The organism is Breznakia pachnodae, from assembly GCF_030814225.1.
Classification (GTDB): Bacteria; Bacillota_I; Bacilli_A; order Erysipelotrichales; family Erysipelotrichaceae; genus Breznakia; species Breznakia pachnodae.
Window position 1 is genome coordinate 230,686 of record NZ_JAUSUR010000002.1, and the last position, 230,686, is coordinate 461,371.

Consider the following 230,686-nt stretch of genomic DNA (forward strand, 5'->3'; position numbering starts at 1 on the left):
AGAAATTGGTGAAAATGATCAAATCGTAGTATTAAGTACTTGTGCATCTTTACAAACAAATGGAAGATATGTGGTAGTTGGAAAAATAAGTAATGAATTGTATGAAAATACATATATAGAAGAACGTAATAGTGGTGGAATATTTAGTAATGTTCCCTACTCAATAATTGATTTCTTATTAGCGAATCCGCTAATTGGTATCTTTGTATTAATAATACTAATTATCTTAATATTATTGATACTCCAACAAATAGCCAGAATAATTGAACGACATAAACGCAAAAAAAGATTGGAGGAATTGAATGAAAATAATCAAGAATCTAATACAACTTAATTTAATCATCTTTATCCTCTTTTCTGTGTTTACTAATTCCATTGGTGCTATTGAAGTAACAACAATATCAATTGATATTAATCAAGAAGTAACAAAGAATGTGGATAAAGATGTAACATACAACTATATCGTAAAGGCACTTGATGGTTCACCTTTACCAAATAATGAAAGTGAATATAGTTTTTCAATTACGAATACAAGTAGCAAAACAATTGACTTCACTTTCACTGAAGCAGGATATTATCATTATCAAGTCTATCAGGTAACTGGTAGTGATAACGATAATACATACGATGAAAAAGTATATGAAGTAAGAATCTATTTAAGAGAAAGTGGTTTACAAACAATTATCTTAATGGATTATGAAAGTGATTCTAAAGTTGATGAAATTCTATTTCATAATACTTACAATAATTCAGATAACTCAAATAACAAACCTAATCCTGGTGACAATTCAAATAATGGAACGAATACACCTGGAAACAATACAGGACACAGCAGTAATCCAAGTATAGCTCCTGACAACAACGGTGTTGATACATCAGATTCTACGAGTATGTTTAGTTTATTACTTCTATGTCTTGCCAGTGGGTTGGTTATAATCAGATATAAGAAGGAGGTAGCATATGAAAAGAATTAAAAAAGCTCCTCTACTTCTATCGTTATTACTAATATTCTCACTTATTGCTTCACCAAATATCTCTCAAGTATTTGCTGATGACAATGGAAGTAGTGAAAACGAAGTAATTACAGAAGAAACAAACACTAACGAAGTTGAAAATGAAATAGAAGAACCAACACAAGGATCAATCAGTGGTTTGGTTTGGTTCGATAAAAACGAGAATGGAATAAAAGAATCTAACGAAAGTATAATTTCGGGAGTAGCATTATATTTATATAGAACAGAAGATAAATCTAATGTCATCACTCAAACAGCTAGCGATACAAACGGAAACTATGTATTCGATAACTTAGATAAAGGAAGTTACTATGTAGCAGTTAGAGCACAGGCTATTAATGGGACAAATTATTTAGTTCCAATAGCTAGTATTCAAACTGGAAGTGATAATAAATTTGATGTGGATTATTCGATTGAACCTGTTGCATCGTATAGCAGTTCAATAAATGTAAGTGAAAATGATGTAATTAATATTAATGCAGGTATGCGAAAACAGCAAACGATTGTTCCATTAAGTGGTTCTTATATTGTTACAAATGATACTACAAGTGAAACCTCCCCTTTTTCTTCATTAAACGAAGCAGTTGCATCTTGTACAATTTCAACATATAAATATACCATTACTGCAAACGCGAACGACACAAGTATAGGTGATGTAATCACAATTAAAGCAGATCAAGATATCACAATCACTTCCGCCACTTTATCAACAGTTAGTCTAAAGCAAGATAAAGATGGAGATCGCCATTTCATTGTAGAGGGAACCTTAACATTAGATAATGTAATATTGGAAGGTAATGGAAACTCTGCTGACGGGAATGAAAATGGTGGAGTAAAAGTTAATAGTGGTGGCTCATTGACGGTTGAAAGTGATGCAACCATTCAATCTTGTAACTGGGATAAGGGTGGTGCGATTAACTCTGATAATGGAACTATTATAATCAAAGGGTCTATCATTAACAACAATGCAAAAAGTGATGGTGGTGGAATCTATCTTACTGGAAGTGGTGGTAAACCATCTCATCTTACGATTACTGATGGTGCTGTAATCAGTAATAATAAAGCTCAAAACGGAGCCGGTATTTATTCTAACTGGCAAGCAACCATAGACATCAAAGGTGGTAGTATTACTTCTAATGCTGCTAGTAATGAAGGTGGTGGAATCCACTTCAACAGTGGAACAATCAATATGTCTGGTGGTAGTGTCGATAATAACTCTAGTAAGAATGTTGCTGGAGGTATTAAAGCAACCGATGGTGCAACTGTAACTCTTAGTGGTGGTAAAATCGATAAAAATACTTCTAATTATGGTGGTGGTCTTCTTGTTGAAGATAGTACACTTATTCTAAGTGGTGCTGATATCATCAACAATACTGCTAACAGTGAAGGTGGTGGAGTTAAAGTTGATAGATCAACAGTTAAAATGAGTGCTGGTAAAGTCGATGCTAATACTGCCAATAGTAGTGGTGGTGGATTTTACTTAACTGGTGGAGCTGGAAACCCACCTAAATTTGAATTAACTAATGGTAGTGTTAGCAACAATAAAGCTCATGATGGTGCTGGTATTTATTCTAATTGGAAAGCTGAAATTGAAATTATTGATGGTAGTATTACTACTAATACTGCTTCCAATGATGGAGCTGGTATTCATTTTAACAGTGGAACCCTAAACATGTCTGGTGGTAGTGTTGACAATAATACAAGTACACATGCTGCTGGTGGAATCAAAGTGTCCGATGGAGCTACTGTAACCATCAGTGGTGGTGTAATTGATGCAAATACATCTGGAACTAACGGTGGTGGAATACATATTGAAGACAGTACACTCAACTTTACTAATGGGAAAATCACAGGAAACAGTGCTACTGGCGAAGGTGGTGGAGTTAGAGCTAATCGTTCAACAATCCAAATAGACAGTGGAAATATCGAATATAATACTGCTTCAAATGGTGCAGGAATTTATATCAGTGGTGACTCTAATAATTTTAGTTCAATTAATCTTAAAGGTGGTAGTATAAACAATAATACCGCCTCTAGTGATGGCGGTGGAATTAGAAGTACATCTTATGTAACAATCACTATTGATAGTGGAAATATCAATGATAACAAAGGTACTTATGGAGCTGGAATATCCGCAAATAATAATAGTACAATAATTTTAAATAGTGGAAAAATTACAAATAATACTAACGCCAGTAGAGGTGGTGGAGTAAACATTGATAATCGTTCTACTTCTATCACAATTAACGGTGGTGAAATTAGTTATAATGAAGCTTCTGATGGTGGTGGTATCATCGCTACTGATGGTGCATCAATCACAATTACAAATGGAACTATAAATAACAATAAAGCCTCTGCAAAAGGTGGTGCTATTGATGCAAGTAATGATTGTACAATTAGTATGACTGGTGGAAGTATTATTGATAATCAGTCTTCAGGTTCTGGCGGTGGAATCTATGCTGCTGGCAACACAATCACAATTACTAGTGGAACTTTCACAAATAACTTATCTGGTGATGATGGAGGTGGAATCTATCATACTGATGGTACGCTAACAATTGAATCAAACTCTATATTTTCTAAAAATAGTGCAACTGTAGATGGTGGTGCAATTCGGGTAACTACAGGTACTTCACTTACTATCAATAATAGTAAAATAGAAGATAACACTGCTGCTCATGGGGCTGGATTTTCTGCTAATAACAATAGTAAAGTTATCATTGATAGTAGTAGTTTCAACGATAATATTGCAACTCAACGTGGTGGTGGTATCAATATAGATAACTCAACTACAATGAAGATTACTGATAGTACAATCACTGATAATGAAGCAAACACTGGTGGTGGAATAATTGCCAGCCTTAACTCAACCATTGATTTGGATGATTGTACAATTACTGGAAACTCTGTTACAGGTGATGGAGGAGCAATAAAGTTAGAGAATTCAATACTAACTATTGAAAATGCAACAATTGATAATAATCAATCAGTTAGTCATGGTGGAGGTATTTATCTAACATGGGGAAGTAATCTAACAATAAACAAAGGTTCAATTACAAATAATAATGCGGGTAGAGACGGCGGTGGAATATATACAGAAAAATCTTCATATAAAGATCCTGTAGAATCAACAGGTTATTCAAATATTTCTGTTGATAAAGATAATGTGACTGTAAATTCAAACACAGCTTCTACAACTTCTAACACTCCCTCAAATGCTTCATCAATTACAAATTTTAATGGTAATTTACTTAATAATAATGATATAAACTATTATCCAGAGAAAATTGCAGTAACTTATTATGGAAACGGTGGACAACCTGATTATATAGAAGAGGATTATAATATGTCAGATCCTGTTACCGTAAAAAGTCAAAGTCAACTTGGCTTTACAGCACCTACTTCTACACCAAATTATGTAATAAGATATTGGACTACTGATCCTACAGGTGAAGGTGGTATTCAGTATAAAGCGGATGGTAATGATAGTTTCGTTATTACTGAACATGTAGCACTTTATGCAGTATGGGGACCAGCATCTACGATAAGTGGATACGTATTTGAAGATACAAATAAAAATGGTTCGATTGATAGTGATGAAGAATTATCAGATAAAGTGGTTTCATTATTTAAATATGATGAATCACAATCAAAGTATGTTGATACTGGAGAAACTTATACTACAGACTCGGACGGTAAATACACTTTTGAAGTTGATATGAATTCAAAATACAAAGTCTACTTCAAAGTAACTGATGGTGAATTAGGTAAACTTGGATTCACCACAAAAGGTAATGCATCTAGCACTACAAGTAGTCATGCAAATCAAGATGGATTCTCAGATCCGATTGAAACTGAACTAAACGAAGACTATACTGTCAATGCCGGATATTTACCATCTGTATCAGTGACAGGACTTGATGGTGTTTCTCTAGCATGGATAGTTATTGCACTTGGATCTTGTATTGCAATTGCATTGTTATATATAACTAAAAAGCGTAATAAAGCAAGATTACTAAATAAATCGTAATACTCTAAAACTTCAGATTAATCTGGAGTTTTTTTCTGTTCAAAATGGATAAAATAAACTGAACTAAACTGTCTCAAACAACGACTAATGAATGGCGAATAAATTAAGATATTCGTTAACATAAACATAAAAACAAATGTTTGGATAAGAATAAATATTATAGACAACATATTTAAGAAATTTCCGAACACTTTCAATTCTCCACGTATATAAGTATTAGGGTAAGTGGATTTTTTGAAACTGAGGAGGGCGAAAACATGGATAAGATAGAACTTACCCAAATTGTCAAAGAAGTCCAAAAGGATATTGGACAATTTGAGTTACTATACTCACAAATCGTAAATAAAGTATATTATTGGTGCTATACCGTTATTGGAAATGAAACCGAAGCAAAAGATGCAGCTCAAGAAGCAATGATTCGTATCTATAAAAAGATTCATACACTAAAGACACCAGAAACATTTAGTTCTTGGATGTACATCTTAGTTAGAAATGTTTGCTATCGTTATTTAGAAGCTAATAGAAGACAAGATAAATTGTATCTAGATTCTAATGATTTTATAGAAAATTTCGAATTGAATGTGGTGGATGACAGACGTGATAGTATACCGAATCGAGCGTATGACTTAAAAGAAACAAAACAATTAATTGTTAAGTTGATTAAAAAATTACCAAAAAGACAAAGAGAAGTCATTACATTATTTTACTTAGAAGAAATGAAAATTAATGAGATTGCTGAAGTTCTTGATTATAACGCCGGTTCTATTCGTTCTAGACTTCATGATGGAAGAAAGAATTTGGAACAATTGATAATTGAGTATCAGGAAAAGAATAATGTTAAGTTGTATGGTTTGATTCTATGGCCATTACTTGGACTGATACTAACCGAAGATATGCAAGAAGTATGCAGTAAACAAGATTTAGCATATGATGAGAAGCTATTCAAGCAAGATAAAACATCTTCTCTAAATCGTTTATTGAACTGGAAACTTTTCATAACAGGAGCAATTCTTATAGTTGCTATTTTAGTTCTTTTCTTTGTTTACTGGCCACAAGACACTTCTATATCGAATAATCCTTCTTTTTTGAATGATGAAGAGTTGTACAACAAAATAAAAGGAAACCCTTATGTTGAGAGCATTGTATATCTTTCTTTCTCAAAAAGAGAAAGTGTAGACATAACAATCACACTAAAAGAGAATTTGGATAAAAAGAATATAGAAATTTTATTTAATAATGTAGAAATAGAATTTGAAAAAAACAATAAAGAAGTGTTTGTACAAGTAACTGAAAATGGTAATTATACTATAAAGATTAATGACACCGAAACAGTTTTTGAAATTAATAAACTTAATCCATATGCACCTGAATTAATTGGTGTTCAAGACTATGGTAATTATCTTCAATTAACATTCAATGACGAACAGTCAAAAATTAATTATGAAAAGTCATATATTGAATATGAAAACAAAAAGTATGAAATTACCGAGAAAGGGAAAGTTTATGGTAACTTCAACGGAATTGTTATTATCTGTCTTTTCGATGACGAAGATCAATATATTTATTACGATGCAGATTTAAATAATTAGAGTGAGTATCAATATTTATCAAAACATGGAGGACATATGAAAAAGAGAATAAAAAGTAAAAAACTAATAAGTAGTTTAGCAATATCTACATTAGTTCTTGGATTATTTGTAACTACAGTAATCAATGCAGATGAAACTGATGTAATTACTGAACCTGAAATTCAAGAAGTAGAAGAGACAACTGAAGATATAGTTGCTGAAGAAGAACAAGAAGTGGTTGAAGAAGATACTACTGATGAAATCGAAGAAACTATAGAATCGGATATTTCTTCGACTTCTGATGGAAACCAAATTGATCGTTCAAGTTTAGCAAGAGTGGATCTAACTGCTAATGCTTTTCCAGAGTCATCAAGACCATTAGAACAAGCTATTATTACACAATATAATGGTACTAATGGAACTGTGAAGGTGGATACAGATGATAATGGATATATAAGTGTAGGTGAAGCAAACACGTGGACATCAAGTACTATACGTTTGGATGGATTAGGTCTTACAGGTACAATAACAGGAATAGAAAATTTTACAAACTTACAGTATCTTCATTTGTATGACAATAATTTTACAGGTACATTACCTGAACAATTAGGAAATTTAACTTCATTAAAATGGTTAAGTCTTTACGGTAATTCACTAGAAGGTAAAATACCAGCAAGTATGGGAAATATTAGTGGTTTAGAGATAGTTTACTTAAGTAATAATAATTTTAGTGGCGATATTCCAGAAGAATTGAAATTAATAAGTTCTTTGAAACAACTAAATTTAGGAGGAAATAATGATTTGAGTGGAAACTTGATTTTATCATCCGGTTCCAAATTAAGTTTAGAACTTTTATATATTCAATCCACAGATATTAAAGTAGATTTGTCTGGATTCAGTTCGATTAAATATTTATCTACAACTGAAAAAAATATAAGTAATCCAGAAAATCTGAGTAAGGTATTATCTTTTAATATAGCTCAAAAAAATATAGAAAACGATCATTATAGTCTAGTTAGATTAACAGGTACAGCAGGATTTGTTACTTGGGATGATAATACTAAGTACTATGTAATCGCTCCAAACATGGGTGTATTATATGATTGCTATATAAGCGAGGGTAGCATTGGAGGGCCATCTGCTAAAGTTGATTTATCACAAGGTGGATTAATGGATACATCTGGAAATCTTATCATAGGAGCAACAGTAGATAATGTTATTGATGGTTCAGTAGTATTACCTAATGGTGGAACTGTTGTTACACCTGAAGTAATCTACTCCACTGATGGTAACATGGTTGTCAGTGAAAGCGAAATTGAAGTTGAAGGTAATGTTACAGTAAGTAAAAACACCCTAGATGGATCAACGGTAACAATAGGTTCAGTTGTTACAGAAGTTAGTAATCCAACAGGTGGAAAAATTACAATTCCATTGGGTTCAAATGATGGAACTACGCTTAAACCAGGTACTATTGTAACTAACAATGATGGAGATAAAGTATTCATTTCAGATGAAGCAATAATGGATAATGAAGGTAATATTACTTCATCAGGAACTTATGTAACAGTGCCAAGTGATAAAACAGCAACAACAAACAGTGATGGTACTATCACATTACCAGAAAACAGCATAGTAACTGTAAATGGTGAAGATACAGTATATCCAGGAACAATAATCTTTAGTCCAGAAGATGGAAGTCTAAAGTACATTCCAGTCAGTGAATTATTAAATGAAGATGGAACAGACTTAGCAACAGGAATTACACAAAAGGAAATTGACGATGCAAGAACTCTTGTAGATGGGTTAACAGAAGGTAATTTGAAAGACCAATTAACTGAAATCGTTGATACTGCTCAAAATATATTGAAGGCAAAAGAAGCAGTAGAAGACTTATTCACAGATGGTAGTCATATAGATATCCCAGATGATTTAACTCAAACGGATATTGATAAAGCACAAGAGTTAGTTAATAAAGTCCCTGATGGAAAACTAAAAGATGAACTGCAAAAAGATATTGATAAAGCCCAAGACATGTTAAATGCTAGAGATAAAGTTAATAACTTATTTACAGACGATACACATACAGATATCCCAGATGATCTGACACAAACGGGTATTGATGATGCTCAAAAAGCAGTTGATAAACTTCCAAGTGGAGATTTGAAAGACGAGTTACAAAAAGAAATTGATAAAGCACAAGATATGCTAGATGCTAAAAACAAAGTAGATGACCTATTTACAGATGGAACACATACAGACATTACAGATGGGTTAACACAGAAAGATATTGATAAAGCACAAGACGCAGTTGATAAACTTCCTGATGGAGCTTTAAAAGATGAACTACAAAAGGAAATCGATAAAGCGCAAGATATGTTGAATGCAAAAGATGCAGTAGGTGACTTGTTAGATAAGGATGGTAACCTGAATTCTGATGTAACTCAAAAAGATATTGATAAGGCACAAGAGTTAGTTAATAAATTACCAGACGGTGACTTAAAAGATGAACTACAGGCAGTTATAGACGAAGCACAAAGGCAATTAGATGCACAGAACAAGAAGAACCCTTCAACAGCTCCAAGCGTTGTTAAACCAAGCGTTAGTGGCGGTGCAACAACTGGAGGAAGTGCAGTGAATACAGCTGATACAACTAATACAGCTATATATTTCAGTTTATTAGTCTCATCAATTGTTCTTCTAGGTTTGTTTATTAAAAGAAGAAAACACTCAATGAAATAAGATATAAAAAAATAGAGCCATTAATTAAAATGGTTCTATTTTTTTACGTATATTGAACAATTACCAGTAAACTCTTTAGCAAAAGAAATAGAAATAGTTCCATTAGTTATTCTTTCTTTTACTATCTGATGCCACTCCACCAATTAAAAGCACAAGTGCTGCAATCATCATGATTAATCCAGTTATAACTTTGATGTTTCCATCAAGGTAAGTTAAGTCATTCCATCTTGTGAAATCCACTGCTAACAGTTTAAATGCTGCTCCATCTGTAAATATATGCAGCACTTCGTTTATAAACACAACGTATACTGCACCTACTGCTAAACAGATGGATGCTTTGATTTGGTTGTTAAGGTTTGTATAACGAATTACTAGCATATAAATCCATGCAAGTAATAATGAAATTATAGTAACTGGATATGCTACAGCAAATAACTCAGTTACACTTGCAGTAAATAGTGTTGTTACTGTTACTAATACAAATATTAAGATTGTATCAACACTAAAACATAAAAGTGTTTTATGATGTTCTAAGTTTCTAGGTAATCTAATTTGTCTTAGAACAATTGGTAAAAATACAATCATGAATCCTAGTAATACAGCAAGCATTGTTACAATTAACCAATTACCTCCATATAGAATTCTACAAATAACAAACAATAAATTTAATGATAGATAAAATGCCCCTAATGTTTTAATACCTTTATATTCTTCAACAAGCATAGGTACTACAGTTAATGAGAATGCAATTGCTTCTCCTCCTAGAACTACAAAGAACCAAGATAATGTATGATCAATTACCAGATTACAAATAAAGCATATTAGTAATGAACTTAAGTATACAAACATAAACCCTTTTCTGTAGATATCCACGATTCTACGAAAACGCTGTGCCTGTTTCTCTACTTTTCTTTGCATCGTATCTTCGCTAGCTGTAATTAATTCATGTTCTGTAATTCCTAATGTTTTACAAATTGCTGATACAAGTGTTATGTCTGGATAAGAAATTCCCCTCTCCCATTTCGACACAGCTGACTCAGTCACAAACAACTGATCCGCTAAATCCCTTTGTGTTAATTCTGCTTCTTTTCTCTTTTTACTTATGAACTTTCCAAATGTAAGTTTTTCTTCCATGTGAAATTCCTCCTTGCTACAACACCCATTATACGTTGCGTAAACCTACCGTCAATCAAATCCGCCCAATTTGAACTCGACCAGTAAGCCAGTCCTTTATTTATCGCATATTTTGAGGTTTTCTACAATATAAAATTTGATATATTTTTCTTGCTTTACATAAAAAATACAGACTGCACATAGAATAATATTTGTGCAATCTGTATTGTATTTATTCATTTTTTTTATTATTTCTCTTCTTTTCTTCTCTTTGTTAGTATTATTAGTCCTGCTGCTGATACCAGCATACCTAAGTATAATGAAACATTCGTTTCATCTCCAGTAGTCACACTGTTACCTCCAGTAGTTGAAGAAGTACTTGGATTTACACTTGGTTTTTGTACTGGTGGTTCTACTGATGGATTACTTTGTTCATCTAATTGCTTCTGAGCCTCATCAATAATTGCCTGAAGTTCATCCTTCAATTCTCCATCTGGTAGTTTATTAACTAAATCTTGAACTTTATCAATGACCTTTTGAGTAACTCCTGAATTTAAGTTGCCATCTTTATCTAACAAATCATTTGCTGCATTTTTCGCATCTAGCATATCCTGCGCCTTATCGATTTCTTTTTGTAATTCATCTTTTAGTGATCCATCTGGTAACTTATTTACTAAGTCCTGTGCTTTATCGATATCATCTTGGGTTACACCATCTGCAAGATTATCTTTCTTATCATTAAATAAGTCATCTACTGCATTTTTCGCATCTAACATGTCCTGTGCTTTATCAATCTCTTTTTGCAATTCATCCTTTAAGTCACCACTTGGCAATTTATCTACTGCTTTTTGTGCATCATCAATATCTGTTTGAATTAAATCATCAGGAATATCTGTATGTGTTCCATCTGTGAATAAATCTTCTACTTTATTCTTAGCATCTAACATTTCTTGAGCCTTGTCAATTTCCTTTTGAAGTTCATCTCTCAAATCACCACTAGGTAGTTTATCAACAGCCTTTTGTGCTTCATCAATATTGCCTTGTGTTAAACCATCAATAATATTAGTATGTGTTCCATCTGTAAATAGGTTTTCTACTTTTTCTTTTGCATCTTTTTCATTAAACTGTCTTTGTGCTTCATCAATTTTATCTTGTAATTCTGTTTTTAGCGAACCGTCTGGAAGTACATCAACTTTACTTTGTGCATTATCAATTACTGATTGATTTACAACATCTGTAATTGTACCATCATCATTAAACATTTTATTTACCGTTGTAGTCGCATCTAACATGGATTGTGCTAAATCAATGTCTTTTTGTAAATCTGTTTTCAGTTGACCATCTGGTAATGCACTAACTGCCTCTTGAGCATCGTCAATACTTTTTTGAGTTGTGATATTTGCTAAATTTGTTTTTGTTTCATCTCCAAACAATTCACTTACTTGTGCTTTAGTATCCAACATACTTTGTGCTAAATCAATATCTGCCTGCCATCTATTTTTTTCTGAACCAGGAGCAAATTCATCTGCATTTTGTTGGGCTTTATCAATATCTGCTTGAGTTAGTCCATCAACTATATTTGTTTTATCATCTGTCAATAACAAACTAGCTAAATCATCATTCAAAAATGTTCCCGTTCCTTCAGCCAATGTTGAAATATTTGGACGCGCTTGAATTAAATTTGTTCCTCTAATATCTAAGTAATTTAAAGTTGTACTTGATGCAAAACCTACTGCTGGATTTCCACTTAAATTTGGATTTTCTCGAAATCTAGCATCAATTAAACTTGGTAATGTATAGATTTCATTAGGTATTGTCCCAGATAAATTGTTACCATGCAAATATAAATTTTTGAGACTTCCTAGATTTCCTAAAGAACTTGGAATTTCACCTGAAAGTTGATTATACTGCATATATAATCTTTCTAGATTAGCTAAACTACCAAGACTTGAAGGAATGCTTCCACTAAAATTATTATTGTTTAAATAAAGTGATGTTAACCTTGTAAGTGATCCTAGTTCCTCAGGAATGGTTCCTGAAAGTTGATTTGAATGTACTTGAAAATCCACTAATCTAATAAGATTTCCAATGCTGCTTGGTATTTCTCCAGTGAATTGATTATATGATAAGTTTAAAAAATTCAGATTTGCCATATTACCAATATCCGTTGGAATACTTCCTGTAAATTGATTTCCATTCAAATACAAGTGTAACAGTACTGGATTAGTAAAGTTTTCTATTCCATCTATTGTTCCTTTAAGTTCTTGTGCTTGAACATCAATCTGAGTACCAGTCCATGATGCAGCTTCTGCTTTACTAATCACACCATCGTCATTTCCATTTGGTGCAGCATCAATAGCTGGGTATTTTTTTAAAATTGCATCATGTAATTCTTTTGATGATTCTGGAAATGCTGCATCTGTTGCAGCTCTTGTACTTGATAAAGAAACGGTTTGTGGATTTACCACTTGTTGATCCACAACGGTTTCTGAAGTTGCCTCATTTTCTATAGAATTACTTTCTTCTATTTCTTCATCTAAAATTTCTTTCGTATCTATTATTTCTACTTCTTCTTGAATCTCTTCTAATTCTTCGTTTTCATTTGCATTTATATAATTTGCAGTTGTTAAACTAGCTAACATTCCACATGCTAATAGACTTATTAAAATCTTTTTATTTTTTAATTTCATTTTTTCCTCCATATTTATTTGATATTACTCACCATTGCTTATTTTAGAAATAAATCATATCCAATATATAGCCCATCTTTATTGAATATAATGATACTTACCATTTCTTCAAAGTTTCCATATACACGTAAGTCTTTTGAAATATTGAATTTTTCACCTTTATACTCCAAGTAAGAATTATCATAATCGATTTGTGATAATTCATCATTTACTGTAAGTTGAAGATAATTATTATAATTTTGAATACCTGTAACTTCTGGTGCATACTGATCTATGTTGTCAACTGAAAATAAGATTACTTCATTATCTATCATTAAAGAATATGTTCCATTTTCATGAACAGTGAAGAGTACTCTATTATCTTCTCGATTGTTATCTATTTCTTTATTATCAAACAGTACCTTTACACCTTTATTATTCATACTTGGTTTCAGTTCAATTTCTATGTCTAAACTATCTCTTTGTGGAAATGTAATATAACTGATGTGTTCAATATATAAATCTTGTTTCGTTTTATTATATTCATCATTATTATCTATCAATTGTGAACTTATCAAATCTTGTTGATGATTGTTATCATCAGATGAAGATAACAGCATAAATGACAGTATAATCATTAATACTAAAAACCCAACAATTGTTGCAATTAATCCTGCATGACTTGATAAAAATTTTAAATACTTCGATGATTTAGATGCATACATATTTGTGTCATAACTTAAATCCTGTCTGCTGCACACTTCTTCTCTTGCCTCTTGAAGAATCAAACCTAATAGTGGTAATAAAACAATTGTATATAATCTTACATTGTTCTCTTCCTGATATTCATTTATTTGTGTCTCTAAATTCTTTCTACCAGCATGTAAACGAGACTTTACTGATCCAACATTATAGTTCAGGATTTCTGCTATCTCATTAATTTTCAATTCTTCTAAATAAAACAATGTTATTACTTCTCTTTGCCTTGTAGGTAGTTTATTTATAAAAGTAACTATTAATTTCTTTGTTTCATTTAAATCATATGCTTCACTTGGTATATGTTCACGTCGCTCTTCTCTAATTCGAGTTTCAAAACTTTCATTGTATTCATCGTTTTGAGGAAACTCAAAGTCATTCTTTTTATATTTTCGAATATACATTAGACAACGATTTCTTACCAAGCGATACATCCATGAATTGAAAGCTTCTGGTTCTTTTAGATCATCAATATTATCAAGAATCCGAATCATTGATTCTTGCATTGCATCTAGCGCATCTGCTTCTTTTCCAATAATAGTAAAACACCAGTAATATACTTTCTTTGCAATCTGTGAGTATAATAACTCAAATTGTCCTTTATCTTTTTGGACCGCTTTGACAATTTGGGTAAGCTCTTTCTTATTCATTATTTTCGCCCTCCTTATACCTTTCATTACTTACCCTTGTTACCTTAGGTGCATTGAAATAATGAAAGGTTCGTTTCATAATTAAAAATATTTAAATTTTTCTACCATTAATTAGTAGTAATTTTTGGAGATATCGTTCATTATTTATATTTTTCGTTACGATGAAGAGAGAACAAATTCTAATAGTGCTATAATTAGTATAGGAAAATAGATATTTGAAAGGAGGAATTAGTTATGGCAATTTCAAATATAAAAGCTACATTCCCATATAATATTAAGACTGTTTGGAATATTGTTACTTCATTGGAAAACTACTCATGGAGAAGTGATATTTCTAAAATTGATGTTATTAGTGACAGTAAATTTATTGAGTATACAAATGATGGATATGCAACTACATTTACAGTAACAGTGAATGAACCATATAAGCGATGGGAGTTTGATATGGAAAACGATAATATGAAAGGTCATTGGGTTGGGATATTCTCCTATGAGAATGAACATACTACAATTTATTTTATAGAGGATGTAATAGCAAAGAAGTTTTATATGAAACCATTTGTGAAATCATATTTAAAGAAACAGCAAGCTCAGTATGTTGCGGATTTAAAAAACATATTACCTTAAACATAAAAATAGGAAGGCAAATCTCAAATTGTGAGTTTGTCTTCCTATTTATTTATAATTAACCACTTCAGCATTGATCGTATCGTTGCTAGAATATGGGTTCGAATATCTTTATCCATATCCTTAAGATGTTTTAGTAACTCTCTTGAATACGTTCTCCATGAACGTGTAAACTCGTCGACTGTAGTAAGATCACAGCTTTGAATCAGTTTATAGACACCATCAATAAACTGTTCCTTTTCTTCATGTGTAAGTGTTTCTACCCAATCTAGGATTCTTCGATTTACTTCCACGAAGGTTCCTTTCTGATTATCAAGATAGATAAATTCTCCATGTTCAATAATCCAAGAATAAGGATCATGTTGGTTTAACCATACTGCTTTACTCTTAATGATATTGCGATTGGAAACTTCCTGATCAAATAATACTCCTACAATCGAAGCTGGTGGAGTGAACTTTACAATCTTATCTTGTAAGTTTGCTTGAACATCTCTTGTTGGATGACCTGGTCCATCAAAGTTGTATACTTTGTTTATCTTATTTTGCAACTTTGGATCCATATGATGTAATCCATATACTGCAATGTTTCCACCTTTGGAATGACCTGCAATATAGATATCACCAGACAATCTCTTTACAATATCATCCAGATACAACGCTCCAGCTTTCTGTGAAGGAATTTCATCCTGCAGTACCATATTGAAATCTTCCTTCCATCCAACAAATGTTTCATCAGTCCCGCGAAATACTACACAGTTTGTTCTCCACAGTTTAAAGGTCATAGCACAGAACTGTACCTCATTCTTTTCATCTACATAATCCACAAAATATTGGATACGTAAACGAGAATAGCGCTTGCTACTGGCTAAGGCAAGTAATAAGCGCTTATTTTTCGGTCCATTTAGTATACTGTCTTCTACTTTTTTCATATCCAATTGCTTTATAATCTTTTGCATCGAAATACTTTTCTTCATTGGATATCCTTTAAAAACTTCGCTAAAGTCTACATAAGATAACTGAGAAAATACCAATGCATCAATTTCATTGAATGGTTTTTCTTTCATTTTTGTATTTTGATATTCATAAACATAAGAAATCAAATCTTGCATAGACTACTACTCCTTTATAATAATGGATCTACAGTTTCTTTAATGATCTTTTCAATGTTTTCGCATGATTGATCAAACTTGCATTGGTCCACTTCATTTAATGGTAATTTCAGTATATCACGAATTCCATCTCTTGAAACTATCGCTGGCACTCCAATGTATAATCCTTTTTGTCCATACTCACCATTTTGGTAAGCAGATACTGAAAGAATTAAATCTTCATTGTTTAAAATTGCTGCAACCAGACGATTTAATGATAAACCAATTCCATAATAAGTAGCATGTTTCTTTTCAATAATTTCATATGCTGCATCACGTACTTCATTATAAATTTCTAATAAATCCTCTAATCCTTTTCCTTGTTCATCTAATAGTTCTAATAAACTCTTAGATCCAATATAAGAATTTGTCCAAGAAATAAAACTTGAGTCCCCATGTTCTCCCATGATGTATCCATGTACATTGTTTGGATTAACATCCAGATATTTACCAATCATGTAACGTAATCTTGCAGTATCTAACATTGTTCCTGAACCAAATACTTGGTTTGTTGGAAGTCCTGTTACTTTTTGTACTACATAAGTCATAATATCAACTGGGTTACTTGCAACAACAATGACACCATTGAAACCACTCTTTTTGATTTCTTCACTGATGCCTTTCATAATTTGAGTGTTGATTGCAGTTAATTCCAATCTAGTTTGTCCTGGTTTTTGTGCCGCTCCTGCAGTTATTACAATTACACTTGCATCTGCACATTCTTCATAACCACCAGATTTAATAACCATCTTACTATTTGCTGCATAAGGAAGCCCATGTGATAAATCCATTGCCTCTCCTTCTGCCTTATCTTTATTCACATCCACTAACACAAGTTCATCAATTCCCCTTTGTGTTAATAAACTATATGCCATACTCATTCCTACAAAACCGGTACCTACCAGTACGATTTTTCTGTTTCCTATTTTATTCATAAAGTATATCCTCCCTTTTGATAACCATATTTTAACCTTTTTATAATAAAGATACTATTTATATGAATAGAAATCTTCGGATTGCCCCTTTATTATTGGCTTTATGCTATAATATTGGGGTACGACATAGAGGAGAGAAACATGTATAAATTACTAGCACTTGACTTAGATGAGACATTATTCAATGATGATCATCAGATTGATGAAGGAAATAGAGAAGCGATTGCAAGAGCAAGAGCTGCAGGCGTTAAAGTTGTTCCATGTAGTGGAAGAGGTCCTGGGTTTTTAGGAAGTCTGTATGATGATTTGGATTTGATGCATGATAATGAATATAGTATTTTAACAAATGGAGCCATTGTAATAGAAAATAGTACAAATAAAGTAATTAGCTGTACTCCATTACCGTTTGAAAAAGCTAAAGAACTATTTGAATTTGGACTAAACAAAGATTTGGCAGTAGAAATATTTACTCCTGAAAAAGTATATTTTTATCACACTACGGAAGAAACAAAGGAACGTGTTAATAACTTTGGAACCAATCTTGTTTTTATGGACAATGATGATTTTGATTTTCTTAAAGATAAAATAATAATAAAAGTCCTTTATGAAAAAGTTGGAGGTTATGATTACTTCAGAAGTTTTGCAGATGAGATGAAACCAATTGTTGATGGTCATGTAACTACATCGTTTTCTAGTAACCGCTTCTACGAACTAAATGCAATAGGAATTCACAAGGGTGTTGGATTAAAAGCTTTAGCTGATCACCTTGGAATTGGTATTGAAGAAACAATTGGTGTTGGTGATAACTTTAATGATGTTGGATTAGTGAAAGATGCGGGTCTTGGAGTAGCAGTTTCAAATGCCATTGACGAAATCAAAGATCTTGCTGATGTAGTAACCAAAGCAACAAACAATGAAAATGCAATTGCAGAAGTAATTGATACTTATATCTTGGATACAGGTAAATAATATGTTAGATAAATCGCTACCTTATTACGATATTATCATGAAGGCAGATTTTGCAACAGCAACTGCTCATAAGATAATTGACCTACCTGATGGATATACTTATAAAATGTATGAAGATGGTGATGAACAGAAGTGGGCCCAGGTAGAAACGAGTGTTGGAGAATTCAATTCAGTTGATGATGCACTAGCTTATTTCAATAAAGTATTTGCTCCTTATAAAGAGGAACTATATAAACGTATGTGTTTCATTCTAAATGGAGAAAGACAGTATGTAGCAACTGCTACAGCATGGTATCGCGAAAATGAAACTGCTCATTTCCCATTGTTGCATTGGGTGAGTGTATCTCCAGATGCACAAGGACTTGGTTTAGGGAAGGCTGTTGTCGTATACGCGTTGCATCAGTTTCTAAGTACGGAAATCCCAAAGACAATTTATTTACATACACAGACATGGAGTGCTCCTGCAGTTGGTTTGTATGGTAAGCTGGGATTTCATATAAGTTATGAAAATTTCTTTGGCCAATCCAGTGACAAAGAAGCAAAAGCAGTATTAGAAACTGTTTTAAAAAAAGAAATAATCGATATGATATATAGAGTGTAACCTTTCAATTTGAAAGGTTCTTTTTGTGTTATAATATTTGTAGTTTGAGGTGATGAAATGATAAATGAAAATTCGCCAATTGGAATTTTTGATTCTGGTTTAGGAGGTATTAGTGTATTAAAAACATGCCTGGAGGTTTTACCAGAAGAGCACTTTATCTATTTTGGAGATTCTGCCAATTCTCCTTATGGAACAAAACCTAAGGAAGAAGTAGTGAATCGCTGTATTGAAATCTGTGATGATTTCATTGATAAAGGAGTAAAAGCAATTGTAATTGCTTGTAATACAGCAACTAGTGTAGCTGTACAAACATTAAGAGACAGATATTCTATTCCTATTATTGGAATGGAACCTGCACTAAAGGTTGCGGCTAATGGAAAAGAAAATCAGAATATCGTAGTTATGGCGACACCACTTACGCTAAAGGAGAAAAAGTTCGCAAAACTCATGCATCAATATGATAGTTATAATCAGATTATTAAGATGCCTTGTCCTGATTTTGTAAGTATCGTGGAAAATGATGGTTCTAATATTCAACAGGCTGTAAACAATCAGATTGATCAATATAAGAATGAACTTGATGATAAACATATTGATAGTGTCGTTCTTGGATGTACTCACTTTGTATTTCTAAAAAACGAGATTCAAACTTACTTTGGTCCTTCAACTGTTTTAATCGATGGTAATCTGGGAACAGCAAATCATTTGAAACACCTTTTAAATCAAGATAACCTATTAGCAAAACAAAATAAAAAAGTGGATATTTTTAATTCTGATGAATCAAAACTTCCACTAAGTAATCGTTTATTAACTTCTGAGTAATCAGAAGTTTTTTATATCCTGCTAGGTAGTTCATCTTCTTTGTCTACCTCTTCCTTTATATAATCACCAAAAGATATAAAGTCACCATAATTTGTATACTCCAGCATCGCTCGGTTTCCTATTTGTAGACGATTGTAAAAGATTGGATCTATTATAAATGTCTTTTCTTTATCTGGTAACTGAAAAGTTACTTCATGAGAAGTGTAGTGACTCATGGAACGACTTGCACGATTTTGAACATCATATGTTTCTTTACGTATAACGGTTGCCAATTCTCGTATGTGTTGTTTTCTTTTTCTATTATAATCTGGAAGTATATATACTAGTATTGTTCCTATTACCAATGCTAGTAAAACTATTCCTGCAATTACGCTAAATATGTTATCACTCATAGGATTATTATATCCAGTTATTATTTATCTACTTCTTTCTCATCATCCACAATAAGATTTTATTTACAAATGCAACTGGTGCTATCTTTGAAGAAAAGTACATTCCTTTTGTGTACCAGCCAGGAACAATCATATTCTTATTTTTCATTAATCCACGATACCCAATTGCAGCAACTTTATCTGCTTTCATTACTACTCCAGTAAATAGTGGAGTGGATTCAATATCTGACTTTTTCGCAAACTCAGTCTCAGTCGCTCCTGGACATAATGCACTTACTGAAACTCCATGTTGTTTTAACTCTACATGCAGTGCTTTTGAAAAAGATAACACATAAGACTTTGTAGCTCCATATACTGCACCATAAGGTAATGCCGCAAAGGCTGCTGCACTTGCAATATTTAATATCTTTCCTTGTTTTCTCTGAACCATTCCTTGTACATAATAACCTGTTAAAGCTGTAAGAAACGTATTATGTAGTTCAACCATTTCTAATTCTTTGTCTAAATTAGATTCATGAAAGTTACCATGCTCATAAAACCCTGCATTATTAACTAGAATATCAATTTGCTCACTTACAGTTTCAAATACTTCTTTAGCTGCATTGGGTTTGGCTAAGTCAAATGCATATACAGATACTTGAATCGAAAATTCTTTCTCTAACTCTTCTTTCTGCTTCTTTAATTTCTCCATATTTCTCGATACTAAAACTAAGTCATATTTATCTTTCGCAAATAATCTTGCAAATTCATACCCTAATCCACTGGTTGTTCCTGTTATTAATGCTGAACTCATCGTATTGTGCCTCCTGGTATCAGCTTTTTGAAGCTCTCCCACTCATCTTTATAGTCATAACAGTTATTCTCTTCTTCACCTGCTATTACACGCTCATAATAGCTTAATTTCTCTTTCAGTGCCATTGAGATAAACTGGTATGCTTTCATTTGTTCTTCAATATAGTGTTGATGCTTTTCTAATATTTCTTTTCTCGCTTCCACACTTTCTCTTCCCTGTGGAACCAGTTTGATATACTGCCTAATATCTCCAATACTCATTCCTGTATCTCTCATTGCTTTAATCATATAAATCCATTCAATGTCATCTTTAGAAAAGACACGACTATTGTTTGTATCACGAATGATTGTAGGTAATAAACCTTCTCGATCATAGTAATGTAAGGTAGAAACCTTTAGTTCTAATTCATCTGCTACCTGCTTGATTGTATAGTTCATAATTGTACCTCTGGATATAGCATACACTATGAAGTGCACTTTATGTCAACAGAAAAAAAGAAGAAAATCATAAAAGATTCTCTCCTTGTAATTCTAATTATTTATTTTTGCTTCTTAAATCTTCTAATTCCAATATAGAATCCAGATACTACAAGTAATGAAATAAGCATCATTAGGTTTGTTGAATCTGATGTTGAAACACTTGGATTATTTGTAATCACTTTGTCATTTGGTGGAGTTGAAGGTTTTGCAATAACGCCTGTTCCATTCTTATTAGCATTTAAAATATCCAATTGATTTTGTACTTCTTTTAATTTATCCAATAGTGAATCCTTCAAAGAACTATCTGGTAATTTATTAACCAAATCTTTCGCATGATCAACATCATCTTGTGTTACATCATCCTTGATTGTTCCATTACCATCAATCAAATCATTCACTGCATTTCTTGCATCCAGCATTGCTTGTGCTTTATCTACTTCCTTTTGCAGTTCAGATTTTAATTCGCTTTCAGGAAGTCTATTTACTGCCTTTTGAGCATCATCAATTACTGCTTGATCGGTACTATCTTTAATTGCAGTATGTGTACTATCTGTAAATAAATTATCTACCTTGTCTTTAGCATCCTTCTCCAACTTTTCTCTATCTTTTTGTTTTTCTCTTTCCTCAAGTTGATCTTTTGCTTTGTCTACTTCATTTTGTAATTTATCTTTTAAATCACCATCAGGTAATTCATCAATCAAATCTTCTACATCCTTGATATCATCATCGTCTATATCATCTTTGATATTTCCATCTTTATCAAATAAATCATCAACTGCATTGATTGCATCTAACATATCTTGCGCAGTATCTAATTTATCCTTTAATTCTTCTTTCAGTTTTCCATCATCAATATTATTTAGAACTTCTTTTGCTTTATCTAAATCATCTTGTGTAACATCATCACTTAAGTCTGTTCCATTTTCACTAAGTAAATTATCAAATGGCAAGAACTTAATCGTTCCTTCCTCAATAACAATTTCTCTAGGATAAATGATTGTTTCATCTCCTGTTGTGACAGTTGATCCATCTGGTAGTTTTACACTAGTTCCATTGTCTTCAATCTCACCAACTTTATCAGCTGGTACTGTTATTACATAATCATCAGAAGAAACATTTCCATCTTTATCTACATTCGCTGGTCCCGATACATATGTTTTATCTCCATCATTATTTACCACTGTACTTCCTGCAGGTAAGCTTGACGATGGTGTAACTGTATCAATTATAACTGAACCATCCTCTGGTACTGTTATCGTAATTGTTTCTCCACCAACTATTGCTGTTCCATTTTCATCAATAATATTCTTTGAGAATGTATAGTCTTCATCTGTAGTGATTACTCCATCACTCACAGAGAACCTACCATCAAAATCATACACACCATCACCAGTAATTACGGTTCCACTGCCAAGACTAATCTTTCCATTTTCATCAATATCATTTAGTGAAGCCCCAATAACAAGATTCCCTTCATTATCCATAAGTGCACCTTGTGATAAATCAGTAAATGCAGTTACTCCTATTCCTATGAAACTATTCTCTTCATCATATTTAGGAACTCCTACAGCATACTGTGCATTCATAGATGGTGCAATTACATAGTATCCAGATGTTGCATCCCACGAGAATGCACCAGCAGTTGCACTTAATCGAACCATAGGAGTATTTTTTTCTTTACTCCCTGTAACATAAAATCCAGTTAGTTTGCTTAAATTAGCATTCGATGCTTTTGAAATAGATAAATTTGTTAGTGTATTGATTCCAGATAAATTAACAGATAGTTTAGGATTATAAAACGAATAAAACGTTGTTAGCTTTGTAAGTCCAGTCACATTAACATTATCTAGCATATTAGTATTTACATGTAATGTTGCCAAATTACTCATATGGGTAACATCTAGTGTTCCTACCAATTTATTATCATCTACTCTTAATATTGTTAGTTTACTGTTGTTTGATATATCTATTGTTGTTAGTTTGTTTGTATTCACACTAAAACTTGTTAAGTTAATCGCGTCTGATACATCTATATCTGCTAATTTATTATTACTTGCATTCAATAGTTCTAATGCTGTATTTCCTGACAATCCTAATTCTGATAATACATTTCCATGTACATACATTGTTTTAAGTTTTGCTAAATTAGATACATTTATTTTTTCTAATTGATTAGCATTTGCATAAAATGATGATAAATTTTCCATATGTGTAACATCTAATGTCCCTGTTAGTTTATTTGCATCTACTCTTAATGCTGTTAATTTACTATTTTTAGAAACATCTACAGATGTTAATTCATTTGTATTTATATGAAGGCTTGTAAGATTTAATGCATCTGTAACATCTATATTTGTAAGTCTGTTATTAGATACATTTAATAATTCTAATGTTGTATTTCCTGATAGCTTCAACTCTACAAGTGAGTTATTATTTGCATAAAATGTCTTTAGTTTAGTAAGTTCTGACACATCAATCATCTCTAATTGATTAGCATTTGTATAAAGTAATGATAACTCTGACATATGAGTAAGATCTAAAGTTCCTGACAATTTGTTTGCATCTACTCTTAATGTTGATAATTTATCATTTTGAGATAAATCTATTTCTGTTAATTCATTCGTTTGTATTTGGAAATTCGTTAGTTTTTTTGCTTCCGTTATATCAATATCTGTTAATTTATTATTACTTGCATTAAGAAGTTCCAATGCTACATTTCCTGATAAACTTATTTCTGTTGCTAGATTGTTGTGTGCATAAAATGTTTTTAATTTACTAAGTCCAGATACATTTACTTTTTCCAACTGATTAGCATTTACATATAACGATGTTAAACTTTCCATATGTGTAACATCTATTGTTCCTGTTAACTTATTTGCATCCAATCTTAGTGTTACTAATTTATCATTATTAGATAAATCTATTTCTGTTAATTCATTAGTATTTATCTGAAAATTTGTTAGTTTTATTGCATCAGTTACATCAATATCTGTTAGTTTGTTACCGCTAGCATTTAATATTTCTAATAAAGTATTATTTGATAAGTTTAGTTCTGTTAATAAATTACTTTGAACATATAATGTTTTTAATTTCTCAAGACCAGAAACATCAACCTTTTCTAATTGATTAACATTAACTGTTAAATTTGTTAATTCTGACATATGTGTAACATCTAACACACCTGTTAGCTTATTTCCATTTGCAATTAACGATGTTATTCCAGTGAAGTATTCTATTCCAACCAATGATTCAATACCCATACTTGCTACACTAATAGATGTTCTTGCTTCAATCTTATCAATATCACTTTGAGTTATAAGTGTACCTTTTTCTGTAGCATCGTCATAACCTGTTTTCCCTAATACAGTTACTGCCACCCATGATCTGAAAATTGAATCAGGAAAGGCTTGTTCAAGAGTTGTTACACCATCAACCAATCCACTACTATAAGCGACAATGCCTGAAGTTGGAACTACATCAACTGTATCTATAGTTGGTGTAATTTCTTTTATTTCCTCTTCAATAAGATCTTCATTTTCAATTTCTTCTAATTGCTCTTCATCTTCAGTCGTTTCATCCTCAACGACACCCACTGTTTCTTCTACCTCTTCTTCTGTTACTGATTCTTCTATTTCAGTAGCTTTTACTGCTGAAGTAATTATTAAACCAAATATTAAGGTTAAAATAGTTAGGCTACTAATTAATTTTCTTGTTGTTTTTCTCATATTTTCCTCCAATAGTTAAGTTTTTCCAAAGTTTCTTTCTATATCTATTATTTGAAGGTTATCCTTATCAAATGTATGTAAAGGGCGTGTTACATATAAGATGTAAGGATAACCTTCAATTAGAGACCTATTTTAAGTACTCTGCATAATAGACGATTAAGATTTGAAAAAAAACGGATTTTTTATTTATTAATTTCATATGTTACTTTTTTTCCTGTTTTATCTTGTAAAACAACTACGTATTCTTCTGTAAACTTTTCCTCTAATTTATGACTTTTTGAGAAATAGTATTTCTGATTACTATAATTAACATAAGAATTATCATAATCTAAATGATTATATTCATCATCAATATGTAAAATAGTATAATGGTCAAACGTTTCTACAAACATAAGTATAGGTAGTTCTCTATCGATATTTGTAATTTCAAATCTACTTATATCTCTTTTTACCTTTATTTCATATTCACCATTTTCTTTGGCATAAAATACAATATGATTGTCAATGAATTCAAAGTCTTGTATTTCATTATTGAAAGTTATTTTGATATCTTCTTCTTTCACATCTTTCGCAAGAAGTACTTCGACTTCGACTTCGTAACGTACAAAGGTTTCATCATAATGAATTTCATTGATATAATGATCTTCTCTAGACATATATTTAGAAAACATTATAGATAATGAAGACATACTAAATGGATTGGTGTTATGTTCTGATGTATTTTGCATCATATAAGCACTTATCAATACCACAGATATTAAAGTTCCTACAGACACGAGTGTCACAATACTTTTCACGCTTATTCCTTTAACGATATTATGTACTTTACTTGGATTAGTGAATTGAAGTTCTCTTTGTACACCTTCCCATACTTCTGCAGATGCTTCCTTACTCAACATATTGTCTTTCGCTATTTTCTCTAACACAAAGAGAATAATTGGCACTCCAGCAATTGAATAATAATGATTGCTAGTATATCCTTTTTCTTTCAATGTAGTGGATACTTTTTTACTGATTACTTTGATTCGATCACGTATTGTGCTTATTGGAATCGAACTTATTTCTGAGATTTCTCTTACCGAGAACTCTTCAAGATAGTATAAAATTGCAATTGGCATATATTTGTTTGATAAGCCTTCTATCTCGTTCTTTACAATTTCAACTATCTCCTTGTTGTATAACTCCATATTTGATTTCTTATCCTCCTTAAAGTTTGAAATCAACGTTTCTTCTGGCAAATAAGTCATCTTTTTATGACGCTTCATATAGTCTAAACTTTCCCTATATGCAATCCTATTTATCCAAAACCGAAATGCTTTAACATCTTTCAGTTGTTTAATTTCTTTTAAAACTTTAATAAATACATTCTGAGTAATGTCTTCTGCATCAGCTTCACTTTTTGTGATTGATAATGCATAAAGGTACACTTGATTCTTATAGTGTGAAAACACCTTCTCAAATGCCTCTTTATCATTTTCTTTTAACCTCACAATATATTTTTCATCCAATATATTCTTCATTGATTCGCCCTCTTTTACATTTGTATTTAATAGACGATTGAAATCACTAAAAAAACGGATTTTTATGAATTAATTTCAATATCTATTTTTCTCGTACTTTCTTTAGTCGTAATTTATTGAATATCCGTTCATTTTTTTCACAAAAAAAAGTACAAGCTTTATGTTGCTCGTACTTCTTTTAAATATTAATGTTTTATCTTTCTATATACATAAATACTTCCAATACCAAGTGATACTACAAATAACAGTAAGAGCAAACCTATATTCGTTGTATCTCCTGTTTTTAATCCATCTGTATTCGTTTTATCGTTTGATGAACTGGTTGTCTCTTTATTGCCACCATCACTTACATTGTTTTCATTGTCAGTGTTATTATCAGTATTGTTATTGTCATCTGGTGTACTACCATTATCAGTTCCTGGTTCTTCTCCTGAGTTGTTACCGTTGTCTGTTTCACTTCCACCATCTTCTCCATCATCATTACCTTCTTGAATGATACGGAAATAAACTTTAGCATTTTCATTTTTTCCTGCGTCAGTAGAAGCATCATACAAACTTAACTCTAAATAGTTTTCACCTGTTTTTAATCCTGTGATAACTTCGTCACTTTCTAAAGTGATTTCATCTGAATAATTAGCTGACTGTATTCTTGCCGTTTCATTCGTATCTGATAGTATTGCATATTTCCATACATGATAAAAAAACAAACGAGTACTGTCTTCTTCATCATATTCATTATCATACATCTTCACTAATTCTATTAAATCAGAAGTTGTAATGGCAGAACCTTCAGGTACTGTTATTGTATATAAATCAGTTGCTACTGTGTTATCTATTGGACGTTTTCCTTCATAGCGAACACCATCAACTTCCACATAAAGATAACTTTGGTCTTCTACTTTATCCTCTGTAATATCAAAGAAGTTATACAATTGTTTACTTACTTCTCTCACTGTATCCTTCACTGGTAATGGACCAGCAATCTGATTACCATCAAACGAATATTCGCTCAAACTATCTGGAAACATACCATCTTTCACAATCAGCCTCGCTAAGAGATTACCAGATAAATCCAATGTTTCAATTTCTGGAAGATCAAGTTGTCCCAATGATTTAATCTTTAAATCATGAAAATCAATACTTGTTACTTTGTTTGCTGAAATTGAACCTATTTTATCAATTGTGATCTCTACACCATTGAGTGGTTCTATTACTAATTGACTATTTACTGATTCATCATATGTTTCTACCTTAATATCACCAATTGAAGAAATTGATGTTGCCGTCTCTATCGTCAAACTTGCTGATGTGTCAACTGCGTTAAAATCATTAGGCAGTTCTTTCTTATTTATAATTAAATTACCAATCTTTTCTGTTCTTCCAAACTCATAATTTTGAATAGTAATTGATGATTGTGATCCAGTTAACTCAATATCTCCCAGTTCTTGTATTTGACTCTCTGTTAAATACGCAACTGATGCATCAGTAACCATTTCTATAGAATCGACTTTATCAAACTTTGAATAGTATGAAGTAAAACTACCACTCGTATTTCCTTGACTTGCTAATTGTGGTGAATTGATAACTATCTTACCTAGGCTTTTAGAGTTGATATTTGTCATTCCTACGGAACCTTGAAAACCATCAAAGGTACCAGTTTGGTTATTTGTAACTTGAATTCCTTCTATCGTATCAATAATAGATGTGGAAAAATGATGGTAAGAGGAACCATATGGAGAATTTAGATTAGATTCTATTAATCCTAACGATTCTATATAATTATCATTCATACTAGTAAAGTAAGAGTCATTTGAATTGGATGATTCACCTATATTTTGAAATGTAACTCCTCCCACTTCTTTTATATAACTTTGAAATAAATTATCATATAACATTTGAGAACTGATATTCTTAGTTCCAATTGAATTAGCAGTAACATTTATAAAATTTATCAAGACATTTGAAGATTCTCCGCCTTGAATGTTGATATTTCCTATTTTATCAAATAATGAATTTGTAATATAAACCATTATTGATTGAACTTCATCATCATAGGAATTACCATTTATATCTTTCACATCTCTAATAATGGAATTTTCAATATGAATTGATTCATAATTTGAATCAGTAATCATTGGCAACTCACTAATGTACGCATTATTTATAGAAATTCTTTTCAACCCCTGTAAATTTATACCTGATAGTTCTAAAGGCTGATTTGTCAAATCACTTGCAGCATCTGCATACGTATAATTATTAACTAGATTATTAATCAGTGTTGGATCACCATCCTGAGTTGTTTCAATATGATTATCTTTATTTGCTTCAATCTTATTTGCAACATCATCATTAATATTCTTTATATCTAAATCTAATGACTTCACATTTGCAGTTTGGATATTTGAAAAGGATACTAGTTTAGGAGTATCTACAATACTAATATTCGTTTCTTCTGCATTATAAAAATCAATATCAAGATTCGTTATAGATTTTAAATTTTCCATTTGACGAATATCAATATATTTTAGTTTTGTATTTGCATTCTTATAACTAAAACTTACCTTTTCCATACTAGCTAAGTTTTCCAAAAAAAGTGATTGCAGATTAGTAAAAACACTTAGATCACTTGGAAAGTCTGCACTGTTTGAATTGCTAAAGATTAAAGACTGAATGCTTTGCAATTGTGTAAGTGTCCATTCACTTTCACCTGGTGTTGATAATGCTGTATTAATTGCATCAACAATATATCCAAAATCTCCATCACCAAAAAGCTCTGTTATTGAATAACTTGTGTCTAATTCTGCATCCGTTGTTACAATATTACTATTTTGTTTTTCAATTTCTTTATTTTCTGTCGTAGTGATTGAATCACTCTCTATCGTTTCTTCTTCAATCGTTTCTAATTCTGGTTCTTCTATAGTAGTTGTTTCCTCTGTTTCATTTGTTGTTTCCGTTGTCTCTTCTTCAAGTTCATCTTGAGCAAAAACAGCAGTTGGTATTAGCATACCTAATATCATTACAAGAAGTACAAACTTCTTGAATATCTTCATATTTTTGTTCATTAATATCTCAACTTTCTGTCTATAAGTTTAGTAAAATCAAGCTCACTTATTTTATAGATATTGAGATATTTTCTCATGGAAATTATATTTTGTAAATTACTTTGCCTACCTCTAAAATCGATTGTTTTTGCCACAAAAATGTGTCAAAAAAAGAAGGTATAAACCTTCTAATTCGTATGATCTAATTCCTGAACTATCATTTCAACCGAAACAACATCAGCATACCTACCATCCCATATCTTTTCTTCATAATATCGTACTAAATCTTTTGCTTTGAAGAACTCATTATCATAGGTTGTCGTTGTGTCTTTGGGAACAATTACTTTGTATCCATTTTCAAATGCTACTTTGCAGGAAACATCAAAGCAGTACTCACTCTGCATACCACAAAGAATTAGATTTTTCGCATGAATTGATTTCAGGTATTCTTGTAGTTTTGTCTGATAAAACATACTGTTATATTGTTTATCAATGATTTTATCATCTGCCTCTGGCTCTATTTCTTTATAAATCTTCCAGCCTTCACTTCCATACTCCAGTTCATCGCCAGTTCCTCCATCATGTTGAATATAAACAATAGGAACATCATTATTCCTAGATACTTCTATAAGTTTCTTTATATTCTCAATAATCAGTCTTTCATTATAAGGATGATCTTCAACTAAAGCTATCTGCATATCAATAATAATTAGTGCATCATAATTCATAAGTGGCTCTCCTTTGTACTTATTTATTCTAACATTTCTATACAAAACCAAAAAGAGTTATTATACTCTATCAGCGATAAACTATAACAACTCTTTCGTTTTATGAATTTTTTTCTTTTCTTTGAACTAATACAGCTACAATTACAATGAACCCCTTAAATGCATCACGCAAGAATGGAGGAACACCCATCAAGTTCAGTAAGTTATTCATAACTGCAATAATTAATGTACCAATAATCGTTCCGGAAATGGTTCCTTTACCACCAGACATACTGGTACCACCAACTATAACTGCAGCAATTGCATCCATTTCAAATCCACTACCTGCATTCGCAAAATCCATTGATCCTATTCTAGATACTTGTAAGATAGATGCTACACCTACCATTAATCCGATTAATGCATATACACCTATACGTACTTTATCTACATTGATACCAGATAAACGAGCTGCTCTTTCATTTGAACCAATCGCATATACTCTACGACCAAACAATGTCTTTTTCGCAACGTATGCAAGTATAAGAGCAATTACAACCCAATAAATAATTGGTAATAAGTATTTTCCACCAATTTGGAAATTGGCAATCTTTAGAAATCCTGAAGGTACAATTAAACTTTTACTTTGCATAAAATGTTGTGTAACACTACGTAAGATTTGCATAGTACCTAAGGTTGCAATAAATGGAGGAATCTTACCTTTGGTAATAATTACCCCTGTAATACTACCAAGCAAAGTTCCAAGTAGTAGCGCTACCAGAACACCTATAATGAAAGCAGGTACTCCTGTGATTCCCATCGCTGTTAATATTCCTGTAGGTGTACCATTGATTAATAACATCATCACTGCACTTACTGCAACCAAAGTAGAACCAACCGCAAGTTCAATCCCACCAGAGATAATAACAAAGGTCATCCCTAAGGCAATAATACCAATGCTGGCATTGTTTCTTAGAATATTCAACCAGTTATTAATCCATGAATCAAACCAAGAACCTATACTAGGAAAGTTAAATCCTAATGCTAATGTCTGTAAGATAATCATAATCAACAGAGCAATACCAGTAGTAAAGATTGGATTGGTTTTCATCTGTAGTTTCATCGTTTCTAAAAACGAACTTGTTTTTATTTTATTCATTGTGACACCTCATTATTTGCATTCTCAAGTTTACTACCTGTTGCCAATGTCATAATTTTATGATCATTCATATCTGCTCCTCGTAATTCTCCTTGTATCTTTCCATGAAACATAACCAATGTACGATTGCATGTACGAATGATTTCCTGTGCTTCATTTGATAATAGAATAATTGCGACACCTTGTTCTGCCAGTTCATGGATAATATCATAGATTTCTTCCTTTGAACCGACATCAACTCCCTGTGTAGGATTATCTAGTATTAATACTTTTGGTCTACTAAGTAACCATTTTGATAACACTACCTTTTGTTGATTCCCTCCTGATAAACTTGTAATCAAATCACTATTTTTTCCCATTTTAATATTTAATGCCTGTTTCTCTTTTTCGAACTCTTCGCATTGTTTTTCTTTTTTTATCATGCCTAACTTATTAGCATATCTTCCTAGTGATACCAGAGTTCCATTTTCCAGTATATTCATATCACTAATAATGGCGTTTTCTTTTCGATTCTTAGGCACATAAGCAATATCATTATGTAAAGCACTGTGAATATTCTTTATTTTTATTTCTTTATCATTTAAATACACCTTACCTGTATAGTTTGGAGTATCACCAAATAAAGTAAGAAATAATTCACTTCTTCCATCACCTAGTAATCCAGTAATACCTAAGACTTCTTTTTCTTTTACTTCAAAAGAAATATCTTCAAAATCTTTATCATTTGATAATTTTTCTACTTTTAAAACTACTTTATTATTATCATCTACTTCTCGATGCAATACATCACTACGCACTTCATGACCTACCATATGTTTGGCAAGTTCATGTGGATTAGTACTTTTGGTTTCACCACAAGCTACCATCTTTCCATTTCTTAATACTGTATAGTTGTCACAGATTTCCATTACTTCTTCCAGCTTATGCGAAATAAAAATAATCCCCACATCCTGTTTCTTTAACTTTCGCATAATTCCAAACACTCGTTCTATTTCAGGTCCAGTCAGCGAAGTTGTTGGTTCATCCATAATAATGTAATTTGCATTCATCATTAATGCTCTGGCAATTTCCACAAACTGCTTATAAGAAGCATCAAGTGAAGATACCATTGCTTTTGGATCTAAATCAATCTGTAACTTATCAAAAATTTCCTGTGTTTCCTGAATCATTTTATTCATATCCAAAGAGAATCTATTCTTCTTAATTTCATTGGATAAGAACATGTTTTCATATACAGGTAAATCATTGATTAAATTTAGTTCCTGATGAATGAAGGCAATTCCTTTATGTAAAGATTGAGAAGGTGTATGAAACTGCACTTCTTGTCCATCAAGTACTATCTTTCCCTGGTCGCTGCTTAAGACACCACCAAGAATATTCATAAGGGTTGATTTACCAGCACCATTTTCTCCAAGTAATGCCAGTATCTTTCCACTTTCAACATTTAAATCAACATCATCTAATACCAGATTACTGCCGAAGGATTTACAAATGTTTTTCATTTCGATCATATGATAATCTCCCAATTATTTCAAAAAGGGTTAACGAAGCGTTAACCCTTCACTCTCCATTAATATGGTGAATTTTCATCTAAGAAATCTTCATAGTTTTCACGGTCAACAATTTGTGTTGGGATAACTACAACTTTTTCTACTTCTTCACCTTTTAAGATTTTTAATGCTGTTTCAACTGCATCTTCTACCATGTCTGGACTATACAATGCTGATGAAATCCAAATTTCTTCATTTTCTGGCATCATTTTGAAGTACTCTTGACTTCCTCCTCCACCAGTAATTACTTTAATATCTTTTCTTCCTGCTTCTGAGATTGCTTGTAATGCTCCAATTGATGTTTCATCATCCATTGAGAATACTGCATCGATTTGTGAATTTGCAGTCAGAATATCAGACATATCATTTAATCCTGCTTCTCTAGTAAATTCAGTAGCATATGTAACGATTTTTACATCTGGTGCGATTTCTTTCATTCTGTCTTCAAATCCTTTTTTACGAAGTTGAGCAACTGATCCTGATGATGGTACATCTAATACAACTACAGTTCCTGTCGTACCAATCTTTTCAACAATATAATCAGCTCCTAGTTTACCCATTTCTTCATTATCACCAGTAACACGGTAAACTCCATCGACATCAATTTCAATATCAAAGTTTACGATTTCAATACCTTCATCAATTGCTTCCTGGATTGGTACTTCCATACCTTCCCATTGTGGGAATGCTACAATTGCATCTGCTCCCCATGTTTTTAGGTCATCTAATTGTGTTGTCATTTCTGAAGCATTGTTACTAGTGTAAATCTTGTATTCAACTTCAGCATCTAATTCTTTTGCTTTTTCCTCAGCATAGTAAGCAACTGCTGCTACCCATCCATGGGTAACTGCTGGTGCCAAAATTCCAATCTTATACTTTTCTGTTGATCCTCCCTCATTTGCAGTGTCGTCTTTTTTATCTCCGCCACCACACGCAACTAATGAGAGTGCCATCACTGTAACTACACATAACTTTAATAGTTTTTTCATGCTCTCCTCCTTTGTAGTTATTACACTTACTTTTCGTAAGTTAGCACTTTATGAATGCTTCGATATTGTTTCTAAAATATCGATTACTTCTATTACTTGTTCAGGTCTTACAATTTCTGAAGCAGTTTTGTTTTTAATACATGAAACAAAATGTTTTAATTCTTCTAAATACATTCCTGTAGGTGGGACATTTATACCCGTACTTACTTTTTGTTTTTCTTCTACATCATAGTAAATAGAATCTCCATCCTCAGGATACATAATTAGATGTTCACCATCATTTAGCAGATATCCTTTTTCGAAATAAACACGCCATCGTGCACAGAATGGAATATTGGCATTGAACCAGGCAGCTTCTCCTACAATATTCTTATCCTTATATTTATATAAGAAACGATATTGCTCTGGATATTCCTTATTTCCACTGCATGATGTAAAGGTAATGTCTTTAGAAACCCCAAACAAACTGACAATTACATCCAAATCATGTACATGTAAATCAAATGGTATTAAGCCACTCTTTTCCTTATCAAACAACCAGCTGTTAACTGCCCACTTTGGCACTGCTGATAGTCTTTCAAAATAACCATCCAATACTTCTCCATACTGTTTACTGTTTATTACTTCTTTTAATATCTGTGTCTGTCTTGTGAACTGTACAACATGTGCCACATATAAATGACAAGACTGTTCTTTCGCATAATCAAACATCTTTTGCGCTAATTTCTTTTTTAAGGTTAAAGGTTTCTCACAAATTACATCTTTCTTATGCTTTAGCCCTTGCATTACATGATCATAGTGAAGGAACGTTGGAGTACATATATCTATCGCATCTACTTCTTCATGTTTCACTAACTCATCAATGCTTTCATAAAGTGGTAATTTCCACTCATTCGCATTATTGATATCATTTGATCCGTTACCTACAATAGCGACTACTTCACAATCATCTATATACTGATAATTTTTGTAATGGACATTACCCATACCTCCAGCACCTACAATCGCTATTTTAACCATACTTTTTCACCACCTTTAATATCCATATCTTTCCAGATATTCTTTTGATTTCATAACTGCATCATCAATTTCAGCTAAATCTTTTGGTCCATCTTGTGTAAACTCAATTTCAATACTGAATGGAGCATTGTTGTTGTGTTTCTTTAATAATTCAAAAATATCATTAAATGGTATATAACCTTTTCCTAAATAAGGAAAGTTCCATACATTCTGTTCACCATCTTTATCCTTAATATGAATATAAGCAATATCATCCATACATGCTTCCATGTCTTTTACGACATCTACATCACCATAGAATACAGCATTGGCTGTATCGTAAGCGACCTTCACATATGGCGAATCTACTTTCTTTACAATCTCATCAATGATGACCCCACTACCATGATCACCATGTACCTCCAGTACCAGCATCATGTCGTATTGTGTTAACAATGGAAGTAAACTTTTAATATTATTTACTAATTGTTCATCACTGGCTAATTCCTTATCTTCGATATGTGCTTCACCAATCGAAGATACAATGTACTTACATTCATAGAAATGAGCCAAGTGAATGTTCTTTTCAAAATCTACTAATCTACTTGTATCCATTAAGTTGCAATGTCCACTCATTCCAATTGGTATGATGTTGTTGTCATTTAATTTTTGTTTGATACGAAGTAATTCTTCGAAACTCATATCTGGAAACACATGCTCGGTCCAGCCCTTAGTAGCAGTCAATTCAATGTAATTGAATCCTGCCTTTGCAATTCCATCAATTGCTTCATCAATTGAGTATCCATGATAGCAATTAGAATTCACTGCAACAATTCTTTTTTTCATATAATTATAGGTTCCTTTCTATTTCACATGTATCCACGTCTGTGTCTTGTTACTTTCGATACATGCTTCAATCAATTTCATTAAGTAATGTCCTTTATAGAAATCAACATAATCCAACTCTTTATTATCTTTATCCTCAATTGCCAGATAAAACTCCTGGATTGAATTCTTAAATGCATCTGCCCAACCTACTGCATGTCCATTTGGTAATGCAATAAATCGTTTTGCCTTATCAGATACATACTTCGCATCTGCATATAACAGCTCATTTCCACGATTACGCTTACCTATATATAAACGATCTGCATGTTCCTGTTTCCAAGTAATGGATTGTTTACTTCCGCTCATGCAAACCTCAATATCATTTTTATGACCACCAGTCACCTGTGATATTGTAATCGAAACCTTTGTACCATCTTCTAACTTTGCAATGATAAACGCAGCATCTTCGTTCTGTACTGCTACCTCTTCATAGTTATCACTTACAACTTCCGAGAATGTTTCTCGTTCTTCTTTGCTTTCTTTACGTTTTGGATAAACTTTAATTAAATCTGCAAATACATCAGTTATTTTTTGACCAGATATAAACTGTATCAAATCAAACGCATGTGATCCAATATCTGCAACAGCTCTTGATGCCCCTACCATATCAGGAACAAAGTGCCAGTCATAATCGGTATCGTACATTAACCAGTCTTGAATATAAGATGCTTGAACTAATAATAAATTACCAATCTTCTTATTGATCACTTGTTCTCTCATTTCTCTTACCATTACATTACTGCGATAATTTAAATTCACTGCGTGTAACCCTGTGCTCATAGATGCGATATCAACCAAGGCCTGTGATTGCTCAGCTGATAAGGAGAGCGGTTTCTCACAAAATACATTCATATCATGTTCCAGTGCTTTCTTAGCCATTTCATAATGAAGAAAGTTTGGTGTACATACATGTATTACATCAATACCTTCTAATGCAAACAATTCATCTTCGTTATCATAATAATTAGGAATATGGTATTGCTCTGCGATTGTCTTTGCTCTCTCTATTGTTGTTTCCACAATTGCAACTACTTCTGCATTTGGAATTCTTCTAATTGCTTCAATATGTTGTTTCCCAATGAATCCACCACCTACTACAGCAGCTTTTATTTTGTTTTTACACATATTTACCTCTTTTTTACTGTAAATTTTTATTTTTTACATTTATTACGACTACATTGTAAGCCCTAACAATCGCTCCGTCAACCTATTTTTGTAAAAAATATGACTTTTTCAGTAAATTTTTATATATTTTGTCCTTTTTTACATTTTTTCTTTACATTTTGGAATGTAAGCATTGATTAATCTTATATTAAGCCGTATAATATGCATATATATTTGGATGGAGGACAGTTTATGAGTAAACAACACAAGGCTACAATTGAAGATGTTGCACAACTCGCTGATGTTTCAATAGCAACAGTATCTAGAGTAATAAATGCGAAAGACAAGGTAAAGGATTCAACAAAGCAAAAGGTTATGGAAGCAATCCATGAACTAGGTTTTGAAATCAAACGAAATGATTTACTGTCAGATCATGACAGTAAAACGATTTTAGTTTGTGCTACGGAATTAAAAAACCCATTTATCGTTCCGGTTATTGATGGAATTCAAAACTCCGCACATAATCATGGATATGATATTTTATTACTCCAGACAAAACAGTTATATACAACATTTGAAGACTATGAATCTGTGTTAAAATCACAGAAATTTGCTGGAGTTGTTTTCTTATCTTCAGTTACCAGTGCTCAACTGCAGAAAATTGGAGAAAAACTGAATTACCGTTGTCCAATGGTTTTCTGTTCCGAATATATTGAAGACGCAAATATTCCTTATGTATGTATTGATGATGAAGATGCAATGTATCGTTCTACTTCGTTTATTTTAGCAAGTGGAAGAAAAAAGATTGCCTTCATGAATTCAAGTTTTAAGTATAACTATGCAAAACGTAGAGAAGTTGGATTTCGCAGAGCAATGGAAGACAATGATGTTCCCGTAAACGAAAATGCAATTGTACGTTTGTCATCGGTTACTTACAACCTGGCATACTCAAATGCTTTACACCTGTTAGAACAAGAAGAAAGACCGGACGCCATCCTATGTATTTCTGATGTGTTCGCAATGGGAGTATTAAAAGCATGTAAGAAAAAAGGATTACGTGTTCCAGAGGACTGTGCAGTTATTGGTTTTGATAACATTGATTTAGCCGCGATTGCAGATCCTCCACTAACGACAATTGATCAACCTGCTTATCAGTTAGGTTATCAATCATGTGAGTTATTAGTAGAAAAAATTATACGACCTGAAACCCCAAACAAAAGAATTGTGTTGGATACCGAACTAATTGTTCGTGAATCAACACCAATTACGATTAAGAAAGGAATTTAAAAATGAAATTAGGCATTAATAGTGCTATTTTAGAACACTATGATTTTGAAGAAATGATTAAATTCGCTTCTTTGCAAGGTTTCGAGTGTGTAGAAGTTGCATGTTGGCCAGTGGGAAAGGCTGAACGTAGATATGCAGGAGTATCCCATATTGATGTAAGTAATTTAGATGATAGAAAAGTAAATGAGATTCATGATATTTGTAAGAAATACAATATTGAAATATCAGCATTGGCTTTTTATCCTAATACATTAGATAGTGATTTAGAAGCAAGAGAAAACAACATCAGTCACTTAAAGAAAGTAATTGATGCTGCAGCGTTATTAGATGTAAATTTAGTTACTACCTTTATTGGCAGAATGCAGGAAAAGACAATTGAAGAAAACATTATCGAATTTTCTAATGTATGGCCTTCAATTATTCAATATGCAAAACAGAGAGATGTTCGTATTGCAATTGAGAACTGCCCAATGCTGTTCTCACAAGACGAGTGGCCAGGAGGTAAGAATATCTTTACCAGTCCAGCAATTTGGAGAGAATTGTTTAAGATTATTCCTGATGAAAATTTTGGAATCAATTATGACCCATCTCACTTTGTTTGGCAACAAATGGATTATATAAAACCAATTTATGAATTCAAAGACCGCATCTTTCATATTCATTTCAAGGATATTAAGTTAAGTAAAGATGCATTGGATGACTATGGTGTATTAGCATATCCACTTTCTTATATGACACCCAAACTACCAGGTCTAGGTGATGTAGATTGGGGTAAATATGTATCAGCATTAACTGACATTGGATACAAGGGTTATGCTTGTATTGAAGTAGAAGATAAAGCATTTGAATCTTCTAACCATGATATTGATAACTCTGTTATTCTAAGTTATCGTTATCTGAGACAATTTGTAATTTAAACTTATAGCATAAAGCCACCATACGGTGGCTTTTTAATATTAATCCCATATATCTATGTGACGAATAAACGACTCAATTGTATCTTTATTGCAAAGATAAATCACTTTCCCTTCTGCACCTTTTCGATTGTTCTTCTTATCACCACACCCCATGGTGAAGATACCAAGAGTTGGAAATGCAACTGCTTTTTTCTTTTTTGATTCAATATATTCATATTTATCTTTCATTTGTGTTAGTTTATCGTCTTGAAAGATACGAAGCCCGTCTACTTCAACTTGCCACCCATTTGATTCAATAAGCTCAATATCATATAAAGGCATATCTTCACTATATTTATACGATACTTCATAATCACGATATCTCAATTCAACACCATGATTAAAATAATACTCTATAATATGTTTATGCGAGCCATAATTTTTCCATGTATGTTCTGGTGAATTCCAGACTTTATGAATATCTTCAGGTTTCATCATAAACTGGATACTAGTATTTCCTGCTATGCTTACGCCTTTCATTGGTTCAAGTATAAGCACTTGTGATTTATAGCGATAGTAGTCAAGCATATCTTTAGAAAAGGCAACAATATCACGATTAAACACACCAGGTCGTGGGTTACTCCATCCATCACAGAATGGTGTAACTGATACAAGTAATCCTAACTCTGGAAACAATGTACTTTCACCATTTGCATATACATAGTGTTCGTGTTTAGACTTTAATTCTTCTATTCCTTCCTTATCTGTTATATCAATATTATCTACTTCAAAAGAATTAAAAGTAGGATCGATTCGAAATCCTACAGATACTAACTTGTCATCAATAAATTCTGTATTGTATCCACCACGTCGTTCCAGTCTCCAGTTGCGAATAGTATCTTCCTTTATCTCATATATTTTGGAATCTAGATTTGCCACTTGTTGTGGTGTCATTCCAAACTCAAACACTCGTTCATCTTCACTCATACTGTAGTATGGAATAATTGTATGTGTATGTCCCATGATACCTCCTGCTAGTCTTACTTTAATTAAATTATAGCATTCACCCTAGCATATAAAAAGATAGAGTTTCGCAACTCTACCTTTTGTTTAAATAACATTCTTTCTTTTAATTCTATTAAATATAAATGCTACTGCAAAGAATACCACTCCAAATGCTACTAGTACTAACATGTTTTGGAAAATAGGAGTTAACGTCTTTTCCGTTAATGATGTTAGTTCAAAGATTTTATCATTAGAATTTACAAACCAATACGATGGTGTAAATTTAGAAATCGTAAGAACCGAATCACTTAGCATTGACTGAGGTACAAAACATCCTCCTAAGAATGCCAATGCAAGACATAATATATTCGATACTCCATTGATTGCTTCTGGTTTCTTAATTGCACTTGCAATTAAATATGCAAGTCCCAAACAAGGGAATACAAGAACTGCAAGATTAATCAGATATAAGTATGATCCAGTGGCAGTCATTCCATCACCAAATACTGTATATGCAAACAGACAAGACAATCCAAATAGTACTGCTCCAAATACGCCAGCACCAAGTGCCAACTGTACATTCATCTTTAAGTTTGATACTGGAGATACTACATTTCTTCTTTTGATATCAACTCTGTTCATTGATACCATAACTACTCCAAGTCCCCAGATAAGAGAACAGAAGAATGAGTAACATAAGAAGTTAAAGTAATATTGAATTTGTTCTTTGTCTTCTCCACTTACACTTTCAGATGTAACTTCAAGTTTTAAATCCGTATTTGCATCTTTAATTGCATCCTCTATTGAAGGCGTAGCTGCGTATGCATAATGACTACGTACTGTGTTTGAGAATGCATCTGCGTAGTTATCTACTACATATGCACTTGCAGAATCAGGAACTTGTTTCTTTTCTAAAACAATCTCTTCATTTGCTTTGATTGCATCTTCATATCCTTCAGGAATGTATAGAACATATACAATATCCTGATAGAAAATTGCTTCTTCGATATCAGCTTCATCAATATCTTTAATATCGGTTCTTTCACCCATATACTCCGTTAATGCTTTTGATGCCTCACTATTGTCATTATCCACAATTGCAATATTTGCTCTTTGAATTGTGAAGGAATCTCCACTTGTCTTCACAAACATGATTGAGAATGCAAAGGCAATAATTAAGGTCATGAATACACTGATTTTATTTTTATTAATAATCTGGAAGAATAACTTAAATACTTGCATATGCTTTCCTCCTTAATACAGTGTATGAAATTAATACTGCTACAACTCCCATAGCTGCAAGAATTGCCATATTAATATATACTGCCGAAATATCTTCATAATAATATAAGATATTAAACCCATTTGTAATTAGTGTTGCTGGATTAATATATTTCAAGAATGGAATTGTCTGATTCAAGATATATGGCATGTTACTTGCCATCATTCCAGCTAAGAAACAACTGAACAAACTCCCCATACTTACAATACTGATGTTTGTATTCTGTTTGAATTTAGAAATACTTCCAATCATGATTCCCATTCCTAAACTCATTAATATTCCACATAAACTAAGTGCGATTACCTGAGGGAAATGACTTCCAAAATCAGTACCTAATACAAAGATCAGATAAGCAAAGGTAATAGCCAATTCAATAACCATTAACGTAAAGGTTACTAAGTAATCAATAAATACAAGTTTCATTTTATGGGTTGGTGCTACATTCAGACGAATGGCACGATCACTTTGATTTGCTTGTGTATCACTGATACTTTTTAATCCCCAGAACATTCCATACATACATGTCATTGCAATGATTGTATAGAAGTACTGTGTGGTCATATCTACAGTTCCTGCCTTAGAACCATAGTCTTCCACAACTACTTTACTCTGTATAATATCTTGTACCACAAGCTCACTCATTGCCTGTGGGTTATCCTTAACAACCGTTTCTACGGTAGAGTTAATTCTTAAGTATGATTGTGCTACTTCTTGAATAATCTGTGTTTCCAATGTTAAGTTCTTGTATAGAACTACTGGGGTTTCTTCACTGATTAATGCAGCCTCCACTTCACCTTCTTCTACTAACTCTTCAGCTTTTTCTCTTGTTGTGTAAGTGACTTCGAATAACTGATTTTCTCCATCTGCTCCTAATTCCTCTACTACTTGATTGAAGGCTTCATTTCCTTCATCAACAACTGCTACTTTTACTAGTTCCAGTTCTTGGTTACCAAGGTTAGAGAATGCAAAGAAGAATAATGTTGCTAGTCCAATTGGAAATAACAGGGACCAGAACATAATTGTCTTATCTCTTACAAAACATATAAAGCGATATTTAAATATATGAAACATAGAATTCACCTAATCCCTTAATTCTTTTCCTGTGATTTCTAAGAAAACATCATTTAATGTTGGTGTTTCACTATATACTTTATCAAATGAAATATTGTTGTCTTTGAAGTAAGCTAACAGTTCCATTAGTAATCCATTGTCTTTTGTGACAATAATTTCTAAGATACCCTTTTCAAATGCTACTGCCATTACATCTTCATGAGCATCAATATGTTTGATTGCTTCTTCACTAATTTCATCTAATTCAAATTTAATTTTTTCTTTAATTTGAATTGAACTCTTCAATTCTTCTTTACTACCACTTGCAATTACTTTACCACTATCCATGATAATAATGCGATTACAGATTTGTTCAACTTCTTCCATATAGTGAGTAGTATAAACAATTGTAGCTCCTAAACGATTTAACTCCTGAATATTTTCAAGAATACGATTACGTGATTGTGGATCTACTGCAACTGTTGGTTCATCCAAGATAATTAACTTTGGCTTATGAGCAATCCCACAAGCAATATTAAGTCTTCTTAATAAACCACCACTTAATTCTTTTGGATACTTCTTTTTAAAGTCAGTTAATCCAACGAATTCTAAAGATTCATCTACTAATTGTTTACGTTTCTTACTGTCATTGATATACAATCCACAGAAGTAATCCACATTTTGAAATACTGTTAATTCTTCAAACACCGCAACATTCTGCATAACAACACCAATATCTCTTTTGATATCGTATGAACTTGGTGTCATATCTTTCCCAAAGATTTGTACACTTCCTGAGTCATATGTAAGAAGTGCTAATAAACAGTTAATACTTGTTGTTTTTCCACTACCGTTCGGTCCAAGAAGTCCTAACACTTCTCCTTCTTCAACCTCTAAACTAAATTTATCTAGAGCCTTGAATTTACCATAATGCTTAACTAAGTCCTTAATTTCAATAACCATATGTTATTCCCTCCCTGTAGCTACTGCTACAATTCCGCACAGAATTCCTCCGATTGGAAAGACAACCCATCCAGGGTGCCATAAATGTCCTAAGAATCCCAATAATAAGAAGATTCCTGTAGCACTTAACATGATAATTCCATATAAAGGACTATCTTGTTGAGCTTTTTTACTTGCTGTTTTTCCTTTAACAAATAATTCATACCCTTCAGCTTCAGTACCAGTTTTAATAAACATAAATACTCCAGCGCTGACGATTGCAAAGAACACCAAGATGGCAAATGCATCGCCCAAAATCCATTCAACCAATGTAAACAATCCTACTGCAACAATACAAAGCACAACTCCTACTCCAATTAAAATCCCTGATCGTGCTTTATAATCTGCATATCCTCTCCTCAATTCATCCATTTTCTGTGGACTAATTGATGGGTCTTCCTCAATATATTTATACGCATCACTTTTTGTACCAAAGTAAATAAAGATTAGTACTGCTGCTGCAACCATTCCAAAGAACACTACACCAGTTAGAATGTTTCCTAATTTACCCCAGATAATTGTTCCAACAAACTGTGATACCCCAACAGCATTAATACAAATTAAAACTGCTACTGCTATCATAGTTCCACTGTAATTCTTCCAGCGGATATATTCATCTACTTCCTCATCTCTAAGGTAGTTTACTTCTTCCCCATTTTTAGAAGCTTCTGGATCAATGTTCAATTCTTTTAGAATCTCACTCATATCTCCAAATTCATTTATTACTTCTCTGCTGGCACTTGCTTCATTCATTCCACTATTTACCAACTCTTGAAACTTGTCTTCCATATGATCTTGAATATTCAATTTCATTTCAACAACTTCTTTTGTTTTTGGCAAATCCCTAAACATTTGCTCTATATAAGCTCTAATTGTTTCCATCTTCTAGTCTCCTTATAAATTGATTGATTACATCCTTTGTAACTTCCCATTCTTCACACTTTTCTTTATAGTATCGAATACCTGCATTTGTTACTTTATAATAGGTTCTTCTTTTCCCATGAGTCTCATTTCCATAGTAAGAAGCAATATATCCTTTTTTCTCCAACCTAGTAAAAGCCGAGTACAATGTAGTTTCTTTAATACTATATTTTTGCTTCGAGCGATCCTCAATCTCTTTTGATACTTCATACCCATAACTATCTCTCTCAAGTAATATGAATAAAATCATCAGATCATTGTATCCTCTAATTACGTCACTACTTATCATAATGCCCTCTCTTCTACCTGATTTGTTTTTTTACTACGGCTGTCGTAGTACGTCAGGTGCAGTAATAATATATCACAATTACTACGACAGGTAAAGTAGTTTTTACTTATTTTTTTCTTTTTTTATTATTTCTATCATTTCTGCAGCCCAATCAACACACATTTTAAAGTAGTATTCTCCATATCTTGCCGTCATTTTCCAATACACCGCAAGCTTTCTTTCCTCTTCATTTTCAATATGTGCTTCCACATTCTCATTGGTTTGAGCCATACTATCCAATCGACTTTGACATGCTTCACGATAACGTTCAAACATTGCGATATTATCATCCACATCATTTCCACCAGAGAAGAATACTTTAATAAGAAATGCATTTCGTATTCTCATTTCCCTATCAACAAAATCTTTACTTAACCATTTATGTAGTTCTTCTAATCCAAGAGGTGTAATTGAATATACCTTACGATTCGGTTTATCATCCTGGTAAACAATCTTTGATGTCAACCACTCATCTTTTTCCATCGTATTTAATTCTTTATAAATCTGACTTGTTTGTGTATTCCAGAAATAATTCAATGAATATTCAAATGTTTTATTCAAATCATACCCTGTTTGATCCCCATAACTAAGCAATCCTAACAATCCATATTTAGCTGACATAATAGCCTCCTTTATTCTACTTGTTTCATATTCCACTTTTAGAATATTATAAAATTATATTATTGTCAACTTATTTTTCTATAATTAGAGAATATAATAATTCTTTTTTGATTACTATAGTATTTAAGTAAGTGGTAATTTTACGCACTTAAGCGGTCAAAAAAAGCAGAGAAATTATTTTATTTCCCTGCTAGTCTTTTAATATCTTCGATTGTTAAACGAAATCCAACCCACTCTTCTTGAGCTTTTGCACCAAGTGATTCGTAGAATTCAATACTTGGTTTATTCCATTTTAGACATGACCAGTCAATTCTCTGACAGTCTTCATCAACCGCAATCATGGCAACCTCTTTAAAGAATTGTTTTCCATAACCACTTCCTCGATATTCTTTTTTTACATATAGATCTTCAATATAAATCCCCGCTTTTCCTAAGAAGGTTGAGAAATTATAGAAGTATAGACAATATCCAACTACTTTACCATTTACTTCTCCTAATAAAACTTTTGCTTTTTCTTTATCAAATAACCATTCTTCAAGAATCTCTACTGTCGCTGTTACTTCGTGTTCTAATTTTTCATACACTGCTAATTCAATTATTAAATCTAAAATTGTTTGTGTATCTTTTCTTGTCGCTAATCTTACTTTCATTTTTATCACCTTTCCTATTGTATCATGAATATATTTATTAAGTTTATCATTTTTTGATAAACTCTGGGAATTACATTTTATATAATTATTATTCCATATCAGCAATCCATATATCAAAAAAAACTATATCCTGGATAAATCCAGTTTTTTGCACACTAAGCCAATATGTAGTTGCTGTATGCGATCCATATGATGCCATTATAATCTCATAGCAATGAGCAGTATAACTATTATCTGCATTCTCACTAATATCAATTCGATAGGCAACTTCTTGTTCGGGACCTAAAGCCGTTCTTTCTGACATATAGAAATATTCACCGTCTTCATTTTGATGTAACTTCAAATCAAAGTTTACTGTAAACCGTCCAGGATCCCAAATATTTTCTTTTACATAAGTCAGTGCAGATAATGAATCTTCAAATACAGTTGGTGTTTCTAAAGATGAAATAGATTTTAAACCTCTCGTTTCATCCCAACTAAATGCTTTTCCTGTTATTTGATCTACTCCTAAGTATTTTTCCTTACCTTCAATTTCAACCTTATAAGCTAATAACAATGTTCCTTGTGAGTATCCCCAATTATCCCGTATCTTCATTTCCCATAAACTAACATCTTCTTTTTTGACAGCATCATGATAAATAACTACATTTTCTAAATGTTCTTTAAACTGATTGTACTGAGGATATCTGTCTCTGTCATTAAGATATTCAGTTTTATTATATTTATCCTCACTATAACTCTCATATTCATTAATATCTATCTTTACCAAATATTGATCTTTTTCAAATTCAGCTTGTTTTTGATTAGCTTTATTATCTGCATTATTTGTACTGCACGCTATTAGAAGCAGTATCAAAGTACCATATATCAACTTTTTAATTGTTCCCCTCATTAATTCCCCTTTTAAACCTCTATTTACCAGTTCATAATATCAAACTAATTATATCATGATTAACTACTACATATACTTATCAAGTATTTCATCGATACTAGTTATTACACCAATAGCTTTATCTTTAATTTCTTGTGTTGCCCACTCCATTGTGTATCCAATATTGTTTTCAATCATTATTAGATCGTTCAATCCATCACCTACAGCAATAATTGATTCTAAGTCTTTATATTTTTTTACTATTTTTTGTACTGCTGAATCTTTTGTTACACCAAGAGGAGTAAAGTCTATTGTTTCTATATTTGGATTGATTGATGCAATTCCATCATATTTATCTCTCAATATAGTTTCTTTTTTCTTCATTATTTCTGCTGTATCATATCTTGTGTCAATAGCATATACATGTAAATCATTTAAATCTTTTCTCTTTAAGATTTTTGTATAATAGTTAATTGTCTCTTTCCCTTCCTGATATCCTTCTAATAAATATCGTTCCTTTTCCTCCGATATCACGAAATAATGACTATTTTGAATTGTAGAATCATTAATAATCATATTTACTATATCCATTGATAAAGTTGATTCATTTATAACTTTGTAGTTAGCATCGTACGTAACACTTCCGTTATTGCAAATTATATAGTCAACAGGTAATTGATCTTTCTCAATAATTCCAGTTGTAATATTTAAACTTCTTCCTGTTGCAAGTACAAATAAGTTCCCTGCTTCTACCCATTGTCTCAATTTATCTATTGTTTTTTTACTTACTTCACCATCGATACTGATAGTACCATCATAATCACTTACTAATAATTTCATATATATCTTCCTTCTCTTTTCATAACAATTGTTTAATCTAACACTTCTAAATATGAACGAACTTTGCTTTCTACTTTAAACATCTTTGCATACATTTGTAATTTAATGTAATTAATTTTGTGTTCTTGGGCATACATTTTAAAGGCTGTTGTAATGATTTGAATATCAATTCTATAAATCGGTCTAAGACATTCAACCAATGTACGCTCTATCTCATAAATGTTAATAATTTGATTGCCATGTCTTTTGATATTGATAATTCCTTCTTCATAATTCTTTCTAAGGACCACTGGTTTAATTCCATTTTCTTTTATTAATTTGGTGTTTGTTCCATATAGAAAACTCATAATTGGCTTAGATGGAACAGTTAGTGATAAACCATGTAACCAAAGTGCTGTATCTAATGAGTATATTCCTTTCGGATAGCGATACTGTAACATAAAATACTCATCAACATAAATCTTAGGCTTATGATATATCCCTGAACACTCTTTTACTAGCATTCCATCTTTAAGCATTGTCTGAATTTCATAATATAATATATTGTGTCTTTTTACTTGCTCAAAGGTAATAATTCCTTTGTTTTTATTTATTAATTCTTCTAATGAATAATTAGTCTTTTTCATATGATCACCTTCTAACATTTGTATATCAGTAAGATATTATCACATCTATCAAACCAAAAACAATATGCTAACAAATAAATATTTTGTTAGCATATTGTTTTTTTATTTTGCGATTGAATAAAATGCTTCCATTAACAGTTTTGCAACATATGCTCCTGGATCTTCCAAAGCAATTGATGCTTCCCCTCTTGTAGCAGCTCTACCATGCACTGCTTTCATTGTTGTTGTATTATGAAAACCTGTATCTGCTGCTTCTGCAGCTCTTTTTGAAATATCAGGTAATGAAGATTCTATGTTTTCTTTGATTACTTCAATAGCTGGATGTAATCCATCTAAAAATGTTTTCTCTCCAACTTTCGCCTTACCTCTATTCATTACACCTTCTTCATAAGCATTAAAGAATTGAAGCCAGGTTTCATTAGTCATTTCATTTACACCACGTAAAGCTTTTGCTGCCTGCATAAGCCCTGATGCCATTAGGGTTCCCATTGTAGAAGGAACCGCATTCGCCATACTTTTTCCCGCAGTATATAGAACCTTTCCAATATCCGTTTCTTCTGTATCTTTCACAGCATTATATGCTGCAGCATAACCATCACTCATGGTAAGACCCAAATCACCATCACCAACAACACTATCTAATTCAATGAGATAATCTTTATTTTTGTTCATGATTTCATCAAGAGTTTTTAAATACTTTAGTATGTCTTTCATGATTTTCTCCTACTGTTTAAAGAATGGGGTATTCACAGGGTGTTTGATTAATTCTTTTAATTCATCATCCAACTTTAATAATGAAATTGAGAATCCTGCCATTTCAAGTGCTGTAGCATATTCACCTACATAATACTTAACCGCTGTAATACCTGCTGTTTCCAGTTTCTGATTGATTCTACGAACTACAATATATTGTTCATCTAGTGGTGTCGCTCCTAGACCATTTACTAAGACTGCAACTTCATCATTCTTATTGTATGGTAAATCTTCAATGATTTGTGTAAGCATTTCATCAACTATCTGATCTGCTGGTTCAATCTTACCTCTACGAATTCCACTTTCCCCATGGATTCCCATTCCAATTTCCATTTCATCTTCACCAATACTAAATCCCGCTTTACCGACACGAGGAACAATACATGGTGTAAGTGCTACTCCCATTGTACGAACATTATCTGCTGCTTTTTGTGCGATACGCTTTACATTGTCTAAGTCTAACATCTGATCCGCTGCTGCTCCTGCACATTTGTACACAAAGAAGATTCCTGCCACTCCACGTCTGGTACTCTTCTCACCTGGCTCACTAGGACCTGCTGAAGCAACATCATCAGCTCCCAATACTGTTTCTACTCGAATACCTTCTTCAAAATCTGCCATTTCACTAGCCATATCAAAGTTAAAGATATCTCCATTGTAGTTACCATAAATGTACAGTACTCCTGCACCACTATCAATTTCTTTTGTGATTGCCAGCATCTGATCTGCACTAGGTGATTGAAATACATCTCCTACACTACAACCATCTAACATTCCATCACCAACATAACCAAGAAACAATGGCAAGTGACCACTACCTCCACCAGTAGCAATACCAACCTTTCCCTCTTTTTTTGTCTTAGTGACATAACACTGTAAATCATTATTTACACAAGTAACCTGATCGCTGTGTGCAATATAAATTCCTTCCAACATCTCTTTCAGATAGTCTTCAGGTTTATTAATTATCTTTTTCATATGCTCCACCTACTTATTTGAAAACTTAATTTCTGCTGGGTATTCCCATTGTTGAAGTTCTTCTGCTGGGAAACTCTCTGGTTCTTTTCCACCATTAGCAGTTAATGTATTGTAGTAAAGTTGAGCAATCTCTTCAATGTATGCTGCCTTTAAAAATGCTTCATAGATATCTGTTCCATCCACAGCACAGGCTCCATGACCTTTCATTAAGAAACAATCTGCTTCTTGTACTACATCTATTACTGAATCTGCAAGTGCTGGTGTTCCTGGTCTTCCATAAGGAGCTACTGGTATTCTTCCCTTTTTTAATCCCATTGAAGCTACTTCATATACAACTGCAGGAATTGGTTTATCCAATACCGCAAATGATGTTGCATACATTGAATGTGTATGCGCTATTGCATATACGTCTTCTCTTGTTTCATAAATCTTCAAGTGCATTAATGTCTCACTTGTTGGTCGAAGTCCAGAAAGGTTTTCAATTACATTTGCATCTATATCTACAACTACCATATCTCTTGGTGTTAATAATTCTCTATCTACACTTGTAGGTGTAATTACAATATATCCAGTTTCCTTATCTCTAGCTGAGAAGTTTCCTGATTTATGTTTACATAAGCAATCTCTCTGTGCTCTTTTTGCAATCTCACATACATCTTTTTTTAATGTCTCTAACATGATTTCTCCTTTTATTTTCTTATCACCTGAACAATCTCATCCACTTTTTTCGCCTGACGGATTGCTCGCATTTTTTCATTTGATTCTGTTACTTCAATAAACTTGTAAAGAGCAGTTAGGTGTTCAGTACGGTCTGGTGTTCCTAGCACAACAATGATATCCGCATTCATATACCCATGAATTGATATCTTTGAAGGCATTCTTAAAATACCCATCGATACATTGTTTACACCATCATCAATTCCCGCATGCGCAATGATGACACCTTCTGCAATCATAATAAAGGGTTGTTCTTCACAAATTGAAGTAATCATTTTATCTACATATCGTTCTTCTATATCTTTATTTTCCAATAAAGGTTTTGATGCAATTCTAATTGCATCTTTCCAGTCAGTCTCTTTATCTGAAATCTGAATTGTTTTCTCATTTAGTAAATCACTTAACAGTATTCCTTCGCGTTTGCGTTGCAGAATACTTTCTTCTTTTTTCGTATTTGGTTCTTTACTTAAGTATTGTTTTAAATCTTTAATCAACTGATCTTTATCATGAATCGTTGCTGATTCTTCCACAATATTCACAATACTTGATATTTGAATTCGATGTAAGTTTACACCTTCTATTTCCTGTAATACCTTTTCTCTAAAACTTTGTTTTGAATATTCATTCAAGAATGGTGTAACCAGAAATTGCGTCTTTTCACTCTCCAAACGTACCGTTGAAAAAACCAGTTCATAATCTTCTTTGAAGTCTTGAAATCCACGAATGGATAAACAAGTCAAAAAGTCGATTTCTGGAAATAATTCCGTTAGTGTTACATACAAGAAATTGGATACTGATATTCCATTGGTACAAACAACAACTGCTCGTTTCTTTTCCTCAACAATATCTAATACCCCTTCTTTACGTAACCATGCACCAAATAAAACAGTCAGGTAAACAAGCTCATCATCCACAATTTCATGTCCTACCAGTTGAGCAAACGGTTTTGATGATTTACGCACCATCTCATGCAGATAACTATGTTGTGGTAGCACCATATCTAAGATACTGTTCTCAATATGATAGTTATACTTCATTCGATAGAATGCTGGTTTGCAGTGTTGTAATACTGCTTCCAATAACTGTTCGCGTTCTTTGATTTGAATACATGAAATATCTTCAAAGTTTGTGATCATTTCATTTGCTGCCTTCATCAGTTTCTTTTCCATCTTATATTCATCTGCTTTTAAATAATGAATATTGGAAATCTGAATCTGTGCTGATATGAACATTCTTTCTAATTGATTTTCAATTTGATATTTATTGGACAGGCTTGCTGTTACACTATATTCCTTTGTTCCAATAATATGTTGGAATGCTTCAGGTATGGTATCTAGCAACTGTCCTGAATGAACCCTGCGAATTACCAGACATAAAATGTATGGTAATTCTTTTAGTCGCTCATCAGTAAACTGTATTTGTAATTTCTTTTCAATCTCACTGATATCATTATGAATTTCATCTAGTTCAGCGACATCAATCTTACATATTTTCTTTATTACATCACTACCATTGGGCATATTTAATACTTTTCTGATGGATGCAATTAGTAATTCTCTTTTCGCATATTCACTTCCGATTAAGTTATATCCATCTTTTCTGCTGTATAGAACACTTACGCCATAGTTGGTATGAATATACGTATGTAATTTCTTTAAATCTGATAAAAAGGTATTTTTGCTAATACCTAATTCGATAGTGAAATCATAAGTTGATAATTCGTCCTGATGACATAGTAAAATGAGAACAATTAAATCCAGACGTTCTTTATCGCTATAGATATAAGAAGCTTCTTCAAATGTAAATTGATCTGTTTTAAATTCTTCAATAACAGTAGCAGGTATTGTAAATTTACCTGTTTTCTGTCGCTCAATCTTCGTATACCCATTTCCTATCAGATAATCATTTACTTTATCTAGAGTATAACTTAATTGTTTTCTGGACAGAGATAGAAGTTGTTCCAATTCTTTTCCTGTTGCTGCAGGATTATCAACGATATGAATTAAAACTTTTCTACTCCTCTCATCTAGGAATGTCATCGCATACCTCCTTACTTACTTACTTATACCTGGACTCTCTGCTGGATAATCCAGTAATTCTTTTAGTTCATCATCTACTTTCATTATTGTTAATGCTGCTCCATTCATATCAAGTGAGGTAACATAATCACCAATATATGGACGATAAACATGAACACCTTTTTCACTTAATACTTTTTCAATCCCATCATAAAGAACATATAATTCCATTACTGGAGTTGCACCCAATCCAGAAACAATCAGAGCTACTTCATCATTGTTTGCAAGTTCAAGATCTTCAATGATTGCAGTTGTCATTTTTTCAGCAATTACTTCTGCAGTTGGTAAATCTTCAATATGCATTCCTGGTTCTCCATGGTGTCCAATTCCAAACTCCATCTTTCCTTCTTCAATAGTAAAGTTTGGACTTCCTACAGCAGGTATTGTGCATGGAGCTAATCCCACACAAATACTACGTGTATTATTCACTGCTTTTTGGGCACTATGAATTACTTCATCTAAACTTGCCCCCTGTGCTGCTCTTGCACCAGCTACCTTCCACATGAATACCCCACCAGCAATCCCATGACGTTTCTCTTTCTGGTCTTTTGGTGCAGATGAAATATCATCATTGGCAATTACACATTTTACTTCGACACCTTCATCTTCTGCCATCTGTATTGCCATTTTTACATTCATATTGTCACCTGCATAATTTCCAAACAAACAGGCAACACCTTTTCCACTGTCCACTGCCATAAAGGCATCATAGAATGCCTGTGCAGGAGGAGAAGAGAAGACCTCTCCAACCGCAACTGCATCTAACATATTCTTACCAACATAACCAAGAAATGCTGGCTCATGTCCACTTCCTCCACCACTGACTAAACCTACTTTATCAGCAATTGGAGCATTTACATTTTTTACAACATGATCATTTTCTTTGATGATTTCAATGTAAGGATACGCTTTGGCAAATCCTTGTAGCATATCTTCAACAATATAATCTGGTTTATTCACAAATCGTTGCATAAGCTCTCCTTTATTTTAATAGTTTGATTGCAGATGTAGCAAAGGTTTCCAGGATAATCTGCGCTGATGTTGCACCTGCATCCTGATGTCCAATTGAACGTTCACCTAAGCGACTCGCTCTTCCTAGTTTCGCTATCATTTGTTTTGTTGATTCAAGTCCTGTTTTGGAAGCATTTACCATTGCTTCCAGGCTTTCTTTCGTTTTCTGTGTACTCTGATACACTTCGTGATATGCATGAATCGCTGGATCCAGTACATCAACTAATGTTTTATCATTTACTTTCGCAGGTGAAATCGAGGTAATATTGCTATATGCCTTATCCAGCATTTCACCTATAATTACTCCATCAATCACTTCTTCATTTCTTGATACAGTATAAAACCCTCGAAAGAAATTTCCATAGAGTGGCCCCATACTTCCACCTATTTTACTCATCAGTGTTTTACTGATTACTTGAAATCCACTACTCATATTATCATTTTCATTTAATTCTTCTAAGGCCATCGTAAACCCTTTGTTCATATTAATTCCATGGTCACCATCCCCAATGGCACCATCGATTTCACTTAAATAATCTTTATTTTTTTGAATTGCTTCAATTATATCTTTAACAATTAAAACCCCATCTTTATTTGTAAAGTTCATATACTTCTATTCGCTTTCCACTTGTTGTACTTTTGCAGCTTTTGCTTCTTTCATCAAATCACGGTAGTATAATACAAATCCAATTAACCACAATCCAAAGATAATTGCCGGAAGTACATTTCCATTGATGATATCAAATATATGAGAAATTGCATATGTAAATACTGGTCCATCAATCGAACTGTTTGAAATTAACTGTCCTGCACCTAATGTAACTGCTCCTGTTGAGTTAGCAAGTTCGGTAATAAACGGTGCAAACGCTGTACCTACCCATAGGAATGCTGGAACTCCAATTGTACAAAGTACTAACATTCTTGGTAAGTTACCTTTTGTTACTAAATATGCTGGAACTGCTAAGGCTAAGTTAATTATTCCTGCAAATGGCAGAATATCATTTCCTGGTAAGAACATGGCACAAACAAGAGTTACTGGAACTGACCAAATAACTGCTAACCAGATTTCATTTGAACCACCAAGGAAAGGCCAGTCCAATCCTACAACTAAAGTTCTTCCTTCAAACTTCTTATTCATAAAGTCACTAATTGCTTCTGAAATTGGTGACAATGCTTGCATAAAGTATTTCGTAATTACTGGAAATAATGTAAGTGCTGTTGCACATTTAATTCCTAAAGTTAAAATTTCTGCTACATCATATTGAGCTAATAATCCAAATAAACATCCTAGAATAAACCCTAATACATGGTTTTCCGCGAAAATTCCAATTTTGTTTTTTAATGCTTCAGCATCGAAATCTTTGTTAAAGAATGGAATTTTTCTTAGTAACATATCAAATGGGTATAATACTGCTCCAAAGAACACCATTTTATGCGTACATGTAACCCCAGGAATTCCTGATAATTTTTCAATTCTATGTTGATGTGCATCAGCAGTTTTAAGTTCAAAGATAATTTGAACTGCTGCTACCAAAAACGCTAATGGTACACTTCCAGTAATTGCAACTACCGCAACTGCTGTAAATATTTTTCCCCACACATTCCATAAGTCCGCATTAAATGTATTCGTTTTCTTTAATACCAACATAATAATATTAATTATAATTAATAGTGGGAACATTAAGAATGCATATGGCCATGACCATGAAATGGTTGACATTGTCGTCCACCCGCCATCAACAACTGGTAATGAAATACCTGTTGATTCCAGCATTGCTTCTGCCGCTGGTGCAATTGTATCTGTCATAAAACTGATCAACATTGACATCCCAGTGAACGCTACCCCTAATGTAATACCTGAAGAAACTGCGTCTTTTAATTTCATTCGCACGATTAAACCTGCGATTATTATAATAATTGGTACAAATACTGCTGCCCCTAAACCAAGCAGCCAATTAACAACATCTTGTAAGATATCCATAAAGTCCTCCTTATATATTTCTATCCTTATCCGTTATTCACAGCATCAATTAATCTTTGTAACTCTTGTTCCATTCCAACACCTGTTAAAAATGTAATTCCATTGATTACAGGAATTGGATATTCTTTATTTGTCTTAGTAATTGCAATATACGCAACACTAGAATTCATATAGCGATCTACTGATTTTAAGTCTACTGCTTCAACTTCAGCATCTACTTTTCGCTCTTTTAATAAACGATTTACTTTACTTGCTACGGTTTGTGAAGTAGCTACTCCACTACCACATGCTACAATTATTTTTTTCATAAATAATTACTCCTTCTCATTAAATCCTTTCATACTTAGGATTATTTTCATATATTCTTCTTCTGTTGTTGCATCCAGCAACTTGTTCATCAACTTTTCATCTTGAAAATTTTCAACTAGTATCTGAAGTAATTCAACATGCCCATTTTCTCTTTTGAATCCAAGCATGAATATAAATTTCACATCATGCCAAACATCGCTGGTCGCCATTTCACACCATTTAATAGCATTTTTTAATCGTGTTGCTGCTATGAATGGTTTTATGATGTACTGAGGATCTGCATGAGGAATTGCGACAGCATAAGGCTGTGTTGGCAAACCCGTAGGAAACTCCTTTTCTCGTTTTGTTATTGCATCATAGAATGACTCATTGACATAACCAAGTTCAACTAGCTTATTGCATAACTTTGAGAAAAAGTCATCTGCATCAACCACATCCATATCTAATTGGATTAATTCCTTGTGAATCATATCACTTTCCATTACTTTCACTCCTATTCCAAAAACAGATATACATTTGATCATTCATTGCGCGCGAATACACTATCTGCTTTTCTATTCTCATTATATGGGCGATAAAACTTCTTTTCAATTTCATTTGGGTTCGACTTGTGCACAACATGATGTGCAATACTGTGATGTTCCATCCTGTTGCGCAATGGTGGGCTACAATTTAGTACTTAATTCTGTTCTTTTAACCCATTAATGTAATACCAAAAGAAAAAAAGAATGTAATATATGCAGATTATCACTATGATTAATCTATACATATTACATTCTTTTTATTGATGATCTATTATAATTCCAGTGCAGTTTCCATTTCCTCTACTGACAACCATTCCGATTCTCTTATTGATTTTTTCATACTTCCTCCCTTAATTAGTGAATATATATTTGAATTTCTGTTTCGCCAATACAAATTAATATGTTAATTTGTGGCATGGTTTTATTCATTTTAATCAATAGTTATATTCAACCATTGTCTTGTGCACAAGACAATTACACTATATTTTTGTCTTATACATAAGACAATTTCTCAATTTCAAAAGAAAACAGTAAGATTTTTCATCCTACTGTCTCTTTGTACAATTTATACTTTTTCTGTTTTTCTTTTAGAAATTAATAAAGCCAATATGCTCATTAATCCAATAAGACTCATGAAGATATAACCAGTGCTATTTGTATCATCACCTGTAGCGATTGAAGGGCTACCAGCAATTGATGCAGATTGTTTAGGCTCTACTGTGTGAGTCACTTCATTTGTATTCTTTGGATCATCTTCTCCTAATTGAACTTGAGCAACATTACGAATCGTGCTTTGATCACCTGTTACTTTTACTCTAAAAGTAACAATCACAGATTCATTTGGTTTAATCTCAGGAATTTCCCAAGTCAATATACCATCTTTTTCAAAGTATGTCGTATTCTTATCTTCTGTATTAATACTATTTGCATCATACTCTGTACCTGTTGGTATTTTATCAGTAACTGTAATATCCCTTAAAGTTTCAGTACCTGTATTATCCACTTGAATAAAGTAAGTTACATAATCTCCACTTTTCACAATACTTTCGTGTTCTGGATTACTTGATTTTAGAATTTTAAATGATAAAGATTGTTTATGTTCTACTTCATTTGTTGGTGTCCATTCTTCTTCCTCTGGTGCTTTCGCATATGCCTGATTCTTGATGTCACGTTCACCTTCTGTATTAAGTTCATCCACTTTAACTTTGAAACTTAAAGTTACGCTCTCTCCTACTGGTACATTTTCAATATCCCATGTAAGTTCTCCAAATCCATCTTTAATACTTGTATCATCTGGTATTACTAATTCTGCATTTCCTTCATATGCAATACTTTCTTCTACATAAGTTGTATTTTCTGGTATTGCATCTTTTACTTGCAGATTATCTAATGAAGATTCTCCTGTATTTGTGACTTTAATGAAATAATTGATTTCATCTCCGCCATTTACATAACTTCCACTTTCTGGATTACTTGATTTCTCTATTTCATAAGCTACTTTTTGTTTGTGTTCTACTTCTTCTGATGGCTTCCATGGATCTTCTGGTGCCTTCACATAAGCAACATTCTTAATTGAACGTTCTCCACTTGCATCCATTTCATCCACTTTAACTTTAAAACTTAATGTAACAGTTTCTCCTGTTGGTACTCCTTCAATATCCCAAGTAAGTTCACCTAACCCATCAACTATTGTTGTATCATCTGGCATGGCTACCGAAACATTTCCTTCATATGCAATACTTTCGTCTACATATGTTGTGTACTCTGGGATTGCATCTTTTACTTGTGCCTTATCTAATGTAGACTCCCCTGTATTTGTAACCTTAATGAAATATGTAATTTCTTGATTTCCATCTACATAACTACCTGTTTCTGGATCACTGTACTTCTCTATTTCATACGCTACTTTTTGTTTGTGCTCTACTTCTTCTGAAGGAGTCCATGGGTCTTCTGGCAGTCTTGTATATGCCTGGTTAAGAATTTCACGCTCTCCAGTTTCATACATTTCATCTACTGTAACGGTAAATGTAACTGTTACACTTCCATCAACTTCCAATCCTTCTACCTTCCATGTAAGTTCACCAGTGCCGTCAACAAGTGTTGTATCATCAGGAGTTACAGTTGTAGCATCTCCTGAATAAGTGATACTGCCTAGTACATAGGTAGTATATTCTGGAATTGCATCTTTAATATCGAATTCTTTCGCGATTGCTTTTCCAACATTCTTTACAGTTATACTGTAGGTAATTTCATCTTCGCTACTTAAGTATGTTCCTTCTTCCACATCACTTACTTTATTGATAGTAAGTAATGGTTCTTTCACTACATGATAGGTTGTATTTGAATCTTTTGAGATTTCTTTTTCTGAATAAACACTTTCATTTTCCTTATAAGTGTTTCCATCAACATCTGTATATGTAGTTTCGTATACTGTTTCTTCTCGCTGTACATCTTTTAAGTGAGCTGTATTATCAAACTCTTTTTCTAATTCCTTCACTAATAGAGTCGCCGGATTATCTGTAGTAACTGGTGCTTTCACTCTAAATGTAAGATATGCTTCTTCACCACTACTCATTCCACTTAATGTCCAAGTCATCTTTCCATCACTATCCGGATCACTCATTGTTGCTGTTGCTGTACTACTAGGGAAAGTAGAGTTTGTATTACTGCTGTCTCTGAATGTATAGGTCATACTTCCACTTTCATATGTTGTATCATATGGCAAGACATCTGTGATTATTATATCTCCACTCTTCGCATCATCATGTCCTGTGTTTTTTACTACTAATCGATATTCGATGGTTTGTTGAAGCTCAGAATACACTGGATCCGTTTCGGTTCCATTATCTTGCGCTAAAACGGTTCCATCTTCTTCTACTAAAGCTGCTGCTTTCACAATATCTGCTTCTCTTCTTATTGTTTTATGTTTAACTTCATTAGATGGTTGATCTGGAATGTTTGGCTGTTTTGCAATTGCTACATTCTCATATGTTATTTCATTTACATTTTCTTCCCAATCAACTTTATCTACTACAACTTTAAAGCTGTATTCAGATTTTCCTTTTGGCACTTCAAGTGTTGGCCAGGTAATTGTATGGGTAGTGTTACTATAAGCACTATCATTTACTTTTACTTGTGCCCCACCTTGCAGTTTGTAAGTTATACTTCCACTTACTAAAGACATTTCCGATGGCAGGGTATCAGTCATTGTTAGATTTGATTGATTTGCTGTTGGTGAATCAACCGTAATTGTATAGGTAACAACTTGTCCTTCTTTAATTACAGGTACATCACTACCATCATACGAACCGGTTGGATTACTTGTCTTATTAACCGTATATGGTGCATAAACTCCCATATCTAGATTACTTACTCGATAATCCATTACTTTCATGTCAGCAATTGTTGGTGTACTAACATCAGTAATTTTAGCACTTTGTAGTTTTCCACTTCCATCCAGCACTGCATCTGCATCACTGTTTACAGTTGAACTTACTCCACTTGCTTGCTTTGTAGTTAATGTGTAATCACCTAAGTTTACAGTTCCACTACTATCAAACTGTACATAATAATCTCCTGATGGCAGATTTGTAAATGCATATGCACCACTTGCATCAGTAACTACACTTGTAAGATCATTACCAAGTATATCCTTCGTTACTTGTGTTCCATCTTTTTTGTATAAACTTACCTTTACATTTGGTAATTTGTTTTCTGTTGTTTCTCGTTTACCATTTCTATTTGAATCAATCCAAGCTACACCTTCTACTGTTCTTCTAACTACTTTCGCCTGAACAACAGGTGCGTATAATGGATCACTACTTTTACCAGATACTATTGTTGCATCATTTGCATATATATTTGATGGCTTATTATCTTTGACTTTCAATTTATAACTGATTTTAATACTAGTTTTCCCATCCATACTACCTGTGAAATAAAGCGCTGTTGGACTTGTTCCTGATGGCAATGTATAAGTTACAGTTGTACCACTTACTGATTTTGTTGCAGTAGTAAAACTACTTGTATTTACATTATAAGCGTTATTACTTTGATTTTGTAATGATGTATTCGTTGAGTACATTAAGTCTAATGTACTTGTAGGTGTTGTAGAGTACTCTAATGTAATAGAATCTACGGTATAAGTTCCATCAAACTTCGTTCCTCTCCAGTCTCCTGAGTATGGTAATACATCTAACAATCTTACATTTGATTGAGTGCTTTGACTTGTATTTGCATAAGTTAAAAAGAATCCAATGTCTTCTCCCAACTCATACATGTTCTGATCAATACCCTTAGCAAAAGTAGTTGCATTTGTTTTTGTAACTGTAAATCCTGCGCTATAGGTATTTCCATTCGCTGTAGTAATCGCACGACCATCACCATCTGCATAGATATTTACTGTATTTGTGAAACTATCATTATGCTTAGCGTCATTATCTGGATCAGCAGCATTACCAATGATTACAGAAAAGTAGACTTTATCCATCGCTTCTCCAACCTTTACTCCATTAAATTCCCAAGATAACGTTTGAACTGTTCTTCCTTTACTGTCAGTAGTTGTACCGACAACTGGCTGTACTCCTGTGCTATAATCTCCACCATCAACCGATTGTGTATTTTGATTATAAGTACCTCCAATAACTGTCGAACCTTCTACATAAGTAACCCCATATGGTAATGTATCAACGACTCTTACATTGTCTAAAACTTCATTTTCTGGTGCGTCTCCATTTGCTAGTTGTAGGGATGGAGATAATACATAATCAACTTCACGTTCGCTGGCATCAAGATCAAATACACTCTTTGCTTTTCCTCCAGATTGTTGAGCTACAGATTTTGTAATTGAAGCTTTATTTCCAACTACTAATACTGATGCTCCTGTATAAAATCCTTGTGGGCCATTTGTTCCTGCTATAACATTTCCATTTTCATCATAAGCTGTTTTTATATATGGTCCGTATGGTTTTCCTCCATTGATTGTGTCGTCATTCAAATATATATCAGGATTATCCATTTTAGTTTTTACACTTGCTGTCGAATAGTTTAACATCGAATCATTGAAGCTCATCAATTCTCCATTCGTCTGTGTCCATACTTTTATTGTATTTGTTGTCTGATAAACCTTTCCTGATTCTGCAGAATCTAACATTTTCACTTTAAAAGCTACTTCTGTTCTTGCTGCTGCAAAACGTCCTTCTCTTCCTTCAGCTAAGACAGCAATACAAACTGCATCAGGGCCTAAAGAAGATTTCAAATCTGTCATACTAGTAAAGTAAATTAAATCTTCTTCTAATGCAGCGCTCATCTCACTATCACTTATCCATCCAGATCCATCAGCTTTTGCACCATAGCGAAGTTTTACTTTCATAGTAGAACCAGCTTTTTCATTGTAAATTGTAAAATCGTCTTCTCCAGCATCATCTAAAGGCTGAAATGCCTCACTATCAAATTTCTGGAATATATTTACTCCATAAATATACTGATCGATATCTGCTGTACTTCCTACACTTACTCCTCCCCATATTTTTATAGTTTGTCCTTTGTATGCCCAACCATCAGATCCATATCCAACAGTTGAAGAAGATAGATTATTACTCCATGCATATGTATTTGTTTCTTTTGTATAGTAATTACGTTTTATATATGACCCAACTGGAACAATTACAACATCGGTTGTTGTTTTATTATCACTTGTATAAACCTCTTTAGTTGTACTAGTACCACCAATACTTGTTGCATTAAAATTAGTAGCCGTTACTTCTAGATCATAAGTGTTACTTTCTGATACACTACTATCTAATGGGAAAAGAACTTGGAAATATCCTGCACTAAACACTCCTCTTCCTAGATCCTCTCCATAACTAACCACATCTCCAGTATTTTGGAAATATTTATGGGTAGGCCAATAATAATCGCCATTTGAGTTTAAAAACTCATATGCATCAACTTCTACACTAATCACATTATTTGTTTGTGTTGCTTTCCATGTTCCTCCATCTACAACTGCATTAAATGCTGTTCCAGTATTAAGTGGTGAAATTGCATATGCACAGTTGGTAGATGTATTGCTATTAAACTGCATTAATCTTCCTTCGTTACCTGTTGTTGTCCCACTATTTCCTTTGTAATCCCATAGCATAGGCATTATTTGTCCAGCACCTGTACCAGTTGAATCAACTCCACTAATATAGGCTGTTAAATCTAAATCAAATGTTATTTTTCCTTCTGGTAGTTCAATTCCTTTAAATTTCTTATCTTTATTAGCATTTCTTAATTCAATGTTAATACCATATCCATACATTCTTCCTGAAATGGTACCTGCAGTATTGTTTACTGCACCACTCTTTCCAGTGCTGAAGTCATAGTCATCTTTCCATTGTATTTGAGTATTTCTTACTAATTGAACATTGTAATTTGGTGCCGCCGATACTTTAACTGGGTCCGGATCAATTGATTTATAAGCACTCTCTGCATTTCCATCCATCCACACTTCAAAAGTTGGTTGAATTAGTTCACCATTTTTCGCTCCATTTACTTGAACTTCAAATGGTAATTGTCTTGTTCCTGGGAATACAGTTTCTCCTACTGATGCAGAAAAGTATCTTTTTCCAGTTAGTACTTGCTTTCCATCAATTACTTCTACTTTTGCATCCACAATCCATTTCATATCATCAAGACTGAATTCAGCTACACCACTTGTATATGGTAACGTTACTCTGAAGTAAGCATAACCACTTGTAAATGATGTATATCCGCTTGCTGTATTTACTTGTATGTTTGCATCGATTGTATATCCAATTTTATCGAATGAACGCACAATTCCATTACTGTCACCTGAATCATTACCAGGCAAATCATCTTTATCCCATACTGATGTTCCATCTCTTATTGTATTTACTTCAATACTTGATACATAAGTTTCATTACTTCCTGCTTCACCTCCTGGTTTGCTTTCAGTTGGTTTTAGATTCTTTTCTTCATCAGTTAAATTGATTTTACTTGCAGGTGCTTTAATATTTCCATATTGATCAGCGTCATAGAATCCTTCATCCGTTCCATTTACAGTTCCATATACTCGATAATAAGTTATTCCATCTTTACCAGTAAATGCATACACTCTTTCCCGTGTAACTAAGGTATCTGTATCTGTTTCTTTTTTCACTGGTAATCCATAATAATCTGGAATTGTTGCTGGTACAGTTGTACTTTCGTTAAATCCAGTTACCGCCTTATTTAATACAAACTTATTAATATCTTCTTGTTTTCCATCAACTGCATCAATTACTTTATAATTTTCATCCTTATCTAACTCGTACCATCCTTTGGTACTGCTTGGGTCACTTACATTACCTATATAACCATAGGCAACATATATCTTTTCACCATCTGCACCAGCAAAAGAATACACATCATATCCTACTGCTGTAGAGATGGTATCTTCTTTTGTAATTGTTGTTGGTACACTTGCATAGACTTCCCCTACCAATAAATATGGTGCTATAGTTGTTGCCTCTGTTGTTGTATCAACAGGTGTTGTAGATGTAATTGTTCCTTGAGAATTTGTCTCATAGAATGCATCTGCTGCTCCATCCTGACTACCATACACTCGATAATAAGTGTTATTGTTTCTACCTTTAAAGTAGTAAAGGGTTGTTCCATCGCCCGTTGTGATTGTCTTACTCACGTAATAAGCAGGTACATCACTTGGAGAAGTGTTCTCCACAAAACCCGAAGCAAATGCTGTCACTTCTTCTGAAGTAACTTTTACCTCTTCTTGTGTAATTTCTCCTTCATTTTCTTTTGTTTCTTCTGTTGCCTGTATAGGTTCTGTAGATTCTACAGATTCACTAGCCTCTGAATCTGATGTATCAGTTACTTCACTAGTTTCTGGTTCCAGCAAATCATCTGCTAGAAGTAGATCACTTGTGAATGCTCCTACAAGCATTGTCATTAATATCATTACGACTGATATTTTCTTAAGCTTTTTCATTTTCACGCCCTCCGTCATTAGATAGATTCACAAGTCATCTAGATTGTTCAGTAGATTTTCTAATTATTTTTAAAGAGACAAAAAAGACTGCAATAAACAAAAAAACATAAGGCACATAGTTAGTATTTCCATTCACTACCTTATTCATTATCGTATTTTCTTTTTCATTATAATTTTCGTTATCTACAACTACTTCATCAATTAACTCACTTTCCTCATCTACGTTAATTAATTTCATTGCTGTAGTCTCTTGAATACTAGGTTTCTCTTCAACTTCGACTACGTTTATTTTTTCTTGAAATGATGCATTAATCTGAGTATCACATTGAATGTTTGATAGTCCACTCCATCCAATAAATTCTAGTCCATCTACTTCTGGTGCATTAATATTTGGCGCATCACTTTGATAGGGTACTGTTGTCTTATAAAATAATTCCCCTTGCACATAGTATTCAACATTGTAATTAATGACTTCATAGATTGCATAATAATTTTTAGATTCCCATACCTTATAGGTAATTAAATACTCTCCTCTACCATTCGCTTGTGTGTTGAATCCAATAAAGTTATAACCATCTTTTTTGATAGATGGAACTTCAAAGTAAGAACCAACAGGTAACTCGTAAGATACAATTAACTGTCCTTGTTCATCATAGAAATTAACGGTTTCTGTATCCTCTGCTCTTAGATGACTAGTAAAGGATAAAAGTAGTAAACAACATATTATTACTTTTTTCATACTCAATTACCACTCTTCTGAATCACATACTCACTATGATTACCAACACTATCATATAAGTGAACACTAACATCCCCTATAAATATACCCTCAGATATTCCATCTTCATTGATTTCATATTTTTGTCCATTACTAGTTACATAAGAGTTATTTAAATCAACTCCTGAAAGATCATCTGATATCTTTAATTTTAATTTATTGTCTTCCATTGATTCTAATTCTGCTAATGGTGCTTTTCGATCAATTGTATCAATAGCAATAATCTCTTTCTTATCACCGACCTCAATCGAATATTCACCATTTTGATCCACTTCAAATTCAACTACATTTGTTTGGATTGAAGAATCAATCTGATTATTATCAAAAGTTACAGACACTTTACTATCTTCTATATCTTTAGTTGTTACTACACTTACTTTTACTTTATTCCTAGTCATATCAGTATTGTATTCAATCTTTGCAATATCAAGAGTTGATGTTTGAAACTGTAATGCAATCACAGTAACTGCAGCAGCAATGAAAGCTGATGCAGCTATCTTCTTTGCTTTTGCGCCATTTCTGATTGCACCACCAATTGCTGCTGTTGCTGGAAACGTGGATACTTTTATTCCATCTAAGATTTGCATTCCCGCCTGCTCATTTAATTGAGTAGCAGCAGTCAGTTGTTCAAACGCCTTCCACATAAGTGGAGCAAAGCTCAACGACATGTAATCTGTAGGTTTAAACCCACGTTTCTTTAATTGAACTTGTAGGTTTTCCTTTATTAGTTTTAGCCTTGTCTTAACCGTTCCTTCAGGAATTTCTAATACATCTGATATTTCTCTGATTTTCATATTTTCAAAGTAATAAAGTTCTGCTGTTATTTTTAATCTATCACTTAATGTATCTAATGAATTTTTAACGTTATCAATAATTTCCTGATTGTGATACGTTTTAATTAAGTCCTCTTTTTCATCTGGAAAATATGATATATCAACACCTTCGTCCAAAGGCTGATAGCGATTTTCCTTTCGATAATGAAGCATAATAATACTGTAACTAATTCGAAATAACCACGAGTTAAATGAATTAGGATCTCTTAAATTCTTTATTTGTTTAATTACTCTTACAAATGTTTCCTGTACTACTTCTTCTGCCCGATCATTGTCTTTTAGAAATGAATAACCAAAATAATATATCTTATTCTTATAAAAGTTATATATTTCATTGAATGCCTCAAAATCATTCTGATTCTGTTGGTACAAAATGACATATTTTGTATCAATTTTTTTATTCTCATTCATTTTGTCTGCCCTCCGCCTCTACTGTTAGATGTTGAACTCCTCTAATTTGTTCAGTAAAATATCATTATTGCTTTATTACAAATTAAAAAGGGAATATAATTATCCCCCTATATTATTAGTCGCTATTTTCATTATATTCGTTCATTTTTCGTTTAATTACTTTGTTATTAAAAATCATATGAGAAAATAAGGGATTAATTTCTTCGCTGTTAAGGTTGAAAATTAATCAATTATACTTGAATAATTCCGTAAAAACAAAAGTTATTCAATTGTATTTGAATAACTTTTGAAATAATATTTTTATTTAATTATACTTAATTCTTATTAGTTCTCTTCTTTCCTACAAAGTATACAGATGATAACAATAATAATGATAAGTAGAACATTACATTCGTTGTATCTCCTGTGTTGGTTCCACTTCCTGCTGGTTCTACACTACTTGTTGGTGTAGTCGGTGCAGTTGATGGTTTTTCTCCTACAGGTAATACAGTTACTTTTATAGTTGTTTCAATTCGATATTCCATTCTAGCATTTGAGTCATAAACTGCATAGAATGTTAAATCATATTCTCCACCTGTTGCTGGTGCTTTTTTGATTGCTTCTAATTGAGTTTCATCTACTTTTACTTCAATTGAAAGTCCTTCTTTTACTTTCCATGCTTGTGCATTTGCATTCGCAATACTTGCCACATCATCTAAAGTTGCAGCTACAGTGTTTTCAATTGTGAAGTCATTTGCACTAATTGCTAGTTCATCTCCATCTGGTAATTCTACACTTGGTGGAGTATTTGTTCCTAAAACAATAACCTTTACTGTTTTAGTTACTGTGACTCCATCATCTTCTACTGTAAATTCTAAATCATATACTCCACCAGTTACTGGTGCTTCTTGAATTGCTTTTAAATCATCTTTATTTACAGTTATCTTATCAGATATATTAGTAAATCCACTAACGATACCATCTGCATATGATACTTTATATGCTTGTGCATTACCATTGGTTGAAGCTTTTGCTTTGGTTGCATCTAATGATGCTGCTTCACTATTTTCTAGAGTGAATCCTTCTGCTCCTAAGATAACATTTGTATCTTCATCAGCTACACTATATTTTGGTTTTACTAACACCTTAACAGTAATGTTTGCTGTATCTGTACCATTGGTTGCTGAATATGTAAGATCGAACAATCCTCCATCTGTACTAGTAGAGTGAATTGCATTAAGTTGTTTTGAATCAACACTTACATCAATTGTTTTCACATCTACAATTTTTCCTGTTGCATCTTTAATTACTTCATATGCAATTGCTTTACCTTTGGCAATTGAATCCGCTTCAGGTAATGTAATTGCTTCTTCATAAGAAACAATATATCCTGATGCATCAATTGTTACATTATTTGAAGTAATACCATTTGCTGGTCTTACAAATACTTTTACGGTTGTTGAAATGCTTACGCCTTGATCTTCTGCTGTAAATGTTAATTCAAACACACCTCCAGCTTTTGAAGCACTTTGAATTACTTTTAATTGTTCTTGATCAACACTTATGTTTGATACTTTTGAATTCGCTTTTATTAACCATGCTTCTGCACTTGCTTCACTAATTGCTTTTTTATCTGTTAGTGATCCTGCATCTGCATAATCAAGTTCAAATCCTTCCGCACTAATTGTTAATTCATCGCCATCCGGTGTTGGTTTTGGTTCTGGAGTCGTTGTTCCCTTAACTACTACTTTTACGGTTGTTGAAATTTCTACACCTTGATCTTCTGCAGTGTATGTTAAATCATAGATTCCTCCTGCAGTACCAACACTATTAATAATAGCTAATTGTGTTGTATCTACTTTGATATTTGTAATCGCTGTTCCCGCTTTCACAAGACTTGCCTGAACATTCCCTTTTGTAATTGCATCTGCTTCACTTAATGCTGTTGCATCTGCATTTTCAAGAGTATATCCTTGTGCACTGATTGCTAACTCGTCTCCATCTGGTGTTGGCTTAGGGTCTGGTGTTGTCGTTCCTTTTACTACTACTTTAATTGTAGTTGAAATACTAACACCTTGATCCTCTGCTGTATAAGTTAAGTCATAAATACCACCTGTTACTGGTGCTTTTTGAATTGCTTCCAGTTGTGCTGTATCAACACTAACACTAACTTCTTTACCAGCTTTCACTAAAGTAGCCATAGCATTTGCATTGGTAATTGCTAAGTCACTTGTTAATGAAGCAGCATCCTTGTTTTCCAGAGTAAATCCTTCTGCACTAATTGCCAATTCGTCGCCATCTGGTGTTGGCTTTGGTTCTGGAGTCGTTGTTCCTTTTACTACTACTTTTACGGTTGTTGAAATCTCAACATCTTGTTCTTTCGCAGTAAATGTTAGATCATAGATTCCTCCATTTTGTCCAACATTGTTGATTGCAGTTAATTCATCACTATCTACTGTAATATCAGTAATTGATGTTTTTGCTTCAACAAGATATGCAGCTACATTTGCTTTTGTGATTGCATCACTATCACTTAGTGTTGTTGCATCTATATTTTCAATTGTAAATCCTTCTGCAGTAATTGCTAATGTATCTCCATCTGGTGTTGGTTCAGGAGTTGGGGTATTGATTCCCTTAACTACTACTTTAATCGTTGTAGATACTTCTACATCTTGATCTTTTGCTGTAATTGTTAAGTCGAAGATTCCTCCACCTTCATTTGCTTTTTGAATCGCTTCCAGTTGAGTTGCATCAACTCTAATATCAGTAATACTAACACCTGCTTTTACTAACCATGCCTGTGTCTCTGCATTTGTAATTGCACTACTACTTGTAAGTTTTGATGCTTCTGCATTTTCAATCGTGAATCCTTTTGCACTTATTGCCAATGTATCTCCATCTGGGGTTGGCACTGGGTCTGGTGTACTTGTCCCTTTTACTACAACTTTTACTGTCGTTGAGATTTTTACACCTTGGTCCTCTGCTGTATAGGTTAAATCATAGACTCCACCTGATGTTGGTGCTGTTTTAATAGCAGCTAGCTCACTATCTTTTACTGATATGTTTGATACTGATGTTTTCGCATCTACTAAGTAAGCAACTACATTTGATTTTGTAATAGCATCGCTATCACTTAATGTTGCTGCATCTGCATTTTCAATTGTGAAACCATTCGCTGTGATTGCCAATGTGTCTCCATCTGGTGTTGGTTTTGGATCTGGTGTATTGATTCCTTTTACTACTACTTTTACAGTTGTAGAAATTGTTGTTCCTTGATCCTCCGCAGTAAACGTTAAGTCGTAAATTCCTCCACCTTTATTAGCATTTTGAATTGCTGTTAACTGTACTGTATCTACTGTAATATCTGATACAGATGTTCCAGTTGTTACTAAGAACGCTTGCACTTCTGATTTTGTAATAGCTGTTGCATCGCTTAATGATGATGCTTCATTATTTTCAAGAGTAAATCCTTTCGCAGTAATTGCCAGTTTATCTCCATCTGGGGTTGGTACTGGTTCTGGTGTACTTGTTCCTTTTACCACTACCTTCACTGTTGATGTAATCTCTACATTTTGTTCTTTTGCTGTATAAACTAAATCATAGATTCCTCCTGATTTAGGAGCTTCATTAATCTTTGTAATATCTGTACTCTTTGCAGTGATATCCGTAATTGCTGTTTTCGCATTTACTAACCACGCTGCTACTTGTCCTTTTGTTTTAGAAGTAGCGTTATCTAATCCAGTAGCTTCACTATTTTCAAGAATAAATCCTTTCGCAGTGATTGCTAGTGTATCACCATCTGGCGTTGGTTTTGGATCTGGGGTCGTTGTCCCTTTCACCACTACTTTTACGGTAGTAGAGATTGTTACTCCTTGATCTTTCGCTGTATACGTAAGGTCAAAGATTCCACCTTCTTTACTTGCTGCTTTAATTGAAGCTAACTGTGTTGCATCTACACTTAAATCAGTAATGTTTGTTCCTGCATTCACTAAGTAGGCACTTGCTTTTCCATTGGTAATTGCTCCTGTTGCATCTAAATTCTCTGCATCTGCATTTTCCAATGTAAATCCTGTTGCAGTAATTGCCAATGTATCTCCATCTGGTGTTGGTTCAGGTTCTGGAGTTGTAACTCCTCTTACTACTACTTTTACAGTTGTTGAAGTTGTAACTCCTTGGTTTGTCACACTATAAGTAAGACTATAGATTCCTCCAGATACGCTTACATTATGAATTGCTGTTAATTGTGTTTGATCTACTGTAATACCAGTGACTGATGTTCCTGCATTCACTAACCAAGCACTTGCATTACCATTTGTAATTGCAGAACCATCCGTTAATACTTTCGCCTCTATATTTGTAATTGTAAATCCTTGTGCACTGATTGCTAAACTATCTCCATCTGGTGTTGGTTTTGGTTCTGGTGTACTCGTACCTTTTACAACTACTTTTACGGTTGTCGATACTTCTTCACCTTGGTCTTTCGCAGTGAATGTTAAATCGTAAACACCTCCTGAAGCAGGTACTGCTTTGATTGCTGTAACATCACTTGCTTTCACTTCAATATCAGTGACTGATGTTCCTGCTTTTACTAAGATTGCACTTACTCCTGAGCTTGTTATTGCCGTTGTATCATTTAATGATTTTGCATCCGCATTTTCAAGTGTAAATCCATTCGCACTAATCGCTAATGTATCTCCATCTGGTGTTGGTATTGGATCTGGTGTGTTTGTACCTTTCACAACTACTTTTACTGTAGTTGAAATTGTCACATCCTGATCTTTTGCAGTATAAGTTAAATTATAAATTCCGCCTCCTGCTGGTGCAGCTTTAATTGCTGCCAACTGTGTTGCATCTACACTGATATCTGTAATTGCTTTTCCTGATTCTACTAGAGTTGCACTTGCACTTCCTTTGGTAATTGCTGTCGCATTATTAAGTACTAGAGCTTCTGCACGTTCTAAGGTAAATCCTTCTGCTGTAATAGCCAGTTCATCTCCATCTGGTGTTGGTACTGGTGTTGGAGTTGTTGTACCCTTTACTACTACTTTTACGGTTGTTGAAGTTGTTACATCTTGATCCTTTGCAGTAAATGTTAAATCATAGAATCCCCCAGTTGCTGGTGCTGCTTTAATTGCTGCTAATTGTGTCGCGTCCACACTAATATCAGTAACTGATGTTTTTGCGCCTACTAAGTATGCTGCTACATTTGAACTTGTTTTCGCCGTTGTATCATTTAATGATTTCGCATCTGCATTTTCTACTGTAAATCCATTCGCAGTAATCGCTAATGTATCTCCATCTGGTGTTGGTTTTGGATCTGGTGTTGTAATTCCTTTTACCACTACTTTTACTGTTGTTGAAATTGTAACTCCCTGATCTTCTGCTGTATACGTTAAATCGTAAATTCCACCAGCTTGGTTTGTGTTTTTAATTGCTGTTAATTGTGTTGCATCGATACTAATATTTGTAATTTCTTTTCCTGATTCTACTAAGGTAGCACTTGCTTTTCCTTTTGTAATTGCTATAGTTGAATCCAATCCTTTTGCATCTGCGTTATCTAATGTAAATCCACTTGCGCTAATTGCTAATGTATCTCCATCAGGAGTTGGTTTCGGTGTTGGTGTACTTGTTCCTTTTACTACTACTTTTACTGTTGTAGATACCGTTTTGCTATCTTTTGTAACTGTAAAGGTAAGATCATAGATTCCACCACCTACTGTTGCATCCTGTATCGCTCTTAGTTGAGATGCTTTGATTGTTACATCACTTGTGATATCAGTATATCCAGTAATGTTGTTTTCTCCATCTACTGTTTTTTGATATGCACCTACTCCTGCATGTGTACTATTCTTAACGATTGTTTCCGTCAAATCTTTTGCGTCTGCATTTTCCACTGTAAATCCTTTTGCATCAATAGTAAGTGTACTTGTATCATCTTGTTTCGCGTTAGGTGACTTAATTAATACACTAACTGTTTTACTTCCAGTTTTACTATTTGCATCAGTTGCTGTATAAGTTACAGAATATAATCCTGCTTTTGAGAAGTCATTACTTGGTCCTGTGATTTCAGCTTTGATTTTATTTACTCCACCTGTCGCATCTGCTGGTCCACTAATCTCACGTTGATCTGCATCACCTACGGTTGCTGGTGCTTCTTGCCAAGTTGCATTTGGATTATTTAATACGCTTGCCATAATCCCTGTATCACCAAGTGTGTACTCTTGAGCGTTTGCGATTACTGTTGGTGCTTCATGTACCTTTACTAATCGCTTCACTGTACTAGAAGAGTTGGTAGCGATATCGGTTACTTTATACGTTACTTCATAGGTACCTGCTGTTTTATATTTGTTATCATCTGTAATGTCAATGTTTTGAGTTACTTCTGTGTTTCCCAAGTTTCCTGTTACTAACGCAATTGGTGTACCACTTTCATTAGTAGCAGTTACTCCACTCATCAAATCAACAGTATCTCCTACATACTTTGTAAGGTCTGATGTGATGATATTTGGTCCATAACTTACCACTGCTTTTACTACTAAACGTTCTCCACTAGCTACTGTTGGTACTGCTTTATCTTTCAATTCTGCATTCGTAATTACATCTCCTAGTTTCGTAGCTGTACCACTTCCATTTACTGTATATAATTGCCATCCGATAAATGTCATTCCTTCTGGCAGTGCTACGTTTGGTGTTACTGAGAATGTTTCTTGAGGGAAGGTGTTATTTACTAATGTACCATTATATTCAATTTGATTTCCTGATACTACCATTCTTGCTTTTCCATCTAATGAAATATCATTCTTCACTCGATCTTCAAACTCATATGTTGTATCAATTTTAGAAATCAAACCAATTCCTACATTTTCATAGGTTTCGCTATCCCCTGCTTTTATGACCATACCTTCATACTTACCTTCTGTATGGTTAACATTTGCAGTTACATTACTTCCTGTGATGGTACTCGTACTTGCAGTTGTTTTTGAGAAGTGATAGTTTGAATTATCACTATTAATCGCACTTATAGAATACTCTCCTTCTTTCAACTGTTCGATGGAATAAGTACCATCACTTGCGACAGTTAATGTAGTTGTCGATATCTTTCCATCTTTTTCAGTTAGGTTAACCGTTATATTACCACCAGTATAAATAGCATCGCCTGCATCATATTTTCCATTTGCGTTATTATCATAGAATACTAATCCACTGATTTCTCCGATGGATGGACTGGCTGCTAATACTGATCCTACTACCCATGATTGAGTAGAAGCTCCTAAAGCTAACGCACTTGAGTACGTTCTCCAATAACTGATTTCATCTACTGGTGAATCCGAAGCTACTTCTAATTCAAATTTGAATGAACCAGAATCTCCTGATCCGATTGCACTATTTACGACAAATTTCACGAATACTACATCCTCTAAATTACTTGAAACTTCAGAATAAGATTTCCATGTACCACCTGTAGGTATGAATGGTTCCCAACTGGTACTTCCATCATTTGTGGTTGTATTTACACTACCTCCAGTTGCATATAAAGTCGTAAATCCTGGAACTGTTATTTCACCTGTTAGATTCGCACTCCAAGTAAACGGAGATGAGTCAGGATTATTGATTGCATCTGTGAGTGCTTTATTATTGAAATACTTACCATAATCTTTCCCTTCTTTAGGGATTGGGAAATAGATACTAGCTGAACTGAATGTATTTGGTGCATTATTAAAGTATGAAATCTCTATTTCTGCATTCTTCGTTCTAGACAATCCTGCAATTGAACTTTCTGTACCGTCATAAGTAGAAAAATCATTACCTGAACCTTTTACACGAATACCAGAAGATATTTGAAGTTCTGGTAATTTTACTACTGTGATTTTTTGGGTTGTATTTGGTGCCATTAAGTTATTACCAGTAGAGGTAATTCCAAAATCATCTGTACGAATGTAATTTTCGTAACCATCATATCCAACAAAATTCCCTTTTCCTTCAGCCATTACTATATCTCTTAAAGGAATTGCTGCAGTTCCTTGATTATTAACTGATACTTTTAAATTAAAATTAACTTGTAGTTGTGTATTAGCATGATATGCGCCTGTACCATTTTTAGATTGCACTCCTGCCATAACTGTGTAATCTTCATTAAATGAATATTTATAAATGACTGTGCCATCAGGGTTAGTAGTCTTACTTGAAAGAGTTGCTTTTCCAGTTACATCAGTAGTTCCAAAAGTAAGTTTTATACTTGTTTCATCCAATGAAAATCCTTCGGGTACTCGAATATATATATTTGGATCCTGAAGAAAGTCATCTGTTACTTTTTTTCCTCTATTATATGTATTTACATTTGAAGTAAAACTTGCATTTACAGGTATGGTGTCTCCTGGATAATAGGTAGCTGCAAATGTATTTGTTGAAACAGCAGCTGCATCTATTACACGACTCGTTGTCGTAGTAATAATTGAAGTAGATGAAACTCCATCAATCGTAAGGGTATGTTTTCCACCGCTACCATTCTGAATGTTTCCATATGCTGCATATCCATTTGTTTCTGTTGCCCATGGACTACCACTATAATATAGTGATGGGCAGTTATCAATTACTCCTGTTATTTTCGTAATATACTCACCATCAGCTAAACCTAGTTTATCTGCATCTATAATGGAACCTATTCCATAAACAAAGTTTGTACTCTTCATATTTGCTACTGTATATCCACTTGAATTACTCGTAGTGTATACTTTAACATTAGAAATCGTAGACCCTGTAGGTAATGCCAGTCTAGCAATACGAATTCCAAGACTACTATCAAACACCCATTCTAAAGATATATCTTTTTTATCAACAAATGATGGATTAGTAACATAATGATTACCTAAAAATTGATATCCATTCTCATATCCATTTAATGTATAATCATATACATTTTGATTATATCCTATTAATTCTATTGGAATATCTTTATCAATAATGCTTGTAGTAAAAGTATTATTAACAACATAATAATCATTGTTTCCTATAAATTTAACAGACATTAGCGTTTTGAAAGCTGCAGTATTTTTTTTCACCCCATCTGTACCATAGATATCACCATCTAGTTTAAATAATGGTTGACTAATATTTTCCACTCCACCCTTAACATTGAATTTTGTGTAAGTTACAGTAAGCGTTCTAGTTAATGGATTATCAGCATATGATATATTTGCTGCATTTCCAAATGATGTCTCGCCTTCCATACCTATGAATTCAGCACCTTCAGGATAGTTATAAGTTAACACTAGTTCATCTACCAAAATATCAAATGAATTTACTGCACTATAGAAATATAAGAGTGCTCCATAGGGTTTAAAATCAGGAGAATATCCATTATCATCAATATATGTACTATCTTGTCTTCCACGTGCATGAAGATACATTGCATCAAGTGTCCCTTTAATATTTGCTTTTACCGTTTCTTCCAAAACCTCACTACCTGATGTTTGTTTTACTTTTAGGTTATCTAACAATTGTCCTGTTGATGTTCCTGTACTTGTAGTTCCTAATGCATCAGAAAATTCTTCTCTAGTATCTGAGTAATCATATAATTTCTTATCTATTCCTAATTGAAGTGTTAATATAATTGTCTCTGCTTCAGAATTAAAAGTATATTTAACTTTTCCACTTTTCTTCGCTTCAGTATAATCAGTAGCGCTTACTGTCTTATACCCTGTTACTTTTTCACTACCAAAAGTACCACCATTTTGTGATGTTAGAGTACTTGTTTCCATTGCTTGTTGTACTTCTTCAGTAGTCGTCAGAATTGTTTCTCCATCCTGAGATGCTGTACCAGTCTTTGCAGAGTATCCAATTATCTGATATCCATCTGGAATATCTACTTCAATTTCTCTGGTTTTATTTGTTCCTTTTCCAGAGAAAACTGCCGTAATCTCTACCTTTTCCGTATCATAAAAATTCCAATCAACTTGTGATACATCTGACCAGTCTATATTGGCAGTATTATCTTTCTCAAACTCTACCTTTAGACTATCACCACTTGGATTAGTTATTGTCCTTGGTTGTACTGCATCTACTTTATCAGTAGTTTTTTCTTCCTCTTTCTTTTCTTCAATCCCTATCTGAGTAACTTCAACTTCTTTATTGTAAGTTAACTCTTCTTCCCCTTCTGAAGTTTTATCCATATAGTTAACTATAAATGTATATTTACCATTCTCATCAACTATATATGATGGATTGTTTTCGATATCCATGATCGATCCATCTGGATTTTGAATACTTTGGATTGTGTACTTTTCATCTATATTACTTGTATCCAAAGTAATTGTTGCTTGTGTATTGTCTTCGCTCATCGTTACTGTTTCGTTTATATCAAACTCTTCACTAGCTAATAAATCCATTGAATTTATTAGAGTTCCGATACTTGCTAACGATATAAATAACGCTAAACTAAGTTTCCACAATTTTGTTAGTTTTGATTTTTTCATCTTGCCCTCCTCAAAACATTTTGATTCTGTTTCATTCATTAGACCTGTGACTAAATTGAATCGTTCGAATTATTTTTTATCTTTTTTTGATAAAACAGATAAATCAAAACTAATGCTTCTAAGAAAAGACTGATTATTAGAATATATTTCCAGATACTTGTATCTTTTTCATCTAATTGCAGATATATAGTATCTTCATTTAAATATGATAGTTTTCCATCTTCTTCTAATTCTACAAAATATTCATCATTATCAATTGGATCCTGTTGTTTAATAACTGATTTAATCTCTTCATAATCAACATCTAAATGAATATCTTCTTCAATTGTTTCCTCTATTAACTCAGATAAAAAAGAAGGACTATTAATATAAACAATGTTTGTAATTGTATCTTTATAAACTGCATATACTTTTATGTTGTTGTTTACGTTATCTAATAATCCAATCCATTCAACAAACTCTTTTCCTTCAATTTCAGGAGCATCAATAAAATAAGCTGCGTTATTATACTCAACTTTCTTTGTGGTGTAGAGTTTATCCTCAACATAATATTCAACTGTAAATGTTTTTGGTTGGTATACAGCATAATAGTTTGTGTCTTCTGTTACTTTATTTGAAACAAAATAAGTACCACTTCCATCTTTACGTTCATTGAATCCAATTACGTTATATCCGATGATTTCATAATCAGGTGCTGTGATATATTCATTTTTCTTTGCATTGATAGAACTTACTAACTCCCCTGATGCACCATAAAAATTCACAGTAAATTGTTGCTGCTTTGTTTCCTCTCCTTCAATGTAATATTTAAAACCAAAGGTTTGTACTTGTTCCTTGTTATTTTCATTTGTAGTTAAACGAATTGAACTTTTAAATTTACCTTTGTTATAGTCAATAGTTCCCTCAACATCTACAACTACTTTATCTGAAGTTATTTTAATCCTTATTGATTCTTTATCTTCTACTTCTTTTCCATCTACTTTAATTGTTCCTGTTTGTTTAAATCCTGATAACTCATCAATTGCTAATTCTGCGTTTACTTCATTATCAGATGATAAGGTAAACTGTAATTTTACTTTTTCTCCATCATTAAGATTAAGAAGATCAGTATCTGAAACTTCTTTATAATTACTATCTTCAAATACAAAAACACTACTAATACAAGTTATCTTTGTATCTGCAGCATCAATGTTAATATTCATACTAAATAATAGAAGTAAAAGGAGAGTAACAATCCTTATTCTTTTCATATTACTCTTCTCCCAGTGTGAGATTTATTTTAAACTCACTTTGATTTCCAACGTTATCACTTAAGTGTATTTGAATACTTCCTTCTGAAACCGATTCAATAACTCCATCACTAGGAAAGTTATAAGATACATCATTATAGACATAAGATGAATTCTCATAATCTATTCCACTATGCTCATCATGAACACTTATTATTACTTTATCTTCATCGTAATCTACATCTGCCATTTCAGGAGCATCATTATCTATATTATTGATTTCTAGTGTTTCTTTTAATCCATTAATATCAATAGTATAGGTATCATTCTCGTCAACTTGGAATATTATTTCATCTCCATTAATTGAATACTCAACATCACCTTCACTATTTTTTATGGAAACAGCCTGTGAATCAATACGTTGATTCATTACGATTTGCACCGGTTCTCCAGCTGATGTATATTCTTCGGATGTATATAAAATTTCATTAATCGCTAATGGTTGTGTGTTATCAGTTGTTGCTAATGCTGCTCCACTTACCAAGGCAACTCCAGCTAGAGAAACAGCTAGTGTTGCTGCTAGTTTATTACTTTTCTTTACTACAGATGCTGAAGCATTTGCTAACGTTACATTAGATAAGATTGTCTCACTGGCAACTTTTGACAATGCAACTTGATTTGCATATTGAGAAAACACCTGATATAGGATTGGTATTCCAGTTACACTTAAGTAGTGTTCTGGATTAAAACCGCGTTTTGCTAAACTTGGTTTTATGGATGTTCTTACTCTATTTAATCGATTCTTTACGGTTCCCTCTGGTATTTCAAGTATTCCTGCAATCTCTCTGGTTGTAAGGTCATCAAAAAAACGTAACTCCCCAACAATCACAAATTTGTTCGGAAGTTTCCCTAATTCTTCTTTAATAACATCAATTACTTCCTGATTGTTGTAATCCTTTTTCTGATCATCTTTTACTGTTACTAGTGTATCTAAGAAACTTTCATCCTCTAATGTAAGTTGATACTTTTTCTTGTGATAGAGTTTCATTGCTGTATTGTAGGTGATAGTAAAAAGCCAGGCATGAAATGTCTTTAGTTCTTTTAATGTGTGAATCTTTTGATATACCTTAATAAAGGTATCTTGCACGACTTCTTCGGCATCGGCTTGATTCTTTAATAAAGAAATAGAGAACAGATAAATTGAATTCTTATAGAATTCATAGATATCTTCAAATGCTTTTTTATCGCCCTTAGCAAATTGTTCTACAACCTTTGTGTCTATTCTTTTGCCCATTGTCCACCTCTTCAATAATTGCTTTCATTCATTGATTAGACCTGTAGCTCAAACGTTTCGTTCGAATTGTCTAATTATTAGTCGTAGAATTATAGATTTTCGTTCATTAATAATAAAAAAGATTACTTTAATCGAAATCAAAGTAACCATTTATTCATTTTCTAACACAATAAAATCATTTCACTAGGACATAGGAATTATCAATATCCATCATTCTCTTTAATTCTTTCCCAGTTGAATAATGATTTGGTTTATCTTTCTTTATAACACAAATAATATTACCTGCCTCTCCTTGGGATAAACATGTAAGTTGCAAATAATCGTTATTGCCATAAATATAGCATACTAAATATTCTAAGTATGTATCCTCTTTTTTACTTTCTTCAAATACATTGAATAACCGAACTTTTGAACCACTCCAAATTATCATATCATCTGATATATCTTTAATTGGTATCCAATTTTCTTTTCTTAACATAATTAACCCTTTCCATTATCAGCAGAGATACTTCATCTTTCTATTCCTATTCTGTTAATCATTATTTTAAATTAGGATTTTGTTCACGTAACCAAGTCAAATCTTTATCATATTTATGTTTATCAATAACATTCTTGTATTTTTCAAGAATGAATATTTCATCACAAGTATCACAGTAATAAGCAACTGTTTTATATCTATTAATTTTACTAACACAATTATCAGCTAGTGTTCTTTTTATAAGACTTGCACACTTTTCACATTTCATATAGAGTTCTCCATTTATTCCACATTCTATATTATATCAAATTGTCAGAAAAAAAGACCACCTCTTAGAAGTGATCAACGAATTAACTTATGAATGATGCGTCTTAAATTATTTTTTCATGTAATTTTATACTTTCTTACGAGTTAAGAAAATTCCAATAATCACTCCTATAAAGACAAGTGGTGCTAGTCTGAAAAATAACCATTCAAATGCATGAAATGCTACTCCAACTACACTGGTTTCAGGTTCACTATAATCCCACTCTAAGTATGGGCTATTTAATACTATTAAGACTGCAGAAATTATAATTATGAGCGCACACAATGAGATAAGTATCCAATGAAGTGTTTTTCTTCTTGTGGCCTTTCTTTGTGCAAGTTGTAAGTTTATAATCTCCAGTTTCTCTGAAATTGCTTTTATGTCATCAGCTTTTATCTCAGTAACAGTTTCTCCAAGCAAAGTGCTTACAGGTATTTCAAGTACTTCCGATATGAAGATCAACATATCAGAATCAGGAACTGATAATCCATGCTCCCATTTAGAAATTGTTTGTCGTACCACATTTAGTTTGATAGCAAGTTCTTCTTGGGAAAGTCCTTTTGATTTTCTGATTACTTTAATATTTTCATTTAACATTAGATATAACCTTCTTTCTTTCATTTGCTATCACCATTGTAGGAAACCTAAGCGGTTGCTACAAGCAACGTATATTAACATCATCATTATCCTTTACAATAATTATACTATACTCGTGTTATTATGAGCTGCGAAAAAAAACACTTCGTAATTGAAGTGCTTTGTAATCTATTCAATAATACTTTCTTCCCAATCAGCTTTTGGTTCTAATCCAAGAAGTTTTACTACAGTGTTTGCAACGTTTGCTAAACCAAGGTCTCCATCTTTCATTTTCACATCAGCTCCATAAATAATGAATGGAACTTTGTTTAATGTATGAGAAGTTTTCGCTTTAATTGGAGAATCTTCTTTTTTAGGTTTTTCATACATTTCATCTGCATTACCATGATCAGCAGTAACAAGTAAAATTCCATTTGCTCTATCTACTGCTTTAATCAGACGTGCTAATTGTAAGTCTACTGTTTCAACACCAATAATAGTTGCCTGGTAGTTTCCAGTGTGACCAACCATATCTCCATTAGGATAGTTTACACGTAAGAAGTCATACTCGTTTGTATCTAGTGCTTCAATTAACTTGTCAGTTACTTCAGCAGCTTTCATCCAAGGACGTTGTTCAAAAGGAATTACATCACTTGGTACTTCATAATATGTTTCTAATTTTTCATCGAACTTTTCTGCTCTGTTTCCATTCCAGAAATAAGTTACGTGTCCAAATTTTTGAGTTTCACTAATTGCATACTCGTTAATGTTGTTTTTAACTAGATATTCAGTTAATGTGTTTTCAATTTTTGGTGGAGAGTTTAAGAACATTTTTGGAATTGCTAAGTCTGAATCATATTGAAGCATTCCTGCAAACATTACATCTGGCTTACGTACACGATCAAACTTATCAAAGTCTTCGTTTTCGAATGCAAGACAGATTTCTTGTGCACGGTCTCCTCTAAAGTTAAATAGAACTACAGAATCTCCATCATTGATTGTTCCAACTGGTTTACCATCTTCACTGATTACAAATGCTGGTAAATCTTGGTCAATTACTCCAGTTTCTTCACGATATGTTTCAATCGCTGCTCTAGCAGAAGTAAATTCTCTACCTTCACCTAATACATGAGTTTTCCATCCAGCTTCTACCATTGGCCAGTTTGCTTCATAACGGTCCATAGTGATTGTCATTCTTCCACCACCTGAAGCGATAATTGCATGGAAATTTCCATCGTTTAATTCTTCTAATTTGTTTTCTAGTGCATCTACATACTCTAGTGCACTTGTTTCAGGTACATCACGACCATCTAATAAGATGTGTACTCTAACTTCTTTCACACCGCCTGCTTTTGCTTCTTCAAGTAAAGCAAATAAATGGTTAATGTGAGAGTGAACATTACCATCAGATAACAATCCTAAGAAGTGCATAACTCCTTGATCCTTACAGTTGTTTACTAATGCATTCCATGTTTCACTTTTAAACAATTCTTTTGATTCAATTGATTCATTTACTAATTTTGCTCCCTGTGAATATACTTGTCCACAACCCAATGCGTTATGTCCTACTTCACTGTTTCCCATATCATCATCACTTGGTAGTCCTACGGCTTTACCATGTGCTTTGATTGCAGTGTATGGGCATGTTTCATATAATCGATCAAGTGTTGGTGTAAAAGCGTTGGTTACTGCGTTTCCATACTTGCTTTCGTTGATTCCAACACCATCCATAACTACTAATACTACTGGTTTCTTGCTCATATCTTATACTCCTCCTAAGCTACTCTAATAATATATCATTTTTCAGCCATAATTACACTGTATAAATTATTAATTTCACAATTAAATTTACTTGTATTTATGCACTTCATACCCGAAACATACCAAATACGACTCTTTTATGACATTTTCATTGACTTATGTTACATTAATATGTTAATTATGAATTATAAGCATTACATAAAGGAGGATTGTTATATGCTAAAAAGAAAAATTAGTTTTAAAGTATGTGTATTTGTATTATTAGCTCTTTTTATGGTGTTGCCCTCGGTAAGTCACATTAATAGTGAAGGCAACACTACAAGTAATCTAATTAAGGTTGATGAAGCCAACTTCCCTGATACTGTCTTCAGGAATTTCATCTTAGAAAACGTGAACATTGACCAAAATGGTTATACAACGCAACAAGAACTTGATACTATTGAAGAAATTGATTTAAAGAGTAGAGGAATTACTTCCCTAAAGGGAATAGAGCACTTAACTCAATTATCTAATTTATATGTGCAAGATAATGACATTAAATCTGTTGATTTATCAAAAAACTTAAACTTATATAATCTTTATATTGGTGACAATGATTTAACATCAATTGATGTGAGTGCGATTACAGGGTTAGGAGCATTATCGGTTGCTGATAACGAAATAACAACAATCGATGTATCTAATAACCCAAATCTATATAGCTTAGATGTATCAAATAATCATTTGGATACGATTAATTTAGATAATAACTTAGGTTTAACTTCGTTAAGTATTAGTGAGAACTATATTCAATATATAGATGTTTCTAAACTTACTGAATTGACTTCTCTAGTTTGTCGAAGAATGAATCATAAAGATTATGGTGGAAAAGGTGAAGGTCTGGAAGCATTAGATGTTTCTGCCAATACGAATTTAATTCAATTGGATTGTGCTGACAATGATTTATCTGAATTAGATTTAAGTAATAATAAGGAGTTATTACATTTATACTGTCAGCAAAATGATTTTACACATCTTGATTTGAGTCTTAATACAGATTTAGAATCATTAAACTTCTCTCAAAATTTACTTGAGCACATTGATTTATCAAATAATCCAAATCTTACATATTTATCTTGCTATCAGAATTTTCTATTGGATCTTGATATTTCCAACCAACCGAATTTAACACTGCTGGACTGTTCAAGAAACCAATTGACTCAACTATATACTGACCATTTAAATTCCATCGTTCCTAATACAACCCACTACCGTGACCAAACTCGTGATGCAAGAACATATTATGAAGATGGATACTGGCGAGTGGATGCATCTAATTTTATTGATGATAGTCTATTAGATAGATTAACTGCTGAAACTGCAAACACTGACTATAATCCGTCAACTGGAATTATTACATTTAAAGATTATTCAAATGAACATATTCCACCAACACAGTTTAAGTATCTGTTTGATATGGAATATAACAGTACAAGTCAAACTGAAATGAACGTTCAACTTAACTTATTTTCAAAACTCCCAGAAATGGCAATTGAGAAGAAAGTAGAAGATAGTGATGGTGATAACCTAGCAAGTTCTGATGAAGTACTAACGTATACTATTACAGTCTCAAATAATGGTGATGAAGTTCAAAAGAAACTTACTGTACGAGATCGCATGTTAGATGTAATGAATCTGATTGATGAAGATTTGGATGATGTGGATGTATTGATATCATCAACAGTTCAAGGAGATAACAATACTACAATTACAGGACAAGAATTAAAAGAAGGGTATCTGGTTGAACTTGTTGAACCTGGTGAAGTGATTACGTTTACATTTGAAGTAACATTAAAAGATTTGTCGAATACCAGTTATTCCGTAATTCGTAATACTGCGCATGCCGGTCGCTTAATGGCAAGTGCTGCTATTGAAATTAAAGATGAATCAACACCAACGGATGACTTCTTTGCGGATAAAAAAGTAGAAGATGAGAACAAAGATAACTTTGCTCAAAAGTCTGAAGAATTAACTTATCGTATTACTGTTAAAAATACTACTGATATTGATATCAATAATGTAAGTGTTTCTGATGATTTAAAAGATCTTAGTAACTATGTAACAAAGTCTAACAAAGTAGATGCTGTAAAGGTACTCTTAAATGGTACTATAAATAACTCTATATCGTTTGATGATCTGAAAAGTGGTTATTTAATTGAAACACTGAGACCAAATGATGAGTATATCTTCGAGTTTGTTGTTACGGTAAATGAAGATGTTGATTTTGATAAAGTTAAAAAATTAGATAATACCGCATTAATTAACTCTACTGAAGTTAGTGCTAGTATTAATACGAAAGAAGAAGTTAATCCTTTTATTGGAGATAAAACAGTTACTGATGAAAATGGTGATAATGTAGCTGCTGCTAAAGAGAAAATCACTTATGAGATTTCTGTGAAGAATACTTCAAAGAGTACAGTAAGTGATATTCAGGTGGAGGATACACTAAGTAATGTTTTACCATACATTAAAGAAGAACTTCAGGATATTGAAGTATCAGTTTCCAGCAATGGCGCAGAAGTCACTAGAATCACTGGTAATGATTTAGCTTCTGGATATATAATCAATCAACTGAATCCAGATGAAATCGTTACATTACGATTTACGGTTACTGTAGACGATTTAGTAAAGTTTGCGAAAATTCCTAAGTTAGATAACACAGCAATTATTAATGACAACACATACGTTGCTACGATTCCAGTGCAAAGAGCTAGTTATCAGATTATTTATGATGGTAATGGACATACGCTAGGTGATGTACCTGTGGATTCAACTAGATATCTTGAAGATGAAGATATTGCAATTCAATGTGGGAAAGAGTTAAGAAAAGATACAGATACATTTGTAAACTGGAATACTCGTCCAGATGGTAGCGGTAAATCCTTTACAAGTGATGAAGTAATTAGATGTAAACAACTATTCTCAATTGTTCATCCTGAGCTAGTAACAGATAAAAAACTTACGTTATATGCGCAATGGGAAGGTGATAATAAGGAACCTGAAAAACCAGTTACTCCTGATACCCCTAAAGCGAACGATAAGAAGAACGATGGTGGTGTAGGTACAAATGATGCTACTAATATCATGGGACTTTCATTACTCTTACTTCTTTCTGGATTTGCAGTCTATAGAAAGGTAAAAAGGCAATAAAATTGCCTTTTTCTTTGCTTATATTCTTCTTTTTCTTCTTAGTAATCCTAATATAATTGCTAAGCTACTAATTCCAAATAATGAAATCAATCCATTTATACTTGTATCATCTCCTGTTGCAACCGAAGGATGACCTACAGCTGTAGATGCTTTTTTAGTTAGAATATTATGAATAATTTCATTTGTATCCTTTGGATCATTGTCATCTACTTGAACTTGAGCGATATTCTTAATTGAACCACTCTCATTTGTAACTTTTACTCTAAAACTTACAATTACAGAATCATCTGGTTTAATTTCAGGTATCTCCCATGTAAGTTGTCTACCTTCCATATTCATTATAGTATCTTCAATCGTTGAATAAATACTGTCAACTTCATACTCTGTACCTGTTGGTACTTTATCGCTGATTACTACATTTCTTAATGTTTCTGTACTTGTATTATCTACTTGAATAAAGTATGTCACAATATCTCCAGAATTTACATTGCTGTTATGTTCTGGATTACTCGATTTTAAGATTTCATATGATAGGGATTGTTTATGTTCTACTTCATTTGATGGTGTCCATTCTTCTTCCTCAGGTGCTTTCGCATATGCCTGATTCTTAATAAACCTTTCACCTTCTTTATTGAATTCATCTACTTTTACCTTAAAGCTTAGAGTTACAGATTCTCCTACTGGTACATTTTCAATATCCCATGTTAGTTCGCCTAATCCATCTTTAATTGCCGTATTGTCTGGTGTTATTAAATCTGCTGACCCTTCATATGTAATACTTTCTTCTACATATGTTGTATATTCAGGGATTGCATCTTTCACTTGTAAGTTATCTAATGATGATTCTCCTGTGTTTGTAACTTTAATGAAGTAAGTAATTTCATTTCCACCATCTACATTACTTCCACTCTCTGGATTACTAGACTTTTCAATTTCATATGCTACCTTTTGTTTGTGTTCTACTTCTTCTGATGGCTCCCATGGATCTTCTGGTGCCTTTACGTATGCTACATTCTTTATTGAACGTTCCCCACTTGCATCCATTTCGTCTACTTTTACCTTAAAGCTTAAAATCACTTCTTTACCTACTGGCACATTCTCAATATCCCAAGTTAAATCTCCTAGTCCATCAATAACATTTGTATCATCTACTGCAACTACATCTGCATCCCCACTGTAGGTAATCGAATCTTCCACATAAGTTGTAAATTCAGGGATTGCATCTTTTACTTGTGCTTTATCTAATGAAGATTCTCCAGTATTTGTAACTTTGATGAAATATGTAATTTCTTGATTTCCATCCACATAACTTCCTGTTTCTGGGTCACTATACTTTTCAATTTCATATGCTACCTTTTGTTTGTGTTCTACTTCTTCTGATGGTTCCCAAGGATCTTCTGGAGCTTTCACATATGCAACATTTGTAATTGTACGTTCTCCAGTCTCATGCATTTCATCTACTTTAACTTTAAAACTTAGAATTACATCTTCTCCTACTGGTACGCCTTCAATATTCCAAGTTAGCTCACCTAATCCATCTGTGATATTTGTATCATCAGGTATAATCAAATCTGCACTTCCTTCATATGCAATACTTCCATCCACATACGTTGTATATTCTGGTATTGCATCTTTCACTAGTGCTTTATCCAATGTAGATTCACCTGTATTAGTAACTTTGATAAAGTAAGTGATTTCTTGATTTCCATCTACATAACTTCCTGTTTCTGGATCACTATACTTTTCAATTTCATAAGCTACTTTTTGTTTGTGTTCTACTTCTTCTGATGGTGTCCATGGATCTTCGGGTAGTCTTGTGTATGCTTGATTCAGAATTTCTCGTTCTCCAGTTTCATACATTTCATCTACCTTCACAGTGAAAGTAACGCTTACACTCTTATCAACTGCTAATCCTTCTGCTTTCCATGTAAGTTCTCCTAATCCATCGATAATAGCTGTATCATTTGGAGTTACTGTCGTTGCATCTCCACTATAACTTATTGAACCAGGTACATAAGTTGTATACTCAGGTATCGCATCTTTGATATCAAATTCTTTCGCTGTTGCTTTTCCTACATTCTTCACTGTAATACTGTAAGTAATTTCATCTCCACTACTTACATAACTCCCCTCAGGAACATCACTTGTTTTTGTAATCGTAAGCAATGGTTCTTTCACTACATGATACGTAGTATTTGAATCTTTTGAGATTTCTTTTTCAGAATAAACACTTTCGTTTTCTTTATATGTGTTACCATCAACATCTGTGTATGTAGTTTCATATACTGTTTCTTCTCTTTGCACATCTTTTAAATGAGCAGTATTATCAAATTCTTTTTCTAGTTCTTTCACTAATAGAGTTGCTGGATTATCTGATGTAGTTGGTGCCTTCACTCTAAAAGTTAAGTAAGCTTCTTCACCACTACTCATTCCTTTTAGCGTCCAAATCATCTTACCACTACTATCTGGTCCACTCATCGTTGCTGTCGCCGTACTACTTGGGAAAGTACTGCTTGTATTACTACTATCCCTAAATGTATACGTCATACTGCTAGCTACATAAGTTGTATCTAGTGGAAGATTGTCTGTAATTACGATATCCCCACTCTTCGCATCATCATGTCCTGTATTTTTAATTACTAATCGATACTCTATAGTTTGTTCTAACTCTGAGTATACTGGTGAAGATGCAGTTCCGTTGTTTTCACTTTGAACTGTATTATCTTCATTTACTAATGCAGCAGCTTTCTTTATATCTGCTTCTCTTCTAATTGTTTTATGTTCAACTGTATTTGATGGTTGATCTGGAATGTCCGGTTGTTTTGCAATCGCAACATTTTCATAGATACGTTGTGTTTCTCCATCTTCCCAATCTACCTTATCAACAATTGCTTTAAATGTGTATTCCGATTTTCCTTTTGGAACCTCAAGCGTTGGCCAAGTAATCGTATGAGTAGAGCTGTTATAGGCGCTATCATTTACTTTCACTTGTGCTCCACCTTGCAGTTTATAAGATATACTTCCACTTACCAAAGACATTCCATCTGGAAGTTTATCTGTCATTGTTAGGTTTGATTGACTAGTTGTAGGTGAATCAATTGCAATTGTATATGTTACTATTTGTCCTTCTTTTATAACTGGAACATCACTACCATCATATGAACCAGTTGGATTACTTGTTTTATTTACTGTATATGGTGCATAAACCCCCATATCCAAATTACTCATTTTGTAATCCATTACTTTCATATCAGTGATAGCAGGAGTTGTAATACCAGTAATTTTTGCACTTAACAAGTTTCCACTTCCATCAAGCACTGCATCAGCGTCGCTATTGACTGTCGATCCAACTCCACTCGCTTGTTTTGTGGTCAAAGTATATTTACTTAAGTCTACTGTCCCACTACTATCAAACTGAACATAATAATTTCCACTAGGTAAATTCGTGAATGAATATGATCCATCCGAAGCTGTAACTACTCCCGTAAGATTATTACCTAAGATATCAGTCAGTACTTGTGTTCCATCACTTTTATATAGACTTACATTTACATCTGCTAATTTGCTTTCTGTAGTTTCTCTTCTACCATTTCTATTTGAATCAACCCAAGCAACACCTTCTACTGTTCTTCTTACTACTTTTGCCTGAACAACAGGTGCATATAGTGGATCTTCACTTGAACCCGAAACAACCGTTGCATCATTTGCATAAATATTAGCTGGTTTATTGTCTGTTACTTTTAACTTGTAACTTATTTTAATTGTTGTTTGACCATCAAGGTTTCCTGTCAGATAAATTGCCGTAGGTGTAGTACTAGATGGTATTGTATAAGTTACTGTCGTTCCACTTACGGATTTTGTTGCTGTTGTGAAACTACTTGTATTTACATTATAAGCTGTATTATTTTGATTTTTCATTGATGCATCTGTAGAGTAAGCCAAATCCATTGTGCTTGAAGGTGTATCACTGTAGGTAAGCGTGATACTTTCTACTGTATAAGAACCATCGAATTTTGTACCTCTCCAATCGCCAGAGTAAGGTAGTACATCTAATAAACGAACATTGCTTTGTGTACTTTGACTTGTATTTGTATATGTTAGAAAGTAACCAACATCTTCTCCTAATTCATACATATTTTGGTCAATACCTTTTGCGAAAGTTGTTGCATTTGTTTTAGTTACAGTAAACCCTGCGCTATATGTATTTCCATTTCCCAAGTTAATAGCACGTCCATCACCATCTGCATAAATATTTACCGTATTTGTAAAACTATCGTTATGATCAACATCATTCTCTGGATCTGCAGCATTACCAATAATCACTGAATAATAAATTTTATCCATTGCATCGCCTACTTTTACATCTGTAAATTCCCAAGTTAATGTTTGAACTGTATTCCCGTTACTATCTGTAGTAGTTCCTACTACTGGTTGAACGCCTGTACTATAGTCCCCATCATCCACTGATTGTGTAGTCTGGTTGTACGTTCCACCAATTACAGTAGATCCTTCCACATAGGTAACACCGTAAGGCAATGTATCAATTACTCTTACATTATCCAACATCTCACTATCAGGTGCTTCTCCATTAGCCAATTGTAGTGAAGGTGATAGTACATAATCTACTTCACGTTCACTTGCATCTAAATCAAATACATCTTTTGCTTTTCCTCCTGATTGTTGAGCTACTGCTTTTGTAATAGTAGCCTTATTCCCAACAATCAATACCGAAGCTCCAGATTGGTATCCATTTGGTGTATGGCTTCCGGTTAATGTGTTTCCATCACTATCATATTGCGATTTCTGATATAGTCCATGCGAACCTGTAACTGTACCATTTATAAATACATCAGGATTATCCATGTAATCTGTACTAGTTTCATGACCTGCCTGTCCATAATAAAGCATTGAATCTTCAAAGGTCATTTCAGAACCGGTTTTTTGTGTCCATATCTTTAGGTTATTTACCGTCTGATAAACCTCTCCTGAATTTGCTGTATCTAGCATTTTCACTTTAAAACCTACTTCTGTTCTATCAATTGGTATTATTCCATTTCTTCCTTCAATCAAAACTGCTACACAGACTGCATCGTCACCAAGTGCTGCTTTTAAGTCTGCCATGCTAGTGAAATATATTAAGTCTTCTTCTTTTCCTAGGTTCATGTCAGTGTCTCCCAACCAACCTGACCCATCTGCTTTTGCACCATATCTTAATTTGAACTGCATAGTTACAGACTTGTTCACAACATAATCATTTTCTCCTGCATCATCTAAAGGTTGAAACGCAGTAGTATCAAACTTTTGAAAAATGTTTACAGCATATGGATACTGTTCTCCATCCATTCTAGAACCTGCAACGACTCCACCAAATATTCTAAGTGTCTGTCCTTTTGCAGCCCATCCATCTGCAGAATATGAATATCCTGTAGAAAGATTATTTCCGATTCCCCATGGAGATGTTTTTGATTCAGCTGCAAAATAATTGTTTTTATTATAACTTCCTGGTGGAAGCAATACTACATCTACATTTCTACTGTCATCTGTAGTTATTACTTGCGTCGTTGTTTCTGTATCACTTATACTTGTAGCTTTAAAATTTTTATCACTTACTACTAGGTTATAATCTCCACCAGTTCCTATATCATCTTCAAATGGAAATAGTATTTGAAAATATCCTGCACTAAATACTCCTCTTCCTTTATCCTCACCATATTTTATACTAGCTTCACTATTACTTGTTCCTGACGCATGTGTAGGCCAGTGATATTTGCCACTTGATGTTAAGAAACTATATGCATCAACTTCCACAGTGATAATTTCATTGGTTTGTTCTGCATTCCAAGTTCCACCGTTTACTGCTGAATTAAATGCGGAACCAGTATTATGTGGTGCTACCTTATAAGCCTGATGCCCGAAACTATTTCCATTGAAATACATGTTTCTTCCCTGGCTTCCTGTTTGGGCAGAAGAATTGGCTTTATAATCCCATAATAAAGGCATTATTTCACCTGTTCCTGTCCCTGTAACATCTGTACTATTTTTATAAGCAGTTACTTCTAGTTCAAATGTTATTTTTCCTTTTGGTAACTCTATTCCCTTTAATCCTTTTGCAGCGTTATAGTTTCTTATTTCAATGTTAACACCATATCCATATAGTCTCCCTGTAACTACTCCTGCACCATTGTTCATTGCATCACTATTACCTGTACTAAAATCAAAATCATCTTTCCATGACATGCTTGTATTTCTTGCTAACTCTATATTGTAATTTGGTGCTGCTGAAACTTTAACATCATCACCAATTACTGATTTATAATCACTTTCTGGATTACCATCCATCCATACTTCGAATATAGGTTTAATAATATCTCCATTTTTTGCACCATTCACTTTGATTTCAAATGGAAATTGTCTTGTCCCGGGAAATACAGTTTCGCCAACTGCAGCTGAAAAGTATCGTTTTCCTGTAAGTACCTGTTTTCCATTAATTACCTCAACCTTTGCATCAACAATCCATTTCATATCATCAAGACTAAATTCTGCTACATCACTTGTATATGGTAAGGTAACTCTAAAATAAGCATAACCACTTGTAAATGATGTATACCCACTTGTTGTTCTTACTTGTATGTTTGCATCGATTGTATATCCAATTTTATCAAATGTTCTTACAATTCCATTGTTGTTAGATGAATCATTTCCTGGTGTATCATCACTATCCCACACAGATGTACCATCTCTTACAGTATTTACTGAAATACTTGATACATATGCTTCATCCGTTCCCATTTCACCACCAGGCTTACTATCTGTCGGTTTTAAGTTTTTCTCTTCATCGCTTAGAATAATTTTATTAGCTGGTGCTTTAATATTTCCATATTGATCAGATTCATAAAACCCTTCATCAGTTCCATTTACAGTTCCATAAACTCGATAATATGTTACTCCATCTTTTCCTGTAAATGCATATACTCTTTCTCTTGTTACCAATGTGTTTGTATCTGATTCCATCTTTACTGGAGTATTATAGTAATCTGGAATTGTACTAGGTGCAGCTGTTTCTGCAAATCCTGTATTAGATTTATTCAATACATATTTATTTATGTCATCCTGTTTTCCATCAATAAAGTCCTTTACTTTATATTCTTTATCTTCATCTAATTCATACCATCCTTTAGTACTATCAGGATCGCTTACATTACTAATATATCCATATGCTACATATATTTTATTTCCATCTGCACCATCAAAAGAATACACATCATATCCCGCTGTTGTAGTGATGGTATCCTCCTTAGTGATTGTTGTTGGCACACTTGAAAATATCTCTCCTTCAAAGAGATAAGGTGCAATTGTTGTTTTTTCTGTTGTTGTATCAACTGGAGTTGTTGAAGTTATAATTCCCTGAGAATTTGTCTCATAGAAAGCATCAGCAGCTCCATCCTGACTACCATATACTCGATAGTAGGTATTGTTATTCCTTCCCTTAAAAGAATAAAGTATTGTTCCATCTCCGGTAGTAATTTCCTTACTCTCGTAATAAGTAGGAACATCACTAGCATTAGGAGAATCATTCTCCACAAATCCTGCAGCTAATACAGTAACTTCTTCTGAAGCTGGTTGTATTTCTTTCTCTGTAGTTTGTGTTTCACTTTCTTTAGTTGTTTCTTCTGTTGTCTCTGTAGGTTTAATGTCTTCTACAGATTCTGCTTCTTCTGAATCTGGAGTCTCACTCACTTCACTAGTTTCTGGTTCCAGCATATCATCTGCCAAAAGTAGATCACTAGAAAACGCCCCTACAACCATTGTCATTAATATCATTACGATTGATATTTTCTTAAGCTTTTTCATTATTCACGCCCTCCGTCATAAAACTGATTCAATTTAAATTTTTAAGGTTCATTTTTTTGATTTAAATTGCTTTAAAATCAATAAAACTATTATCAAAGTTCCCAAGAATACGATAAATAAAGGGAAATAGTTATATTCATTTTCTTGTTTTATAACCGTCAGGTTCTTTTCGTTCTTTTCTTTTAAATCTTCTACTTCATTAATTTCATCATTATGATCTTTTTTATTATCTAGCTTTATCGATGCTGATACTTCTGGTTCTTCACTTGGCTTTTCTTCTACTTTTGGTGTTTCTTCAACTATCAATACATACTCTGCATTCACTGTTCTTTCTTCGGTAATATTCGTTAATCCAACCCAACCTGAAAAAAGCATTCCATCTTTTTGAGGAGCTGCAATTTCTGGAGCATTATTTCCATATGGTACACTTTGCGTTTGCAGATATTTTCCATCTGCATAGTAATGTACTTGGTAGATGATTGGTGTGTATACTGCATAATATCTTTTCGAAGTTTCTGCTTTATAAGAATTGAGATATTCTCCACTTCCATCAAGGGCAGTATTAAAACCTAAAAAGTTATATCCTTGTTTTGCAACTGTAGGAACATCGAAGTATTCATTCACCTCAACTGTTTGTGTTTGGATTAGTTGTGCCTCTTCATCATAAAACTGAATTGTTACTATTTCATTCGCTTGAATAGGAGACATAAAAATAAATATAAGAAAAGAGGTTAGTATCAAACTATATTTTTTCATCTTACTACCCCTTATTAATTGTAATTGTGTATTCACTATAATTACCTACATTGTCATACAGATATACTTTTACTGCTGTATCAAAACTACCTAATATTTTTCCATCATCATTTATTGGATATTTTTCACCTTTATATTCAGCATAGGATGTTTCATAATTTATACCTGCTATATCATCATCAATACTTAAAAGAATATAATCTTTGTAATATTCTTTTAATTCTGCAATTGGTGCATTTCTATCAATATTAGAAATCTCTATTTCTTTACTATTATTCTTAACTTGAATACTATAAGTTCCATTTTCTTCTGCATTAAACTGAATTCTTTTATCGCTCATTTCTACATCGATTACTTCATTATCTCTTTTAACTTGAATATCGCTTTTATCTACTGATTCATTTAACAGAACCTGTACTTCTACCAGTTTGTCTGTTGGATCATCAAAATATGCAATTTCATCAATGATATTCGTTGGTTTTAATAATGTATATGTCGCAGCGGTAGTAGCAAGTGCAGCAGCTATTGATATAATTGCCTTTTTAGAAATTGATGTTGAAGCGGTTGCAACACTACCAGATACAGTTCCAGCCATGCCTAAAGGAATCATAACTTCATGAACTTTTTCTAGTATGATTTGTGATTGAACTGCACTCATTTCTTGTGCTTTTGATAATTCCTGAAATGCTTGAATTACAAGTGGTGTAAATCCAATTGATAGATATGCGTTTGGTGATATACCCTTTTCACCCAAACGTTCTTTCAGCATGCCTCTTACTTTCATCAATCTTGTTTTTACTGTACCTTCAGGAATTTCTAAAATTTTTGATATCTCTGCAATTTTCATTTCATCCAGATAATATAGAACTGCTACTGATTTAAATCTTTCATTCAATTCTTCAATTGTATCTTCTACTGCATGAAGCAATTCTTTTTCCTTATATACTGTCTTCTGAGATTTCTTAGCATCTTGTATATCATTCATATTAATGACATCATCCATATTTTGATAACGGACTTCTTTTCGATAGTGCAACATGATATTGCTGTAACAGATTTTAAATAACCAAGTATGGAAAGAATCTGGATCTCTTAAACTATGTATATTCTTAACTATCTTTATAAATGTTTCTTGTACAACCTCTTCAGCATCATCTCTATTTTTTAAATATGAGTAACTGAAATAATATAGTCCATGATTATAAAAATTAAAAATTTGATTAAATGCATCCAAATCATTTGGATTTTTTTGATAACGAATAACATATTCGCTATCTATTCGCTTGTGCTCTTTCATAACGCTTCGCCCCCGTGTCGTAAATTAGACGATAATTACAAAGAAAAAGTTCATTTTAGTAATTTTTCATAAGAAAAGCACACGCCATGTTAACGTATGCTTCTCAGTATTAGATAGTTTCTTACTTGTTTTTTGCTTGTTTTCTTTGTTTTAAGAATAATATAATTATTCCTGACATACTGATTATCAGTAAAGAAAGTAAACTATTAACATTAACCGTATCACCTGTCGCAATTGAAGGATTTCCTGCAATTGAAGCTGATTTCTTTGGTTCTATTGTATGAATTATTTCATTTGTATCCTTAGGGTCATTATCCTTGTGTTGAACCTGTGCAATATTACGAATTGTACTTTGATCTCCAGTTACTTTTACTCTGAAACTTACAACTGCAATTGCTCCTGGCTCAATTTCTTCAATTTCCCAAGTTAATTGAGTTTCATCTACATTAGTTTTTGTATTATCAAATGTAGAATAAATGCTCTCTTCTTCATACTCTGTACCTGTTGGCACTTTATCCATTACTTTAATTTCTCTTAAAGTTTCACTTCCTGTGTTTTCCACATGAATGAAGTATGTTACATAATCACCACTTTTCAAAATACTATCTGGTTCAGGATTACTTGATTTCTTAATCGTATACTCTAATCCTTGTTTATGTTCAACTTCATTTGATGGTGTCCACTCTTCTTCTTTAGGTGTTTTCGCATATGCCTGGTTCTTGATGTCTCGTTCACCTTCTGTGTTCAACTCATCCACTTTAACTTTAAAGCTTAAAGTAATTGTTTCTCCTTCTGGCACATTTTCAATATCCCATGTAAGTTCTCCTAGTCCATCTTTGATGTTAGTATCATCTAGTGTTACAAAATCTGCTGATCCTTCATATGCAATACTTTCTTCTACATATGTTGTATATTCTGGGATTGCATCTTTCACCTGTAAGTTATCTAATGATGATTCTCCTGTGTTTGTGACTTTGATATAATATGTAATTTTATCTCCACCATCTACATAACTTCCACTCTCTGGATTACTAGACTTTTCAATTTCATATGATACTTTTTGTTTGTGCTCTACTTCTTCTGATGGATCCCATGGATCTTCAGGTGCCTTCACATAAGCTACATTCTTAATTGAACGTTCTCCTGTTTCATACATTTCATCTACTTTGACTTTGAAACTTAAAATCACTTCTTTACCTACTGGCACGTTTTCAATATCCCAAGTAAGTTCACCTAATCCATCTGTAATAGTTGAATCATCTGGTGTTACTACATCTGCATCTCCTTCATATGAAACACTTCCTTCTACATATGTTGTATGCTCTGGGATTGCATCTTTCACTTGTGCTTTGTCTAATGATGACTCTCCCGTGTTTGTAATCTTTATGAAATAAGTTATTTCTTGATTTCCATCTACATAACTTCCGGTTTCTGGATTACTGTATTTCTCTATTTCATAAGCTACTTTTTGCTTGTGTTCTACTTCTTCTGATGGTTCCCATGGGTCTTCGGGTAGTCTTGTGTATGCTTGATTAAGAATTTCTCTTTCACCACTCTCATACATTTCATCTACCTTTACTGTAAAGGTTACAATTACACTCTTTTCAACTGCTAACCCTTCTATCTTCCATGTTAGTTCGCCTGTTCCATCTGTAATGGCTGTATCACTTGGAGTTACAGTAGTAGCATCTCCACTAAAGTTTATTGTTCCTGGTACATATGTTGTGTATTCTGGAATCGCATCTTTAATATCAATTTCTTTCGCGGTTGCTTTTCCTACATTTTTAACTGTAATACTATAAGTTATTTCATCACCACTACTTACATAACTGCCTTCTTCTACATCACTAACTTTAGTAATTGTTAGTAGAGGTTCTTTCACTACATGGTATGTTGTGTTTGAATCCTTTGAGATTTCTTTTTCAGAATAAACACTTTCATTTTCTTTATATGTGTTCCCATCAACATCTGTATATGTAGTTTCATATACTGTTTCTTCTCGTTGTACATCTTTTAAGTGTGCAGTATTATTAAACTCTTTTTCTAGTTCTTTCACTAATAGAGTTGCTGGATTATCTGATGTAGTTGGTGCCTTCACTCTAAATGTAAGATATACTTCTTCTCCACTACTCATTCCTGTTAATGTCCAAGTCATCTTACCACTACTATCTGGTCCACTCATAGTTGCAGTTGCATTACTACTTGGGAATGCAATAGCTGTATTTGAACTATCTCTAAACTCATAAGTCATACTACTAGCTATGTAAGTTGTATCTAATGGCAGATTGTCTGTGATTACGATATCTCCACTCTTAGCATCATCGTGACCTGTGTTTTTAATTACTAATCGATATTCGATTGTTTGTTCCAACTCAGAATATACTGGTGAAGATGCAGTCCCATTGTTTTCACTTTGTACTGTATTATCTTCATTTACTAATGCAGCTGCTTTTGTGATATCTGCTTCTCTTCTTATCGTTTTGTGTTCTACACTATTTGAAGGTTGATCTGGAATGTCTGGTTGTTTTGCGATTGCAATATTTTCATAAACACGTTCTGTTTCATTTTCTTCCCAATCAACTTTATCAACGATTGCTTTAAATGTATATTCAGATTTTCCTTTTGGAACTTCAAGTGTTGGCCAAGTTATGGTTCCTGTACTACTATTATATGCACTATCATTTACTTTTACTTGCGCTCCACCTTGTAGTTTATAAGTTATACTTCCACTCACCAAAGACATTCCATCTGGAAGTTTATCTGTCATAGTTAGGTTTGACTGATTCGCTGTAGGCGAATCAACTGTAATTGTATAAGTAACAATTTGTCCTTCTTTTACTATTGGTACATCACTACCATCATATGATCCTGTAGGATTACTTGCTTTTTCTACAGTATATGGTGCATAAACTCCCATATCCAGATTACTCATTCGATAATCCATTACTTTCATATCTTCAATCGCTGGTGTTGTAATTCCTGTAATCTTAGCACTTAGAAGGTTACCACTGCCATCTAATACTGCATCAGCATCACTATTTACTGTAGAACTTACTCCACTTGCTTGCTTCGTAGTTAATGTATATTTACTTAAATCTACTGTTCCACTACTATCAAACTGTACATAATAGATTCCACTTGGTAGGTTCGTAAATGAATATGCACCATTTGCATCTGTCACTACACCTGTAAGACTATTTCCTAAGATATCCGTAGTAACCTGTGTTCCATCACTTTTATATAAACTTACTTTCACATCAGGAAGTTTCCTTTCTGATGTTTCACGTTTACCATTTCTGTTTGAATCAATCCAAGCAACCCCTTCTACTGTTCTTCTCACTACTTTTGCCTGAACAACAGGTGCGTATAATGGGTCTTCGCTTGTTCCTGAAACTACTGTTGCATCATTTGCATAAATGTTTGCTGGTTTATTTTCTGTTACTTTCAACTTGTAACTAATCTTTATACTTGTTTTACCATCTAAACTCCCAGTTAAATAAATTGATGTTGGTTTAGTACCTGATGGTAATGTATATGTTACAGTAGTTCCACTCACTGATTTCGTGGCTGCAATAAAACTTGATGTATTTACATTGTAAGCATTATTACTTTGATTCTTCATTGATTCATCTGTAGAGTACTTTAAATCTAAAGTAGTTGTTGGTGTAGCTGAATACTCTAGAGTAATTGTATCTACTGTATAAGTTCCATCGAACTTCGTTCCTCTCCAGTCGCCTGAATATGGCATAATATCTAAGATTCTAATATTATTTTGAATGTTAGGAGATGCGTTTGCATAGTTAAGGAAATAACCAATATCTTCTCCTAATTCATACATGTTTTGATCGATACCTTTTGCGAAGGTAGTTGCATTTGTCTTAACTACTGTAAATCCTGCGCTTGTTTGATTTCCATTTGCAACACTATTAACTCTTCCATCACTGTCTGCATATATTTTTACAGTATTTGTAAAACTATCTGCATTCTTTGCATCGATATCTGGATTAGCAGCATTACCAATAATCACTGAATAATAAATTTTATCCATTATATCTCCTACTTTTACGTCCGTAAAAGTCCAAGTTAATGTTTGAACAGACCTTCCATTACTATCGGTTCCAACTCCTACAACAGGTTGAACTCCTGTACTATAATCTCCACCATCCACAGATTGAGTGTCTTGATTATAAGTTCCTCCTATTACAGTGGATCCAACAATATATTCCGTATTATATGGTAATGTATCAACAACTGTTACTTGATCTAAAATTTCACTGCTCGGTTTTTCACCATTAGCCAATTCCAAAGAAGGTTGTAGAACATAATCTACCTCTCTTTCTCCTGCATCTAAATCAAAGAGAGATTTAGCCTTTCCACTTACATGCTGAGCCACTCCTTTCGTTATCTTTGCATTGTTTCCAATAATTAAAAGGGATTGTCCGGCATTATAGCTACCACTATGAGATCCACTTACTATTTTTCCATTTCCATCATACACTGTTTTTGAATATTTATATCTTGTTTGATGTCTAGGACTCAAGTAAACTGTTTGAGTTGTTGGCATATTTCCATTTTGTACACTTTGATCTTCATCTAAATTTACATCTGTTGCCCAACCTCTCCACTCATTAACAGTTTGGTAAACTTTTCCTACTTCTGCATCTTCTTTAATTTTTATTGGTATTTTAAATATTAATCTTCCTCCTGAAGGAATATACCCTGTTCTAGATTCAAATAAGACACCAACACAAGTATATCCATCTGCATTTAAATCACTAATATTATTATAGTATATTAAATCAGCTTCAGATGCATTTAGCATTTCATTATCATCAAGCCATCCTGTTTTATCAGGCTTTGCTGCATATAAAACACTGATATCAGCTTGTTTTGGCATATTTTGTGAATTTACATCCGACTCTGGATAAATACTAATATTATTTTTAGAACTTATCTCATAAGCCTCGTCATCAAATTTTTGTAGAAAATTAAAGGAATAAATTTCATTTTCTGGATCTGCCTTATCCTGCAACAAATAACCTAATATATATATTTCATTTCCTGGATATGTCCACGCATCTCCAGCTGCTCTATCTGTTGCCAAGTTTTTCCCTGACTCACTAACATGATAATTATATTTCTCATATGATCCTGGAATTCTCTCAGGGACACTTAATGTTTTACTATCATCAGTAGTCTTCGCTTGCGTAGTAACTTTTGTATCACTTTTTGATGTTGCTTCAAAATTGCTATCATCAATTGTAAAATAATACTCATAATCATCTGTTGGTTCCTCATCCATTGGAATAATAAAAACACATTGTAATGCACTAAAATTGGCTTGATGTGCTTCATATCTAATTGTAGTATCAATATCTGATGCATTATTCACTGGAAATACATACGGCGTATCGATTGAAAATCCACTTAAGTTTACTGATAAAGAATCTCCAGTTCCTGTTATTGTAAATGTTCCTGCTTTATTCTTTATAATATTCTTTGATGTAGATGTTGATCCATTTTTGTCTCCAAATGGTAATAATCCAGGTAGAAAATGCGAATTTGCTTCAAGTCTTATATTTCTTCCTAATGTTCCTTTGCTTGATGAAGTATTATGAAGTTTATAATCCCATAATACAGGTGTATAACTTGAAGTAACATCTGTTAAGGTTGAAGTATTACCCGATACTTGTCTTTCTACCTTTAATTTCAAATCAAAACTAAGATTATCTTTTGGTAACTCTATTCCTTTTATCCCTTTTTCTTTGCTATCATTAAGTATTTGAATACCAACACCAAATGATACTGCTCTTCCATACACTGTATTTGTTGATGAGGATGTTGCCATTTCCCCTGAATCCAAATCAAATGAACCTTTTGTATTCGTATATGAACTTTTCTCTGTAATAAAAATATTATATTTTGGTGCAGCAGATACTACTACATCATCTCCTGAGACTGATTTATAATCACTTTCGGGGTTACCATCCATCCACACTTCAAACGTAGGTTTTATAATATCTCCATTAATTGCTGCATTTACTTTTATTTCGAATGGAAATTGCCTTGTTCCAGGAAATACATTTTTTCCAGCTTCTGCAGAGAAAAATCTTTTCCCTGTTAATACTTGTTTTCCATCAATCACTTCAACTTTTGCATCCACAATCCATTTCATATTATCAAGATCAAATTCCGCTATATCACTTGCTACTGGTAGAGTTACTCGAAAGTAACCATATCCACTCGTAAATGATGTATACTCACTTGTACTTCTTATTTGAATATTTGCATCTACTAAATATCCTATCGTATCAAAGGTTCTAACAATTCCATTAGAGGATCCACTATCATTTCCAGGAGCATCATCTGTATCCCATACGGGTGTACCATCTCTTACTTCACTTATCTCAATACTAGACACATATGCACTATCAGACACTAAGCCTTCTCCTGGTTTGCTGTCAGTCCATTTTAAATTCTTTTCTTCTTCAACTAAATCAATTTTGTTTTCAGGAGCTATAACATTTCCATATTGATCTGCTACATAGAACCCCTCATTTACACTATTTACTGTTCCATATACTCGATAATATGTAACCCCATCTTTTCCCGTAAATGCATATACTCTTTCTCTTGTAACTAATGTGTCTTTATCTGCTTCTAATTTTACTGGTGTATTGTAGTAGTCTGGTATTGTTGAAGGTGCTGTTGTTTCTTCAAATCCATTGTTTGCCTTATTCAACACGTACTTATCAATATCTTCTTGTTTACCATCAGTAAAATCCTTTACTATATGCGTGGTATCATCTAACTCATACCATCCCTTAGTTGTTTCTGGACTATTTACATTACTAATATATCCATATGCTACATATATCTTATTACCATCTGCACCATCAAAAGAATACACATCATATCTCGCTGTTGTACTGATTGTATCTTCTTTCGTTATTGTTGTTGGTACACTTGTATAAGTTTCTCCTACAAATATATATGGTGCAATAGTTAATTTTTCACTATCTGTATCAATAGTAGTTGTAGATGTAATTGTACCTTGAGAGTTTGTCTCATAGAATGCATCTGCTGCTCCATCTTGACTACCATATATTCTATAGTAAGTATTGTTGTTCCTTCCCTTGAAATAATAAAGTACTGTTCCATCTCCTGTAGTGATTGGTTTACTTTCGTAATAAGTAGGTATATCACTTGGAGAAGTATTTTCCACAAATCCCGCTGCAAAGGTTTGTACTTGTTCCTTGGTAGCTTCTTCAGTAGTTATTATTTCACTTTCTGTTTTTGTTGTTTCTTCTGTTGATTCTGTAGATTCCGGTTGCGTTGTTTCCATGGATTCAACTTCTTCTGAATCTGGAGTTTCACTTACTTCGCTAGTTTCTGGTTCCAGCAAATCATCTGCCAGAAGGATGTCACTTGCGAACATTCCTACAATCATTGTCATTAATATCATTACGATTGATATTTTCTTAAGCTTTTTCATATTCTATTGCCCTCCGTTCCAATGATTCAGTTTTTTTTCTTAAAGTTCATTTTTTTCATAAAAATATAAAATAAAATGAAACTTCCTAAAAAGACAAAAATTCCAGATATCAATCTAGAGCCGTTTTTTTGTTGTAGTTGTTTCTCTTTTGTTGCTAAACTAGGAGAAGCAATAATATCTGATTCTTTAGAACTTCTTTCTATTTCTTGTATCTTTTCATCTTTATTAATTAGTTCTAATTCTGAATATTTTTCAGTTTCTTTTACTTCTTCTTTTTGTTCAATTTCCTCTATTTTTGTATATACTGCATAAATTGAACGATCTTCAGTAATGTTTGATAATCCATTCCATCCACTAAACTGATATCCTTCTTTATTTGAAACTGATATATTTGGTGCATTGTTACCATAACTAATTGTTTCTGTATGAATTAACTCATTGTCTAAGTAATACATTACTTGATAACTGGTTAGCATATATACTGCATAATAATTCTGGGATTTGATTGCGATGTCCGAATTTAAATATTCACCATTTCCATTCGGTTGTGTATTAAACCCTATAAAATTGTATCCATCTTTTAAGACTGTGGGAACTACTATTTCCTCTCCATATGAAAGTTCTTGACTAGAAATAAGATTTCCATATTCATCATAGAAGTTAACATCAATCATTTCCTCTGCCTGTATTCTTACAGATAATAAAGCGAGTAATAAAATGAACAATAGAAAACCTCTTACTTTTTTCATACACTAGTTTCTCCAATATTTATTTTATATTCTGTATTATTTCCAACCTTATCATATAAATAAATATAAACATCATTATCAAATGTTCCATAGATGTATCCATCCTTAATTTCTATCTTTTCATCTTTATAAATGGCATATGATGTTCCAAAATCAATTCCTGATAGTTCATCTTGTAATTCAAGATATATTTTGTCTTCCTGCACATCAATCGAATTGATGAGTGGTGCATTATGGTCAATATTTGTAACTGCCAATGTTTCACGTTCATCATCAATCGTTATTTCATAATTTCCATTTTCTTCAATAACAAATATTAGTGAATCCTGATCTAATTCAAATGCCACTTCTTTGTTATTATTTTTGATTTTAATCATATTTGATTCTACTTCTTTATTTAGAGATATTTGTACTTCAATATTTTTTCGTGTCATCGCTGTAGGATAGCTAATACTTTCAATAATATTTTCTTCATTTGTGAAATAAAAATAACCTACAGTTACAAGTGATGCTGCTGTTAGTGAAGCAACTATCTTTTTACCAATTGCTCCTGATGTTTTGCTTAATCCACCTGAAAGAATTGCTGGAGCTCCAACAAGTGCTATTTCATTATGAAGATTAGTTAATATTGTTTGTGAATGTACTTCATTCATTTGTGCTTGCTGATACATTGCTTGAAAGAAATTATATATAAAAGGGGTAAAACCTAGCGATAAGTATTTGTTTGGAGTTACTCCTTTACTTTCTAACTGTTCTTTCAGTTTTACTTTTATCTTCATTAATCTTGTTTTTACAGTTCCTTCTGGAATCTCTAAAATTTCTGAGATTTCTTTGATTTTGAATTCATCAAAATAATATAATCTTGCAACTGTTTCAAACCTACTTCCTAATTCTTCAATTGATTCATCAATTTCCTGATAGATTTCTTGCTTATCAAATCGTTCTTCTGGAGTATCAGATCCATCCTGAATTTCTTCTAAATTAAACTCATCATCAACGTCCTGATACTTTTTATCTTTTCGATAATGAAGCATGATTGTAGAATAACATATTCTATATAACCATGCATGAAATGCTTCAGGAGATTGTAAACTTTTAATATGCCGAATTACTTTAATAAATGTTTCTTGAACTATTTCTTCTGCATCTGCCGCTTTTCTAACATAAGAAATACTAAAATAATATAGAGCATTGCGATAAAATTCATATATCGCATTAAACGCTTCTAAATCATTTTGATTTTGTTGATACCTAAGAACATACTTCGTATCAACACGTTTTGCTTCTTTTTTCATATTGCCCTCCATGCCCATTCTTTCCTATGACGCTTATTTTAGGCAAATAGTTCATTTTGAAAGTAAAATAAAAGATCATCTTTGTTGTTTAGATGATCAAATTTAATTATTTTAATTTATGAAATCGCTGGTATAACCATTTAGCAACCCCGTCTTCATTATTGCTATCAATAATTCCTGTTGCTATTTTCTTTAATTCACTTGTTGCATTACTTACTGCATAACATTCATCTACATATTCAAACATCTCTATATCATTTTTAGCATCACCAAATGCTACAACATAATCACATCCTAAATATTCCTTTAGTTGCTTGATTGCATTTGCTTTTGATACTGTTTTTGGCATAATCTCTAACCAATGTTCATGGGTGTAGATATCTTTGTGAAATACACAATAATAGTTATCTTTTAGTTTTTCATATAATAGTTTTAGTTGTTCTTCTTTATCAATACAAGTGAAATAAAATATATTTCCATCATATAATTCCTTTTCAGTTTCTGCAGGGTTGTCTCTTATATCCCCTTGTCTTGTATTTAAATATTTAACTGCTCCTTCTGTAATATCTTTACGAATATAACGATAATATTCCTTATCATTTATAAAACTATATACTATAGGATGAACTCCTGCAGCGATTAATAATGATTTTATTTCTTCTACTTCTATTTTTTTAAAGAAGTTAGACATAAGAATCTTCTTTGTTTCATTTTCTACAATTATAGAACCATTATATACAATAAGAGGAAGTTTTGCATCAAGGCCTTTAGTTGCTTTTGATGCTGTTATAAATGATCTTGCTGTAGCATAAGAAAAAATCATCCCTTTTTCTTCCACTAATTCATTAATTGTTTTTCTTGTATAAGAGCTTAACACTTCATCAGAGTTCAATAATGTTCCATCCAAATCAGATACATATAATGTTTTCATATATACCTCCCTTTATTTACTTATCCGCATATTTAATACCAATTTCATTATATCAATTAATTAAGATAAAAAAAGACATCTTAAACTCTATTAGAATTTAAAATGTCTTAAATTGCTTCCTATCTAGAAAGTTTTCTTCTTAACAACATTGTGATTACACCTAATGCACTGATTGATAATAAAATTATTAATCCATTCATATTTGTAGTATCTCCTGTGGCAATCGATGGATTACCAGTAATTGTCGATGCTTTTTTAATAATCAGATTATGAATAATTTCATTTGTATCTTTTGGATCATCATCACCAACCTGTACCTGAGCAACATTATGAATCGTATTTTGACTTCCTGTTACTTTTACTCTAAAGCTAACAACTGCAATTGTTCCTGGTTCTATTTTTTCAATTTCCCAAGTAAGTTGTTTACCTTCTATATTCATAGCTGTGTTATCAACTGATGAGTACATACTATCTTCTTCATACTCTGTTCCTGTAGGTATCTTATCTGTAATGATAATATTTCTTAATGTTTCAGTTCCAGTATTCTCAACATTTATAAAGTATGTAATTGTATCCCCATCAAGAACACTACTACCATCTTTAGGATCACTATCCTTAAGTATTTCAAATGATAGTAATTGTTTGTGTTCTACTTCGTTTGTTGGTGTCCATTCTTCTTCCTCTGGTGCTTTCGCGTAGGCCTGGTTCTTAATGTCTCTTTCACCTTCCGTGTTCATTTCATCCACTTTTACTTTAAAGCTTAATGTAACTGACTCTCCTACAGGAATGTTTTCAATATCCCATGTAAGATTTCCTTGTCCATCTGTGATAGTTGAATCATCTGGTGTTACTAAATCAGCACTTCCTTCATATGTAATACTTTCTTCCACATATGCTGTGTGTTCTGGAATTGCATCTTTCACTTGCAAGTTATCTAATGATGATTCCCCTGTGTTTGTGACTTTGATAGAATATGTAATTTCGTCTCCACCATTTACTGAACTTCCACTTTCTGGATTACTAAACTTTTCTACTTCATATGCTACTTTTTGTTTATGTTCTACTTCTTCTGATGGCTTCCATGGATCTTCAGGTACCTTTACATAAGCAACATTCTTTATTGAACGTTCTCCACTTGCATCCATTTCGTCTACTTTTACCTTAAAGCTTAAAATCACTTCTTTACCTACTGGCACATTCTCAATATCCCAAGTTAAATCTCCTAGTCCATCAATAACATTTATATCATTTACTGTAACTACATCTGCATCTCCACTGTAGGTAATAGAATCTTCCACATAAGTTGTAAATTCAGGGATTGCATCTTTTACTTGTGCTTTATCTAATGAAGACTCTCCAGTATTTGTAACTTTGATGAAATATGTAATTTCTTGATTTCCATCTACATAACTTCCTGTTTCTGGATCACTATACTTTTCTATTTCATACGCTACTTTTTGTTTGTGTTCTACTTCTTCCGATGGTTCCCAAGGATCTTCTGGAGCTTTCACATATGCAACATTCTTTATTGAACGTTCTCCTGTTTCATGCATTTCATCTACTTTAACTTTGAAACTTAGAATTACATCTTCTCCTACTGGTACGCCTTCAATATCCCAAGTTAGTTCACCTAATCCATCATCTATTGTTGTATCGTCAGGTGTTATTGCTGATGCATTTCCTTCATAGTTAATACTTCCATCTATATATGTTGTATATTCTGGAATATCATCTTTTACTTGTGCTTTATCTAATGTAGATTCTCCAGTGTTTGTAACTTTAATGAAATATGTAATCTCTTGATTTCCATCTACATAACTTCCTGTTTCTGGGTCACTGTATTTCTCTATTTCATACGCTACTTTTTGTTTGTGTTCTACTTCTTCTGATGGTGTCCAAGGATCTTCTGGTAGTCTTGTGTATGCCTTGTTAAGAATTTCACGCTCTCCAGTTTCATACATCTCATCTACTTTCACAGTGAAAGTAACAGTTACACTCTTATCAACTGCTAATCCTTTTACTTTCCATGTCAGATCACCACTACCATCAACAAGTTTTGTATCATCAGGAGTAACCGTTGTTGCATCTCCTGAATAGCTAATACTTCCATCAACATATGACGTGTATTCTGGAATTGCATCTTTGATATCAAATTCTTTTGCTGTTGCTTTACCTACATTCTTCACTGTAATACTATAAGTAATTTCATCACCACTACTTACATAACTACCTTCTTCTACATCACTAATTTTATTGATAGTAAGTAATGGTTCTTTTACTACATGATATGTTGTATTTGAATCTTTTGAGATTTCTTTTTCTGAGTATACACTTTCGTTTTCTTTATATGTGTTACCATCAACATCTGTGTATGTAGTTTCATATACCGTTTCTTCACGTTGTACATCTTTTAAATGAGCTGTATTTGTAAATTCTTTTTCTAACTCTTTTATTAATAACGTTGCAGGATTATCTGATGTAGTTGGTGCTTTTACTCTAAATGTAAGATATGCTTCTTCTCCACTACTCATTCCTGTTAATGTCCAAGTCATCTTTCCACTACTATCTGGTCCACTCATAGTCGCTGTTGCACTACTACTTGGGAATGCACTACTTGTATTACTGCTGTCTCTAAATGTATACGTCATACTGGATACAACATATGTCGTATCCAGTGGAAGAGAATCTGTTATTACAATATCTCCACTCTTTGCATCATCATGACCTGTGTTTTTAATTACTAATCGATATTCGATTGTTTGTTCTAACTCTGAGTATACTGGTGAAGTTCCAGTACCATTATTTTCACTTTGAACTGTATTATCTTCATTTACTAATGCTGCAGCTTTCTTTATATCCGCTTCTCTTCTAATTGTTTTATGTTCAACTGTGTTAGACGGTTGATCTGGAATGTTTGGTTGTTTTGCGATTGCCACATTTTCATATGTTTTTTCAGTTTCTCCATCTTCCCAATCAACTTTATCAACAATTGATTTAAATGTATATTCCGATTTTCCTTTTGGCACTTCAAGCGTTGGCCAAGTAATTGTATGTGTACTGCTATTATATGCACTATCATTTACTTTCACTTGTGCTCCACCTTGCAGTTTATAAGTAATACTTCCACTTACAAGTGACATTCCATCTGGTAACTTGTCACTTATTGTAAGGTTTGATTGGTTTGCAGTAGGCGAATCCACTGTAATTGTATAAGTTACTACTTTCCCTTCTTTTACCACTGGAACATCACTACCATCATATGAACCAGTTGGATTACTTGTTTTATTAACTGTATATGGTGCATATACTCCCATATCCAAATTACTCATTTTGTAATCCATTACTTTCATATCAGTAATGGCTGGAGTTGCAATACCAGTAATTTTTGCACTTTGTAAGTTTCCACTTCCATCAAGCACTGCATCAGCATCACTATTGACTGTTGAACCTACTCCACTTGCTTGTTTTGTGGTTAATGTATATTTACTTAAATCTACTGTTCCACTACTATCAAATTGTACATAGTAACTACCACTTGGTAGATTCGTAAATGAATATGCTCCATTTGCATCTGTAATCTCATTTGTTAAATCATTACCTAATATATCTGTTGTTACTTGAGTTCCATCACTTTTATATAAACTAACTTTCACATTTGGTAATTTACTTTCACTAGTGTCTCTTCTTCCATCTCTATTGGAGTCTATCCAAGCTACACCTTCTACTGTTCTTCTAACTACTTTTGCCTGAACAACAGGTGCATATAATGGATCTTCACTATTGCCAGAAACTACTGTTGCGTCATTTGCATAAATATTTGCTGGTTTATTGTCGCTCGTTTTCAATGTGTAACTAATTTTTATTGTAGTCTGTCCATCAAGACTTCCTGTCATGTAGAGTGCGGTAGGAGTAATTCCTGATGGTAGAGTATATGTAACAGTTGTACCACTGACTGACTTCGTTGCTGTGGTAAAACTTGATGTGTTTACATTGTAAGCATTATTACTTTCACTCTTTAAAGAATCATTTGTAGAATAAGCTAAATCCAGTGTACTAGTTGGAGTATCACTATATTCAATTGTAACTGTATCCACTGTATATGTTCCATCATACTTTGTTCCTCTCCAGTCTCCTGAATAAGGTAAGACATCAAGAATGCGTACATTGGATTGTGTATTTTGACTTGTATTTGTATAAGTTAAAAAGTAACCAATATCTTCACCTAATTCATACATATTTTGATCAATACCTTTTGCGAAGGTAGTCGCATTTGTTTTAGTTACTGTAAATCCTGCACTATAAGTATTTCCATTTCCAACAGTAATAGCACGGCCATCACCATCTGCGTAGATATTTACATTATTTGTGAAACTATCATTGTGTTCTACATCATTATCTGGGTCTGCTGCATTTCCAATGATTATAGAATAATAGATTTTATCCATTTCTTCTCCAACCTTTACACTGCTAAACTCCCAAGTTAATGTTTGAACTGTTCGTCCTTTACTATCTGTAGTAGTTCCTACAACTGGTTGCACTCCTGTACTGTAGTCTCCTCCATCTACTGTTTGAGAACTCTGATTATAAGTACCTCCAATAACAGTAGAACCTTCTACATAAGACAACCCATAAGGTAATGTATCAACTACTTTTACATTATCTAATATTTCATTTTCGGGTATTGTCCCATTTCCAAGCTGAAGTGAAGGACTTAGTACATAATCTACTTCTCTCTCTCCAGCATCTAAATCAAATACTTCTTTTGCTTTTCCACTTGACTGTTGAGCTACTGATTTAGTAATTGTAGCTATCTGTCCTACAATTAAGACCGAAGCTCCTGACCAATATCCATTAGGAGTATGACTTCCTGTCAATGTATTTCCTTCGCTATCGTATTGTGTTTTTTGATATAGTCCATATTCTCCTGTTACCGTTCCATCTAAAAACACATCTGGGTTATCCATAAAATCAGTACTTGTTTCATGTCCTATTTGTCCATAATAAAGCATAGAATCATCAAATGTCATTTTTGATCCTTCTTCCTCTTTCCAAATCTTAACATTATTAACCGTTTGATAAACGGTTCCAGATACTGCAGTATCTTGCATTTCTACAACAAAACCAATTTCTGTTCTATCATTTGGTATAATTCCATTTCTACCTTCTACAAGAACTGCAACACAAACTGCACTAGACCCTAAAGTAGATTTCAAATCTGCCATACTTTCAAACCAGACTAGATCTTCTTCGTGACCTGCAATCATATCACTGTCACTAATCCAACCTGAGCCATCCACTTTTGCTCCATACCGTAATTTGAAGTCCATAGTAACTGTTTTATTTACAAAATAGGAGCTCCCATCTGCTGTTGCTAATGGTTGAAATGCTTTATCGTCAAATTTTTGAAATATATTAATGGCTCTGGGATATTGTTCATCATCCATTGTCGTTCCTGCATGAATTCCACCCCAAATTTTAATAGTTTGACCCTTTGAAGCCCAACCATCAGAAGCATATCCTGCGATGTTACTAGATAAATTATTAGACCATGGTAATGCTGATGTTTCTGAAGAAAAATAATTCATTTTTGTATAGCTTCCTGGAGGTGTTATTAATACATCTACATTTGTACTATCATCATTAGTAATAATTTGAGTTGTTGTTTCTACACCACTTTTACTTGTAGCTTTAAAATTCGTGTCTTTTACAGTTAAATTATAATCTGTACCTTCAGTTACCTCTTCGAACGGAAACACAATTTGAAAATATCCTCCACTAAAAACTCCTCTTCCAAGATTTTCTCCAAACTTAATATTACTTGCAACTTGTGAAGTTCCAGTACCATATATTGGCCAATGATATTTTCCACTAGAAGTTAGAAATTTATAGGCATCAACTTCTACTGAAATAATTTCATTTGTTTGTTGAGCTTTCCATGTTCCTCCGTTTACTACTGAATTTGCTGATGAACCTGAATTCGCTGGCGCTATGTTATATGCATGATTACCCCAAGTATTATTATTGTAGTACATGTTACGCCCTTGACTACCGTTTTGAGATGTTGAATTTGCCTTATAATCCCAAAGAAGAGGCATAATATCACTACTTCCTGTTCCAGTTACATTCGTACCATTCCTATATGCAGTAACCTCTATATCAAAAGTAATTTTTCCAGCTGGTAATTCTATTCCCTTGAATCCTTTTGAAGCAGTGTAGTTTCTTATTTCAATAACAACTCCATATCCATACATTCTTCCAGTAACAGTACCTGCTGTATTATTTACTGCTCCAGCATTTCCAGTACTAAAATCATAATCATCTTTCCAAGAAAAATTTGAATTTCTCACAATTTGAATGTTATAGTTTGGTGCTGCTGATACTTTTACTGGATCTGCTTTTAATGATTTGTAATCACTTTCTGTATTTCCTTCCATCCACACTTCAAACGTTGGTTCAATAAGGTCACCATGCGCAGCTCCATTCACTTGAATTTCAAAAGGTAGTTGTCTAGTCCCAGGAAAAACAGTTTCTCCTGGTGCCGCTGAAAAATAACGTTTTCCAGTAAGTACTTGTTTTCCATCAACTACTGTTACTACAGGATCAACAATCCATTTCATATCATCTAAACTGAACTCTGCGATATCACTAGTATAAGGTAGGGTAACTTGAAAATATACATATCCACTTGTGAACGATGTATAACCACTAGTTGTTCTTATCTGAATATTTGCATCAATTGTATATCCTATTTTGTCAAATGAACGAACAATTCCATTACTTCCATTTGAATCATTTCCTGCTGTATCGTCAGCATCCCATCCAGAAGTTCCATCCCTTACCGTATTAACTTCTATACTCGATACATATGTTTGATCACTCCCTGCTTCTCCTCCAGGTTTATTATCATTAGGCTTTAAATTTTTCTCTTCATCAGTTAAGTTTATTTTGCTTGCTGGAGATGTTACATTCCCATAACGATCAGCTACATAGAATCCTTCATCCGTTCCATTGACAGTTCCATACACTCTATAATATGTTACTCCATCTTTACCTGTAAATGCATACACTCTTTCTCTTGTTACTAAAGTATTCTCATCAGATTCCATTTTTGTTGATGAACTGTAGTAATCTGGTATCGTTGTTGGTGCTAATGTACTTTCGATAAATCCATCTATTGATTTATTTAATACAAACTTATTAATATCATCTTGTTTTCCATTTACTGCATCAATTACTTTATAATCTTCATCCTTGTCCAATTCATACCATCCTTTAGTACTACTTGGATCACTTACATTACTAATGTATCCATATGCTACATATACTTTGTTTCCATCTGCACCATCAAAAGAATACACATCATAGCCTACTGTTGTTGAGATGGTATCTTCTTTCGTTATTGTTGTTGGGACACTTGTATAAGTTTCTCCTACCAATATATATGGTGCAATAGTTGTTTTTTCACTATCTGTATCAATTGCAGTTGTAGATGTAATTGTACCTTGAGAGTTCGTCTCATAGAATGCATCTGCTGCTCCATCCTGACTACCATATATTCTATAATAAGTATTGTTGTTCCTTCCTTTAAAATAATAAAGAACGCTCCCATCTCCAGTAGTGATTGTTTTACTTTCGTAATAAGCAGGTATATCACTTGGAGAAGTATTCTCTACAAACCCTGAAGCAAATACTGTTACTTCTTCTGAAGTTGGTTGTACTTCCTCCTGTGTTGTTTGTTCTTCACTTTCTTTCGGTGTTGTTTCTTCTGTTGTCTGTGTAGGTTGCGTAGACTCCAAAGATTCACTAGCCTCTGAATCTGATGTCTCAGTTACTTCACTAGTTTCTGGTTCCAGCAAATCATCTGCCAGAAGTAAGTCACTAGAAAACGCCCCTACAATCATTGTCATTAATATCATTACAATTGATATTTTCTTAAGCTTTTTCATTATTCATGCCCTCCGTCGTACTCTTTGATGCTTTTCACATTCTTCTGGTTCGAATTTTATTTTTAAATTTTAAAAATAAAATAGTAAGGACAAATAATAAAAGAAATACGCCTATTAATAATGGTGTTTTATCAATATTTATATTTTTTGTAAGTTGTACTGTTACTGTTTGATTTTCTATATTATTAGATTCTGCTATTTCTGATTCTTGAATCTCATTACTATATTCTTTTACTTCTATTCTTTTATAGTTAATTCCTTTTGTTGGATCAACAGATTCTTTTGCTGTAACTTCATCTACTTCTATTTCTGAATATACTGCATATAAATTGCGGTCTTCTGTAATATTTAATAATCCATCCCAACCTGAAAATGCCATACCATCTGTTGTTGGTACAGTTATATTAGGTGCATTACTTCCATGTGTAACTTGTTCCTGATGATATAAACTATCATTTACATAATACGATACTGTATAAATATAAGGAGTAAATACTGGATAATAGGATTGTGATTTTAATGCAATATTGGAATTAAGTGATTCACCACTTCCATCTGCTTTTGTATTGTATCCATGAAAATTGTATCCTTCTTTTAAACATGTTGGTATTTCAAATTTACTTCCATAGGATGCTTCTATCACCTTCGCAATTTGATTGTTTTCATTATAAAAAGTAAGCGTTATTGTATCTTCTGCTTTTATATTCTGAATAGGTACAATGAAAAAAACAATAACGATTGCTATCACTTTTATTTTCTTCATTTTATTTCACCCAATATGTATTTATATCATAAACACTTTCATTTCCACTATAGTCAGACAGATACACTTTAATTGTTACATCCTCAAACATGCCTTCAATTATTCCGTTTTCTGAAATTGTATATTTTGATCCATTATACTCCGCATATGAATTCTCAAAATTAACCCCAGACAACTGATCTTCCATACTTAAATGAACTCCATTATCTACATAACTAACTTCATTAATTATTGGAGCTTCTTTATCTATATTATTTATTTCAATTTCTTTTGTATCATTTTCAACTTTTATTTCATATGCTCCATTCTCATCTACAAAGAATGTAAGGATATTATTTTCGTAATCAAATTCTATTTTCATGTTATTTGAACTTACTTCTATCTGATTTGCTTCTATATCTTCACGAAGTAAAGCATTGACTTCTACTGATTTATTTGTTAATTCATTATAATAATTTACTTGTTGAATAATTGCTTGATCCTCTTTTAAAAGTAAGGATAATCCAAATGTACCAGCAGTTGCTACTCCAAGTGATGCAGCAAGTTTTGCTGCTATCTTACTACTTGTTGAACCACTTGAAAGTAGTGCTGTTGAAGTAGTTAACGCAGTTGCTGTTAATGCATTGTATATTTTATCTGACTGTTCTAAAGTCAATGGATTCGCAGACATAAGGTATTCATAGAATCCATACATAAATGGAGTAAATCCAATTGATAAAAATTGATTAGGATGAATGCCCTTCGCTTCCAAATCACCTTTTATATCACTTCTTATTTTATTTAATCTTGATTTAATCGTCCCTACAGGAACATTCAATACTTCAGATATTTCTTTGAGTTTTAATTCATCAAAATAATATAACTGTGCAATAGATTTAAATTTGCTGCCCAACTGATCAATCGATTGTTCTACTTCTGTATATATTTCATTTTTAGTAAATACATCTTCTGTATTAATTTTTTCATCCTCAATTTCTTCAAAGTCTTTTTCTTCATCCAATTGAAAATATTTTTTTCGTTTTCGATAATGTAACATCACATTTGTATAACAGATTCGATAAAGCCATGCATGAAATGCTTCTGGTTTTTCTAAAGTATGAATTTTCTTAATTACCTTAATAAATGTTTCTTGTACAATTTCTTCAGCATCTGTACTATTTTTCACATAAGTATATGTGAAAAAGTATAAATAATCTTTATAGAAATTATAAATTTCATTAAATGCATCTAAGTCTTTTGGGTTCTTCTGATACCGCTTAACGCATTCAATATCGATTTTCTTTATTTCATTTTTCATCGCCCACATTGCCTCTTCTTTCTTCCTTTAGATGCTAAAATGGCTCGTATGGTTCAAAATAAAATTAAAAACACTTATTTTCGTAAGTGTTTTCGAGAATTATACAACATGAAATAGTTTTGGAAACTTTCAAATTTATTTAGATCAGAGGAATGATTCATGTTGTATTAAAATGTTCAATATCCTTTTATTCTATCGTTCTTGTTAAGATTATATACCTATATTTATTAAATGTAAATATTTATTATATATTTTATAAAGTAAAATTAGTCAGTATTTTACTGACTAATTCCTAGATTATTGGTTTTCTTGAGTTTCATTATTTACAAACATAATATTCTTTAGTGTACATTTAATCACAGCAGACTCTGCATCATTTGACAGTACTTTTGCATCTACAATCTTAACTGCTGAATTTCCTTCTGGAAATATAAGTTCATGAGTTTCGTTTTGATGAAGAGGAATATTATCACTAATGATTTTAATCTCTGCATTTTTCATCTCATCTACAAGATTTACAGTTACTCCTTGTACTTCTATTACATTATTTCCTTGCGTTATAATACACTCTTTTAATCGTTCAAACAATCTATTTAGTTTTGCTTCATTTCTTTGCTGTAACTCTGCTACTGCAACTTGTTTATTCATAAAACTAGAAACAATAAACAAAATAATTCCTGCTACAAATATTACTCCATATATTGGACTATCATATCCATCTTTCATTACATAAGTTGATGAATTACTAACTTGAATTTGTTGAAATACAATGTATCCTGTTGCAAATGCTGCTGTTAATCCTATTCCTTTTCCATACTTCCATTTGTTATCATATGCTTTATACGGTATTCTTGCCATCTTTGGTCCCCCTATGTTCTATATATAATACGGAGAACCTAGGTAAAAGGTTTCATTTAATATAATAATTTTTGATTATTATGCTTTAATGACTAATAATTGTAAGCATCAATATCAATAATGATTATTTTTCAATTATACAATTTCCCCAATCTGCATTTAATACTTCTAATGCGTAATCTTTATCATTCATCATTTCATCTGTAATTCCATAATTAGAGTAATATGTATCTTCTAACTGTGTCATATCAACCTTGACTACAATATTTACAATTGCTCCATCAAGTTCATAATCATATTCCACACCTTTTCTCTGATTTGCTTCTTTTGCAATTTCATCCATTGATTCCTTATTGGCCCCAAAATAACTTTGATTTAGATTTAATTGAATTAACTTATTATCTTCATAAACTAACTGCTGACTCACAGAATAATTTGCTTCACTTCTTTCAATCGAACAATAGATTGTTGATTCTTCATCTCCACTATTACTACATGCTGTTACCAATATTAATAATCCTACTATAAGTATCTTTTTCATTTTCCCTCCAAGTATGCAAAAAAATAGTATAACTGTTACGTTATACTATTCTTCTTCGATTTCGTCTTCTTCATCATCGATTAATTCTTCAGCACTAACCTTTTTTACTTCTTCTAAACGATGACGAGATTTTAAATCCCATTTATTGTCTTCCATGATAACAAATCTACCATCTAATGAAAGATCCGTATAGAACTGAGCAATCTTATCTTCTTTTTGAGCTTGTGTCAGTCCTTTAATTTCACTAACATTATTGAATAATTCAATAAATACAACTGCTGATTTGCTGTTGTTTAACACATCGTACGCGATATCAATCATAGGTTGTTGTCCCATATTATATTTCCTCCTACATCTGCTCAGGAGCTTCTACTCCAATTAAATATAATGCGTTGCGCAATGTTATTTTACATGCTTTTAATAAATCCAAACGTTGTGCACTCAACTGTGGATTTGAACTATCATTTACTTTACATTCACTATAGAATTTATGAAATAAAGATGATAATTTTTGAGTATAGTTACATACTTTATTAGGTGCTCTGTTCTTTGCAGCATCACTAACTACGTTTGTAAACTCATTAATATACTTTAATAACTGAACCTCTTTTTCATTCGTTAATAAACTATAATCTTCAGCTTCTTCCTCAATATCAGTAGCCCTTAATATTGAGCAAATCCTTGCATGTGCATATTGAGCATAATACACTGGATTCTCACTGTCTTGTTTTTTCGCTAATCCAATATCAAAATCTAAGTGTGTATCAAGTGCCCTTTGAACAAAGAAATAACGAACCGCATCTACTCCTACTTCTTCACATAACTCACGTAGGGTAATTGCATTTCCTAACCTTTTACTCATTTTTACTTCTTCGCCATTTTCCACTAAACGAACCATCTGGATAATATCTACTTCCAATGTATCGCTATCTCTTCCAAGGGCTTCAATGCTTGCCTTCAGACGAGGGATATAACCATGGTGATCTGCGCCAAAGAAATTAACTAGTTTTTCAAATCCTCGATCCAATTTATCTATATGATAAGCAATGTCTGGTACAAGGTATGTATACGAACCATCTGATTTTCTTAATACCCGATCCTTATCATCGCCAAAGCGAGTGGTTTCAAACCATAAGGCATCTTCCTTTTCATAAGTCATTCCTAAATCAGATAGTTTTTCAACCGCTTTTTCTACCATCCCAGCATCACGAATAGCCTGTTCACTAGTATATACATCAAATTCTACTCTAAAGTTCTTAAGGTCATTCTTTAGTTTATCCATTTCAAACTTTATTCCTTCTTTTTTAAAGAATTCTAAAGTCTCATCATTCATCTCTAAATACTTGTCTCCAACTTTATCAGCAAGTTCCTCTGCAATTTTCTTTACATCATCACCATGATAACCATCTTCTGGTAATTCTGCTTCTTTTCCAAATACTGCTGCATATCTTGCGTATAGTGATTTTCCTAAGTTAATAATCTGATTACCAGCATCATTAATATAATATTCTCTGGTAACATCATATCCACTGGCTTTCATTAAACGGGTAACACTATCACCCCATGCAGCTCCTCTTGCATGCCCCAGGTGTAAATCACCAGTTGGGTTTGCACTTACATATTCACAGTTTACTTTTAATTGGTTTCCACTATGGTTATGACCATAACGTTCATCCTCTTTTAAGACAACCTGAATAATATTTGTAAGTGAGTCACTTTTCATCTTAAAGTTTATAAATCCTGGACCAGCAATTTCCATACTGTCTACAGAACCCTGTTCCTTATCTAAAGTATCAATAATTCCTTGAGCTATATCTCTTGGAGCTTTTCCAATCTTCTTGGAAAATTTCATTGCGGCATTTGTCGCATAATCTCCATGACTTTTGTCTTTGGGAATTTCTATTACTATTTCAGAAAGTTCACAGTCAGTATCAAATGCATGTTTGATACTATCGGCAATTGCCTGTTTTAGTTTCATATCAATTGTACTCACAAATACCCTCCTCTATACTAAATTCTATATGATATCCGTCTTTTTCTTCATTTGAAGATAAGATATCATAATCGACGATTATTCTACCACGTTCGCTTGTATACTGATAAGTAAAAAGCTCGATTTCTATATCGCCATAAGGACTTTTAATCAGATTCATCGTTTTTTGATTTTCTTTGAAGGTAAGATTTGATTGTAGTTCCCCACTTCGAATTATTGTCAGTTGGTTAGGGTAAATCAATACTCTTACTTTAATTCCATCTGCTTCACGATAGACCAATTCTTCATAATCATCGTAGATAATAAAGGTAGCTTCTCCTTTATATAGATCTGCTTCTTCTAAACTATAACGATGTCGATGTTTTACATAGATTTGTTTTATCATAAAATTCCTTTATCTTTTATGAATTATAGCACAAGAATTAGTATGTGCAAGTGTTTTTTTAGAAATAATAAAATAATCTAAAATTCTTCAATATTAGTAACTATAGTTGATATTTTTTTATCGATAAATTGAGGCTTTTTGAAGTTATTTACTTTTGATATCAAAGGAGTCTTTGTTTAATTGTTGAGGTATGATAAAATAACAATATTTAAGGAGTGATAGAAGTGGAAAAAAAAGCAACATTATCTTTGATCCTGACAACGGTGTTTTGGGGACTTGGGTTTATCTTTGTGGATCGAGCATTGCTTGCTGGATGGGAAGCCTTTCCTTTATTGATGGCACGTGGTTTGATTGGTGGAGGAGTACTATTTATTTTTTCTTATAAAAATAAATGGTTTAAAAATAAAAAGACAATTAAACTTGGAATGATCAGTGGAGGATTGTTTTTCTTGGGGTTTGCATTTCAGACAACTGGACAAGGATTATCCAGTGTTCCTAATACAGCATTTATTACTACACTAAATGTATTATTTGTTCCTTTGATATCAAAAGTATTTCTACATAAGTCAATTGATACGAAAGTATATATAGCAGGTATAATAGCACTAATTGGTACTGCAGTACTTTCTTTTAATGGATCTCTTTCATTTCATTTTGGAGATATCCTACTTATAATCTGTGCAATCTTCTTTGCTTTGCAGATTATCTATAATGAAAAATGTGGAGAGCACAATGATCCTATTTCTATTACTTGTATTCAATTATTAACAATGGGAGTTTTATCATTGATTTGTATGCCTGTATTCAATCAGACAACAATACCAAGTGTTGGTTGGGAGAATATCTTGTATCTGGCAGTCTTTAGTAGTGCTATGGCATCGGTTCTCCAATTATTTGGGCAATCGCATGTAGAACCTTCCAGAGCCAGTCTGATACTATCTATGGAAGCCGTGATTGGTACCTTTGCCAGTATTTTATTCTTGGGACAACCATTAGAACCATCGATTATTGTTGGTGGTACCTTAATGATTAGTGCTGTTTTATTAGTTGAATATAAACCAAAACAATTAAGTATGGAAAAGGCATAGCAGAATAAACTGCTATGCCTTGTTTTTTAGTTGGTTAATTAATTCATCAACTTTATCATTTTGAATTGAAGGTTGTTCTTTTCCTTTTGATACTACTTTAATAATTTTCTTTTCCATGAATCCTAATGATGACATTCTAAATTCACCACCAATATCCATTTTACCAATAAATAAATCCTTATATTCAGGAATATTAGTTTCTACCATTTCTTCTATGCTTGGCTCTTGTTGTCCTCTACATAGGAATAGGTACAAATTTTTACTCTTTAATGAATCAACATTACTCTTAAGATATTTCTTAAGCACTTTATTCATTTGTCCAACATAGATTGAACTACCAATTAGGATTGTATCATACATACTAACATCAACATTCTGGTTATCTTCGATATTAACTATATCTGCACTGGTTTGAGCAGCTATCTTTTTTGCGACATCTTCTGTACTTCCATGTTTAGATCCATAGATAATTAACATTTTCATATTCTAGCTCCTTTTGATTCCATTCCATAGAATCTTAACTTCTTCATCGACAAGTACGTTTAATTCTTTTTTACTAAAGTTTTCATTTACAACCATTGAAATAAATCCTAACAGACTCGTCATAATTAGAATTACACTAGGTTCCGTAATATCCTCTCTGATGGCTTTAGCTGCCATTCCCATTTGAAGAAACTCATAGACTTTGTTTGGACCATTCTTTTTATCTTCGATATTATAATCACCAAAGATATTGTATCCACTTTGAATAACTGCTTTTACCTGTTCTGGTTCTTTCAGCATTTCTTCAATAAATGTTCTAACAAATAATTCAAACTGTTCTTCAATTGATTTATCTGCAGCTTTCTGTAGTTTCTTTTCTACCTTTACTACAACATCCATTGATTTCATAATAATAATACTTTCAATGATTTTACCTTTGTTTTCAAAGTAGTTGTATATATTGGTAGAAGAATAATCTATTCTAGCTGCTATTTTACGTATGGACAGTTTTTCATATCCCTCTTCATTAATAATATAGATACTTGCCTGTTGGATATTATTAATCATTTCTTTTTTCTCATTATCTCTGCGACTCATGTTATCACCTCTTGTTAACGTTGTTAATATACTTAACACTGTTAATTATATTACACTTTAGTCAGAATGTCAAAAAAAGGAGTACTTTATGTACTCCAAATATGTTAACTATTTAAATACTCTTACTTTTTCATCAATTGGCATGAATTCTTTTTCACCAGCTGGTGCGATTGGTTTACCTAAAGGCATTTGAGCTATTAGCTTCCATTGCTTTGGTAAATTCCAAGTTTCTTTTACTTCATCATCAATTAATGGATTGTAGTGTTGAAGCGAAGCTCCTAAACCTTCTGCTTCTAAAGTAGTCCATAGTGCATATTGCATCATTGCACTTGCATGTGCTGACCATGCGATAAAGTTTTCTTTGTAACTTGGGAATTGGTTACCCATGTTTTCAACTACATCTTGGTCTTCGAAATAAAGAATTGTTGCATATCCTGAATCAAATGATCCCTTGATCTTATCTTCAGTTGTACTAAAGTTTTCTGCTGGAACGATTTTACGTAATGTTTCTAATACAATACTCCATAATTTATGATGTTGTTCCCCAGTAAGCAATACCACTCTTTGACTTTGCATATTGAATGGTGATGGTACATGCATTGCTACTTCCTTTACTAGTTCCTCTAATTTATCTTCACTTAGTACTTTCTCATCGCTAAGTGCATAGATACTTCTTCTATCTTTAATGCTTTCTAAAATTGTTTTCATATTTGTTAAATATCCTCCTGTTAAGTAAGTTCATTATAGCATCACAATTTTGATTTGCCCCTTTTGATGCTCGAATAAAAAAGAACGATTGCTCGTCCTCTTTATAGTTTTACAAATTTTTCTACATCTACAACGAAGATTGTTGCTCCTCCAACCTGTACTTCTACAGGGAAAGATGCAAATCTGCCAATGTCGTATGATGCTGTAGATGGAACAACTTCTGTTCTTTTTCTACTGTATTCTCCAATTACTTCTATTGCACGATCAATCTTGTCATCTTCAGTCCCTACAATTAATGTAGTATTTCCTGCTCTTAAGAATCCTCCTGTTGTTGCTAATCGAGTAACCTGATAGTTTTCCTTTGTTAGTGCATTCGATACACTGTGGCTGTCATCATTCGACATGATTGCTAAAATTAGTTTCATATATATCACTTCCTTTCCTAAATTATATCAACTTATTTCAAGCAAGTCCATAAATTAACTAGGGTAATCTGTTTTATCTTTATTATTATATAGAAAACGATTTCTTTATCAATCTCTTGTTTAGTTAGTTGATTTTTGTTATCATATGAAAATATATAGAGGTGATATTTATGTACAAGTCTTCATTAGTTTTAGAAGGTGGAGGAATGAGAGGAATCTATACTGCAGGTGTTCTTGATTTCTTTTTAGAAAAAGATATAGGGTTTGAAACAGTAATTGGTGTCAGTGCTGGTGCCTGCCATGCATGTAACTTTATATCAAAGCAAAAAGGTAGAAACTATCATGTTAATACCGATTATTTAAAAGGAAGCAAATATCTAAGTTTTCGTAATTTAGTAAAAACTAAAAGTGCTTTTGGTATGGAATTTATCTTTGATGATATTCCTAATAAACTTAACTTATTTGACTATGATGCATTTCATAATAGTAAGTCACAATTGATTACTGTATCTAGTAATGTAGAAACAGCTGAGCCATTCTATCGTACGATTGTGAATATGTATACGGATGTTGATTATATTAAATCTAGTATATCTATTCCTTTGCTGGCTCCGATAGTTGAACTAGATGGTCGTAAGTTATTGGATGGTGGTATTTGTGACTCTATTCCTATCGCTTATGCACAATCATTGGGTTATGAAAAGAATGTTGTAATTTTAACTCGTGATCCTTCTTATCGTAAAGGTAAAAATAATTTGATGCCTTTAATTCGAAGATCATTTAAGAACTATCCTAAGTTTATCAAAGCAGTTGAAAATCGACATATCAATTATAATAACACTTTAAATTTAATTGATTTATTAAAAAGACAAAAGAAAGTGTTTGTAATACAACCAAAAGAAGAAGTGAAAATTTCTCAGTTAGAGAAAAATCTAGACAAATTAAAAGGTCTTTATGATCAGGGATATGAAGATGCAAAATCATCTTACGATTCTCTATTAGAGTTTTTGACGCAAAAGTAGCAGCTAACTTAGCTGCTACTTTATTTTTATTCTTCCTTCCATGGCTTTGATAATTGTAAGTTCATCTGCATAATCCAAATGACCACCCATTGGTAATCCATGAGCTAAACGAGTAACAGCAACTTCTCTGTTTTCTAATAGTTTAGAAATATACAGTGCTGTTGTCTCCCCTTCTACAGTTGGATTAGTTGCAATAATGATTTCCTGTGTCTCATCATTAATTCGATCCAGCAATGTCATTAGGTTGATATCATCAGGCATAATTCCCTTAGATGTTGATATCACACCATTTAAAACATGATAGACTCCATGATATTCATTTGTCTTTTCCATTGCAATAACATCTTTTGGATGTTGTACAACACAGATGATATTCTTATTTCTACGATTATCCTTACATATCTCACATAAATTATCTTCTGATAAATTACCACAGCGTTCACAGTGATGAATGGAAGTTTTCAAATCTTCAAGACTTTGAATAAAGTCATTGATATCTTCTTCAGAGTATTCAAGCATATCAAAGGCATATCGCTCTGCACTCTTTAATCCAACTCCTGGTAATTTACGTAGACATTCAATTAAGTTTTCAAATTTTTTAGGATACATTAAAACATTCCTGGAACATTCATTCCTGAAGTAAGAGATGCCATGCTTTCTTCTTTATCTTCAGTTGCCTGCGTTAATACATTATTAATTGCCATTTGAATCATTTCTTCAAGCATTTCTTTTCCATCTTCTAATAACTCTTCTTTTATTGATAGTTCTTCTACTTGAAATCCTCCATTTAAAGTTATTTCAACAACTCCACCACCAACGCTAGAAGTATATTTCTTTTGTTTAAGTTCACTTTCTGTTGTTTCTAAATCCTTTTGCATCTTTTGTGCTTGTTTCATTAATGCATTTAAATCCATACTTAGTCCTCCTTAATATCGATGTTTTGTCCAAATAGAATATTTAATGTTTCTATTTTCTCATCTTTCTTTTCAACTATTTCTTCTTCTATCTCAATTACAACAGGTGCTGGTAGTGCATTGATACGATGTTTATTTCTAAAATCTTCAACTACCCTTTCATATTGTATATTAGAGATAGCAAATACTTTTTTCTTTTTCTTTAGCAATTGATTAATAAATGGTAAGAATTCTTTTTGTTTATCCAAATCATTAATTTCATTTGCCTGTGCCTGTGAATTAGTACTTACGATGATAAACTTATCACCACTAGCAATTATATCACTTGAGTCTAATAAGTTAGCATATTTCGCATATTCGATTTCCAAGCGATATTGACCAATATTTTGCATTTGCATACGGTCTTCTTCTTTTTCATTTTTATTTGCACTCACTAATAAACGTAAGATATATTCATCTTCAAGTGATTTAAATTCTTTCTTAGGTGCCTGACTCTCTTGTATTTCAACTACTTCTTCTAATGTTTCTATAATTTCATCATCTGTATCCGGCTCCATAATAATCATTGATTCATCATGGTCAGTTATTATTTCAGATGGCTGAGAATCTTCTCCCTGTGATTTAGGATTAATATGTTCATCTTCTGATGGCATTGTTTCCTGAGGTACTGTTTCAATAATAGGTTCTGCTTCTATATTTGTAATAGGTTCTTCTATTATCTTTGGTTCTTCCCTACTAATTGATTCTACTTGAGGTGTTACTTCTTCCTCTTGAATAGGTTCTTCTATAGAAGGTGTAACTACAACCTCTGGTTTAGTTATTACTTCTGGCTGTTTTTCTCTTGGTTGTTCTACACGTAATGTAGGTGTTTCTACAAATGTTTCACGTGAAACAATTTCCATCATTTTTAATAAAGCAATCTCTAAATATGATATTACTGTAGTAGCATAACGATATTTTTCATAACTATCCATTAGAATATCAATCATTGCCAGACTTTCTTTTGTTGAATTGTCTTTACTTAATTGATTCATTTCATCTACAGTCATGATTGATAACATACTTGAATCTTTAGTATAATCATAGATTACTTTTTCTTTTAATATTTCTACCATATCGTTTGTCAGACGTTTGATATCAATTCCTCTTTGATCCCATGTATCCAATTTATTCATTAAATCAGCTGTTTGTTTGTTTTTAACAAATTCAAATACTTCCAGTTTTTCACTAGTAGTTAAGATACCATAAATATCAAATATATCATTTACTTTAATTAGCTCTGGTGCATATGCATAACACTGATCAAGAATACTTAGAGCATCTCTCATTCCACCATCTGCTAATTCAGCAATCACTGGTAATACTCCATCCTCACAAGTGATATTTTCTTGTTTACAAATATAATCTAGTCTTCCTATAATATCGTTCTTATGAACTTTCGAGAAATCAAATCTTTGACATCTTGAAATAATTGTAGGTAAAACTTTGTAAGGTTCTGTGGTAGCAAGGATAAAGATAACATGTGCTGGTGGTTCTTCTATGGTTTTTAGTAATGCATTATATGCACCTTGTGACATCATATGAACCTCATCAATAATATATATCTTATACTTTCCTTTAATTGGAGCATATTTTACTTTATCAATTAAGTTACGAGCTTCCTCTACCCCATTGTTGCTTGCCGCATCAATTTCTACGATATCTGGATGTGTTCCATCAGCAGCAGCTAAACAGTTACTACAGTGACCACATGGTTTATTTTCATTTTCACAGTTTACTGCTTTTGCGAATATTTTAGCAGTCGATGTCTTTCCTGTACCTCTAGGTCCACAAAATAAATATGCATGTGCAATCTTATTATTATGCACTGCATTTTCAAGTGTTTTTATAATATGTTTTTGTCCTGCCATATCTTCAAAATTATCAGGACGATATGTTCTATATAACGCCTTGTATGCCATAGGTTCTACCTTCTTTCTTCAAGTTCTATTATAACAAATTTAGATACCCTAAACTATATAAAAAACAAGAACAATGTTCTTGTTTAGTTCTTTTGATTTCGCTTGTTTTTAAAAAAGGTTGTAAGCATTGATGAACACTCATCTTTTAAAATTCCTGATGTTACTTCAGGATAATGATTAAATCCTTGTTGCTCATACATTTTAATGCAACTATCAACACATCCTCCTTTTGGATCACTTGCACCATACACGATTCGACCAACTCTTGATAATATCATTGCCCCACTACACATAGCACATGGTTCAAGGGTTACATATAATGTACAATCATTTAATCGCCAGGATCCTATTTTTTTACAGGCCTTTTCAATTGCTATAATTTCAGCATGTGCTGTAGCAATTTGTTTACTTTCTCTTAAGTTATGGGCTCTTGCAATTACTTTGCCATCTTTAACAATGACAGCACCAATTGGCACTTCATCTTTTGCCCATGCCTTTTTTGCTTCTTTAATTGCTTCTTTCATGTATTTTTCGTCCATGGTATTACCTCACAGATAAATTAAAAGCTACCACACACACTAGAGCTTCCACGTGGCTGCTTCGTTCCCGATCTGACCAGATTAGTTAGTTAATGTTGTAGTAGCATTGTTATTGTACCATATCATATAAATTTTTCAAGAGATAATTCCATCTCATTTAAACAAATATACTATCTACTTTTTGCTAACTATTATTCATTCAATTTTCTATTAAGAAAATTGAATATAGATAGCTAGTATGATACTGTTTAATTGAGAAAGGATATTACATTATGAAAGAAAAAGTTGAATTTAAGAATATGTATTTTGATAAAGATAATAAAACATTTACTATCCTAAAAGGTAAAAAAGGAACTTATTCCTATACTGATATTGTTAAATGTTATGTTGCCAACGATGATGCAAAATTTGAAGGTAAAGAAGAACCATTTAAACATACTGTTATTGGAGATGTTCTTCAACCCCTTGTATTCACTAATAAGTATGTTTATGTAGGTGTAATATTTGAAATGAAAGATCATTCTAAAATCTATGTATATGTTTCTGATGATAAAACTCCTGTTCAAACATTGCAGTATTATGAAGATAAAAGAAATGCTGATGATATAAAGGCATTTACTAAAAACATAATTAGTAAATATAATCCAACTAGTAACTAGATGTTTCACGTGAAACATCTAGTTATCTATTAAATAATTTAATTGCGATAGTTATACATATAGCTTCCTTATAAAGTGATTCATCATAAACATCACATTCAATACATCTATCAAACCGAGCTTTTATATAATTTATTTTAAATAAAGTTGTTTCGTTGTCAACAATCGTATAATTATATATATCATGTCTAATAATTTCCAATTAAGATTATCAAAATAATATCTTATTCCCGTATAAGGAAACTTTTGTAGTAAATCAAAAGTTTTTTTCCTTTTATACTTATTTGAAAACTAGTCTTAAATAAATAGAATCCATTTGTAATATTTCCAACTAATCTATCTTTTGAATCATATAAATCAAAATCAACTGTAAGCCACATATCCTCATTACTTAATCTATATAGCAACACTTCATTTTCATCATATATTAAAAAATTATTTTTCATGTTTTCTCTTCTAATAAATAGTTTCATGTTTTCATTATATCATCAAATAGTATTTACATTATTACAAATGTTTCACGTGAAACATAAAAGACACCTACAATTGTAAGTGTCTAATCTAATTCTTTTATCATTCCTATAAAAGCAAATGTATTTTCACTATATTCTTTATCTCCATACATTCCAGTAATTTTATTGAAACCTTCTTTAATCCAAAAATTAAGACCTTTCCAGTTTTTTAAATATACTCCTATTCCCATTTTAGTATAGTTTGTATTCCTAACTTCATTACCTAATACATTAATAACTTCTTTAGCATATCCTTTTGATTGATATTCATTATCAATTACAAATAATCCTATCCATAATACATCAGGTGTAGGATATCCTAAATATAAATCAATAAATCCAATAATTGTATTATCCAAATAAATTGACTTAAATCGATGATTCTCTTTAGAAGCATTCTCTACTGGAGGTAAATCTCCTTCTAATATACCTTTACGTATATAATCATCAGTAAATGCATCACCTTCTAATAATTCTTTATCTGTCCATGAATCACAAATTTTCTTTAATTGTTGTTCCTCTTCTATTACTGCATCTTTTATAACCAAACGATCTGAAGTAAGATTTCCTAACAAAAGTTTATTCTTCATCCTTGAATTTACCTTTTCTTATTGATTAGGTACCAGTCTTTTCTTACCACCCATATATGGTTGTAAGACTTCAGGAATATCAACTGATCCATCTTCATTTAAGTTATTTTCTAAGAATGCAATTAACATACGTGGTGGAGCTACTACTGTATTATTTAATGTATGAGGGAAATATTTTCCATCTTCCCCATCAACTCTAATCTTTAATCTTCTAGATTGAGCATCTGTAAGATTTGAACAACTTCCTACTTCAAAATACTTTTGTTGTCTTGGACTCCATGCTTCTACATCAACACTCTTGCTCTTTAAATCAGCTAAGTCACCTGAACAACATTCAAGTACACGAACTGGAATATCTAAACTGCGGAATAAGTCTACTGTATTTGTATATAGTTTTTCAAACCACATTGGACTTTCTTCTGGTTTACATACAACAATCATTTCTTGTTTTTCGAATTGGTGAATACGATATACTCCTCTTTCTTCTAAACCATGTGCTCCTTTTTCTTTACGGAAACATGGAGAATAACTAGTGTAGTTTTGAGGTAATGTTTTTTCATCAATAATTGTATCGATGAATTTACCAATCATAGAGTGTTCACTTGTTCCAATAAGATATAAGTCTTCACCTTCTATTTTATACATCATACTTTCCATTTCATTGAAACTCATAACTCCAGTAACAACGTTACTTCTAATCATGAATGGTGGTACACAATATGTAAACCCACGATCAATCATAAAGTCTCTTGCATATGTGATTACTGCTGAATGAAGTCTGGCAATATCACCCATTAAATAATAGAATCCATTACCTGCAACTTTTCTAGCACTATCTAAATCAATACCATCAAAAGTTTCCATAATGTCTACATGATAAGGAATTTCAAACGCAGGTACTACTGGATCACCAATAATTTCACGTTCAACATTTTCACTATCATCTTTTCCAATTGGAACACTATCATCAATCATATTTGGAATAATCATCATGATTTCTTTTACTCTAGCCTGTACTTCTTCTCCACGAACTTCTAATCCACTTAGTTCATCAGCAATCGATTTTACTTCTTCTTTTATCTTTTGTGCTTCTTCTTTTTTTCCTTGGCCCATCAAGGCTCCAATTTCTTTACTAATTTTATTTCGCTTAGAGCGAAGTTCATCTACTCTTGTCTGAACTTGTCTGCTTTCTTTATCCAAAGTAACAACTTCATCAACTAGTTCTAATTTACTGTCTTGAAATTTCTTTTTAATATTTTCTTTTACTGCATCTGGGTTTTCTCTTAAAAATTTAATATCGATCATTATATAATCCTCCTTTTAATAAAAGAAAAGAAGGATGGCATAAAGGGACGTCTTTGACGTGTTGCCACCCTTCTTCAACAATTAAGTTCTCAAAGTTATAACGTAACTACCGTAATTGAATACTATATTTCTTCAATTCACTCCAAGGTTGATTTCATTAAACTCACACATTGATTTACACCATCCATCAATTCTCTTTGCTGCTGTATTTAATTACTTATCCTCTTCATCGCTTTATCTAATTTATACCTTATTACTAAGACACTGTCAATTAATTTCTATTCTTCTTCTGTTACTGCTTCAGCAGTTTCTTCAACTACTTCAGTTTCAGTTACCGTCTCTGTTGTTTCAGTAACTTCTGCATTTTCATCAATTTCTTCTTCTTTATCAACGATTGCTACACGAGCAACTGATTCCGTTTCAGAAACATTAATTAACTTAACCCCTTGCGTATTTCTACCATATACCCCAACATTTTCAAGTGAGATTCTGATAATAATACCTTCATTGGTCATAATCATAGCATCTTCATCACCATTTACCGACCTTACAGAAACTAATTTTCCTGTTTTATCAGTAACATTGATGGTCTTAACTCCTTTGGTACCACGTGAAGTTAAACGATAGTCTTCAATTTCACTACGTTTACCATATCCATTTTCACTTACTGATAATAGATACTTACCTTCTTTATTGGTAGCAACACCAACTACTTCAGATCCATCTGTATTAAATCCTTTTACTCCACTGGCACTTCTACCCATTGGACGTACTTGGTTTTCATCAAAACGAACTGCCTTACCATTTGATCCAGCTATAATAACCTCTGTATCACCATAAGTAGCTTTAACATCAATAATTTCATCATCATCTCTTAATGTGATGGCTATCTTACCACTTTGACGAATTAATGTAAATTCATCAACACTTACTCTCTTCACAAGACCATTCTTGGTAACGAAAAATAAGAACTTTGCATCATTACCATCAACTGGTACTAATGATTTAATATATTCTCCTTCTTGCAACTGTAGTAAGTTTACAACAGGAATACCTTTTGATGTTCTTGAACCACTTGGAATCTTATATCCTTTGATGCGATATACACGTCCAGTGTTTGTGAACATCAGTAAGTGATCATGTGTTGACATAGTTGTCAGAATATCAATGATATCATCTTCATTCATACTCATTCCCTTAACACCACGTCCACCTCTGTTTTGGGTACGGTAAGTATCACTAGGAATCCGTTTGATGTATCCAGTTGCAGTCATGGTAATAACTACATCTTCTACTGGAATTAAATCTTCATCATCAATATCTAATCCAATATCACTAATTTCCGTTTTACGTTCATCACCATATTTTTCTTTGATTTCAGTTAATTCATCACAAATAATTTGGCGTACACGTTCTGGTTTTTCTAGAATATCTTTTAAATCAGCAATTAATGCAATTAATTCACTGTATTCATTTTCAATTTTTTCTCTTTGTAATCCTGTCAGACGACGTAATTGCATTTCTAGAATAGCTTTGGCTTGAATTTCAGATAATTCAAATTTTTCCATCAATCCATTCTTAGCACTTTCATCATCATTTGAATTACGAATCAATGCGATTATTTCATCAATATGATCTAATGCAATACGTAATCCTTCTAAGATATGAGCACGATCTTCTGCTTTTTTAAGATCAAATCTTGTTCTTCTTTCAATTACTTCAATTTGGTGAGCAATGTAATGTTCTAATGCTTCTTTAATTCCTAACTGTCTAGGTGCACCATTTACAAGTGCCAAGAAGTTTACACCAAATGAAGACTGTAATGGAGTTAAACGATATAACTGATTTAAAATTACATCCGCCTGAACATCTTTACGAAGTTCAAGTACAATTCTTACTCCATCTCTATTTGATTCATCACGTAACTCAGTAATACCTTCAATTACTTTATCACGAACTAAATCCGCAATCTTTTTAACCATTGAAGCTTTATTTACCTGATAAGGAATTTCATTAAAGATTAAAACTGTCTTACCATTTGATTTTTCTTCAATATTTACTTTTGATCTGGTAACGATAGATCCTCTACCAGTTTCAAATGCTTGTTTAATTCCAGAACGACCTAAAATTACTCCACCAGTTGGAAAGTCAGGACCAAAGATATGGTTTTCCATTAATTCCATTGTTGTAATTTCAGGATTCTTAATAATTGCCAATGTAGCATCAATTGTTTCACTTAAGTTATGTGGTGGAATGTTTGTTGCCATCCCAACCGCAATTCCCATTGATCCATTTACAATCAAGTTAGGGAACTTAGCAGGCATAACTGATGGTTCTTTTTCTTCACCATCATAGTTATCTTGAAAGTCTACTGTATCTTTTTGTAAATCACGAACAATTTCCATTGCCATCTTTGACATACGTGCTTCGGTATAACGCATCGCTGCAGCACCATCACCATCCATTGAACCAAAGTTTCCATGTCCTTGAACCAAAGGATAACGATATGAGAAATCTTGAGCCATACGAACCATTGCATCATAGATAGATGAATCACCATGAGGGTGATACTTACCCATTACATCCCCAACGATTCTCGCTGATTTCTTATAAGGTTTGTCGCTGTACATACCTTGTTCATTCATACCATAAATGATACGACGATGAACTGGTTTTAAACCATCTCTTACATCTGGTAATGCACGAGCCACAATAACTGACATTGAGTAATCAAGAAAACTCTCTTTCATATCACTGGCAATGTCTAATTGAATTACTTTATTTTTATCATCCATTTATAATTGCCTCCTAAATATCTAAATTCTTAACATATACAGCATTTTCCTGTATAAAGTTACGACGAGGTTCTACTTCATCACCCATCAATATTGAAAATACTTCATCTGCTTCAATCGCATCATCGATTGTTACTTGTTTCATTGTTCTGTTTTCAGGATTCATAGTTGTTTCCCAAAGTTGATCTGCATTCATCTCTCCAAGACCTTTATAACGCTGGATATTTGTACGATCACCCATCTCTGCACGAATTTCTTCCATTTGTGCATCTGAATAAGCATACTTCACACTATTTCCACGTTGTACCTTATATAAAGGAGGTTGTGCTACATAAATGTAACCACCTTCAATAACTGGTTTTAAATAACGATAGAAAAATGTAAGTAGTAATGTACGAATATGTGCTCCATCGACATCGGCGTCGGTCATGATTACAATTTTATGGTAACGAAGATTTTCAGTTGTAGCTTCTTCTCCAATACCAGTACCAAATGCAGTAATCATTGAGCGAATTTCCTGATTTTCAAAAATTCTTGTAAGTCGAGCTTTCTCAACATTCAGAATTTTTCCTCGAATAGGTAAAATTGCCTGAAATTTAGGATCACGCCCTTGTTTGGCACTTCCTCCGGCAGAGTCCCCTTCGACTATGTAGATTTCGCATTGACTTGCATCTTTACTAGAGCAGTCAGCTAATTTACCAGGTAAAGAAGAAATTTCCAGTGCACTCTTTCTTCTTGTAAGTTCTCTTGCTTTTTTTGCAGCCATTCTTGCTTTTGATGCAACAACCGCTTTATCCATAATAATTTTTGCCGTATCTGGATTTTCCATTAAGAAACGTTCCAGTTGAGCCCCTAAAATTGATGATACAATTTTACGAACTTCAGAGTTTCCTAATTTTGTTTTCGTTTGTCCTTCATACTGAGGATTTGGATGCTTAATTGAAATAATTGCTGTAATACCTTCACGAACATCATCTCCAACTAAGGATTCATCCTTTTTAATAAATCCATTTTCCTGTGCATACTTATTAATAACTCTAGTTAAGGCTAAACGGAATCCATCTTCATGAGTTCCCCCTTCAATCGTATTAATATTATTACAGAAAGAATATACGTTTGGCATATATCCACTGTTATATTGAAGCGCAATTTCAGCGATAATATCATCTTCCACACCTTCAACATATACAACATCATTATGCAAAACTTCTTTACTCTTATTTAAATATTCTACATATTCTTTAATACCACCTTCATAGTGATAAATTTGTTTAACTTCTTCATCTCCACGTTCATCAATAAGAATCATTCTGATTCCTTTGTTTAAGAATGCCAACTGACGTACTCTTGTTTTCAAAGTATCAAAATTATAAACTGTTGTTTCTGTGAAAATTGTTGGATCAGCTTTAAATCTAACAATTGATCCATGTCTGTCAGTATCACCAGTAATTTTTAATGGAGCTATTGCTTTACCACCATTTTCAAAACGAATAAAGTTAATTTTACCATCCTGATGAACTTCAACTTCCAACCATTCTGATAAGGCATTTACTACCGAGGCACCAACACCGTGAAGTCCTCCACTTACTTTATAAGCTCCTCCACCGAATTTACCTCCGGCATGCAGCACTGTAAAAATTGTTTCTACTGTAGATATTCCAGTTTTTTTATGTAAACCTACTGGCATTCCACGACCATTATCTTCAACACGAATAACATTATCTTTTTCAATTACTAAAGTAATGTCACTGGCATATCCAGCTAATGCCTCATCAATACCATTATCTACAATTTCCCAAACTAAGTGGTGAAGTCCTCTTTCTGCAGTTGTCCCAATATACATACCAGGTCTTTTACGAACTGCTTCCAATCCTTCCAATACCTGTATATCGTCTGCGGTATAAGAATGCTGTACTTTTTCTTCACTCATTGACTATTCCTCCTCATTATCTCAATCATTCCATTATCAATTTTCCAATAATGGATATTATTTGAATTTTCAATTTGAATCATATCTGTCGTAGAAATAAATATTTGTATTTCTTTCGGTAATAATTCAAGTAATTTCTTTCTTCGCTCTTCATCCAATTCCGAAAATACATCATCCAATAATAATATTGGATATTCACCCGTAATTTCATGAATTGCATAAACAATACCCAACTTCAGACTTAAGAGTATAACTCGTTTTTGTCCTTGCGAAGCAAAGGTATTTACTTCTTCACCATTCATATAAAACATATAATCATCCCGATGTATTCCAATACTCGTTGATTTAAAATATAAATCCTTTTTACGATTTTTCTTATATTTCTCATATAACTGGCTTTTCATAACTTCTTCATTTTCATCATAGTTCACATCACTAATATAATCATAAGTAATCTTGCCATGAGTCCCTGATAACTTTAAATAAAAATCCTCACTCTTACTTAAAATATCATCCATGAATTTTTTACGTTGTTTTACTATCTTCAGTTGAAGTGCAATCAGCTGATCATCTAAAGTATCAATGAAAATTTCATCAATAGTGTCATTCTTCAGATAACTGTTGCGTTCTTTCAATATCTGATAATAATCATTCAATGTTTTTGTATAGGTCTTTGATAATTTACCTAATTCCAAATCAACAAACTGTCTTCTTCGTTTTGGTGTTGAAGAAAATAAATTCATATCATCTGGATAGAACATCACTGCATTAAAAAAGCCTATAAAGTCACTGACCTTTTTAATAGGATTTCGATATAAAAACAAATTTTTACCACTTTCATTAAGATTACAGCGAATCTCAATTTCTTTACCCTGTTTTTCAATACACGCACTTATATTAAAAAAAGTAGAATTATTCTTTATAAGACTACGATCATCTTTAATACGATGACTCTTCGTACATGATAAATAATAAATGCTTTCTAATAAGTTTGTTTTACCTTGTCCATTTTTACCAACGATTACATGTATGCCTGGTGTAAATTCAACTTGTACTTTTTCATAGTTACGGAAATTTACAATTGATAACAATTTTAAATTCATGCAATTTCAAAAGTCTGTCCTTCGATAGTAATTTTATCGCTTTTATACAATTTACGTCCACGACGATTTTCTGCTTCACCGTTTACGGAAATTTCAAGTTCTTTCACTGCAAATTTAGCCTCTCCACCACTGCTTATAAAGTCAGTAATTTTAAGAAATTGCCCAAGTGTGACATATTCTGTATTTATTGGTATTTTCATAGTAAAAACCTCATTTCACATCGTTATAATTATACCACATTTTCCACATTTTACCTAATATTTGTGGAGAATAGAAAAACCGAAAAGAGACATAAAAAAAGTGCACATTTTCAGTGCACAAATTCTTATAAATAGGTACGAACTGGAAGTACTAATTGAAGTACTTTATCGTCCTCTACACCTTGAATAATAAATGGCTTCATTTCACCACTAAATTTAAATACAATGGTAGATGAATTAATTGCTTTAATTGCTTCAAATACATAGCGACCATTAAATGAAATACTTAAATTGTCTCCAGTAAACTGAGCAGTTCTTAAAGTTTCAATTGCAGATCCAATATCTTGTGATTTACTAGATAAAATAGATTCTTCACTATTAAGATCTAATTTAATGATATTTACTCCATCATTCTTAATAAAACTTACACGGTCAATAGAACCTAAAATATCTCTGATATCTAATTGTAACTCATATGCAAAAGATTCAGGAATCAATTGCTTTGTATCTGGAAATTTACCATCAATTAAACGAGTTTGAATCGTCGTATTATCAACAATAAATAATACTTTCTTATTTGAAAGATAAACTTCTATTTCTTTATCTTCATCTAATGATTTCATTAATTCATTTAAACTCTTTGCTGGAATGATAATGTTGTAGTTAAAACTTTTATTAATTTTAAAAGATGTTTTAGCTAGACGATAAGAATCAGTTGCAGTACATTCTACATTATCACCATCAATAAAGAAATTAATACCATTTAAGTATGGACGAGTATCTTTATCACTTGTTGCAAATATAGTCTGATTTATAATTTTCTTTAACTCTGTACTACCAATGGTAAAGAAATCTTCACTCTTATCAAAATCAATTAATGGATATTCATTGGCATACATACCAATAATATTAAATTCAGAATTTTCATCACTGATTTTAACATTACATCCATCAGCAACTTCAATCTCAATAATATCTGTATCCATCTTTCTAACAATATCTAAAATATATTTAGCTTCAATAACAATTGATCCAGTTCTAATAATTTCTAAATGATATTCATCTCTTGCAGATAAATATGTCTTAATAGAAATATCTGAATCACTTGCCATTAAACAAATATCAGTTTCATTAACATTAAATTTAATTCCTGAGAATGCAGGTAATGGTGAATAATTTGAAATAGCTCTTGATACGATGTTCAATCCATTCAGCAGTTCTCTTTTACTTACTTTGAAAAACATTTTGGAAATCCTCCTTTTATATAGTTATTTTTAAGAATATTACTATTAGTATGTGGAAAATGTTGAAAACTTAATTTAATACACTATTCATCGTCTTATTTGACAATTTATAGTGTTCATTATTTAAGTGGAAATTGTGGGTAAATTTCAAGCAACAAGACCCAACCTACGTTTGATATCACTAATTACGTCTTTGTAGACCTTTTTTTCTTTTAGTAACCTACTTATTTTATCATAAGATGTCATAATTGTAGAGTGGTCTCTGTTACCAAATTCAGATCCAATCCTTTTAAAAGGTGTATCCAACAGTTCCCTACTAAGATAAATAGCGATATGACGTGCATTTGCAATATCTGCAGTTCTTGATTTTGATTCAATTTGTTTTTGGGTAATATTATAGTAATTACATACTTCTTTTTTTATTTTTTTAATTGTTAATTCATCATTTTGATTAATAATTGGATTTTCCTTAAACATCTCAATTGTAAATTGCTCATCAATTACTGGTGGATTGTAGATAATCGCTTTGAATAATAATTCATTCAATGCCCCTTCAAGTTTACGTACATCCTCGTTAAATTTATGTGCAATATAATATAAAGCATCTTCACTTATATTAATTTCTTTATTTCTGCCCTCTAATTTCTTTTGTAAGATAGAAACTGCTGTTTCAAATTCTGGAGATGTAATACTAACTGATAGCCCAGACGTAAAACGAGAGATAATACGATCGTTTATATTCTTTAATTCAGAAGGATATACATCACTCGTTAAAATGATTTGTTTACCATTTGACTTTAATTTGTTGTAAATATTGAAAAATAATTCTTGTGATTGATTGGTTTTTGCTAAATGTTGAATATCATCAATTAAGAGATAATCAAGTTGTATAATATTTTCAATCAGTTCATCTGTGTTCTTTTCTTTTAGTGAATTAATAATTAGTGAAATAAAATCATTACCATCAATATATAAATATTTAATCTCAGGACGATTATCCTTTAAGTAATTACATATTGCATGTAATAAATGGGTTTTACCAAGTCCAGAGTTACCATATATAAATAATGGATTAAAGAAACTCTTTTCCTTTGAATATGCACATCCATAAGCAGCAGCAAATGACTGTTGGTTACTTTGTCCCTGAATAAAGTTATCAAAGGTATATTGATCAAGTATTTTATTTCCATATTCGAAAATAAAATCTTTCTTTTCTTCTTTCTTGATTGTTGAAATTTCACTAGTTAACACAATTTGGCTTTTGATATCTCGATCAAAAGCATCACTTAATAGTCGATTAAATTCATCAATATTCTGAATAAAGAAGTTTTTGTCCGTTATATACGGTACTTCAATAACAGCTAGATCATCGCTTACATTGTAAAGAAGAGATTTTTTTATATAAGAGTGGAAAACTGGTTCGTCAAAGATATTATTATCCTTAATATTATTCAAAATTTGGTTCCAAATGGATTGAAAATTATTTTGAACAGTATTACTCATATAAATTCTCCTTTCATTGTGTGTAAATCTATAAAATATATTACACTATATTCTATTATAATTCTACATACAAAATAGTTTTCCACATTCTGTGTGATATTCATAAACCCTTTAAATAAGGATTATTATGATGAAAAAAAGTTATCCACATCTTTTGAGTGTGGAAAAACTGTGGAAATAATTATTCAAAATTTCTCCATAGTGGAAAATAGGGAAAACTTTTCAACATCAAATCTCCTCTTAACAAACTTTTTAATATAACAAACCCTTATATAATCGTCTTAATAGTAATCTTTCAACATTTTCCACACTATGTGGAAAACTATCTGTTTTGGAGTATGGAAAATAGATAACAATTATAACTAATTCTCAATATTTTAGGCATAAATTCTTATATTATTATTTTTCGATTGTTATTGACTTCTATGTAGTTGTTAAGGTATAATCATAAAGCAATGTTGATTTATATAAATATTAGAGAAAAAAGAAGAAATGGAGGTGTCTCTTTTGAAAAGAACATATCAACCATGTAAAAGAAAACATCAGAAGACTCACGGGTTTAGAGCTCGTATGAAAACACCTGGAGGACGTAACATTCTAGCAAGAAGACGTAGTAAAGGTAGAAAAGTTTTATCAGCTTAAAAATATCTCGTAATGAGATATTTTTATTTTAAAAGAGGTAGTTTATGAAAAAGAAATACCGAATCAAAAAGAAGGATGAATTTACATCCATTATCAAACATAAAAAATATTATCATTGTCCAGGTATTGTATTGTATGTAGAAGCAAAAAAAGAAAATCAACCAAGAGTAGGAATTACAGTTAAGAATAAAATTGGAAATGCAGTTGTACGTAATAAAGTAAAAAGACAAATACGTATGATGGTGAGTGAAATTTACAATTTTGAAGAGGATTTTGATTCTATTCTGTTAATAAAGGAAGATTTTCTTGAAAATAGCTATAAAAACAATAAAAATAACTTGGAAAGATTGTATAAACAAGTTACAATTAAAAAGTAAGAAAATTTATGTTGAAGTAGAAATGAGGAAAAAAAATAATGAATCGTATAAAAGAGTTTTTGAAGGATAATAAGAAAATATTACTGATGGCAGTTTTTCTTCTTGTATTTGTTACTGCGTGTACAAGTGTAAGGGATTCTAATGGTAATATTGACCCAAGTAAGTTAATTACAACTAGTACTTCATATGGTGACAGTATTGGAGAAGGTTGGTTTAATATTATTGTTTGGCCAATCGCACAATTAATTAATATTATTGGTAATGCTACTGATGCAGGTATTGGGGTTATTGCAGTTACGTTATTGGTTAACTTTATTACTGCAGCTGTTTCAATCAAACAACAAGTAGCTACACAAAAAATGCAAATGATTCAACCTGATCAACAGCGTATTCAAGCAAAGTATCAAGGTAAAACAGATCAAGCATCAAAAATGCGTCAAGCACAAGAATTACAAGCATTATATAAGAAACATGATATTAATCCTATGGGATCAATGGTTACAATGTTTATTCAGTTACCAATTATTCTTGCAATCTATCAAGCAGTAATGAGAGCTGACGTTGTAAATTCAGGATCATTCCTAGGAATTAAACTTACTGGAACTCCAATGGAAGGTATTACAAGTGGGAATATCCCAGTAATTGCTATTTTCTTATTAATGGTAGTATTCCAAGTTGTATCAATGAAATTGCCACAATACTTGGCGAAAAAACGTAAAGAAAATTCAAATGTTAAGACAAAAGATTATGCTAATCCTCCTAAACAAGGTGGTATGATGGGTAACTCTATGAACATGATGATGTATATGTCAGTTGGGATGATCGTTATCTTTGCAATTAACTGGCCATTAGGGATGTCATTCTATTGGTTAGTATCTGCGGTTACTAGGGTAATTCAAAATATTGTAATTCAAAAATACTTCATTAAGTAATTAAAGGAGGTTCATATGAAACAATATACAGGAAAAACAGTAGAAGATATTTTAAGTAAAATTTCCAGTGAACAGAATATAAGTACTGAAGATATTACTTATAATATTATTGAGGAAAAAGCAGGATTTCTTGGAGTAGGAAAAGAAGTAACAATCGAAGCTTATACAAAAGAAGATATCAAAGACTATATCTATGATTATTTACAACTATATTTTGAAAATATAGGTATGGATATTGAAATGACAATTACTGAAGATGATAAAGATTTCTATAAAGTAAACTTAAATGCATCTAACAATGCAATCTTGATTGGTAAGAATGGTCAAACATTACAAGCAATCAACACTGTATTAAAATCAGCAGTTTCATCAGTATTCAAAAAAAGAATATCATGTTTAGTTGATATTAATGGTTATAAGGATGATCGTTACCGTAAAGTAATAGGAATTGCAACAAGAGTTGCAAGAACTGTTGTTTCTACCAAAACAGATGCAATCTTAGATCCAATGCCAAATGATGAGCGTAAAGCAATTCATAATCATCTGACTACAATGCCACATGTGGCAACCATATCAGAAGGTGAAGGTAACCAACGTCGATTAAAAATTGTATATGTTGAAGAAAAATAAACATTAAGGTCTTAATTTAAGACCTTTTTTTGTACAATTTTTAATATTGAGGAGAAATATTATGTCAAAAATAAAGGATATTAGGTTTTATAGAGAAGTTTCCTCTGATGCATTAGAAACAAGAAGAAGTTGTGAAGGATGCATAAAAAAAGAATCTTTAGTACCTACTAATCGATTACTTTTCAAATTAAGAGAAATTGAATTTTCATTTAAAGATAAATTTGATCATCTTTATATAAATTTCACAACTAGATTAAAAGAAGAACAATCTGAATATATAGATAATCTCTCTATTTATAAATATGATGGATGGTTAAGATATGTTGATTATGGTATTAGTGAAGAAGACTATCAATCACTTAATACGAAATCAGGTATCTGGGTTTTGAACAAAGTTAAAAATGTTCTAATTAAACATTTTTGTGAAACAAAAGAAGAAATAATAAATATTGAGAAAATAGTAAATGAAATTATTAAAGATGGAGAACAATATAGTTGTATATATAAACAAAAGAATTCAACATATGGAACTGTTAATATAAAAGTACAGGTGTTAGATTATTTAAAAATATTACCAACAATTGAAATTTTAGATACAAAGGATAATTTAGTGTTAGTAGAAAAATTAGAGCCAATAGATCATTATGTACTTATTCAGCAATTTTCAACGATTACTATGAATAAAAAATCAGTTACAATCAAACCACGAAAAAATGCATTTAGTGAAATGTATAAAGATAAATATGGGGTAGATATTATTAAACTTACATTATCTTAAATAAAAAATTAGATTATACTAAAAAGGAGATAGACTTATGAAATTAGAAGAACTATATGAGCATTTTAATGAAGATGAAAGATTAAAAACAACAAAAGCAAACTCAATCGAGTTTATAACAACTGACCATTTTATTCAAAAGTATTTAAAAGAAGATAGTAAATTATTAGAATTGGGAGCTGCTACAGGAGCATATAGTATACATTATGCAAAACAGGGCTATGATGTAACTGCAGTGGAACCAGTAGAAAGAAACTTAAATATATTAAAAAGTAAAATAACTGATGATATGAGAGTAACTCCAATTTTAGGAAATGCGCTAGATCTTTCAATGTTAGAAGATAATACATTTGATATTATTATGTGTTTGGGACCTTTTTATCATTTAAAAACAAATAAAGAAAGAGTTCAATCTATTAATGAGATGAAAAGGGTTGTAAAAGATGATGGAATAATTCTAATAGCATATATTTCGCATGATATGATAGTAATCTGTGAGCAAATGAGATATGATTCTCACCTTTTAATTGATGAGAGTGTTTATAAAGCAGAAGAACATCGATTAGTTGATGAACCATTTACATTCTTAACTTATGATGATATGAAAGAATGTGCGAACGATAATAATCTTACATTGATTGAAGAATTTGCTCAAGATGGAACGAGTGAATTGTTTGCTGATAAAATTAATGCAATGAGTGAAGAAGAATATAAGAACTGGTTAAGCTTTCATTTCTACATTTGTCAGAAAAAAGAATTAATAGGATTTAGTAACCATATAGCTGGAATTTATAAGAAATAAAAAAGCAAAGGAAATTTCCTTTGCTTTTAGTTTGCATACTGTATTTTTATTTCTTGTTCTTGCTCTTCATTCATCATTTTAAATATATAACGAGTGGATAGAACTACTGCAATTAAAGATACAATGTCAGCAATCGGTGCAGAGTATAATACTCCTTCTAATCCAAACTGCATTGGTAAAATTATTACCAATGGAACACTTAGTATGAAATCTCTTAATAAAGACAATCCAGTTGATAATACTGGTTTTCCAAGTGACTGTAAAAAGATACTTGTAGATTTTTGAATACAACATAATACAATCGTACATAAGAATATACGGAAAGATTGTACAGCAAATTCATTGTATAATGCACTTTCACTTCCAAAGATATTAATGATAGATGATGGAAATACTTCAAATATAAACATAGCAATGATACCTACAACTAACTGAGCAACCATCATTGTTTTATAAACTTGTTTTACCCTGCCATACTTCCCTGCTCCATAGTTATATCCAACAATTGGTTGGGCTCCAGCTGCAATACCAACAACAATCGAAATTACAATTTGGAATACTTTCATAACAATTCCCATTACTGTTAATGGTATATCAGCACCATATTTTGATAATGCTCCATATTTTACTAACATATTATTCATTGCAATCATAATAACTACAATTGAGATTTGAGTTAAAAAACTGCTGATACCAAGTGGTAAGTATTCTTTAATAACAGATGCAGATAATTTAAAACTCTTTCTTTTTAACGTAAATGTTTTTGAATTTCTTAAGTACAAATAACATAAAATTGCACTTATAATTTGTCCAAAAATAGTTGCTAGAGCTGCACCCATCATTCCCCATCCAAAGATGAAGATGGCAATTGGATCAAAAATCACATTGATAATTGCTCCTACAAGAGTTGCTAACATCGAATATTTTGGATTTCCATCGGCACGAATAACTGAGCACATTGCATTACCAAACATAAAGAATGGTATTCCTATCACAATATAAGTATAGTACTCTCTGGCATATACAATATTATTTGGTGTAGCACCAAATGCTGCTAGTAATTGCTCTTGAAAAACAAACAAAATAACTACAAATACCAAACTGATGGCAAGTACTAATACAATTGTATTCCCAACACTTACATGAGATTTTTCATCATCTTTCTTTCCCTGACAGATACTAAGAAATGCTGCACATCCATCTCCACACATCAAAGCAACTGCCAAGGCAATAATTGTAATTGGGAACACCACATTTGTTGCCCCATTTCCTAAATAACCAATTCCCTGTCCAATAAATATCTGATCTACAATATTGTAGAGTGATGATACTAATAGAGACATAATACAAGGAATGGAAAACTTCATCATTAACTTCCAAATTTTTTCATTTTCTAAATAATTATTCATATAATCCTCCTAAAAAAAGAAGTACCAGTCATGAGATAGCCTTCTCATAACTGGTACTGCCATGCGTATGATTATAACACACCTAAAATTAATGTGTAAGTATTTTTTTATACATATCATTTATATGGTAAATGTGGTAATTTTTTTCTAAGAGCAAATATATTTACCACATTAAAGTGCCGATTTATTTTTTTTAATAAATCTTTAATTTGTTAAGTTATATATAAAGGAGGAGCTATGAAACTAGAGAAACGAAACTACTACTTTACGAAAATTTTAGAGTGTCTGTTGGAAAACGAATTAGTTACAACCAAAGATATTGCTGAGAGTGCAAGAATATCGGAAAAGACAACACGTACTAAAATCAGTGAAATTAATGAATATCTCTTAGACAATGAACTTGGTGAAATTCAAAAGAAACCAAGAATTGGAAATTGGCTGGAAGTAGATGACAATCAACGTAGTAAAATCAAACAGATTATTTATAATACGGATGAACTCTTAACTATACAAGATAGCGATGAACGAATGTTTGATGTATTAAGCTATATCTTTAAAAACCGTAAAAAAGAAATAATTACTACTACGATGCTGGCAAACTACTTATATTTAAGTACACCAACTATTCTAAAGATATTAAAGGAATGTGAAGTTTATCTTAATGAACAACATATTACTTTAAAAAATACTAGAAATGATGGAATCATCATCTTTTTCAATGAATCCAATTATCGTAATGTATTAAAGAAAATTATTATGAGAAGTTCACAGACAAAATCAATTGAAAAGAATATCATGGATATTTTACCTGGTATACAAATTGATAAAGTAAAACGAATAATGCTGGATGTTGAAAATGAGTGGAAGTTTGAATTTAGTGATGAATCATTTTATGAGATTTTAGTATATTACTGTATGGCAATTCATCGTTGTAATAAAGGTACTTTTAAAATTGATACCAAAGATTTAAAAACCATAGAGCAATATCATGAGTATACGTTCGCCAAAGCAATTTTTGAAAAAATTGAAGCAGAATTTAATCTTAAATTTTCTAATGAAGAAGTACATTTTCTAGTCATACAAATCCTTTGTTCACGTTTTTTAGGAGAAGAAGTAGATTTTGAAAATAAAGAAATTGTAACCCGTTATGATGCAAGACTAATTGCATTTACGGATGAATTGATTGATATGGCAAGTACGATTTTAAGTAGTGATATCCGAGATGACCATATCTTAAAGAACAGTTTGCTGAATCACTTAAGGTCAACTGTATTTCGAATGGAATATGGAAAACCGTCTTCTAATTCCCTTCTCTATTTTATTAAGAAAGAGTATAAACATCTGTTTCGTCAGATGTGGAGTACGAGTGTATTATTTGAAAAATACTTTAATTTTAAAATAACCGAAGATGAATTAGGCTTTATCTGTTTGTATATACAGGCAGCATTAGACCGTAAAGAACAAGAGTATAAACTACTTATTGTATCGAATCATTCGAATAGTATGATACAAATTCTTATTCAAAGAATAAATAAAGTATATCCTGAAATACGTGAAATTAAAGTAACTGGATCTCATGACTTTAATAAATCAAAATATAAAGAGTTTGGTTTGGTTATGAGTATGGTAGAACTTCCTTTTGAAGATGAGAGGATTTTCTATATACCAGATGCATTAAATGATGAGTGGTTACACTTATTATCAAAAAAAATGAAAGAAGTATCTTTGGACAGAACAAAAGAAAGTAATGTCTTTGATGCAATCTGTCACCAGTTATTTGATCCGGAATTGATTTTTATAAATGTAAAATGTTCGAGTAAAAAAGAACTATTAAAAATTATGATTAAACGCATGAATGCGAAAGGTTTTGTGACAAAAGATTTTGAGCAGAGTGTATTTGATCGTGAACATGCAACAACTACAGAAATTGGAAATGGAATTGCGCTACCTCATGGGAATCAGTTTTATGTAAATGAACCTAAAGTGGCGATTGCAATTCTTGATAAACCAATCATCTGGGATCGTGAGGAAGTAGATATTGTTTTCTTACTTGCGATGCGGATGATCAGCAAAGAAGAAAGTCGACAAGCTCAGTCTTTCTATAAGCAGTATGTTTCTTTGGTTGAAAGTAATGAGAAGATTTTAAAGTTAAAATCAATGGAAACAAATTTAGAATTATACAGGTATTTAATACGATAGGAGAGAAGTATGAAAGTTATAGATGCAATTGATGAAAGAATCATTGATTTATCAATGAATACAACAGACAAGAAAGATACAATTACACATTTAGCTGAAAAATTAAAAGCAGCTGGATATGTTGATAATATTGATGAGTTTGTAGAGGATATTTATGAAAGAGAAGCACAGGGGTCTACGGGAATTGGAAATTATATTGCGATTCCTCATGGGAAAAGTGATTCAGTAAAGCAGGTAGGGATTGCAATTGGAAAACTAAATAATGAAATTGAGTGGGAGACATTGGATGGGAACGGAGTCAATTTAATTTTCTTGTTTGCTGTAAGTAATGATCATGAATATGCTAGAAATCATATGAAGTTATTAGCAGAAATTGCCACAAAATTAGGAAATGATGAGGCTGTAGACAAACTTATGAAGATGACAAAAGTCGAGGAATTAAAGGAGATATTTGCATCGTAAAAAGAATTACCACATTAAAATGACGCAACTTATTATTAAGCGGAAACAGTTATTTGTTATCTTAAAAATAGGTTAAGAGTTCAAGGAGGATGTTATGAAAATAGTAGGTATTGCTGCATGTACATCAGGAATCGCACATACATATATCGCAAAAGAAAAACTGATGCGTGCAGCCGAAGCTTTGGGTCATGAAATTCATGTGGAAACACAGGGAACGATTGGTACTGAAGATGAATTAAAGGCAGAAGATATCAAAGCAGCTGATGTTGTAATCATTGCTGCGGATATCAAAGTAGGTGGTAAAGAACGGTTTGCTGGAAAGAAGACTGTAGAAGTTCCAACTCACATCGTTATTAAATCACCAAAAGCATTACTTAATAAAATTCAAAATGATTTAGGTCTATAAGGGGGATAATATGAAAAATTTACAGTTAAAAAAACATGCAATGACTGCGATTTCATACATGTTACCACTAATCGTAACAGCAGGATTATTAATTGCAGTTGGAAATCTAACAGATGGAAGTGTGATTTCAGATTATAAAGCAGCATACAGTATACCAGATGCTCTAGTATCATTAGGGGTACTTGGAATGGGACTAATTGCTCCAGTAATGGCAGCAGGTGTATCTTATTCCATAGCTGATCGTCCAGGTATTGCACCAGGTTTATTTATGGGGTTAATTGCTAACTCAATTGGTGCAGGGTTTCTTGGAGGAATGTTAGGAGGATACTTAGTTGGTTACTTCATCAGATGGATGAGAGGAGCACTAAAAGTTCCAAAATGGGCAGAAGGTTTAATGCCTATGATGATTCTTCCAATGGTATCAACTACCATAATTGGATTATTAATGTTCTTTGTATTAGGAGTACCAATTGTTTGGTTATCAGAATGGTTAACCGAAACATTAACTGGATTACAAGGAGGATCAAGTTTCATCTTTGGAGCAGTTATGGGAGGAATGGCAGCATTTGACTTTGGTGGTCCAGTAAATAAAGTTGCATCACTATTTGCAGATGGATTATTGTTAGAAGGAATTTATGGTCCAGAGGCTTGTAAGATTTGTGCATCAATGATTCCTCCATTTGGAGTAACGTTAGCATGGATTATCAATAAGAAAAAATATACAAAACAAGAAGCAGATAATATTAAAATTGCCTTCCCTATGGGAATCTGTATGATTACTGAAGGAGTTATTCCAATCGCAGCGAATGATCCACTTCGTGTAATTGGAGCGTGTACTGCTGGAGGTGCATTAGGTGGAGCACTAATTATGACAATGGGTGTAGGATCTTCAGTTCCAAGTGGTGGAATGTTTATTGTACCAGCAATGGAAAATCCAATTGGTTTCCTAATTGCATTAGGTGCAGGAACAATCTTAACAGCAGTAATCTTAGTCGTTACTAAGAAAGTAGCAGTAGAGACTGAGATTGTCGATGAAGAGGAAGAGGAATTAGACTTATCTGGAATTGTAATTACAGAATAAGGAGAAATAAACTATGTATGTTTCAATGAAAGGTATGCTTGAAAGAGCAGACAAAGAAAATTATGCAGTTATGGCAATCAATTGTTTCAATATTGAAACAGCAAGAGCAGTAATTGAGGCAGCACAGCAGGAACGTGCACCAATCATCGTGAACATTGTTCAGGAACATATGGTGGAACATTGTGACAGTGCATTAATTGCTCCAATTGTAAAAACCTTAGCACAACGAGCAAGCGTAGAAGTAGCATTAAATTTTGATCATGGGGAAGAAATCGGGCTACTAAAGAAAGCAATCGTTGATGGTTATTCATCAGTAATGGTGGATGCATCAAGATTTGATTTGGATGGTAACATTCAGATGTCAAAGGAGATTGTTGAATTCGCAAAAGCTTATGATGTTAGTGTAGAAGGTGAAATTGGTTGTATGGGTGGTAGTGAAGGTGGAAAGTTCACTAAGGAATCAATGCTGACAGATCCACAAGAGGCAAAACGATTTGCACAGGAATCAGGTATTGATGCATTAGCAATTTCCATTGGAACATCACACGGAAATTATCCAGAAGGTTATGTACCAGAATTTGACTTTGATCGATTAAAAGAAATCAAAGAAGCAACAAAGATGCCTCTCGTATTACATGGAGGATCTGGTTCTGGTGATGAAAATATAAAGAAATGCGTAGAATTTGGAATCAATAAAATTAATGTAGGTTGTGATTTTATGAATGCCAATGTAGATAGTATTAAAAAGCATCTAGAAAAAGATCCAGATATAAACTATTGGGTGATGATGCATCAGGTAGAAAAAGATAGTCAGGAATTAGTAAGACATTATATTCGATTATCAAAATCAAATGGAAAATCATTATAGAAAGAAGGATTATATCAAATGTTAATGAATATGAAAGAATTATTAGCAGTAGCTAATGAAAAAGGATTTGCAGTACCAGCATTCAATATCGGAAGTGACCAATTATTAAAAGCAGTTATGCAGGAGTCAATCGCAAAAGATGCTCCAGTTATCTTAGAATTATCTCCAGACGAATTAGTATTCGTGGAAGAAAGTTTAATTCAAAGTATGATCTATGAAGCAAATAAAGCAGATATTCCAGTAGTTATTCACTTGGATCATGGAGATACCATCGATATTGTAAAACGTGCGATTAATGCAGGATTTACCTCTGTAATGATTGATGCATCAAAACAACCATATGAAGAAAATATCGCAATTACCAAAGAAGTAGTTGCACTGGCTCATCCAAAAAATGTATCAGTAGAAGCAGAGTTAGGAACGATTGGAGTTACAGGTAACTCAATTGAAGGTGGAACCAAAGATGTAATTTACACCGATCCTAAACAGGCAAAAGATTTTGTTGATAAAACGAATGTTGATACCCTTGCAGTAGCAATAGGAACAGCTCATGGTATTTATCCAAAAGATATGAAACCAGAATTACGTTTGGATATCTTAAAGGAAATTAAGGATATTGTTAATATTCCACTAGTTCTGCATGGCGGTTCTTCAAACAAAGATGAAGAAATTGCAGAAGCAGTAAAAATTGGAGTTTCAAAAATCAATATCTCAAGTGATATTAAAGTGGCATTCTATGAAAAATGTAGAGAAGTATTGAGTTCTAATGAAGGATACAGAGAACCATTAGAAATTTATCCGGAAAGTATTAAAGCTTGTAGAAATGTTGTCGCAAATAAAATTGAATTATTTGATGCAGCAGGAAAAGCAGCATTATACCGTTAACGATTAGGGCATTATTAATTTAATGCCTTTTTGTTTAATACTTTACAGAACAACGTTCTTTCGTTATAATTAAAGAACATTGTTCTGTAAAGTGAGGTGTTACTTATGAAAAAGATAATTATGGCAATGGTCCAAATGAAAAACTACTATGATAATCATAAAAAAGGAAAAGAAAAAATGGAGGAGTATATTGAAAAAGCAGCAAATGAAGGAGCTGATATCATTGCCTTCCCTGAACTTTCTATATGTGGATATATTCCAAATAAAACAATATGGAATCATGCACAGTCTCTCTATGATGAAGATGTTAAATGGATAAGAATGCTGGCTAAGAAATATCATATTTATATAGGTGCAGGATTTATTGAAATAAAAAATAATGATTTTTATAATACATATTTTATAATGAACCCCAAAGGTGAACTTGATGGTGTCATTCGTAAAGAAAATGGTGAAGCAGATACATTTAAGCATAAAGAAGGAGCATTATATATTGATACTTCTTTTGGAAGAATAGGTTTGGGAATTTGTGCTGATAATCATTTTGTAAATAGACTTGAAAGAATGAAGAAAGTGAATGTAGATATCATGCTGATGCCACATGCTATGCCAATCCCTTTTCAAAAAAGCCGTTCTATATCTGATAATGATTTAGTAAGATTCAAACGTCAGCCTTATGCCGTTGCAAGTACATATGCACAATATTTAAATGTTACAACGGTTTTTATAAATGCAGTAGGAGATTACCCTAAGTTTCATGGTAAAATAGGGACAAAGAGTTTTAATAATGATTTTGCATTGCTTGGAGGATCTTTGGTTGTTGATGAAAAAGGTAAGGTTCTCTTAGAAATGAATGATCAGGAAGACTTTCAGCTTATTAAAATTTGTATTGAAAAAAAGAAACCAAATAACTATAAACCCAAGGCTTATAATGGACAATGGCTACATCCTGGAAATGCATTGTTTCGACGGATCATCTTCCCTATTGCTGTTAAACAAGGTATACATACTTATGAAAAGACACATATGGATGGTGTAAATAAATTAAACGAAAAGAGATAACAAATATGAAACGAGTTGTGAAAAAACCAGAAGTAAGAAAACAAGAATTGATTAGTATTGCATTGCATCAGTTTATTCAAAATGGCTATGAAAAGACTTCAGTAAGATCAATTTTAAAAGAAGCAAATGGTGAAATAGGAATGTTTTACTACTATTTTGAATCTAAGAATGATATTTTTGAAGCTGCTTTAGATTACTATAATGAAATATTTATTGAAAAGTTAAAAGAATCAATAGATATAAATCAATCCATATTACAACAGTTTGATTCTATTTTAGTGAATACATTTGCATCAATCGATAAGTATCGCCAGTTTAATAAAGAGGCAAGTAGTGAAACAATATTAATTCTACATGCTTCAACACTAGATAAACTAGTTCCAATTTTTAAGGATAACCTGAAGCAAAACGAACCTTCGCTTTCATCCTATAAAGATGAAGACTTAATGAGTATTGTTAGATTTTTATTGTATGGAATCAGTGGTATTATTCATAACAAAGATATCGATGATATCAACATAAAAAAGCAACAAGTAAAACAAGTATGTAAATTAGTTCTAAATGGTATTGAAAATAAGATACAATAGATACATAGAACATTTATGGAGGATAGGATAAATGGAAAAAATTTCACCTATATTAGACACGCTTGCAATTATTATTGATATATTTTCAGTAATTGTAATTACTTATGGAGTAATATTGTGTGCAAAGGACTTTATAGTTACAAGATTCACATCAAAAGACAGTAAGGATTCTTTTATTGCGACTACTGTTATTAAAAATCAGTTGGCATCTTATATATTATTAAGTCTGGAAATATTAATTGCTGCAGATATCATTGAAACGATTGTAAGTCCAACCCTAACTGATATTGCATTACTGGCAGCAACGGTTGTAATCAGAACGGTAATTTCTTATTTCTTAAATAAAGAAATTAAGGAATCAAATTTAAAAGAAGATTTAGATTAAGGGAGGTTATTAATAATGTGCACTAGTTTTGTAAATAAAGAGAAGAATATCATAGGGATGAACTTTGATAATAATGGAATGAAGTATTCAATAAAGAAGAATGATAGTAGTTTTGTAATATTAGTAAATATTGAAGGTAGAAACATGCCATCGTTTGGTGTTACCAATGAAGGAGTATTTATTAATAGTCAATTTACAAAAGAAAATGAAGAAGGTAAATACAAAAGAACAAAGAATGCTGTTCATATGACACGCTTAGTAAGTGAGATACTAAGCAAAAAGATTAATTCAGGTGAAATAGAAACGATATTGGAAGATAAAGAAATTGTAAATGTACCTAGTATGAGTTGTCATTCAATGTTAGTAGATAGTGAAGAAAATGTATGGATTGTGGAGCCAGGAAGACCAATACAAAAACATCCACACACGGATTCTTCACCAGTAGCCTTAACTAATTTTTCTTTGTATGATTACAAAACAAAAAATGAAATAAATGGTGTAGGAATTGAAAGATACAATGAAATCAAAGAATTATTGAATAATACATCATTTTCTACTCCACAAGAATATTTTAAATTATTAAGAAATGTGTCACAAAACGGGACCTGGAAAACCGATTTTTCTTTAGTTTACTCAAAGGATGAAAATAAGGTATACTATTGTGAGAATCAAGAATTTGATAATGTAAAAGAACATCAATTTATATAACTATTGTTAGTGAGAGACAGGGAGAAGTTATGAAGAAAAATAATTGGTCATATATGGGTAGCTCAGGACCAATGTTCTGGGGTGGAATGTGCAGTGATTTTATGATATCGGATATTGGTGAGGAACAATCGCCTATTGATATAGAAGAAAGTGAAGTTTGCGATTGTAATGATAAAGTGAATTTTCACTATACAGAAGATCAGTTTACTATAGTAATAGAAAATCATACATTTCGGTTATATCCATCAAAAGCGAAATCTCAATATTTGGTTTTTAATGAAGTTAGTTATAAACTGGATCATATTCATGCCCATATACCCTCTGAGCATACATTGAATCATCGTTATTTTTCAATGGAGTGGCATTTCGTACATAAAAATGCAAGAGGAAATATATTGGTATTAGCTGTCTGGGGGAATGTAGAGGATGAAGGAAAAGAATGTTTTTCTGATATAAGTGGTAAGTTGTCACGAAAAGAAACAAGCGTATTATTGAATCCAAATGATATGATTTCTAAACATAGTAACATCTTTACCTATCGGGGATCATTAACGACACCACCAACAAGTGAGGGAGTTACCTGGTTAATTTTAAGAGATATTCAGCCAATGAATTTAAAGAGTCATTTATTTTACAGTTGTTTCTTAAAAAATAATTGTCGTCCAATACAAAAACTAAATCATCGAAAAGTTAAAAAAATATAAAAGCAGAAAGAATCTATTCAATAATAGAATTCTCTCTGCTTTTCATTATTTAATCGCTTTATCAATTTCTTTTAATGTTTCAATAACATTTTCTAATACTGCATATTGTGTTCCAATATTGAAGCGGAAATAATTTCTTCCTGACTCTCCAAACTGTTCTCCCATCTGCATTCCAAGTCCATGATCAATTAGTATTTTTTTCATCTCTTCAGAAGATAGGTTGAAATTACTGTAGTCAATCCATAACAGATACGTTCCTTCACTATTGAAACATACAAAACGAGTTTCTTTTAAACCATCCTGAATCATCTGATAACTTTTATACAAATATGCATCTAGTTCATCTACCCAGTACTCACATTTTTCATAAGCAGCTTTTGTAGCTTCAATCGCAAATATATTCAAAGAAGTACTATTCATTCGCTTTTCTTCTAACTGATATAGTTTTCTCATTCGTTCATTATAAATTACTACATAAGATGACTTAATTCCAGCAATATTGAAAATCTTTGTTGGTGAAGTAAGTGTATAAATTTGTTCTTTATAACTTTCATCTAAAGTTGCCATTGGTGTGTATGTGTATCCAGGAAAGATAAGATCTTTATGAATATCATCAGAAATAATAGGAACATTATACTTCTTACAAAGTTCAATAACTTTCACTAACTCTTCCCTATTCCAGACTCTACCACCAGGATTATGAGGATTACAGAAAATCATAACTTTAGGATTATGTTCAATTATTTTCTTTTCTAAATCATCAAAATCAATTTGATAGTGATAGTTATCTACTTTCATTTCTGAAAACACAGGAACTCGTTTTAAAGTTTTCGTTATATCAAAGAATGGATAATAGATTGGTGATAACATCAACACATTATCTTTTTCTTTCGTTAGTATACGTAATAAAATATTTAAAGAAGAAAGAACGCTACTACTAAAAAGAATTTCATCCTTCTTCATATCCCAGTTATGACGCTTTTTATTCCAATTAATTACACTAGAATATAAGTCTTCTGGTAAATCATTATATCCAAACACACCATGATGCAAACGTTTCTCCATTGCATCTAGCACTTCTTTTGGTGAAGAGAAATCCATATCTGCAACCCATAAAGGAATTACATCAGCTTTTCCAAAAACTTCTTCACGACTGTCCCATTTAATTGCCCCACTACCTACTCGATTTATTACTTTATCAAAATTATTCATATATACTCCTTAAATTTATCTATATATTGTATTTTAATATGCTAGAATAAAAATGTAAACAAAACTACTTGTTTGAAGATAGATAATTAGGGAATTAATTGGAAATTAAGGAGATAAACCATGATTGATGCCTTAACGGAAAAGACGATTCGAGTATTATTGGGAAGTGATACTCCAGTTACTTCAAAGCATATCGCAAATGAAATCGGTATGTCAGTAAGCAGTATTAAACACAATATGGATTACATAAGAAAAGTAATTCAATCAAGTGGAGCTGTATTAAATTCGGTCCCAGGAAAAGGTTTTTGGATCGATGCAGAAGGATCGCAAAAAAAGGATTTAGAAGAACTGATTAATCAGAATAGAGATAAATCGTATTCCTTTGCATATCGAAGAAATTATATTTTGGATGTGCTTTTTAAGCATAACTCCAACTATACAATACAAATATTCGCAGATGACTTAGGAGTAGGAAGAAATATTATTTTAAAAGACCTTGAGTTAATTGAGAAATGGTTATTGTATTTTGACTTACAGGTTATAAAAACAAGAAACAAAGGTGTACGTGTAGAAGGTGGAGAATTTAATATTCGTCAGGCGATCATGTACAATAACAGTTCGCGTTTGGAAGAAGTAGAACTAGTACACCCCAGAGATGATGAACGATTAGATTATCGTATTGATCAACGATTTTATAATTACTATCTAGAAGTATATCCAAAATCAGATATCTACAGAATTCAGGAACTGTTGTGTCAGGTCGAAAAAGATACTGACTTTACCTATGATGATGTATCGTTTGTTCAATTGATTGAGTATATAACGGTATCATTATTAAGAGTAAATGATGGAAATATTATTATTGAAAAGAATATTTTGAATAATTGTCGAATCACCAATAAAGATTATACAGCGGCGAAAAATTTACTGGATAGTGAAGTTGGAAATCTTCAGTTATATCTTTCAATTGAAGTAAGATGTATGGCTGCACAGTTTGTACTTCATGGATCTTATGATGTAGCTACCAGTCTTATTAAAGAAGAATATTATGATGAAATTGCCAGAAACTTTGTGGAACGCTTAAAAGGAATAATTGTAAATAAGACGTTATTTATTAATGAAGGTCTTATCAGTGATATAGGTTTATTCTTCCAAAAGAAAAAAATGCAGCAGAGTTATCAGATGATTACAGGTAACTACTTTCGCCGAGATATCAAAAAGCAACTGCCAAGTTTATATGGAATCGTATTAGCGAATATCTTACCAATTGAAACCAAGTTAAATATTAAGTTTACTGAAAATGACATTACCTATTTTGTAATGCTGATTGATAATGCAATGGAAGATACAATTTATGATTTGAAGACATTATTAATTACTTCTTATGATTACAACACTTCAAAATATCTTGAAAATAAAATCAAACGAAGCATTGAAAATATCTCCATATCGAAAGTTATCAATAGTGAAGAACTGCAAACAATTAATGAGCAGGATTATGATCTTATAATTACGACTACCCCTGTTGAGATTGAACGAGCACTAAAAATATCAAGACGTGTTGGTACTCCCGACTTTACATTAATTGAAAAGAAAGTAAAAGAGATTCAAATTGAGAAACAGGAAATCATTGTACGTAACTATCAGCTGTTTAGTGAATCACTGATTGTTTCTAAATTCAGTGCCAAACGAAAAGAAGATGTAATTGAAAAAGGTTGTAAGTTGCTAATGGAACAAGAGTATGTAAGTGAAGGATTTGAAGATAAAATCTTACAACGTGAAAACATTACACCAACATCAATCGGAAATGGAATAGCAATCCCCCACGGTTATCGCAGTTATGTGTTAAAAAGTGGAGTTGCAGTTATTCGTTTGGATCATCCAATCAGTTGGACGGATGATGATAAAGTAGACATTGTCTTTGTGATAGCGATTGATTTTGAAACTCAGGGAGAAGTGCATAGTTTCTTTGCACAATTTTATGAGCTAATTGATGATCATGAACGGGTTGCTTCAATACGTAGTGCTAAAAATAAAACAGAGATTTTAGAAGTTATTGATGATAGTGGAATGATTGTCCACGAGACTTCATAAGTGGAATTAAAAAGTAAAATTTCAATATTATTAGCAACAATAATTACAGATTAAAAATACGAATACAAGTACAAGAAAACACAGTGATTAAAAATTTTACTGTGTTTTTTTTGTACTTTTTAATAGTAAAAAGTATATGGTTGAGACCCATAAAAGACAGTATTTATCGGCTATAAATCAATTAATCTTTTTATGAACCAGACCTAGTGCAAAACAAAGTTTTAATGAATTGGCTTTTTTACTTATGCTCTTTTATCATTAAATTAGAAAGGAAGACAAGCAAAACTTCCAAACAGAAAGGAGAGAAAGATGAAGATTAGATTTGGAGTAGACTCATTTATTTGGAGTGAAGTCTTTGGTGAGAAAGACTTATGGATTATTCCAAAAGCAGAAGAGTTGGGATTTGAAACAATTGACCTTGCAATCGCCCACCCGTTTACCTTTCCAACGGAAAAAGTAAAAGCGGAATTGGCGAAGACAAACTTAGAAATTGTAACAACTACAACGTTAAATGCTGATAACAACCTGATCTCTGATGATGAAAAGATTCGTCGTAATGGAATTGAATCTTTAAAAAAATTAGTAGATATCAACTTAGCCTTAGGTTCTAATATCCTTGGTGGAGTAAACTATGCTGGTTGGGGTTGTTTAAGTGGAAAACCAAAAACTGAGTTAGAGTGGAAGCATTCGGTAGAAGCAATGCGAGAAGTCGCAGAGTATGCACTTAAGAAACATCCAAAATTGAAAATCTGTGTTGAACCAGTAAACCGATTTGAAACCCATTTTATCAACACTGCAGAAGAAGGTGTTCGATATTGTAAAGATGTGGGTACTGGTAATATGGCAGTTCATCTGGATTGCTTCCATATGATTCGTGAAGAGACTAGTTATACAAAAGCCGTTGAAACTTGTGGAAAAGAGTATCTTGGTTATGTCCATGTTTGTGAGAATAACAGAGGAATACCAGGTACTGGACTTGTACCATTTAAAGAATTCTTTATTGCTTTAAAGAAAGTTGGTTATGAGGGTCCATGTGTCATAGAAAGTTTTGACCCAAGTTTTGAAGAATTAAATGCGAATTGTGCAATATGGAGAAAGTTTGCAGATACGGGAGAAGATCTTGCAGTACAAGGACTAGCAAATTTGAAAAAAATTGCATCCGAAATTGAATAAATAAAACACTAGGAGGAAATAACAATGTTAGTGAATATGAAACAGATTTTAGAAGAAGCTGAAAAGGGTGGATATGCGATTGGTTGTATTAACACGCCAAATGTGGAAACATTACGTGCGGTTATTGGAGCAGCAGAAGATTTGAATGTTCCTATTATCATTGACCATGCACAAGTACACGATACATTGATTCCAATTGAAGAGATTGGACCAAAGATGGTGGAATATGCGAAGAATGCGAAAGTTCCAGTTTGTGTGCACCTTGATCATGGTAGTGACTACAATTTTGTAATGAGAGCAATTCGTTGTGGATTTAGTTCTATTATGTATGACTTAAGTGCATTACCATATGAAGAAAATATGGCAAAGCTAAAAGAATTCACAAAACTTGCTCATGATTTAGATATTACTGTAGAAGCAGAATTAGGAATCATGACATCAACTGAAGATGACACTCATGGTGATGATACAGTCTGGGACAATGAATCAATTAAGATTACATTCACAGAACCAGAACAAGCAGCTGAGTTTGCTAGAGAAACTGGTGTTGATGCACTTGCCGTATGTTTTGGAACAGCACATGGTATCTACTCAGAACCTCCAATATTGGATATTGAACGAGTAGTGAAGATGCGTGAAATCATGCCAAAAGATACTAGAATTGTAATGCATGGAGGAAGTGGAGTAGATAATGAGCAAGTACAGGCAGCAATTAGTGCAGGGTGTTCAAAAGTTAATTACTACTCATACATGGCAAAAGCAGCAGCAAAACATATCTATGAAGAATTAGATGAAACAAAAGGAAGTGCATACTGGCATGAAGTACAAGAAAGTGCATATCGTTACATGAGAGAATATGCAAGGGAAGTGTTAACAGTATTCAAGAATGGAAAATAATTATGGAAAAAATAGATTTAGCCAAAGTTCTAGTAAAAGAAGCATGTGTTTTGGATCATGAACCATTTTCTTCTAAAGAAGAGATGTTTCAGTTTATGGCTAAAAAATTCAAAGAAGCAGGAATTATTACTGATGAAGAGCAGTATATTGTTTCTTTAGAAGAGAGAGAGGCTGTAGGTTCTACCTATATGGGAAATCTGATTGGCTTACCACATGGAAAAAGTGAGTCCGTGGTAAAACCAGGAATTGGATTTTGCCGATGTAAAGAACCGTTCATTTATAAGAGTTATGGAGAAGAAGGACAAGTAAAATTTGTGTTTATGCTAGCGATTGCTATGGATCAGGGAGCGGATAATTATATGCGTGTACTGGCAACACTTGCTGGACTTCTGACACATCAGGAATTCTTAGATATTCTTGATCAGGGAACATCTTATGAAGAGATTATGGAACAAATTCAGACATATGAAAATTAGAGGTAAGATATGAAAGTAGTAGCAATTACATCATGTGCAACAGGTATTGCACATACATATATGGCTGCAGAAGCTATAAAGAAAATATGCAAACAAAAGGGTTATGACTGCAAAGTCGAAATGCAGGGAGCATTAGGGATTGAAAATAAACTGAAAGATAAAGAAATTGAAGAAGCTGATTTAATCGTTTTCGCAAACGATGTAGGGATTTCTAAATCAGAACGTTTCGATGCTTACAAAGACAAAATCAAAAAACTGACTCCCCATGCAGTGATTCAGAATCCTTCTGTAATTTTCGAAGAGTAGAAATATAAAGGAGACATATTTAATCTTATTAAGAGAGAAAAGGTGAGAAAAAATGAAAGAAAAATTGAAAGAAATACAAAGCGCATTATTGACAGGTGTATCGTACATGCTTCCATTTGTTATTGCTGGTGGAGTACTTGTTGCAGTTGGATTTGCAATTGGTGGATATGATATTCCAAATACAGTAGAACAATATGGGAACTTCGCATCAACAATTTTCTGGTTAGGTAAACAGGCATTTGCATTAATGGTTCCAGTATTAGGAGCATATGTTGCTTATTCAATCGCTGATAAACCAGGGATTGCTGTAGGTATGGTTGGTGGTGCTTTGGCAGACTACCAAGGTTCAGGATTCTTAGGAGCATTAATTGCAGGTATTATTGCAGGGTATATTGTTAATTTATTAAAGAAAATTGCATTACCAGCACAATTACGTTCTTTATTACCAACATTAATTATTCCAATTCTTGGAGTAACAGCAATTGGTTTAATCATGGTATATGTAATTGGAGAACCAGTATCAGCATTAACAACAGCACTTACAGATATGTTGAATTCTTTAGGAACAGGAAACTTAGTTCTATTAGGAGTAGTTCAAGGATGTATGCTTGCATTTGACATGGGTGGACCATGTAACAAGGTTGCTTATGCATTTGCATTAGCAGCAATGGAAACAGGAAATTATGCACCAATGGCAGCAAACTTTATTGGAAGTATGGCACCTCCACTTGGTATTGCAATTGCATGTTTAATTGCGAAAAAGAAATTTACAAGTGAAGAAAGAGCTGCCGTTCCAGGATTATTTGCAGGAGCATTTGGTATGATTACAGAATTTGCAATCCCATTTGCTGCATCTGACCCATTAAAAGTTATTCCATCATTAATGGCGGGATCAGCTGTAGGTTGTGCACTATCATATGTATTTGGTCTTACAATGAGAGCACCTCATGGTGGACTATTCGTATTATTTGCATTAAACAATGTAGTAATGTTCTTGCTGGCATTATTAGTGGCAGGAGCAGTAACTGCAGGATTATTAGTAGTACTTAAAAAACCAGTTACAGAAGTAACTACAGAAGAAGCTTAAAGGAGAGAAAAAGTGGCTAAATTATTTGATATCATGGGAAAATTCCCATTCGCACCAGAAGACAAGAAACCAATGTTGATAAAGAAAAGTGAGTATTCAACGGCTCTTTATCCACCAAACAATGCATTTACCTCTGACAATACGTTTACAATGGTTACAACAGATACCTTCATGTTGGGAATCTATGAATTAGGACCAGGAGGAGTATTTGCACCATTAGATGTACATCCAGGGGATGAATCATACTATATTTTAAATGGACCAGTTGTTCAAAGAAGTGGAAATGGGCAATTTGCATATTTAGAAAGTGGTGAAGGATTGTTTATGCCAGAAGGAGCATGGCACTGTTGTCATAACTTCTCTGATCAAAAAGCAAGAATCTTATATTTCATTACACCAAAAGCATGGAGTGAGCAAATTCCACCAGCTGTAATTCCTACAGAAGAAGAAACAAAGTTCTATAAAGGGCCAAACAACGATAAACTTCCTGACATGAGAAATAAAATCAAAGATATCTCAAGACAGGGATGTACGGATGATATTGGATGCTGGCCAGTGGATCCAAAAGAAGCAAGAGAAACTGGTGCTGTATATGCTGTACGTGATTTTGAAAAATTAAACAACGTGCATGGTGTAAAACATCCAATGCTGATGCGTTTCATTACAAGTAATGACTATGGTCACTTTGGTGAATTCATATTACCAGCAGGAGGATATGGACCAAGATGTTCAGATCCAGATTCACATAAAGGAGATGCTGCACTATATTGTGTAGATGGACCAGTTACTGTGAATTTATCAGAATTAGAAGAAAGTTTTGTATTAGAACCGGAAGACACATTCTTTATTCCAGCAGGAGTAAAATATCAGTTAGTAAATTTTGAGGCAAAACCAATCAAAGTAGTATTCGCAATTACAGAGTTATAAGAAGCTAGAAGAGTGGAGCCTACAACTTCACTCTTCTTTGTTTGAGAAAGTAGAGGTGGGAAAATGAAAATTGTAGTTGGATGTGATGAAGCAGCATATAAGCTGAAGGAACAGATAAAGCAATACTTGATTGATAAAGGTGAAGAAGTGACTGATATAGGGGTATATAATGAGAACCCAAGCAGTTATCCAGATATTGCTCAAACATTATGTAATGAGATATTAAACGGAAATTGTGAGCGAGGAATCTTAATGTGTGGTACAGGTATTGGAATGGCAATTACTGCAAACAAGATTCCAGGTATTCGTGCAGCAGTATGTCACGATATGTTTTCGCTTGAACGAAGTATTAAGAGTAATAACTGTCAGGTGTTATGTATGGGAGCTAGAGTCATTGCACCACAGTATGCAGAGTTACTTGTTGATCGATGGTTAACTTGCGAGTTTGTCGATGGAAGAAGTACACCAAAAGTAGAAAGAATTATGGAGATTGAATCACAATATACAAAATAAAGGAGGCATAAGATGCAAAGAATTATTAATGACCCTAGTCTGGTTGTAGAAGATATGCTGAAAGGATTTCAGCGTTGTCATAAAGATATTATTCATATCGACGATGAGAATCCAAGAGTAGTAATTTCTAATTTCGCAAAAGATAAAAAGAAAGTAGGAATTGTGACCGGAGGAGGAAGTGGACACAAACCTGCCTTTGTTGGATATTGTGGAAAGAACATGGTAGATGCTGTTGCTGTAGGCGAAATCTTTTCATCACCAACCGCAAAGTCATTTTATGATTGTATTCGTGCAGTAGATCAAGGAATGGGAGTTGCCTGTTTATATGGAAACTATGCAGGTGACAATATGAATGTAAAAATGGCAATGGAACTGGCAGAAGATGATGATATTGAAGTAAGAACAGTTGTTGCAAATGATGATGTAGCCAGTGCACCAAAAGATGAAATTAGCAAACGTAGAGGAGTTGCTGGTGAAATTTTAATGTGGAAAGTTGGAGGAGCAAAAGCAAATCAAGGAGCTAGCTTAGACGAAGTAATTAATGCAGCACAAAAAGCAATTGATAATACACGCAGTGTTGGAGTAGGACTTGGTCCTTGTACCATTCCAGCAAATGGAAAACCTAATTTCTCTATTGAAAAAGGTACAATGGAATTTGGAATTGGACATCATGGGGAACCGGGAATACGTGTAGAACCACTAGCAAGTGCAAAAGAAATCGCAAAAGAAATGACAGCATTGGTTCTTGATGACTTACCTTTTGTCAGTAATGATGAAGTAGTTGTTCTTGTATCAGGTCTTGGTGCTACTCCAGTTATGGAACAATACATTTTCTTTGATGAAGTAGCTGCTATTTTAGAAGAAAAGAACATTCATATTTATAAATCTTATGTAGGTAATTATTTTACCTCTCTAGAAATGAATGGACTTACGTTAACTATGATGAAGTTAGATGATGAATTAAGGAAATGTATGGATGAAGAAGTGGAAACAATGGGATTGACCCAGTTTAGGAGAAAATAATATGGACTGTGTTGCAAATAGAGGAAATGCGAAAATAACATTAGCAATCATCGAAGAAATACATAAGAATGCAGCTTACCTAAGTGAGATTGATGGTGCCACTGGTGATGGTGATCATGGTGTTAATATGGACAAGGGCTTCATGATGGCGAAAGAGCGAATTGATGAAAACATGGATTTCTCTGAAAGTTTAAAAATTTTAGGAAGAACCTTAATCATGGATATTGGTGGTAGTATGGGACCAATCTATGGAACGATGTTTTCAAGGTTAAACAGAAGATTCAAAAAAGAAGAATGCATCACAAAAGAAGTAATGCTGGAAGCACTAAATAATGCAATCGAAGGACTTATGGATCTAGCAGGTGCAAAAGTTGGGGATAAAACACTAATTGATACCTTGTATCCAGCAACTGAGAGTTATAAACAAGCATTATCTGAAAATAAGAATTTCAATGAATGTTTACAGGCTTTATCAGAAGGTGCGGAAGCAGGAAAAGAAAACACAAAGAATTTAGTCGCAAAAATAGGACGTGCTGCAAGACTGGGAGAAAGAAGTAAAGGTTTCTTAGATGCAGGTGCAACTTCTTGCTGTATTATTTTGAAAACAATGGCAGCATCAATGCAAGAGGAACTCGACAGTGAGTAAATATAAAGGAATTATATTTGATTTAGATGGAACACTTCTAGACACCCTAACTGATTTATCAAATAGTATAAATCACGTATTATTAGCTAATGACTTTCCTACTCATTCAAAAGACGACTATCGAAAACTTATTGGAAAAGGGTTTAGAGATTTAATTACAAGAAGCATGCCAGACAATATTAATGAGGAATTTATAGAAAAAGGCTTAACTCAGTTTCTTGAAATCTATGATCGAGACTATATGAAAGAAACAAAACCTTATGATGGAATTATGGAACTATTAATAAATCTACAAAACCTAGGTATAAAATTAGCCGTAAATTCTAATAAACGAAATGACTATACCAACGAACTAATCAAAAAGAATTTTCCAGATATTCATTTCATAGAGTGTTTTGGTGAACGTAACGATGTGCCTAAGAAACCAGATCCAACCAGTGCTTTTGAGTTAAGAAATCTGATGGATTTAAAATCTGAAGAAATTCTATATATAGGTGATTCTAAAACAGATATTCAAACTGCAAAGAATGCCAACATGGATAGTATAGGCGTACTATGGGGTTTTCGTGATTTGAAAGAACTCCAAGCAAATGGAGCTACTTATATCGTAAAAACACCAGAAGATATTTTAAAGATTGTAAAAGGATAGCAAGTCTATCTTTTTCTTAACATCACTTAGTATCATTGTTATTAATACAACCTGTACGTAAAGGTGTTCAGTTTTTCAAGGTTTTCCTATATAATAGGATATGGAGGATCTTTATGAGCGCAAAATATCAGAAAATATATCAGAGTCTATTGGATCAGATAGAAAGTAAAAATATAAAAGCTGGTGAATATCTTCCCAGTGAAAATGAATTGATGAAACAATATGATGCATCACGAGATACCATTCGTAAATCTTTGAATCTATTACTTCAGAATGGATATATTCAGAAAGTAGTTGGTAAAGGATCTGTAGTATTGGATGCAGACAGAATTGCTTTTCCGGTTTCTGGAATTACCAGTTTCAAAGAATTGAAGCAAACCATGAGTGGAGATGTGAAAACAATTGTTCATGAATTACAAAAATTTCCAGCCGATGAAAAGATGAAAAAAGAACTTTATATGGAGAGTGGAGACGTATATAAAATTGTTCGTATTCGTACCATTAATAATGAAAAAGTAATTTTGGATACCGATTATTTGAATGGAAATGTGGTTGATGGAATTACAGAAGAAATTGCTAATGATTCTTTATATGATTATATTGAACAAGACTTAGGTTTAAAAATAAGTTTCTCCAAAAAAGAAATTACGGTTATACCAGCCACTAAAGAGGAAAAGAAATTATTAGATATGTTGGATTATGATTTGTTGGTATGTGTAAAATCATACTCATACTTAGAAGATGCAACCTTATTTGAATATACGGAGTCAAAACATCGACCAGATAAATTTAGATTTGTGGATTTCGCAAGAAGAATGAAATAATAAATAGAAAAAAAGCCAATACAAGTAATATGTTTTGGCTTTTTTTCTACTTCTTCTCCACTGTCTGTTTCCTCTCTCTTTAATTATTATAGTTGAGAGAGGTTTGATTGGTTCATCACGCCAATCAAATTTCCATATCCATCTTCTTGGATATTATCTCTCCAAATAATATCCATATATAATATACCATAAAATTAGTCAAATTGAGAAGTCTTTCAACCAGTTTTCTGTTTTTGCTATGAAAAAATGAACAAAACAGTTGACACTCCTGTACGTACAGGTTATAGTAAGAGTGTAAACCTGTACGTACAACTTGATTCGTGATATATAGGAGGACAGAAAAATGTCAAAATATGAAAAGGATGCAAAAGCCCTACTGGAACATGTAGGTGGCAAAGAGAATATTAAAGCAGTTACACACTGTGTAACTAGAATGCGTTTTGTACTTGTAGATCCAGAGAAAGCGGATATTAAAAAGATTGAAGCAATCCCTGCAGCGAAAGGTACATTTACTCAATCAGGACAATTCCAAGTTATTATAGGAAATGATGTATCGGATTTCTATAAAGACTTTGTTAGTGTTAGTGGTATTGAAGGAGTTGATAAATCAGCACTAAAAGAAACGGCGAAAGATAATCAGACGTGGCTTCAAAAGTTAATGACGAATATTGCTGAAATCTTTACTCCATTAATTCCTGCTCTTGTTTGTGGAGGGTTAATTCTTGGATTTAGAAATGTTATTGGTGATATTAAGATGTTTGAAGATGGAACTAAGACACTGGTTGAAATCAGTCAGTTCTGGAGTGGTCTTCATAGTTTCTTATGGCTAATAGGAGAAGCAATTTTCCACTTCTTACCAGTGGGTATTGTTTGGTCAATCACTAAGAAAATGGGAACTACACAAATCCTAGGAATTATCTTAGGACTTACATTAGTTTCACCACAGTTATTAAATGCATATGGAGTAGCAGGAACAGCTGCTGCGGATATTCCAGTATGGGACTTTGGCTTTGCTCAAATTCAAATGATTGGATATCAGGCACAAGTAATTCCAGCAATTCTTGTAGGATTCTCACTTGTTTATTTAGAAAGATTCTGGAACCGTGTGATTCCTTCTGTTGTTCGTTTGGTTGCAGTACCATTCTTGGCATTGTTACCAGCAGTATTATTAGCACATACAGTATTAGGACCAATCGGATGGCAAATTGGTAGTTTCATATCAGATATCGTATATAATGGATTAACTTCATCATTTGGTGTAGTATTTGCAGGATTGTTTGGATTCCTTTATGCACCATTAGTTATTACAGGACTTCACCATATGACCAATGCAATTGACTTACAATTAATTGGTCAATTTGATGGTACGATTCTTTGGCCAATGATTGCATTATCAAATATTGCTCAAGGATCTGCAGTTCTAGCAATGGTATTCCTTCAAAGAAAGAATGAACAAGCAAAACAGGTAGCGATACCATCAGCGATCTCATGTTACCTTGGAGTAACGGAACCAGCAATGTTTGGGGTTAACTTAAAATATGTATTCCCATTTGTGAGTGCAATGGTTGGATCTGGTCTTGCTGCAATTATATCAGTAGGAACAGGTGTAATGGCTAACTCTATTGGAGTTGGTGGATTACCAGGATTCTTATCAATTCAAACTGCACATATTCCTATGTTCTTTGTGGCAATGGCAGTTTCAATTGTCGTTCCATTTGCATTAACATATGTAATTGGAAAAAGAAAACTAGGTGTTGAAGAACTAACAGGTGAAGCACCTGAAATCGACAGTAGTAAATTCGCGACTCCCTTACAAGGAAAAGTAATGGCATTAAATGAAGTAGAAGATAAAGTATTTGCAGAAGGAACAATGGGTGAAGGATATGCAGTAGAGTTATCAAATGGTAAAGTACTTGCACCATTCAATGGTGAAGTAATTATGACCTTCCCTACCAAACATGCATTTGGCTTAAGAAGAGATGATGGATTAGAAGTATTGATTCATCTGGGAATGGATACAGTGGAATTAGAAGGTAAAGGATTTAAGATGTTTGTGGAAAAAGGTGATCGTATCAAACAAGGAGATACGATAGCCGAAGTAGATATTAATTATGTTAAAGAACAAGGAAAAAGCTTAGTATCTCCTGTTGTATTCACAAGCAAAGAAGCAGTGAAGTTACTTAAAAAAGGAACAACTATTAATTTTCTACAAGACGTAATTGAAATAGTATAGGAGATATGTGATGCATTTTAAAGATAAAGTAATATACCAGATTTATCCAAAATCATTTTATGATGGTGATCATGATGGTAAAGGTGATTTTCAAGGAGTAATACAAAAGTTAGACTATCTTGAATATTTAGGAATTGATTATATTTGGTTCAATGCATGTTTCTTATCACCACAAAATGATAATGGATATGATGTGGAAGATTATTATAAGATTGATCCACAATATGGAAGTATGCAAGATTTTGAAGAACTATGTTCAGAAGCAAAGAAAAGAAATATTTATATTATGTTGGATATGGTATTTAACCATACATCAACTAGACATGAATGGTTTCAAAAGGCATTAAAAGGTGAAGAGAAATATAAAAATTACTATATTTTCCGTAAAGGAAAAGCGAATGGCAAGTCCCCTACTAACTGGCAGTCAAAGTTTGGAGGAAATGCCTGGGAATATGTAGAAACATTTGATGAGTACTATTTACATTTGTACGATCGAACACAGGCGGATTTAAATTGGGATAACCCTGAAGTTCGTGAAGAGATGGTAAACGTAGTAGATTTTTGGATGAACAAGGGTGTAAAAGGCTTTCGCTTTGATGTTGTAAACCTTATATCAAAACCAGATACATTTGAAGATGATTTTGAAGGTGATGGAAGAAGATTCTATACCGATGGACCTCATGTACATGAGTACCTACGAGAATTGAATCTTAATAGTTTTGGGAAAGATAAATCTTGTATAACCGTTGGTGAAATGTCATCAACATCACTGGAAAACTGTGTTAAGTATGCAGGAGAAGATAGTAACGAATTAAATATGGTATTTAACTTTCATCATTTGAAAGTGGATTATCGAAATAAAGATAAGTGGTCTTTAAAGCCATTTGATTTCATGGAGTTAAAGAATTTATTTAATACATGGCAGATAGGAATGCAAGAAAACAAAGCATGGAATGCACTGTTCTGGTGTAACCATGATCAGCCTAGAGTAGTATCAAGGTTTGGAAATGATAAAAACTATCATGAACAGTCAGCAAAGATGCTTGCTTCCACTATTCACCTTATGCGTGGAGTACCTTATATTTACCAAGGTGAAGAGATTGGAATGACCAATGCATATTTTAGTGATATAAAAAAATATCGAGATGTAGAGAGTTTGAACTACTATAAGATTTTAAAGGAAAAGGGATATAATGAAAAAGAAGTCTTTGAAATTTTAGAGGAACGTTCAAGAGATAATTCCAGAACACCAATGCAATGGGACGATAGTGACTATGCTGGATTCAGTGATGTAACACCTTGGATTGATGTGATTGATAATTATCAATCTATTAATGTAAAAAATAGTATGAATGATAAAGACTCAATCTTACATTACTACAAGAAATTAATTGAATTAAGAAAGCAATATAAAATTATTCAAGAGGGTTTATTTGTACCATTACTTGAAAGTGATTCTGAAGTGTTTGCATATAAGCGAATGTATGAAGATGAGGAACTAATCGTACTAAATAATTTCTATGACAAAGAAGTAACCATTGATATGAATTTACAAGAATATGTTCTATTAATTAGTAATTATAAAGAGGATAAAAGAAAAATCTTACGTCCATATGAAACAGTCGCCTATTATAAAAAGTAAACTACAAAATAACAGTTCAAAATTTATGAACTGTTATTTTTCTTAAAAAGGGCAAACGATTATCGTTGCTGAATTGTCTAAATAATGGCTGATATATCAGCACTAATAATAAAGAGTGATATAAAAAGCAAAAAAGTGTGTCTTATTTATTAGTGGTATATTCTTATATAATTAAATATTTTTATATTTTAGATGAAACTAATATCTAAAATATATCGTATTAGTATCAGAAACGAAAAGCACAAAACCAGTAACCAAGGGAATTGTTCTTAACTTTTCTTTAAATATAAGGTATACTAGAATTTGTGTTATGGAGGGAAAAAATGAAAAATTTATTAGAAAAACACTTTTCGAAGAAAACACTTCGACTATTAACAATCGGAGCGGGAGTAGGAGTTATTGTATTTTATTTTATTATAAAATCGATAATGGATTCGTTCATGAGCAGTTGGGACTTTGACTCAATCGGAGCAATGGCATATGTATCTTTATTCTTTTACATTGCATTTATAGTAGTTACTGTACTTATCCTATATTATTCATATCGTATTTACTTTAAGAATAATGATAAGAGCGATGTATCAGTAGTTGTTACATTTGGAATATTCTGTGCATTTGCAGTAATTTTATTACTGAATTTTCAGACAATTATGTTCTTTTTGAAGTTAGCATCAATAACTTCAATATATGATCTTTATGACTTAGGATATTCTGTGGATAGCGTTGATTTTGCATATGACTTACTTCGACTAGGTTCAGTTGCTGTAATCGGAATTGCAGGATACAGTATTTATATGTTAAATAAAGAAAAGGGTACAGTACAAGCTGGACCACAACAAACAACTACAACTGCAGCAGCTGATGCTAACAACACAGCTACAACAACTGCAGGTGCAGAAGCAACAAATGGTTCAACTGCACAAACAACAGGTTCACCAGAGCCAACAAACACAAGTAGTACTTCTACAACTGGTGGAACTCCTGAAGTTGAAAAGAAACCAAACGAAACAGTTCAAAAGATTAAAGGATTTATCTCTACTAAAAAAGGAAAAATGATTCTTGGTGGTGTGGCAGCAGCATTAGTAGTTGTCTTAGTTGCTGTAAACCTAATCTCTAATCAAAAAACAGAAGTTGACCTTACAAAAGGTGTAGAAATTGAATTCTCTGGGACAGATGGTGAAGGATACGCATATGTAGCAGATAACAAATGGGCTTATGATGGAAACAGCAAAGATGTAGAAGACTTCCTAGATGGAGTTTACTTCTCAATCGATAACGATGATGACCTAAGTAATGGTGATGAAATCACAGTTACTGCTAAATACTATGATGAGGATGCTAAAAAATACAAAGTAGCTCCAACAAATACTGAAAAAACTTTTAAAGTTAAAGGATTAGATGTTGAATATTCTTCATATGATGATTTAACTAAAAAAGAAAAAACTACAGTAGAAGATTCATGGGCTGAATATTTTGAAGATGGAACATTTGAAGATGATGTACGTGATGATTTATATTATGATTTCAAGAGTGATCCTGAAATGACATTATCTGATATGGCAGTAGTTGCAAGATACTATGGTGATTCAGAATATGCAGGAGATGATGTAATCGTTTATGTTGTAAAGGTTACCGCTAAAGGAACTGAACGTTATGGTGATGCTGAAAAAACAATCACAAAATACTATAAAATTGAATTATCAGAAATTACTCCAAGTACATTAAAGTATGTTGATTCATCAACTTTCTATCTTTCATACAGTGGAGGCTTAGATGCTGATACTGATGAAAAAGCTAAGAAAGAAGTAATCAAAGCATATGAACAAGATGGCTGGGATGAATACGAAATGACTGAAATAAAATAATTGATGAAACAGCCGAAGGGCTGTTTTATTTTATCGACTATGTGGTAAAATCTAGAGTATACAAGGAGAAGATATATGGAACTTATCTATACAAATACTGAAGATAAAGCATTTAAAGAATTATGTAAGCAATTGGACCAATATTTAAACAATACAAATGGGGAGCAACAAAATACTATATATGATCAATATAATCATACGGATGATTTACACTGTGTTGTTTTGGTATATGATAATGAAACACCTATCGCGTGTGTTGGAATCAAAGTGTATGTACCACTAACAGATGAAAAAAACCTCATGAATTCGGTGGAAATCAAACGAATGTTTGTTCAACCAAACTATAGAGGTCAGGGATTAGCGAAAACAATGCTAGAGGCTTTAGAAACAAAAGCTAAAACTGATGGATTTACAAAAATGATATTAGAAACAGGGATAAAGATGGATAGTGCTATAGGTTTGTATACATCATGTGGTTATCAGAAGCTTAATAATTATGGTTCCTATAAAGAATTAAGTGATTCTGTTTGTATGAGTAAAAATCTATAGTAATTACTTCTGATTAATATTATATACTATTTCTTTTTCTTTAAAACTTTTCCATTCAGGCATATCTTCATTAGCAAGGTATGCCTTATGTTTTGCTTCATAATATAATTGCTTACGATGAATGTGTTTTCTGTTTTCAATTAGACTTAAAATTTGTTGGTCTATTTTCTCTGCATGGTCATTTAGTAAGGTAAGTAGTTCGCTTCCCCGCTCTGGAACATCTTCCATTTCTAGAAATAGTCTTAATTGCGAAAGTGACATCCCTGATTCTTTAAAACAGCAAATCGTCTTTAAACGATTCACATGGCACTGTTGATAAATGCGGTTTGTTCCTTCTCTATCAATATTTGTTAGTAATCCTAGCTCTTCATAGTAACGCAATGTTGATGCGGGAAGATCAAACATTTTGCTTAGTTGTCGAATTGTATAAGTCATAATAAGTATCCTTTCAATATTTCTCTTTACTTCAAGTATACTTGAAGATGTATGATAAAGAAAGGAGGTACTGATATGTACATAGCAGATAAAAAAAGATATGAAGCAATGCCTTATCGACATGTAGGAAATTCAGGGCTAAAACTACCTGTTATTTCTTTAGGTTTATGGCATAATTTTGGAGATGTAGATAATTATGAAAACCAAAAGAACATAATACTAAAAGCTTTTGATAGTGGAATTACACACTTTGATTTAGCTAATAACTATGGACCACCAGCAGGGTCTGCAGAAATCAATTTTGGAAGAATCATGAAAGAGTACTTACTTCCCTATCGTGATGAATTAATTATTTCCACAAAAGCCGGATATTATATGTGGGAAGGACCTTATGGTGAATGGGGTTCTAAGAAAAGTATTATTGCAAGCTGTAATCAAAGTCTGAAACGAATGGGATTGGATTATGTAGATATTTTCTATCACCATCGCCCTGACCCTAACACCCCTCTGGAAGAAACAGCACATGCATTAGACCTTCTGGTACGTCAGGGAAAAGCATTATATATAGGTATATCAAACTACTCAGCAGAGCAGACAGAAGCAATCAGCAAAATCTTTAAAGAACTAAAAACACCTTTTATTATTCATCAGCCAAAATATAATATGTTTGAAAGAAGCATTGAAGCTGGATTAACAGATGTATTAAAGAAAGAAAAGATTGGTGCAATTACATTCAGTCCATTAGCACAAGGGTTATTGACGGATCGTTACTTAAATGGAATTCCTGAAGATTCAAGAGCAGGAAGATCAAGTAGTCCATTCTTACAACCAGAGAATGTAGAAACGACACTTGAGGTTGTGAAGCAATTAAATGAGATTGCTAAAAATCGTGGACAAAGTTTAGCGCAAATGGCACTTGCCTGGAACCTTAGAGATGAAACCATAACAAGCGTACTAATTGGAGCATCAAAAGTAGAACAACTGGAAAACAATCTTGAAACATTAAATAACTTAACTTTTAGTGAAGAAGAATTAAACCAAATTGATACAATACTAAACAATAAATAAAACAAAGGACTGGAGATATCTCCAGTCCAATTTTATAGAATCGATTAATTAGTTTACTTTTTGGTACAGTGGCAACAAAGTATCAATTGCCTTTTCAAAAAGTTCAGTAGTACTTTCTTTATCTTGCAGTGTATCATAAGCAAACAATACAGCCTTTTGAAAGTCAGGTGCTATTTCTGCATCAATATCTTCCGGTTTTACTTTTGTAGAATTCAGAAGCAATTGATTTAATTCTGCACGTTTCTTAAAATATGTATGCTCTTCGTCAATTTCTTTTAATAAATCTAAAATTGTCCAATTACGATTATGTTCAGTCAACATTGCTTTTCGCTCAACATCAGCATCCTGCTCACGTAATTTTGCAGATAGTTCACGAATTTCCTCATGTGGAACTACTGGAAGAAACATTGCATCAAACGCAATTGATTCATCAGATTCAGTATCTTCCTTTTCAAATCCTTCCAAACGAAAGTGATATCCTAATTTTTGATTTAATTCATTTTCAGAAATAAATTCAACAGTATAATCAGGATGTAAAATAGTTTTTATTTTATCCTCTTTTTCTTTGTTTCCAGCACTATAAATTAGTATTTTCTTTTCCATATAAACCTCGCTGTTATTACTATATCATGAAAGAAATTAGAATCCCATAGAAATAACCTTTGTTTGACTCTTCATGAAGAATCCTATAGTATAAAAAAGAATAATTTGGAGGGAATATGAAAAAAATAAAGGAACGTCAGGTAATTCTGATAATAAGCTTGCTTGCGGGAATCCTGCTTGCTTATATCTTATTTGATGGAATTTTTCAGTATGCAGAACTTTCAGAATTAATTGATAAGCCATTTTTCAGTAAATTGCAAAGTACATTTCCATACTTTTTAGTTTTAGTGACAATTGATGTAATTACAATTTGGTTTATGTACGATCTATTTAAAATAAGAAAAAAGAATGGAAGTATAAAATATAATAAACTTCTAGGAACAGGTATATTTCAACTACTGCTAGAACTTCCATACTATTTCATTTTGTTTTTTCTTAGTAGTGAAGTCGTTGGATCATATTTTCGAATATTTGCTTGGTACAATACATATGATTATTTAAGAATAGCTTTCTATATATATTGTATAGGGTTAATTATTAAAGCTATTATGATTTTATTGAGTTTCAAAATACAAGAAGATTCAGCAAATAAAATAATCGATAATCGAAAAATGAAAATTATAAGATTAATAGGAGCGTTTTGTTATGGTGGATTAATTTTTATAATGTTTTTAATTCCATCTGTTTTATTGAAAAAAGAAATTGAAATTAATATACCTTTAGACGACTATTCTGTTTTTGAAGGAGAAAATGGACAAGGATATACATTATTTATATATGATTATTATAAATGTTTTGATGATGAGTATGAAATATGGGAAGATGAAGAAGATATGAATATGGTATTAGCTTATCGTTATTTGTACCGTAGCGAAATAGAAATAATTAGCAAAAACAATGGTGAATTATCAAATGGAGATACTGTTGAAATAAAGTGGAACAAAGACAATAAGCCAATCGATTATGGAATAAAAATAAAGGCAAATAGTAATACAGCAAGTTTTATTGTAAAAGGACTAAAGACCAAAGTATTTATAGATGAGTTAAAAGATGAGCAAAAAGCAACAGTAAATGAGAAACTTAATGAATATGTAGAAAGCCAAGCGTTTATTGAATCAGTTAATCAATTTAAGAAAACGGAAGATTTGGATTTTAAGTTAGTCTCTATGAAACAAACATCTGTAATTAGTGAAGAATTTTTAAAAGATGATTTAATCACAAAAAATAATGTTTTAAGTGTATATGAAAATGCATATACAAATAGAGGAAAATCTTCAGACATGAAAAAAGGAGATGCAACAGATTATTATATTTATGAAGTAATTTTAGAAAATCCAAAAACACTTGAGAAAAAATATTACTATGTTGCATGTGAAATACAAGTAGTCACAGATGATATAGTCGAGGAACAATCATTTGATAAAATAGAATTTAATCTATATAAGGTTATGATTGCAGATGCTGTGCAAAAGGATGAAAACCTTCTAGAAGGAGAAATAGAGAATAGTTATATAGAAAAAGATAATGTTAAGTTAGTGCTAAAGTCTGTTAATTCTGAAGCCGAGATAATATATTTTAAATAAAATTTGGTATGAATGTATAGATTTATTATAATAATAAATCTATTCGTGGAGTTCGATAATATAATATAATATGATATAAAAAAGAAATATAGTATTTAGAAAAACAGTTAAAATATGGGAGAGTTTAAATGAAAAGAATTAATAGACTATCAATTCTTATGTTAGTTGGGTTATTAATAAGCATAGGAATCTTATTTCATTATTATGAAGGGATTTTTAGTTATCAAGGTATATCAGAAATACTGTTTGCACCAATGTATGAAGGTAATAAAATTGAAATTTTTATATGGATGGGTACTTTTGCATTAAGTTCTATTAATATTTATACCATTTATAAAACTCTTGCTTTGAAAAAAAATAAGAATTCAAACAGGTACCTCATGATTCTTATTTTTCTAGTAATTCAATGCTTACTGGAATTATCAGTGTATTATATTATATTTTTCTTAAATGTTGATATTCTCAAAAGTGAATGGAGTATTTTTGCATGGTACAATATGTACGATAGTTTTCACTTAGCATTTTATATATTATTGGTATCAATTTTATCAAGATTATTACTAATTATTTTATGCTTTAAAATTAAGGATGAAGAAATAAAGCAAACAAATAGTGATTATTTAGTTCATAGTATAATATTTCTTCTAGCCTATGGTGGAATTATCGTTTCTCTGTCATTTTTACAAACAAGTATCATAAAAAAAGAAATCACACTTAATATAGATTTAAATGTAGATTTTGTTTTTTCAGGACAGAATGGATATGGAACAGTAGATGTAACAAATAAAGAAACTAGATATTCTCCTTATCAATATCTACATTCGAGTGATTTTGAATTATGGAATGATAAAATGAGTATTGAAGATATTATGGTGTATCGATATAAAGATGTTGCACAAGTAGAAGTGATTGACAAAAATAATGGAAAGTTATCAAATGGTGACGAGGGTAGTATTCAATGGGCAAAAGAAAAAAATATAACATTATCAAAAGAATTAAATATCAATGCTATATCTGAACCAGTAACTTTTAAAGTATCAGGGCTATCAACAACAGTTTTTAATTTGGAGAGTCTTACAAATGAACAGCAGCAAACCTTAGAAGAAAAGATAGAAGAGTATGAATCAGGAACAGAATTCAAAGAAAAACTAATTAATCAAAAAGTTGAACAAGACAAAGAGTATGAGTTTGAAAGTGTTAGAAAAATTGCTGTTATTAGTAAAACTAATCCTCTCGATGAAGAAACTGATATAGAAAATATTGTAAGCTTGAATCGTGATATGAATTACAATGATTATTACGGAAGAAAAGAAGGAGATATAGAAAACTACTATATTTACGAAGTAATATATAATTTACCTACAAACGATGAAAAGAAATATTATTATTTAGCATGTAATATTAAAGTTATATGCGAAAATATTGATGAGGAATACTCTTTTGATAATATAGAGTTATTTATTTATAAACAAAAAGTATCAACATATCAATTGATTATTGAGGAAATAGTGAAAGAATTTCAGGAATATCACGAAAATGAAAAACTTGTATTTTTAAAATCGAAAGAGACAATAACATATGAAGATAATGGAATTTTTCCAGGGAATTGGGATAGTAATCAGATTAAATTTAATGATATTATTATAGAGTTTCCAGTGAAAGTCTCTGATTTTAAAGCAACAGGATATGACATTGGCATAGGTGATGAACACAGCATTGCGCCATATGAAATCACAAACGACTATATCTTAGAAAAAGGAGAATTTAATAAGATTCAGGTAGTTCTTCAGAATACATCAGATAAAAATCAGTATCCAAATGATTGTAATATTTCTTCTATATATTTAGAGAGTTTTTATTTGGAAGATGAAATTATTTATTTTCCAGGAGGATTTACACTGAATTCATCTGCATCGAATATGAGATCAGCTTATGGTGAGCCTAAAAAAGTAAAAATAATTAATGGAATAGTTTATTTCACTTATGAAAGTGATAATGCAGAATTAACATTATCTTACTCAGGGGGAAAACTAAATTCTTATCTGCTAGAGATAAAGGAAAATGAATAAATTTATAAGAATTGTTTATATTTCAGAGTTAACTCATTTGTTAACGAATAATTTGGAGGGAATATGAAAAAGAAAAAAGGGATTCAAATATCTTTGATAATAAGTTTGCTTGCGGGAATCTGGCTTGCTTATATCTTATTTAATGGAATTTTTAAGTATGGTGAACTTTCAAATCTTTTTGGTGAGCCATTTTATTATGCAAATCATCATATAACAGATTATGTACTTCTTTTACTAATAATGAGTAGTATAACTGTTTATTTTGTTTATCAAACCTATATAACCAGAGATGAAAAAGGTAATATAAAATACCTCAAGATGTTAATAATAAGTATTATTCAGTCGGTTTTAGAATTCTCAGTATATTTTATTTTGTTTTTTTTAGAAAATGATGTTCTTAGTACAAGTTATCAAGTTTTTGCCTGGTACAATGCTTATGATTTTATAAAAATAGCTTATTATTTATTTTGCTTTAGTTTTCTCTTAAAAATAATCATTATTATTAAGAGTATGAAAATGGAAGAACCACATAATTATTTGGATGATGAAAAGTTAAAATATAGAAGCAAAAGTATTATAGTGGGATATGGATTGTTATTAGTTATATTGTATATTTTCCCCTCATTTGCGATAAAAAGAGAAATTATATTAAATATACCTTTTGAAGAACAAATGCGTTTTGTAGGTTATAATGGTGAGGGAAATATGATATTTGATGATGATAATGGTTTCTTTTCTTTCAATGAGTATTATGTATGGGAGGAAACGAAAGATATGAATGAAGTACTAAAAAGTTGTTATGCTTCATCAGGAGATGCAGAAATAATAAGTAATAATAATGGTAAATTGAAGAACGGTGATAAAGTAGATATTCGATGGAAAGAAAAAACAGAAAATACTGAATCGGAACTTAATATTAAAATTAATAGTGAAATATCAACATATACCGTAGAAGGACTCCCTGAAAAAGTATTATTTGAAGATCTAACTGATAGCCAAAGAGATGCTGTTGAAGCAATATTAGGTGAGTATATTAATAGTGAAGAATGGGATAATGACATGATGTCTAAACTTGATGTAGATCATGAAAATTATGAAATAGAATCTGTAGATAAACTAATGATTGTAGATAGTGAATATCTATATGATAATTCACTGCCAAATGACAATATATTGAATAAATTATATGCAAACAATTCTTCTGAGGAATTTAATTATAGTAAAGGTGATATTGATGAAGTACTTGTATATGAAATAGTATTAAAACATCCTACGAATGACAATAAAGTATATTACTATGTTGGATGTAATTTGAGTAAATTATCTGGAACTATAGTGAATGAGCAATCATTAAATGATATTAGTATGAAAACAACACTTCTAACATATTCATCAACTCAAATGAATTATGATTCTATAGTAGCTAATGAAAGTAATAATATAATTAAAATAAAAACAATTTATACTTATGATATTGATACAGATAAGTTTCCTGCAACATGGGATAGCAGGCAAATTATGATTAATGGTGAAGTTATAGCTATGCCTGCTAATATTTCTAACTTTAATGATATGGGATATGATTTTAATTCTTCTGATAAGGAAAAAAGACTGAAGTCAAAAGATAGTGTATTTTCAATAGAACTTAATAATGATGATAATGAGGTAATTACTGCAACGCTTTATAATGCATCTGATAGTGAAGCAGATATAAGAGACTGTACGTTTCTATCACTAATTGTAGATGAAAATAGTGGTGAAGTATATCTTCCTGGTGGCTTTCGGATAGGTTCTTCTATACGTGATATAAGAATGCTATATGGTACTCCTTATGATGTAATCGTTGATGATTCAAAAGAAAAACTAGTATATAGTAGTGATTGGGGAATGATAGATATTGACTTTAATAATGGTAAACTAGAGCAATATAAAATAGTGATAAACTTTGAAAATGCGAAATTATCAAATGATAATAAAGATGAATAAAAAGTAAGGAAATCTATGATTATTTAAGGAATGATTTTCTGTAATACTATGCTAGATTAAATTAATATGTTAAGAATTTGTAAATTTGTTTTACATTTGCTGAAAGTATGATAGAATAAACACATTGATAAGGGAGTAGTCGCACGAATATGTGTGATTTAGTCAACATCACGAAATGGAAATTTCTGGCTAAATTTTAAAGACAAGACTTATTAGAAGCTGATGCTTTTAATGAGTCTTTTTTTATTAAGAGTGTCATGAAGGAGGACTAGAGTTGAAGAAATTTGTAAATTTGAATTTGATGGAAGTACTGGAAGATGTACAATCTTCCAAAGAAGGGATCACAGATGAAGAGGCGCAGGTTCGATTAGAACGTGACGGTAAAAACAAATTAGAAAGTGAAAAACCACCAGGAGCACTGAAAATATTTATATCACAATTTTCAGATTTATTGGTTATTGTACTTCTAATTGCTAGTGTGATTTCAATGTTTGTTGGTGAACTGGAAAGTTCAATTGTAATTCTTGTTGTAGTTACAATTAATTCTATCTTAGGTACGGTACAAACATTAAAAGCACAAAAGTCTCTGGATAGTTTAAAGAAATTATCTACACCATATACCAGAGTGCTGCGTAATGGTGTTGTAAAAGAAATAAAGTCAGATGAACTTGTTGTTGGAGATGTATGTCTGGTTGAAGCAGGTGATGTCATTAGTGCAGATGGAAGAGTCATTGATTCTTTCTCATTACAGGTGAATGAATCATCACTGACTGGTGAAGCAGAAAGCGTTGAAAAGCATAATCAACAAATTCTAGAAGAGAATTGTCCAATTGGTGACCAGAAGAATATGGTCTTCTCAAGTAGTCTTGTAACTTATGGTAGAGGTAAAATAGTTATTACTAGTACTGGAATGGATACAGAGATTGGGCGAATTGCTACGCTGATGAATCAGACACAGGAGAAACGTACTCCATTACAACGTAATCTTGATGATTTCTCTAAGAAGTTATCATTTGCGATTATCGCAATTTGTATTGGTGTATTTGGATTAAGCATGCTTCGTGGCGAAACATTGATTGATGCATTTATGTTTGCGGTTGCGCTTGCAGTAGCAGCAATACCAGAAGCACTTGCTTCCATTGTAACAATCGTATTATCAATCAGTACACAGAAGATGGTAAAAGAACATGCCATTATGAAAAACATCAACGCAGTAGAAACATTGGGATGTGTTTCAATTATCTGTAGTGATAAAACAGGAACATTAACGCAAAATAAAATGAGTGTGGAAAGTGTATACATCAATGGTGAATTAGTTCACCATGATGCAATTGATCCACAAAATCAAGATTTGCGTTTGTTATCATTGATTGGAACCTTGTGTAGTGATGCAACAATTTCAGGTGATCAAAGAATTGGAGATCCAACGGAACTTGCATTGATTGATTTCGCTCGTACCTTTGGGATGAACGAAACAGAAACAAGAGAACAGTTCTATCGAGTGAAAGAGTTGCCATTTGATTCGGTTCGTAAATTAATGACGACACTTAATAATGTTCATGGAAAGAAGATTATGTATGTAAAAGGAGCCCCTGATGAACTTCTGAAAGTATGTACAAAATATTATTTCCAGGGTAAAGAGGAATTACTAAGTGATGAAGTAATTTCTGATATAGGAAGGCAAAACGAAGAGTTTGCGAAAAAGGGTGAACGGGTTCTGGCATTTGCATACCGTGAGTTTGATGAAGATGAACTTACAATGGAAGATGAAAGTGATTTGGTATTCACAGGACTTGTTTCGATGATTGATCCTCCAAGAGAGGAAAGTGCACAAGCGGTTGCTGACTGTTATACTGCAGGTATTAAACCAATTATGATTACTGGTGACCACAAAGTAACTGCACAGGCAATTGCAACAAGAATTGGTATCTTTAAGGAAGGCGATATCAGTTTGGAAGGTAGAGAATTAGAAGTCATGAACGACGAAGAGTTGCATGAAAAAATTGAGAAAATCAGTGTTTATGCAAGAGTTGCTCCAGAGCACAAGATAAGAATTGTTGAAGCATGGCAAAGCAGAGGTCACAATGTTGCGATGACTGGAGATGGAGTAAATGATGCTCCGGCATTAAAACAGGCTGACATTGGTATCGCAATGGGTATCACAGGAACGGAAGTTAGTAAGGATGCAGCAAGTATGATTCTTACGGATGATAACTTCTCGACAATCGTGAAGGCAGTAGTTACAGGACGTAATGTATATGCAAACATACGTAATGCAATCGCATATCTGTTATCAGGTAACTTCTCAGGAATCTTAAGTGTTCTATATTGTACACTTCTTGCATTACCACTTCCCTTCTATCCTGTACATTTATTGTTTATTAACTTAGTTACTGATAGTCTTCCAGCAATTGCAATTGGAATGGAAAATCCAAATAAATATTTACTATATGAAAAGCCAAGAGCAAAGAATGCTTCTATCTTAGATAAAGCAACAATTAAGCAAATTGGATATGAAGGATTAGTAATCGCAATTGCTACAATGGCTGGATTCTACATAGGGCTAGAAACATCAAATGCAATGGGTACAACATTTGCATTCGCAGTATTATGTTTGTCTAGATTGTTCCATGGATTTAACTGTAGAAGCAGCAAACCAATTTATAAAGTTGGATTGTTTACAAATATGTACAGTATTTATGCATTCTTAGTTGGATATCTATTATTGAATGGGATCTTATTCTTTACGCCACTTCATAGTGTGTTCGCAGTAGCAGCAGTAAGTGGAATGGATATTCTAATCATTAATGGTTTAGCATTAATACCATCTATTATTATTCAAATTACAAAAGCTATTATGAATAAATAGGTTATATGACGAGGAAGTTTTATCAAAAAGTGATAGAACTTCTTTTTTTGAGACTTTTGACAAAAACTGACAGTATATATTATAGAAGTTATAGACAAAAAATTTTAGGTAAATTTAAAGAGTTTTGTTATAATGAAAAAGATTAACAATGGCTACAAGTTAACGGAGGGGAATATGATTTTTAATAGTATAGATAATGAGTATTATGAAAATAAAATAAATGAAGACGAGAAAACAAAAAAGAAATTACAGAAATTTATAATGAAAGGTTTACTAGTTACAACTGGATGTATTTTGTTTGCAATCATCGGAATTTCTAATTCAGAACCAGGAACATTAATTACTATAATTTCTGGAATTGCTGTATTTCCAGGAATATCTGCATTTTTTATAACCTTTTTCACAACCATTCAATATTTAATATTTATAAATGAAATAAAAAAAGAAAAAAATAATTTAAATAATCCACCTATTTTAGAGATAAAAGAAGATGGGTCTTTTGTCTATCAATTATCAAGTGAGGATCATAAACAACATTTGGATCAAATCAAAGGATATAGAAAAATCAAAAAAAGAACAATTGGTGTTTATATGGAACACTCACTTATTGCAGTAGATGGAATATATCGAAATCAACCTAGAACAATAGAGATAAAAAGTGGATTTGAAGAAAAAGAAAAGATTATGGAAATTCTAAACATATATACAGAAATTGCAAATGCTGAGAAACCATTTATTAATACATTGAAAGAAGCATTGAGTGTATATAGTGAAAATATAGAATTAATGCTAAATGATATTAATGATATGGATTTCATTATGCCAGTAAAGTATAAACTAACAGGATTTGTACATACTGGTTATTATTTACCTTTAGAATATGGAGCATTAGAGGTTGAACTATTTACGAATGAAAATAATAAAAACTATGTTTGTATCTATACAACAAAAGAGGAGATGCAAAATAGCGAGAAACAATGTATGCGTACAACATATAGTGATATATTGAAGAAAATTATTGATAATACAAGCGATATATTTAAATCAAATCAAATTGATGGAATATTAATTAATAACTATACAGATCATATTAAAATAGATATCGTGAGATAAAGAGAGGGGAAAATTATGGCAGTTATCGGAATAGATTTAGGGACAACAAATAGTCTTGTTGTAGCATATCGTGATGGAAAGGAAGTAATGATTCCTAATGCAATGAATGAATATTTAACACCGAGTGTTGTAAGCTTGGATGACAACGGTGATTTAATAGTAGGCAGAATGGCAAAGGAGCGTTTGATCACACATCCACATCACACGGCAAGTTTATTTAAAAGAATGATGGGAACCAAAGCAAAAGTAAAACTAGGAAATAAACTGTTTTCACCAGAAGAATTATCTGCTATGGTTGTCAAACAATTAGTTGCAGACGCTGAAGCGTATTTAAATGAAAAGGTAGAGGAAATTGTAATCAGTGTTCCTGCATACTTTAACTCAAAGGAGAGAAGTGCTACCAAAAAAGTAGGAGATTTGTTAGGGATAAAAGTAGAACGGTTAATTAATGAACCTTCTGCTGCATCTGTTGCCTGTCACAGTAGTGATGATTTCGAAACTTTCATTGTATTTGACTTTGGTGGTGGAACATTAGATGTATCAGTAGTTGATTGTTTTGATAATGTAGTTGGTGTTTGTTCTATCGCTGGAGATAATCACTTAGGGGGAAGTGATTTTGATAAAGCGATTGCTTTAGATTTTTGTAAAGAACATGAAATTGATTTTAATAGCTTATCAATTTCAAAACAAGAAAGTATATTACGTTTAGCTGAAAAAACTAAAATAGAATTACAGGAACAATCAGAAGTTGAAATGACTGTAATAGTAAATGAACAGGAATATCGTTCTATTTATACAAATCAGCGTTTATTAGATAGTACAGAACCAATTTTTATTAAAATAAAAAAAATCATAGGAAAAGCAGTTCGTGAGAGTGGGTTCTCTGCAAGTGAATTAGATTCTCTTATCTTGGTAGGTGGATCAAGTTATATGCCAATAATTCAAAACTTTCTGAATGAGTTATTAAATGTTCCGGTTTCCTATACTGGAGAGGTGGATACATTGGTTGCAAGAGGATTAGGAAAGTATATTGGTATCAAGCAACGCGATGATAGTATAAAAGATTTGGTAGTTACTGATGTATGCCCATTTTCGTTATCGGTCAATACAATAAATAAAGTAGATTTGGGAAATGATTATGCAAGTGTTATTATTCCTAAAAATACAACCTTACCATGCAGTGAACAACGACCATATATAGTAACTAACTTGGGACAGGAAATAGTTAACATTGGTATTTATCAAGGTGAGTCAATTTACGCAAAAGAAAACATACTTCTTGGGAAAACAGAAATTATAATACCTAAAAACATGGAAGCACATGAAACGTTTAATATTACATTTTCTTACGATATTAATTCTATTTTGTTTGTAGAAGTACTGATTCATTCAAATTCACAGCAACATATTTTCAGTGTTGGCGATGGAGAGCACTTAGAATCTACAAGTGCCACTGAAACTTTGAAATCAATAAAAGAAATATCATTAAAAATTAATAAAGAACCAGAATGGGAATTATTACGCGAGCGAGTAAAAAGAATTGCAATTGAAATGGATGTTAATACGTCTGAAAGATTTAAAAGAGTCATTGAATCAATGGAAGAAGATATGAGAAGACATATAAACAGTATTCGAAAAAAAATAGAAACAATTCAAAAATACAATGATTTATTTGATCAATATGAAAAGGATATGGATATTGATAATCTAGATATTTTCCAAAAGGATAATGATCAGGAAGGCTGGTTATCTTAATGGCTTATTTGAACTATTGGGAAGTACTTGGTCTTGAACCAACAACAGATAAGGGAGAAATAAAGAAAGCATATGCAAAGCAAGCAAAAAAGTTTCACCCAGAAGATCATCCAGAACAGTTCAAGCAATTACAGGCAGCATATAAAAGTGCTTTGGCTTATGCGAAAAATCAACCTTCTTTAAATGCACAAAGACAGTTTCAAAAAGAATTAGATTCATTTCATCAAAATGAGCAAGTAGAGAGTAATATTATTAAGCAGCCAACTCCAACAGCTGATTCAAATACTGAGCAAAAAGAAAAAACTGTAAAAAGCGGAATTGATAATGTATCTGTAAATGTGAGTTTTGGTAAAAATAAAAATAAAGTTATGTCTGGTTTAGGGGACACAGCAATTACTCAGGAAGAGAAGAAAAAGAAAATAGTTATTGAGTCAACGGATGTAAAAAACAAGACAAAAAAAGAAAATGAACAACAGTATTTACTGAATAAAATAGAAAAGATTTTGAGTTTAAATTGTGATTTATATACATTGGATACCTTTTTATCGAATGAAAGAGTACTAACATTTCTTTCAGATTATCGTTTTAAGATAGAGGTTCAAAATCTAATAATCAAAAAAATAAATGATATGAAACCAAGTGCAATAAATTATCTTGTAAATATAAGTGAATTTCTTGGGTTATCAATCGTAAAAGAAGTAATAGAAAAACACAAAAAGAAACAAAAAGTACGAATGTTTGGAAGTATAGCATTGTTTATTATAATCGTAATTGGAATATCAAGTATTGGAACAATCCATAACAAAGCTCAAAAACAGGCAGAAGAAGAAAAGCAACAAGAAATCAGAGATGTGATAAATAAAGAATCACAAAAAAATACGCAAGAGAAAATAAGTAAGCAAAATCAAGAACAGGAAGATGAAGTAAGAGATACCATAAGAGAAATGTACAAACAATATCTTCATGGTGTACAAATTGTTAAAGAAGGTGATGGATATCTTATCTATGATGAGCAACAGCAATTGATTTCTTCAACAACATATACTGGTATTAACTATACAACATCAAGTTATTTAGTACTTATAGATAACGAAATGGTATATGTTTTAAATTGTGAAACAAAGACATTGTTGTCTGATGTATATAGAGCAAGCAATATTATTAAAGTGACAACGGAGACTGGCCCATATCAGTGTGCAGTTCTAACAACTCAAGATGGACGTTTTATTCTATTGGATCCAAGTGGAAATCAAATAGAAATTGATGCTTCTTTTGGTTGTGATGATACTTCTGAATTAATTCACTTAGAAAATGGAGTAATTACAAGTATAGAGTAAAGGATGGAGGTGTATGAAATGAAATTTGATCAACTTAATCAGAAATATTATGAAGATAATATTGAAGCTGAAAATAAGAAAATAAATGAAAGAAAGAGACGTTTTCTTATTAGCTTGATTGGGCCTGTGCTTATGTTTATTTCTTTAAATTTTTTAAAGGAAATAAAAGAGTTATCAATAACCTTATTTATAGGTGCCTTCATTTCATTGCTATTTTTTATTTTTTCAGTTGAAATCATCTTTTACAAATTAAAGATAAATAGTATTAAAAATCTTTTAAAAGACCCACCATATGTTGAAGTATTTGAAGATGGAAAAATAGTAATAGGAAATCATAATGGAGGAGGAAGAAAAAGCCTGAATAAAATTACGGACTTTCATATAGATAATATTCATAAACGAATACAAGTAGTCGATGCTACAACAGACTTTCCAAAGTGGTTAGATATTGATTTTGAATTAGAGATGAAAGGAAAACTATTACTAATACTGCAAATGTTTGAGCAAATGGAAAATACAAGAAGACAGCATTATATTAATACGTTTAAGGAAACACTTAAAAAGTATCAGAATGATACAACAAGATTATTAGAAGAACTTGATACAATGGATTTTATACTTCCTGTACAATGTTGTTTTGAAACTTCCCCTCCTCTTTTCCATTATTTTGATTTATCAATTGATGTTAAACTGGGATTTGAGATTAGAGAATATGATAATAAGAAATACATTGCGTTGTATTCTTCTTTAATGGAATTACCGCAAAACAGTGAGTTTCAAAAACAGTACCGGATGTCTTATTATGATATTTCTAAATGGATCAATAACCAAGAGTTATCATCCGGATTATTTAAAGAAGAAGATATCATTCAAGGTATCGTAATCAATCCTGATTATGAATGCGTAGTAATCAGTTTAAGATAGAAAGGAGGGACATATGAAGCAGTGTTGGAAAGTGCTGGGAATAGAACCTACAAACAATACAAGAGAAATTAAGCAGGCATATGCTCAACTTGTAAAACAGTATCATCCTGAAGATCAATCAGAAGCTTTTATCAAATTAAGTAATGCATATGAACAAGCGTTACTATATGCAAAAGGCCATCAAGCAACTGTAAAAATATTAGGGACACAAGAAGAAAGACAATCATATAATGAAGAAGAGACTTCACTTCAGAGAAGAAAACCAGTTCAAATAACAATTGGAAATATTGATGCAGTAAATGAAAATGAAAATATTCCAGAAGATAAAATGCAGGAGTATCTGATTAAACGAGTAAAAAAGATTTTAAAGAGCAGTGTTTCAAAACAAACTGTAAGTAATATCTTTTATGATAAAAAGATTCTTAGTTTATTCAATGATGAGGAGTTTAAAAGAAAAATAATAAAGACAGTAGTTTCCTACAGCAAGAAGATGGATAAACAGACATTACTGTTTTTAAAGAAAATGACTGAACTTCATGAATGTACAGAGTATGATAATCGAATTGATCGATACGTGGAGAAAAAGAAGTTTTATGAGGCACTTCCCGCGTTATTATGTCTAGGTGTTTTCTTACTATTTTTGCTTGTTTATCAAATAGCAAAAGAAGAGCCTACCCTATCACCTCAACAAGAAAAAGCACAGCAAGTAGCTTATGAAGAACGAAGAAATGAATCGATGAGTATGTCACTTAATCTAGAATTAAGTGAATATCAATCATATTTAAATGGTGTTAGTGTTACCTATGATAATGGGTATCATGTTGTTGATGAAGAAGGTACATCATTATTATCAATTACAATTTCTAATGTTTCTTTCACAAAAAGTGGCTTGATTTTACTTCATTGTGGCAATGGTGACTATTATCTTTATGATACTTTAAATCGAAATTTAAATTCAGAAGCTTATGCAGTGGGTAAAACGGTTCTGGTTGAAGAAGATGGTGTTCTTCATGAATCAGAAAAAGTATTAATTAAGAATCGTAGTGAACAATGGTATCTTTTAGATGAAAGAGGAAATCTATGGATAACTGCAGATACAGAGATAAGTAATGAATTATCTACTTGGGTTGAAAAAGTTATAATAAATGAAGGTAAAATTGTATCCATTGAAAAAGAATCAATTTAAGAAATGAACAGGATTAAAAAAATCTTGTTTATTTTCTGTTTTACCACTTAACTTGTGATAGAATAGTAGTAGAGATTTATTATATAGGTGACATAAATGGGGGTATAATACATACAGCTATTTTTTTTATTGATTAATGTACAGAAATGGAAGTTTTTAGTGTAGAATTAGAGGTAGAAAGAAGGGTAGCAATGGCAAGCAAAGAGAGAGTGGTCATTACTAGTAGATATACTGGTAAACCAGAGAAAGAAGAACTTATATATGAACTAATCCGTTCTATTCGTTTAAGCGAAGGGCAGATTTCAGTGATTGTTCAAAGTGACCTTTCTATTTCCATTGTTGCAAACAAGCATTTAAGCATTGAGGAAATCAATGAAATTATCTGTGTACAGTATCGACAGATACAAGAAGAAATAAGTAGAGTGCGTAAGAAGCATTTAAAATAGTGAGGTATATATGAAGTTAATTGTAGGACTGGGGAATCCTGGAAAACATTATGAAAAGACAAGACATAATGCAGGGTTTATGGTTATGGATAAGATTGCCAATAAACTTGGTGTAAGTATTGATCAGAATAAATTTAAAGGATTGTATACACAAACCTTTATCAAAGGTACAAAGACATTGTTATTGAAACCACAGACCTTTATGAATAATTCAGGAGAAAGTGTTCAGGCAATTGTTGATTATTTTGATATCGATATAGAAGATATATTAATTATTTATGATGACTTGGATCTTCCGGTTGGAAAACTGCGCTTGCGTGAAAAAGGAAGTGCTGGTGGACAAAATGGGGTGAAGAGTATTATTCGCTATATTGGAACTCAGGAGTTACGTCGAATCCGTGTAGGGATTGGCAAAGACCCACGTATTCCAACTGTGGATTATGTACTTGGAAAAGTAATTAAAGAAGATTTAGCCTCATTTGAGGAAGCAATTGATACTGCAGCTGATGCAGCAATTGAAAGCGTAAATACAGAATTTGATTTGGTGATGGCTAAGTTCAATAAAAAGTAGAGGTGTATATGGAACAACTTTTTAAGACATTAGCACACAATCCTGCATTTCAGGCATTTGATAAAAAGAGTAATGATTTAGGTAATGTCAGTCTGATTGAAGAGACATTGATGATTGCTGCTGCTTACTTTAAGAAGCCAAAATCAATGTTGATTGTGAAACATAATTTATATACAGCACAGAAACTTTATGAAGGGCTATCCCCCCTTATGAAGGACAAAGTGCTGCTTTTTAGCGTTGAAGAGAGCATGCGAATAGAAGCACTTACTGCTTCTAATGAAGTAGTTGCAAATAAAGTGGAGACGTTACATCGATTACTTCATGAAGAACATCTGATTGTGATTACTCATGTGAGTGCATACACTAGTTTTCTTCCTAATCCAGAAGTGTTTAGAGAACATTCAATCGATTTGCATGTAGATAAAGAAATTGGATTTGATGATGTAAAACAGTTATTGTTTGAGAGTGGATATGAGCGAGTTACTTATGTGGATCAACCATTGACCTTTGCCAGCCGTGGAGGGATTATTGATGTATTCTCGATGAACTATGACTTGCCAATTCGAATTGAATTCTTTGACAATATTGTGGAGAGCATTCGTTTCTTTGATATTGCCACCAAGAAGACTGTAAAAACAGTTGAGGAAATTACTCTGATTTGTGCGAGTGATATTCTATTTTCTAAAGATGAGTTAGATACCCTTGAAAAAGGTCTGCGTTCTCGATTTATTGGGAATGATGTTTTAGAAGAAGAGTTGGATCGACTATATGATCATCAAAAGTTATCGCACTTTAAAACATATTATAGTTTATTAGACCATACATATAGTATTAAGGATTATATGCGCTTTGATACAATTGCATTAAGCAGTTATGAAGAATGTCAGGAGTATCATAAAAAAGTAGTAACTGAAAATATTACATATATTCAGGAAATGTCAGCAGTCAACGAACTGTTACCAGTGTATACAGTTGCTTTTGAGTTTTATGCATATACGAAGGAAGATATGAAGATTCATACCTTTGTAAGTATGCGCAAACCAATTGTTTCAGGAATTGTAGAGTTACAGCCATTAGATATTCCTCTGGTTCGTAAACTTGAAAACATGCAGAAGATGACACAGGAGTATGAATTATATATTAGTGTCAGTGAACTGGAGAAAGAATTAATCAGAGATGTTGGCGAAGAGTTTACCAAGTACTTTAAAGACTTGCCACTGGCAGAAGGATTTATTGCGAATCAGGAAAAGATTGCTGTCTATACAAGTAAGGAACTGTTTGATACCGTTCACTACAAAGCGAAGTATCATAATAAATTTAAAGATGCTGAAGTACTGAATCATTATCAGGACTTAGAAAAAGGAGATTATATTGTTCATAAACTATATGGGGTTGGACAATATCTGGGAATCATTACCAGAGAAAAAGATGGAATTCATAAAGATTACTTGAAAGTAGTCTATAAAGGAAATGATGTTTTATTTGTTCCTTTGGAGCAGTTTCGATTGGTACGTAAGTTTGTATCCAAAGAAGGTGCAAGTCCAAAACTAAATAAATTAGGTACAAAGGATTGGGAGAAGACAAAAGCAAAAGTAACTGCAAATATAAAAGAACTTGCAGATCGATTAGTGAAGTTATATTCTTTGCGCGAAAAGAAAATAGGATTTGCATTTAAAAAAGATGACGATATGCAGAAAGCATTTGAAGAAGACTTTGATTATGAACTAACCAAAGACCAGGCAACTGCAATTGCGGAAATTAAGAAAGATATGGAAGAAGATGTTCCAATGGATCGTCTTTTATGTGGAGATGTTGGGTTTGGGAAAACCGAGGTTGCATTACGTGCTGCATTTAAAGCAGTTATGGATAACAAGCAGGTAGCATTCCTATGCCCTACGACAATTCTTAGTCTGCAGCATTTGAATACAGCAGTAAAACGATTTCGAAATTTTGCCGTGAATATTAAAGTGGTCAATCGCTTTGTATCACAAAAAGAAACAACTCAAATAAAGAAGGATTTAAAAGATGGAAAGATTGATATACTAATTGGTACCCATCGTCTTCTATCAAAAGATATTGTATTCAAAGATTTGGGATTGTTAGTGATTGATGAGGAACAGCGCTTTGGAGTTGAACATAAAGAAAAGATAAAAGAATTGAAGAACTCAATTGATGTATTATCACTAAGTGCTACACCAATTCCAAGAACACTACAGATGTCACTTGTTGGTATTCGAGCGCTTTCACAACTAACTACCCCACCCGTTAATCGAGTGAGTGTACAGACATATGTGGTGGAAAAGGATTTTCAATTAGTTAAAGAAATTATTCAAAGAGAATTATCACGTCATGGACAGGTATTCTACCTATATAATAAAGTAAAGAATATTTATGGAGTAGCGAACAAGTTATCCAAAGAACTAAAAGGGATTAACGTTGGTGTTGCTCATGGTCAGATGAGTAAAGAAGACTTAGAAGATGTAATGTTTAAGTTTACCAGCAAGGAATATGATGTTTTAGTATGTACAACGATTATTGAAACCGGAATTGATATACCAAATGCCAATACAATACTAGTAGAAGATGCCGATCGTTTTGGATTGAGTCAGCTTTACCAGATCAAAGGACGGGTTGGTAGAAGTGATCGACTTGCTTATGCATATCTGATGTATGCACCAAATAAACAGTTAAGTGAAATTGCAACCAAACGTTTAAAGTCAATGAAAGAGTTTGCTAAACTTGGGTCTGGTTATCAGATTGCACTACGTGACTTAACCATTCGTGGTGCTGGTGAAATGTTAGGTCCAAGGCAGGCTGGGTTTATTGATACTGTTGGTATTGATATGTATCTGGAAATGTTGAATGAAGCAATTATGGAAAGCAAAGGAATTGAAGTTCCTAAAGACGATGAAGAAATTGTACGTGCAAATGTGAAAGTAGATGCTTATATTCCCCGTCAATTTGAAGAAGAGGATTATGAAAAAATTACTTTGTACCAGCAGATTGATGAAGTTAAAACGAATAAACAACTACAGAAACTGTGGAAAGAAACCGAAGATTTATATGGAAGACTTCCAAAATCGGTCTTTATGTTATTTGAAAAGAAACGTTTAGATCTGTTAGTAAATGAACCGCATGTAGATAGTTTTAGAGAAACGGATAAGGATGTAAGAGTTGAATTCACTAAACAGTGGAGTGATTCGATTGATGGAGTGAAACTATTTGAAATGGCAACTACCATTTCAAAGGATATTAAGATAAAATATACAAATCAGAAGATTTCAGTTAGTTTAAGAAAAGTGAAAAACTATTTAGAAATAATTATTGAGTTTATTGCTCGAAGTCAGTCACTTTAGGAGGATATATGCGATTAGATAAATATTTAAAAGTAGCAAGAATATTAAAAAGAAGAAGTGTATCGAAAGAACTTGCAGACCAACAGCGAGTAATTGTGAATGGTCGCAAGGCAAAGCCAAGTACAGATGTAAATGTTGGTGATGAAATCACGATTCTTTTTGGAAACCGAGAATTAAGTGTTCGCGTATTGGACACGCCAAAACAAGTATCAAAAAATGATGCGACATTAATGTTTGAAGTAATCGATGAAAAATATATCGAAAAGGAGTAACTAAAAATGGAACAGGAAACAATCGGATTGGAATTATTAATTAAAGAAATTTTAGAAATTCCAAACAACACAAAAACGAAAGAAGAACTGGAAGGTATGCAATATATTGAACTATTGAATTATCGTGATAAATTATATAACTTAGATACATTTTCATTAAATTAAGAGTGTACGCTTGAGTTTTAAAAGTTTATAGTTTACTATGGAATAAAGCAAGGTGATAAAATGAATAAGAAGAAAAAAAGAAGTCCAGCTAGGTTTATTACCTTACTGGTAATGGTTCTGATTTCAGCCTACTGTATCATGGAAGTGGTAAAAGAAGTAAATACAAACCTGTCACTTCGTGCTGATATATCAGATGCGGAAGCAGAACGAACAAAGTTGGAAAAAGAAAAAGAACAACTAGAAAAAGAGAAATCTAATTTAAGTAACGAAGACTATGTCGTTCGTTATGCACGTGGTAAATATATGCTTACCGAAACAGATGATGAGCAAGTTTTTAGATTGCCAACAGAAGAAACGGAAGAGGAGCAGTAAAATACTATGTTTAATCGAATTGAAATGAAAGCAAAGGCCAGAGAGATACTTCATAAAAATATCTTTATGCTTGGTTCTATGGCTGCTATCCCTTTTATTATTGAATTATTAGGAAATCAGTTTGTACCTCAGATTCCTCAGGAGTACTACACTTCCCTTCCAAGTGATCTTGGTGTAGTGTATATTGCTCTGGCAAAGAATCTTGCAGGTTCACAGTTGCTTGGAGTAGCAAGCGCTGTAGCAACGTACTTCTTAGTAGTTATGTGTATGGAGTTAAGAAGAAATCCAGAGGCGGATTTCAACAGCATTTCTAAACAGATGAGTGTAAAAGGATTTATCAATTATGGAGTAAAAATGATGTTATTAAATATAATAACAGGGATTGGAATGATGTTCTTTGTCTTTCCAGGATTATATTTATCATATCGTTATTTCTTTGTTAGATACATTGCAATCGAACAACCAGAATTATCAATAAGAGAAACATTTGCATTATCAAAAGAATATTCAAAAGGAATCAAAGTAAGTCTATTTGTATTAGATCTATCATTTATCCTTTGGATCTTTGCACAGGTAATGTTATATAGTATACCAAGTTTATATGTTACACCTTACATCATTTTAACAATCATGTTTGTTTATTATGACCGTAAACGTGTATTTGAAAAAAATGAAACGTATCAGGAGAATGAATATAGTTCCCCAGATATGTAGAAAAATTATGATGAATCAAGAGGGCTAATGGTTTATTGTAAAGTAGTACATTGTCACAATTGAAGTGGAATTAAATAGTAAAGAAAGTTTTCAAATATATTTTTTATTATTTTTATAATATATTTGAAACTTTTTTTATGGCTATGGCGTATTATAGACAGACAGGGAAAATTCAAAGGAGAATAGAATGAAAAAGTATAAAGGATTATTATTATCATTTTTGTTAGGAGTAACATTGTTAAGTGGTTGCTCTACAAGCGATACGGCTACAAAAGAATCGGTTATGGAGGATGCAATCAAAGCATTTAATGAAGTCGAATCTTATAAGAGTGAAGTAACAAGTGAACAAGAAATCGAAATGAAAAGTGGAGATGAAAAACTTGTACTGACACGTGACTCGAAAGGGACGACACTATTAAGTCTGAAAGATAAGAAAGCTCTTTATGAAAGAGAACTGACAGTTGGATTAAGTGGGTATGATACAACTTCAGAAACAACGTCTTATGTTGATTTCAGTGGAAAGAAACCAACACAGGAAACAATAGCTGATAGTGAAGATGTGGATACGGAAATGGATGCACAGGAATATCTTCCTGAAAAAGAGATGAGTGATTTCTTTGAGGCAGTTAAAGAAAGTGAAGATGTTAAATTTGAAGAAAAAGAAGATTCTTATGTATTCACTGGTAATGTAAATGCAGCAAGTTATGATGCAATCGTAGGTTATAATCAATACTTTGTTGGATTTTATGAATATCCAAGTGATAAAGAATTAAAGGACGTTACGATTGAAATTGAATTGGTAATTGATAAGGAAAGTAAATTACCAACATCAGTTGAAGTTGAATACAAAGATTTCTCAGATTATCAATATGATATGGGAGATGACTCAGATTATGCATTATCATCAAAAACAGCAGCATTCACAATCGAATATTCTGATTATGATAAAGTTGATAGTGATGAAATTAAGTCTCCAGTAAGTGAAAACGATAAAAAAGATGGTTCAAAGGATGATGACTCAAAAGAAGATGAAAAAGATGATACTGAAGACAAGACTGAAGATAAGAAGGAAGATGAAACAGAAAAAGATAAAGTAGAAGCTCCTTCTACTGATAAGGATACAGAAGAAAAAGAGGAAGAAGTAAAAGAAGTAACTTCTAAAGAAAGCAAAGAAGCAACTGGTCCTTGGGATACTTACAGTTTCATTGCCAATGGAACAACTTATGCATTACCTCTTGAAGTTTCTAAGATCAGTGAATTTGGATTTGTAATTGGTATTGATGCTGATATGGCAGCACTTGAAGGTGATGGATATCGTTCTACTATGTTGTTCAATAGTGACACAATGGAATCTGCTATGGTAATTATTCATAATCCATCAGAAGAAACTAAACCAATAGAAGAATGTCAGATTGTAAGCATTGAAGTATCATTAAGTAGCATGGATAGTAAACATACATTCTCTCTTCCTGGAGAAATTGGATTAAACACAACAGAAGAAAAATTGAATGAAGTATATAGTGAATATACATCATTCTCATATTCAAAACCAATTGGTATGTATCGTTATGGAAATGAGTATGGTACGTTTGTGAAGGTACATGTAAGAAGAGATAAAAATATTGTATATAAGTTTAAAGTTAGCTCTTCAGGGTTATCAAATTAGGAGGGAATGGAAAATATGAATAAGAAAAGTAAAAGTGTAGTAGCATTACTGGCTTTAGCAGTTGTATTAAGTGGCTGTGGAGGGTCAGGAAGTGATAAAGCACAAATAACAAACGAAGAGTTTACAACTGAATTAAAGGGTAAATATGAAGGGGAAGAAACGTATAGTTATGAAGAATCACTAAGTGGCTTAGAACGTGATCATTCATTTGAATTTAAGTTTGGATTTGATCCGAATGAAAATTACCAAAGTTTAGGTCAGTTATTTCAAGTTTATATGGATGCAGATTTAAAATATCCAGTAAGTATTTCGTATGATTATGACAAAGAAAAACAAGAGTTAATAATTCAACCACCAAAAACAGGAGTTCTACAGCTTCCAGATGAAAAACGTGGTGGAAAATTATATGATTTAGGAAATAACAAAGACTGGGGAAATGCGCAGCAGTATTACCTAGTACAATATGTAGATTTAGACACAGGTGAGGAATTGGAAAAACCTCTAGTTACTGTATTTGATACAAAACATGAAGTAAGTGCTGCACCAAATCTTAAATTTCAAGTAAATGAAGATGGATTAGGTGAATTAAGTTGGGATGAAATTGAGGGAGCAAGTGAGTACTCAGTAGTAAAAGTTCAATATTATAAAAAAGAAGCTGGATACTCAACAAGTGGTGAATCAATTGAGGTTCTTGCAACAACTGAAGATTCAAGTTGGAGCAATAAAGGTGGGAACTCAAATTCATTGGATAACGATAATAAAGCATTTAGAATATCTGTAGAAAAGACAGAAGACACATTATATTCAGAATACAAAAATGATGATAATATGTCAGTAGAAGATTTTACGAATAATGCAAATATTATTGAAGGTAGTTCAACTTTTGAATATGATATTTATTATGCAGTAATTGCCACTAATGATGATGGAACTTCATCTGTAAGTAATCTAGTTGATGCTCGTTATGTTGCTCAACAAACGCCTTATGAATTAGCATATTATCTAAATAAAGGTGGATTAGATAAAGAAAAATATTTACATGTAGAAGAAGATCCAAACCTATTGCCTTCTCATGCTTGGGTAACAATGTGTGATGGACAAGCAGTTCAAAAGCTAATTAACTATGATATTAGTGATATTAAATTGGATTCAAGCACATTTATTGTTACTGACGAAGATGAAAAAGGAACAGAAGTAACTAAAAATGAAGAATTAGATTATATTTCAATTCCTTTTAAAATTGAAGGAACTTCAGTAGAGGGATTTGTTGAAGTAGTTAACTATGACGAAAAAACATATGAACAAGATTTAAAAGACCTTAAAGCACGTCAGGATGATTTAAGAGATCAAGCTGGATCAATTGATAAAGATGTTGATTTAAATGAAGAAGTTGAAGATGATGGTGATGCAGCAACTGAAGTATCAACTGAAGGATTCAATGTATATGCAAATAGTGCATTGTCTGAATATCTTGCAATCAATATGTTAAATGGAAATACTAAAATTAGCTTAGATGACTTTAATGAAGCATCAAGTCAGGAATATCTGTTGGATGCATGGTATGAAGCGATTTATCAAAACCCATTGGTATTAGGAGTACAAAGTATTCGTATGGATGGTAATAATAATGTAATTATTACGTATGATGAAGATGCTGATACAAAAGCGGACAAACAAGCAGAAATTCAAACAAAAGTAAAAGAAGTTGTTGCAGAGATTATTACTGATGATATGACTGATATCGAAAAAGAAGAAGCAATCAATGATTACTTATGTGCAAATGCTGAGTACGATATGGATGCATTGGATAATGCGGAAAAGAATGATTTCAAAACTGTAGATGAAGAATTTAATGATTCATTTACAGCGTATGGAATTCTAATCAACAACAAAGGTGTATGTGCTGGTTATGCAGCGGCATTTAAATTATTAGCAGATGAAGCAGGATTAGAATCTATTGTTGTTACTGGTAACCTTGATGGTTCTCTGCCTCATGCATGGAACCGTGTAAAGATTGATGGACAATGGTTATCAATTGATACAACAAACAATGACAATGAATTTATTAGTAATTCACTATTTAACTTACCAGACAGTATTTCTTCTAAAGTACTTGTTGAAGATAAGTTATATGTAATGGATTCAGTATTAAATGAATTTACAGCTAGTGAAGAAAACAATGAATACTACCGTTACCACAGCAAATACTTTGACACATCTTCAATTACAGATGAGTTATTGTCTGGAATTAATGCAGATGGTAAAGTAGTGCTACGTACAGAGTATAGTATTAGTGAAGAAGACTTCGCTGAAATCGCTGGAAATGTACAAGAGAAATCTGGAAAAAGTTTACGAGGAACGTATTACTTAGGTGTTATTTACTTAGAAGTAGCAAATTAATTAACTGATAATATTCCTGGTTCAACTTCTATATGAATCAGGAATATTTATTTATTGAAACTTTTTATGAAGTTTCATCGTATTATTACTGAGGATAGAAAAATCATCTTCGCTTAAGAAAACCAGTAGAGTTATGATATAATGGACTGGTTAGAACAGAGGATGATTATGGCAAAAAAAGATATGTTGGATTGTGACCAGATCCTGGAGAAGTTTTCCAGTACGGTTTACAAAGTAGCACTGTCACAAGTTAAAAATAAAGAAGATGCAAATGATATCTTTCAAGAAGTGTTTTTACGCTTGGTTCGATACCAAAAAGAATTTGAATCGGACGAACATATAAAAGCATGGTTAATTCGAGTAACTATTAATTGCTGTAAAGATTTTTTTAAGAATCGTTACAATAGTAACAAGCAAGAATTAGTAGTTGATATTCCATTTGAAGATCCAAAGCATCATGAAGTTTTTTATCATGTACAGGAGCTGGAAGAAAAGTATAAGATTATTATTCATCTGTTTTATTATGAGCAGTACTCGATTAGTGATATTGCGAAGATATTGGATATGAATGAATCTACAGTAAAAACTAGACTATCCAGAGGGCGAGATCGGTTGAAAGTAAGACTGGAGTGTGAGCGTGATGCTTGATGATTACAAAGATGCATATGATGAAATTGAAGTGCCAAAAGATTTGATTCATAAGACATCAGTTCTAATGAAAGAAGAACAAGAAAAACAAAAAGAGAAGAAGAAATTTAGTTTTTTTTCAATGCCAATGTTATTTGGTCTTGGTACAACAGCTGCAGTGGTTGCAATTATTGTTGGGGTGATGGGGCAGTCATCTGATCAACTGATTACAACGGATTTAACTGCAGGACAGACAGTCGAAGAAGTTGAACTGAGCGATGGGCATATGGTATTTTCTGATAACCAGATGATTGGTGATTTGGAAGAAATACCATCGGATAGCGTTGTTGAAAAAAGTACAAAGGATGAAATTGAGGCTTTTTTGGGAGAAAGTATTCAAGAAATGGAAGTTCCAGAAGATTACAAACTGGAAGAAACAATGTATGAGAGTATTTATGAAAATGAAGAAATGATAAATGCTAGAGTTACATACATATATGAATATAATGATCAGATATTAAAAATTTCATATCAACTGAAGTTAGATGAAACCATAAATGGAAATTCTGAAGTGAATGGTGTTTCATGTGATGTCTGGTATGATGATAAATCAAGTGAATATGGGGCTAACTATATTAAAGATGATTATATTTATACAGTAGTTACAACTGAAACTTCTCAGGAAGATTTTATAACGATATTGAATATGGTTATAAAATAAGATTTGAAGATGATTCTAGAAAGGAACAAATAAACAATGAAGAGAAAAATATTTGGATTACTGCTAGCAGTAATGGTATCAGCTGGAGCATTAAGTGGATGTTCATCAAGCAGCAACAAAGATGAAGAGGCTATTAATACACTAAATGATGCATTAGAAAAAACAAATGAAGAGGCATCATCAGCTGGATCAATGTCTATGTCAATGAACATGGAATCTGGTGGAGAAGAAATGTCAATTGAAATGGCTATCGATTTTATTATCAACAATGCAGATGATGAATCAAAGATGGAAGCAGACATGGGTGTTACAATGAATATGTATGGCTCTGAATACGAAGGAAAAATGTATATGAAAGATGGTAAGACATACATGGATATGTATGGGTCGAAAACAATTTCATCTGCAGATTCTGGAGAATCAATGAGTGAACAAACTGGATTAACTGAAATCGATGAAGATTCTATTGAATCAGCACAAATTGAAACTAAAGATGGTAAGAAAGTAATTACAATCGAATTAAGTCAAAAAGCTGTAAAAGAATTAGTAATGGATCAATTGTCAGAAGATTTATCTAGTAGTGGATTGAGCGAAGACAACATTGATATTAAAGACTATAAGATTGAATATGTAGTTGGTGATGATGGATTTATTTATGAACAAGATATTTCATTCTCATTAAAACTTAGTGTTGATGATGATAGTGCTACATTAGATATGAAAGCTAATGTTACATATACATCATTTGGGGAACAAAAAATTGAATTCCCAGACTTCAGCGAGTATGTAGAAGAATAGAAGAAAAGTGACTATGTTATGTTGAAATTAAGATGACATAGCATAGTCATTTATTATAGTAATGCTATGAATATCACGATAGTGAAATGTATTTCCTTTTTCATTGTTTGATATTCAAAAAGTCAAAAAAAACTTTGACACTCAATGTGAAAAATTATATTATTAGAGTGTTAGTGGTATAAACCATACTAAAGGGCATAGTAGTTTATACTAATACACGAAGGGTAAAAAATAAAACAGGGGTATGGCCAAATCAATGATTTGGTAAATGAAGATAGGTAACATTTTTTTAAGTGTTGTTTTGTTTTTGCTTGGTTAAATATACTTTTTAAACCATCTAAGACACCTATCTTAGATGGTTTTTTTGTTCGCTAGAATAGTTAGTGCAAATAAAGAAAGAATATTTCAGGGATTTTTATGAAAACACTTTAAACAAGTGAAGATGAAAAATCAAATATTCTTACAGGTCCACAAGAAAGGTACCTGGTATTAAAACGTAGTGTTTAATATGATTTTGTAGAAATCAGTTTCTTGTTGTCAGAATACAGGAGGGGAATAAGTAGTATGAATGATAATATTTTTAGTGAAGATATAAGAAAATCTTCAACAAGTATTGAAAGTGAATTTGATTTAATTAGTTTATGTGAGAGACGAGGGGAATTTGTAAACTGTAATGCTGAGTTTAAAGATGAAAAAGAGACAGTTGTATTTAATTATGATACAACAGGATTATTTTCATTTGAAGAACTTGGTAAAACTAGAATCGATAAGATCAGGTTTTTGCTGAGTGTACAGAGATTGGAAGCAATCTCAAAGCGATTTGTTTTTTCGCTACAACCAGAGAACCTGTTTTTTGATGCAAATTTGAATGCAAAAGTGCTGCGTCGTGATGTTATTGGTGACGATGAACATGCAGACTTCCTGCTTCAATATAAGAGTTTAATTGGAACCGTTATGATGAAACAATACTCTTATCAAGATTTTTATGAAGGTGGATTGTCACTGATGGATAAGGATAAGTTTTTATCACAGATAAAATCTTGTACAACCACTCAGGAAATTGTTTCCTTGTTATTTGAACAATTTACACTTGAAAAAGAAAAAGCACTGAAGACAGTTAGTGTTCCTAAAAAGAAACAGACAATCAATAAGATTGCATTGAGAGTTTTTGTTGTATTGAGTGTCTTATTGTTGGTGCTGAATTTGTATCAGTTTATGTTTATTAATAAAGATCAAAGTACAGAACTTAAAGCAATGAGTCATTATGTGGATAACAACTATGTAGATACAATTGATACACTTGAATCTACATCTACAGATAGCTTAAGCAAAGAGAGTATGTATATCCTTGCAGTATCGCATATTAAGTCTAGTGGATTGAATGATGAAGCAAAGAGCAATGCCTTATCGCAAATTAAATTAAATGGAAATGAATCTTATAGTAAGTTCTGGGTGTTGTTGGGACGAAAAGAATTTGATGATGCATATGAAATTGCTAATAAATTCTCAGATGATCGTCTGCTTTATTACGCTTATAGTGTGGAGTATAGTTCTTTGAATACAAATACAGAGTTAAGCAGTGAAGAAAAGGCAACTAGAAAAAGTGAACTTGAGAAATTAATTGATGATTATATTGAAAAAGTTAGTGAAAATGAAGAGAGTGAGAAGTAAATATGAATCATGTAGTAATATTGAAAGACTCACATTATGAAGAGATACCTTTTCTAAAAAAGATCGAGTATAAAGGGAAGATATTAGAAAAGAGTGAACAGGGATTCGCTTATGCTGGAGAAATAATTAATGCTTATGAGCTAAATGAAGTTGATAATGAACAGTTTTTAGTTATGAGTGATCAGTCGTTATATATAAAGCGAAAACCAGTAGTTACAGTTGCTAATAAGTTAGCAGATATTACAATATCTGATTTCGATGTACAAATATATTTTGAAAAAGATACATACCACTTTAGTGGGAATATAAGTCATGTATATCACAATGGGAAACTTGCAAAAGAAGAAGGAACTTTTACAAATGGAGATATTTTTCAGATAAAGAATATTCGATTTACGCTTTTTGATGATTATATTGAAGTGCAAGGAAATCGCAATACGATTGAAACAATATTACCAATTGTTGAAAATATTCAAAAGCGTTTTGATACATTTCCTAACTATAATCGTTCACCAAGGATTATTAAGAAGGTGAATGAAGAAGATATTAAGATTGCAAAACCGCCACAAAAGGCAGAGTTAAATACCAAAGGAGTTCTTGCAACATTTGTACCTACCCTACTAATGGCAGTTGCAACTGTTGGGGTTGGGTTCTTTATGGGTAGAGGTATTATGCTAATTACAATGGTGCTAAGTAGCGTTGTAACCCTAGTGACGAATGTTAGTAAATTCTTTAGTGATAAAAAAGAAACGAAAGAAAAAAATATTAAACGTGAAGAAGTATATAGTAAGTATCTTCTAAGTTTAAGAAAAAGGACATTTCATCAATATAATGATGCAAAGGAAGCACTGCATTATCACAATCCATCCGTAAATGAAATAAGTACGATGATTAATGAATACAGCAGTCGTTTGTATGAACGAAATGCAAATGATGAAGACTTTCTGACTATTTGTATTGGTCGCTCATCAGAACAGGCACCATTCTCCATTCTACTGGATCGCTCAGAAATAGAAATGGAAGAAGATGAACTGTTGAATGAAGCACAAAGCATTTGTGATGAATATAGTAATATGAGAGATAAACCAGTTGTAATTGATTTGAAACAGGCACATCTTGGTTTAATTGGTGATAAACGTAATATTCATGAACAGTTGAAAGTATATTTCTCGCAACTGACCTTTCTTCAAAGTTATCATGATTTGGAAATCATTTATTTATACAGTGAAGAAAATAGAGAAACGTTTAACTATTTAAAGTGGTATCCACACTTTAAAGTGAAAGCAATCAATACACTTGGTTGTATCTATAATGAGAGAATGCGTGATCAAGTACTTGGTAGTGTCTATCAGATGTTGAAGGATCGCAAACTAAAAGAAGAGGAAAATAAAAAAGAAACAAGATTCTTGCCTCACCTATTATTTGTGATTGATGAACCAAGTTTGGTGTTAAATCACTCAATTATGGAAATGTTGCAGCTTGAGATGAATACCCTAGGATATTCAATCATCTATACAACAAGTCAAAAATCAAAACTTCCTGAAAATATTAAAACTGTAGTTTCGATTGAAAACCGTGATCAGGGAATTCTGGTTATGGAAAATCAGGAGTTAATGAATAAGAAGTTTAGGTTAGATCATACTAAAAATGTAGATTTAGAAAAAGAAGCTAGAATTCTAGCAGCAATTGAACATCAGGAGAAAATCAGTTCACAGATTCCTGAAAGTATTGGATTCTTTGAATTATTCAAGGTAGAATCACCTGAACAATTCAGAGTAAAAGAAAAATGGAATCAGAATGCGGCATTTAAATCATTGGCAGTTCCTCTTGGCGTACGAGCAGTGGATGATATTGTAATGCTTGATTTGCATGAAAAAGCGCATGGGCCACATGGTCTAGTTGCAGGTACGACAGGTAGTGGAAAATCAGAGATTGTGCAATCATACATTTTATCGCTTGCATTACACTTTCATCCTCATGAAGTAGGATTCCTTCTAATTGACTATAAGGGTGGAGGAATGGCAAATCTATTTAAGGACTTGCCTCACCTACTTGGGACAATTACTAACCTGGATGGTAGTGAAAGTATGCGTGCTCTTGTATCAATTCAAAGTGAATTAAAAAGAAGACAAAGGATATTTGGTGATCATGATGTAAATAATATTAACGCATACCATAAATTATTTAAATCAGGAAAAGCGGAAGAACCACTTCCCCACCTATTTATTATTTCAGATGAGTTTGCGGAGTTAAAGAAAGAGCAACCAGAATTTATGAAAGAGCTAGTTTCAACTGCTCGTATTGGTCGTAGTTTAGGAGTTCACTTAATCCTTGCAACCCAAAAACCTACAGGGGTTGTGGATGATCAGATATGGACAAACTCAAAGTTTAAATTATGTCTAAAAGTTCAAAATGAATCGGATAGTAAAGAGATGTTGAAAACTCCAGATGCAGCTAATATTACACAACCTGGGCGAAGCTATTTACAGGTTGGTAATAATGAGATTTATGAATTATTTCAATCTGCATATAGTGGAGCAGCGTTTGTAAGTGGTGGTGAAGAAAAATCATTTGTTGATAATCGTATTTATCTATTGAATGAATTAGGACAAGGCCAACTTATTAATGAGGATTTAAGCGAACAAGATGAAAAGATAGAAGTTAAAAAATCAGAACTTGATGTAACAATTGATTATATTGCTCAAGAGTATGAATCGCTTCATGCAGTGGAAGTTAAGAAACCATGGCTTCCATCACTGAAACAAAAACTTGTAAATCCAGCAATTGGTAAAGTCTGTGATGTATGTACATATCCAACTTTAGATTTGAATTTACATGTTGGTATGATGGATATTCCAGAAGAACAACGTCAGAGTGAATACATTATTGACTTAGAAAAAGAAGGAAATATTACGTTTGTATCAGCATCAGGATTTGGGAAATCGATAGTTCTTGCAAATATGTTATTAAACTTAGCTATGCAAAATAGTGTTGATAATCTTAATTATTATATTCTTGATTTTGGAAACAGCGCTCTAATTAACTATCGTGAGTTACCACATACAGCGGATTACATTACGATGGATGACGAAGAACGTCTAAACAAGTTTATGAAGTTAATAGAAGATGAAATTAAGAAACGTAAGAAGTTACTATCAGAAAAAGCAGCACAGAATTTTAATGTATACAACCAGTTAAGTGATCAGAAGTTACAAGCTATTGTTGTTGCTGTAGATAATTTTGATGTAGTAAAAGAAATTAGTGATGATATGAAAAACTTCTTTGTGAAATTAACACGTGAAGGAATGAGCTTAGGAATTTATCTGGCAATGTCAGTATCTCGTTTTGGTTCTATTCACTACACAATGACAAACTATATGAAAGTACGTGTTGTTGGATATTTATTTGATAAATCAGAATATAGTCCAATCATTGGAAGTATTAAAGATGTTCTTCCTGAAATTAAAGGGCGTGCTTATATAAAGAGTGATGGAATTCATATGATACAACAATACATACCATTTGATTTTAGTGATGATGTTGACTTATTGAACAAATCAAGAAGGTTAGTGAAAGAAATTGCTGAAAGTAATAGTGGAAGCAAAGCTCAAGGAATAGCTGTACTTCCAGAAAAATTAGTTTACAGTGATTTGAATTCTTATCAAAAACATAAACGAGATATTTATCTAGGATTATGTTGTCAGGATGTAATCATGGAAGGTATTGAAACAACTCAAAATCCATTCTTGATTTTGGGTTCTAAGGGTAGTGGTAAAACAAATGCTATTAAAGTAATTTTAAATCAAGCAAAAGAGAATGGAAAAGTTACATTGTTTGATTCTAATAAAATGGAACTGTTTGCATATGGTAAACATGAAAATGTTACTTACCTCGAACAAAGCAGTGAGTTTAAAAGTCATGAAGAGCAATTGAGAAATACAATTGAAAAACGAATGGAAGTATTAAGAGAAGCTACAAAACGCGGTGAAAATAGAATGGATGTATTAAATGGATTTGAAAACATATATATTATCATTCATGAATTAGATGATTATATTAAGTTTGTAAGTCCATCACCAGATTTTGTAAGTCTGATAAGAGATGCAGTAGAAGTACATATCCATTTTATTGTAGCTAGTGAGTCAACGAAATTTAAAGGAATCGATAAAATGATTACTTACTTCAAAGAAGTAAATAATGGATTAGGTCTTGTCAATATGGGTGAGGTTTCTACTGGAATGCGTTTGAGTTTTAGAGATAAATTACCAGAATTCAAGAAAGCGATGTATTTCAGTGATGGAAGTCATAAACCAATAACAATGTTGTGGGATGAGAAAAGTGAATCATAGGAGGGATGAATATGAAAAAGCGAATAAAAATAGTAGCTGTTGTAATGGCGGTTATGTTATCAGGTGTAGTTGGTGCACTTATGCAGAAGTATTTCTTTACTGAAAAAGAAGTACAAGAAATTATTAAAAGCAATGAGTTTACAACGGATGAAGTTGTAGTTGTTAATCTAGATGAAGGTATTCAAAGTGGTAATACAACTATTAACTATGGGAATGAACTATTAGCTAAAATTGATGTAAATACAGTTGGACTAGATGAAGCAAGAACCGGAGTAACGAATGGAGTATATGCGGGATATGTAATTATTCCAGAAAGTTTCTCAAACTCAGTAGAAAGTATCAACCTAGCAAATCCAGAAACTGCGATTTTAAAATATGAATTTAGTGAAAATTTAAATAAAGAAGCACAGAAAACATCAACAGAAAAGATACAAAGTATTGAAGATACTTTGAATTATGAAATTGGATATATGTATCTTACTTCAATTCTAAAGGAAGTACATGATGGTCAAGATCAGGCAACAGCAGTTATGCAAAATGATCAAACTGCATTGGATGCCGTAAATTCAATTCAGTCAGTTGATTTAATAACGATGGTTGAAATTACAGAGTTTGATGTAATTGAAAAAGACACACCTACATTAGATACAGGTGAAGAAGAAGCAAACTACCAAGCTGTTGTAGATGAAATGAAAGTAGTAAATGAAGAAAACAAAACTTCAATTATGGAAACATATGCTGCAGTAACAGATGCAATTGAAAAGTTAAAAGAAGAAAAATTTACATGGGATATCTTCACAAATGAAGATGGAGAATTAGTGTACAATGGTCAAGCGATTAAAGATAAAGTTGCAAATGATGTAACAAAGAACACAAATGATGCTATTGATAAAAGTGTAGATACAGCAGTTGATAAATCCGTAGATGATTCGGTTGATAAAGCAGTAGATGAAACACTTACAGAAATTACAAATCAGATGAATTATGATATATCAGTGATACAAGGAACCGAATTACAAGACTTGTTAACATTACAAACAAATGTTCAAACACGCTGTATTAAAACGATAATTGTAACACCAGCAGATCCAGATGATCCAACTTCAGTTGATGTAATGGGTCCAAATCCTGATTACAATGCAACAACATGTGAATTACTTATTGAGAATTTTAGTAATGGAACATATGAAACTACGTTAAATCCATCGACATATATCCCAACTACAATAAGTGTGGGTGGGGTAGATAAGGATATAAAATTGCATATTAAAGATAGTATAAAACCAACCCTTAAGTCGCAGTTAAAAGATCCATTAAAAACACAGGTAAAAACAGATAGTGATATCTTAACAAAAATAGAAACTACAATTAATTCGATTATTACAGTTGATAATACAACAAACGAAATTAATGGTGGATATATTAAAAGAGATTTACTTGATTCATTACAAAAGCATTACAGTGGCTATACAACTGAAATGAATGAGTTAAATAGAGAAGTAGATAAAGTGGAATCAACAGCAAGTACGTTCCGTATTGAAGGTATTCTAAATAGTACAAATTCTAAATTAGATAGCAAATTAACAAACATTAACAGCAATACTGCTTTATTATTAAAAGAAGTAGATACATTAGCTGGCGAATATGAAACTAGACAAAAAGAGATTGAAACAGAAGCAAATCTAAAAATTACAGAGATATCTACTAATGTATCTAAGTCTCAGCAAGAATCAAATGAAAAGATTGAAGCTGGATTACAAAGTGCAAAAGAGTCGGTTGTAACTTCAACTGGTAATAATAGTGATTTGTTATATCGTTTTACAAGTAAATTGAAGAATACAAAATATGGAGAAACACAAAGTAAAGAAGTAAAAGATCACATTCTGAATCCAGCAGTAAAAGATGGAGATGGTGTGAGTGCACCTTCAATAGCTGCATCTACACCTACAACAGATGAAGATGACAGTTTACCAACATCTTGGTTATATATTGGAGGAATTGGAGTGGTTCTATTGTTATTAACAGTAGGATATGTTGTGTTTTCAAAAAAAGAAACAGAAGAATAGTATTTAGAATTATAGTTACAAATGACATAAGTCATTAGTAATAGATTTGATGAAAGGAGGGAATCAAATGTCAAATATGCAAGCTAACTATAGTGATTTAGAAGCTACAGGAGTTAAAGTCAAATCGACATATGGAGGAAACGCGGGTTCATTTATGGCACTAGTTAATGAAATTAATAGTACTTTGAACACAGCTCAAGAAGCTTGGATTGGTAATGCTTCTGAAGAATACCAACGTCAATGGGAAGAATTGATGCCACAATTTAGAAATGCAGCAGAAATTCTTGAAATTTTAGGAACTAATATTGAAACATATGCTAAAGACTTAGCAAATCTAGAAGCTAAACATTCAAACAAGTAATAGAAGGAGAAAATGATGAAGAAAATAATATTAAAAATAGGTATAGTTTTCTCGATTCTATGTGGAATAATAGGATTAAGCCAAACAGAATTAGAGGCTGCTACTATTTATACTGGAACATGGGGAACATCAAATTGGACGATAAATACTGATACAAAGATGTTAACTATTGATGCTGGAACATTTGCAGAAGGTATTCCAAACTGGCAAGTGTATGCAGCAGATTTTAATCGTATTGAGTTTACTGGTCCGATTATATTAGCAGCAGATTCATCTTATGTCTTTAGTAATATGTCTGGTGTATATGATATCAGAAATATATCAAATCTAAATACTGAAAATGTAACAAATATGAGTCATATGTTTGATAATTCATCTGTATTAAGCGCTCTTGATTTAAGCGGATTTGATACAACGAATGTGACAGATATGAGTTATATGTTTAATAAATGTAGAAACTTGTCTATTCTTAATTTAAGTAGTTTTGATACTGAAAATGTAATAGATATGAGTTATATGTTTAATGGCTGTAAAAATTTTAAAACTCTTAATATCAACAATTTTGATACATCAAACGTAGTTAATATGAGTCATATGTTTAGTGAATGTAACGACTTAACTACAGTTGATATAAGTGGTTTTAATACTTCAAATGTAACAGATTTAAGTAGTATGTTCAATAAATGTGGGTATCTCGTAGCTATAGATGTGAGTAACTTTGACACGACAAATGTAGCAAGTATGAAAAATATGTTTAATGATTGTCAGAGCTTAACTACAATAGATGTAAGTGGTTTTATTACAGGAAAAGTAGTAGATCTAAGTGGGATGTTCAGCAATTGTAGAAATCTTATAACAATAGATGTGAGTGGATTTGATACAAGTAATACGACAACAATAGAGAAACTATTCTATCATTGCATGTCAGTTAACGAATTAGATGTAAGTAAATTTAATACAAGTAAAATAACAAGCATGGAAGCAGTGTTTACTAATTGTAGGAATGTAAGGGAATTAGATGTTAGCAACTGGGATACAAGTAATGTAACAAAAATGAATAATTTATTTTCACATTGTCTCGAAGTAGAAAATTTAAATGTAAGTAATTTTGATACAAAAAATGTTACTACAATGAATTGTATGTTCAGTAATTGTGTTAAATTAGATAATTTAGATGTTACAGGTTTTGATACCTCTAATGTAATAGATATGAATAGTATGTTCTGGTGGAATTGGAGTATGACTAAAATTGATGTTACCAACTTTGACACATCAAATGTGACTAATATGAATGGTATGTTTGCAGGTTGCCATGAACTAACAGATTTGAATGTTACCAACTTTGACACATCAAATGTGACCAGTATGAGTAATATGTTTTGGAAATGCTATAAAATTGAAGAATTAGATGTAAGTAATTTTGACACAAGTAAAGTAATAGGTATGAGAAGTATATTTGAGGAATGCTATAGTTTAAAGACACTAGATATAAATAATTGGAGTACAGCAGCTATAACAGATAAACGGTATTTTGCAAATATGTTTAGTGAATGTAGTTCACTTGAATCTATAAAAATAAGTGAAGATATGATTATTCAATACGATGTTTTATTGCCTGCAATCGATACAACAACTGGTGAATATACTGGAAGATGGATAGGAAAAAATGCTAATAATGTATATGAAAGTAGTCTTGATTTTATGATGAAATATGATGGTTCAAAACCTGATACGTATGTATGGGAAAAAGTATATAAAGAAGAACCTAATGATGAAAATAATGAATCAACAAAACCTGGCATTGAAGTAGAAAGTGAGAAAAAAACACCAAATAAAGCTAATGCAACATCAATAAGTGAAGATAAAACTGCACCATTAACAGGCGATTTATATAGAAATATGAAATATATATATATATTAATATTATTAATATCAGGATTTACAATAATAACTGTCCATGTAAAGCAGAAGGATAACAAATAATTTTATGAGTATAGTTACAAATGACATAAGTCATTAGTAATAGATTTGATGAAAGGAGGGAATCAAATGTCAAATATGCAAGCTAACTATAGTGATTTAGAAGCTACAGGAGTTAAAGTCAAATCGACATATGGAGGAGACGCGGGTTCATTTATGGCACTAGTTAATGAAATTAATAGTACTTTGAACACAGCTCAAGAAGCTTGGATTGGTAATGCTTCTGAAGAATACCAACGTCAATGGGAAGAATTGATGCCACAATTTAGAAATGCAGCAGAAATTCTTGAAATTTTAGGAACTAATATTGAAACATATGCTAAAGACTTAGCAAATCTAGAAGCTAAACATTCAGGTAAGTAATAGTAAAACTGTACACATATTGTGTACGTTTTACCAAAGGTATCAACTTATTGATACTTTTGGTAAGACGAGGAGGAGACTATGAAAAAGCTGACAATACTAACAATTGCTTTACTGTTCTTTATTAGTCCTATAAAGGCAGAAAAAGATGAAGATGGATGGGAATTAAATCCGGATGCATCTAACAGTGAATCCTATAATAATGTTTCTGGTAGTTACAAAGGATTTAATTTCTTTTCTGAGGATACTATTAAGAAAAGTGAACATCATGCAGAAGCTGAAAAAGAGAAGATTAAAGACATTCAAAATAAAGTTATGTTAGAAGAGGCTATGGAAGCAGAAGGCTATGAAGAACTAGAAGATCTAATTTGGAATGAACCAATCGCAGTTGATAACATAGCAATAGTTAAAGAAGAAAGTTATGTTTTATATTATGTAATTTTTGGAGGAATCGTTGTTTTATTTGCAACGTTATTCTCTAGAGAGCACTATAAGAAGAAAAGGAAAAGGAGTTTAGAAAATGATAACAGTTAGTATTTGTGATAAACGACATAACCTGGAATTTGATGTTATGTTACAACCTGAACAAAAAATTGAAGATGCCTTAAGGATTATTCAAGAAAAAGGGTTACTTATGATTAGAGACATAGAATATGTTCGACTGGGGAATGCGAATAGTTTAAAGAGTAAGAAATTAACTTTTCAACAAGCAGAGATTTATACTGGCGAAAAAATAATAATAGAGTAAAGAATATAATACGGAGGGAAGAATTATGCCAAAAATTAAAGTAAAGCTTTCAGAAGCGACAAGTAATAAAAAGAACATACAAGGAGCAGTATCAAGTTTTGCAACAAACATTAATTATTCAAATAGTACATTTGGAGTACATGCAAAAGATGAAGCGGTTTCTATAAGTGAACAATTTAAAAGTTCTAGAGAAAAATTAAAAGTTGCACTGAAAAGAGATGCTGATAAAATAGAATCATTGACTGTCGATTTTTTAGAGATAGATAAAACAGCAAGTAATAAAAGTTCAACTAGTGTAGGAAAACACTCAAAAGATAAAAGGTGATGTTATGGATAAGGATGAACTAAAAAAAGAAAAACAAAAAATCGAAGATATTTATAATGAGCAAGAAAAGAAATTTGCAAAATTAGACGAGCAAACTGAAATGTTTCATAATTGGATTAATCAAACGAAAGAAAGTTTATTTAGCATTCAAAAAAATTGGCAAAGTGAGGAGTCGAAAATATACTTTTCTAAGATTGAAGAAGAAATAAGTTATTTACAAAATAAGAATTTAAAATTAGCTGAAGAAAATGAAGAAGAACGATTAATGACGAAAGAAAAACATCTAAACAATTTAGATGAAATTGAAAAAAAGATAAATGAAGAAGTTGAAGTAAGACAAGAGGAGGAACAAGATGCCAGCATATAGTGGAATTGAGATTAATAATCAAATTAAGCAAATAAATAATATGATGGAAAATCAAATAACGGAAGTACAAAATGTTAGAAATAATATTAATAGTTTTATATACAATACAGAATTGATATCTAACGCATATACAAATCAAAAGGACTATTTCAACACAGTCTATATAATGTTATATAATGGAATAGAACAATTTGCAAAAGAATTTATAGCTGCGAATAGAAACCTACAAAATCAGTATATAAATGTGGATAATGATAGTAATGCTTATATAAATACAGACAATCTAATACAAGAAATGGGGACACTAGTTTCATATACTAATTATTGGTTAGGATTAATTGATGATCATCCATATGCCCAGCATTATGCATATGTAAATATGTCATTAAAAGATAGAATACAAGGCGTAGTCGATAGAATGTATCAATTTTCATCAAGTAGCAGTTCAAATTATGAAACAACAAACTCATATCTTATGTTGGTGGTAAATGGAATGAATTCGTTAGAAAGTGATTGTTGGAATCCGGAGACAGGGACTTTTAGCACTGAATTAATTGATACTAAATGGATTGATGATTTAAATGAGCTAAATGAAAAAACAAGTGAAAAATATTTAAAAGACAAAGGATTAAGTGAAGATGATATTTTATATTTAAAAAGCTTAGATTATACTTGCTATCAAGTTTATGGATTATTATCTGATTTACCAGAATCAGATATGGAATTTGTCTTAAAAACATTAAAAAGTGATTATGAAGGTGCATTTAAAATAGATGCTGATAGTATATCCGATGGAGCATATTGTATAATATCAGATTATATGGCAAGATTAGTAGAACATAATGAAACAGATAATTTGCTTAAGATGGTAAATGTCATTTCTATGAGTGAAGATGTCGAATATAAAGATTCTAATCAAAGGAAGCATCTTACAAATTTAATTACATCGACATCTGTAACGATTGAATTTGGAAAACAAGGTTTAATTATTAGTGATGAATTAAATATGTTTCAAGATCCAATAACGAATGAAATGGAAGCTGGTTGTTTAAAGAATGAATATTTGATGGATATATATTCATTGTTAATGTCTGTGGACTATTTAACAACAAGTGGCTCTACATACCCTTCTGAACACATAACAGGACAAGGTCGTGTAAGAGCAAATGTTATGTTTGGAATACAATTTAAAGATCTTAGCTATGATAGACAAAGTGGTTTTAGTTATAAATATAAAAACCAATTAGGATTTTCTACAGAGGGACACTATAGTATTTATGATGATGCTCATTATTCAATTAGTGGTCAAAAAAATGAATGGGTAAAGGGTAATTCGGATGTATTGAGTGATACGATGTCTCAATTAAGTCAAGAATATATAACACATTTAGCTGAATTAGCGAAAAAGAAGGGAGATGCTTTAAAAAACTTTTTCTTGAATGCTTCCATTGCAGCTGTAGCGATATATAATCCAATGGCTGGCGCCGCTCTTAAAGCTCTTCAATCAGCAGCTAAAGATGAAGTTGCAACATATCTAAAGGATTCATCTAAATTTGCAAAAGACTATGCAAATTGGGATGATTTTTGTAAAAGTCTTACTCCAGAACAAAAAGAATATATTGATAAAATGTTTGGAGGATATACAAATGGATTGAGTATTATTCAAGATGCAATGAATTTGGAAAAAACAATTAAGGCCTTATCCGAAGAAGAAGATGGTATAAGAGCTAATGCTATCAAAATGCTATTGGGACAAGATAAAATAGTGGTTAAAGATGGAACATATGTAGTATTAGAAAGTATACAGGGAGATGGAGAACGAGCTATAATTATGAACCGCTGGGAGAAGCAAGGTATAGAGATATTTTTTAGTACAGAAGAAACAGAAAAATTAGATGATTTGAAAGATATATTTGATATTACAAAGAACAATCCAAAACTAAAGACGTGGTATGAATCATATGTCGATGAGAAATATATAAATGATACAGATAGATATAACGAAGTTATTAATACAGCAGATAAAATTATTAATGGAGGAATAGATTTTGAATATTATCTGACAGAAGATGGAAAAAAAGATATGGATATTTATATGGATGCTATGAATCTTGTGAACAAAGGATATATGGAGGTGCATGGCTCTAACACAGGATCTATATTAAGTGATTTTGATACGTTAGTGAATGATATGGACAAAAAATAGGGGGAAACATGAAAACTAAATTGTTAATTGGATTACTTGTTTTACTTACATTAATAACAGGATGTGATAAGAATAATAATGAGAATGAAGGACATATAAATCACATAGAAAAAATAGAATTGGATGAAGAAATAGGATACTTTGATTTAGTTGGAAAAACAGTAATAAATGAAAAAAATCAATATTTAGCAAGTTTATATATGGATACATTAATATTCCCAGGAGAATCATATGTCACATATTCTACGAACTATGAAAAGGAAAAATATTCAGAACTATCACTGCGACAAATAATAAAACTCAATAGTTTTAATATATTTATAAGAGATATTGAAACTAATGAATTAATTAAGCAGTTAGATATAAAAGAAATATTGGATGAAAATTATCCAGAGTATCAGATTGCAACAGTATCCGTTAAACCTCATGCAACTACTGTATATGAAGGTAGAAAATGTATAGTCTTTGTAGTTGAAATAATACCGGCAGATTTAGAAAAAGAGGAAGTAATGGAAATGCACAACTTATATGTGAGCATTGAAGATAATTACCATAACATTGATATGAAGACAACAGTTTATTATAGAAATGGGCTGGAATATAATGATTCAATGAAAAATTTATTATGCACAGATATACTAGAGAAAAATGGGATAGATGCATACTATAGTTTTGATGGAAACAATCCATATTGGGTAGGAACACCTTGGGAAAGTCTTCAAGTTCTTAGAGTTAAAAGTTTATCAAAAAACAATAAGGAATTATTAGAAATATTTCCTAATACTGAACAATATCTGGATGAGAATTATTTAACGTTATTTGCTGATGATTTAAGTGATGATGAAATAATTGGATTACTACTCGAAGATGGAAGAGAATTAGATAAAACACAATTAACACTATCTTCTTATTGTTCAATAGATGAAGAAAGTCATGTAATAAATGGTCAAGAAGATTGGGATTTATATTTTAAAGTACCAGAAAGTAGTGAAGAAGATGTGTTTAGATATGAGTAGTCTTTAAATTGATATAAATATCATAGTTGAAAGCACAATCTTGTGCTTTTTTATGTTATTAAAATAAAGAGAAATGATTTGATTTATTTTTTGAAATTTATGAAAGACACAACTGCATATGTTATAATAAAGAGGTTATAAAAAGACAGGAGAAGTTATGGAAGAGAAGAAATATACACCAATGATGCAACAATACCTAGAGGTAAAAAAGAACTTACAAGACTGTATAGTTTTTTATCGTCTGGGAGACTTTTATGAAATGTTTTTTGATGATGCGAAAACTGCATCAAATGAGTTAGATTTAGTTCTAACAGGTAGAAATGCAGGAGTTGAAGAGAGAATTCCAATGTGTGGTATTCCCTATCATGCAGCTACTGGATATATTCAGCGTCTGACTCAAAAAGGGTATAAAGTTGCTATCGTTGAACAATTGGAAGATGCTAGTGCAGGTAAAATTGTTAAGCGTGATGTTGTGAAAATTGTTACTCCTGGAACAATTATGGAAGAAGCAAATGAAACTAAAGAAGGTGCCTATATTGCATCAGTCTATGACTTTAAATATGGATTTGCTGTTACCTTCTGTGAAATGACTTGTGGTGAATTAAGTGGTAAGACAATTGATCGCAGTTTACAGTCGTTACAGAAAACGTTGTTATCAATGAATGTAAGAGAAGTTGTACTTCAAAATTTTTTTGATAAAAAAGCAGAGAAGATGATAGATAATCTGGGACTTGTAACTATTTCCAGAGAAGACAATATTGTACTTAAGAAAGAATACTTTGATTTGATTCAAGGGATTGATGATGAACATATTAAAACAAGTTTTGCTATATTAAGTAATTATTTGGATAATACACAAAAACGTCATATGACTCACTTAGGAAGAATGGAACTAATTCAAGATGAGTTATTCCTGCAAATGGATTATTCTACGAAGTTGAATCTTGAATTGATTCAGCCAGTAAGAACAAATTCAAAGTCAGAAACATTGTGGAGTTTTATGGACCATACAAGATCAAGTATGGGAAGTAGAACATTGAAGAAATGGATTACTTATCCATTAATTGATGAAGATAAAATCAATCAACGTTTAGAAGCAATAGAGTTTTTAAACTTTAACTTCTTATTGAAAGATGAGTTAAAAGAATGTTTGAGTCATGTATATGACATGGAACGTTTAAGTGCGAAGATTGCTTATGGAAATGCAAATCCAAGAGATTTATTACGTTTGATTTCAACACTGGAGTATGCACCAATGGTACTTGATATCTTTAAAGATTGTCCTGCATATGATGAGTTTAAGAAAGTTGATGTATTAACTGACTTATATGAAAAATTGAAAGATACAATTGTGGAAGAGCCACCAGTACATATGAAAGATGGTGGAGTGTTTGTTGATGGATATAATGAACAGTTAGATGAATTCCGTCATATTAAGAATTCTGGAAAACAGTTTATTTTGGATTTAGAAACGAAAGAAAGAGAACGTACAGGGGTTTCTTCATTGAAGATAGGATATAATCGTATCTTTGGATACTATATTGAGGTACGTAAAGGAAATTTAAGTAAGATTAGTGATGAACTTGGATATGAACGTAAGCAAACCCTAGCGAATGCAGAGCGTTTCATTACAGCTGAATTAAAAGAAAAAGAAGATATGATTTTGCATTCTGAAGAAAAAGCAATTCGTTTAGAGAATGAATTATATCAACAATTATTAGAAATGATTCGTATGTATTTACCAAAATTAAATACACTAGCGAAAGCAATTTCATGTATTGATGCATTATATGCAATGAGTGTTGTATCTGCATTACATGGATATGTAAGACCTAAATTTACTAAGGAACAAAAAGTTACATTAGTAGAAAATCGTCATCCTATTTTAGATAAGACGATGAAAGAAAAACGTTATGTAGCAAATGATCTGGTAATGAATCAGGAAGATCAGATTATGATTATTACTGGTCCAAATATGGGTGGTAAATCTACGTATATGAGACAGGTTGCATTAACAGTTATTATGGCTCAGATTGGATGTTTTGTGCCTGCTAAGGTATGTGAGATTCCAATATTTGATAAGATTTTTACTAGAATTGGTGCGAGTGATGATATTATGAGTGGACATTCAACATTCATGGTGGAAATGATGGAAGCAAATTATGCTCTTCAAAACGCTACTGATAACTCTCTGATTTTATTTGATGAGATTGGTAGAGGGACATCTACTTATGATGGAATGTCACTTGCCTATGCAATGCTGGAATATATCCATGAGAATACAAAAGCGAAAACACTTTTCTCTACTCACTACCATGAACTTACTTCACTAGAAGATAAGTATCCAGGAATTAAGAATTTGACAGTAGATGTAGAAGAGGAAGATGATGAAGTAATCTTCTTGTATAAAATAAAAGAAGGTAGAGCGGATAAATCTTATGGGGTTAATGTTGCAAGACTTGCAAAGTTACCTTCTGCAGTTTTAGATCGTGCTACAGTAATCTTAAGTAATATCCAAAAGGATGATATGGATTTACATGTGGAAATGAAAGAAAGTATCCAGAAAGAGGATACGGAAGCAAAACGAATTGTAGAGTTATTGGATCAGGCAAATGTTGATCAGATGACACCACTGGAAGCTTTGAATTTTTTAAATGAATTAAAGAAACATTAGAGGTGATGATATATGGCGAAAATACAGCGATTAGATCCACACTTAACGAATATGATTGCAGCCGGAGAAGTAGTTGAAAGACCTTCTGGAGTAATCAAAGAGTTAGTTGAAAACGCAATTGATGCCAACTCAACTACCATTGAAATTCATACCAAACAAGGTGGTATTGAACAGATGATGGTAATTGATGATGGTGATGGGATGAGTGCAGCTGATGCTACATTAGCTTTTGAGCGCCATGCAACAAGTAAGATCAAAGATGTACAAGATCTTTGGCGAATTGGAACAATGGGATTTAGAGGTGAAGCACTTCCTTCAATTGCATCTGTATCCAATGTAGAGTTAAAAACAAATGATGGTAATGAATCTACAGTAGTGGAGATTGCTTATGGTAAGACAGTAAAAGCTGGACCGGTTGGAACACCAAAAGGAACGCAAATTATTGTTCGTAATCTGTTTCAGAAAACACCAGCTCGATTCAAACATCTAAAGAGTGCACAATATGAATTTTCATTAGTTAGTGATGTTATTCAGAAGTTTGCATTGGCATATCCAAACATTGCTTTCTTACTTATGAATGATGAAAAGATTAGTTTTTCAAGTAGTGGGAATGGAAACCAGCAGGAAGTAATCATGAACATCTATGGTAGAGATATTGCAAAATCAGCAATTGCTATTGAAGGAAGTGATTCAGATTATCATATCGAAGGTTATGCAGTTCAACCCTCACATACAAGAGCAACGAAATACTATATGTTGTTATTTGTAAACAATCGAATGATTCGCTCGTTCCGTCTACAAAAAGCAATCTTGGATGCATATGCACCATACACACCAAGTGATCGTTATCCAATTGTTGTCTTGAATATACAAATGGATCCACAACTTGTAGATGTAAACGTACATCCAAGTAAATGGGAAGTTCGTTTATCAAAAGAAAAACAACTAGAATTTCTAATCAAAGAAACCATTGGTGATGCTTTGAGAAAGAAATTAGAAGTAAATAAAGTAGTGAGACAGGAACGCTTTGAACGAGTAGAAACACCAAGTTTTAGTTTTACTTATGATCAACCTACTACGGAATCATTACAACCGCAGAAACTGCATCAGGAAATTAATGAAAGTTTCTCAAACTACCAAACAGAAACACAAACAAGTGAAACGGTTGTTGAGGAAGAAATAACTACAGTTGACCAGACAATAGAAACTGTTGAGCAAACACCGATTCAACCAATACCAACAGCAGATGAAGTCGAAACTGAACCAGAAGTGGAAGTAGAAGCACCAACTGCTTTAAACCCTTCCTTCCCTAATATGATTGTACTTGCACAGATGCATAAGTGTTATATTCTGGCACAGGGAGATAATGGATTATACATTATTGATCAACATGCTGCTCAAGAACGTTATCATTATGAAGAGATTCAAAAAGCATTGTTGCATGGAGTGAAAGATAAGCAAGATTTATTGGTACCAATCATGATTGAGTCAACAAATCGTGCAGTTCAACAGGCTGATGCAATTAATGCATTATTGGAAGAATTGGGAATCCACTTGGAAGTATTTGGTGAAAACAGTTTTGTTGTTCGCTCATTACCAATCTGGGTTACGGATGTTGAAGAAGAAAAATTCCTTCAAGATATGATTGATATCTATCTGAAAAATGAGGAAGTAAATATTGAACAATTACGTAGACTGGCATTAGCTTCAATGGCATGTCACTCGTCGATTCGTTTTAATCGCACATTAACAATGCAAGAGATGGAACAAGTAATTGAAGATCTTCGTAAATGTGAACAACCATTTCATTGTCCACATGGAAGACCGACGCTGATTGAACTTACTTTAAAGGAACTGGAAAAGGATTTCTTAAGGGTAAAATAATGCAAAAAGTACTAGTTGTTGTTGGACCGACCGGAGTTGGTAAGACAAGTTTAAGTATTGAGTTGGCTAAAAAATATAATGCTGAAATTATCAGTGGTGATGCATATCAGTGCTATAAAGAATTAACGATTGGAAGTGCAAAGATATTACCAGAAGAAATGCAGGGGATTCCTCATTATCTGGTAGATAATATTTCTTACAAAGAAGAGTATAATGTGAAAATCTTCCAGCAAAAAGCAAGAGCATATATTGAAGATATAGTGAGTCGTGGAAAACTGCCAATGATTGTTGGTGGTACTGGACTATACATCAAATCCTTGCTTTATGATTATGTGTTTCATGATGAAGAAATCGATCAGAAGTATAATGATTACTTAGAAACATTAACCAATGAAGAACTCTATGCAAAACTTTTAGAGGTGGATGAAAAAGCTGCTAAAGACTTACATCCAAATAATCGAAAACGAGTGAGACGGGCGCTGATGATGGATCATATGGGACATCAGAAAAGTGAAACCCTTGCGAAGCAGGAACATAAATTATTATATGATGCTTATATTGTTGGATTGACGATGGAACGTCCTCATTTATATGAGCGAATTGATAAGAGAGTATTACAAATGATTTCTCAAGGACTGGAGAATGAAGTTATGGGACTTGTAAATAAGGCAGATGATTTTGATTTGCAAAGCTTACAGGGAATTGGATATAAAGAATGGAAAGCGTATTATCTTGGTGAAAAAGATAAAGAGGATACAATTGCTTTGATTCAAAAAAATACGAGAAATTTTGCGAAACGACAATATACATGGTTCCGTAATCAAATGGATATCCACTGGTATGATATCGAACGTAAAGACTTCAAACAAGAGTTATTAGTAGAAATTGAAAACTGGATAAAAGATGAGTAAACCATGCTATTGTGTGGTTTATTTTTATTTGTCATGGAAACACGACAAACTATGAAAGGAAAAAATATGAAAGAAATCTATAATGAAGTTATAGGCACTAAGAAGGAGGTACATCATATGCTGACGCAGAAACAATTAGCTTTAGTAAATTGCTTATTAATACAAGATGAACCTCTACAAATAGAAGACCTTGCAGGACAGTTAAACATTAGTTCAAGAACAGTGCAACGTTACATAGAAATTATTAATCAGGAATTAAAGCAGTATAATTGTGAAATTGTACTGAAACGTGGAGATGGATATGAACTGCAGAATCCACCAATTTCTTTGGTTGATAAACTGGAAGAACAACAGGATGTATTAGAGGATCCAAAGGCGAGAACGGAATTACTAATTCTACATATTTTGGATGCAGGAGTAATTACCCTTGATGAACTTAGTGATGTGTTATCAGTCAGTTCTTCCCTACTTACAAAAGTTACAACGGATATAAAGGATTATCTAAAGAAATATCAGTTAGAGCTAATATCAAAACCCCATTATGGGTTACAGATACTGGGAAAAGAATTAAATATAAGAACACTATTGAGTGATATAGGATTTCAATATTATCAGACAAAACTAGTAAAATGTAATTTATTAAATATTACTTCGGCTGAATTTGATTATATGGATGAAGTAATCTTTCAATACCTAAGTGATAATGCAATTATAGTTGCTGATCGTGATATCTATGAGTTACTGATACGAGTTGCGATTTCCCTATCCAGAAGTCGTTCAGGCAATACAATGCAGAATTTATCATTACCTAAAGGTGTTCGATATCATAACTTTCAAATGATTTATCGTATTATGTCAGTTCTGGCTGAAGAATTTAAGATTGTCTTAAATGAAGAAGAATACAATTATGTATCTATATATTCAGGGTTTATGATTTATAGTTTTGATCCACAACAGATTGATGTGGAAAAAGATTTACATGAATTTGTATATGAAACAGTACAGGAAATTTCTTTAATATCAGGAGTAAATTATGTAAATAATGATCATGTCATTAATGCTCTGGCAGTACATTTAAAAGTACTATTGAATCGATTAAAGAAAAATATGAAATTAAAAAATCCCCTATTAGATCAAATTAAAAAAGATTATCCAATGGAGATGAATTATGCAATTTATTTAACTAGAAAAGTTGAAGAACGATTTGGTTTAAAAATAAATGAAGAAGAAATAGGATACTTTGCAGTACACTTTAGTGCTCATAAAGAAAAAATGAAAGATAAACGAAGAGTTGTAATCCTCTGTGATTATGGAATTGGAACTTCTCAATTGATTGGAGAGAGAATTCGTCAGGAAATCAATGGAATTGAAATTGTTGGAATATATCCAGTTCATTATCTGGAGCTGGCACTGGCACAGGATGTAGATATTATTATTTCTACAATTCCAATCACTGCACCTACTGGTGATAAAAAAGTAATCGTTGTGGATAATTTACTAGCGATTGATGCATTTGATAAAATTAAGAATTCACTGGAAGAACATGATGGTAGAAAACATCTATTAATAAATTTATTTAAGAAAGAAGCATTCTTTCGAGTTTCTCTAAATAATAAACAAGAAGTATTTAAGGTGTTGGAACGTAATGCAAGAGAGAGTTTACACATACCTGATGATGTAATTAAAGCAATTGAAGAAAGAGAACAAGTATCTGCAACGGATATTGGTAATTTAGTTGCAATTCCCCATGCAATTTGTGAGGGTGATTTTGAATCTTGTATTATGGTAACGATTTTAGAGAAACCAATTCTTTGGGAAAAAGAAATGGTACAAGTAATCTTTGTGATTTGTTTTAATCAGAAAGATCGAGATAATGCAGCGTTATTTAGAGAATTATATCGTTGTATAAAATCAATGAAAACAATTCGTAAGATGATTGATTCACAGACATTTGAAGAATTTATTTCACTGATACAGTAGAAAGGTTAGAAGATATGAAAGAAGAAATATTTACTATTGATCAAATTTATATTGATATTGATAAAGAAACAAAAATTGATTGTCTTAAGTTTCTTGCACAGAAAGCAGTTGAACACCATATTGGTGATGATGCAGATGTTATCTTACATGGACTTTTGGAGCGAGAAGCAGAAAGTTCTACTGGATTTGTTGAAGGATTTGCAATTCCCCATACGCGAAATGGTGGCGTAAATAAAACAGGAATTATTGTTATGAAAACAACAAAAGGAATTGAATGGGAATCAATGGATGGAAATCCAGCTAAATTATTTATTGCATTATTTGTTCCAGCTACAGATACAGAGAAAACACATATTACTCTATTATCGCTATTGGCTAGAAAGATGATGAGTAATGAATTTAAACAGAAGTTATTAGAATCGAATAATACCAATGAAATATTTGGAATTATAAAAGATGCTATTCAAGCGTAGAAGGAGGTAGAAGAATGGCGAAGAAAATTGTAGGATTATGTGCTTGTACAATGGGGTTGGCACATACCTTCATGGCTGCACAGGGGTTAGAAGATGCAGCAAAAGAATTGGGTTATGAAATCAAAGTAGAAACGCAAGGTGCAGATGGTTTGCAAAATGAACTAACACCTCAAGAGATTGCGGATGCAGATATCATCATTCATGCAGTTGCAATTACACCTCAAAACAATGAGCGCTTTGATGACTATGATGTTTATGAAATCGAACTTCAGGATGCAATCAAAAATGCAAAAGCAACAATTCAAGAGATTGAAGCGTTGATTGCTGAAGAAGGATAGAAAAAGGAGAAGAAATATATGGCAGTAACAAAAAGAGCAGCTATTTCAGGGAATACACCAAATAAAACGGTGAAGAAAGAGACAACACCAAATCCTCCTGCTAAAAAAGGTATTTGGGCAACATTATCAAAACATGTAATGACAGGTATCAGTAATATGATTCCATTCCTGATTATGGGTGGATTGATTCTGGCATTCTCACAAATTATCCCTTATGTAATATTGGGAATTAGTCCAGATGTTGGTATCATTGATGCAATGAACTCAGGAAAATTTACTGGATTTAATCAGGAACTATTGCGCTTTGCTTATTTAACGCAAGAATTTGGAGGAACGTTATTCGGATTCGCAATTCCAATGTTTGCAGCATTTATGGCAAATTCAATTGGTGGAAAACTTGCCTTCCCTGCTGGATTTATTGGTGGGCTTATGGCAACATCACCTACTTCAGTAATTAATCTGGTTGGTGGAGAATACGTTCCTGAATCACCAGTGGCATCTACTTTTATTGGTGCAATTATTGTAGCGATTGCAGCAGGATATTTAGTAAAATGGTTAAACAAAACAATTAAAGTTAGTCATAATATGTTAGCATTTAAAACTACATTCTTAATTCCAATGCTTGCTGCACTATCAGTAATGCTTGGTATGCATTATATTGTAACTCCATTTGGAGGACTAATTAATGACTTAATCAAACAAGGATTAGAAGCAGCAGGAAGTGTTGGTTCGATTGGATATACGATTGCATTAAGTGCAGCAACAGCAATTGACCTTGGTGGTCCAATTAATAAAGCAGCAGGTTTCGTTGCGCTAGGATTTACAACCGATGGTGTACTTCCAATCACCGCACGTGTAGTTGCAATTGTTGTTCCTTCAATTGGGTTAGGATTAGCAACAATCATTGATAAATATGTTGTTAAACGTCATGTGTTTGACAAACAATTCTATCCTCAAGGAAAAACAGCAATGTTCCTTGCGTTCATGGGTATTTCTGAAGGTGCAATTCCATTTGCTCTAGAAAATCCAAAAATTATTATTCCTAGTTATATGATTGGTGCAATTACTGGATCATGTACAGCCGTACTATTGGGTGCAGTACAATGGTTCCCAGAATCAGCAATCTGGGCTTGGCCACTAATTGAAAACATTCCTTCATATGTAATCGGTATAGGAGTAGGAGCATTAGTAACAGCAATATTAGTTATTTTTGCTAGAAACGCAATGATTAAAAAAGGTACATTAGTAGTAGACTCAAACGATTAAGGAGATAAATAAGGATAGCTTAGTCTATTCTTATTTTTATTGATAATATGAAAGAACTTATAGAAGAATTGGAAGTTGATGCGCTGTTACTTTTATCAAGACAAAATAAATATTATTGTGCATCACTATACAGTGGAAGTGGTTATGTCTTAGTTACTAAAGATAAGATAGTGGTTATGGTAGATGGAAGATACTACCAGCAGATGAAGGAAGCAAATAAGCATAATGAAGTTGTATTACTGGATGCAAATCATTCCCTTCCCTTTTATCTGCAAAAATGGAAAAAGGAAAATAATATAAAGAAAATTGTATTTGAAAAAAGCACAATTTCTTATAGCGAATATGAAATGTTAATGTCAATACAAGATATTACCTGGGTTGCAGCAGATGTAGATAAGATAAGACAGATAAAAACTAAAGATGAAATAGCTACAATTCAAAAAGCAGGTGATATTGCATCACAGGCTTATCAGCATATCTTACAATTTATTAAAGTTGGAATGAGTGAGAAAGAAGTAGAAAATGAATTGCTCTATCAAATGAGAAAACTTGGAGCTGATAAAGAAAGTTTTGATACAGTAATTGTTAGTGGTGAAAGAGGTGCATTACCACATGGAAAAGCAAGTGATAAGATTATTGAAGCTACTGATTTTGTAACGATTGATTTTGGTGCAAGATATAAAGAGTATTGTTCGGATATTACCCGAACCTTTGCAATGACAAATAATTATAATCAAGAATTGAAACGAATCTATGATATTGTACTTACTGCCCAACAAAAAGCAATTAATGCAATTCAACCAGGGATGAAATGTTCACAAATAGACAAAGTTGCCAGAGACTATATTGAGAAGAATGGATATGGAAGCTATTTCACTCATAACCTGGGACATAGTATTGGAATTGACTGCCATGAGAATCCAAGATTATCACCACAAGATGATACTGTATTACAAGTAGGAATGATAGTAACAGTTGAACCAGGTGTTTATGTAGAAGGTTTGGGTGGAGTGCGAATTGAAGATGATGTGTTAGTAAGTAAGAATGGTGCAGTTGTACTAACAAGTGCACCAAAAGAATTCCATGTGATTGGAGATGATGAAAATGGAAGTTGATGTATTAAAGAGACTAAGTGAAGCAGATGCTATAGCTGGGAATGAAAGTGAAGTTCGAGATGTTTTAAAAGAAGTCCTCACTCCTCTTGTGGATGAAATTTCTTATGATAAGCTAGGCAGCATAACCTTCACCAAACACCAAGATAGCGACTATAATATTATGATTGCTGCCCATATGGATGAAGTAGGTTTTATGGTGAAAGCAATAAATACTATTGGTTTAATGGAAGTTATTCCAATTGGAGCAATTAGAGAAAATGCCAGATACCATCAGCAAGTTATCATCACTACAATGAATCATAAAAAAATCTGTGGATATCTTGTATCCAATACAGATACCCTTAAAGATTCAAATGGGAAAGTATATGTTGATATTGGTGCAGATACAAAAGAAGAAGTAGAAGCTACAGGTATTCAGGTTGGTGATATGGTAACATTTGATACAAAATGGAAGTCCTATCAACCAAAGCGTTATGCAGGAAAAGCACTTGATGATCGAGTTGGCTGCTATATAGCAACCGAGGTCTTTAACCGTTTGCATAAAGAATCATTATCAGCTAATCTTCATTTTGCTGCAACCAGCAGTGAAGAAGTTGGTATGCGAGGTGCGAAAACAACAACTAGTAAACTGCATCCAGATATTGCATTTGTTTTAGATGTAGCATGTCCGAAGAATATTCTAGAAAGAGATGAATCTAATACCAGACTGATTGGAAAAGGACCAATGATCTTACACTATGATAAAACAATGATTCCAAATCGTCAGTTACTGAAGTATGTGAAAGACATAGCGTCTCATTATAATCTTCCCTATCAGAGTGATATGTTCTCAGGTGGTGGAACGGATGGTGGTAGTATTCATCTTACAAATAATGGATGTATCTGCATTGTAATCGGAATTCCGCTTCGATATGGTCATGCACCAATTTCGATTGTTGATATGAATGATGTGGAAAACACAATCCAATTGCTATGCAAAACAATACAACATCTAAATAAAGATACTATTCAAAAGATGTTAAAGTTTGAGGAGTTTACATATGAATTTTGATGAAGTAAATAATCGATTAGGTACATATTGTACCCAGTGGGATTTCATTGAGGATCGCTTTCAGGAAAAAGATTTATTACCATTTTCAATAAGTGATACTGATTTCAAAGTTCCACCACAAATTATCAATCGTTTAGAACAACTGGTTCAACATGGTATCTTTGGTTATACAAGATGGAATCATGAAGATTTTAAAAGTTCTATTACAAATTATTTTCAACGTAGATTTGATACAAAACTAGAAGCAGATTGGATTCTCTATTCACCAAGTGTTATGTATTCCGTGTCTGTTTTATTAAGACTGCTAAGTAAAGAAAAGGCAGTAATTGGAACCTTCTCACCAATGTATGATGCTTTCTTTCATGTTATTGAAGATAATAACAGAATTCTAAAAGAGTTTCATTTAATAAAGAATAATAATCGGTTTGTAATTGATGAAGAACAATTAGAAAACGAAATTAAGGAATGTGATATTTTTCTTCTTTGCTCTCCACATAATCCAACAGGAAGGGTTTGGACAGTGAAAGAATTAACTAAAATCATTGAACTTTGTAAGCAATATAATGTAAAAATTATTAGTGATGAAATACATATGGATATGGTTTTCCAAAATCATACGCATACTCCAATTATGAAATTTTATAAAGAGTATAAAGAGCTATACTTGGTCTCTTCGTCGAGTAAAACCTTTAATACACCAGGACTGATTGGTTCCTATGCATGTATACCAGATGAAGCAGTTAGAGAGAAGTTTCTACAACAAACTAGAAGAAAAGACTTTTTAAATTCAGCAAGTATCTTTGGAATGCATGCACTGATGGTTGGATATCAGGAATGTGATGATTATGTTGATGAAATGAAAACATATATCTATAAGAATATGTGTTTTGTGAAAGACTATATTGATCAAAATCTTCCTGGTTTTGAATTTGAAATACCAGATGGAACATACCTTGCATGGATCGATATTTCTAAATTAGAGTTTAGTGATGAAGAGGTTCAGGAAGCTTTCATTAAAGTCGGAAAAGTCGCCATTATGAGTGGAAAAACATATGGAAAAGCTGGATATCTTCGCTTAAATTGTGGATGTCCAAAATCAAAATTAGAGGAAGGAATGCATCGAGTTAAGATTGCTATGGATTCCTTACACAACATATAGAGTCATTTAATAAAGCCATTTTGGTTTTTTTGAAAAAAGTTGACAACTCAAATTTTACCTGTTAGTATTTAGGTAATAAGTGATGTTACTATTAAATTAGGCATGCAAATAACTATATTTGCATGCCTTTATTGTACTTCGGGTTGAATTAGTAGAGGAGGTCTAATAATGTTTTTCAAGAAAGAGCGACAGTTTGCATTTTCTCCAGTTAGTGGAAAAGTTATTAACTTAGAAGATGTAAATGATGATGTATTTAGTAAAAAAATGATGGGAGAAGGGGTTGCAATCATTCCTGATGAAATGCAAATAGTGTCCCCCTTCAACTGCACAGTTACAGCAGTACTTGATTCAAATCATGCAATTGGTTTAACAACAGATGATGGTATTGAAGTGATTGTACATGTAGGATTAGATACTGTAAATTTAAAAGGAAGAGGATTCAAGTGTTTCGTAAATGAAGGAGATATTGTAAAGGTTGGAGATCAGCTTCTTGCATTCGATAAAGATGTAATAGAAGCAGAAGGTTATGATACGATTACCATGCTTGTAGTTTCAAACACTAA

177 protein-coding genes, 1 other RNA gene and 1 other annotated feature (2 of these 179 running past the window's edge) are annotated in these 230,686 nt (G+C 32.3%); of the genes, 93 read left to right on the plus strand and 85 right to left on the minus strand.

Annotated elements, in window-relative coordinates:
- The 5 genes from srtB to J2S15_RS07190 form a co-directional block, all read left to right on the plus strand.
- Nucleotides 1-334 carry the end of a class B sortase gene (gene srtB, locus J2S15_RS07170; RefSeq protein ID WP_307406821.1) on the plus strand. The gene continues 671 nt to the left of window position 1, outside the view, so 334 of the gene's 1,005 nt are visible here — the last part of the coding sequence; its start codon lies off the left edge, out of view; the stop codon is at nucleotides 332-334.
- Complete coding sequence (locus J2S15_RS07175) at nucleotides 303-974, plus strand: Spy0128 family protein (RefSeq protein WP_307406822.1); 672 nt, start codon at nucleotides 303-305, stop codon at nucleotides 972-974. Before srtB ends, J2S15_RS07175 begins: the two co-directional genes overlap by 32 nt.
- On the plus strand, nucleotides 961-5,043 hold the full coding sequence (locus tag J2S15_RS07180) for a right-handed parallel beta-helix repeat-containing protein (RefSeq protein WP_307406824.1): 4,083 nt from the start codon (nucleotides 961-963) through the stop codon (nucleotides 5,041-5,043). The genes J2S15_RS07175 and J2S15_RS07180 overlap by 14 nt, the downstream gene beginning before the upstream one ends.
- A gap of 257 nt (nucleotides 5,044-5,300) precedes the next feature.
- Entirely contained in the window at nucleotides 5,301-6,632 is a 1,332-nt protein-coding gene (locus J2S15_RS07185) for an RNA polymerase sigma factor (protein WP_307406826.1), read from the plus strand.
- Nucleotides 6,633-6,668: 36 nt separating this feature from the next.
- Nucleotides 6,669-9,350 carry a toxin Cry1Ac domain D-VI-related protein gene (locus J2S15_RS07190; protein WP_307406827.1) on the plus strand — a complete coding sequence of 894 codons (2,682 nt, stop codon included), beginning with the start codon at nucleotides 6,669-6,671 and terminating at the stop codon, nucleotides 9,348-9,350.
- Between the two features lie 102 nt (nucleotides 9,351-9,452).
- Here the strand turns inward: J2S15_RS07190 and J2S15_RS07195 are convergent, their stop codons facing one another.
- The 3 genes from J2S15_RS07195 to J2S15_RS07205 all read right to left on the minus strand — a co-directional run bounded on the left by J2S15_RS07195 (nucleotide 9,453) and on the right by J2S15_RS07205 (nucleotide 14,538).
- On the minus strand, nucleotides 9,453-10,484 hold the full coding sequence (locus tag J2S15_RS07195; RefSeq protein WP_307406829.1) for a helix-turn-helix domain-containing protein: 1,032 nt from the start codon (nucleotides 10,482-10,484) through the stop codon (nucleotides 9,453-9,455).
- 227 nt (nucleotides 10,485-10,711) lie between these two features.
- A complete protein-coding gene (locus tag J2S15_RS07200) occupies nucleotides 10,712-13,153 on the minus strand; it encodes a toxin Cry1Ac domain D-VI-related protein (protein WP_307406831.1) in 2,442 nt (813 codons plus the stop codon).
- A 38-nt stretch (nucleotides 13,154-13,191) separates the two neighbouring features.
- Nucleotides 13,192-14,538 (minus strand): RNA polymerase sigma factor, encoded by a 1,347-nt coding sequence (locus J2S15_RS07205; RefSeq protein ID WP_307406834.1) that lies wholly within the window; start codon nucleotides 14,536-14,538, stop codon nucleotides 13,192-13,194.
- Nucleotides 14,539-14,772: 234 nt separating this feature from the next.
- Between J2S15_RS07205 and J2S15_RS07210 the strand changes: the two genes are divergently transcribed.
- Entirely contained in the window at nucleotides 14,773-15,165 is a 393-nt protein-coding gene (locus tag J2S15_RS07210) for a hypothetical protein (RefSeq protein ID WP_307406835.1), read from the plus strand.
- Between the two features lie 44 nt (nucleotides 15,166-15,209).
- Here the strand turns inward: J2S15_RS07210 and J2S15_RS07215 are convergent, their stop codons facing one another.
- The gene (locus J2S15_RS07215; RefSeq protein ID WP_307406837.1) at nucleotides 15,210-16,274 is read right to left on the minus strand and encodes an Mbeg1-like protein; all 1,065 of its coding nucleotides are present in this window, start codon (nucleotides 16,272-16,274) and stop codon (nucleotides 15,210-15,212) included.
- Between the two features lie 14 nt (nucleotides 16,275-16,288).
- Nucleotides 16,289-17,248 carry an L-lactate dehydrogenase gene (locus tag J2S15_RS07220; protein WP_307406839.1) on the minus strand — a complete coding sequence of 320 codons (960 nt, stop codon included), beginning with the start codon at nucleotides 17,246-17,248 and terminating at the stop codon, nucleotides 16,289-16,291.
- A 141-nt stretch (nucleotides 17,249-17,389) separates the two neighbouring features.
- Here J2S15_RS07220 and J2S15_RS07225 point away from each other — a divergent pair, with 141 nt between their 5' ends.
- Genes J2S15_RS07225 through murI form a run of 3 tightly spaced genes read left to right on the plus strand, consistent with a single transcriptional unit; the run spans nucleotide 17,390 to nucleotide 19,640 of the window.
- Nucleotides 17,390-18,217: a Cof-type HAD-IIB family hydrolase gene (locus J2S15_RS07225; RefSeq protein ID WP_307406841.1), complete on the plus strand. Its 828-nt coding sequence runs from the start codon at nucleotides 17,390-17,392 to the stop codon at nucleotides 18,215-18,217.
- 1 nt (nucleotide 18,218) lies between these two features.
- Nucleotides 18,219-18,818: a GNAT family N-acetyltransferase gene (locus J2S15_RS07230; protein ID WP_307406843.1), complete on the plus strand. Its 600-nt coding sequence runs from the start codon at nucleotides 18,219-18,221 to the stop codon at nucleotides 18,816-18,818.
- A gap of 57 nt (nucleotides 18,819-18,875) precedes the next feature.
- Nucleotides 18,876-19,640, plus strand: a complete 765-nt coding sequence (gene murI / locus J2S15_RS07235) for a glutamate racemase (RefSeq protein WP_307406844.1) — start codon at nucleotides 18,876-18,878, stop codon at nucleotides 19,638-19,640.
- Nucleotides 19,641-19,651: 11 nt separating this feature from the next.
- On the opposite strand, the gene J2S15_RS07240 is transcribed toward murI, so the two are convergent.
- The 13 genes from J2S15_RS07240 to J2S15_RS07300 all read right to left on the minus strand — a co-directional run bounded on the left by J2S15_RS07240 (nucleotide 19,652) and on the right by J2S15_RS07300 (nucleotide 37,007).
- Nucleotides 19,652-20,032, minus strand: a complete 381-nt coding sequence (locus J2S15_RS07240; RefSeq protein ID WP_307406846.1) for a hypothetical protein — start codon at nucleotides 20,030-20,032, stop codon at nucleotides 19,652-19,654.
- Nucleotides 20,033-20,060: 28 nt separating this feature from the next.
- A complete protein-coding gene (locus J2S15_RS07245) occupies nucleotides 20,061-20,825 on the minus strand; it encodes an SDR family NAD(P)-dependent oxidoreductase (protein ID WP_307406848.1) in 765 nt (254 codons plus the stop codon).
- Nucleotides 20,822-21,262: a MerR family transcriptional regulator gene (locus J2S15_RS07250; RefSeq protein WP_307406850.1), complete on the minus strand. Its 441-nt coding sequence runs from the start codon at nucleotides 21,260-21,262 to the stop codon at nucleotides 20,822-20,824. Before J2S15_RS07250 ends, J2S15_RS07245 begins: the two co-directional genes overlap by 4 nt.
- A gap of 101 nt (nucleotides 21,263-21,363) precedes the next feature.
- Nucleotides 21,364-25,029, minus strand: coding sequence for a toxin Cry1Ac domain D-VI-related protein (locus J2S15_RS07255; RefSeq protein WP_307406852.1), 3,666 nt, complete (start codon nucleotides 25,027-25,029; stop codon nucleotides 21,364-21,366).
- Between the two features lie 182 nt (nucleotides 25,030-25,211).
- Nucleotides 25,212-26,549 carry an RNA polymerase sigma factor gene (locus tag J2S15_RS07260; RefSeq protein WP_307406853.1) on the minus strand — a complete coding sequence of 446 codons (1,338 nt, stop codon included), beginning with the start codon at nucleotides 26,547-26,549 and terminating at the stop codon, nucleotides 25,212-25,214.
- Nucleotides 26,550-26,734: 185 nt separating this feature from the next.
- Entirely contained in the window at nucleotides 26,735-29,611 is a 2,877-nt protein-coding gene (locus tag J2S15_RS07265) for a hypothetical protein (RefSeq protein WP_307406855.1), read from the minus strand.
- A 167-nt stretch (nucleotides 29,612-29,778) separates the two neighbouring features.
- Nucleotides 29,779-30,318, minus strand: coding sequence for a cysteine hydrolase family protein (locus J2S15_RS07270; protein ID WP_307406856.1), 540 nt, complete (start codon nucleotides 30,316-30,318; stop codon nucleotides 29,779-29,781).
- Nucleotides 30,319-30,418: 100 nt separating this feature from the next.
- The gene (locus J2S15_RS07275) at nucleotides 30,419-31,456 is read right to left on the minus strand and encodes an ABC transporter permease (RefSeq protein ID WP_307406857.1); all 1,038 of its coding nucleotides are present in this window, start codon (nucleotides 31,454-31,456) and stop codon (nucleotides 30,419-30,421) included.
- On the minus strand, nucleotides 31,453-32,967 hold the full coding sequence (locus J2S15_RS07280; RefSeq protein ID WP_307406859.1) for a sugar ABC transporter ATP-binding protein: 1,515 nt from the start codon (nucleotides 32,965-32,967) through the stop codon (nucleotides 31,453-31,455). The genes J2S15_RS07275 and J2S15_RS07280 overlap by 4 nt, the downstream gene beginning before the upstream one ends.
- Before the next feature lie 59 nt (nucleotides 32,968-33,026).
- Complete coding sequence (locus tag J2S15_RS07285) at nucleotides 33,027-33,995, minus strand: ABC transporter substrate-binding protein (protein WP_307406860.1); 969 nt, start codon at nucleotides 33,993-33,995, stop codon at nucleotides 33,027-33,029.
- Between the two features lie 48 nt (nucleotides 33,996-34,043).
- Nucleotides 34,044-35,015: a Gfo/Idh/MocA family protein gene (locus J2S15_RS07290; protein WP_307406862.1), complete on the minus strand. Its 972-nt coding sequence runs from the start codon at nucleotides 35,013-35,015 to the stop codon at nucleotides 34,044-34,046.
- Between the two features lie 15 nt (nucleotides 35,016-35,030).
- Nucleotides 35,031-35,840, minus strand: a complete 810-nt coding sequence (locus J2S15_RS07295) for a sugar phosphate isomerase/epimerase family protein (RefSeq protein WP_307406864.1) — start codon at nucleotides 35,838-35,840, stop codon at nucleotides 35,031-35,033.
- A gap of 18 nt (nucleotides 35,841-35,858) precedes the next feature.
- Nucleotides 35,859-37,007, minus strand: coding sequence for a Gfo/Idh/MocA family protein (locus J2S15_RS07300; RefSeq protein WP_307406865.1), 1,149 nt, complete (start codon nucleotides 37,005-37,007; stop codon nucleotides 35,859-35,861).
- A 231-nt stretch (nucleotides 37,008-37,238) separates the two neighbouring features.
- On the opposite strand from J2S15_RS07300, the gene J2S15_RS07305 reads away from it, so the two are divergent.
- Together J2S15_RS07305 and J2S15_RS07310 are read left to right on the plus strand one after the other, a co-directional pair.
- The gene (locus J2S15_RS07305; protein WP_307406866.1) at nucleotides 37,239-38,273 is read left to right on the plus strand and encodes a LacI family DNA-binding transcriptional regulator; all 1,035 of its coding nucleotides are present in this window, start codon (nucleotides 37,239-37,241) and stop codon (nucleotides 38,271-38,273) included.
- A 2-nt stretch (nucleotides 38,274-38,275) separates the two neighbouring features.
- Nucleotides 38,276-39,190 carry a sugar phosphate isomerase/epimerase family protein gene (locus J2S15_RS07310; protein WP_307406868.1) on the plus strand — a complete coding sequence of 305 codons (915 nt, stop codon included), beginning with the start codon at nucleotides 38,276-38,278 and terminating at the stop codon, nucleotides 39,188-39,190.
- A gap of 39 nt (nucleotides 39,191-39,229) precedes the next feature.
- Here the strand turns inward: J2S15_RS07310 and J2S15_RS07315 are convergent, their stop codons facing one another.
- The 30 genes from J2S15_RS07315 to gpmI form a co-directional block, all read right to left on the minus strand.
- Entirely contained in the window at nucleotides 39,230-40,192 is a 963-nt protein-coding gene (locus tag J2S15_RS07315) for a hypothetical protein (protein ID WP_307406869.1), read from the minus strand.
- An 87-nt stretch (nucleotides 40,193-40,279) separates the two neighbouring features.
- Nucleotides 40,280-41,416, minus strand: coding sequence for an ABC transporter permease (locus tag J2S15_RS07320; protein ID WP_307406871.1), 1,137 nt, complete (start codon nucleotides 41,414-41,416; stop codon nucleotides 40,280-40,282).
- On the minus strand, nucleotides 41,403-42,527 hold the full coding sequence (locus tag J2S15_RS07325; protein WP_307406873.1) for an ABC transporter permease: 1,125 nt from the start codon (nucleotides 42,525-42,527) through the stop codon (nucleotides 41,403-41,405). The genes J2S15_RS07320 and J2S15_RS07325 overlap by 14 nt, the downstream gene beginning before the upstream one ends.
- Before the next feature lie 9 nt (nucleotides 42,528-42,536).
- Nucleotides 42,537-43,469 carry an ABC transporter ATP-binding protein gene (locus tag J2S15_RS07330; protein ID WP_307406874.1) on the minus strand — a complete coding sequence of 311 codons (933 nt, stop codon included), beginning with the start codon at nucleotides 43,467-43,469 and terminating at the stop codon, nucleotides 42,537-42,539.
- A 3-nt stretch (nucleotides 43,470-43,472) separates the two neighbouring features.
- Nucleotides 43,473-44,390 (minus strand): permease prefix domain 1-containing protein, encoded by a 918-nt coding sequence (locus J2S15_RS07335; protein WP_307406876.1) that lies wholly within the window; start codon nucleotides 44,388-44,390, stop codon nucleotides 43,473-43,475.
- Nucleotides 44,377-44,718 carry a PadR family transcriptional regulator gene (locus tag J2S15_RS07340; RefSeq protein WP_307406878.1) on the minus strand — a complete coding sequence of 114 codons (342 nt, stop codon included), beginning with the start codon at nucleotides 44,716-44,718 and terminating at the stop codon, nucleotides 44,377-44,379. Before J2S15_RS07340 ends, J2S15_RS07335 begins: the two co-directional genes overlap by 14 nt.
- 102 nt (nucleotides 44,719-44,820) lie before the next feature.
- Nucleotides 44,821-45,378 carry a PadR family transcriptional regulator gene (locus J2S15_RS07345; protein ID WP_307406880.1) on the minus strand — a complete coding sequence of 186 codons (558 nt, stop codon included), beginning with the start codon at nucleotides 45,376-45,378 and terminating at the stop codon, nucleotides 44,821-44,823.
- A 179-nt stretch (nucleotides 45,379-45,557) separates the two neighbouring features.
- A complete protein-coding gene (locus J2S15_RS07350) occupies nucleotides 45,558-46,028 on the minus strand; it encodes a GNAT family N-acetyltransferase (RefSeq protein ID WP_307406882.1) in 471 nt (156 codons plus the stop codon).
- Nucleotides 46,029-46,116: 88 nt separating this feature from the next.
- The gene (locus J2S15_RS07355) at nucleotides 46,117-46,920 is read right to left on the minus strand and encodes a hypothetical protein (protein WP_307406883.1); all 804 of its coding nucleotides are present in this window, start codon (nucleotides 46,918-46,920) and stop codon (nucleotides 46,117-46,119) included.
- Between the two features lie 66 nt (nucleotides 46,921-46,986).
- Nucleotides 46,987-47,739, minus strand: coding sequence for an HAD-IIB family hydrolase (locus J2S15_RS07360; protein ID WP_307406885.1), 753 nt, complete (start codon nucleotides 47,737-47,739; stop codon nucleotides 46,987-46,989).
- Nucleotides 47,740-47,771: 32 nt separating this feature from the next.
- Nucleotides 47,772-48,365, minus strand: a complete 594-nt coding sequence (locus J2S15_RS07365; protein ID WP_307406886.1) for a type IV toxin-antitoxin system AbiEi family antitoxin domain-containing protein — start codon at nucleotides 48,363-48,365, stop codon at nucleotides 47,772-47,774.
- A 102-nt stretch (nucleotides 48,366-48,467) separates the two neighbouring features.
- Entirely contained in the window at nucleotides 48,468-49,079 is a 612-nt protein-coding gene (locus J2S15_RS07370; protein ID WP_307406888.1) for a dihydroxyacetone kinase family protein, read from the minus strand.
- Between the two features lie 9 nt (nucleotides 49,080-49,088).
- On the minus strand, nucleotides 49,089-50,096 hold the full coding sequence (locus J2S15_RS07375; RefSeq protein ID WP_307406889.1) for a dihydroxyacetone kinase subunit DhaK: 1,008 nt from the start codon (nucleotides 50,094-50,096) through the stop codon (nucleotides 49,089-49,091).
- A 9-nt stretch (nucleotides 50,097-50,105) separates the two neighbouring features.
- Nucleotides 50,106-50,774, minus strand: a complete 669-nt coding sequence (locus tag J2S15_RS07380) for a class II aldolase/adducin family protein (RefSeq protein WP_307406891.1) — start codon at nucleotides 50,772-50,774, stop codon at nucleotides 50,106-50,108.
- Nucleotides 50,775-50,785: 11 nt separating this feature from the next.
- A complete protein-coding gene (locus J2S15_RS07385; protein ID WP_307406893.1) occupies nucleotides 50,786-52,852 on the minus strand; it encodes a BglG family transcription antiterminator in 2,067 nt (688 codons plus the stop codon).
- A 15-nt stretch (nucleotides 52,853-52,867) separates the two neighbouring features.
- The gene (locus tag J2S15_RS07390) at nucleotides 52,868-53,863 is read right to left on the minus strand and encodes a dihydroxyacetone kinase subunit DhaK (protein WP_307406895.1); all 996 of its coding nucleotides are present in this window, start codon (nucleotides 53,861-53,863) and stop codon (nucleotides 52,868-52,870) included.
- Nucleotides 53,864-53,873: 10 nt separating this feature from the next.
- On the minus strand, nucleotides 53,874-54,509 hold the full coding sequence (dhaL, locus tag J2S15_RS07395; RefSeq protein WP_307406898.1) for a dihydroxyacetone kinase subunit DhaL: 636 nt from the start codon (nucleotides 54,507-54,509) through the stop codon (nucleotides 53,874-53,876).
- 6 nt (nucleotides 54,510-54,515) lie between these two features.
- Complete coding sequence (locus J2S15_RS07400) at nucleotides 54,516-55,883, minus strand: PTS galactitol transporter subunit IIC (RefSeq protein ID WP_307406900.1); 1,368 nt, start codon at nucleotides 55,881-55,883, stop codon at nucleotides 54,516-54,518.
- 26 nt (nucleotides 55,884-55,909) lie between these two features.
- Entirely contained in the window at nucleotides 55,910-56,191 is a 282-nt protein-coding gene (locus J2S15_RS07405; protein WP_307406902.1) for a PTS sugar transporter subunit IIB, read from the minus strand.
- Nucleotides 56,192-56,197: 6 nt separating this feature from the next.
- Entirely contained in the window at nucleotides 56,198-56,674 is a 477-nt protein-coding gene (locus J2S15_RS07410; protein WP_307406904.1) for a PTS sugar transporter subunit IIA, read from the minus strand.
- A 607-nt stretch (nucleotides 56,675-57,281) separates the two neighbouring features.
- On the minus strand, nucleotides 57,282-64,709 hold the full coding sequence (locus tag J2S15_RS07415) for a DUF7927 domain-containing protein (protein WP_307406906.1): 7,428 nt from the start codon (nucleotides 64,707-64,709) through the stop codon (nucleotides 57,282-57,284).
- Between the two features lie 34 nt (nucleotides 64,710-64,743).
- Nucleotides 64,744-65,448, minus strand: coding sequence for an InlB B-repeat-containing protein (locus J2S15_RS07420; RefSeq protein WP_307406908.1), 705 nt, complete (start codon nucleotides 65,446-65,448; stop codon nucleotides 64,744-64,746).
- A 2-nt stretch (nucleotides 65,449-65,450) separates the two neighbouring features.
- Nucleotides 65,451-66,731 (minus strand): RNA polymerase sigma factor, encoded by a 1,281-nt coding sequence (locus J2S15_RS07425; RefSeq protein WP_307406909.1) that lies wholly within the window; start codon nucleotides 66,729-66,731, stop codon nucleotides 65,451-65,453.
- A 314-nt stretch (nucleotides 66,732-67,045) separates the two neighbouring features.
- A complete protein-coding gene (locus J2S15_RS07430; RefSeq protein WP_307406911.1) occupies nucleotides 67,046-77,182 on the minus strand; it encodes a beta strand repeat-containing protein in 10,137 nt (3,378 codons plus the stop codon).
- A gap of 50 nt (nucleotides 77,183-77,232) precedes the next feature.
- Entirely contained in the window at nucleotides 77,233-78,432 is a 1,200-nt protein-coding gene (locus J2S15_RS07435; protein ID WP_307406913.1) for a hypothetical protein, read from the minus strand.
- A gap of 1 nt (nucleotide 78,433) precedes the next feature.
- Nucleotides 78,434-79,705: an RNA polymerase sigma factor gene (locus J2S15_RS07440; protein WP_307406915.1), complete on the minus strand. Its 1,272-nt coding sequence runs from the start codon at nucleotides 79,703-79,705 to the stop codon at nucleotides 78,434-78,436.
- Between the two features lie 175 nt (nucleotides 79,706-79,880).
- Nucleotides 79,881-80,183, minus strand: coding sequence for a hypothetical protein (locus J2S15_RS07445; RefSeq protein WP_307406916.1), 303 nt, complete (start codon nucleotides 80,181-80,183; stop codon nucleotides 79,881-79,883).
- Between the two features lie 61 nt (nucleotides 80,184-80,244).
- Nucleotides 80,245-80,451 carry a hypothetical protein gene (locus tag J2S15_RS07450; RefSeq protein ID WP_307406918.1) on the minus strand — a complete coding sequence of 69 codons (207 nt, stop codon included), beginning with the start codon at nucleotides 80,449-80,451 and terminating at the stop codon, nucleotides 80,245-80,247.
- A gap of 126 nt (nucleotides 80,452-80,577) precedes the next feature.
- Complete coding sequence (locus J2S15_RS07455; protein WP_307406919.1) at nucleotides 80,578-81,087, minus strand: helix-turn-helix domain-containing protein; 510 nt, start codon at nucleotides 81,085-81,087, stop codon at nucleotides 80,578-80,580.
- Nucleotides 81,088-81,255: 168 nt separating this feature from the next.
- A complete protein-coding gene (gene gpmI, locus J2S15_RS07460) occupies nucleotides 81,256-82,827 on the minus strand; it encodes a 2,3-bisphosphoglycerate-independent phosphoglycerate mutase (protein ID WP_307406920.1) in 1,572 nt (523 codons plus the stop codon).
- A 216-nt stretch (nucleotides 82,828-83,043) separates the two neighbouring features.
- On the opposite strand from gpmI, the gene J2S15_RS07465 reads away from it, so the two are divergent.
- The gene (locus tag J2S15_RS07465) at nucleotides 83,044-86,016 is read left to right on the plus strand and encodes a hypothetical protein (RefSeq protein WP_307406922.1); all 2,973 of its coding nucleotides are present in this window, start codon (nucleotides 83,044-83,046) and stop codon (nucleotides 86,014-86,016) included.
- Nucleotides 86,017-86,034: 18 nt separating this feature from the next.
- Here the strand turns inward: J2S15_RS07465 and J2S15_RS07470 are convergent, their stop codons facing one another.
- The 15 genes from J2S15_RS07470 to J2S15_RS07540 all read right to left on the minus strand — a co-directional run bounded on the left by J2S15_RS07470 (nucleotide 86,035) and on the right by J2S15_RS07540 (nucleotide 120,173).
- The gene (locus J2S15_RS07470; RefSeq protein ID WP_307406924.1) at nucleotides 86,035-93,867 is read right to left on the minus strand and encodes a DUF7927 domain-containing protein; all 7,833 of its coding nucleotides are present in this window, start codon (nucleotides 93,865-93,867) and stop codon (nucleotides 86,035-86,037) included.
- Between the two features lie 48 nt (nucleotides 93,868-93,915).
- The gene (locus J2S15_RS07475; protein ID WP_307406926.1) at nucleotides 93,916-94,623 is read right to left on the minus strand and encodes an InlB B-repeat-containing protein; all 708 of its coding nucleotides are present in this window, start codon (nucleotides 94,621-94,623) and stop codon (nucleotides 93,916-93,918) included.
- Nucleotides 94,624-94,627: 4 nt separating this feature from the next.
- Nucleotides 94,628-95,920, minus strand: a complete 1,293-nt coding sequence (locus J2S15_RS07480; protein WP_307406928.1) for an RNA polymerase sigma factor — start codon at nucleotides 95,918-95,920, stop codon at nucleotides 94,628-94,630.
- A 121-nt stretch (nucleotides 95,921-96,041) separates the two neighbouring features.
- Complete coding sequence (locus J2S15_RS07485; protein WP_307406930.1) at nucleotides 96,042-103,415, minus strand: DUF7927 domain-containing protein; 7,374 nt, start codon at nucleotides 103,413-103,415, stop codon at nucleotides 96,042-96,044.
- A 26-nt stretch (nucleotides 103,416-103,441) separates the two neighbouring features.
- On the minus strand, nucleotides 103,442-104,164 hold the full coding sequence (locus J2S15_RS07490) for an InlB B-repeat-containing protein (protein WP_307406931.1): 723 nt from the start codon (nucleotides 104,162-104,164) through the stop codon (nucleotides 103,442-103,444).
- Entirely contained in the window at nucleotides 104,161-105,459 is a 1,299-nt protein-coding gene (locus J2S15_RS07495; RefSeq protein ID WP_307406933.1) for an RNA polymerase sigma factor, read from the minus strand. The genes J2S15_RS07490 and J2S15_RS07495 overlap by 4 nt, the downstream gene beginning before the upstream one ends.
- 106 nt (nucleotides 105,460-105,565) lie before the next feature.
- Nucleotides 105,566-106,390, minus strand: coding sequence for an HAD family hydrolase (locus J2S15_RS07500; protein ID WP_307406934.1), 825 nt, complete (start codon nucleotides 106,388-106,390; stop codon nucleotides 105,566-105,568).
- 119 nt (nucleotides 106,391-106,509) lie between these two features.
- Nucleotides 106,510-114,336: a DUF7927 domain-containing protein gene (locus J2S15_RS07505; protein WP_307406935.1), complete on the minus strand. Its 7,827-nt coding sequence runs from the start codon at nucleotides 114,334-114,336 to the stop codon at nucleotides 106,510-106,512.
- 34 nt (nucleotides 114,337-114,370) lie between these two features.
- On the minus strand, nucleotides 114,371-115,099 hold the full coding sequence (locus J2S15_RS07510) for an InlB B-repeat-containing protein (RefSeq protein ID WP_307406937.1): 729 nt from the start codon (nucleotides 115,097-115,099) through the stop codon (nucleotides 114,371-114,373).
- Between the two features lies 1 nt (nucleotide 115,100).
- Nucleotides 115,101-116,396 carry an RNA polymerase sigma factor gene (locus J2S15_RS07515; protein WP_307406939.1) on the minus strand — a complete coding sequence of 432 codons (1,296 nt, stop codon included), beginning with the start codon at nucleotides 116,394-116,396 and terminating at the stop codon, nucleotides 115,101-115,103.
- A gap of 297 nt (nucleotides 116,397-116,693) precedes the next feature.
- Nucleotides 116,694-117,254 (minus strand): hypothetical protein, encoded by a 561-nt coding sequence (locus J2S15_RS07520; protein WP_307406942.1) that lies wholly within the window; start codon nucleotides 117,252-117,254, stop codon nucleotides 116,694-116,696.
- 124 nt (nucleotides 117,255-117,378) lie between these two features.
- On the minus strand, nucleotides 117,379-117,795 hold the full coding sequence (locus tag J2S15_RS07525; protein ID WP_307406944.1) for a hypothetical protein: 417 nt from the start codon (nucleotides 117,793-117,795) through the stop codon (nucleotides 117,379-117,381).
- A 45-nt stretch (nucleotides 117,796-117,840) separates the two neighbouring features.
- Nucleotides 117,841-118,131, minus strand: a complete 291-nt coding sequence (gene rpoE, locus J2S15_RS07530; RefSeq protein WP_307406946.1) for a DNA-directed RNA polymerase subunit delta — start codon at nucleotides 118,129-118,131, stop codon at nucleotides 117,841-117,843.
- A 13-nt stretch (nucleotides 118,132-118,144) separates the two neighbouring features.
- The gene (gene argS / locus J2S15_RS07535; protein WP_307406948.1) at nucleotides 118,145-119,788 is read right to left on the minus strand and encodes an arginine--tRNA ligase; all 1,644 of its coding nucleotides are present in this window, start codon (nucleotides 119,786-119,788) and stop codon (nucleotides 118,145-118,147) included.
- Entirely contained in the window at nucleotides 119,775-120,173 is a 399-nt protein-coding gene (locus J2S15_RS07540; RefSeq protein WP_307406949.1) for a YwiB family protein, read from the minus strand. Before J2S15_RS07540 ends, argS begins: the two co-directional genes overlap by 14 nt.
- 224 nt (nucleotides 120,174-120,397) lie before the next feature.
- Between J2S15_RS07540 and J2S15_RS07545 the strand changes: the two genes are divergently transcribed.
- Nucleotides 120,398-121,261 carry a DMT family transporter gene (locus J2S15_RS07545; RefSeq protein WP_307406951.1) on the plus strand — a complete coding sequence of 288 codons (864 nt, stop codon included), beginning with the start codon at nucleotides 120,398-120,400 and terminating at the stop codon, nucleotides 121,259-121,261.
- Nucleotides 121,262-121,273: 12 nt separating this feature from the next.
- Here the strand turns inward: J2S15_RS07545 and J2S15_RS07550 are convergent, their stop codons facing one another.
- The 4 genes from J2S15_RS07550 to J2S15_RS07565 form a co-directional block, all read right to left on the minus strand.
- A complete protein-coding gene (locus J2S15_RS07550; protein WP_307406953.1) occupies nucleotides 121,274-121,744 on the minus strand; it encodes a flavodoxin domain-containing protein in 471 nt (156 codons plus the stop codon).
- A 3-nt stretch (nucleotides 121,745-121,747) separates the two neighbouring features.
- Nucleotides 121,748-122,341: a TetR/AcrR family transcriptional regulator gene (locus tag J2S15_RS07555; protein ID WP_307406954.1), complete on the minus strand. Its 594-nt coding sequence runs from the start codon at nucleotides 122,339-122,341 to the stop codon at nucleotides 121,748-121,750.
- A 108-nt stretch (nucleotides 122,342-122,449) separates the two neighbouring features.
- The gene (locus tag J2S15_RS07560; protein ID WP_307406956.1) at nucleotides 122,450-123,049 is read right to left on the minus strand and encodes a nitroreductase family protein; all 600 of its coding nucleotides are present in this window, start codon (nucleotides 123,047-123,049) and stop codon (nucleotides 122,450-122,452) included.
- Between the two features lie 101 nt (nucleotides 123,050-123,150).
- On the minus strand, nucleotides 123,151-123,474 hold the full coding sequence (locus J2S15_RS07565) for a cyclic-di-AMP receptor (RefSeq protein ID WP_307406958.1): 324 nt from the start codon (nucleotides 123,472-123,474) through the stop codon (nucleotides 123,151-123,153).
- 170 nt (nucleotides 123,475-123,644) lie between these two features.
- On the opposite strand from J2S15_RS07565, the gene J2S15_RS07570 reads away from it, so the two are divergent.
- Nucleotides 123,645-124,496, plus strand: a complete 852-nt coding sequence (locus J2S15_RS07570; RefSeq protein ID WP_307406960.1) for a patatin-like phospholipase family protein — start codon at nucleotides 123,645-123,647, stop codon at nucleotides 124,494-124,496.
- 15 nt (nucleotides 124,497-124,511) lie between these two features.
- Here J2S15_RS07570 and recR read toward each other — a convergent pair whose 3' ends face one another.
- The 5 genes from recR to ffs form a co-directional block, all read right to left on the minus strand.
- Complete coding sequence (gene recR / locus J2S15_RS07575) at nucleotides 124,512-125,105, minus strand: recombination mediator RecR (RefSeq protein ID WP_307406962.1); 594 nt, start codon at nucleotides 125,103-125,105, stop codon at nucleotides 124,512-124,514.
- Nucleotides 125,105-125,410, minus strand: coding sequence for a YbaB/EbfC family nucleoid-associated protein (locus J2S15_RS07580; RefSeq protein WP_307406964.1), 306 nt, complete (start codon nucleotides 125,408-125,410; stop codon nucleotides 125,105-125,107). Before J2S15_RS07580 ends, recR begins: the two co-directional genes overlap by 1 nt.
- A gap of 2 nt (nucleotides 125,411-125,412) precedes the next feature.
- Nucleotides 125,413-127,371: a DNA polymerase III subunit gamma/tau gene (gene dnaX / locus J2S15_RS07585; RefSeq protein ID WP_307406966.1), complete on the minus strand. Its 1,959-nt coding sequence runs from the start codon at nucleotides 127,369-127,371 to the stop codon at nucleotides 125,413-125,415.
- Nucleotides 127,372-127,454: 83 nt separating this feature from the next.
- Nucleotides 127,455-127,910: a tRNA adenosine(34) deaminase TadA gene (gene tadA, locus J2S15_RS07590; protein WP_307406967.1), complete on the minus strand. Its 456-nt coding sequence runs from the start codon at nucleotides 127,908-127,910 to the stop codon at nucleotides 127,455-127,457.
- Between the two features lie 17 nt (nucleotides 127,911-127,927).
- Nucleotides 127,928-128,021, minus strand: an RNA gene (gene ffs / locus J2S15_RS07595) — signal recognition particle sRNA small type.
- 161 nt (nucleotides 128,022-128,182) lie between these two features.
- Between ffs and J2S15_RS07600 the strand changes: the two genes are divergently transcribed.
- Complete coding sequence (locus J2S15_RS07600) at nucleotides 128,183-128,569, plus strand: hypothetical protein (protein WP_307406969.1); 387 nt, start codon at nucleotides 128,183-128,185, stop codon at nucleotides 128,567-128,569.
- A gap of 224 nt (nucleotides 128,570-128,793) precedes the next feature.
- Here J2S15_RS07600 and J2S15_RS07605 read toward each other — a convergent pair whose 3' ends face one another.
- From J2S15_RS07605 to dnaA, 9 genes are all read right to left on the minus strand, one after another.
- Nucleotides 128,794-129,015 (minus strand): hypothetical protein, encoded by a 222-nt coding sequence (locus tag J2S15_RS07605; protein WP_307406970.1) that lies wholly within the window; start codon nucleotides 129,013-129,015, stop codon nucleotides 128,794-128,796.
- A gap of 110 nt (nucleotides 129,016-129,125) precedes the next feature.
- A complete protein-coding gene (locus J2S15_RS07610) occupies nucleotides 129,126-129,671 on the minus strand; it encodes a GNAT family N-acetyltransferase (RefSeq protein WP_307406972.1) in 546 nt (181 codons plus the stop codon).
- A gap of 18 nt (nucleotides 129,672-129,689) precedes the next feature.
- Nucleotides 129,690-130,976 carry a serine--tRNA ligase gene (gene serS, locus J2S15_RS07615; RefSeq protein WP_307406974.1) on the minus strand — a complete coding sequence of 429 codons (1,287 nt, stop codon included), beginning with the start codon at nucleotides 130,974-130,976 and terminating at the stop codon, nucleotides 129,690-129,692.
- 40 nt (nucleotides 130,977-131,016) lie between these two features.
- Nucleotides 131,017-131,215 (minus strand) — a binding site (T-box leader).
- Nucleotides 131,216-131,254: 39 nt separating this feature from the next.
- Nucleotides 131,255-133,771, minus strand: a complete 2,517-nt coding sequence (gene gyrA, locus J2S15_RS07620) for a DNA gyrase subunit A (protein WP_307406975.1) — start codon at nucleotides 133,769-133,771, stop codon at nucleotides 131,255-131,257.
- A gap of 13 nt (nucleotides 133,772-133,784) precedes the next feature.
- Complete coding sequence (gyrB, locus tag J2S15_RS07625) at nucleotides 133,785-135,701, minus strand: DNA topoisomerase (ATP-hydrolyzing) subunit B (RefSeq protein WP_307406977.1); 1,917 nt, start codon at nucleotides 135,699-135,701, stop codon at nucleotides 133,785-133,787.
- Nucleotides 135,698-136,804 (minus strand): DNA replication/repair protein RecF, encoded by a 1,107-nt coding sequence (gene recF, locus J2S15_RS07630; RefSeq protein ID WP_307406978.1) that lies wholly within the window; start codon nucleotides 136,802-136,804, stop codon nucleotides 135,698-135,700. The genes gyrB and recF overlap by 4 nt, the downstream gene beginning before the upstream one ends.
- Nucleotides 136,801-137,004 (minus strand): S4 domain-containing protein YaaA, encoded by a 204-nt coding sequence (yaaA, locus tag J2S15_RS07635; RefSeq protein WP_307406980.1) that lies wholly within the window; start codon nucleotides 137,002-137,004, stop codon nucleotides 136,801-136,803. The genes recF and yaaA overlap by 4 nt, the downstream gene beginning before the upstream one ends.
- Nucleotides 137,005-137,129: 125 nt before the next feature.
- On the minus strand, nucleotides 137,130-138,248 hold the full coding sequence (gene dnaN / locus J2S15_RS07640) for a DNA polymerase III subunit beta (RefSeq protein WP_307406982.1): 1,119 nt from the start codon (nucleotides 138,246-138,248) through the stop codon (nucleotides 137,130-137,132).
- 147 nt (nucleotides 138,249-138,395) lie between these two features.
- Nucleotides 138,396-139,751: a chromosomal replication initiator protein DnaA gene (dnaA, locus tag J2S15_RS07645; RefSeq protein ID WP_307406984.1), complete on the minus strand. Its 1,356-nt coding sequence runs from the start codon at nucleotides 139,749-139,751 to the stop codon at nucleotides 138,396-138,398.
- A 507-nt stretch (nucleotides 139,752-140,258) separates the two neighbouring features.
- On the opposite strand from dnaA, the gene rpmH reads away from it, so the two are divergent.
- From rpmH to J2S15_RS07675, 6 genes are all read left to right on the plus strand, one after another.
- A complete protein-coding gene (rpmH, locus tag J2S15_RS07650; RefSeq protein ID WP_307406985.1) occupies nucleotides 140,259-140,393 on the plus strand; it encodes a 50S ribosomal protein L34 in 135 nt (44 codons plus the stop codon).
- A 44-nt stretch (nucleotides 140,394-140,437) separates the two neighbouring features.
- Nucleotides 140,438-140,770: a ribonuclease P protein component gene (gene rnpA / locus J2S15_RS07655; protein ID WP_307406987.1), complete on the plus strand. Its 333-nt coding sequence runs from the start codon at nucleotides 140,438-140,440 to the stop codon at nucleotides 140,768-140,770.
- Between the two features lie 38 nt (nucleotides 140,771-140,808).
- Nucleotides 140,809-141,702, plus strand: a complete 894-nt coding sequence (locus J2S15_RS07660; protein WP_307406989.1) for a YidC/Oxa1 family membrane protein insertase — start codon at nucleotides 140,809-140,811, stop codon at nucleotides 141,700-141,702.
- Between the two features lie 15 nt (nucleotides 141,703-141,717).
- Nucleotides 141,718-142,332: a R3H domain-containing nucleic acid-binding protein gene (locus tag J2S15_RS07665; protein ID WP_307406991.1), complete on the plus strand. Its 615-nt coding sequence runs from the start codon at nucleotides 141,718-141,720 to the stop codon at nucleotides 142,330-142,332.
- Nucleotides 142,333-142,393: 61 nt separating this feature from the next.
- The gene (locus J2S15_RS07670) at nucleotides 142,394-143,110 is read left to right on the plus strand and encodes a hypothetical protein (RefSeq protein WP_307406993.1); all 717 of its coding nucleotides are present in this window, start codon (nucleotides 142,394-142,396) and stop codon (nucleotides 143,108-143,110) included.
- A gap of 37 nt (nucleotides 143,111-143,147) precedes the next feature.
- Nucleotides 143,148-143,912 (plus strand): class I SAM-dependent methyltransferase, encoded by a 765-nt coding sequence (locus J2S15_RS07675; protein ID WP_307406995.1) that lies wholly within the window; start codon nucleotides 143,148-143,150, stop codon nucleotides 143,910-143,912.
- A 26-nt stretch (nucleotides 143,913-143,938) separates the two neighbouring features.
- Here the strand turns inward: J2S15_RS07675 and J2S15_RS07680 are convergent, their stop codons facing one another.
- On the minus strand, nucleotides 143,939-145,321 hold the full coding sequence (locus tag J2S15_RS07680; protein WP_307406997.1) for an MATE family efflux transporter: 1,383 nt from the start codon (nucleotides 145,319-145,321) through the stop codon (nucleotides 143,939-143,941).
- Nucleotides 145,322-145,558: 237 nt separating this feature from the next.
- On the opposite strand from J2S15_RS07680, the gene J2S15_RS07685 reads away from it, so the two are divergent.
- The 11 genes from J2S15_RS07685 to J2S15_RS07735 all read left to right on the plus strand — a co-directional run bounded on the left by J2S15_RS07685 (nucleotide 145,559) and on the right by J2S15_RS07735 (nucleotide 154,668).
- Entirely contained in the window at nucleotides 145,559-147,520 is a 1,962-nt protein-coding gene (locus tag J2S15_RS07685; RefSeq protein ID WP_307406999.1) for a BglG family transcription antiterminator, read from the plus strand.
- A gap of 9 nt (nucleotides 147,521-147,529) precedes the next feature.
- Nucleotides 147,530-147,982, plus strand: coding sequence for a PTS sugar transporter subunit IIA (locus J2S15_RS07690; RefSeq protein ID WP_307407001.1), 453 nt, complete (start codon nucleotides 147,530-147,532; stop codon nucleotides 147,980-147,982).
- A 94-nt stretch (nucleotides 147,983-148,076) separates the two neighbouring features.
- Complete coding sequence (locus J2S15_RS07695; protein WP_307407003.1) at nucleotides 148,077-148,388, plus strand: PTS fructose transporter subunit IIB; 312 nt, start codon at nucleotides 148,077-148,079, stop codon at nucleotides 148,386-148,388.
- A gap of 10 nt (nucleotides 148,389-148,398) precedes the next feature.
- A complete protein-coding gene (locus tag J2S15_RS07700) occupies nucleotides 148,399-149,469 on the plus strand; it encodes a PTS fructose transporter subunit IIC (protein ID WP_307407005.1) in 1,071 nt (356 codons plus the stop codon).
- A gap of 13 nt (nucleotides 149,470-149,482) precedes the next feature.
- Nucleotides 149,483-150,337, plus strand: coding sequence for a class II fructose-bisphosphate aldolase (locus J2S15_RS07705; protein WP_307407007.1), 855 nt, complete (start codon nucleotides 149,483-149,485; stop codon nucleotides 150,335-150,337).
- 18 nt (nucleotides 150,338-150,355) lie between these two features.
- The gene (locus J2S15_RS07710; protein ID WP_307407008.1) at nucleotides 150,356-151,222 is read left to right on the plus strand and encodes a ketose-bisphosphate aldolase; all 867 of its coding nucleotides are present in this window, start codon (nucleotides 150,356-150,358) and stop codon (nucleotides 151,220-151,222) included.
- A gap of 105 nt (nucleotides 151,223-151,327) precedes the next feature.
- Entirely contained in the window at nucleotides 151,328-152,284 is a 957-nt protein-coding gene (locus J2S15_RS07715) for a carbon-nitrogen hydrolase family protein (RefSeq protein ID WP_307407010.1), read from the plus strand.
- A gap of 5 nt (nucleotides 152,285-152,289) precedes the next feature.
- Complete coding sequence (locus J2S15_RS07720) at nucleotides 152,290-152,871, plus strand: TetR/AcrR family transcriptional regulator (RefSeq protein WP_307407011.1); 582 nt, start codon at nucleotides 152,290-152,292, stop codon at nucleotides 152,869-152,871.
- A gap of 31 nt (nucleotides 152,872-152,902) precedes the next feature.
- Entirely contained in the window at nucleotides 152,903-153,256 is a 354-nt protein-coding gene (locus J2S15_RS07725; protein WP_307407013.1) for a DUF1622 domain-containing protein, read from the plus strand.
- Nucleotides 153,257-153,271: 15 nt separating this feature from the next.
- Nucleotides 153,272-153,964 (plus strand): C45 family peptidase, encoded by a 693-nt coding sequence (locus tag J2S15_RS07730; protein WP_307407015.1) that lies wholly within the window; start codon nucleotides 153,272-153,274, stop codon nucleotides 153,962-153,964.
- 29 nt (nucleotides 153,965-153,993) lie between these two features.
- On the plus strand, nucleotides 153,994-154,668 hold the full coding sequence (locus J2S15_RS07735; protein WP_307407017.1) for a carbonic anhydrase family protein: 675 nt from the start codon (nucleotides 153,994-153,996) through the stop codon (nucleotides 154,666-154,668).
- 45 nt (nucleotides 154,669-154,713) lie between these two features.
- Here J2S15_RS07735 and J2S15_RS07740 read toward each other — a convergent pair whose 3' ends face one another.
- A complete protein-coding gene (locus tag J2S15_RS07740) occupies nucleotides 154,714-155,880 on the minus strand; it encodes a MalY/PatB family protein (RefSeq protein ID WP_307407019.1) in 1,167 nt (388 codons plus the stop codon).
- A gap of 120 nt (nucleotides 155,881-156,000) precedes the next feature.
- On the opposite strand from J2S15_RS07740, the gene J2S15_RS07745 reads away from it, so the two are divergent.
- The 16 genes from J2S15_RS07745 to J2S15_RS07820 all read left to right on the plus strand — a co-directional run bounded on the left by J2S15_RS07745 (nucleotide 156,001) and on the right by J2S15_RS07820 (nucleotide 172,784).
- Nucleotides 156,001-157,974 (plus strand): BglG family transcription antiterminator, encoded by a 1,974-nt coding sequence (locus J2S15_RS07745; protein WP_307407020.1) that lies wholly within the window; start codon nucleotides 156,001-156,003, stop codon nucleotides 157,972-157,974.
- A 309-nt stretch (nucleotides 157,975-158,283) separates the two neighbouring features.
- A complete protein-coding gene (locus J2S15_RS07750; protein ID WP_307407022.1) occupies nucleotides 158,284-159,147 on the plus strand; it encodes a sugar phosphate isomerase/epimerase family protein in 864 nt (287 codons plus the stop codon).
- Nucleotides 159,148-159,171: 24 nt separating this feature from the next.
- On the plus strand, nucleotides 159,172-160,044 hold the full coding sequence (locus J2S15_RS07755) for a class II fructose-bisphosphate aldolase (RefSeq protein WP_307407023.1): 873 nt from the start codon (nucleotides 159,172-159,174) through the stop codon (nucleotides 160,042-160,044).
- A gap of 2 nt (nucleotides 160,045-160,046) precedes the next feature.
- Complete coding sequence (locus J2S15_RS07760; RefSeq protein WP_307407025.1) at nucleotides 160,047-160,520, plus strand: PTS sugar transporter subunit IIA; 474 nt, start codon at nucleotides 160,047-160,049, stop codon at nucleotides 160,518-160,520.
- A gap of 9 nt (nucleotides 160,521-160,529) precedes the next feature.
- The gene (locus tag J2S15_RS07765) at nucleotides 160,530-160,826 is read left to right on the plus strand and encodes a PTS fructose transporter subunit IIB (protein WP_307407027.1); all 297 of its coding nucleotides are present in this window, start codon (nucleotides 160,530-160,532) and stop codon (nucleotides 160,824-160,826) included.
- 52 nt (nucleotides 160,827-160,878) lie between these two features.
- Nucleotides 160,879-161,913 (plus strand): PTS fructose transporter subunit IIC, encoded by a 1,035-nt coding sequence (locus tag J2S15_RS07770; RefSeq protein ID WP_307407028.1) that lies wholly within the window; start codon nucleotides 160,879-160,881, stop codon nucleotides 161,911-161,913.
- Between the two features lie 12 nt (nucleotides 161,914-161,925).
- Nucleotides 161,926-162,840, plus strand: coding sequence for a cupin domain-containing protein (locus J2S15_RS07775; RefSeq protein ID WP_307407030.1), 915 nt, complete (start codon nucleotides 161,926-161,928; stop codon nucleotides 162,838-162,840).
- 63 nt (nucleotides 162,841-162,903) lie between these two features.
- Nucleotides 162,904-163,353 (plus strand): ribose 5-phosphate isomerase B, encoded by a 450-nt coding sequence (rpiB, locus tag J2S15_RS07780; protein ID WP_307407032.1) that lies wholly within the window; start codon nucleotides 162,904-162,906, stop codon nucleotides 163,351-163,353.
- Nucleotides 163,354-163,365: 12 nt separating this feature from the next.
- Nucleotides 163,366-164,376 (plus strand): dihydroxyacetone kinase subunit DhaK, encoded by a 1,011-nt coding sequence (locus J2S15_RS07785; protein ID WP_307407033.1) that lies wholly within the window; start codon nucleotides 163,366-163,368, stop codon nucleotides 164,374-164,376.
- 1 nt (nucleotide 164,377) lies between these two features.
- Nucleotides 164,378-165,022 (plus strand): dihydroxyacetone kinase subunit DhaL, encoded by a 645-nt coding sequence (gene dhaL / locus J2S15_RS07790; RefSeq protein ID WP_307407035.1) that lies wholly within the window; start codon nucleotides 164,378-164,380, stop codon nucleotides 165,020-165,022.
- The gene (locus J2S15_RS07795; protein ID WP_307407037.1) at nucleotides 165,015-165,671 is read left to right on the plus strand and encodes an HAD family hydrolase; all 657 of its coding nucleotides are present in this window, start codon (nucleotides 165,015-165,017) and stop codon (nucleotides 165,669-165,671) included. Before dhaL (J2S15_RS07790) ends, J2S15_RS07795 begins: the two co-directional genes overlap by 8 nt.
- Nucleotides 165,672-165,784: 113 nt before the next feature.
- Nucleotides 165,785-166,495 (plus strand): trehalose operon repressor, encoded by a 711-nt coding sequence (treR, locus tag J2S15_RS07800; protein ID WP_307407039.1) that lies wholly within the window; start codon nucleotides 165,785-165,787, stop codon nucleotides 166,493-166,495.
- Between the two features lie 343 nt (nucleotides 166,496-166,838).
- On the plus strand, nucleotides 166,839-168,728 hold the full coding sequence (gene treP, locus J2S15_RS07805) for a PTS system trehalose-specific EIIBC component (protein WP_307407041.1): 1,890 nt from the start codon (nucleotides 166,839-166,841) through the stop codon (nucleotides 168,726-168,728).
- A 10-nt stretch (nucleotides 168,729-168,738) separates the two neighbouring features.
- Complete coding sequence (treC, locus tag J2S15_RS07810) at nucleotides 168,739-170,370, plus strand: alpha,alpha-phosphotrehalase (protein WP_307407042.1); 1,632 nt, start codon at nucleotides 168,739-168,741, stop codon at nucleotides 170,368-170,370.
- A gap of 323 nt (nucleotides 170,371-170,693) precedes the next feature.
- A complete protein-coding gene (locus J2S15_RS07815; RefSeq protein ID WP_307407044.1) occupies nucleotides 170,694-172,235 on the plus strand; it encodes a hypothetical protein in 1,542 nt (513 codons plus the stop codon).
- A gap of 75 nt (nucleotides 172,236-172,310) precedes the next feature.
- Complete coding sequence (locus J2S15_RS07820; protein ID WP_307407046.1) at nucleotides 172,311-172,784, plus strand: GNAT family N-acetyltransferase; 474 nt, start codon at nucleotides 172,311-172,313, stop codon at nucleotides 172,782-172,784.
- A gap of 3 nt (nucleotides 172,785-172,787) precedes the next feature.
- On the opposite strand, the gene J2S15_RS07825 is transcribed toward J2S15_RS07820, so the two are convergent.
- Complete coding sequence (locus J2S15_RS07825; RefSeq protein WP_307407048.1) at nucleotides 172,788-173,219, minus strand: MerR family transcriptional regulator; 432 nt, start codon at nucleotides 173,217-173,219, stop codon at nucleotides 172,788-172,790.
- A 75-nt stretch (nucleotides 173,220-173,294) separates the two neighbouring features.
- On the opposite strand from J2S15_RS07825, the gene mgrA reads away from it, so the two are divergent.
- Nucleotides 173,295-174,287 carry an L-glyceraldehyde 3-phosphate reductase gene (gene mgrA / locus J2S15_RS07830; protein WP_307407050.1) on the plus strand — a complete coding sequence of 331 codons (993 nt, stop codon included), beginning with the start codon at nucleotides 173,295-173,297 and terminating at the stop codon, nucleotides 174,285-174,287.
- Between the two features lie 48 nt (nucleotides 174,288-174,335).
- Here mgrA and J2S15_RS07835 read toward each other — a convergent pair whose 3' ends face one another.
- Complete coding sequence (locus tag J2S15_RS07835; protein WP_307407052.1) at nucleotides 174,336-174,890, minus strand: DUF3783 domain-containing protein; 555 nt, start codon at nucleotides 174,888-174,890, stop codon at nucleotides 174,336-174,338.
- A gap of 116 nt (nucleotides 174,891-175,006) precedes the next feature.
- Here J2S15_RS07835 and J2S15_RS07840 point away from each other — a divergent pair, with 116 nt between their 5' ends.
- The 44 genes from J2S15_RS07840 to J2S15_RS08055 form a co-directional block, all read left to right on the plus strand.
- Complete coding sequence (locus J2S15_RS07840) at nucleotides 175,007-176,473, plus strand: MFS transporter (protein WP_307407054.1); 1,467 nt, start codon at nucleotides 175,007-175,009, stop codon at nucleotides 176,471-176,473.
- 128 nt (nucleotides 176,474-176,601) lie between these two features.
- Nucleotides 176,602-178,542, plus strand: coding sequence for a hypothetical protein (locus tag J2S15_RS07845; RefSeq protein WP_307407056.1), 1,941 nt, complete (start codon nucleotides 176,602-176,604; stop codon nucleotides 178,540-178,542).
- Between the two features lie 63 nt (nucleotides 178,543-178,605).
- Complete coding sequence (locus tag J2S15_RS07850) at nucleotides 178,606-180,528, plus strand: hypothetical protein (protein ID WP_307407058.1); 1,923 nt, start codon at nucleotides 178,606-178,608, stop codon at nucleotides 180,526-180,528.
- Nucleotides 180,529-180,829: 301 nt separating this feature from the next.
- Entirely contained in the window at nucleotides 180,830-183,397 is a 2,568-nt protein-coding gene (locus tag J2S15_RS07855) for a cation-translocating P-type ATPase (protein ID WP_307407291.1), read from the plus strand.
- Nucleotides 183,398-183,571: 174 nt separating this feature from the next.
- Nucleotides 183,572-184,510, plus strand: coding sequence for an SseB family protein (locus tag J2S15_RS07860; RefSeq protein WP_307407060.1), 939 nt, complete (start codon nucleotides 183,572-183,574; stop codon nucleotides 184,508-184,510).
- 15 nt (nucleotides 184,511-184,525) lie between these two features.
- Entirely contained in the window at nucleotides 184,526-186,265 is a 1,740-nt protein-coding gene (locus J2S15_RS07865; protein WP_307407061.1) for an Hsp70 family protein, read from the plus strand.
- Nucleotides 186,265-187,602 carry a DnaJ domain-containing protein gene (locus tag J2S15_RS07870; RefSeq protein WP_307407063.1) on the plus strand — a complete coding sequence of 446 codons (1,338 nt, stop codon included), beginning with the start codon at nucleotides 186,265-186,267 and terminating at the stop codon, nucleotides 187,600-187,602. The genes J2S15_RS07865 and J2S15_RS07870 overlap by 1 nt, the downstream gene beginning before the upstream one ends.
- Before the next feature lie 18 nt (nucleotides 187,603-187,620).
- Nucleotides 187,621-188,526, plus strand: a complete 906-nt coding sequence (locus tag J2S15_RS07875) for a hypothetical protein (RefSeq protein WP_307407064.1) — start codon at nucleotides 187,621-187,623, stop codon at nucleotides 188,524-188,526.
- A gap of 13 nt (nucleotides 188,527-188,539) precedes the next feature.
- Nucleotides 188,540-189,712 carry a J domain-containing protein gene (locus J2S15_RS07880; RefSeq protein ID WP_307407066.1) on the plus strand — a complete coding sequence of 391 codons (1,173 nt, stop codon included), beginning with the start codon at nucleotides 188,540-188,542 and terminating at the stop codon, nucleotides 189,710-189,712.
- 191 nt (nucleotides 189,713-189,903) lie between these two features.
- A complete protein-coding gene (locus J2S15_RS07885; protein WP_307407068.1) occupies nucleotides 189,904-190,158 on the plus strand; it encodes a hypothetical protein in 255 nt (84 codons plus the stop codon).
- 10 nt (nucleotides 190,159-190,168) lie between these two features.
- Entirely contained in the window at nucleotides 190,169-190,729 is a 561-nt protein-coding gene (pth, locus tag J2S15_RS07890; protein ID WP_307407070.1) for an aminoacyl-tRNA hydrolase, read from the plus strand.
- A gap of 8 nt (nucleotides 190,730-190,737) precedes the next feature.
- Nucleotides 190,738-194,085, plus strand: coding sequence for a transcription-repair coupling factor (mfd, locus tag J2S15_RS07895; protein ID WP_307407072.1), 3,348 nt, complete (start codon nucleotides 190,738-190,740; stop codon nucleotides 194,083-194,085).
- Between the two features lie 8 nt (nucleotides 194,086-194,093).
- Nucleotides 194,094-194,357, plus strand: a complete 264-nt coding sequence (locus J2S15_RS07900) for an RNA-binding S4 domain-containing protein (protein WP_307407074.1) — start codon at nucleotides 194,094-194,096, stop codon at nucleotides 194,355-194,357.
- A 6-nt stretch (nucleotides 194,358-194,363) separates the two neighbouring features.
- Nucleotides 194,364-194,522: a hypothetical protein gene (locus tag J2S15_RS07905; protein WP_307407076.1), complete on the plus strand. Its 159-nt coding sequence runs from the start codon at nucleotides 194,364-194,366 to the stop codon at nucleotides 194,520-194,522.
- A gap of 60 nt (nucleotides 194,523-194,582) precedes the next feature.
- Nucleotides 194,583-194,894, plus strand: coding sequence for a septum formation initiator family protein (locus J2S15_RS07910; RefSeq protein ID WP_307407077.1), 312 nt, complete (start codon nucleotides 194,583-194,585; stop codon nucleotides 194,892-194,894).
- A gap of 6 nt (nucleotides 194,895-194,900) precedes the next feature.
- Nucleotides 194,901-195,608, plus strand: coding sequence for a DUF975 family protein (locus J2S15_RS07915; protein ID WP_307407079.1), 708 nt, complete (start codon nucleotides 194,901-194,903; stop codon nucleotides 195,606-195,608).
- Nucleotides 195,609-195,795: 187 nt separating this feature from the next.
- Nucleotides 195,796-197,274: a hypothetical protein gene (locus J2S15_RS07920; RefSeq protein ID WP_307407081.1), complete on the plus strand. Its 1,479-nt coding sequence runs from the start codon at nucleotides 195,796-195,798 to the stop codon at nucleotides 197,272-197,274.
- Between the two features lie 15 nt (nucleotides 197,275-197,289).
- On the plus strand, nucleotides 197,290-199,674 hold the full coding sequence (locus tag J2S15_RS07925; protein ID WP_307407083.1) for a transglutaminase domain-containing protein: 2,385 nt from the start codon (nucleotides 197,290-197,292) through the stop codon (nucleotides 199,672-199,674).
- A gap of 168 nt (nucleotides 199,675-199,842) precedes the next feature.
- Nucleotides 199,843-200,322, plus strand: a complete 480-nt coding sequence (locus J2S15_RS07930) for an RNA polymerase sigma factor (RefSeq protein WP_307407084.1) — start codon at nucleotides 199,843-199,845, stop codon at nucleotides 200,320-200,322.
- Nucleotides 200,315-201,022: a hypothetical protein gene (locus J2S15_RS07935; protein WP_307407086.1), complete on the plus strand. Its 708-nt coding sequence runs from the start codon at nucleotides 200,315-200,317 to the stop codon at nucleotides 201,020-201,022. The genes J2S15_RS07930 and J2S15_RS07935 overlap by 8 nt, the downstream gene beginning before the upstream one ends.
- Nucleotides 201,023-201,058: 36 nt before the next feature.
- Nucleotides 201,059-201,820: a DUF6612 family protein gene (locus J2S15_RS07940; RefSeq protein ID WP_307407088.1), complete on the plus strand. Its 762-nt coding sequence runs from the start codon at nucleotides 201,059-201,061 to the stop codon at nucleotides 201,818-201,820.
- 564 nt (nucleotides 201,821-202,384) lie between these two features.
- Entirely contained in the window at nucleotides 202,385-203,491 is a 1,107-nt protein-coding gene (locus J2S15_RS07945) for a type VII secretion protein EssB/YukC (RefSeq protein WP_307407090.1), read from the plus strand.
- 2 nt (nucleotides 203,492-203,493) lie between these two features.
- Nucleotides 203,494-207,840 (plus strand): type VII secretion protein EssC, encoded by a 4,347-nt coding sequence (essC, locus tag J2S15_RS07950; protein ID WP_307407091.1) that lies wholly within the window; start codon nucleotides 203,494-203,496, stop codon nucleotides 207,838-207,840.
- Nucleotides 207,841-207,851: 11 nt separating this feature from the next.
- Complete coding sequence (locus J2S15_RS07955) at nucleotides 207,852-209,906, plus strand: YhgE/Pip domain-containing protein (RefSeq protein ID WP_307407093.1); 2,055 nt, start codon at nucleotides 207,852-207,854, stop codon at nucleotides 209,904-209,906.
- A gap of 67 nt (nucleotides 209,907-209,973) precedes the next feature.
- Nucleotides 209,974-210,267 (plus strand): WXG100 family type VII secretion target, encoded by a 294-nt coding sequence (locus tag J2S15_RS07960; RefSeq protein WP_307407094.1) that lies wholly within the window; start codon nucleotides 209,974-209,976, stop codon nucleotides 210,265-210,267.
- Nucleotides 210,268-210,282: 15 nt separating this feature from the next.
- Nucleotides 210,283-212,250 (plus strand): BspA family leucine-rich repeat surface protein, encoded by a 1,968-nt coding sequence (locus J2S15_RS07965; protein WP_307407096.1) that lies wholly within the window; start codon nucleotides 210,283-210,285, stop codon nucleotides 212,248-212,250.
- Between the two features lie 66 nt (nucleotides 212,251-212,316).
- Nucleotides 212,317-212,610, plus strand: coding sequence for a WXG100 family type VII secretion target (locus tag J2S15_RS07970; RefSeq protein ID WP_307407098.1), 294 nt, complete (start codon nucleotides 212,317-212,319; stop codon nucleotides 212,608-212,610).
- A gap of 81 nt (nucleotides 212,611-212,691) precedes the next feature.
- Entirely contained in the window at nucleotides 212,692-213,144 is a 453-nt protein-coding gene (locus J2S15_RS07975) for a hypothetical protein (RefSeq protein WP_307407100.1), read from the plus strand.
- Nucleotides 213,131-213,358, plus strand: a complete 228-nt coding sequence (locus J2S15_RS07980) for a hypothetical protein (RefSeq protein WP_307407101.1) — start codon at nucleotides 213,131-213,133, stop codon at nucleotides 213,356-213,358. The genes J2S15_RS07975 and J2S15_RS07980 overlap by 14 nt, the downstream gene beginning before the upstream one ends.
- Before the next feature lie 25 nt (nucleotides 213,359-213,383).
- The gene (locus J2S15_RS07985; protein ID WP_307407103.1) at nucleotides 213,384-213,683 is read left to right on the plus strand and encodes a hypothetical protein; all 300 of its coding nucleotides are present in this window, start codon (nucleotides 213,384-213,386) and stop codon (nucleotides 213,681-213,683) included.
- 4 nt (nucleotides 213,684-213,687) lie between these two features.
- Nucleotides 213,688-214,050, plus strand: a complete 363-nt coding sequence (locus J2S15_RS07990; RefSeq protein ID WP_307407104.1) for a hypothetical protein — start codon at nucleotides 213,688-213,690, stop codon at nucleotides 214,048-214,050.
- A complete protein-coding gene (locus J2S15_RS07995) occupies nucleotides 214,037-216,256 on the plus strand; it encodes an LXG domain-containing protein (RefSeq protein ID WP_307407106.1) in 2,220 nt (739 codons plus the stop codon). The genes J2S15_RS07990 and J2S15_RS07995 overlap by 14 nt, the downstream gene beginning before the upstream one ends.
- Nucleotides 216,257-216,264: 8 nt before the next feature.
- On the plus strand, nucleotides 216,265-217,272 hold the full coding sequence (locus J2S15_RS08000) for a hypothetical protein (protein WP_307407107.1): 1,008 nt from the start codon (nucleotides 216,265-216,267) through the stop codon (nucleotides 217,270-217,272).
- A 157-nt stretch (nucleotides 217,273-217,429) separates the two neighbouring features.
- Nucleotides 217,430-219,946, plus strand: coding sequence for a DNA mismatch repair protein MutS (mutS, locus tag J2S15_RS08005; RefSeq protein ID WP_307407109.1), 2,517 nt, complete (start codon nucleotides 217,430-217,432; stop codon nucleotides 219,944-219,946).
- 12 nt (nucleotides 219,947-219,958) lie between these two features.
- Nucleotides 219,959-221,830 carry a DNA mismatch repair endonuclease MutL gene (mutL, locus tag J2S15_RS08010; protein ID WP_307407111.1) on the plus strand — a complete coding sequence of 624 codons (1,872 nt, stop codon included), beginning with the start codon at nucleotides 219,959-219,961 and terminating at the stop codon, nucleotides 221,828-221,830.
- The gene (gene miaA, locus J2S15_RS08015; protein WP_307407112.1) at nucleotides 221,830-222,741 is read left to right on the plus strand and encodes a tRNA (adenosine(37)-N6)-dimethylallyltransferase MiaA; all 912 of its coding nucleotides are present in this window, start codon (nucleotides 221,830-221,832) and stop codon (nucleotides 222,739-222,741) included. Before mutL ends, miaA begins: the two co-directional genes overlap by 1 nt.
- A gap of 117 nt (nucleotides 222,742-222,858) precedes the next feature.
- On the plus strand, nucleotides 222,859-224,721 hold the full coding sequence (locus J2S15_RS08020; protein WP_307407114.1) for a BglG family transcription antiterminator: 1,863 nt from the start codon (nucleotides 222,859-222,861) through the stop codon (nucleotides 224,719-224,721).
- A gap of 14 nt (nucleotides 224,722-224,735) precedes the next feature.
- The gene (locus tag J2S15_RS08025; RefSeq protein WP_307407116.1) at nucleotides 224,736-225,194 is read left to right on the plus strand and encodes a PTS sugar transporter subunit IIA; all 459 of its coding nucleotides are present in this window, start codon (nucleotides 224,736-224,738) and stop codon (nucleotides 225,192-225,194) included.
- A 14-nt stretch (nucleotides 225,195-225,208) separates the two neighbouring features.
- Nucleotides 225,209-225,532, plus strand: coding sequence for a PTS fructose transporter subunit IIB (locus J2S15_RS08030; protein WP_307407118.1), 324 nt, complete (start codon nucleotides 225,209-225,211; stop codon nucleotides 225,530-225,532).
- Nucleotides 225,533-225,550: 18 nt separating this feature from the next.
- Nucleotides 225,551-226,798, plus strand: a complete 1,248-nt coding sequence (locus tag J2S15_RS08035; protein ID WP_307407120.1) for a PTS fructose transporter subunit IIC — start codon at nucleotides 225,551-225,553, stop codon at nucleotides 226,796-226,798.
- 47 nt (nucleotides 226,799-226,845) lie between these two features.
- Nucleotides 226,846-227,913: a M24 family metallopeptidase gene (locus tag J2S15_RS08040; protein WP_307407122.1), complete on the plus strand. Its 1,068-nt coding sequence runs from the start codon at nucleotides 226,846-226,848 to the stop codon at nucleotides 227,911-227,913.
- On the plus strand, nucleotides 227,903-228,964 hold the full coding sequence (ypdE, locus tag J2S15_RS08045; RefSeq protein WP_307407124.1) for an aminopeptidase: 1,062 nt from the start codon (nucleotides 227,903-227,905) through the stop codon (nucleotides 228,962-228,964). The genes J2S15_RS08040 and ypdE overlap by 11 nt, the downstream gene beginning before the upstream one ends.
- Nucleotides 228,954-230,123 carry a MalY/PatB family protein gene (locus J2S15_RS08050; RefSeq protein ID WP_307407125.1) on the plus strand — a complete coding sequence of 390 codons (1,170 nt, stop codon included), beginning with the start codon at nucleotides 228,954-228,956 and terminating at the stop codon, nucleotides 230,121-230,123. The genes ypdE and J2S15_RS08050 overlap by 11 nt, the downstream gene beginning before the upstream one ends.
- A 168-nt stretch (nucleotides 230,124-230,291) precedes the next feature.
- On the plus strand, nucleotides 230,292-230,686 hold the 5' portion of the coding sequence (locus J2S15_RS08055; RefSeq protein WP_307407127.1) for a PTS sugar transporter subunit IIA. Its footprint extends 76 nt past the window's final position; only the first 395 of its 471 coding nucleotides appear in the window; it begins with the start codon at nucleotides 230,292-230,294; its stop codon lies beyond the right edge, outside the window.

Bases quoted from the DNA above. Each gene is read 5' to 3' on its own strand.
- treR (WP_307407039.1), top strand. From the start codon at position 165,785: ATGAGCGCAAAATATCAGAAAATATATCAGAGTCTATTGGATCAGATA.
- J2S15_RS07850 (WP_307407058.1), top strand. From the start codon at position 178,606: ATGAAAAAGAAAAAAGGGATTCAAATATCTTTGATAATAAGTTTGCTT.
- J2S15_RS07365 (WP_307406886.1), bottom strand. From the start codon at position 48,365: ATGAAAAAGACTAATTATTCATTAGAAGAATTAATAAATAAAAACAAA.
- J2S15_RS07845 (WP_307407056.1), top strand. From the start codon at position 176,602: ATGAAAAGAATTAATAGACTATCAATTCTTATGTTAGTTGGGTTATTA.
- J2S15_RS07335 (WP_307406876.1), bottom strand. From the start codon at position 44,390: ATGGAAACAATTAGAGCTTATATAGAGCAAATGTTTAGGGATTTGCCA.
- J2S15_RS07285 (WP_307406860.1), bottom strand. From the start codon at position 33,995: ATGAAAAAACTATTAAAGTTATGTGTAGTTACAGTGATGGCACTCTCA.
- J2S15_RS07915 (WP_307407079.1), top strand. From the start codon at position 194,901: ATGTTTAATCGAATTGAAATGAAAGCAAAGGCCAGAGAGATACTTCAT.
- J2S15_RS07900 (WP_307407074.1), top strand. From the start codon at position 194,094: ATGCGATTAGATAAATATTTAAAAGTAGCAAGAATATTAAAAAGAAGA.
- pth (WP_307407070.1), top strand. From the start codon at position 190,169: ATGAAGTTAATTGTAGGACTGGGGAATCCTGGAAAACATTATGAAAAG.
- J2S15_RS07345 (WP_307406880.1), bottom strand. From the start codon at position 45,378: ATGTCAGCTAAATATGGATTGTTAGGATTGCTTAGTTATGGGGATCAA.
- J2S15_RS07785 (WP_307407033.1), top strand. From the start codon at position 163,366: ATGCAAAGAATTATTAATGACCCTAGTCTGGTTGTAGAAGATATGCTG.
- J2S15_RS07315 (WP_307406869.1), bottom strand. From the start codon at position 40,192: ATGGGACATACACATACAATTATTCCATACTACAGTATGAGTGAAGAT.
- J2S15_RS07250 (WP_307406850.1), bottom strand. From the start codon at position 21,262: ATGAACTATACAATCAAGCAGGTAGCAGATGAATTAGAACTAAAGGTT.
- J2S15_RS07425 (WP_307406909.1), bottom strand. From the start codon at position 66,731: ATGAATGAGAATAAAAAAATTGATACAAAATATGTCATTTTGTACCAA.
- J2S15_RS07965 (WP_307407096.1), top strand. From the start codon at position 210,283: ATGAAGAAAATAATATTAAAAATAGGTATAGTTTTCTCGATTCTATGT.
- J2S15_RS07750 (WP_307407022.1), top strand. From the start codon at position 158,284: ATGAAGATTAGATTTGGAGTAGACTCATTTATTTGGAGTGAAGTCTTT.
- gyrA (WP_307406975.1), bottom strand. From the start codon at position 133,771: ATGGATGATAAAAATAAAGTAATTCAATTAGACATTGCCAGTGATATG.
- J2S15_RS07440 (WP_307406915.1), bottom strand. From the start codon at position 79,705: ATGGGCAAAAGAATAGACACAAAGGTTGTAGAACAATTTGCTAAGGGC.
- J2S15_RS07605 (WP_307406970.1), bottom strand. From the start codon at position 129,015: ATGAAAAATAATTTTTTAATATATGATGAAAATGAAGTGTTGCTATAT.
- J2S15_RS07360 (WP_307406885.1), bottom strand. From the start codon at position 47,739: ATGAAATTATTAGTAAGTGATTATGATGGTACTATCAGTATCGATGGT.
- J2S15_RS07985 (WP_307407103.1), top strand. From the start codon at position 213,384: ATGCCAAAAATTAAAGTAAAGCTTTCAGAAGCGACAAGTAATAAAAAG.
- J2S15_RS07455 (WP_307406919.1), bottom strand. From the start codon at position 81,087: ATGTTAAATGAAAATATTAAAGTAATCAGAAAATCAAAAGGACTTTCC.
- J2S15_RS07485 (WP_307406930.1), bottom strand. From the start codon at position 103,415: ATGAAAAAGCTTAAGAAAATATCAATCGTAATGATATTAATGACAATG.
- J2S15_RS07175 (WP_307406822.1), top strand. From the start codon at position 303: ATGAAAATAATCAAGAATCTAATACAACTTAATTTAATCATCTTTATC.
- J2S15_RS07540 (WP_307406949.1), bottom strand. From the start codon at position 120,173: ATGATAAAACAAATCTATGTAAAACATCGACATCGTTATAGTTTAGAA.
- J2S15_RS07910 (WP_307407077.1), top strand. From the start codon at position 194,583: ATGAATAAGAAGAAAAAAAGAAGTCCAGCTAGGTTTATTACCTTACTG.
- J2S15_RS07240 (WP_307406846.1), bottom strand. From the start codon at position 20,032: ATGAGTGATAACATATTTAGCGTAATTGCAGGAATAGTTTTACTAGCA.
- J2S15_RS07210 (WP_307406835.1), top strand. From the start codon at position 14,773: ATGGCAATTTCAAATATAAAAGCTACATTCCCATATAATATTAAGACT.
- J2S15_RS07920 (WP_307407081.1), top strand. From the start codon at position 195,796: ATGAAAAAGTATAAAGGATTATTATTATCATTTTTGTTAGGAGTAACA.
- J2S15_RS07670 (WP_307406993.1), top strand. From the start codon at position 142,394: ATGTCAAAAATAAAGGATATTAGGTTTTATAGAGAAGTTTCCTCTGAT.
- J2S15_RS07420 (WP_307406908.1), bottom strand. From the start codon at position 65,448: ATGAAAAAAGTAATAATATGTTGTTTACTACTTTTATCCTTTACTAGT.
- J2S15_RS07760 (WP_307407025.1), top strand. From the start codon at position 160,047: ATGGAAAAAATAGATTTAGCCAAAGTTCTAGTAAAAGAAGCATGTGTT.
- J2S15_RS07870 (WP_307407063.1), top strand. From the start codon at position 186,265: ATGGCTTATTTGAACTATTGGGAAGTACTTGGTCTTGAACCAACAACA.
- essC (WP_307407091.1), top strand. From the start codon at position 203,494: ATGAATCATGTAGTAATATTGAAAGACTCACATTATGAAGAGATACCT.
- dnaX (WP_307406966.1), bottom strand. From the start codon at position 127,371: ATGGCATACAAGGCGTTATATAGAACATATCGTCCTGATAATTTTGAA.
- tadA (WP_307406967.1), bottom strand. From the start codon at position 127,910: ATGGACGAAAAATACATGAAAGAAGCAATTAAAGAAGCAAAAAAGGCA.
- J2S15_RS07755 (WP_307407023.1), top strand. From the start codon at position 159,172: ATGTTAGTGAATATGAAACAGATTTTAGAAGAAGCTGAAAAGGGTGGA.
- J2S15_RS07415 (WP_307406906.1), bottom strand. From the start codon at position 64,709: ATGAAAAAGCTTAAGAAAATATCAGTCGTAATGATATTAATGACAATG.
- J2S15_RS07520 (WP_307406942.1), bottom strand. From the start codon at position 117,254: ATGGCAAGAATACCGTATAAAGCATATGATAACAAATGGAAGTATGGA.
- J2S15_RS07435 (WP_307406913.1), bottom strand. From the start codon at position 78,432: ATGAAAAGAATAAGGATTGTTACTCTCCTTTTACTTCTATTATTTAGT.
- J2S15_RS07560 (WP_307406956.1), bottom strand. From the start codon at position 123,049: ATGAAAACAATTTTAGAAAGCATTAAAGATAGAAGAAGTATCTATGCA.
- J2S15_RS07765 (WP_307407027.1), top strand. From the start codon at position 160,530: ATGAAAGTAGTAGCAATTACATCATGTGCAACAGGTATTGCACATACA.
- J2S15_RS07480 (WP_307406928.1), bottom strand. From the start codon at position 95,920: ATGAAAGAGCACAAGCGAATAGATAGCGAATATGTTATTCGTTATCAA.
- J2S15_RS07340 (WP_307406878.1), bottom strand. From the start codon at position 44,718: ATGATAAGTAGTGACGTAATTAGAGGATACAATGATCTGATGATTTTA.
- J2S15_RS07960 (WP_307407094.1), top strand. From the start codon at position 209,974: ATGTCAAATATGCAAGCTAACTATAGTGATTTAGAAGCTACAGGAGTT.
- J2S15_RS07745 (WP_307407020.1), top strand. From the start codon at position 156,001: ATGATTGATGCCTTAACGGAAAAGACGATTCGAGTATTATTGGGAAGT.
- J2S15_RS07710 (WP_307407008.1), top strand. From the start codon at position 150,356: ATGTTAATGAATATGAAAGAATTATTAGCAGTAGCTAATGAAAAAGGA.
- J2S15_RS07445 (WP_307406916.1), bottom strand. From the start codon at position 80,183: ATGTTAAGAAAAGAAAATTGGATACCAATTAAAGATATATCAGATGAT.
- J2S15_RS07370 (WP_307406888.1), bottom strand. From the start codon at position 49,079: ATGAAAGACATACTAAAGTATTTAAAAACTCTTGATGAAATCATGAAC.
- J2S15_RS07695 (WP_307407003.1), top strand. From the start codon at position 148,077: ATGAAAATAGTAGGTATTGCTGCATGTACATCAGGAATCGCACATACA.
- J2S15_RS07865 (WP_307407061.1), top strand. From the start codon at position 184,526: ATGGCAGTTATCGGAATAGATTTAGGGACAACAAATAGTCTTGTTGTA.
- J2S15_RS08025 (WP_307407116.1), top strand. From the start codon at position 224,736: ATGAAAGAAGAAATATTTACTATTGATCAAATTTATATTGATATTGAT.
- J2S15_RS07880 (WP_307407066.1), top strand. From the start codon at position 188,540: ATGAAGCAGTGTTGGAAAGTGCTGGGAATAGAACCTACAAACAATACA.
- J2S15_RS07490 (WP_307406931.1), bottom strand. From the start codon at position 104,164: ATGAAAAAAGTAAGAGGTTTTCTATTGTTCATTTTATTACTCGCTTTA.
- J2S15_RS07195 (WP_307406829.1), bottom strand. From the start codon at position 10,484: ATGGAAGAAAAACTTACATTTGGAAAGTTCATAAGTAAAAAGAGAAAA.
- J2S15_RS07255 (WP_307406852.1), bottom strand. From the start codon at position 25,029: ATGAGAAAAACAACAAGAAAATTAATTAGTAGCCTAACTATTTTAACC.
- J2S15_RS07280 (WP_307406859.1), bottom strand. From the start codon at position 32,967: ATGATCGAAATGAAAAACATTTGTAAATCCTTCGGCAGTAATCTGGTA.
- J2S15_RS07430 (WP_307406911.1), bottom strand. From the start codon at position 77,182: ATGAAAAAATCAAAACTAACAAAATTGTGGAAACTTAGTTTAGCGTTA.
- J2S15_RS07860 (WP_307407060.1), top strand. From the start codon at position 183,572: ATGATTTTTAATAGTATAGATAATGAGTATTATGAAAATAAAATAAAT.
- J2S15_RS07975 (WP_307407100.1), top strand. From the start codon at position 212,692: ATGAAAAAGCTGACAATACTAACAATTGCTTTACTGTTCTTTATTAGT.
- J2S15_RS07260 (WP_307406853.1), bottom strand. From the start codon at position 26,549: ATGAAGAATATATTGGATGAAAAATATATTGTGAGGTTAAAAGAAAAT.
- J2S15_RS07730 (WP_307407015.1), top strand. From the start codon at position 153,272: ATGTGCACTAGTTTTGTAAATAAAGAGAAGAATATCATAGGGATGAAC.
- J2S15_RS07610 (WP_307406972.1), bottom strand. From the start codon at position 129,671: ATGAAGAATAAACTTTTGTTAGGAAATCTTACTTCAGATCGTTTGGTT.
- dhaL (WP_307406898.1), bottom strand. From the start codon at position 54,509: ATGAACTTTACAAATAAAGATGGGGTTTTAATTGTTAAAGATATAATT.
- mgrA (WP_307407050.1), top strand. From the start codon at position 173,295: ATGTACATAGCAGATAAAAAAAGATATGAAGCAATGCCTTATCGACAT.
- J2S15_RS07245 (WP_307406848.1), bottom strand. From the start codon at position 20,825: ATGAGTTCAGCATTAATAACAGGAACAACCAGTGGATTAGGGTATGAA.
- J2S15_RS08040 (WP_307407122.1), top strand. From the start codon at position 226,846: ATGAAAGAACTTATAGAAGAATTGGAAGTTGATGCGCTGTTACTTTTA.
- J2S15_RS07330 (WP_307406874.1), bottom strand. From the start codon at position 43,469: ATGGTTATTGAAATTAAGGACTTAGTTAAGCATTATGGTAAATTCAAG.
- J2S15_RS07600 (WP_307406969.1), top strand. From the start codon at position 128,183: ATGAAAGAAAAAGTTGAATTTAAGAATATGTATTTTGATAAAGATAAT.
- J2S15_RS07570 (WP_307406960.1), top strand. From the start codon at position 123,645: ATGTACAAGTCTTCATTAGTTTTAGAAGGTGGAGGAATGAGAGGAATC.
- rnpA (WP_307406987.1), top strand. From the start codon at position 140,438: ATGAAAAAGAAATACCGAATCAAAAAGAAGGATGAATTTACATCCATT.
- miaA (WP_307407112.1), top strand. From the start codon at position 221,830: ATGCAAAAAGTACTAGTTGTTGTTGGACCGACCGGAGTTGGTAAGACA.
- J2S15_RS07290 (WP_307406862.1), bottom strand. From the start codon at position 35,015: ATGGTTAAAATAGCGATTGTAGGTGCTGGAGGTATGGGTAATGTCCAT.
- J2S15_RS07355 (WP_307406883.1), bottom strand. From the start codon at position 46,920: ATGAGGGGAACAATTAAAAAGTTGATATATGGTACTTTGATACTGCTT.
- J2S15_RS08030 (WP_307407118.1), top strand. From the start codon at position 225,209: ATGGCGAAGAAAATTGTAGGATTATGTGCTTGTACAATGGGGTTGGCA.
- gyrB (WP_307406977.1), bottom strand. From the start codon at position 135,701: ATGAGTGAAGAAAAAGTACAGCATTCTTATACCGCAGACGATATACAG.
- J2S15_RS07185 (WP_307406826.1), top strand. From the start codon at position 5,301: ATGGATAAGATAGAACTTACCCAAATTGTCAAAGAAGTCCAAAAGGAT.
- J2S15_RS07470 (WP_307406924.1), bottom strand. From the start codon at position 93,867: ATGAAAAAGCTTAAGAAAATATCAATCGTAATGATATTAATGACAATG.
- J2S15_RS07690 (WP_307407001.1), top strand. From the start codon at position 147,530: ATGAAAGTTATAGATGCAATTGATGAAAGAATCATTGATTTATCAATG.
- J2S15_RS07740 (WP_307407019.1), bottom strand. From the start codon at position 155,880: ATGAATAATTTTGATAAAGTAATAAATCGAGTAGGTAGTGGGGCAATT.
- J2S15_RS07680 (WP_307406997.1), bottom strand. From the start codon at position 145,321: ATGAATAATTATTTAGAAAATGAAAAAATTTGGAAGTTAATGATGAAG.
- J2S15_RS07190 (WP_307406827.1), top strand. From the start codon at position 6,669: ATGAAAAAGAGAATAAAAAGTAAAAAACTAATAAGTAGTTTAGCAATA.
- dnaN (WP_307406982.1), bottom strand. From the start codon at position 138,248: ATGTTTTTCAAAGTAAGTAAAAGAGAACTGCTGAATGGATTGAACATC.
- J2S15_RS07385 (WP_307406893.1), bottom strand. From the start codon at position 52,852: ATGACATTCCTAGATGAGAGGAGTAGAAAAGTTTTAATTCATATCGTT.
- J2S15_RS07925 (WP_307407083.1), top strand. From the start codon at position 197,290: ATGAATAAGAAAAGTAAAAGTGTAGTAGCATTACTGGCTTTAGCAGTT.
- J2S15_RS08035 (WP_307407120.1), top strand. From the start codon at position 225,551: ATGGCAGTAACAAAAAGAGCAGCTATTTCAGGGAATACACCAAATAAA.
- J2S15_RS07400 (WP_307406900.1), bottom strand. From the start codon at position 55,883: ATGGATATCTTACAAGATGTTGTTAATTGGCTGCTTGGTTTAGGGGCA.
- mfd (WP_307407072.1), top strand. From the start codon at position 190,738: ATGGAACAACTTTTTAAGACATTAGCACACAATCCTGCATTTCAGGCA.
- J2S15_RS07410 (WP_307406904.1), bottom strand. From the start codon at position 56,674: ATGGAAAGTGATATGATTCACAAGGAATTAATCCAATTAGATATGGAT.
- J2S15_RS07935 (WP_307407086.1), top strand. From the start codon at position 200,315: ATGCTTGATGATTACAAAGATGCATATGATGAAATTGAAGTGCCAAAA.
- J2S15_RS07990 (WP_307407104.1), top strand. From the start codon at position 213,688: ATGGATAAGGATGAACTAAAAAAAGAAAAACAAAAAATCGAAGATATT.
- J2S15_RS07465 (WP_307406922.1), top strand. From the start codon at position 83,044: ATGCTAAAAAGAAAAATTAGTTTTAAAGTATGTGTATTTGTATTATTA.
- J2S15_RS07205 (WP_307406834.1), bottom strand. From the start codon at position 14,538: ATGAATAAGAAAGAGCTTACCCAAATTGTCAAAGCGGTCCAAAAAGAT.
- J2S15_RS07565 (WP_307406958.1), bottom strand. From the start codon at position 123,474: ATGAAACTAATTTTAGCAATCATGTCGAATGATGACAGCCACAGTGTA.
- J2S15_RS07275 (WP_307406857.1), bottom strand. From the start codon at position 31,456: ATGAATAAAATAAAAACAAGTTCGTTTTTAGAAACGATGAAACTACAG.
- J2S15_RS07820 (WP_307407046.1), top strand. From the start codon at position 172,311: ATGGAACTTATCTATACAAATACTGAAGATAAAGCATTTAAAGAATTA.
- J2S15_RS07200 (WP_307406831.1), bottom strand. From the start codon at position 13,153: ATGAAATTAAAAAATAAAAAGATTTTAATAAGTCTATTAGCATGTGGA.
- J2S15_RS07580 (WP_307406964.1), bottom strand. From the start codon at position 125,410: ATGGATTTAAATGCATTAATGAAACAAGCACAAAAGATGCAAAAGGAT.
- J2S15_RS07875 (WP_307407064.1), top strand. From the start codon at position 187,621: ATGAAATTTGATCAACTTAATCAGAAATATTATGAAGATAATATTGAA.
- J2S15_RS07295 (WP_307406864.1), bottom strand. From the start codon at position 35,840: ATGAAAAAAAGAATTGTTGCAGTGAATTCTAATTGCTATCATGGATAC.
- J2S15_RS07230 (WP_307406843.1), top strand. From the start codon at position 18,219: ATGTTAGATAAATCGCTACCTTATTACGATATTATCATGAAGGCAGAT.
- rpoE (WP_307406946.1), bottom strand. From the start codon at position 118,131: ATGGGACAACAACCTATGATTGATATCGCGTACGATGTGTTAAACAAC.
- J2S15_RS07930 (WP_307407084.1), top strand. From the start codon at position 199,843: ATGGCAAAAAAAGATATGTTGGATTGTGACCAGATCCTGGAGAAGTTT.
- rpiB (WP_307407032.1), top strand. From the start codon at position 162,904: ATGAAAATTGTAGTTGGATGTGATGAAGCAGCATATAAGCTGAAGGAA.
- mutL (WP_307407111.1), top strand. From the start codon at position 219,959: ATGGCGAAAATACAGCGATTAGATCCACACTTAACGAATATGATTGCA.
- J2S15_RS07225 (WP_307406841.1), top strand. From the start codon at position 17,390: ATGTATAAATTACTAGCACTTGACTTAGATGAGACATTATTCAATGAT.
- J2S15_RS07390 (WP_307406895.1), bottom strand. From the start codon at position 53,863: ATGCAACGATTTGTGAATAAACCAGATTATATTGTTGAAGATATGCTA.
- J2S15_RS07720 (WP_307407011.1), top strand. From the start codon at position 152,290: ATGAAACGAGTTGTGAAAAAACCAGAAGTAAGAAAACAAGAATTGATT.
- J2S15_RS07500 (WP_307406934.1), bottom strand. From the start codon at position 106,390: ATGAAAACATTATATGTATCTGATTTGGATGGAACATTATTGAACTCT.
- J2S15_RS07375 (WP_307406889.1), bottom strand. From the start codon at position 50,096: ATGAAAAAGATAATTAATAAACCTGAAGACTATCTGAAAGAGATGTTG.
- J2S15_RS07525 (WP_307406944.1), bottom strand. From the start codon at position 117,795: ATGAAAAAGATACTTATAGTAGGATTATTAATATTGGTAACAGCATGT.
- J2S15_RS07325 (WP_307406873.1), bottom strand. From the start codon at position 42,527: ATGTTTCATATATTTAAATATCGCTTTATATGTTTTGTAAGAGATAAG.
- J2S15_RS08050 (WP_307407125.1), top strand. From the start codon at position 228,954: ATGAATTTTGATGAAGTAAATAATCGATTAGGTACATATTGTACCCAG.
- J2S15_RS07705 (WP_307407007.1), top strand. From the start codon at position 149,483: ATGTATGTTTCAATGAAAGGTATGCTTGAAAGAGCAGACAAAGAAAAT.
- J2S15_RS07505 (WP_307406935.1), bottom strand. From the start codon at position 114,336: ATGAAAAAGCTTAAGAAAATATCAATTGTAATGATATTAATGACAATG.
- treP (WP_307407041.1), top strand. From the start codon at position 166,839: ATGTCAAAATATGAAAAGGATGCAAAAGCCCTACTGGAACATGTAGGT.
- gpmI (WP_307406920.1), bottom strand. From the start codon at position 82,827: ATGAGCAAGAAACCAGTAGTATTAGTAGTTATGGATGGTGTTGGAATC.
- J2S15_RS07905 (WP_307407076.1), top strand. From the start codon at position 194,364: ATGGAACAGGAAACAATCGGATTGGAATTATTAATTAAAGAAATTTTA.
- dnaA (WP_307406984.1), bottom strand. From the start codon at position 139,751: ATGAGTAATACTGTTCAAAATAATTTTCAATCCATTTGGAACCAAATT.
- J2S15_RS07550 (WP_307406953.1), bottom strand. From the start codon at position 121,744: ATGAAAATGTTAATTATCTATGGATCTAAACATGGAAGTACAGAAGAT.
- J2S15_RS07660 (WP_307406989.1), top strand. From the start codon at position 140,809: ATGAATCGTATAAAAGAGTTTTTGAAGGATAATAAGAAAATATTACTG.
- J2S15_RS07555 (WP_307406954.1), bottom strand. From the start codon at position 122,341: ATGAGTCGCAGAGATAATGAGAAAAAAGAAATGATTAATAATATCCAA.
- J2S15_RS07270 (WP_307406856.1), bottom strand. From the start codon at position 30,318: ATGAATTATGATGCACTAATTATTATTGATATGCAGATAGCTTTAGTT.
- J2S15_RS07980 (WP_307407101.1), top strand. From the start codon at position 213,131: ATGATAACAGTTAGTATTTGTGATAAACGACATAACCTGGAATTTGAT.
- J2S15_RS07675 (WP_307406995.1), top strand. From the start codon at position 143,148: ATGAAATTAGAAGAACTATATGAGCATTTTAATGAAGATGAAAGATTA.
- J2S15_RS07995 (WP_307407106.1), top strand. From the start codon at position 214,037: ATGCCAGCATATAGTGGAATTGAGATTAATAATCAAATTAAGCAAATA.
- mutS (WP_307407109.1), top strand. From the start codon at position 217,430: ATGGAAGAGAAGAAATATACACCAATGATGCAACAATACCTAGAGGTA.
- J2S15_RS07495 (WP_307406933.1), bottom strand. From the start codon at position 105,459: ATGAAAAAAGAAGCAAAACGTGTTGATACGAAGTATGTTCTTAGGTAT.
- J2S15_RS07715 (WP_307407010.1), top strand. From the start codon at position 151,328: ATGAAAAAGATAATTATGGCAATGGTCCAAATGAAAAACTACTATGAT.
- J2S15_RS07265 (WP_307406855.1), bottom strand. From the start codon at position 29,611: ATGAACAAAAATATGAAGATATTCAAGAAGTTTGTACTTCTTGTAATG.
- J2S15_RS07840 (WP_307407054.1), top strand. From the start codon at position 175,007: ATGAAAAAAATAAAGGAACGTCAGGTAATTCTGATAATAAGCTTGCTT.
- J2S15_RS07510 (WP_307406937.1), bottom strand. From the start codon at position 115,099: ATGAAGAAAATAAAAGTGATAGCAATCGTTATTGTTTTTTTCATTGTA.
- J2S15_RS07220 (WP_307406839.1), bottom strand. From the start codon at position 17,248: ATGAATAAAATAGGAAACAGAAAAATCGTACTGGTAGGTACCGGTTTT.
- J2S15_RS08020 (WP_307407114.1), top strand. From the start codon at position 222,859: ATGCTGACGCAGAAACAATTAGCTTTAGTAAATTGCTTATTAATACAA.
- J2S15_RS07305 (WP_307406866.1), top strand. From the start codon at position 37,239: ATGAGTAAACAACACAAGGCTACAATTGAAGATGTTGCACAACTCGCT.
- J2S15_RS07955 (WP_307407093.1), top strand. From the start codon at position 207,852: ATGAAAAAGCGAATAAAAATAGTAGCTGTTGTAATGGCGGTTATGTTA.
- J2S15_RS07310 (WP_307406868.1), top strand. From the start codon at position 38,276: ATGAAATTAGGCATTAATAGTGCTATTTTAGAACACTATGATTTTGAA.
- J2S15_RS07405 (WP_307406902.1), bottom strand. From the start codon at position 56,191: ATGAAAAAAATAATTGTAGCATGTGGTAGTGGAGTAGCTACTTCACAA.
- J2S15_RS07735 (WP_307407017.1), top strand. From the start codon at position 153,994: ATGAAGAAAAATAATTGGTCATATATGGGTAGCTCAGGACCAATGTTC.
- J2S15_RS07825 (WP_307407048.1), bottom strand. From the start codon at position 173,219: ATGACTTATACAATTCGACAACTAAGCAAAATGTTTGATCTTCCCGCA.
- treC (WP_307407042.1), top strand. From the start codon at position 168,739: ATGCATTTTAAAGATAAAGTAATATACCAGATTTATCCAAAATCATTT.
- J2S15_RS07215 (WP_307406837.1), bottom strand. From the start codon at position 16,274: ATGCAAGATTTGATTTCTTATGTTTATGAATATCAAAATACAAAAATG.
- J2S15_RS07515 (WP_307406939.1), bottom strand. From the start codon at position 116,396: ATGAAAAATGAAATAAAGAAAATCGATATTGAATGCGTTAAGCGGTAT.
- recF (WP_307406978.1), bottom strand. From the start codon at position 136,804: ATGAATTTAAAATTGTTATCAATTGTAAATTTCCGTAACTATGAAAAA.
- J2S15_RS07835 (WP_307407052.1), bottom strand. From the start codon at position 174,890: ATGGAAAAGAAAATACTAATTTATAGTGCTGGAAACAAAGAAAAAGAG.
- J2S15_RS07700 (WP_307407005.1), top strand. From the start codon at position 148,399: ATGAAAAATTTACAGTTAAAAAAACATGCAATGACTGCGATTTCATAC.
- J2S15_RS07350 (WP_307406882.1), bottom strand. From the start codon at position 46,028: ATGAAAGTAAGATTAGCGACAAGAAAAGATACACAAACAATTTTAGAT.
- J2S15_RS07665 (WP_307406991.1), top strand. From the start codon at position 141,718: ATGAAACAATATACAGGAAAAACAGTAGAAGATATTTTAAGTAAAATT.
- J2S15_RS07475 (WP_307406926.1), bottom strand. From the start codon at position 94,623: ATGAAAAAATATAGTTTGATACTAACCTCTTTTCTTATATTTATTTTT.
- recR (WP_307406962.1), bottom strand. From the start codon at position 125,105: ATGTATCCTAAAAAATTTGAAAACTTAATTGAATGTCTACGTAAATTA.
- J2S15_RS07180 (WP_307406824.1), top strand. From the start codon at position 961: ATGAAAAGAATTAAAAAAGCTCCTCTACTTCTATCGTTATTACTAATA.
- murI (WP_307406844.1), top strand. From the start codon at position 18,876: ATGATAAATGAAAATTCGCCAATTGGAATTTTTGATTCTGGTTTAGGA.
- J2S15_RS07770 (WP_307407028.1), top strand. From the start codon at position 160,879: ATGAAAGAAAAATTGAAAGAAATACAAAGCGCATTATTGACAGGTGTA.
- dhaL (WP_307407035.1), top strand. From the start codon at position 164,378: ATGGACTGTGTTGCAAATAGAGGAAATGCGAAAATAACATTAGCAATC.
- J2S15_RS07685 (WP_307406999.1), top strand. From the start codon at position 145,559: ATGAAACTAGAGAAACGAAACTACTACTTTACGAAAATTTTAGAGTGT.
- ypdE (WP_307407124.1), top strand. From the start codon at position 227,903: ATGGAAGTTGATGTATTAAAGAGACTAAGTGAAGCAGATGCTATAGCT.
- J2S15_RS07380 (WP_307406891.1), bottom strand. From the start codon at position 50,774: ATGTTAGAGACATTAAAAAAAGATGTATGTGAGATTGCAAAAAGAGCA.
- J2S15_RS07855 (WP_307407291.1), top strand. From the start codon at position 180,830: ATGGAAGTACTGGAAGATGTACAATCTTCCAAAGAAGGGATCACAGAT.
- J2S15_RS07970 (WP_307407098.1), top strand. From the start codon at position 212,317: ATGTCAAATATGCAAGCTAACTATAGTGATTTAGAAGCTACAGGAGTT.
- J2S15_RS07450 (WP_307406918.1), bottom strand. From the start codon at position 80,451: ATGAAATGTGAAAAGTGTGCAAGTCTTATAAAAAGAACACTAGCTGAT.
- J2S15_RS07725 (WP_307407013.1), top strand. From the start codon at position 152,903: ATGGAAAAAATTTCACCTATATTAGACACGCTTGCAATTATTATTGAT.
- J2S15_RS07815 (WP_307407044.1), top strand. From the start codon at position 170,694: ATGAAAAATTTATTAGAAAAACACTTTTCGAAGAAAACACTTCGACTA.
- J2S15_RS07885 (WP_307407068.1), top strand. From the start codon at position 189,904: ATGGCAAGCAAAGAGAGAGTGGTCATTACTAGTAGATATACTGGTAAA.
- J2S15_RS07300 (WP_307406865.1), bottom strand. From the start codon at position 37,007: ATGTGTAAAAACAAAATAAAAGCTGCTGTAGTAGGTGGTGGATTCATT.
- J2S15_RS07320 (WP_307406871.1), bottom strand. From the start codon at position 41,416: ATGCAAGTATTTAAGTTATTCTTCCAGATTATTAATAAAAATAAAATC.
- yaaA (WP_307406980.1), bottom strand. From the start codon at position 137,004: ATGAAAATACCAATAAATACAGAATATGTCACACTTGGGCAATTTCTT.
- J2S15_RS07945 (WP_307407090.1), top strand. From the start codon at position 202,385: ATGAATGATAATATTTTTAGTGAAGATATAAGAAAATCTTCAACAAGT.
- J2S15_RS07940 (WP_307407088.1), top strand. From the start codon at position 201,059: ATGAAGAGAAAAATATTTGGATTACTGCTAGCAGTAATGGTATCAGCT.
- serS (WP_307406974.1), bottom strand. From the start codon at position 130,976: ATGATCGATATTAAATTTTTAAGAGAAAACCCAGATGCAGTAAAAGAA.
- J2S15_RS08000 (WP_307407107.1), top strand. From the start codon at position 216,265: ATGAAAACTAAATTGTTAATTGGATTACTTGTTTTACTTACATTAATA.